The sequence below is a fragment of the Arsenicitalea aurantiaca genome (genome assembly GCF_003994485.1).
Taxonomy (GTDB): Bacteria; Pseudomonadota; Alphaproteobacteria; order Rhizobiales; family Devosiaceae; genus Arsenicitalea; species Arsenicitalea aurantiaca.
Window position 1 is genome coordinate 1 of sequence record NZ_RZNJ01000001.1, and the last position, 221,974, is coordinate 221,974.

Annotated in this window: 212 protein-coding genes, 5 tRNA genes and 3 rRNA genes (1 of these 220 cut by a window edge); 101 read left to right on the plus strand and 119 right to left on the minus strand. The window is 66.2% G+C overall.

The genetic code is table 11. The features are described from left to right. Position 1: 1 nt before the first annotated feature. The 5 genes from EMQ25_RS00005 (at position 2) to EMQ25_RS00025 (ending at position 5,157) form a co-directional block, all read left to right on the plus strand. A tRNA-Ala gene (locus EMQ25_RS00005) sits at positions 2-77 on the plus strand. A gap of 419 nt (positions 78-496) precedes the next feature. Beyond that, a 23S ribosomal RNA gene (locus EMQ25_RS00010) occupies positions 497-3,228 on the plus strand. Positions 3,229-3,600: 372 nt separating this feature from the next. Next, positions 3,601-3,716: ribosomal RNA gene (gene rrf / locus EMQ25_RS00015) — 5S ribosomal RNA — on the plus strand. A 119-nt stretch (positions 3,717-3,835) separates the two neighbouring features. After that, positions 3,836-3,951: ribosomal RNA gene (gene rrf / locus EMQ25_RS00020) — 5S ribosomal RNA — on the plus strand. A 198-nt stretch (positions 3,952-4,149) separates the two neighbouring features. Continuing rightward, positions 4,150-5,157: an alpha/beta hydrolase gene (locus EMQ25_RS00025; RefSeq protein WP_244606415.1), complete on the plus strand. Its 1,008-nt coding sequence runs from the start codon at positions 4,150-4,152 to the stop codon at positions 5,155-5,157. 2 nt (positions 5,158-5,159) lie between these two features. On the opposite strand, the gene EMQ25_RS00030 is transcribed toward EMQ25_RS00025, so the two are convergent. The 4 genes from EMQ25_RS00030 to EMQ25_RS00045 all read right to left on the minus strand — a co-directional run bounded on the left by EMQ25_RS00030 (position 5,160) and on the right by EMQ25_RS00045 (position 7,313). Then, a complete protein-coding gene (locus EMQ25_RS00030; protein ID WP_127186508.1) occupies positions 5,160-6,059 on the minus strand; it encodes a DUF2059 domain-containing protein in 900 nt (299 codons plus the stop codon). Between the two features lie 73 nt (positions 6,060-6,132). After that, the gene (locus EMQ25_RS00035) at positions 6,133-6,546 is read right to left on the minus strand and encodes a VOC family protein (RefSeq protein ID WP_127186509.1); all 414 of its coding nucleotides are present in this window, start codon (positions 6,544-6,546) and stop codon (positions 6,133-6,135) included. Between the two features lie 4 nt (positions 6,547-6,550). After that, positions 6,551-7,036: a bacterioferritin gene (gene bfr / locus EMQ25_RS00040; RefSeq protein WP_127186510.1), complete on the minus strand. Its 486-nt coding sequence runs from the start codon at positions 7,034-7,036 to the stop codon at positions 6,551-6,553. After that, a complete protein-coding gene (locus EMQ25_RS00045; protein ID WP_244606467.1) occupies positions 7,002-7,313 on the minus strand; it encodes a (2Fe-2S)-binding protein in 312 nt (103 codons plus the stop codon). The genes bfr and EMQ25_RS00045 overlap by 35 nt, the downstream gene beginning before the upstream one ends. Positions 7,314-7,512: 199 nt before the next feature. Here EMQ25_RS00045 and EMQ25_RS00050 point away from each other — a divergent pair, with 199 nt between their 5' ends. Then, the gene (locus EMQ25_RS00050; protein WP_127186512.1) at positions 7,513-8,343 is read left to right on the plus strand and encodes an alpha/beta hydrolase; all 831 of its coding nucleotides are present in this window, start codon (positions 7,513-7,515) and stop codon (positions 8,341-8,343) included. Here EMQ25_RS00050 and EMQ25_RS00055 read toward each other — a convergent pair. The 3 genes from EMQ25_RS00055 to EMQ25_RS00065 form a co-directional block, all read right to left on the minus strand. Continuing rightward, positions 8,337-8,843, minus strand: a complete 507-nt coding sequence (locus tag EMQ25_RS00055; protein ID WP_158625881.1) for a lysozyme inhibitor LprI family protein — start codon at positions 8,841-8,843, stop codon at positions 8,337-8,339. The genes EMQ25_RS00050 and EMQ25_RS00055 overlap by 7 nt on opposite strands. Beyond that, positions 8,840-9,526 carry a DUF599 domain-containing protein gene (locus EMQ25_RS00060; protein ID WP_127186514.1) on the minus strand — a complete coding sequence of 229 codons (687 nt, stop codon included), beginning with the start codon at positions 9,524-9,526 and terminating at the stop codon, positions 8,840-8,842. Before EMQ25_RS00060 ends, EMQ25_RS00055 begins: the two co-directional genes overlap by 4 nt. Before the next feature lie 78 nt (positions 9,527-9,604). After that, on the minus strand, positions 9,605-10,645 hold the full coding sequence (locus EMQ25_RS00065) for an aldo/keto reductase (RefSeq protein WP_127186515.1): 1,041 nt from the start codon (positions 10,643-10,645) through the stop codon (positions 9,605-9,607). A gap of 204 nt (positions 10,646-10,849) precedes the next feature. Here EMQ25_RS00065 and EMQ25_RS00070 point away from each other — a divergent pair. Beyond that, a tRNA-Met gene (locus EMQ25_RS00070) sits at positions 10,850-10,926 on the plus strand. A 60-nt stretch (positions 10,927-10,986) separates the two neighbouring features. Here EMQ25_RS00070 and EMQ25_RS00075 read toward each other — a convergent pair. The 6 genes from EMQ25_RS00075 to hrpB all read right to left on the minus strand — a co-directional run bounded on the left by EMQ25_RS00075 (position 10,987) and on the right by hrpB (position 16,244). Continuing rightward, the gene (locus EMQ25_RS00075) at positions 10,987-11,445 is read right to left on the minus strand and encodes a DUF1801 domain-containing protein (protein ID WP_127186516.1); all 459 of its coding nucleotides are present in this window, start codon (positions 11,443-11,445) and stop codon (positions 10,987-10,989) included. A 5-nt stretch (positions 11,446-11,450) separates the two neighbouring features. Then, the gene (locus EMQ25_RS00080; RefSeq protein WP_127186517.1) at positions 11,451-11,885 is read right to left on the minus strand and encodes an SRPBCC family protein; all 435 of its coding nucleotides are present in this window, start codon (positions 11,883-11,885) and stop codon (positions 11,451-11,453) included. Continuing rightward, the gene (locus EMQ25_RS00085; RefSeq protein ID WP_127186518.1) at positions 11,882-12,205 is read right to left on the minus strand and encodes an ArsR/SmtB family transcription factor; all 324 of its coding nucleotides are present in this window, start codon (positions 12,203-12,205) and stop codon (positions 11,882-11,884) included. The genes EMQ25_RS00080 and EMQ25_RS00085 overlap by 4 nt, the downstream gene beginning before the upstream one ends. Positions 12,206-12,257: 52 nt before the next feature. Beyond that, entirely contained in the window at positions 12,258-12,830 is a 573-nt protein-coding gene (locus tag EMQ25_RS00090; protein ID WP_127186519.1) for a TetR/AcrR family transcriptional regulator, read from the minus strand. 2 nt (positions 12,831-12,832) lie between these two features. Beyond that, complete coding sequence (locus EMQ25_RS00095) at positions 12,833-13,645, minus strand: alpha/beta fold hydrolase (RefSeq protein WP_158625882.1); 813 nt, start codon at positions 13,643-13,645, stop codon at positions 12,833-12,835. Between the two features lie 136 nt (positions 13,646-13,781). Further along, positions 13,782-16,244: an ATP-dependent helicase HrpB gene (hrpB, locus tag EMQ25_RS00100; RefSeq protein WP_127186521.1), complete on the minus strand. Its 2,463-nt coding sequence runs from the start codon at positions 16,242-16,244 to the stop codon at positions 13,782-13,784. A gap of 144 nt (positions 16,245-16,388) precedes the next feature. Between hrpB and EMQ25_RS00105 the strand changes: the two genes are divergently transcribed. Continuing rightward, positions 16,389-16,712, plus strand: a complete 324-nt coding sequence (locus EMQ25_RS00105) for a hypothetical protein (protein WP_127186522.1) — start codon at positions 16,389-16,391, stop codon at positions 16,710-16,712. Between the two features lie 35 nt (positions 16,713-16,747). Here the strand turns inward: EMQ25_RS00105 and EMQ25_RS00110 are convergent, their stop codons facing one another. Further along, a complete protein-coding gene (locus EMQ25_RS00110) occupies positions 16,748-17,974 on the minus strand; it encodes a lytic murein transglycosylase (RefSeq protein WP_244606416.1) in 1,227 nt (408 codons plus the stop codon). 306 nt (positions 17,975-18,280) lie between these two features. On the opposite strand from EMQ25_RS00110, the gene EMQ25_RS00115 reads away from it, so the two are divergent. The 9 genes from EMQ25_RS00115 (at position 18,281) to EMQ25_RS00155 (ending at position 32,957) form a co-directional block, all read left to right on the plus strand. Further along, positions 18,281-19,444, plus strand: a complete 1,164-nt coding sequence (locus EMQ25_RS00115) for an osmoprotectant NAGGN system M42 family peptidase (protein WP_127186524.1) — start codon at positions 18,281-18,283, stop codon at positions 19,442-19,444. Positions 19,445-19,647: 203 nt separating this feature from the next. Next, entirely contained in the window at positions 19,648-21,204 is a 1,557-nt protein-coding gene (locus EMQ25_RS00120) for an ABC transporter substrate-binding protein (RefSeq protein ID WP_425290222.1), read from the plus strand. Between the two features lie 65 nt (positions 21,205-21,269). Continuing rightward, positions 21,270-22,217, plus strand: a complete 948-nt coding sequence (locus tag EMQ25_RS00125; RefSeq protein ID WP_127186526.1) for an ABC transporter permease — start codon at positions 21,270-21,272, stop codon at positions 22,215-22,217. Further along, positions 22,214-24,016 (plus strand): dipeptide/oligopeptide/nickel ABC transporter permease/ATP-binding protein, encoded by a 1,803-nt coding sequence (locus tag EMQ25_RS00130; RefSeq protein ID WP_127186527.1) that lies wholly within the window; start codon positions 22,214-22,216, stop codon positions 24,014-24,016. Before EMQ25_RS00125 ends, EMQ25_RS00130 begins: the two co-directional genes overlap by 4 nt. Continuing rightward, entirely contained in the window at positions 24,013-24,813 is an 801-nt protein-coding gene (locus EMQ25_RS00135; RefSeq protein WP_127186528.1) for an ATP-binding cassette domain-containing protein, read from the plus strand. Before EMQ25_RS00130 ends, EMQ25_RS00135 begins: the two co-directional genes overlap by 4 nt. Before the next feature lie 4 nt (positions 24,814-24,817). Continuing rightward, positions 24,818-25,597: a FadR/GntR family transcriptional regulator gene (locus EMQ25_RS00140; RefSeq protein ID WP_127186529.1), complete on the plus strand. Its 780-nt coding sequence runs from the start codon at positions 24,818-24,820 to the stop codon at positions 25,595-25,597. Further along, a complete protein-coding gene (locus EMQ25_RS00145) occupies positions 25,594-26,433 on the plus strand; it encodes an aldo/keto reductase (RefSeq protein WP_127186530.1) in 840 nt (279 codons plus the stop codon). Before EMQ25_RS00140 ends, EMQ25_RS00145 begins: the two co-directional genes overlap by 4 nt. 393 nt (positions 26,434-26,826) lie before the next feature. Further along, positions 26,827-28,650: an autotransporter assembly complex protein TamA gene (locus EMQ25_RS00150; RefSeq protein WP_244606417.1), complete on the plus strand. Its 1,824-nt coding sequence runs from the start codon at positions 26,827-26,829 to the stop codon at positions 28,648-28,650. After that, positions 28,647-32,957 carry a translocation/assembly module TamB domain-containing protein gene (locus tag EMQ25_RS00155; RefSeq protein WP_127186531.1) on the plus strand — a complete coding sequence of 1,437 codons (4,311 nt, stop codon included), beginning with the start codon at positions 28,647-28,649 and terminating at the stop codon, positions 32,955-32,957. The genes EMQ25_RS00150 and EMQ25_RS00155 overlap by 4 nt, the downstream gene beginning before the upstream one ends. A 26-nt stretch (positions 32,958-32,983) precedes the next feature. On the opposite strand, the gene EMQ25_RS00160 is transcribed toward EMQ25_RS00155, so the two are convergent. Then, entirely contained in the window at positions 32,984-33,754 is a 771-nt protein-coding gene (locus EMQ25_RS00160; protein ID WP_127186532.1) for an SDR family NAD(P)-dependent oxidoreductase, read from the minus strand. Between the two features lie 145 nt (positions 33,755-33,899). Between EMQ25_RS00160 and EMQ25_RS00165 the strand changes: the two genes are divergently transcribed. Both EMQ25_RS00165 and pncB read left to right on the plus strand, forming a co-directional pair. Next, positions 33,900-34,466, plus strand: coding sequence for a DUF2076 domain-containing protein (locus EMQ25_RS00165; RefSeq protein ID WP_127186533.1), 567 nt, complete (start codon positions 33,900-33,902; stop codon positions 34,464-34,466). A 76-nt stretch (positions 34,467-34,542) separates the two neighbouring features. Further along, positions 34,543-35,847 carry a nicotinate phosphoribosyltransferase gene (gene pncB, locus EMQ25_RS00170; protein ID WP_127186534.1) on the plus strand — a complete coding sequence of 435 codons (1,305 nt, stop codon included), beginning with the start codon at positions 34,543-34,545 and terminating at the stop codon, positions 35,845-35,847. Here the strand turns inward: pncB and EMQ25_RS00175 are convergent. Then, positions 35,844-36,509, minus strand: coding sequence for a pentapeptide repeat-containing protein (locus EMQ25_RS00175; RefSeq protein WP_158625883.1), 666 nt, complete (start codon positions 36,507-36,509; stop codon positions 35,844-35,846). The two genes, pncB and EMQ25_RS00175, sit on opposite strands and share 4 nt — an antisense overlap. A gap of 77 nt (positions 36,510-36,586) precedes the next feature. On the opposite strand from EMQ25_RS00175, the gene EMQ25_RS00180 reads away from it, so the two are divergent. The 3 genes from EMQ25_RS00180 to EMQ25_RS00190 all read left to right on the plus strand — a co-directional run bounded on the left by EMQ25_RS00180 (position 36,587) and on the right by EMQ25_RS00190 (position 40,219). After that, a complete protein-coding gene (locus EMQ25_RS00180; RefSeq protein WP_127186536.1) occupies positions 36,587-37,195 on the plus strand; it encodes an alpha/beta hydrolase in 609 nt (202 codons plus the stop codon). A 112-nt stretch (positions 37,196-37,307) separates the two neighbouring features. After that, the gene (locus tag EMQ25_RS00185) at positions 37,308-39,059 is read left to right on the plus strand and encodes a sensor domain-containing diguanylate cyclase (RefSeq protein ID WP_127186537.1); all 1,752 of its coding nucleotides are present in this window, start codon (positions 37,308-37,310) and stop codon (positions 39,057-39,059) included. A 140-nt stretch (positions 39,060-39,199) separates the two neighbouring features. Continuing rightward, a complete protein-coding gene (locus tag EMQ25_RS00190; RefSeq protein ID WP_127186538.1) occupies positions 39,200-40,219 on the plus strand; it encodes a TerC family protein in 1,020 nt (339 codons plus the stop codon). 69 nt (positions 40,220-40,288) lie between these two features. Here the strand turns inward: EMQ25_RS00190 and EMQ25_RS00195 are convergent, their stop codons facing one another. Next, positions 40,289-40,579, minus strand: a complete 291-nt coding sequence (locus EMQ25_RS00195; RefSeq protein ID WP_127186539.1) for a GNAT family N-acetyltransferase — start codon at positions 40,577-40,579, stop codon at positions 40,289-40,291. Between the two features lie 160 nt (positions 40,580-40,739). On the opposite strand from EMQ25_RS00195, the gene EMQ25_RS00200 reads away from it, so the two are divergent. The 5 genes from EMQ25_RS00200 to EMQ25_RS00220 all read left to right on the plus strand — a co-directional run bounded on the left by EMQ25_RS00200 (position 40,740) and on the right by EMQ25_RS00220 (position 45,637). Beyond that, a complete protein-coding gene (locus tag EMQ25_RS00200; protein WP_127187292.1) occupies positions 40,740-41,114 on the plus strand; it encodes a RidA family protein in 375 nt (124 codons plus the stop codon). Between the two features lie 147 nt (positions 41,115-41,261). Then, positions 41,262-42,272, plus strand: a complete 1,011-nt coding sequence (locus EMQ25_RS00205) for an ABC transporter substrate-binding protein (protein WP_127186540.1) — start codon at positions 41,262-41,264, stop codon at positions 42,270-42,272. Positions 42,273-42,288: 16 nt separating this feature from the next. Continuing rightward, the gene (locus tag EMQ25_RS00210) at positions 42,289-43,752 is read left to right on the plus strand and encodes a sugar ABC transporter ATP-binding protein (RefSeq protein ID WP_127186541.1); all 1,464 of its coding nucleotides are present in this window, start codon (positions 42,289-42,291) and stop codon (positions 43,750-43,752) included. Beyond that, entirely contained in the window at positions 43,749-44,696 is a 948-nt protein-coding gene (locus tag EMQ25_RS00215; RefSeq protein WP_127186542.1) for an ABC transporter permease, read from the plus strand. Before EMQ25_RS00210 ends, EMQ25_RS00215 begins: the two co-directional genes overlap by 4 nt. Further along, positions 44,693-45,637: an ABC transporter permease gene (locus EMQ25_RS00220; protein ID WP_127186543.1), complete on the plus strand. Its 945-nt coding sequence runs from the start codon at positions 44,693-44,695 to the stop codon at positions 45,635-45,637. Before EMQ25_RS00215 ends, EMQ25_RS00220 begins: the two co-directional genes overlap by 4 nt. A 70-nt stretch (positions 45,638-45,707) precedes the next feature. On the opposite strand, the gene EMQ25_RS00225 is transcribed toward EMQ25_RS00220, so the two are convergent. The 3 genes from EMQ25_RS00225 to EMQ25_RS00235 all read right to left on the minus strand — a co-directional run bounded on the left by EMQ25_RS00225 (position 45,708) and on the right by EMQ25_RS00235 (position 47,883). Further along, a complete protein-coding gene (locus EMQ25_RS00225) occupies positions 45,708-46,559 on the minus strand; it encodes a fumarylacetoacetate hydrolase family protein (protein WP_127186544.1) in 852 nt (283 codons plus the stop codon). 103 nt (positions 46,560-46,662) lie between these two features. Then, the gene (locus EMQ25_RS00230) at positions 46,663-47,097 is read right to left on the minus strand and encodes an RbsD/FucU family protein (protein ID WP_127186545.1); all 435 of its coding nucleotides are present in this window, start codon (positions 47,095-47,097) and stop codon (positions 46,663-46,665) included. Between the two features lie 30 nt (positions 47,098-47,127). Beyond that, on the minus strand, positions 47,128-47,883 hold the full coding sequence (locus EMQ25_RS00235) for a GntR family transcriptional regulator (RefSeq protein ID WP_127186546.1): 756 nt from the start codon (positions 47,881-47,883) through the stop codon (positions 47,128-47,130). Between the two features lie 137 nt (positions 47,884-48,020). Between EMQ25_RS00235 and EMQ25_RS00240 the strand changes: the two genes are divergently transcribed. Beyond that, positions 48,021-49,574 carry a UxaA family hydrolase gene (locus EMQ25_RS00240; protein WP_244606418.1) on the plus strand — a complete coding sequence of 518 codons (1,554 nt, stop codon included), beginning with the start codon at positions 48,021-48,023 and terminating at the stop codon, positions 49,572-49,574. A 71-nt stretch (positions 49,575-49,645) separates the two neighbouring features. On the opposite strand, the gene EMQ25_RS00245 is transcribed toward EMQ25_RS00240, so the two are convergent. Further along, the gene (locus tag EMQ25_RS00245) at positions 49,646-50,821 is read right to left on the minus strand and encodes an alpha-hydroxy acid oxidase (RefSeq protein WP_127186547.1); all 1,176 of its coding nucleotides are present in this window, start codon (positions 50,819-50,821) and stop codon (positions 49,646-49,648) included. Between the two features lie 157 nt (positions 50,822-50,978). Here EMQ25_RS00245 and EMQ25_RS00250 point away from each other — a divergent pair, with 157 nt between their 5' ends. After that, positions 50,979-51,209: a hypothetical protein gene (locus EMQ25_RS00250; protein ID WP_127186548.1), complete on the plus strand. Its 231-nt coding sequence runs from the start codon at positions 50,979-50,981 to the stop codon at positions 51,207-51,209. Here EMQ25_RS00250 and EMQ25_RS00255 read toward each other — a convergent pair. After that, entirely contained in the window at positions 51,206-51,625 is a 420-nt protein-coding gene (locus EMQ25_RS00255) for a hypothetical protein (RefSeq protein ID WP_127186549.1), read from the minus strand. The two genes, EMQ25_RS00250 and EMQ25_RS00255, sit on opposite strands and share 4 nt — an antisense overlap. A gap of 314 nt (positions 51,626-51,939) precedes the next feature. On the opposite strand from EMQ25_RS00255, the gene EMQ25_RS00260 reads away from it, so the two are divergent. From EMQ25_RS00260 to EMQ25_RS00285, 6 genes are read left to right on the plus strand one after another with little or no spacing between them, the layout of a single operon-like run. Then, positions 51,940-53,148: a KamA family radical SAM protein gene (locus EMQ25_RS00260; protein ID WP_204569792.1), complete on the plus strand. Its 1,209-nt coding sequence runs from the start codon at positions 51,940-51,942 to the stop codon at positions 53,146-53,148. Then, a complete protein-coding gene (locus tag EMQ25_RS00265) occupies positions 53,145-53,552 on the plus strand; it encodes an SET domain-containing protein-lysine N-methyltransferase (RefSeq protein ID WP_127186551.1) in 408 nt (135 codons plus the stop codon). Before EMQ25_RS00260 ends, EMQ25_RS00265 begins: the two co-directional genes overlap by 4 nt. Continuing rightward, positions 53,530-54,504, plus strand: coding sequence for a D-alanine--D-alanine ligase family protein (locus tag EMQ25_RS00270; RefSeq protein WP_127186552.1), 975 nt, complete (start codon positions 53,530-53,532; stop codon positions 54,502-54,504). Before EMQ25_RS00265 ends, EMQ25_RS00270 begins: the two co-directional genes overlap by 23 nt. Further along, positions 54,501-55,457: a D-alanine--D-alanine ligase family protein gene (locus tag EMQ25_RS00275; RefSeq protein WP_127186553.1), complete on the plus strand. Its 957-nt coding sequence runs from the start codon at positions 54,501-54,503 to the stop codon at positions 55,455-55,457. Before EMQ25_RS00270 ends, EMQ25_RS00275 begins: the two co-directional genes overlap by 4 nt. Next, entirely contained in the window at positions 55,438-55,932 is a 495-nt protein-coding gene (locus EMQ25_RS00280) for a GNAT family N-acetyltransferase (protein WP_158625884.1), read from the plus strand. Before EMQ25_RS00275 ends, EMQ25_RS00280 begins: the two co-directional genes overlap by 20 nt. 60 nt (positions 55,933-55,992) lie before the next feature. Beyond that, positions 55,993-56,910, plus strand: a complete 918-nt coding sequence (locus EMQ25_RS00285; RefSeq protein WP_127186555.1) for an SMP-30/gluconolactonase/LRE family protein — start codon at positions 55,993-55,995, stop codon at positions 56,908-56,910. A 29-nt stretch (positions 56,911-56,939) separates the two neighbouring features. On the opposite strand, the gene EMQ25_RS00290 is transcribed toward EMQ25_RS00285, so the two are convergent. From EMQ25_RS00290 to EMQ25_RS00300, 3 genes are all read right to left on the minus strand, one after another. Beyond that, positions 56,940-58,709, minus strand: a complete 1,770-nt coding sequence (locus EMQ25_RS00290) for an SLC13 family permease (RefSeq protein ID WP_127186556.1) — start codon at positions 58,707-58,709, stop codon at positions 56,940-56,942. A gap of 133 nt (positions 58,710-58,842) precedes the next feature. Continuing rightward, positions 58,843-61,992: an efflux RND transporter permease subunit gene (locus EMQ25_RS00295; protein WP_127186557.1), complete on the minus strand. Its 3,150-nt coding sequence runs from the start codon at positions 61,990-61,992 to the stop codon at positions 58,843-58,845. Positions 61,993-62,006: 14 nt separating this feature from the next. Further along, positions 62,007-63,428, minus strand: coding sequence for an efflux RND transporter periplasmic adaptor subunit (locus EMQ25_RS00300; protein WP_158625885.1), 1,422 nt, complete (start codon positions 63,426-63,428; stop codon positions 62,007-62,009). A 168-nt stretch (positions 63,429-63,596) separates the two neighbouring features. Between EMQ25_RS00300 and EMQ25_RS00305 the strand changes: the two genes are divergently transcribed. Continuing rightward, positions 63,597-64,565, plus strand: coding sequence for a carbohydrate kinase family protein (locus tag EMQ25_RS00305; protein ID WP_127186559.1), 969 nt, complete (start codon positions 63,597-63,599; stop codon positions 64,563-64,565). Here EMQ25_RS00305 and EMQ25_RS00310 read toward each other — a convergent pair. The 5 genes from EMQ25_RS00310 to nadA all read right to left on the minus strand — a co-directional run bounded on the left by EMQ25_RS00310 (position 64,555) and on the right by nadA (position 68,618). Continuing rightward, positions 64,555-64,854, minus strand: a complete 300-nt coding sequence (locus EMQ25_RS00310) for a type II toxin-antitoxin system RelE/ParE family toxin (RefSeq protein WP_127186560.1) — start codon at positions 64,852-64,854, stop codon at positions 64,555-64,557. The genes EMQ25_RS00305 and EMQ25_RS00310 overlap by 11 nt on opposite strands. After that, positions 64,844-65,104 carry a type II toxin-antitoxin system ParD family antitoxin gene (locus EMQ25_RS00315; RefSeq protein WP_127186561.1) on the minus strand — a complete coding sequence of 87 codons (261 nt, stop codon included), beginning with the start codon at positions 65,102-65,104 and terminating at the stop codon, positions 64,844-64,846. Before EMQ25_RS00315 ends, EMQ25_RS00310 begins: the two co-directional genes overlap by 11 nt. A 57-nt stretch (positions 65,105-65,161) precedes the next feature. Continuing rightward, complete coding sequence (locus EMQ25_RS00320; RefSeq protein ID WP_127186562.1) at positions 65,162-66,757, minus strand: L-aspartate oxidase; 1,596 nt, start codon at positions 66,755-66,757, stop codon at positions 65,162-65,164. Between the two features lie 79 nt (positions 66,758-66,836). Continuing rightward, positions 66,837-67,475, minus strand: coding sequence for a class I SAM-dependent methyltransferase (locus tag EMQ25_RS00325; protein WP_158625886.1), 639 nt, complete (start codon positions 67,473-67,475; stop codon positions 66,837-66,839). A gap of 75 nt (positions 67,476-67,550) precedes the next feature. Then, the gene (nadA, locus tag EMQ25_RS00330; RefSeq protein ID WP_127186564.1) at positions 67,551-68,618 is read right to left on the minus strand and encodes a quinolinate synthase NadA; all 1,068 of its coding nucleotides are present in this window, start codon (positions 68,616-68,618) and stop codon (positions 67,551-67,553) included. A 172-nt stretch (positions 68,619-68,790) separates the two neighbouring features. On the opposite strand from nadA, the gene eda reads away from it, so the two are divergent. Next, on the plus strand, positions 68,791-69,429 hold the full coding sequence (gene eda, locus EMQ25_RS00335; protein WP_127186565.1) for a bifunctional 4-hydroxy-2-oxoglutarate aldolase/2-dehydro-3-deoxy-phosphogluconate aldolase: 639 nt from the start codon (positions 68,791-68,793) through the stop codon (positions 69,427-69,429). 5 nt (positions 69,430-69,434) lie between these two features. Then, the gene (locus EMQ25_RS00340) at positions 69,435-69,869 is read left to right on the plus strand and encodes a winged helix-turn-helix domain-containing protein (protein ID WP_127186566.1); all 435 of its coding nucleotides are present in this window, start codon (positions 69,435-69,437) and stop codon (positions 69,867-69,869) included. On the opposite strand, the gene EMQ25_RS17940 is transcribed toward EMQ25_RS00340, so the two are convergent. The 3 genes from EMQ25_RS17940 to EMQ25_RS00355 are packed head-to-tail and all read right to left on the minus strand — an operon-like array spanning position 69,810 to position 73,168. Further along, complete coding sequence (locus EMQ25_RS17940) at positions 69,810-71,432, minus strand: HoxN/HupN/NixA family nickel/cobalt transporter (protein ID WP_192895612.1); 1,623 nt, start codon at positions 71,430-71,432, stop codon at positions 69,810-69,812. The genes EMQ25_RS00340 and EMQ25_RS17940 overlap by 60 nt on opposite strands. Positions 71,433-71,460: 28 nt before the next feature. After that, a complete protein-coding gene (locus EMQ25_RS00350) occupies positions 71,461-72,360 on the minus strand; it encodes a LysR family transcriptional regulator (protein ID WP_127186568.1) in 900 nt (299 codons plus the stop codon). A 10-nt stretch (positions 72,361-72,370) separates the two neighbouring features. Next, the gene (locus EMQ25_RS00355) at positions 72,371-73,168 is read right to left on the minus strand and encodes a creatininase family protein (RefSeq protein ID WP_158625887.1); all 798 of its coding nucleotides are present in this window, start codon (positions 73,166-73,168) and stop codon (positions 72,371-72,373) included. 146 nt (positions 73,169-73,314) lie between these two features. Here EMQ25_RS00355 and EMQ25_RS00360 point away from each other — a divergent pair, with 146 nt between their 5' ends. After that, entirely contained in the window at positions 73,315-73,743 is a 429-nt protein-coding gene (locus tag EMQ25_RS00360) for a MarR family winged helix-turn-helix transcriptional regulator (RefSeq protein WP_127186570.1), read from the plus strand. Between the two features lie 6 nt (positions 73,744-73,749). Here EMQ25_RS00360 and modB read toward each other — a convergent pair whose 3' ends face one another. Both modB and modA read right to left on the minus strand, forming a co-directional pair. Beyond that, positions 73,750-74,421: a molybdate ABC transporter permease subunit gene (gene modB, locus EMQ25_RS00365; RefSeq protein WP_425290218.1), complete on the minus strand. Its 672-nt coding sequence runs from the start codon at positions 74,419-74,421 to the stop codon at positions 73,750-73,752. Beyond that, entirely contained in the window at positions 74,414-75,142 is a 729-nt protein-coding gene (gene modA, locus EMQ25_RS00370; protein WP_127186572.1) for a molybdate ABC transporter substrate-binding protein, read from the minus strand. The genes modB and modA overlap by 8 nt, the downstream gene beginning before the upstream one ends. 48 nt (positions 75,143-75,190) lie before the next feature. Between modA and EMQ25_RS00375 the strand changes: the two genes are divergently transcribed. Further along, on the plus strand, positions 75,191-75,403 hold the full coding sequence (locus EMQ25_RS00375) for a hypothetical protein (protein WP_127186573.1): 213 nt from the start codon (positions 75,191-75,193) through the stop codon (positions 75,401-75,403). Positions 75,404-75,615: 212 nt separating this feature from the next. Next, positions 75,616-76,635 (plus strand): ferrochelatase, encoded by a 1,020-nt coding sequence (hemH, locus tag EMQ25_RS00380; RefSeq protein WP_127186574.1) that lies wholly within the window; start codon positions 75,616-75,618, stop codon positions 76,633-76,635. 4 nt (positions 76,636-76,639) lie between these two features. On the opposite strand, the gene ligD is transcribed toward hemH, so the two are convergent. Both ligD and ku read right to left on the minus strand, forming a co-directional pair. Next, entirely contained in the window at positions 76,640-79,252 is a 2,613-nt protein-coding gene (ligD, locus tag EMQ25_RS00385) for a DNA ligase D (protein ID WP_127186575.1), read from the minus strand. Between the two features lie 5 nt (positions 79,253-79,257). Continuing rightward, complete coding sequence (gene ku, locus EMQ25_RS00390) at positions 79,258-80,208, minus strand: non-homologous end joining protein Ku (RefSeq protein ID WP_127186576.1); 951 nt, start codon at positions 80,206-80,208, stop codon at positions 79,258-79,260. A 175-nt stretch (positions 80,209-80,383) separates the two neighbouring features. Here ku and EMQ25_RS00395 point away from each other — a divergent pair, with 175 nt between their 5' ends. The 3 genes from EMQ25_RS00395 (at position 80,384) to EMQ25_RS00405 (ending at position 83,157) form a co-directional block, all read left to right on the plus strand. Then, the gene (locus EMQ25_RS00395; RefSeq protein WP_127186577.1) at positions 80,384-81,370 is read left to right on the plus strand and encodes an SPFH domain-containing protein; all 987 of its coding nucleotides are present in this window, start codon (positions 80,384-80,386) and stop codon (positions 81,368-81,370) included. 9 nt (positions 81,371-81,379) lie between these two features. Beyond that, positions 81,380-81,829: an NfeD family protein gene (locus tag EMQ25_RS00400; protein WP_127186578.1), complete on the plus strand. Its 450-nt coding sequence runs from the start codon at positions 81,380-81,382 to the stop codon at positions 81,827-81,829. A gap of 71 nt (positions 81,830-81,900) precedes the next feature. Further along, entirely contained in the window at positions 81,901-83,157 is a 1,257-nt protein-coding gene (locus tag EMQ25_RS00405) for an outer membrane beta-barrel protein (RefSeq protein ID WP_127186579.1), read from the plus strand. A gap of 4 nt (positions 83,158-83,161) precedes the next feature. Here the strand turns inward: EMQ25_RS00405 and galU are convergent, their stop codons facing one another. Then, positions 83,162-84,043 (minus strand): UTP--glucose-1-phosphate uridylyltransferase GalU, encoded by an 882-nt coding sequence (gene galU / locus EMQ25_RS00410; protein WP_127186580.1) that lies wholly within the window; start codon positions 84,041-84,043, stop codon positions 83,162-83,164. Positions 84,044-84,133: 90 nt separating this feature from the next. On the opposite strand from galU, the gene galE reads away from it, so the two are divergent. The 3 genes from galE to EMQ25_RS00425 are packed head-to-tail and all read left to right on the plus strand — an operon-like array spanning position 84,134 to position 87,761. Continuing rightward, positions 84,134-85,120 carry a UDP-glucose 4-epimerase GalE gene (gene galE, locus EMQ25_RS00415; RefSeq protein WP_127186581.1) on the plus strand — a complete coding sequence of 329 codons (987 nt, stop codon included), beginning with the start codon at positions 84,134-84,136 and terminating at the stop codon, positions 85,118-85,120. 31 nt (positions 85,121-85,151) lie between these two features. Continuing rightward, entirely contained in the window at positions 85,152-86,360 is a 1,209-nt protein-coding gene (locus EMQ25_RS00420; RefSeq protein ID WP_158625888.1) for a lytic murein transglycosylase, read from the plus strand. Between the two features lie 42 nt (positions 86,361-86,402). Beyond that, on the plus strand, positions 86,403-87,761 hold the full coding sequence (locus EMQ25_RS00425) for an SGNH/GDSL hydrolase family protein (protein WP_127186583.1): 1,359 nt from the start codon (positions 86,403-86,405) through the stop codon (positions 87,759-87,761). A 75-nt stretch (positions 87,762-87,836) separates the two neighbouring features. On the opposite strand, the gene EMQ25_RS00430 is transcribed toward EMQ25_RS00425, so the two are convergent. From EMQ25_RS00430 to EMQ25_RS00440, 3 genes are all read right to left on the minus strand, one after another. Continuing rightward, a complete protein-coding gene (locus EMQ25_RS00430; protein ID WP_127186584.1) occupies positions 87,837-89,255 on the minus strand; it encodes a glutamate synthase subunit beta in 1,419 nt (472 codons plus the stop codon). Between the two features lie 3 nt (positions 89,256-89,258). Further along, positions 89,259-93,917: a glutamate synthase large subunit gene (gene gltB, locus EMQ25_RS00435; protein ID WP_244606469.1), complete on the minus strand. Its 4,659-nt coding sequence runs from the start codon at positions 93,915-93,917 to the stop codon at positions 89,259-89,261. Positions 93,918-94,461: 544 nt separating this feature from the next. After that, positions 94,462-94,917, minus strand: a complete 456-nt coding sequence (locus EMQ25_RS00440) for an Hsp20 family protein (RefSeq protein ID WP_127186586.1) — start codon at positions 94,915-94,917, stop codon at positions 94,462-94,464. Positions 94,918-95,394: 477 nt separating this feature from the next. Here EMQ25_RS00440 and EMQ25_RS00445 point away from each other — a divergent pair, with 477 nt between their 5' ends. After that, positions 95,395-96,369, plus strand: a complete 975-nt coding sequence (locus EMQ25_RS00445; protein ID WP_158625889.1) for an alpha/beta fold hydrolase — start codon at positions 95,395-95,397, stop codon at positions 96,367-96,369. 23 nt (positions 96,370-96,392) lie between these two features. Here EMQ25_RS00445 and hisN read toward each other — a convergent pair whose 3' ends face one another. Next, positions 96,393-97,202, minus strand: a complete 810-nt coding sequence (hisN, locus tag EMQ25_RS00450) for a histidinol-phosphatase (RefSeq protein ID WP_127186588.1) — start codon at positions 97,200-97,202, stop codon at positions 96,393-96,395. Between the two features lie 291 nt (positions 97,203-97,493). Continuing rightward, positions 97,494-98,390 (minus strand): N-formylglutamate amidohydrolase, encoded by an 897-nt coding sequence (locus tag EMQ25_RS00455; protein ID WP_244606419.1) that lies wholly within the window; start codon positions 98,388-98,390, stop codon positions 97,494-97,496. 226 nt (positions 98,391-98,616) lie between these two features. Here EMQ25_RS00455 and cpdR point away from each other — a divergent pair, with 226 nt between their 5' ends. The 3 genes from cpdR to EMQ25_RS00470 all read left to right on the plus strand — a co-directional run bounded on the left by cpdR (position 98,617) and on the right by EMQ25_RS00470 (position 99,270). After that, positions 98,617-98,976 carry a cell cycle two-component system response regulator CpdR gene (cpdR, locus tag EMQ25_RS00460; RefSeq protein WP_127186590.1) on the plus strand — a complete coding sequence of 120 codons (360 nt, stop codon included), beginning with the start codon at positions 98,617-98,619 and terminating at the stop codon, positions 98,974-98,976. A gap of 99 nt (positions 98,977-99,075) precedes the next feature. Continuing rightward, a tRNA-Val gene (locus EMQ25_RS00465) sits at positions 99,076-99,150 on the plus strand. Positions 99,151-99,195: 45 nt separating this feature from the next. After that, positions 99,196-99,270 (plus strand) — tRNA-Val (locus EMQ25_RS00470). Between the two features lie 164 nt (positions 99,271-99,434). On the opposite strand, the gene EMQ25_RS00475 is transcribed toward EMQ25_RS00470, so the two are convergent. The 9 genes from EMQ25_RS00475 to EMQ25_RS00515 form a co-directional block, all read right to left on the minus strand. Continuing rightward, on the minus strand, positions 99,435-100,505 hold the full coding sequence (locus EMQ25_RS00475) for an ABC transporter ATP-binding protein (protein ID WP_127186591.1): 1,071 nt from the start codon (positions 100,503-100,505) through the stop codon (positions 99,435-99,437). A gap of 3 nt (positions 100,506-100,508) precedes the next feature. Next, positions 100,509-101,738 (minus strand): AGE family epimerase/isomerase, encoded by a 1,230-nt coding sequence (locus EMQ25_RS00480; protein WP_127186592.1) that lies wholly within the window; start codon positions 101,736-101,738, stop codon positions 100,509-100,511. Continuing rightward, on the minus strand, positions 101,735-102,628 hold the full coding sequence (locus tag EMQ25_RS00485; protein WP_127186593.1) for a carbohydrate ABC transporter permease: 894 nt from the start codon (positions 102,626-102,628) through the stop codon (positions 101,735-101,737). The genes EMQ25_RS00480 and EMQ25_RS00485 overlap by 4 nt, the downstream gene beginning before the upstream one ends. Next, positions 102,628-103,515, minus strand: coding sequence for a carbohydrate ABC transporter permease (locus tag EMQ25_RS00490; protein WP_127186594.1), 888 nt, complete (start codon positions 103,513-103,515; stop codon positions 102,628-102,630). The genes EMQ25_RS00485 and EMQ25_RS00490 overlap by 1 nt, the downstream gene beginning before the upstream one ends. Before the next feature lie 66 nt (positions 103,516-103,581). Continuing rightward, positions 103,582-104,877 carry an ABC transporter substrate-binding protein gene (locus tag EMQ25_RS00495; protein ID WP_127186595.1) on the minus strand — a complete coding sequence of 432 codons (1,296 nt, stop codon included), beginning with the start codon at positions 104,875-104,877 and terminating at the stop codon, positions 103,582-103,584. Between the two features lie 126 nt (positions 104,878-105,003). After that, positions 105,004-106,266, minus strand: a complete 1,263-nt coding sequence (locus EMQ25_RS00500; protein ID WP_127186596.1) for a neutral/alkaline non-lysosomal ceramidase N-terminal domain-containing protein — start codon at positions 106,264-106,266, stop codon at positions 105,004-105,006. Continuing rightward, the gene (locus tag EMQ25_RS00505) at positions 106,254-107,414 is read right to left on the minus strand and encodes an N-acetylglucosamine-6-phosphate deacetylase (RefSeq protein WP_127186597.1); all 1,161 of its coding nucleotides are present in this window, start codon (positions 107,412-107,414) and stop codon (positions 106,254-106,256) included. Before EMQ25_RS00505 ends, EMQ25_RS00500 begins: the two co-directional genes overlap by 13 nt. After that, the gene (locus EMQ25_RS00510; protein WP_127186598.1) at positions 107,411-108,178 is read right to left on the minus strand and encodes a sugar isomerase domain-containing protein; all 768 of its coding nucleotides are present in this window, start codon (positions 108,176-108,178) and stop codon (positions 107,411-107,413) included. Before EMQ25_RS00510 ends, EMQ25_RS00505 begins: the two co-directional genes overlap by 4 nt. 3 nt (positions 108,179-108,181) lie before the next feature. Next, positions 108,182-108,964 carry a glucosamine-6-phosphate deaminase gene (locus EMQ25_RS00515; protein WP_127186599.1) on the minus strand — a complete coding sequence of 261 codons (783 nt, stop codon included), beginning with the start codon at positions 108,962-108,964 and terminating at the stop codon, positions 108,182-108,184. A gap of 192 nt (positions 108,965-109,156) precedes the next feature. On the opposite strand from EMQ25_RS00515, the gene EMQ25_RS00520 reads away from it, so the two are divergent. Continuing rightward, positions 109,157-110,146, plus strand: coding sequence for a LacI family DNA-binding transcriptional regulator (locus tag EMQ25_RS00520; RefSeq protein WP_244606420.1), 990 nt, complete (start codon positions 109,157-109,159; stop codon positions 110,144-110,146). On the opposite strand, the gene EMQ25_RS00525 is transcribed toward EMQ25_RS00520, so the two are convergent. Beyond that, positions 110,143-110,946, minus strand: coding sequence for a hypothetical protein (locus EMQ25_RS00525; RefSeq protein WP_127186601.1), 804 nt, complete (start codon positions 110,944-110,946; stop codon positions 110,143-110,145). The two genes, EMQ25_RS00520 and EMQ25_RS00525, sit on opposite strands and share 4 nt — an antisense overlap. A 100-nt stretch (positions 110,947-111,046) precedes the next feature. Here EMQ25_RS00525 and EMQ25_RS00530 point away from each other — a divergent pair, with 100 nt between their 5' ends. Further along, entirely contained in the window at positions 111,047-111,847 is an 801-nt protein-coding gene (locus EMQ25_RS00530) for a helix-turn-helix domain-containing protein (RefSeq protein ID WP_127186602.1), read from the plus strand. 9 nt (positions 111,848-111,856) lie between these two features. On the opposite strand, the gene EMQ25_RS00535 is transcribed toward EMQ25_RS00530, so the two are convergent. Genes EMQ25_RS00535 through EMQ25_RS00570 form a run of 9 tightly spaced genes read right to left on the minus strand, consistent with a single transcriptional unit; the run spans position 111,857 to position 118,712 of the window. After that, entirely contained in the window at positions 111,857-112,258 is a 402-nt protein-coding gene (locus EMQ25_RS00535; protein ID WP_127186603.1) for a CBS domain-containing protein, read from the minus strand. A gap of 3 nt (positions 112,259-112,261) precedes the next feature. Then, positions 112,262-112,417 (minus strand): hypothetical protein, encoded by a 156-nt coding sequence (locus tag EMQ25_RS18155; RefSeq protein WP_192895613.1) that lies wholly within the window; start codon positions 112,415-112,417, stop codon positions 112,262-112,264. A gap of 16 nt (positions 112,418-112,433) precedes the next feature. After that, entirely contained in the window at positions 112,434-113,390 is a 957-nt protein-coding gene (locus tag EMQ25_RS00540; RefSeq protein WP_127186604.1) for an FAD:protein FMN transferase, read from the minus strand. A 3-nt stretch (positions 113,391-113,393) separates the two neighbouring features. Then, complete coding sequence (nqrF, locus tag EMQ25_RS00545) at positions 113,394-114,614, minus strand: NADH:ubiquinone reductase (Na(+)-transporting) subunit F (protein WP_127186605.1); 1,221 nt, start codon at positions 114,612-114,614, stop codon at positions 113,394-113,396. Then, positions 114,611-115,213, minus strand: a complete 603-nt coding sequence (gene nqrE / locus EMQ25_RS00550; protein WP_127186606.1) for an NADH:ubiquinone reductase (Na(+)-transporting) subunit E — start codon at positions 115,211-115,213, stop codon at positions 114,611-114,613. The genes nqrF and nqrE overlap by 4 nt, the downstream gene beginning before the upstream one ends. Continuing rightward, complete coding sequence (locus tag EMQ25_RS00555) at positions 115,210-115,869, minus strand: NADH:ubiquinone reductase (Na(+)-transporting) subunit D (protein ID WP_127186607.1); 660 nt, start codon at positions 115,867-115,869, stop codon at positions 115,210-115,212. Before EMQ25_RS00555 ends, nqrE begins: the two co-directional genes overlap by 4 nt. After that, the gene (locus EMQ25_RS00560; RefSeq protein ID WP_127186608.1) at positions 115,869-116,672 is read right to left on the minus strand and encodes a Na+-translocating NADH-quinone reductase subunit C; all 804 of its coding nucleotides are present in this window, start codon (positions 116,670-116,672) and stop codon (positions 115,869-115,871) included. The genes EMQ25_RS00555 and EMQ25_RS00560 overlap by 1 nt, the downstream gene beginning before the upstream one ends. Continuing rightward, the gene (locus tag EMQ25_RS00565) at positions 116,665-117,456 is read right to left on the minus strand and encodes an RnfABCDGE type electron transport complex subunit D (protein ID WP_158625890.1); all 792 of its coding nucleotides are present in this window, start codon (positions 117,454-117,456) and stop codon (positions 116,665-116,667) included. Before EMQ25_RS00565 ends, EMQ25_RS00560 begins: the two co-directional genes overlap by 8 nt. Further along, the gene (locus tag EMQ25_RS00570; protein ID WP_158625891.1) at positions 117,453-118,712 is read right to left on the minus strand and encodes an NADH:ubiquinone reductase (Na(+)-transporting) subunit A; all 1,260 of its coding nucleotides are present in this window, start codon (positions 118,710-118,712) and stop codon (positions 117,453-117,455) included. The genes EMQ25_RS00565 and EMQ25_RS00570 overlap by 4 nt, the downstream gene beginning before the upstream one ends. Before the next feature lie 140 nt (positions 118,713-118,852). Between EMQ25_RS00570 and EMQ25_RS00575 the strand changes: the two genes are divergently transcribed. From EMQ25_RS00575 to EMQ25_RS00585, 3 genes are all read left to right on the plus strand, one after another. Then, entirely contained in the window at positions 118,853-119,398 is a 546-nt protein-coding gene (locus EMQ25_RS00575) for a hypothetical protein (RefSeq protein ID WP_127186611.1), read from the plus strand. 138 nt (positions 119,399-119,536) lie between these two features. Then, a complete protein-coding gene (locus EMQ25_RS00580) occupies positions 119,537-119,992 on the plus strand; it encodes an Rrf2 family transcriptional regulator (protein WP_127186612.1) in 456 nt (151 codons plus the stop codon). Further along, the gene (locus EMQ25_RS00585; protein WP_127186613.1) at positions 119,982-120,869 is read left to right on the plus strand and encodes an NAD(P)/FAD-dependent oxidoreductase; all 888 of its coding nucleotides are present in this window, start codon (positions 119,982-119,984) and stop codon (positions 120,867-120,869) included. The genes EMQ25_RS00580 and EMQ25_RS00585 overlap by 11 nt, the downstream gene beginning before the upstream one ends. A gap of 9 nt (positions 120,870-120,878) precedes the next feature. Here the strand turns inward: EMQ25_RS00585 and EMQ25_RS00590 are convergent, their stop codons facing one another. Next, positions 120,879-122,747 (minus strand): glycosyltransferase family 2 protein, encoded by a 1,869-nt coding sequence (locus EMQ25_RS00590; protein WP_158625892.1) that lies wholly within the window; start codon positions 122,745-122,747, stop codon positions 120,879-120,881. 228 nt (positions 122,748-122,975) lie between these two features. On the opposite strand from EMQ25_RS00590, the gene EMQ25_RS00595 reads away from it, so the two are divergent. Next, entirely contained in the window at positions 122,976-123,788 is an 813-nt protein-coding gene (locus EMQ25_RS00595; protein WP_158625893.1) for a transporter substrate-binding domain-containing protein, read from the plus strand. On the opposite strand, the gene EMQ25_RS00600 is transcribed toward EMQ25_RS00595, so the two are convergent. Beyond that, entirely contained in the window at positions 123,782-124,189 is a 408-nt protein-coding gene (locus EMQ25_RS00600) for a tellurite resistance TerB family protein (protein WP_127186616.1), read from the minus strand. The two genes, EMQ25_RS00595 and EMQ25_RS00600, sit on opposite strands and share 7 nt — an antisense overlap. 130 nt (positions 124,190-124,319) lie before the next feature. Between EMQ25_RS00600 and EMQ25_RS00605 the strand changes: the two genes are divergently transcribed. Beyond that, the gene (locus tag EMQ25_RS00605; protein ID WP_244606421.1) at positions 124,320-125,933 is read left to right on the plus strand and encodes a lysine--tRNA ligase; all 1,614 of its coding nucleotides are present in this window, start codon (positions 124,320-124,322) and stop codon (positions 125,931-125,933) included. Here the strand turns inward: EMQ25_RS00605 and EMQ25_RS00610 are convergent, their stop codons facing one another. Beyond that, the gene (locus EMQ25_RS00610; RefSeq protein ID WP_127186618.1) at positions 125,934-126,566 is read right to left on the minus strand and encodes a S24 family peptidase; all 633 of its coding nucleotides are present in this window, start codon (positions 126,564-126,566) and stop codon (positions 125,934-125,936) included. A gap of 145 nt (positions 126,567-126,711) precedes the next feature. On the opposite strand from EMQ25_RS00610, the gene EMQ25_RS00615 reads away from it, so the two are divergent. Then, positions 126,712-127,056, plus strand: a complete 345-nt coding sequence (locus EMQ25_RS00615) for a DUF952 domain-containing protein (RefSeq protein ID WP_127186619.1) — start codon at positions 126,712-126,714, stop codon at positions 127,054-127,056. After that, positions 127,053-128,162, plus strand: coding sequence for a quinone-dependent dihydroorotate dehydrogenase (locus EMQ25_RS00620; protein WP_127186620.1), 1,110 nt, complete (start codon positions 127,053-127,055; stop codon positions 128,160-128,162). The genes EMQ25_RS00615 and EMQ25_RS00620 overlap by 4 nt, the downstream gene beginning before the upstream one ends. On the opposite strand, the gene EMQ25_RS00625 is transcribed toward EMQ25_RS00620, so the two are convergent. The 3 genes from EMQ25_RS00625 to EMQ25_RS00635 all read right to left on the minus strand — a co-directional run bounded on the left by EMQ25_RS00625 (position 128,159) and on the right by EMQ25_RS00635 (position 130,557). Next, a complete protein-coding gene (locus tag EMQ25_RS00625; protein ID WP_127186621.1) occupies positions 128,159-129,505 on the minus strand; it encodes an MATE family efflux transporter in 1,347 nt (448 codons plus the stop codon). The genes EMQ25_RS00620 and EMQ25_RS00625 overlap by 4 nt on opposite strands. Before the next feature lie 78 nt (positions 129,506-129,583). Further along, positions 129,584-130,255: a nucleoside/nucleotide kinase family protein gene (locus EMQ25_RS00630; RefSeq protein WP_127186622.1), complete on the minus strand. Its 672-nt coding sequence runs from the start codon at positions 130,253-130,255 to the stop codon at positions 129,584-129,586. Further along, complete coding sequence (locus EMQ25_RS00635) at positions 130,252-130,557, minus strand: DUF6460 domain-containing protein (RefSeq protein ID WP_127186623.1); 306 nt, start codon at positions 130,555-130,557, stop codon at positions 130,252-130,254. The genes EMQ25_RS00630 and EMQ25_RS00635 overlap by 4 nt, the downstream gene beginning before the upstream one ends. Before the next feature lie 104 nt (positions 130,558-130,661). Between EMQ25_RS00635 and EMQ25_RS00640 the strand changes: the two genes are divergently transcribed. The 4 genes from EMQ25_RS00640 to EMQ25_RS00655 are packed head-to-tail and all read left to right on the plus strand — an operon-like array spanning position 130,662 to position 134,489. Further along, positions 130,662-133,142, plus strand: coding sequence for a ligase-associated DNA damage response DEXH box helicase (locus tag EMQ25_RS00640; RefSeq protein ID WP_127186624.1), 2,481 nt, complete (start codon positions 130,662-130,664; stop codon positions 133,140-133,142). After that, positions 133,139-133,852, plus strand: coding sequence for a ligase-associated DNA damage response endonuclease PdeM (pdeM, locus tag EMQ25_RS00645; RefSeq protein ID WP_127186625.1), 714 nt, complete (start codon positions 133,139-133,141; stop codon positions 133,850-133,852). The genes EMQ25_RS00640 and pdeM overlap by 4 nt, the downstream gene beginning before the upstream one ends. 39 nt (positions 133,853-133,891) lie before the next feature. Beyond that, a complete protein-coding gene (locus tag EMQ25_RS00650; RefSeq protein WP_127186626.1) occupies positions 133,892-134,170 on the plus strand; it encodes a BrnT family toxin in 279 nt (92 codons plus the stop codon). Continuing rightward, a complete protein-coding gene (locus tag EMQ25_RS00655; protein WP_127186627.1) occupies positions 134,148-134,489 on the plus strand; it encodes a BrnA antitoxin family protein in 342 nt (113 codons plus the stop codon). The genes EMQ25_RS00650 and EMQ25_RS00655 overlap by 23 nt, the downstream gene beginning before the upstream one ends. Here EMQ25_RS00655 and EMQ25_RS00660 read toward each other — a convergent pair. The 3 genes from EMQ25_RS00660 to EMQ25_RS00670 all read right to left on the minus strand — a co-directional run bounded on the left by EMQ25_RS00660 (position 134,420) and on the right by EMQ25_RS00670 (position 139,794). Then, positions 134,420-135,178, minus strand: a complete 759-nt coding sequence (locus EMQ25_RS00660; protein ID WP_127186628.1) for a TIGR02186 family protein — start codon at positions 135,176-135,178, stop codon at positions 134,420-134,422. The two genes, EMQ25_RS00655 and EMQ25_RS00660, sit on opposite strands and share 70 nt — an antisense overlap. Then, positions 135,178-136,110, minus strand: coding sequence for a sulfite exporter TauE/SafE family protein (locus EMQ25_RS00665; protein WP_127186629.1), 933 nt, complete (start codon positions 136,108-136,110; stop codon positions 135,178-135,180). Before EMQ25_RS00665 ends, EMQ25_RS00660 begins: the two co-directional genes overlap by 1 nt. Before the next feature lie 126 nt (positions 136,111-136,236). Beyond that, the gene (locus EMQ25_RS00670) at positions 136,237-139,794 is read right to left on the minus strand and encodes a peptidoglycan-binding protein (RefSeq protein ID WP_127186630.1); all 3,558 of its coding nucleotides are present in this window, start codon (positions 139,792-139,794) and stop codon (positions 136,237-136,239) included. Positions 139,795-140,053: 259 nt separating this feature from the next. Here EMQ25_RS00670 and EMQ25_RS00675 point away from each other — a divergent pair, with 259 nt between their 5' ends. Further along, positions 140,054-140,728, plus strand: a complete 675-nt coding sequence (locus EMQ25_RS00675; RefSeq protein ID WP_127186631.1) for a response regulator — start codon at positions 140,054-140,056, stop codon at positions 140,726-140,728. On the opposite strand, the gene EMQ25_RS00680 is transcribed toward EMQ25_RS00675, so the two are convergent. After that, a complete protein-coding gene (locus EMQ25_RS00680) occupies positions 140,725-142,344 on the minus strand; it encodes an ATP-binding response regulator (protein ID WP_158625894.1) in 1,620 nt (539 codons plus the stop codon). The genes EMQ25_RS00675 and EMQ25_RS00680 overlap by 4 nt on opposite strands. Before the next feature lie 170 nt (positions 142,345-142,514). Between EMQ25_RS00680 and mscL the strand changes: the two genes are divergently transcribed. Continuing rightward, on the plus strand, positions 142,515-142,988 hold the full coding sequence (mscL, locus tag EMQ25_RS00685) for a large conductance mechanosensitive channel protein MscL (RefSeq protein WP_127186633.1): 474 nt from the start codon (positions 142,515-142,517) through the stop codon (positions 142,986-142,988). A gap of 359 nt (positions 142,989-143,347) precedes the next feature. Beyond that, a complete protein-coding gene (locus tag EMQ25_RS00690) occupies positions 143,348-143,953 on the plus strand; it encodes a response regulator transcription factor (protein WP_158625895.1) in 606 nt (201 codons plus the stop codon). Between the two features lie 30 nt (positions 143,954-143,983). Here the strand turns inward: EMQ25_RS00690 and hemA are convergent, their stop codons facing one another. After that, positions 143,984-145,264 (minus strand): 5-aminolevulinate synthase, encoded by a 1,281-nt coding sequence (gene hemA, locus EMQ25_RS00695; protein ID WP_127186635.1) that lies wholly within the window; start codon positions 145,262-145,264, stop codon positions 143,984-143,986. Positions 145,265-145,628: 364 nt separating this feature from the next. Here hemA and EMQ25_RS00700 point away from each other — a divergent pair, with 364 nt between their 5' ends. The 3 genes from EMQ25_RS00700 to EMQ25_RS00710 all read left to right on the plus strand — a co-directional run bounded on the left by EMQ25_RS00700 (position 145,629) and on the right by EMQ25_RS00710 (position 148,602). After that, positions 145,629-146,957: a hypothetical protein gene (locus EMQ25_RS00700; protein ID WP_127186636.1), complete on the plus strand. Its 1,329-nt coding sequence runs from the start codon at positions 145,629-145,631 to the stop codon at positions 146,955-146,957. 88 nt (positions 146,958-147,045) lie between these two features. Further along, on the plus strand, positions 147,046-147,816 hold the full coding sequence (locus EMQ25_RS00705; RefSeq protein WP_127186637.1) for an SDR family NAD(P)-dependent oxidoreductase: 771 nt from the start codon (positions 147,046-147,048) through the stop codon (positions 147,814-147,816). A 120-nt stretch (positions 147,817-147,936) separates the two neighbouring features. Further along, entirely contained in the window at positions 147,937-148,602 is a 666-nt protein-coding gene (locus EMQ25_RS00710) for a YiaD family glycine zipper/OmpA-like lipoprotein (RefSeq protein ID WP_127186638.1), read from the plus strand. 61 nt (positions 148,603-148,663) lie between these two features. Here EMQ25_RS00710 and EMQ25_RS00715 read toward each other — a convergent pair whose 3' ends face one another. The 4 genes from EMQ25_RS00715 to EMQ25_RS00730 all read right to left on the minus strand — a co-directional run bounded on the left by EMQ25_RS00715 (position 148,664) and on the right by EMQ25_RS00730 (position 151,567). Beyond that, the gene (locus EMQ25_RS00715; protein ID WP_127186639.1) at positions 148,664-148,972 is read right to left on the minus strand and encodes a hypothetical protein; all 309 of its coding nucleotides are present in this window, start codon (positions 148,970-148,972) and stop codon (positions 148,664-148,666) included. Beyond that, positions 148,962-149,249 carry a hypothetical protein gene (locus tag EMQ25_RS00720; protein ID WP_127186640.1) on the minus strand — a complete coding sequence of 96 codons (288 nt, stop codon included), beginning with the start codon at positions 149,247-149,249 and terminating at the stop codon, positions 148,962-148,964. Before EMQ25_RS00720 ends, EMQ25_RS00715 begins: the two co-directional genes overlap by 11 nt. A gap of 146 nt (positions 149,250-149,395) precedes the next feature. Then, positions 149,396-150,091, minus strand: coding sequence for a L,D-transpeptidase (locus tag EMQ25_RS00725; RefSeq protein WP_244606422.1), 696 nt, complete (start codon positions 150,089-150,091; stop codon positions 149,396-149,398). Between the two features lie 372 nt (positions 150,092-150,463). Continuing rightward, complete coding sequence (locus EMQ25_RS00730; RefSeq protein WP_127186641.1) at positions 150,464-151,567, minus strand: NADH:flavin oxidoreductase/NADH oxidase; 1,104 nt, start codon at positions 151,565-151,567, stop codon at positions 150,464-150,466. A 201-nt stretch (positions 151,568-151,768) separates the two neighbouring features. On the opposite strand from EMQ25_RS00730, the gene EMQ25_RS00735 reads away from it, so the two are divergent. Then, positions 151,769-151,845 (plus strand) — tRNA-Arg (locus tag EMQ25_RS00735). Positions 151,846-152,073: 228 nt separating this feature from the next. Beyond that, positions 152,074-152,916 carry an aldo/keto reductase gene (locus EMQ25_RS00740; RefSeq protein WP_127186642.1) on the plus strand — a complete coding sequence of 281 codons (843 nt, stop codon included), beginning with the start codon at positions 152,074-152,076 and terminating at the stop codon, positions 152,914-152,916. Between the two features lie 215 nt (positions 152,917-153,131). Here EMQ25_RS00740 and EMQ25_RS00745 read toward each other — a convergent pair whose 3' ends face one another. Then, complete coding sequence (locus EMQ25_RS00745; protein WP_127186643.1) at positions 153,132-153,665, minus strand: outer membrane protein; 534 nt, start codon at positions 153,663-153,665, stop codon at positions 153,132-153,134. A 165-nt stretch (positions 153,666-153,830) separates the two neighbouring features. On the opposite strand from EMQ25_RS00745, the gene EMQ25_RS17945 reads away from it, so the two are divergent. Further along, entirely contained in the window at positions 153,831-153,998 is a 168-nt protein-coding gene (locus tag EMQ25_RS17945) for a hypothetical protein (RefSeq protein ID WP_158625896.1), read from the plus strand. Here the strand turns inward: EMQ25_RS17945 and EMQ25_RS00750 are convergent, their stop codons facing one another. Together EMQ25_RS00750 and EMQ25_RS00755 are read right to left on the minus strand one after the other, a co-directional pair. Then, positions 153,999-154,670: a hypothetical protein gene (locus tag EMQ25_RS00750; RefSeq protein ID WP_127186644.1), complete on the minus strand. Its 672-nt coding sequence runs from the start codon at positions 154,668-154,670 to the stop codon at positions 153,999-154,001. A gap of 95 nt (positions 154,671-154,765) precedes the next feature. Then, entirely contained in the window at positions 154,766-154,966 is a 201-nt protein-coding gene (locus EMQ25_RS00755; RefSeq protein ID WP_127186645.1) for a hypothetical protein, read from the minus strand. Between the two features lie 397 nt (positions 154,967-155,363). Here EMQ25_RS00755 and EMQ25_RS00760 point away from each other — a divergent pair, with 397 nt between their 5' ends. After that, positions 155,364-155,831, plus strand: a complete 468-nt coding sequence (locus EMQ25_RS00760; RefSeq protein ID WP_127186646.1) for a hypothetical protein — start codon at positions 155,364-155,366, stop codon at positions 155,829-155,831. On the opposite strand, the gene EMQ25_RS00765 is transcribed toward EMQ25_RS00760, so the two are convergent. The 9 genes from EMQ25_RS00765 to EMQ25_RS00805 form a co-directional block, all read right to left on the minus strand. Continuing rightward, positions 155,828-156,319, minus strand: a complete 492-nt coding sequence (locus EMQ25_RS00765) for a helix-turn-helix domain-containing protein (protein ID WP_127186647.1) — start codon at positions 156,317-156,319, stop codon at positions 155,828-155,830. The two genes, EMQ25_RS00760 and EMQ25_RS00765, sit on opposite strands and share 4 nt — an antisense overlap. A 59-nt stretch (positions 156,320-156,378) precedes the next feature. After that, on the minus strand, positions 156,379-156,636 hold the full coding sequence (locus EMQ25_RS00770) for a hypothetical protein (protein WP_127186648.1): 258 nt from the start codon (positions 156,634-156,636) through the stop codon (positions 156,379-156,381). After that, positions 156,623-157,282 carry an SOS response-associated peptidase gene (locus tag EMQ25_RS00775; protein ID WP_127186649.1) on the minus strand — a complete coding sequence of 220 codons (660 nt, stop codon included), beginning with the start codon at positions 157,280-157,282 and terminating at the stop codon, positions 156,623-156,625. Before EMQ25_RS00775 ends, EMQ25_RS00770 begins: the two co-directional genes overlap by 14 nt. Before the next feature lie 36 nt (positions 157,283-157,318). Next, complete coding sequence (locus tag EMQ25_RS00780; protein WP_342210632.1) at positions 157,319-158,005, minus strand: thermonuclease family protein; 687 nt, start codon at positions 158,003-158,005, stop codon at positions 157,319-157,321. Beyond that, positions 158,002-159,825: a peptidoglycan-binding protein gene (locus tag EMQ25_RS00785; protein ID WP_158625897.1), complete on the minus strand. Its 1,824-nt coding sequence runs from the start codon at positions 159,823-159,825 to the stop codon at positions 158,002-158,004. Before EMQ25_RS00785 ends, EMQ25_RS00780 begins: the two co-directional genes overlap by 4 nt. A 154-nt stretch (positions 159,826-159,979) precedes the next feature. After that, the gene (locus EMQ25_RS00790; RefSeq protein ID WP_127186651.1) at positions 159,980-162,031 is read right to left on the minus strand and encodes a hypothetical protein; all 2,052 of its coding nucleotides are present in this window, start codon (positions 162,029-162,031) and stop codon (positions 159,980-159,982) included. Positions 162,032-162,588: 557 nt separating this feature from the next. Beyond that, positions 162,589-164,046, minus strand: coding sequence for a hypothetical protein (locus EMQ25_RS00795; protein ID WP_127186652.1), 1,458 nt, complete (start codon positions 164,044-164,046; stop codon positions 162,589-162,591). A gap of 11 nt (positions 164,047-164,057) precedes the next feature. Continuing rightward, positions 164,058-164,540 (minus strand): hypothetical protein, encoded by a 483-nt coding sequence (locus EMQ25_RS00800; protein WP_127186653.1) that lies wholly within the window; start codon positions 164,538-164,540, stop codon positions 164,058-164,060. Then, positions 164,537-165,013 (minus strand): hypothetical protein, encoded by a 477-nt coding sequence (locus tag EMQ25_RS00805; protein WP_127186654.1) that lies wholly within the window; start codon positions 165,011-165,013, stop codon positions 164,537-164,539. Before EMQ25_RS00805 ends, EMQ25_RS00800 begins: the two co-directional genes overlap by 4 nt. Before the next feature lie 310 nt (positions 165,014-165,323). On the opposite strand from EMQ25_RS00805, the gene EMQ25_RS00810 reads away from it, so the two are divergent. Beyond that, positions 165,324-165,593: a hypothetical protein gene (locus EMQ25_RS00810; RefSeq protein ID WP_127186655.1), complete on the plus strand. Its 270-nt coding sequence runs from the start codon at positions 165,324-165,326 to the stop codon at positions 165,591-165,593. Positions 165,594-165,769: 176 nt separating this feature from the next. Beyond that, on the plus strand, positions 165,770-166,414 hold the full coding sequence (locus EMQ25_RS00815; protein ID WP_127186656.1) for a recombinase family protein: 645 nt from the start codon (positions 165,770-165,772) through the stop codon (positions 166,412-166,414). Here the strand turns inward: EMQ25_RS00815 and EMQ25_RS00820 are convergent. The 8 genes from EMQ25_RS00820 to EMQ25_RS00855 all read right to left on the minus strand — a co-directional run bounded on the left by EMQ25_RS00820 (position 166,397) and on the right by EMQ25_RS00855 (position 175,334). Continuing rightward, the gene (locus EMQ25_RS00820) at positions 166,397-166,702 is read right to left on the minus strand and encodes a hypothetical protein (protein ID WP_127186657.1); all 306 of its coding nucleotides are present in this window, start codon (positions 166,700-166,702) and stop codon (positions 166,397-166,399) included. The two genes, EMQ25_RS00815 and EMQ25_RS00820, sit on opposite strands and share 18 nt — an antisense overlap. An 869-nt stretch (positions 166,703-167,571) precedes the next feature. Then, a complete protein-coding gene (locus EMQ25_RS00825; RefSeq protein WP_158625898.1) occupies positions 167,572-169,911 on the minus strand; it encodes an AAA family ATPase in 2,340 nt (779 codons plus the stop codon). A 171-nt stretch (positions 169,912-170,082) separates the two neighbouring features. Further along, a complete protein-coding gene (locus EMQ25_RS00830) occupies positions 170,083-170,328 on the minus strand; it encodes a hypothetical protein (protein WP_127186659.1) in 246 nt (81 codons plus the stop codon). A gap of 28 nt (positions 170,329-170,356) precedes the next feature. Next, positions 170,357-171,016, minus strand: a complete 660-nt coding sequence (locus EMQ25_RS00835) for a hypothetical protein (RefSeq protein WP_127186660.1) — start codon at positions 171,014-171,016, stop codon at positions 170,357-170,359. Positions 171,017-171,760: 744 nt separating this feature from the next. Beyond that, positions 171,761-173,047: a tyrosine-type recombinase/integrase gene (locus EMQ25_RS00840; RefSeq protein ID WP_127186661.1), complete on the minus strand. Its 1,287-nt coding sequence runs from the start codon at positions 173,045-173,047 to the stop codon at positions 171,761-171,763. 265 nt (positions 173,048-173,312) lie between these two features. Continuing rightward, positions 173,313-174,227, minus strand: coding sequence for an SRPBCC family protein (locus EMQ25_RS00845; RefSeq protein WP_127186662.1), 915 nt, complete (start codon positions 174,225-174,227; stop codon positions 173,313-173,315). Then, complete coding sequence (locus tag EMQ25_RS00850) at positions 174,224-174,565, minus strand: ArsR/SmtB family transcription factor (RefSeq protein WP_127186663.1); 342 nt, start codon at positions 174,563-174,565, stop codon at positions 174,224-174,226. Before EMQ25_RS00850 ends, EMQ25_RS00845 begins: the two co-directional genes overlap by 4 nt. A 94-nt stretch (positions 174,566-174,659) precedes the next feature. After that, positions 174,660-175,334 carry a cysteine hydrolase family protein gene (locus EMQ25_RS00855; protein WP_127186664.1) on the minus strand — a complete coding sequence of 225 codons (675 nt, stop codon included), beginning with the start codon at positions 175,332-175,334 and terminating at the stop codon, positions 174,660-174,662. Positions 175,335-175,555: 221 nt separating this feature from the next. On the opposite strand from EMQ25_RS00855, the gene EMQ25_RS00860 reads away from it, so the two are divergent. The 6 genes from EMQ25_RS00860 (at position 175,556) to EMQ25_RS00885 (ending at position 181,592) form a co-directional block, all read left to right on the plus strand. Further along, complete coding sequence (locus EMQ25_RS00860; RefSeq protein WP_127186665.1) at positions 175,556-176,230, plus strand: cyclase family protein; 675 nt, start codon at positions 175,556-175,558, stop codon at positions 176,228-176,230. A 233-nt stretch (positions 176,231-176,463) separates the two neighbouring features. Then, on the plus strand, positions 176,464-177,474 hold the full coding sequence (locus EMQ25_RS00865) for a TRAP transporter substrate-binding protein (protein ID WP_158625899.1): 1,011 nt from the start codon (positions 176,464-176,466) through the stop codon (positions 177,472-177,474). 70 nt (positions 177,475-177,544) lie between these two features. Continuing rightward, positions 177,545-178,840: a TRAP transporter large permease gene (locus EMQ25_RS00870; protein WP_127186667.1), complete on the plus strand. Its 1,296-nt coding sequence runs from the start codon at positions 177,545-177,547 to the stop codon at positions 178,838-178,840. Further along, entirely contained in the window at positions 178,837-179,346 is a 510-nt protein-coding gene (locus EMQ25_RS00875) for a TRAP transporter small permease (protein WP_127186668.1), read from the plus strand. The genes EMQ25_RS00870 and EMQ25_RS00875 overlap by 4 nt, the downstream gene beginning before the upstream one ends. 15 nt (positions 179,347-179,361) lie before the next feature. Then, entirely contained in the window at positions 179,362-180,135 is a 774-nt protein-coding gene (locus tag EMQ25_RS00880; protein ID WP_127186669.1) for an SDR family NAD(P)-dependent oxidoreductase, read from the plus strand. A gap of 74 nt (positions 180,136-180,209) precedes the next feature. Continuing rightward, positions 180,210-181,592, plus strand: coding sequence for an NAD(P)H-dependent oxidoreductase (locus tag EMQ25_RS00885; RefSeq protein WP_127186670.1), 1,383 nt, complete (start codon positions 180,210-180,212; stop codon positions 181,590-181,592). Between the two features lie 91 nt (positions 181,593-181,683). On the opposite strand, the gene EMQ25_RS00890 is transcribed toward EMQ25_RS00885, so the two are convergent. The 15 genes from EMQ25_RS00890 to EMQ25_RS00960 form a co-directional block, all read right to left on the minus strand. Continuing rightward, positions 181,684-182,715, minus strand: coding sequence for a 4-hydroxythreonine-4-phosphate dehydrogenase PdxA (locus tag EMQ25_RS00890; protein WP_127186671.1), 1,032 nt, complete (start codon positions 182,713-182,715; stop codon positions 181,684-181,686). Between the two features lie 31 nt (positions 182,716-182,746). Then, positions 182,747-184,021, minus strand: coding sequence for a TRAP transporter large permease (locus EMQ25_RS00895; RefSeq protein WP_127186672.1), 1,275 nt, complete (start codon positions 184,019-184,021; stop codon positions 182,747-182,749). Between the two features lie 10 nt (positions 184,022-184,031). Beyond that, positions 184,032-184,637: a TRAP transporter small permease gene (locus EMQ25_RS00900; protein ID WP_158625900.1), complete on the minus strand. Its 606-nt coding sequence runs from the start codon at positions 184,635-184,637 to the stop codon at positions 184,032-184,034. A gap of 76 nt (positions 184,638-184,713) precedes the next feature. After that, complete coding sequence (locus tag EMQ25_RS00905; RefSeq protein WP_127186674.1) at positions 184,714-185,712, minus strand: TRAP transporter substrate-binding protein; 999 nt, start codon at positions 185,710-185,712, stop codon at positions 184,714-184,716. A gap of 35 nt (positions 185,713-185,747) precedes the next feature. Then, positions 185,748-186,665, minus strand: coding sequence for an amidohydrolase family protein (locus tag EMQ25_RS00910; RefSeq protein WP_127186675.1), 918 nt, complete (start codon positions 186,663-186,665; stop codon positions 185,748-185,750). 41 nt (positions 186,666-186,706) lie between these two features. Further along, the gene (locus EMQ25_RS00915; RefSeq protein ID WP_127186676.1) at positions 186,707-187,618 is read right to left on the minus strand and encodes an NAD(P)-dependent oxidoreductase; all 912 of its coding nucleotides are present in this window, start codon (positions 187,616-187,618) and stop codon (positions 186,707-186,709) included. A gap of 74 nt (positions 187,619-187,692) precedes the next feature. Then, positions 187,693-188,475 (minus strand): enoyl-CoA hydratase, encoded by a 783-nt coding sequence (locus tag EMQ25_RS00920; protein ID WP_127186677.1) that lies wholly within the window; start codon positions 188,473-188,475, stop codon positions 187,693-187,695. After that, positions 188,472-189,656 carry a CaiB/BaiF CoA transferase family protein gene (locus EMQ25_RS00925; protein WP_127186678.1) on the minus strand — a complete coding sequence of 395 codons (1,185 nt, stop codon included), beginning with the start codon at positions 189,654-189,656 and terminating at the stop codon, positions 188,472-188,474. The genes EMQ25_RS00920 and EMQ25_RS00925 overlap by 4 nt, the downstream gene beginning before the upstream one ends. A gap of 163 nt (positions 189,657-189,819) precedes the next feature. Continuing rightward, positions 189,820-190,626, minus strand: coding sequence for a GntR family transcriptional regulator (locus EMQ25_RS00930; protein WP_127186679.1), 807 nt, complete (start codon positions 190,624-190,626; stop codon positions 189,820-189,822). Between the two features lie 92 nt (positions 190,627-190,718). Beyond that, the gene (locus EMQ25_RS00935; RefSeq protein WP_127186680.1) at positions 190,719-191,723 is read right to left on the minus strand and encodes an Ldh family oxidoreductase; all 1,005 of its coding nucleotides are present in this window, start codon (positions 191,721-191,723) and stop codon (positions 190,719-190,721) included. A gap of 24 nt (positions 191,724-191,747) precedes the next feature. Continuing rightward, entirely contained in the window at positions 191,748-193,232 is a 1,485-nt protein-coding gene (locus EMQ25_RS00940) for an NAD-dependent succinate-semialdehyde dehydrogenase (protein ID WP_127186681.1), read from the minus strand. Between the two features lie 44 nt (positions 193,233-193,276). Further along, positions 193,277-194,500, minus strand: coding sequence for an iron-containing alcohol dehydrogenase (locus EMQ25_RS00945; RefSeq protein WP_127186682.1), 1,224 nt, complete (start codon positions 194,498-194,500; stop codon positions 193,277-193,279). Between the two features lie 197 nt (positions 194,501-194,697). Next, positions 194,698-196,917, minus strand: a complete 2,220-nt coding sequence (locus EMQ25_RS00950; protein ID WP_127186683.1) for a xanthine dehydrogenase family protein molybdopterin-binding subunit — start codon at positions 196,915-196,917, stop codon at positions 194,698-194,700. A 1-nt stretch (position 196,918) separates the two neighbouring features. After that, complete coding sequence (locus EMQ25_RS00955) at positions 196,919-197,905, minus strand: FAD binding domain-containing protein (protein ID WP_127186684.1); 987 nt, start codon at positions 197,903-197,905, stop codon at positions 196,919-196,921. Continuing rightward, positions 197,902-198,486 carry a 2Fe-2S iron-sulfur cluster-binding protein gene (locus EMQ25_RS00960; protein WP_425290219.1) on the minus strand — a complete coding sequence of 195 codons (585 nt, stop codon included), beginning with the start codon at positions 198,484-198,486 and terminating at the stop codon, positions 197,902-197,904. Before EMQ25_RS00960 ends, EMQ25_RS00955 begins: the two co-directional genes overlap by 4 nt. Positions 198,487-198,578: 92 nt before the next feature. Between EMQ25_RS00960 and EMQ25_RS00965 the strand changes: the two genes are divergently transcribed. The 12 genes from EMQ25_RS00965 (at position 198,579) to EMQ25_RS01020 (ending at position 209,982) form a co-directional block, all read left to right on the plus strand. Beyond that, complete coding sequence (locus EMQ25_RS00965; RefSeq protein ID WP_127186686.1) at positions 198,579-198,968, plus strand: hypothetical protein; 390 nt, start codon at positions 198,579-198,581, stop codon at positions 198,966-198,968. Positions 198,969-199,027: 59 nt separating this feature from the next. Then, entirely contained in the window at positions 199,028-199,549 is a 522-nt protein-coding gene (locus EMQ25_RS00970; protein WP_127186687.1) for a YcnI family copper-binding membrane protein, read from the plus strand. Between the two features lie 64 nt (positions 199,550-199,613). After that, on the plus strand, positions 199,614-201,209 hold the full coding sequence (locus tag EMQ25_RS00975; protein WP_158625901.1) for a copper resistance CopC/CopD family protein: 1,596 nt from the start codon (positions 199,614-199,616) through the stop codon (positions 201,207-201,209). 23 nt (positions 201,210-201,232) lie between these two features. Next, positions 201,233-201,784 carry a copper chaperone PCu(A)C gene (locus EMQ25_RS00980; RefSeq protein ID WP_127186689.1) on the plus strand — a complete coding sequence of 184 codons (552 nt, stop codon included), beginning with the start codon at positions 201,233-201,235 and terminating at the stop codon, positions 201,782-201,784. 12 nt (positions 201,785-201,796) lie between these two features. Then, the gene (locus EMQ25_RS00985) at positions 201,797-202,411 is read left to right on the plus strand and encodes an SCO family protein (protein WP_244606423.1); all 615 of its coding nucleotides are present in this window, start codon (positions 201,797-201,799) and stop codon (positions 202,409-202,411) included. 87 nt (positions 202,412-202,498) lie between these two features. Next, positions 202,499-203,323: an isocitrate lyase/PEP mutase family protein gene (locus EMQ25_RS00990; protein ID WP_204569798.1), complete on the plus strand. Its 825-nt coding sequence runs from the start codon at positions 202,499-202,501 to the stop codon at positions 203,321-203,323. 82 nt (positions 203,324-203,405) lie between these two features. Continuing rightward, on the plus strand, positions 203,406-204,755 hold the full coding sequence (locus EMQ25_RS00995; protein WP_127186690.1) for an aminotransferase-like domain-containing protein: 1,350 nt from the start codon (positions 203,406-203,408) through the stop codon (positions 204,753-204,755). 152 nt (positions 204,756-204,907) lie between these two features. After that, the gene (locus EMQ25_RS01000) at positions 204,908-206,143 is read left to right on the plus strand and encodes a Zn-dependent hydrolase (protein WP_127186691.1); all 1,236 of its coding nucleotides are present in this window, start codon (positions 204,908-204,910) and stop codon (positions 206,141-206,143) included. Between the two features lie 15 nt (positions 206,144-206,158). After that, complete coding sequence (puuE, locus tag EMQ25_RS01005; RefSeq protein WP_127186692.1) at positions 206,159-207,070, plus strand: allantoinase PuuE; 912 nt, start codon at positions 206,159-206,161, stop codon at positions 207,068-207,070. Positions 207,071-207,148: 78 nt separating this feature from the next. Continuing rightward, a complete protein-coding gene (gene dctP, locus EMQ25_RS01010) occupies positions 207,149-208,132 on the plus strand; it encodes a TRAP transporter substrate-binding protein DctP (RefSeq protein WP_127186693.1) in 984 nt (327 codons plus the stop codon). 103 nt (positions 208,133-208,235) lie between these two features. After that, the gene (locus EMQ25_RS01015; RefSeq protein WP_127186694.1) at positions 208,236-208,703 is read left to right on the plus strand and encodes a TRAP transporter small permease; all 468 of its coding nucleotides are present in this window, start codon (positions 208,236-208,238) and stop codon (positions 208,701-208,703) included. A 7-nt stretch (positions 208,704-208,710) separates the two neighbouring features. Further along, complete coding sequence (locus tag EMQ25_RS01020; RefSeq protein WP_127186695.1) at positions 208,711-209,982, plus strand: TRAP transporter large permease; 1,272 nt, start codon at positions 208,711-208,713, stop codon at positions 209,980-209,982. Here EMQ25_RS01020 and EMQ25_RS01025 read toward each other — a convergent pair. Beyond that, positions 209,979-210,893 carry an IclR family transcriptional regulator gene (locus EMQ25_RS01025; protein WP_158625902.1) on the minus strand — a complete coding sequence of 305 codons (915 nt, stop codon included), beginning with the start codon at positions 210,891-210,893 and terminating at the stop codon, positions 209,979-209,981. The genes EMQ25_RS01020 and EMQ25_RS01025 overlap by 4 nt on opposite strands. Before the next feature lie 178 nt (positions 210,894-211,071). Here EMQ25_RS01025 and EMQ25_RS01030 point away from each other — a divergent pair, with 178 nt between their 5' ends. From EMQ25_RS01030 to EMQ25_RS01050, 5 genes are read left to right on the plus strand one after another with little or no spacing between them, the layout of a single operon-like run. Next, on the plus strand, positions 211,072-211,491 hold the full coding sequence (locus EMQ25_RS01030; RefSeq protein WP_127186697.1) for a hypothetical protein: 420 nt from the start codon (positions 211,072-211,074) through the stop codon (positions 211,489-211,491). A 1-nt stretch (position 211,492) separates the two neighbouring features. Further along, positions 211,493-212,209, plus strand: a complete 717-nt coding sequence (locus EMQ25_RS01035) for a MotA/TolQ/ExbB proton channel family protein (protein ID WP_127186698.1) — start codon at positions 211,493-211,495, stop codon at positions 212,207-212,209. Next, the gene (locus EMQ25_RS01040) at positions 212,199-212,585 is read left to right on the plus strand and encodes an ExbD/TolR family protein (RefSeq protein WP_127186699.1); all 387 of its coding nucleotides are present in this window, start codon (positions 212,199-212,201) and stop codon (positions 212,583-212,585) included. Before EMQ25_RS01035 ends, EMQ25_RS01040 begins: the two co-directional genes overlap by 11 nt. Before the next feature lie 9 nt (positions 212,586-212,594). Continuing rightward, positions 212,595-212,984, plus strand: a complete 390-nt coding sequence (locus EMQ25_RS01045) for an ExbD/TolR family protein (RefSeq protein WP_127186700.1) — start codon at positions 212,595-212,597, stop codon at positions 212,982-212,984. Beyond that, on the plus strand, positions 212,981-213,934 hold the full coding sequence (locus EMQ25_RS01050; protein WP_127186701.1) for an energy transducer TonB family protein: 954 nt from the start codon (positions 212,981-212,983) through the stop codon (positions 213,932-213,934). Before EMQ25_RS01045 ends, EMQ25_RS01050 begins: the two co-directional genes overlap by 4 nt. A gap of 12 nt (positions 213,935-213,946) precedes the next feature. Here EMQ25_RS01050 and EMQ25_RS01055 read toward each other — a convergent pair whose 3' ends face one another. Further along, a complete protein-coding gene (locus EMQ25_RS01055) occupies positions 213,947-214,591 on the minus strand; it encodes a GntR family transcriptional regulator (protein WP_127186702.1) in 645 nt (214 codons plus the stop codon). A 206-nt stretch (positions 214,592-214,797) separates the two neighbouring features. Here EMQ25_RS01055 and EMQ25_RS01060 point away from each other — a divergent pair, with 206 nt between their 5' ends. After that, on the plus strand, positions 214,798-215,592 hold the full coding sequence (locus EMQ25_RS01060; RefSeq protein WP_127186703.1) for a DUF72 domain-containing protein: 795 nt from the start codon (positions 214,798-214,800) through the stop codon (positions 215,590-215,592). A 3-nt stretch (positions 215,593-215,595) separates the two neighbouring features. Here the strand turns inward: EMQ25_RS01060 and ngg are convergent, their stop codons facing one another. Both ngg and EMQ25_RS01070 read right to left on the minus strand, forming a co-directional pair. Further along, entirely contained in the window at positions 215,596-217,368 is a 1,773-nt protein-coding gene (gene ngg / locus EMQ25_RS01065) for an N-acetylglutaminylglutamine synthetase (RefSeq protein WP_127186704.1), read from the minus strand. Then, positions 217,365-219,146, minus strand: a complete 1,782-nt coding sequence (locus EMQ25_RS01070) for an N-acetylglutaminylglutamine amidotransferase (protein ID WP_127186705.1) — start codon at positions 219,144-219,146, stop codon at positions 217,365-217,367. Before EMQ25_RS01070 ends, ngg begins: the two co-directional genes overlap by 4 nt. A 231-nt stretch (positions 219,147-219,377) precedes the next feature. Between EMQ25_RS01070 and EMQ25_RS01075 the strand changes: the two genes are divergently transcribed. Further along, on the plus strand, positions 219,378-220,979 hold the full coding sequence (locus tag EMQ25_RS01075) for a GumC family protein (RefSeq protein WP_127186706.1): 1,602 nt from the start codon (positions 219,378-219,380) through the stop codon (positions 220,977-220,979). Positions 220,980-220,987: 8 nt separating this feature from the next. Here EMQ25_RS01075 and EMQ25_RS01080 read toward each other — a convergent pair whose 3' ends face one another. The 3 genes in view from EMQ25_RS01080 to EMQ25_RS01090 are tightly spaced (each overlapping or abutting the next) and all read right to left on the minus strand, a layout consistent with a single transcriptional unit that may run on beyond the window. Beyond that, positions 220,988-221,470, minus strand: coding sequence for a glycosyltransferase (locus EMQ25_RS01080; RefSeq protein WP_158625903.1), 483 nt, complete (start codon positions 221,468-221,470; stop codon positions 220,988-220,990). Continuing rightward, the gene (locus EMQ25_RS01085; RefSeq protein WP_127186708.1) at positions 221,467-221,931 is read right to left on the minus strand and encodes a glycosyltransferase family protein; all 465 of its coding nucleotides are present in this window, start codon (positions 221,929-221,931) and stop codon (positions 221,467-221,469) included. Before EMQ25_RS01085 ends, EMQ25_RS01080 begins: the two co-directional genes overlap by 4 nt. Next, positions 221,928-221,974, minus strand: the end of a protein-coding gene (locus EMQ25_RS01090) for a polysaccharide deacetylase family protein (protein ID WP_127186709.1). Its footprint extends 730 nt past the window's final position; 47 of the gene's 777 nt are visible here — the last part of the coding sequence; the start codon falls outside the window, past its right edge — the gene reads right to left on this strand; its stop codon occupies positions 221,928-221,930. Before EMQ25_RS01090 ends, EMQ25_RS01085 begins: the two co-directional genes overlap by 4 nt.

Below are 221,974 nucleotides of genomic sequence, written 5' to 3' on the forward strand. Positions count from 1 at the left end.
TGGGGCCATAGCTCAGCTGGGAGAGCGCCTGCTTTGCAAGCAGGATGTCGTCGGTTCGATCCCGTCTGGCTCCACCACTTCGATCCGTCCCGCAGGGCAAATCGCTCCAGTGGAGCGATTTGAGGTGAGAAGGCCATGAGAGCTATGCTCGAATGGCTGAACCCTCCAGGCACTCGATCTCATCTGCACCGAAATTAGTTTCGAGTGCGATGTTGGCGTGTGTTTCCGATGTGCGGTTTACCACCGGCAAGGCATAAAAAAGTCGTTTGTCATAAGAGCAAGTTTGGCGCGTTTGCCGGTTCCTTCTGGGAGTTGGCGGGCGTTAGCCGGATCTTTGGACAGTGTAAAGAGATGCTGTTCTGTTCCGTTTGACCCGGCACCCCCGGGGAGGCACAGAGCGAGCACGTGAATTCTGGTTAATTTGATCTGACCGATCAAGATGACCTGTACCATGAGCGTCGTGAGACGCTTGGGTGCGGGCATTGATAATGAGAACGATCAAGTGCCTTAAGAGCATTCAGTGGATGCCTAGGCGCATGCAGGCGATGAAGGACGTAATACGCTGCGATAAGCTTCGGGGAGTTGCGAATAAACTTTGATCCGAAGATTTCCGAATGGGGAAACCCGACCATTTAGGTCACCCGCAAGGGAGCTAACCCGGGGAACTGAAACATCTAAGTACCCGGAGGAAAGGACATCAAACGAGACTCCGTTAGTAGTGGCGAGCGAACGCGGACCAGGCCAGTGGCTTGGTGGTAAGAACGGGAAGAAGCTGGAAAGCTTTGCCATAGTGGGTGATAGCCCCGTACCGGTAGAAAGCCATCAAGTCCTCGAGTAAGGCGGGACACGTGAAATCCTGTCTGAACATGGGGGGACCACCCTCCAAGCCTAAGTACTCGCATGCGACCGATAGTGAACCAGTACCGTGAGGGAAAGGTGAAAAGCACCCCGACGAGGGGAGTGAAACAGTTCCTGAAACTGGATGCTTACAAACAGTAGGAGCCCAAGGTTCGTCCTGGGTGACTGCGTACCTCTTGTATAATGGGTCAGCGACTTAGTCTAACTAGCAAGCTTAAGCCGGTAGGTGTAGGCGCAGCGAAAGCGAGTCTGAATAGGGCGAATAAGTTAGTTGGATTAGACCCGAAACCGAGTGATCTAGCCATGAGCAGGTTGAAGGTACGGTAACACGTACTGGAGGACCGAACCCACGTCAGTTGAAAATGACGGGGATGACTTGTGGCTAGGGGTGAAAGGCCAATCAAACTCGGAAATAGCTGGTTCTCCGCGAAAGATATTTAGGTATCGCCTCGGACGAATACCTTGGGGGGTAGAGCACTGGATGGGCTAGGGGGTCTCACCGACTTACCAAACCTAACCAAACTCCGAATACCCAAGAGTACTATCCGGGAGACAGACGGCGGGTGCTAAGGTCCGTCGTCAAAAGGGAAACAGCCCTGACCGACAGCTAAGGTCCCCAAGTCATGGCTAAGTGGGAAAGCATGTGGGAATGCTTAGACAACCAGGAGGTTGGCTTAGAAGCAGCCATCCTTTAAAGATAGCGTAACAGCTCACTGGTCAAGCGTTCCTGCGGCGAAGATGTAACGGGGCTAAAGCCATGCACCGAAGCTTCGGGTTTGCACGTTTACGTGCAAGCGGTAGCGGAGCGTTCTGTAAGTCTGCGAAGGGAGACCCGTGAGGGCTCCTGGAGATATCAGAAGTGCGAATGCTGACATGAGTAGCGACAAAAAGTGTGAGAGACACTTTCGCCGTAAGTCCAAGGGTTCCTGCGCAATGCTAATCAGCGCAGGGTTAGTCGGCCCCTAAGTCGAGGCAGAAATGCGTAGACGATGGGAATCACGTTAATATTCGTGAACCTGGTGGTAGTGACGGATCGCGCAGATCTGTACGTCCTTATTGGATTGGATGTGCAGTGAGCCGGTTCCAGGAAAGAGCTCCACCGACATAGACCGTACCCTAAACCGACACAGGTGGACAGGTAGAGCATACCAAGGCGCTTGAGAGAACGATGCTGAAGGAACTCGGCAAATTGCACGCGTAACTTCGGGATAAGCGTGACCTCCATGCGGGCAACCGTCTGGGGGTGGCACAAAAGAGGGGGTGGCGACTGTTTACTAAAAACACAGGGCTCTGCGAAGTTGCAAAACGACGTATAGGGTCTGACGCCTGCCCGGTGCCGGAAGGTTAAAAGGAGATGTGCAAGCATTGAATTGAAGCCCCGGTAAACGGCGGCCGTAACTATAACGGTCCTAAGGTAGCGAAATTCCTTGTCGGGTAAGTTCCGACCTGCACGAATGGCGTAACGACTTCCCCACTGTCTCCAGCATCGACTCAGCGAAATTGAACTCCCCGTGAAGATGCGGGGTTCCTGCGGTCAGACGGAAAGACCCCATGCACCTTTACTATAGCTTTACGCTGGCAGCCGTGTCGGCATGTGCAGGATAGGTGGTAGGCTTTGAAGCCAGGGCGCCAGCCTTGGTGGAGCCGCAAGATGAGATACCACCCTTATCGTCATGACTGTCTAACCGCGATATTACAGTATCCGGGACAGCGTATGGTGGGTAGTTTGACTGGGGCGGTCGCCTCCCAAAGAGTAACGGAGGCGCGCGATGGTGGGCTCAGACCGGTCGGAAATCGGTCGCTGAGTGCAATGGCATAAGCCTGCCTGACTGCGAGACTGACAAGTCGAGCAGAGACGAAAGTCGGTCATAGTGATCCGGTGGTCCCGCGTGGAAGGGCCATCGCTCAACGAATAAAAGGTACGCTGGGGATAACAGGCTGATACTGCCCAAGAGTCCATATCGACGGCAGTGTTTGGCACCTCGATGTCGGCTCATCACATCCTGGGGCTGGAGCAGGTCCCAAGGGTATGGCTGTTCGCCATTTAAAGTGGTACGTGAGCTGGGTTTAGAACGTCGTGAGACAGTTCGGTCCCTATCTGCCGTGGGTGTTGGAATATTGAGAGGAGCTGACCCTAGTACGAGAGGACCGGGTTGGACGGATCTCTGGTGGACCTGTTGTGGCGCCAGCCGCATTGCAGGGTAGCTAAATCCGGACGGGATAAGCGCTGAAAGCATCTAAGCGCGAAGCCTCCCTCAAAACGAGTATTCCCTTGAGAGCCGTGGAAGACCACCACGTTGATAGGCCGGATGTGGAAGCGCAGCAATGCGTGAAGCTGACCGGTACTAATAGCTCGATCGGCTTGATCGTTCTCATTAATCAATGCCCGCACANCGGATCTCTGGTGGACCTGTTGTGGCGCCAGCCGCATTGCAGGGTAGCTAAATCCGGACGGGATAAGCGCTGAAAGCATCTAAGCGCGAAGCCTCCCTCAAAACGAGTATTCCCTTGAGAGCCGTGGAAGACCACCACGTTGATAGGCCGGATGTGGAAGCGCAGCAATGCGTGAAGCTGACCGGTACTAATAGCTCGATCGGCTTGATCGTTCTCATTAATCAATGCCCGCACATTGGCGCGGCATGAGACGATCGGCAGACCAAAACATTCCTCCGACGCGGACAGCATGGGCCGCGTCTGGAAAACACAACCAGAGTTCACGTCCAAATCGATGTTTTTTGCCGATCTGGTGGTTACTGCGAAGTGCCCAGAACCCGATCCCATCCCGAACTCGACCGTTAAACACTTCAGCGCCGATGGTACTAAGTCTCAAGGCTTGGGAGAGTAGGTCGCCGCCAGGTCTGCAAAAAACATCGACAATCTCAATACCAAACCAAAACACAAAACGNGACGCGGACAGCATGGGCCGCGTCTGGAAAACACAACCAGAGTTCACGTCCAAATCGATGTTTTTTGCCGATCTGGTGGTTACTGCGAAGTGCCCAGAACCCGATCCCATCCCGAACTCGACCGTTAAACACTTCAGCGCCGATGGTACTAAGTCTCAAGGCTTGGGAGAGTAGGTCGCCGCCAGGTCTGCAAAAAACATCGACAATCTCAATACCAAACCAAAACACAAAACGCCGCCCCAAAAAGGGCGGCGTTTTGCGTTCGGGGAGCATGAGACGATGACGTCTCGGTGAGGGGGTTGCGTAAGCAGGTCCCGGACACAAAATGTCCCGCTTTCTAACCCAGACGGGCGTCTCTTCATCCAGTCCAGCGCGGTATTTTGCGATGACACTCCTGCGATCCCTCCTTTTCTCCCTCGGTCTCGCCTTCACCATGATCGCGCCTTTGCCGGCCGTCGCCCAAGTCAACATCATGGCGCCATTCAATGTCGGCGGGGCCATGGATGGTGGGGTGGTCAAGATCGGGGACGGCATCGCCTATGCCGATGGGCCGCGCAAGCGGCTCGATGTCTATACGCCCCAGAACCCCAGCGGCTCGGCGCCTGTGGTCATGTTCATCTATGGGGGCGCCTGGCGGTCGGGCGCGCGCGAGGACTATACGTTCGTTGGCCATGCTCTCGCCGCCGCGGGCTTCGTCGTCGTCATCCCCGACTACCGGGTTTACCCCGAGGTGACCTATCCAGGCTTCCTCGAGGACAATGCCCAGGCGCTTCGGTGGGTGGAGGACAATGTGGCGCGGTTCGGTGGCGATCCGCAGCGGGTCTTCCTCGCGGGCCATTCGGCAGGGGCATACAATGCGGTGATGCTGTCGCTCGATCATTCCTTCCAGCGCGAATATGGCGTGACCATCCCGATCCGCGCTGTCGCCGGCATCTCCGGACCCTACAATTTCTATCCTTTCGAATACAATGAAGTGCGCCAGACCTTCGGATCGGCGCCGAATCCGGAGGGGACGCAGCCGGTCAATCTCGTCACCAGTGCCGCACCGCCCATGCTGCTCGTCACGGGCACGCACGACCCGATCGTCCGGATGCAAAACACCGAAGTGATGGCCGAGCGGCTCCGTGCCCAGGGCATCTGGGTGACCGAGCGCTATTATGAAGGGTTCGGGCACATGGAGCCGGTGATGGCCATGGGGCAGCTCCTGCGCTTCCGTATGCCGGTGCTGCAGGATGTCGTCGAGTTCTTCACCCGGTTCGGCGCCTTTCCGAGCGGAGCACCGCGCCCGAACTTCACGCCCGAGCCTCCCGAGGGCGTGACGACTGCAGAGGCCGATCCGCTCGTGGACGTCATCGAGAGGCTCGACGACGTCCTTGCCCCGCTCGCCGACTGAGGTCAGACGGCGACGGTATTGAGGCGGAGGGCGAGGCTCGTGCCGAAAGCCTCCATCGCCTCATGCACGATCTCGCCGACCGAAAAGGCGGTCAGCGCATAAAAGCGCTGCGCGGCGGGCGTCTCGAGGAAGGCGATGTATTGCTCGAGTTCCGCATCTGTCAGCTCGCGATAAGTGTAGGCGAGGACGAAGCGCAGGCTCGCGTCGAGTTCGCCTGCCATCGCCTGCATGGTTGCCTCGACCTCTTCGTCGATCTCCTCCCAGGGCACGGCGATGTCGCCCCCATTGGAAAAATGCAGCCCGAGCATCATGGCGCGAATGGATCCGGCGAGCATGGCGTTCGAGATTTCGGCGCTCGTCAGCGTCAGCATGCGCTCGAAATGCTCCTGGCGTTGCGATCCCGCATCGGCGTAAAGCGCTTCGCCCTCGAGCATCAGGCGCTCCTGCGCCTCCGGGGGCTGATCCTGGGTCGCAAGCTCCAGCCCGTTGACGCGCTGGCCGAATGGGCTCGAGAGGAATTGGACGAGCTGGTCCAGTTCGTCCTGGGACAGATATTCAGTAAGGCGCCCCTCGAGTCGGGCGACGAGGGCCTCGTCCTCGAATGCTTCCCGCGCGCTCTGCTGCCAGGCAGCCACAAACGCCTCGTCCGCGAGGATGGCGTCCAGAGCCGGTGATTCGGCGACGGCCGTCCCGAACTGCTCGAAGATCCGGTCGAGCCCGGTCGTCGCCATGAGATCGGCGACGCGGTTCGTCGCCTCTTCGCTCAGGGCCGGCCGATCCGTCAGCGCCGGGGCGGACTGACCAAGAGCCGGGCTCGTGACGGGGAGAAGGAAGACGGCGCCGGCGAGGATCGCCCGGCACGCAATGGAAAGGACGGGCGCGGCTTTGGCAGGCCTTGGCATGAAGATCCAGCTTTCGATTTGGGAATCGCTAAACGCTGGACTGGAATGGCGACCGGATCAAGGCGAAGCGGGATCAGTCCGCAATCTCTATCTCAACCGAAGCTGCCGACCTGCGGCTTGGACCGTGATGGACCGCTTCGATATTGTTGCCGTCCGGATCGAGCACGAAGGCTGCGTAATAGCCCGGATGGTAGGGACGCTCGCCCGGTGCGCCATTGTCGCGCCCTCCGGCAGCGACTGTGGCAGCATGAAAGGCATCGACCACCGAGCGGTCCCGCGCCTGAAAGGCGAGGTGGATGTGGGTGGGGGCGGCGCCGGGTTCGGCGCCGCTAACAAAAAGCTCGTCGGCAGCGAACCAGCCCTGCCCCTCCTGCACGACGCGAAGACCCAAGACGCCGAGCGCCGCATCGTAGAACCTGCGGCTCGCAGCCATGTCGGCTGCGCGCAGATGGACATGATCGATGAGGCGTCCGGTGTGCCAGGTCATGGCGCTACTCGGCCTCGTCCGCGGGTGCGGAGTTGAGCTGGCCGTATTTTTCGACGCCGATGCGCTCGAGCAGGTCGAGCTGGGTTTCGAGGAAGTCGATGTGACCTTCCTCATCGGCAAGCAGCTCTTCGAAGAGGTTCTTGGTCACGTAGTCGCCAAGGCTCTCGCAGAGCTCGCGCGACGCCTTGTAGGCCTTGCGGGCATCATGCTCGCCGGCAAGATCGGCCTCGAGCACTTCCTTGATCGACTGCCCGATGCGCAGGGGCGCGACGCGCTGCAGGTTGGGGTGACCTTCAAGGAAGATGATGCGCTCGATCAGCTTGTCGGCGTGATGCATCTCTTCGATCGATTCGGCGCGCTCCTTGGCAGCGAGCTTGCGATAGCCCCAATCGTCGAGCAGGCGGTAATGCACCCAATACTGGTTCACGGCGCCGAGCTCGAGGAACAAGGCCTCATTAAGCCGCTCGATTACCTGTGCTTCGCCTTTCATTCACATCTCCTAAGCGTTTGTCTTGTCGCGCTGCAGGTCGAGCATCGGTCGTTGCCGGCTCAATCAGCCCCTGAGCGATCTGGAGATGATATTCTTCCGTAACTGAGGTGATGATGTCCACCACATTCGGAAAGCACCCGCAGCAGCGTCCGCGCTTGCCCAGTTCGCGATAGATTTTGGCAGGGACGATCACCGCCCAGGGATCAGCCTTGAGGAAGGCGCGGATCACCTGACGTATCTCGCGTTCGGCAATGACGTTGCAATGGCAGACCAGCATGGCGTCCGGCATCTGGTTGGGCGCCCATCGGCGGGCGCTGACGATGCCCGGCATAAAGCGCAGGGATAAGATGATTGTCAATGTCAGATTAGATCATGCGCTTCACCACCCAGTGAGCACAGGTGTGCGCAACTGCCGCAGCGCCGGGCTGAACCTTTCGCCTCCGCCGGGCGTCTAGTTCCCTTGGCAAAGGTGGTCCATGGCTTTCTCATCACTTGCACTGTTCGATCGGCTGAGCCCGAAAGACGCAGGATCGGCGCTCGTTGGGCGGGACATCGCGTTTGGCGAGGGGCCGCGCCGGCGGCTCGATGTGTATGCGCCCGATCGGATGACGGGCGAAGTGCCTGTCGTGCTCTTTATTTATGGCGGGTCCTGGAGAGATGGTGACAGGCGCCATTATCGTTTCGCGGGACGGGCGCTCGCCGCGCAGGGACGGATCTGCGTCATCGCCGATTATCGCGTGCTGCCCGAGATCAGCTATCCCGGCTTCATCGAAGACGGGGCGGCCGCGATAGACTGGATCAACGCCAATGTCGGGAATTTCGGCGGCGATGCCCGTAGGCTCGCGCTCGTCGGCCATTCGGCAGGCGCCTACAATGCGGCGATGCTGGCACTCTCGCCGCTCTTTCTGGACGCCAGTGCACGCGGCGCTCTGCGTGGCGTGGTCGGCCTGTCGGGACCTTATGACTTCTATCCGTTCGATGTGGAAACGACGCGCCAGACCTTCTCCGCGGCTCCCGAACCTCTCGCTACGCAGCCGGTAAACCTCGTGAGGCCCGGCGCGCCGCCGATGTTTCTTGCGACCGGCACGCGTGACCGGCTCGTCTACCCACGCAATACGATCGCACTGGCCAAGGCGCTGCGGGCCGCCGACGTGCCGGTACAGGAGCGCCATTATGCCGGGCTCGGCCATCCCGATACGCTTCTGGCGCTGGGGAAAATTCTTCGCTTTCGCGCGCCGCTCCTCGCGGAGATCGATGCGTTCCTCGGTCGCTATCTCGATCCGCGTGAGCCTGGGTCGGCTCAGTAGCCGGTATCGAGATAGGTGCCGAGCGTGAGGGCACGGCGCGCCGTGTGTTGGAGCTGGCAGGAGGTGGCGACTACGGTGCGGATCGTGCCTTCGGCCCAGAACTCATAGGCAAATCCGCAATCGGCGTCGCGGAAGGCAATCCATGCCCGCTCCGCCTCGCGCAGCGTTTCGGCGAGGTCAGGCTCGAGCGTCTCTTCAAGCGACTGGTAATGGGCGTTCAGCAGCTCATCCCACCATGCGGTCTCGCGTGCATTGCAGGTGGCGATCGCCACGGTGGAACTCCCCCCGGGAGCCTCCTGACAGGCCGCGCTGGCTATACCGATGCAGCGGTCGGGGGTGACGTCCGGTTCGTCCGAAGCCAGATCGCGGGCGGCCTCGATGCACGATTGCAGAGCCATGGCGTCCTCCTCGGTATAGTCACTTTCCTGGCCGACGGCCGGCGAGGCAAGAAGGACTGCGAGGACGCAAAGAGAGGGCAGGGCGAAGCGATGGGCAGTCATGACGGTGTCTCCTGGTCGCGACGGCTGGCGATGACGGCGGCGGATGCGGCGATACGGTGCCCGCTCGAAAAGAACTCCCGATGGACGAGGAAGCCCACCGTGACGAGGCTGACGATGACGGCGAGCCATTCGGACGCGAACCAGGCGACGGTCGCAACCGAGAAATAATAGCCGCGAATGCCATTGTTGAAATTCTGGGCGCCGAGCGTGTTCAGCATCGCAATGGCGTCTATCTCTTCCTTGGTGATCCGGCCCGAATGATCCATCGCGCCGACCATGATGCAGAAGTGATTGAACTGGCGCAGCGCGAGAGTGAAGGCGAAGAACGAGAGGACGAACATGGCGAGCATGACCGCCAGGTGGATCTGCACTTCCTGCACGCTGTAATTGCGCTGCGCGATCGTGGAGAGCGACTCCATCACCGCCGGCAATTGGCCGAAGACGGTGAAGACGGCCAGGATCAGCAGGACCGCGGTGGAGGCAAGAAAGCTCACCGAGCCCATCAGATTGGCAGAGAGGATGGCATCGAGCGGGCTCTCTCGCCCCGCGGCATTGGCCACCCAGCGGCGCCGCTGCATGCTCATGATCACCGAAAGCGAGGGGCGGCGTTTCTCGATGAGCGGGACGACGAGATTGTACCCGAACCAGCAGAGCAGCGGAAACAGCGTCGTCAGCAGGTTCATCGGTCTGAGGCTCCGGTCATCGCCGGCTCATTCTATAGCGCGCCGCCGCCAAAAGGCGACGGTGCATCGCGCTAGGGATCAGAGCGGGCGGGGATAGCGGCGGTGAACGTCCTCGATGGCTGCGAGCACGTCTTCGGAAAGGGTGACCGAGGCCGCGTCGATATTGGTCTTGAGCTGCTCCATGGTCGTCGCGCCAATGATCACCGAGGTTATGAAGGGGCGGGAGAGACAGAAGCCGAGGGCCATCTGCGCGGGGTCGAGCCCGGCGGCCCGGGCGATTGCGAGGTATTCGCGCACGGCCGGCTCGGAATAGCGATTGGCCCGCCAGATGCCTCCGGCGATCGCGCCGCGGCTGCCGGCGGGCATGTTGCCGTCGAGGTATTTTCCCGTGAGGACGCCGGCGGCGAGGGGGGAGTAGGCGAGCAGACCCACATCCTCGAAATGAGCGATCTCGGCCAGATCGTGGTCGAATTCGCGGCGCAGGAGGCTGTATTCGTTCTGGACCGAGGCGAGGCGCGGCAGGCCGCGTGTTTCGGCCAGCTTCAGCATGTGGCTGATGCCCCAGGCGGTTTCGTTGGAGACGCCGAGATGGCCGATCTTGCCTTCGGCGACCATTTCGCCCATCGCTTCGACCACTTCGGTCAGATTGTCGAGGGCATCGGCGCGGTCGATCGTGTGGGGCGCGTAGGTCCAACCGCCTTCGAAGTGATAATGGCCGCGGGCCGCCCAGTGGATCTGATAAAGGTCGATATGATCGGTGCGCAGGCGCCTGAGGCTGTCCTCCACGGCCTGGCGTACCGACGCGCGGTCCGGACGCCGGCCATCACGGATCCACGGATTATTGTGTCCTCCAGCGATCTTGCTGGCGAGGATCACGTCCTTTCGCCGACCGCTTCTGGCGAACCAGTTGCCGATGATCGTTTCGGTCTTGCCATAGGTCGAGCCATTGGCGGGGATCGCGTAGAGTTCGGCGGTATCGAAGAAGTTCACGCCCCGATCGAGGGCATACTCGATCTGCGCGAAGGCTTCGGCTTCGTCGTTCTGGACGCCCCAGGTCATGGTGCCGAGGCAGATTTCTGATACGGCGAGGCCGGTCCGGCCGAGCGCGTTGGTCTTCATATTGATTTTGCCCCCAAAGGCGTTCACCTAGCGCGGCGCACCCTAAGGGGCGAGGCTGGCGAGGGCAAGCCGCTGGCCCTTTGGCCAACCCTGTCAAAAAACTGTCGCAGATTATCCTTTTCGCCTTGATGCCATCGGCCATACCCCCTATATAGCCGGTGCGCCACGGAGCTAAGTGCTTCGAAACCGGTGCAGACGTCTTGGCGCGGGGTGGAGCAGCCCGGTAGCTCGTCAGGCTCATAACCTGAAGGTCACAGGTTCAAATCCTGTCCCCGCAACCAATCCAAAAGCCCGCTCGGCATTCGCCGGCGGGCTTTTTGGTTTTCGTCCGTCGACCCCGGTCAGAAGCGTTCCCCGGGCAGACGCATGGCCTGGCGTATCCAGGATGCGAAGAGCTCCGCGTCGAACCCGTTTTCCCGGACATCGTAGTAGCGGACGCGTGCCTGTTTCGAGGTGCCAGGGGGGATCGGGTCGAGATCGATCCCGTCGGGGAAGGCAATTTTCACATAGGCCGTCATGCAGTGGAAGCTGACGAACCACCGGCCCGGCTCGCTTCCATAGAATGGCGAATTCCATCTGACGCAGCGAATGGCATCGGGCGCCTCCCGGGAGATGATGGCGTCCATCGTCTCTCCAATGCCGCGCTGCCAGCCCGGCATGGCTGCGATGTAGCGCTGGACGACCGCGTCGCCATCGCCCTTGGCGATCTGCGGATTGCCCCCCGAAAGCCGGACGATCCCGTCCGGGCCCGGAACGAGCGGCGTGCGCTCTGGGGTCGATCGAGGGGCTTTGCCAGCCATCGCCGTCAGCCGTCCAGACCGGCAAGGATGTCGGCGAGTTTTCCGAGCATGCCCTTCCAGCCGGCATGCGCTCCGCCATAGGCCTGCTTCTGATCGGGGGCGAAGCCGGTCTGCTCCACGCGAAGATGCGTGCCCGACGCGATCGGCGTCAGGGTGAAGCTGACCACGCTATCGAGCCGGTATGCCGGGTCGTCGCTGGGAAAAACCCAGGAATAGACGAGGCGCTCTGGCGGTTCGATTTCCAGAACCTCGCAATCGAGTATGCCGCCCCAGTCGCCCCTGAGCGTGAAGCGATGGCCCTGAACCGGCGCGAAGTCGGTCTTCATCAGCCATTCGGCCATCAGATGGGGCTCGGTCAGCGCCCGCCATACCCGGTTGGGGGGAAAAGGCAGTTCGCGCTCCACAACGACCGTGCGCGTTTGGGTGCCCTCGGCGGTCATCGATCCATCCTTTTCATCAGGTCTTCGAGCGCATCGATCCGGCGTTCCCAGAAAGAGGTCATTTCGTCCGTCCAGTCCCTGAGCGGTCCGAGCGCCTCCGGATTGGCGCGGTAATGGGTATGGCGGCCTTCGTGTCGGTCGAGGACCAGCCCCGCGCGCCGCAGGGCGCCCAGATGCTTGGAAACCGCCGGTTGCGATACGCTTGCGCCTTCGGTGAGCCGCGTCACCGTCAATTCACCTTCACGACACAGCTGCTCGAAAAGCGCGCGTCGTGTCGGGTCCGCGAGGGTACGGAAGAGAGCATCGGGACCAGTGGTCATTCGGGGCTACTCATAACTAAACTCGAATATGATAGCTCCAGAAGAATGGAAGTCAAGTCCGACCCGCGCTGGCGGTAAGCCCCTGGGAGAAGATCTCCAGGACCGTTGAGAACGAGCGGTCGAGATCGAGCGGCAGGCCGAAGCCGCCGCCGAACTCGAGCGCGACAAACCCATGGATGATGGCGCGCAACCCGCGTGTGGCGTGGAGCGCCTCCTCTCCTTCGAGACCGAAGGCGCGAAGGGCGTCGGTGACGGTTTCGACCGCCGCCTCTGCAGCTGCGATCATCTCACGATCATCCGGTTCCGGGGCGCGAAGCGACGCCGCGTAGAGCCCGGGACGCTGGCGGGCGAAGTCCCGATAGGCATGGCCGAGCGCCAGCAAGGCGTCCGGCCCGGCCCGACCCACGGCGGCCTTGGTCATCCGGGCCGTTATCTCGCGCATGCCCGCAAGGGCGAGAGCCTGGTGCAAATCGGCCAGTCCGCCCAGATGGTTGTAGAGGGATGGCGACTTCACGCCGAGCGCAGCAGCCAGATTGGCGAGGGACAGCGCATCGAGCCCCTCGGCATCGGCCAAGCGCGCGGCCGCGATAATGACTGCCTCGCGTGTCAGTCCCTGTCGCGCCATGTTCAGCGCACCCTTTTGAAAAATGCGACGAGATCGGCGGCGACGGGTCCGGGGCTCTCGACGTGCGGGTAGTGGCCGGCGCCCTCCACCATCATGATCGATCCGCCAAGCCTTTGCGCAACGAATGCCGCCTCGGCCGCAGGGTCGGCGAAATCCGGGTCGGCCGTGCCCATGACGACCCGCACCGGTGCCTTGACCAAAGCAAGTCGCGCTTCGATCTCTGCCTTGCTGGCAAAGATCATGCCGCGCAGGGCGTCAAGCCGGCCGGGCTCGGAGAGATTGGCCACCAGACGGGCCCGATGCTCATCGAAGTCGGCAGGCAGGATCCGGTGGAAGGAGCGGAAGGCGGCCCCCCAGAGTTTCGGGGCCAACGGGTTCGACAAGACGAGGCGCAGCATGGCGCCCTGCAGGAGACGTTTGTGGAGCGGCTGCGGCACATCGCGGACGAAGGGGCCGACAAGCGCAAGCCCCGCAACGGCCTCGCGCCGTTCCGCGGCTGCCCATACCGCCGCCGCAGCGCCCATCGAGGTCCCCACGATCAGCGCCGGTCCTTCGTTCAAATGCTCGATCAGGGCGATGACATCCGAACCGACCGCCGAGGCGCGATAATCGCTCCAGCCCATATCGGACTGTCCATGTCCGCGCAGATCGAGGCTGATCACCCGGAACCCAGCCTCAACGAGCTGGGGCGCGAGGAACCTGTATTCGGAGCGGAGATCGCCGAGCCCGGGCACGAGCACGACGAGGGGGCCCGTCCCCTGATCGTCATAGGCGAGCCTTCCCTCGGGGCGCTCAAGATATTGCGGTGGGTGCAACGACGGATGCTGCGATGCAGGTTTCGGGACGGGGACAGGTTGACGAGCCATCGGTAGACGCTCCAGATATTGTGGTTAGCTAAAAAGCTAATAGCATTAGTTTTTGGTTGCGGCAACCCGTTCCAAGGCTCGTAGGTCATTGCCGACGCGGCTTGGCGCGCACCGTCGGATCGGCGGTAAGGGGATCGTCGGGCCAGTGATGGCGCGGGTAGCGCCCCTTGAGATCCTTGGCCACATCTTTCCAGCTGCCACGCCAGAAGCCGGGCAGGTCGCGCGTCGTCTGGATCGGGCGCTGGGCGGGCGAAAGCAGGATCAGAAGAAGTCTCACCTGTCCGTTGGCAACGGATGGATGAACGTCGAGGCCGAAGAGCTCCTGCACCCGCAAGGTGAGGGCTGGCCCGTTTTCGGCTTCGTAGTCGATCGGGATGCGATTGCCCGTCGGCGCCGTGAAATGACTTGGCAGAAGCGTATCGATCTGGGGCCGCAGCGCCCAGGGCAGCAGCAGGCCGAGCGCAGCATCGAGGGTCTGCGCGTCGATCTCGGCAAGACTGGTCGCGTCCGAGAGATGCGGCGCGAGCCACGCGGCACCGTCGCAGGCAAGGGTCTCGTCGGAGAGATCGGGCCAGGGTTCACCCAGCGTGCGGTGGAGGTAGTTGGCGCGGGCCCGGAGCACTTTCTGCTCCTTGGTCCAGGGGAGGGTGGATATGCCGATCCCCGCAATGCCTGCAGCAAGGCATTGCGCGGCCTCTGGCCCCGGGGGCACAGGCGCAGTCCGATCATCGAGCAGCAGCGCGCCGAGCTGCCGGCGTTTCCGTGCGCGAAGGCTTCTGCCGGCCTCATCGAAGGCGACGCTTTCGGTTTCGATGATCTGCCCGGAAAAGAGGGTCTCGATCGTCGTGCGCTCGATGCGGGCTGCGGCCCGGATCCTTCCGGCGCCCGCGCTGCCGGTGATGTCGGCGACGACGAGGAATGCGGCATCGGCCAGTGCATCAGTGCCGTCGAGACTTGCCGCCCGCCCGTTTGCGAGCCGGAAGCGGCCGCGCCCGCCAGCGGCCTGGGCGATGCGATCGGGGTAGGCTCGCGCAAGATGATGGCCGGCGCCCAGCCTTTCGGTGCTGGTCGTCCCCGAGCCCGCCCGTGCCGCCCATCGTGATGCAAGTGTCCGGGCATTGTCGGCGCGCGGTCCGCGCTCGCGCGCCAGCCTTTCGAGCCGATGATCAAGATCGCTGTCATCGCCCCCGAGCCCACGTTCGCCCAGGAGGACGGCGAGGCGCGCGGCTTCCTCGGCCGCGCCTTCGGACACGGCGCCGATCACCATATGGGCGAGCCGGGGGTGGAGCGGGAGGCGTGACAGCGCCTTGCCCGATGGTGTGATCCGCCCGCCCGCATCTATTGCGCCCAGCGTTTCGAGAAGCGCCCGCGCTTCGGTCCAGGCCGGGCGCGGCGGCGGGTCGGTGAAGCGCAGTTGCGCGGGGTCGGCTACGCCCCAGAGCGCCAGATCGAGCACGAGGCCGGCAAGGTCGGCGGCGAGGATCTCGGGCGTCTCGAATGCCGGCCGAGCGGCGGTCTGGGCCTCGGCCCAGAGCCGGTAGCAGATGCCGGGCTCGGTGCGACCGGCGCGACCGCGGCGCTGGTCGGCGCCGGCGCGCGAAACCGGCCGGGTGGCAAGCGTCGTGAGGCCGGTGGCCGGATCGTGCAGCGGCACGCGGGCGAGCCCGGAATCGACGACAATGCGCACCCCTTCGATGGTGAGCGATGTCTCGGCGATCGCCGTGGCAAGGACGATCTTGCGTCGCCCTCCATTGGCGGGTGCGATGGCCCGATCCTGTGCAGCGGCATCGAGCTGGCCGTGTAGGGGCAGGACGTCGACATCTGCCGGGATGCGGCCCGCGAGCGCTTCGGCGGTGCGCGCGATCTCGGCCTGTCCGGGCAGGAAGGCGAGAACCGAACCCGGCTCGGCTTTCATGGCTTCGGCGATGGTCCTTGCCATCTGCGTTTCGAGCCGTTCGAGCGGGTTGCGGGGGACGTGGCGGGTCACGACGGGGAAGGCGCGGCCGAGGCTTTCAATAACGGGCGCGTCTCCGAGCAGCGCGCTGACACGCGCGCCGTCGAGGGTCGCGGACATGACGAGAATGCGCAGATCCTCCCGCAGGAGCGATGCATCGAGGGTAAGCGCCAGCCCGAGATCGCCTTCGAGGCTGCGCTCGTGAAACTCGTCGAAAAGAACGGCTGCGACGGTTTCGAGGCCGGGATCCTCGAGCAGCATGCGGGTGAAGACGCCCTCGGTCACAACTTCGATGCGGGTGCGCGGAGAAACCCGGGCGTCGAGGCGGACGCGATACCCCACCGTCTCGCCCACCGGTTCGCCGAGCGTGGCGGCCATGCGCGCGGCGGCGGCCCGGGCGGCAAGGCGTCTCGGCTCGAGCATGATGATACGGCGGTCGCCCCGCCAGGGTGCATCGAGAAGGGCAAGGGGCACGCGGGTCGTCTTGCCCGCTCCGGGGGGCGCGACGAGAACGGCGCGCATGTCATGCTCGAGGGCGCCCATCAGCGCGGGTATCGCATCGTCTATGGGCAGGGGATCATCGGGGCGGACCATAGCGGTCTCTTGCCTCGAAGTGCCCGGATCGGCAAGGGGGGCAGGCACTTCCGCCCGGCTCGCGCATTTTATAAAGGTGATGCCTCTTTTCTTGCATCGTCGGCGCGACTGTCGCAAAAGGCGCAGTCGGGGGGTATTTGAACGATGGTCTTTGTTTTCTTCATATTGGGTCTGCTTGGCATCCTCAGCGGAGGACTGCTCGCCTTCGTGTCATTGCTGGTCGCGCTGCGCGACTCGGGAGGCGACATGCGGATCCTGATGAGCGCCCTCGTCATCATCAATCTGCTGCCCGGTCTCGGCATTATGCTGGGGGGGCTGATCCTCATGGCGATCGGGAGGATGCTGTCGCTCCTGCGCCGGATCGCGGAGAATACTTACGAGCTGCAGTTCTCACTCGTGCCGCCCTCCACCCAGGAGACCGATGGGGAGCGGGAGCCGCAAGGCCGCCAGCGCGATTTCTGGCGCTAAGAAGAAGGGCCCCGCGGGGCCCTTCTGGTCATCTGCTAGCGGAGCGCTGCAAGGAGCCGGCCGGACGGGAAGCCATCCGGCAACAGGCCGCGCTGGCGCTGGAAGGCGATGATGGCCTGACGCGTGCGCGGGCCGATGACCCCATCGGAAGGGCCGGCATCAAACCCGCGGCGCGAGAGAAGCGTCTGCACTTCCTGGCGCTGGGTGCGCGTCAGGGCCTGGGCGTCTGACGGCCAGGCGGTAACGAAATTGCCATAGCCCAATATGCGGTCGGCCAGATGTCCCACCGCAAGCGCGTAGCTGTCGGAATTGTTATAGCGCTTGATCACATCGAAATTGGGCAGCAGCAGGAAGGCCGGGCCATCGCCGCCCGCAGGCAGGTAGAGCCGCGCCTGATCGCTCGGCCGGGGAAAATCCCGGCCCGTGACACGGGCGACGCCCATGCGCTGCCAGTCCGCGATCGAGGCCGTGCCCATGGACCAGGCACGCGAATAGTCGAAGTTTTGCGGCAGGCGAACTTCGTAGCCCCAGGTCTCGCCCTGTCGCCAGCCATGGGCCTTGAGGTAATTGGCGGTCGAGGCGAGAGCGTCGGGCACCGAGTTCCAGATGTCGGCGCGGCCGTCCCCATTATAGTCGACCGCGAAGCGCTTGAAGCTCGAAGGCATGAACTGGGTATGGCCCATCGCGCCGGCCCATGAGCCCACCATGTCGCGCGGCGCGATATGGCCCTCATTGACGATCTGCAGCGCCGTCAGCAATTCGTTGCGGAAGAAGTCGGTACGATATCCGCCATGGGTGAGGGTTGCGAGGGCATGGATGGTGTTGTTGCCGCCCATATACCCGCCGAAATTGGTCTCCATCCCCCAGATGGCGAGGATGATCTCCGGGGTGCCCTGGTAACGCTGGGCGACGCCCGCCAGCGTCTGCGCCCACTCGCGCGACATGGACTGCCCGCGCTGGATCTGGGCAGCGGTCACGCGCTTGCCGATATAGGACGCGACCGTCTCGGCGAATTCGGGCTGAGAGCGTGTGAGGCCCATGACGCGCTCGCTCGGCTGGAAACCAGCCAGCGACGCATCAAAGACGCTGCGCGAAACGCCACGAGCCTGCGCTTCGGGCCAAAGCCCGGCAATGAAGGCGGCAGGGCTCTGGTTGCTGGCGAGCGGGGTCGTGACGCTTGAAACGGCGAGGATCGCCGCCGTGGACAAAGCGAGGATGAGGCGGGGCGCGGAGCGCCGGCGGGCTTGGGCTTCGGTTTTCACTTCGACCTCTATGTGTACGCAACAATCGGACAGCATGAAGGACCGGCGGCGCGACAGGTGCCGCCACGGGGGCCAAAATGCCGGTTCTTCGGGCGCAGCACAGCAGGTTCGCCCCCGCAACCGCCGCCTTTGCGCCCATGTCCAACCATTTTACCCTTTGCGATTAAGATGGTCTTAAATAGGCGGCAGAAGCGGGGCATGCGTGTGCCGAGGGCGATCACGAAGGCGTGGGGAGGCGATTGACCCATAAGGGGGCAGCGCCTAGCGTGCCGGCATTTCCATCAACAGCACGGAGCGCCTTCCCACATGCGGCTCAGCATCGATATCGACTATCTCCTGGGCCAGCTGCGGACGCTTCTTGCCATCGACAGCCCCACCGGGTTCACCGATTCGATCGTGCGGCACACCGCGCGGGAGGTCGAGCGGCTCGGGCTCGAGGTTGAACTGACACGGCGCGGCGCGATCCGCGCACGCAGGCCCGGGCTCCAGCGACGCCCCGCGCGCGCGGTGGTCAGCCATCTCGATACGCTGGGTGCGCAGGTCAAATCCATTCGCGATAGCGGGCGGCTCGACCTTGTGCCGATCGGCAACTGGTCGGCCCGGTTCGCCGAGGGCGCGCGCGTCACCATCTACTCGGAACGCGGCAATTACCGCGGCACCATCCTGCCGCTCAAGGCATCCGGGCACACCTACAATGAAGAGGTCGACAGCGCGCCCGTGGGCTGGCGGCACATCGAGGTGCGCGTCGATGCGCTTACGCGCAGCAAGGAAGACACCCGCCATCTCGGCATCGAGATCGGCGATATGGTGGCCATCGATCCGGTGCCCGAATTCATGGAGAACGGCTTCATCGTCTCGCGCCATCTCGACAACAAGGCGGGCGTCGCGTTGATGCTGGCCGCGCTCGAAGCCATGCAGCGCGAAAAGATCGAGACGCCGGTCGACAGCTATTGGCTCTTCACCATCGAGGAGGAGGTAGGCGTGGGCGCCGCCTCGGTGCTCGTCCCCGAAATCGCCGCCATGGTCGCGATCGACAACGGCACCACGGCGCCGGGACAGAATTCGGACGAATTCGGCGTCACCATCGCCATGGCCGACCAGACGGGCCCGTTCGACTACCACCTCACCAAGAAGCTGGTCGAACTCTGCCGCACATACGAGATCCGCTTCCAGAAGGACATCTTCCGCTTCTACCGCTCCGATTCCGCCTCGGCGATCGCGGCGGGGCACGACGTGCGCACCGCGCTCGCGACCTTCGGGGTCGATGCCAGCCATGGCTATGAGCGCATCCACGCCCATGCGCTGCGCTCGATCGCCGAACTCGTCACCGCGTATCTCTGCTCGGACGTGCTGATCCAGCGGGATGCCGAGGAGACGGCGGGGCTCGAAGGGTTTACACGCCAGCCCAATCGCGAGGCCGACCAGAGTTTGACCGCCGAGACCGAGGATCCGATCGGCGAGGTGGAGTAGGCCCCCTCATCCGCCCCTGCGGGGCACCTTCTCCCACGAGGGGAGAAGGAAGGAAGGAGCGCGAGACGGGTGAGGTGGAGGCGCAGGCGCGATTTCTCCCCATCAATCGTTGCCTCAGCCTAATTTATCATGATTAAATGCCCTTTCGCCGAAAACGCTCAAAAACCATCCGAAAGGGAGACGTCATGAGAAGAACACTCGGCATGCTGTCGGGCACCGCCATCCTCGCGCTGGGGCTCGCCGCCGGGCTCATGGGTCCGGCCGCTGCGCAGACCCCGCCCAACGTCCTGATCGTCGGTCAGATCGCCGAGCCGCAATCGCTCGATCCCCACACCGTCACCGCCGCCAATGATTTCCGCATCGTGGTCAACATCTATGATGGCCTCGTGCGCTATGCCGACGGCACGCTCGAGGTCGAGCCGGCGCTGGCGACCGATTGGGAAATTTCCGAGGACGGGCTGACCTACACCTTCACCCTGCGCGAAGGCGTCAATTTCCACGACGGCACCCCGTTCAACGCCGAAGCGGTCAAGTTCAACTTCGACCGCATGCTGGACGAGAACCACCCCTTCTACGGCACCGGTCCGTTCCCGCTCTCGTTCAACTTCGAATCGGTCGAAAACGTTGAAGTCGTCGACGACCTCACCGTCAGGTTCACGCTGAGCGAGCCCTTCGCGCCGTTCCTCTCCAATCTCGCGTATCCCACAGGGCTCATCGTCTCGCCCGCCGCGGTCGAGGCCAATGGTGAAGATTACGGGCGCAATCCGGCTGGCACGGGCGCGTATCGTTTCGCGCAATGGCAGTCCAATACCTCGGTCGTGCTCGAAGCCAATCCCGAATACTGGGACGGCGCCCCGGCCCTCGAGGCGCTGGTCTTCCGCCCGATCACCGACGCCAATACCCGCGTTGCCGAAATGCTCTCGGGCGGTATCGACGTCATGGTCGAGGTCCCGCCCGACAATATCGCGACCTTTGCTGACGATCCCAACTTTACCGTCCACGAGGCGACCGGACCGCATGTCTGGTACGTCATGCTGAACGCCAAGGAAGGCCCGTTCGCCGATCCGCGCGTCCGCCAGGCCGCCAATTACGCCGTCAACAAGGAGGGGCTGGTCAACGACATCCTTCAGGGGACCGCGGAGATCTCCGACAGCCCGGTGCCGCCCGCCTTCGGCTGGGCCTATAATGATGAGCTCGAGCCCTATCCCTATGATCCGGAACGGGCGCGGGAGCTGCTCGCCGAAGCCGGTGCGGAGGGGGCGAGCCTCACCTTCTACGTCACCGAAGGCGGCTCGGGCATGCTCGATCCAGTCAATATGGGCACCGCCATCCAGGCCGATCTCGAAGCGGTCGGGTTCGACGTCTCGATCGAGACCTACGAGTTCAATACCTTCCTGGGGCTGGTCAATGCCGGGCTCGAGGGTCAGGCCGACATGGCGCAGATGGCGTGGATGACCAATGATCCCGACACGCTCCCCTTCCTCACGCTGCGCACCGATGCGTGGCCGGAAGCGGGCGGGTTCAACTCGGGCTATTACTCCAACCCCGAGGTCGACACGCTGATCGAAGAGGCGCGCGTCGAGACCGATCCTGAGGCCCGCGCTGCGCTCTATCGCGAGATGCAGACGCTGGTGTTCGAGGATGCGCCCTGGATCTTCGTGGCCAACTGGCGCCAGAACGCGGTCACGACCGCCAATGTCGAGGGCTTCTCGCTCCAGCCCTCCTTCCTGCTGATGCTGCAGGACGTCGCCAAGCCCTGATGGGCCGATGACGCGATGGGGGCCGGCGAACGTCGCTGGCCCCGTCCACCCCCGGAGGCAGTTTTATGGCGGGCTATATCGGCAAGCGGCTCCTCGCCGCCATCCCGGTCCTGTTCGGGCTATCCATCATCGTCTTTTTGATCATGGCGCTGATCCCGGGCGATCCGGCGACGGCGATCCTGGGGTCCTTCGCGACGCCCGAAAACGTCGCGCGCATCAACCGCGACCTCGGGCTCGACCGGCCATTGCACGAGCAATATCTCGTCTGGGTCGGCAATTTGATGCAGGGCGATCTCGGGCGCTCCTTCCGGCTCAACCGGCCGGTGCTCGACGAGGTGCTGGAGCGCTTCGGCGCGACGCTGATCCTCGCATCCGTCTCCCTCGTCCTCTGTTCGATCTTCGGGCTCCTCGCCGGCATCGTGTCGGCCGTCCGCCAGTTCGGCTGGGCCGACCGGCTGATCACGCTGTTCGTCCTCATCGGCATCTCCATCCCATCTTTCTGGCTCGGGCTGCTGATGATCCTGATTTTCGCGGTGCAGTGGCGCGTCCTGCCCGCGAGCGGCATGTATGCGGTCTATGGCGGCGGCGATTTCTGGGACCTGCTGCGCCATCTGATCCTGCCGGCAACGACGCTTGCCGTCGTTGCCACAGGCGTCATCGCGCGGCTGACGCGTGCCGCCATGCTCGAAGTGCTGCGCCAGGACTATGTGCGCACCGCCCGCGCCAAAGGGCTGTCGGAACGCAAGGTGATCTACAAGCACGCCTTCAAATCCGCGCTGGTCTCGGTCGTGCCGGTCATCGGCATCCAGGCCGGGTTCGTGCTTGGGGGCGCGGTCTATATCGAAACCGTGTTCCAGTGGCCCGGCATCGGGGCGATGCTGGTCAACGCCATTTCCACCCGCGACATCCTCCTCGTCCAGGGCGGGGTGCTGGTGGTCGCGGCAAGCTACGTGCTCTTCAACCTTCTCGCCGACGTCGTCCAGGCGCTGCTCGATCCGAGGCTCAAATCATGACCGCGCTCGAAACCTCCGCGCCCCCGCCCGCTGCCTCGGGCCGGCTGACGGGCTGGCAATTGCTGTTCAACAACAAGCTGGCCGTCCTGGGGCTCGTCGTCCTCGGCCTTATCTGCCTTCTGGCGGCGCTGGCGCCGGTCCTGCCGATTCCGAACCCCAATGCGACGGCCACGGCCAACCGCATGCAGCCGATTTTCTCGGAAGGCCATCTGCTCGGCACCGACCAGCTCGGGCGCGACATCCTCGCGCGGCTCCTCTGGGGCACGCAGATCTCGATTGCGGTCGGGGTCTCGGCGACGCTGATCGCGGCCTTTTTCGGCTCGCTGATCGGGCTCGTCGCGGGCTATGCGCGCGGGCGGGTCGACAATGTGCTGATGCGCGGCATCGACATGATCATGGCCTTTCCCTACATCCTCCTCGCGCTTGCCATCGTCGCGGCGCTTGGGCCGGGGCTGCTCAACGCGCTCTATGCGATCGCGGTGGTCAACATTCCCTTCTTCGCGCGCAATGTGCGCGGCGTCACCGTGGGGCTCGCAACGCGCGAATTCGTCGACGCGGCGCGGCTCGGCGGCAAGGGCCATGCGGCGATCCTCTTCACCGAAATCCTCCCCAACGTGCTGCCCGTCATCGTCATCACCATGTCGACCACGGTCGGCTGGATGATTCTGGAAACCGCCGGGCTCTCCTTTCTCGGGCTTGGGGCCCAACCCCCGCAGGCCGATCTCGGCTCCATGCTGGGCGACGGGCGGGCGCAGCTCTTCACTTCGCCCCATGTCTCGATCATTCCGGGCCTCATGATCTTTGCGCTGGTGATGAGCATCAACCTCTTGGGCGATGGGGTGCGCGATGTGCTCGATCCGCGCCTCAAGGCCGGCGCGCTGAACCGGCCCATGCCAGTGACGCGCATCGATCGGAAGACGACGCCGCCGGCCGAAAAGCCCGGGCTTGGCCTCCTGGCGGTCGAGAACCTCGAAACGAGCTTCGCCCGCGGCCGCGGTACGGCGCCAGCGGTCAAGGGCATCTCCTTTACGCTCGAAAAGGGCGAATGCCTTGGGCTGATCGGCGAGAGCGGATCGGGGAAATCCGTCACCGCGCTTTCGCTGATGGGGCTCGTCGCTTCGCCCCCGGGCATCATCACGGGCGGGGCCGTCTATCTCGAAGGACGCGACATCTTCTCGTTGCCCGAAGCCGGCATCACCGCGCTTCGCGGCCAGCGCGTCGCCTATATCTTCCAGGATCCGCTCACGACGCTGCATCCGCTGTTTCCGGTCGGTGAGCAGGTGGCCGAGGCCGTTTCCGCGCACCAGTCGATCGGCCGGCGGGCGGCGATGGAAAAGGCCGTGGCGCTGCTCGAGGACGTCGGTATTCCCGAGCCGGCGCAACGCGCGAAATCCTATCCGCACCAGCTTTCGGGCGGGCAGCGCCAGCGCGTCGGCATCGCCATGGCGCTCGCCAACGATCCCGACATCCTGATCGCGGACGAGCCGACCACCGCGCTCGACGTCACCGTGCAGGCGCGCATTCTGGAGCTGCTGCAGGATCTGCGGAAAAAGCGCGGCCTCGCGCTCCTCTTCATCACCCATGATTTCGGCGTCGTCGCCCAGATCTGTGACCGCGTCGCCGTCATGCAGCACGGCAAAATCGTCGAGACCGGCGAAACCGCAAAAATTCTGGCCGATCCGCAGCACGCCTATACCAAGAGCCTCATCGCCTGCGTGCCCGAATTGGGCGAAGGCCGGGCCTTCCTCGATCGGGTGGGCAAGCTCTTCCCGCAACCGGGCGCGGAGGGTGCGTCATGACGGAAGCCGCGATCGAGGTCGAGCACCTCACCAAGACTTTCGGGGGCGGACGGTCGCTGTTGGGACGCAGGCGGCACGAGGTCCATGCGGTGCGCGACCTTTCGATGGGGCTCGCGCGGGGGGAAACCCTCGCCGTCGTGGGCGAAAGCGGTTCTGGCAAGTCGACGCTGGCGCGCATGCTGGTGGGGCTCGAGCATCCGACGTCCGGCCGTATGATGATCGCGGGCAAGGACGCCACTGTGCTTGCCAAGGAAGGCCCGAAAGTCTTCGGGCAGATGATCCAGTACGTCTTCCAGGACCCCGTCGCCTCGCTCAATCCGCGCAAGACCATCGCCCAGACGCTCGAAACCCCGCTCAAGCGGCTGCGCGGCATGGGCGGCCCGGCGCGCGCCAAGCGCATGCGCGCACTCCTCGATGCGGTGCAGATGCCCGCCGAGGCGCTGGAGCGCTATCCGCACGAATTTTCTGGCGGACAGGCCCAGCGCATCGCCATCGCCCGCGCGCTTGCGGCCGAGCCCGAGATCATCATCCTCGACGAGCCGGTTTCGGCGCTCGACGTCTCGGTGCAGGCCCAGGTGCTGCTGCTGCTCGAGCGGCTAAAGGCCGAATTCTCGCTCTCCTATCTCTTCATCAGCCACGATCTGGCGGTGGTGGAATCGATCTCGGACCGCGTGGCGGTGATGTATCGAGGAGAGTTGGTCGAGATCGGTGATGCAGCCGGCATCTTCGCCAATCCCCGGCACGAGTACACCCGACAGCTGATCGCCAGCGCACCGCGGCTGACGCGACCGGCGTGATCGCATGACCCGATTGCCCCACCCGCAGCCAAACCTTTTCACGCCGGTCACGCGCCGGCGGCGGCGGCCCGAGATCATCGCCGAGCGAATCAAGGCACTCATTCGCGATGCCGGCCTCGTGCCCGGGGATCGGTTGCCACAGGAAAAGGAGCTGATGGAGCGGTTCAGCGCTGCGAAAGGCACGGTGCGCGAAGCGATGAAATCGCTCGAAACGCAGGGCCTGATCGTAACGCGCACGGGACCGGGAGGCGGCGCCTTCGTCTCGCGTCTTTCGGGCGATCATGCCATGGAGCTCCTCGCCAATTACTTCTTCTTCAGCCCGCCCGGTCTCTCTGAAATCTACACCCTGCGTCGGCTGCTCGAGCCGGAGATCGCGCGATCGGTCGCGGGTCAGCTTGCACCTTCGGACCTGCGCCGTCTCGAAGCGACCATGCGGCTCTATGATCATCCCCCGGCGGACGCCGAAGAGCTGGTGCGCCAACGCGTCGCCGAGCTTGATTTCCATTCGGTGCTGGCCGAGCTTTCTCCGAACCCGGTACTGGGGTTCGTTGCGGGGCTCATGCAGAACCTGCTCCGTGACCTGCCGGTCTGTCGACGGATCTATGCGGAGACGGCGCCCGGGCCGCGAGAAGTGGGGCTGCTCTTTCAGATGCGGCTAATGTCGGCAATCAGCGAGAACCGGCCGGACGACGCCTATCGCATCGCCGCCGAACACATGGCAGAAGCCGAGCGTTACATGCTGGCGCGTGCGGCTGAACTCGATCCGAACGGAGATGTCCGATGAGCCTTTCCATTCCCCGCCTGGCGCTGCCCTCGGGAGGGCAGATCGACCAGTTCGGCCTCGGCACCTGGGGGATGGGCGAGGGGCGAAGGACGCCAGGAGAGGAATCGGATGTGCTGCGGCTCGGTCTCGACCGTGGCGTCCGCCTGATCGACACGGCCGAAATGTATGCGGATGGTCGTGCCGAAGCGATTGTGGGTGAAGCGATAAGAGGCCGGCGCGAGGATGCCTACATCGTCTCGAAGGTGCTGCCCTCCAATGCCAGCCGGACGGGCACCATCGCCGCCTGCGAGCGGAGCCTCGGGCAGCTGGGGACCGACCACATCGATCTTTATCTTCTCCACTGGCCGGGCCGGCATCCGCTTGCCGAGACGATCGCCGGGTTCGAGACGCTGAAGGCGCAGGGCAAGATCTCCCGCTGGGGCGTCTCCAATTTCGACCGCGACGACATGGAGGCCCTGTTCGCCGCCGGCGGGACGGAGGTCGCGACGAACCAGGTGCTCTACAATCTGACCCGGCGCGGCATCGAATACGACCTCCTGCCCTGGAGCGAGGCACGCGGCATTCCGATCATGGCCTATTCGCCGATCGAGCAGGGCCGGCTGCTCGGGCATCGGGTTCTCCGCAAACTTGCCGATGCGCGCGGGGCGACGCCCGCCCAGATCGCCCTTGCCTTTGTCCTCGATCGGGGCGCCATTGCCATACCCAAGGCCGGCAGCGCCGAGCATCTTAAGGACAATCTGGGCGCGCTCGACATCGTGCTTTCCGATGAGGAAAAGGTCGCGCTCGATGCAGCCTTCCCACCACCGACAAGACCCACGCCGCTCGAAATGCTCTGACTTACCAAGCCTTAACCATACCGATGGTGCGGGCCGACAGGTAACGCTTGGCAAACCGGTTATGGTTCATGCTTGCTGAAGCGTTTGGGCAACAATCTGTCCATCGCGGCCCGGAGGGCATGGCGGAGGCCATCCGCTTGCCCTAAGCTCGCCCCAGACGTGGCGCGTTCTGGCCATGTGGGCCACATGCCGTATGGCGGACCTGGCCGATCGATGTAGCGGGGGCGGCGTCGGCTCCCAAGTGTGAGACCTGTTCCGGTGAGGCCCTGTCTGAGCCTCGTGCCCTTGGGGCGGGACAAAGACGACGGGAACGGGAAGCTGCAGTATCTTCGCCTCACAACCTGCCTGGTTCCGCTTTTCCTTTTGGGCCACCAGCCTGCGGGCGCGTTCGAATTGTTCGGCATCCAGCTCTTCGGCAGCCAGGCGGACGCCGATGCCGATGCGGTGATCGCCGATCCGCAACTCTACACCCTCGACTTCCAGGTTCGCGGCGAGGGGGATGTGGAGCGTGCGGTGCGCAGCGCCTCCGCCCTGCTTTCGGACCAAAACGATCCTGCGTCAGGGGCTGCCGGGCTGCTCGCCAAGGCGCGTGGCGATTATCGCCGCATTCTGGCGGCCCTCTACGCCCAAGGCTATTATGGCGGCACGATCAACATTTTCGTGGCCGGGCGCGAGGCGACAACGCTCCCACCCGACGTGCGCCTGCCCGATCCTGCGCCGGTAACGGTCATCGTCGATCCCGGCCCAGTCTTCACATTCAACCGCGTTGCGATCGCCAATCGCGCTCCCTTTACCGATGATCCACGCGACCAGGTCGGTGCGCCCGAAGATGCCGGGTATGGGCGGGGCGAGGTGGCGCGCTCGAGCGTGGTGCTGCGCGCCGAGCAGCTCGCGCTGGAAGCCTGGCGCCAGCAGGGGCATCCCAAAGCCGAGATCATCGATCGCGAGGTCGTTGCCGACCATCAGACGCGCACGGTGGACGTGCTGATCCGCGTGTCGCCGGGCAGCCGGGCAAGCTTCGGCCCGGTCGCGGTCCAGGGCACCGAATATATGGATCCCGATTTCGTGGCACGCCAGAGCGGGCTCACCCTCGGGGAAGAGTTCGATCCCGACGAGGTCGAGAGGGCGCGCAACCGGCTTTCGCGCCTCGACGTCTTCCGCGCCCTGCGCCTCGAGGAAGCGCCGGCCATCGGCGCGGATGGATTGCTCCCCTATACGATAATCGTCCAGGAACAGGCGCTGCGCCGCTTCGGCGTCGGAGCAACCTACTCGACCGTCGACGGGCTCGGGGTCGAAGGGTTCTGGCTCCACCGCAATCTCTTCGGCCAGGCCGAGCGGCTGAGGCTCGACGCCAAGATCGCCGGCATCGGCTTTCCGATCGAGACCGAAGCCTTCGACTATGCCTTCGGCGGCACCTTCACCAAGCCCGGGTTCTGGACCCCCGACACCGATCTCGTCGCAGCGATCGCCGCAGAGCGCACCGTGCTCCCGGCCTTCATCGAGACGTCCGCCAGTGCGCGGCTGGGCCTCAACCATTTCCTCTCCGACGAGATTACGCTCGAAGGCGCGGCAACCTACAAATACGCCGAGTTCGAGGATGATTTCGGCATCCGCACCTTCTCGACCGCAGGGCTCTTCGGCGGCTTCACCTTCGACAATCGCGACGAACCGCTCGATGCGACCGAAGGCTTTTTCGTCAATGTGACAGCCGAGCCCTATTACGAGTTCATCTTCGGCAATCCGGGCCTCAGGGCCACCGCTGAAGCGCGTACCTATTTCGGCTTCGGGGACGACGGCATGTTCGTGCTCGCCGCGCGGGTCAAGGCCGGGGCGCTGCTCGGGCCGGACCTGGCCGAGATCCCGCCCGACCGGCTCTTTTTTGCCGGCGGTGGCGGCTCTGTGCGCGGCTACGGGTTCAAGTCGATCGGGGTCGAAGGCCCTGATGGCATCGTGACCGGTGGACGGTACCTGCTCGAGGGCTCGCTCGAGGCCCGCGCCAAGGTAACCGGGGACATCGGGGCGGTCGCGTTCGTCGACGCCGGATATGTCGCGGCCGATACCTTCCCTGGGATCGAGGACCTGCGGGTCGGCGCCGGGCTCGGCCTGCGTTACGATACCGGACTCGGTCCGCTACGGCTCGACGTCGCCATTCCTCTTAACAAGCGCGACGGTGACCCCGACTATGCGCTTTATGTCGGCATAGGACAGGCGTTTTGAGCCGGATACTCGCAGTCATACTCTTCCTCTGCGCGGCGCTCGTCGCCATGCCTCTTATCGCGCAGGACCAAGAGCAGCGCAGTGACGAAGAGCAGAAATCGCTCTTCCTGCGCTTCGTGCAGGACAGGCTCTCGACGCCCGAACGGCAGATCCGCATCTCCAACATCGACGGCATCCTCTCTGAGCGCGCCTCCATCCGCGAGATCACCATCTCGGACGATGAAGGCGTCTGGCTCAGGATCGTCAACGCCTCCATCGACTGGAACCAGGGCGCCCTGTTCGGTGGCAGGCTCGAAATCCGGTCGCTTGCCGCAGAGCGGATCGACTACATCCGCAATGCGGTGCCCAGCGATCGGCTGGACGTGCCGGCGCCGGAGGCGCGAAGCTTCGAAATCCCCGATTTCCCGGTCGCCATCATCCTCGAAGAGCTCGCCGTGCCGCGCGTCGTGTTCGGGGAGAACGTCTTCGGGCTTGGTTCGGAGATTTCGGTCAATGGCGGGTTCGTCCTCGATTCGGGATCGCTGGACGCCAATCTGGACATCGTGCGGCTCGACGGCCCGGGCGGGACGCTCGACATCGACATCGCCTATGCAGGCGGGACGGACACGATCGATCTGGGCGTGACACTGGTCGAGCCCGAGGACGGCATCATCGCCAACCTGCTCAATATCGAGGGCCGGCCCGAAGTGCAGCTGACCATCGTCGGCAGCGGACCGGTGGCAGATCTTCGGACCGAACTCGTCCTTAATGCCGGGGGCCAGACTGCCCTCTCGGGCGCGGCGACCGTCGCGCAGTCGGATGCCGGCTTCATCATCGACGCGAATCTGCGCGGTCCGATCGCAAGGCTGGTTGCCGAACCCTATCGGGCTTTCTTCGGGGCAGAAACGGCACTAAGTGCCAACGCTCTTCTGCGCAGTGGCGGTGGGCTGTCGATCTCGGGGATCAGGCTGTCGGGCGGGCAGCTCGTCCTCTCCGGCCGGGCCGAGACGACGGCCGACAATTTCCTGTCGCTTCTCGAACTTAACGCGGTGATCGCCGATCCGAGTGGCGGCACGGTGACGCTGCCGGTTGCCGGCAATGCCACCCGCGTGCGCAGCGCCGAACTGGGCATCGATTACGGCACCAGCGGCAACGAGGATTGGGCCGCGGTGCTCGACCTCAATGGCTTTGAGACCGACGGGCTTGCCGCCGAAACCCTCAACCTGCAGGCCAATGGCGTCGCGGCAAATCTCGAGGATCCCCAGACCCGCCGCATCACCTTCAATGGCGATGGTGCGCTCGGGGGCATTACCGCCGACAGCGCCGAGGTTCAGGCCGCCCTGGGCGACAGCATCGGGTTCGGCATTGCCGGGCTCTGGAACGCCGGCGAAGCGGTTCAGCTTGCCCAGTTCATGCTGGCGGGTGACGCGCTCGCGCTCAGCGCCTCGGGGGCGATCGACCAATGGGTCTTCGATGGCGATGTGGCGATCGAGACTAGCTCCATCGCGCCCTTTTCGGGCGTTGCAGGCCGCGATCTCTCCGGTGCGCTCGATCTCCGGGCTACGGGCACGATCAATCCGATAACCGCCGGCTTTGATCTCGTTCTCGAGGGCAGTGGCACCGACCTCGGCATTGACGACGAGATCGCCGATCGCCTGCTCGACGGCACCGTCACGCTGTCCGGCCGCATTGCCCGCACCGACACCGGGCTCATCGCCGACGGCTTCCGCCTCGGCAATGCCCAGATCCAGCTTGCGGCCGATGGCAGCTTCGCAACAGGCGTCGCAGATTTCGGCTTTTCGCTCGACCTTGCCGATCTGGCGCTCGTCTCGCCCGAAGCGTCGGGCGCGGTTGCCGTCACCGGCACTGCGCGCGGAACGGAAGGCATCATCGCGCTTGAACTCGATGCTCAAGTGCCTGCCGGGCGGCTCACCGGGCGACCCTTGCGGGATGCGCGTTTCGGGTTTTCGGGCACGCTCAACGATGGCGCGGTCACCGGCGCCCTCGATGGATCGGCATTCCTTGACGGATTTGCGGTCGCGCTCGCGGGCGATGTATCGGCCAGTGGCGAGGCGCGCCGCATCTCGGATCTGCGCTTCACCGCCGGCGGCGCAACGTTGACCGGCGACGTCACCCAGCGTCAGGACGGGCTATTGGAAGGTCGGCTGGCGCTCGAAGCGGCGAACATCTCGACGGCAGCCGCGCTGCTCCTGACCGAAGCCAGCGGCGCGGTCAACGCCGCCATCACCCTTTCGGTGGTGGAGGGGCAGCAGCTTGCCGAGGCCTCCGGCACCGCAAGAAGCCTCGTGGTCAACGATATCCGTGTCGGTGCGGCCGATTTCGAGGCCGTCATCGCCGACCTCTTCGGGGTGCCGATGATCGACGGCGCGGTGAACGGGTCTTCGATCAGGATTGCCGGGGTCGATATCGCGACGCTGCGGGCAACGGCCAGCCGACGAGGCGAGGAGACCGCGTTCGACGCGCAGGCGGCCCTTGCCAATGGTGCTGCGATCAATGCTGCGGGCAGCCTCGCGCCCCTCGGCGAGGGTTATCGCATCGCGCTCAATTCGGCAGCGCTCACCCAGGGCCAGCTCAGCGCTCGGCTTGCCCGCCCGACCGTCTTCGCCGTCGATGGCGATCTGGTGCGGCTCGACGCGGTCGAACTCGACGTGGGTGGCGGGCGCATCATGGCGACCGGCACGGCCGGGACCAGCCTCGACGTTTCGGTCGAGATCCAGTCCGTCCCGCTTTCCATCGCCAATGCGGTGCAGCCCGGCCTCGGGCTTGCCGGCACGATCAATGGCTCGGCGCGCATTACCGGCTCAGGCGGCGATCCGCGCGCCAGCTTCTCGCTGACCGGTTCGGGCATCAATGCCACCGCCATCGGTGAGTTCGGCATCGCGCCGCTGCAGTTCTCCGCCCAGGGCAGCTTTGCAAACCAGACCATCAGTCTGACAAGTCTGAGCGCAAGCGGCGCGGGGGGGCTTCAACTCGCCGGCAGCGGCACTGTGCCGCTTTCGGGTGGCGGCCTCTCGGTGGCGGTGACCGGCTCTGCGCCGCTGGCGCTCGCCAATCGCTTCGTCGCCGATCGCGGCGGGCAGTTTTCGGGCACGCTCAATCTTGACGCGCGGGTGACCGGAAGCCTTGAAAGCCCGCAGTTCAGCGGTCAGCTCGCGACGGCGGGCGCCGGCTATGTCGATCCCGCTCTCAGCCTTCGGCTCGTCAACATCACCGGGAGCGCACAGCTTACCGGGGAAAGCATCACCATCAACCAGTTGAGCGCAGCCCTTGCGACCGGCGGCACGGTCTCTGCTTCGGGGAGCATCGGGCTCACTGGAAACAATGCCGCCAACGTCGCGCTGCAGCTCAATTCGGCGCGGTACGCCGATGGCAATCTCCTTGTCGCGACGGTTTCGGGCAATCTGGCCCTCACCGGACCACTCGCGCAGAACCCCGTGCTTTCGGGCAATGTCTTCGTCGAAGAGGCCAATATAACCGTGCCCGAGTCGTTCGGGGGCGGGGCGACGCTGATCGAAGTCGATCATCGCGCCATCCCCGGCCGCGTCGCTGCGACCCTTGCACGGGCGCGGGCAGACGAGCGCTCCCGGCGGGCGGAAGGGGGGCGGCCCTCCATCCTTCAGCTCGACGTGACCATCAATGCGCCCAACCAGGTCTTCATCCGCGGTCGGGGGCTCGATGCCGAAGTCGGCGGCTCGGTGCGCCTCACAGGTCCGGTCACCGACATCCAGCCGGTGGGTGGGCTCGAACTCATTCGTGGCAGGCTTTCGATTCTTGGCCAGCGGATCACCTTCGAAAGCGGCAGCGTGACGCTGGTGGGCGATCTCGATCCCTTCATCGATCTGGTCGCGCGTACCGATGGCGATGGCATCACAGTTTTCGTCACCGTTTCGGGCCGCGCGTCCGAACCCGATATCAGCTTCTCTTCGAACCCGGCCCTGCCCGAGGACGAGGTGTTGTCCCGCCTCATCTTCAACCGCTCGATGGGCGAGCTTTCCCCGCTGCAGCTGGCCCGGCTCGCCGGGGCTGCGGCAGAACTTGCAGGTGGCGGCGGATCATCGCTCGTCGACAGCCTTCGCGACGCGACGGGCCTCGCCGACCTCGACATCGTCACCGATGACAGCGGCAATATTGCCGTGCAGGCCGGCCAGTATATCCAGGACAACATCTATCTCGGCGTACAGGCCGGAGCGGACGGGCAGACCCGCGTGACGGTCGATCTCGACATCACCGACGACGTTCGGGCCCGCGCGTCCACGGGTGCCGACGGAAATTCGAGCATCGGCGTTTTTTACGAGCGCGACTATTGAGGGATGCGGAGGCGTGGTGCCTCCGCCTATTCCTTCTTGGGTGACCCGCCTAGACTTGCGCGCATGCCGCCATCGACGCGCAAGACTTCACCGGTAATGAACGATGCCTTGTCCGAGGCAAGGAAGACTACGGCGGCGGCCACTTCGCGCGGTTCCGCACTGCGCCCTAGGGGGTGCATGTCGCGGATCTGACGCCAGACATCGTCGGGATCCTCGGCAAGGGCGACCGATTCGCGCAGCATGGGCGTATCGACCGATCCCGGGGCGATGCCGTTCACCCGCACGCCGAGCGGTGCGTAGTCGACCGCCATCGAGCGGACGAGCCCGATCAGCCCGTGCTTGGATACGGAATAGGCCGTCACCCCGGCCTGGCTGGCCACGCCCTGGACGGATGCCATGTGCACCACGGCACCCTTGGAATCGCGCAGCATCGGCATGGCCGCACGCGAAATGAGGAACGCGCCCTTGAGGTTGACCCCCAGCGTTTCGTCCCAGAGCGCCTCGTCGGTCGTCTCCACGGTGCCATAGCGCTGGATGCCGGCATTGTGCGAGAGGACATCGAGCCCGCCGAAGGCCGTCCGCGCCGTCTCGGAGGCGCGCGCGCAGTCGGCCGCCACCGCAACCGACCCCGTCACCGTCTCGACCCTGGAGCCCTTTTCCCTCAGGCGTCCGGCGAGCGCCTCGAGGCCCTTGGCGTCGACATCGAACAGCACCAGCGCCGCGCCGTCTTCGGCAAAGGCCTCGGCAACGGCCTCCCCGATGCCCTTGGCGGCACCAGTGATCAGAACGCGTTTCATCAAATCCTCCCTGTCGGATGTTCGTCCAAACTGTTAGCGCGGGCTGCGCGCACATGCCATCGGGCCCGAGAAAAATCCAGCAATGCCCTTGCGCCGAGGCTCTATGGCCCCGATTTCGATAACAACCAGATAGAGGAGACGCCACATGCTCGCCCCAGAAGACCGCAAGGCCATCGAAGGGCTGTTCGAGCGGCTCGATACCGTCGAGCGCAATGGACAGCCCCGGGATGCGGAGGCCGAGGCGCTGATTGCCCAGAGCGTAGCCCGCCAGCCGGGAGCGCCCTATTATCTCGCCCAGACCGTTCTCGTGCAGGACTATGCCCTGCGCCAGGCGGAGGAGCGGATTGCTGAACTCGAAGGCCAGCTCGCCGAGCGGCGCGAAGGCGGGCTCTTCGGCGGTCTCTTCGGAGGCGGGCGCGCGGAGGCTCCGGTCCGTCAGCAGATGCGCGGCGACTATGATGCCGGGCAAGGCCAGGCCATGCGCCAGGGTGGCGCCAGCGGCGGCTTTCTCGCCGGCGCCGGCCAGACCGCCCTAGGGGTTGCCGGCGGCGTGCTGATCGGGAGCGCGGTGGCGTCGATGCTCGGCATGGGTGCCGGAAGTGCCGAAGCTGCCGAAGCGCCTGCGGAAGCACCGGCCGAAGACGGCGACGGCGGCGATTATGGAGATGGCGGGGATTTCGGCGGCGGAGATTTCGGCGATCTCGGCTTCTGAGCCGGGACAAAGACTACTCCCCAAGCCCGCATCGGAATGCTAACCCTGTCCCCCGTGCAAATCCGGGGGACAGCCCATGACGAGGACCGATATCGCCCGGCGGGTGTATAATCACACCTGGAAGCTCGATCCGATCATTCGGAGCCTGCTCGACACCGATTTCTACAAGCTCCTGATGCTGCAGATGATCTGGGGGCTCTACCCGCGGGTCGAGGCCGAGTTTGCTTTGATCAACCGCACGACCAGCGTTCGGCTGGCCGACGAGATCGACGAAGCCGAACTGCGCGCTCAACTCGACCACGCCCGCACCCTGCGCTTCACCAAGAAGGAAATGATCTGGCTTGCCGGCAACAGCTTTGCGGGACGCACGCAGATCTTCGAGCCGGACTTTCTCGCCTGGCTTGCCGAGTTCCGGCTTCCCGAATACGAGTTGGAGAAGCGCGACGGGCAATTTGAACTTCGGTTTTCAGGGCCATGGATGGAGACATCCATGTGGGAGATCCCGGCGCTCGCCATCATCAACGAGTTGCGCAGCCGCGCCGCGCTGAAGGTTCTGGGGCCTTTCGAGCTCGACGTGCTCTATGCCCGCGCCAAGGCCCGCATGTGGGCCAAGGTCGAGCAGCTCCGCCCCTTGCCCGATCTGCGCATTTCCGATTTCGGCACACGGCGCCGTCACAGCTTTCTCTGGCATCGCTGGTGCGTCGAGGCTTTGAAAGAAGGCATCGGCGAGGCCTTTACCGGCACCTCGAACGTGCTTCTGGCGATGGACAACGACCTCGAGGCCGTCGGCACAAATGCGCACGAACTGCCGATGGTGCTGGCTGCGCTCGCCACGACGGATAAGGCATTGCGCGCGGCGCCCTACCAGGTGCTGCAGGACTGGAACCAGTACTATCAGGGCAATTTGCTGATCGTATTGCCCGACGCTTTCGGGACCGACGCGTTCCTGCGCGATGCGCCGGACTGGGTGGCAGACTGGACGGGGTTCCGACCCGACAGCGCTCCCCCTGTCGAGGGCGGCGAGAAGATCCTTGCCTGGTGGCGGGCGCGGGGCCGGGATCCCCGGGGCAAGCTCCTCATCTTCTCCGATGCGCTGGATGTCGAGACGATCGTTGAAACCTATCGCCATTTCGAAGGCCAGGTGCGCATGGCCTTTGGCTGGGGCACCAACCTCACCAATGATTTTTCGGGCTGCGCACCGCGGCCCATCGACGGGCTCGATCCGATCTCGCTCGTGTGCAAGGTGGTTTCGGCGAACGGCCGCCCTGCAGTGAAACTGTCGGACAATCCGCGCAAGGCCACCGGGAACGCCGACGAAATCGCCCGCTATCTCCAGGTTTTCGGGGATGACGGACGCGTCTCGCACGAAGTCCGCGTCTAGCGGACCTTGAGTCCAACCGCTCTCAGGATCTCGCTCGCCTGATCGCGCGAGATCGTTGCGCCGCGAAACCGCGCGGCGTCCGAGAGCGTCACGGCGCCGAGGTCGCAACCGCGCAAATCGGCGCCTGCGAATTTGGCGTCAGAAAGACTTGCCTCGCGCATCCGGCAGTTGACGAAGACAGCGTCCCTGAAATCTGCGCCCGCCAGATCGGCCTCGGAGAGGTCGAGGCCTTCGAGCGTCAGCTTCCGGAAAATCAAGGCCCTGAGATTGGCGCCGATCAGGAGGCATTGGTGAAACGCGAGGTCGAGATGGGCGGCGTCGAAGAAATTCGCCCCGCTGAGCCGGCAGCCCGAGAACCCGGCCTCGCCCAGCCGCGCCGCGGTAAAATCGGCCGCCGTGAGGTCGCAGGTTTCGAACCGGGCCTCGCCGAGCTTCGCGGCTGTGAAGCGCGCTCGCTGGGCGCGACAGCGCAGCCAGCGGGTCTCGGTGAGGTCGGTGCCGGTGAAGTCGGTGCCGGGCAGGCTGCAGCCCTCGAAAGTCGCGCCCGCGAGGTCCATGCGGCTGAGGTCGAGGCTCTCCAGATCGCATTCCACGAAATGGCGCGTGCCCTCGTCGAAGGCGGCGCGCAGGCTATCTCGGTCAAGGCGTTGTCCCGGATTCATTACCGCTCCTTTCATCGCCTCCGGCCTACACCGGCCGTCAGGCGGCTGCTAGGGTCCGGGAAAAGAAAGGATATCGGATGACCAGCGAGGCCTACACCTTCATCGAAAAGCCCGGCCAGGGAACGGGCCCGGTCTTTGTCCTCCTGCACGGGACGGGCGGGGACGAACATCAGTTCATGGGGCTCGGTCATCAGCTCTTGCCCCAAGCACATCTTGTTGGTGTGCGCGGAGATGTCAGTGAATATGGGGCTTTGCGGTATTTTCGGCGGACGGGGGAGGGTGTCTATGACATGGCCGATCTTGCGCGAGCGACGGACAAGCTCGACACGTTTCTGCGGGAGCTGAAAGAAAGACTGCCGGGCCGGCCGATTTATGCGCTCGGATACTCGAATGGGGCGAACATTCTGGCTTCGGTGCTCTTCAAGGCGCCCGAACGCGTCGACCGCGCGGTGCTGATGCACCCCCTGATCCCCTTCACGCCCGAAGATCAGCCGGGGCTTGCGGGCCGGGCGGTGCTGATCACGGCGGGGCGGGCCGACCCGATCTGCCCGGCGCCGGAAACCCAGAAGCTCGGCGACTGGTTCGGCGCACAGGGGGCTAAGACCGAGATCGTCTGGCATGCAGGCGGGCATGAGGTGCGGCCCGAGGAATTGCAGGCCGTCCAGCGGTTCGTCACTGCATCCTGACCCTCGGCGCCTCACGCCTTGGCATCGGTTAGTCGAGTGTTAACAGGGTCCTCCTTATGGTCCCCTCGCATGCATGTGCGAGGGGCACAGGCATGGGGGGACGTGCCGCTCGATGACTGCCGGGGGTCTGAAACGCGTTCTGACCACCAGCCTCAGGACGCGCATTGCGCTGCTGATGCTGGCCGGTTTCCTTGCGGTTTCGGTGCCGGCCTATGGCGCTTTCGTGTGGATCGTCAACACGACGGTCGTGAGCCTCGGCACGCTGTTTGCCGAAAAGCAGATCCTCTTCGATAGATATCGCGGTCTCGGCGCGCTGATGCGCGAAGTGTCTCTCGCCGAAACACTTGCGCGTTCGCCGACAGTCCGGGACTGGGCGTTCGACGAGAGCGACCCGCAAAAGATGCGCCGAGGCATTGCCGAGCTCGAGCATTATCGGCAGGCCTTCGCCGACAAGAGCTATTTCTTCGTCGTTGGTGCGTCCGGAAACTACTATTTCAACGACGCCGCCAACAGCTATGCGGGCAATCAGTATTCCTACACGCTCGACCCCGACAACCCGCGCGACGGCTGGTACTACAAGACGGCGGCGCTGGGCGAAGGGTGCCACCTCAACGTCGATAATGACGACACGCTGAGGGTCACCAAGGTCTGGATGAACTGCGTGATCCGGGAAGGCGCGCGCGTGCTCGGCATCGTCGGCACCGGGCTCGACCTCACATCCTTCATCCGGGAAGTCGTCGACATCCCGCAGACGGGCGTGCAGTCGATGTTCGTCGACCGGTCGGGCGCGCTACAGGCGCACCGGGACCCGCGGCTCGTCGATTTCCAGAGCCTTACCAAGGACATCTCGAACAAGAAGACGATCTTCAACCTCATCGACCGGCCGCAGGACGGCGCCCTGCTGTCGCGGCTGATGACCGAGGTGACGTCGGGCGACGTGCTCGTCCGGTCGGCCTTCATGCAGGTCGATGGCCGGCAGACGCTGGTCGGGGTCGGGTATCTCGACCGGCTCGGCTGGTACAACATCACCTTCATGGATGTGGACGAGATCATCGACCGCGACCTCTTCCTGCCGATCGGGTTGCTGCTCGGGGCGATGATGCTGGCGGTCACACTGGTCCTTGCCCTCGTCATCAAGCGGATGGTGATCGACCGGGTGGAGGCCGTGGAGGCCGGCGTGGCTGCGGTGCGGGCCGGCGTCTACCGGCCCGAACTGCAGGACAGGGGCGCCGACGAGATCGGCAGGCTCTCCCGCGCGTTCGGCGAGATGGCGAGTGCCGTTTCGATGAATACCCAGATGCTCGAAACTGTGGTCGACGAGCGCACGAGGCAATTGCAGGATCTGGCAAATCTCGACCAGCTGACGGCGATCCCGAACCGCCGCGGCTTTGTTTCGGCGTTCGAAACGGCGAGCCTTGGCGCGCGCTCCGAAAGGCTCAGCCCCGCGCTGCTGCTGATCGACGTCGACCGGTTCAAGCAGATCAATGACAGCCATGGCCATCAGGCGGGCGACCTCGTCCTCGTCGAAGTGGCGCGGCGCCTCGGGGCGATCGTGCGGCCCGAGGACGTCTGCGGGCGGTGGGGCGGCGACGAGTTTATCGTGCTGATCGCCGATGTGGGGACGCTCGGCCTGCGGGCGATTGCCGGCGCCATCGCGCAGGCGCTTTCGGGCGCACCTTATCCCCTCCAGGCCGAGACTGCGCTACATATCGGCTTCTCGATCGGGGCGTGCCTCGTGGAGCCGGGTGAGGGTATCGACGCGGCCGCCGACCGGGCCGATGCCGCGCTCTACCGGGCCAAGGCAGACGGCCGGGGCAGGGTGGTGGTGGAGGATGGGATGCGTGCGAGGCGGGCCGCGGGCTGACGATCACATTTGGAGCGGGGGCTTGCTATTTGCTGCAAAGGGAATATTTCCTGATGCTGCGGCGCCGGGCCCCTCTGGCGGCGGGACCTTGATCCCGTCGTGATGTCGGAGCTGCTCCAAACATTGGAGTTGGTCCGGACATGGAAAGTCTTCTCGCCGCCCTCACGGGCGATTTCCTCGGCACGCCAGGATATTTCTGGATTGCCTTCATAACCCTCGTCGTCGCGCTGCTCGTGTTCGACCTGGGTATCCTGCATCGCGAAGAGCACGAGATCTCCGCCAAGGAGAGCCTGACGCTCTATTCGTTCTATGTGTTCATCGCGCTATTGTTCGGCGTGTGGGTGTGGTGGGCGCGCGGGGCGCAGGCGGGGCTCGAGTTCTATACGGGCTATCTGATCGAGCAATCGCTGGCGATGGACAACATGTTCGTCATCGCGACCATCTTCGGTTTCCTAGGTATTCCAAGGCTTTACCAGCACCGGGTGCTCTTCTGGGGCATTCTGGGGGTGATCGCGTTCCGGGCGATCCTGATCGGGGTCGGGGCGGCGCTCGTGCATACGTTCGAGCCGATCCTGTTCTTCTTCGGAGCCTTCCTCGTCTTCACCGGCATCAGGATGTTCAAGCATCAGGATGAAGAGCCGGACATGGAAGCCAATCCGATCCTCAACTTCTTGAGGCGCCATTTCCGCATCACCAACACGCTGCACGGCCGCAATTTCACCGTGCGGCAGACCGACCCGAAGACCGGCAAGCTCGCGCTTTACCTGACGCCGCTCGCGGTGGCGCTGATCATGGTGGAAATCGTCGACGTCATCTTCGCGGTCGACAGTGTTCCGGCAGTCTTCGCGGTCACGCAGGATACATTCATCGTCTATACGTCAAATATATTCGCGATCCTTGGGCTGCGTGCGCTCTATTTCGCGCTGGCCGCGGCGATGAACCGGTTCAGGTATCTGCAGATATCGCTGGCAATCGTGCTCGTACTGATCGGTATAAAGATCTTCCTCGTGCCGCTCGGTATCAAGATCGATACACTCTTGTCTCTCGTCACGACGATATCGATCCTCGCCGGTGGCGTGCTGTATTCGCTCTACAAGACGCGGAACGAGCCCAATATCAGCGCAGCAGAAGATCCCAAGCAGGGTCAGCTCGAACCCTGATCGCGACCGCGATCCGAGCCGATCCTGCATGCAAATTTGATCGAAATTACACTTCCTGCACCGCGCCGCTCAGGCGCGGTGCTCTGCCCATTCGGGATGACGGCGAAACTGCGCCTCGACATAGGAGCAGAGTGGCACGATGCGCACCCCGTCCCTGGCGGCATCGGCGACGAGCCGATCGACCAGCAGCGCGGCATGACCCCCGCCACGATGATGGGGCGGAATGCCGGTGTGATCGGCGACCCGGGCGCCGTTGCGCTCGTGATAGGTGAGCTCGCCCTCGCTGCCATCGGCAAAACGCATGACGTAGCGGCCGCGTCCATCCTGATGCTCGTGTTCGATCGGGGGTGTCTCGGTCATTCCGGTGTCCTCAGGGTGGGGATGAGAGGGGATGTCCCGATCAATCGCCGGGGCGGGAAAATGTTGCGTTGACAAGTGCGGCTGACGGGCGGACGGTCGATGGCCCGCAGGCGGCGGGCGGCAATCCGAAAGCGTCCCGATGTCCCTGCCCATCCATCACATGATCGCCTCCGGCCCGCGCCCGGTCGCGCCCTTCTCCCATGCCGTCGAGGCCGATGGCTGGGTGTTCGTCACCGGGCAGATGCCGACCGATCCCGAGGCCCCCGATGCGCCCCTGCCCGAGGGCATTGCGGCGCAGACGCGGCGGGTGATGGACAATCTTATCCTCGTGCTGGGTGGGCTGGAGCTGGGGCTCGACAACATCGTCTTCGCGCGCATCTATCTCACGCAGTTCGAACGCGATTATGCGCAGATGAACAGCGTCTACCAGAGCTATTTCGAGCCCGGCAAACTGCCCGGCCGGACGACCGTCGGGGTGACGGGCCTTGCGGTCGGGGCGCTGGTCGAGATCGACCTCGTCGTGCGCCGCCCATGATGTGATCCTGTCCGAACATTCGCATGATTGCGCGGCGCATCGCTTCGTGCAAAAGTCGTACTGTTGCCTGCATGCTAACATGCCAGTTGGCAATCACGGCCCCGGGCCGTGCGAGGACAGCCCGCCTTGCGGGACAGGGAGGACAGAATGAAAAAGGCAATCGTGCTCGGCGCGCTGGCGCTGGCACTCACTTCGACGACCGCCTATGCGGACACGTCGGACAAGCGCATCGCGCTTTCGAACAACTATGCCGGCAATTCCTGGCGCCAGGCCATGCTGACCAGCTGGGAAACGGTGACCGGCCCCGCCGTCGAGCAGGGGATCGTCGCGGCAGCCGACGCGTTCACCACCGCCGAGAACCAGGCGACCGAGCAGGCCGCCCAGATCCAGAACATGATCCTGCAGGGCTATGACGCGATCGTCGTCAACGCCGCATCCCCCACCGCGCTCAACGGCGCGATCAAGGAAGCGTGCGATGCCGGCATCACCGTCGTCTCCTTCGACGGCATCGTGACCGAACCCTGCGCGTGGCGCATCGCTGTCGACTTCCAGGGCATGGGCCGCAAGGAAGTCGAGTTCCTCGCCGAAAAGCTCCCCGAGGGCGGTCGGCTGCTCGAGATCCGCGGGCTTGCGGGCGTGTCGGTCGATGACGAGATCCACGCCGGCATCGAAGCGGCGATGGCCGAGAACAGCCAGTTCGAGATCGTCGGTTCGGTCAATGGCGACTGGGCGCAGGACGTGGCGCAGCGCGCCGTCGCGGGCATCCTGCCTTCGCTGCCCGAGGACATCGTGGGTGTCGTCACCCAGGGCGGAGACGGCTATGGCGCCGCGCAGGCCTTCCTCGCTGCCGGCCGCCCGCTGCCCATCATCATCATGGGGAATCGCGAGGACGAGCTGACCTTCTGGAAGCAGCAGAAGGACGAGAGCGGCTACGAGACCTATTCGGTCTCGATCGCCCCGGGCGTCTCGACGCTCGCCTTCTGGGTGGCCCAGCAGATCCTCGACGGCGTCGAGGTGCCCAAGGACCTCGTCGTGCCGCTGGTGGAAGTGACCCAGGACAATCTCGAGGAAATGCTCGAGCAGACCGCCGCGGGCAGCGTGACCAACGTCGAATACAGCCTCGAGGACGCACAGGCCGTCATCGCGGACGCAAGCTGAAAGCCCGATCCGGCCCATGATCTCTGGTGACGAGACTGCCGTCATCGCCGTGGACGGCGCCGAAAAGAGTTTCGGCGCCGTTCGCGCGCTCGACGGGGTGAGTTTTTCCGTACGCCCCCATGAGTGCGTGGGCCTCGTCGGACATAACGGGGCGGGCAAGTCGACGCTGGTGAACCTCATCACCGGCGGGCTCGCCCCCGATAGCGGCAGCGTGCTGGTGAGCGGCATGGCGGAGGGGGAGAAATTCTCCATCGCCGGCGCGCGCGCCCACGGGGTGCGCTGCGTCTTCCAGGAATTGTCGCTCTGCCCGAACCTGACGGTGGAGGAAAATACCCGCATCACCCACCCCGCCCTCAAGGGGCTGGGCTGGCGCCGCCGCGCGCGGGCGCTGATTGCGGGCAAGCTCGACGCCATCTTTCCCGGCCACGGCATCGACTGCACGCGCATGATCGGGGATCTCTCGATCGCCGAGCGGCAGATGGTGGAGATCGCGACCGCCTTTTCCGAAAGCGACACCAGGGTGCGGCTCGTCATCCTCGACGAGCCGACCTCATCGCTCGATGCGGGGCTGGCCGCCCAATTGCTCGGCTATGTGCGGAAATTCGTTTCCGAGGGCGGGGCGGTGGTGATCATCTCGCATATCCTGGGGGAAATCCTCTCCACCGCCGATCGGGTGGTGGTAATGAAGGACGGGCGGGTGGTGAGCGAACGCAGGGCCGCCGAATTCACCGTCGAGACGCTGGTGGGCGCGATGGGGAGCGTCGTGCGCGCCCGCGACGCACGTGCGCCTTCGGCGGCGGCGGGCGAGATCGTGCTCACGCGCAAGGCGCCCGCGGGATCGGGCGGGATCGATTTCGTCGCGCGGCGCGGGGAGCTCGTGGGCCTTGCCGGGCTCGGCGGGCACGGGCAGACGCGCATGCTGGTGGGGCTCTTCAACGCGGGCGGCGGGGACTGGGTGTCCCCGAAGGATCCGCGCATCGCGTTCGTTGCGGGGGACCGGCATGTCGACGGCAATTTGCCGCTCTGGAGCATATTGCGCAACATGACCATTTCGCTGCTGCCGGACCTGACGCGGCGCGGGCTGGTCGATACGCGCGCGGAGGCCGAGATCGCGGCGCGCTGGCGCGAGCGCATCGAGGTGCGCACCAAGGACATGGCCAACCCCATCCTCTCGCTTTCGGGCGGCAACCAGCAAAAGGTGCTGTTTGCCCGGGCGCTGGCGACGCGCGCGCCGGTCGTCCTGATGGACGATCCGATGCGCGGGGTGGATATCGGCACCAAGCAGGAAGTCTATGCCATGCTGCGTGAGGAGGCCGCCAAGGGGCGCACCTTTGTCTGGTACTCGACCGAGATGGACGAAATCTGCCAGTGCGACCGGGTCTATGTGTTCCGGGAAGGCCGGATCGTCGCCGAGCTTGCGGGCGCCGAGGTGAGCGAGGAGAGGATCCTCTCCGCCTCGTTCGCGGAGGCCGCCGCATGAGGGGGTTTCTGAGTGCCGACCGCATCCGCATGCTGGTGCCGGCCGCTTCGCTCACCGTGCTGCTGATCGCGGTCTTCTGGCTGCAGCCGCGCGCGATGAGCTATACCGGGCTCAACCTGCTCTTCAACCTCGCCGTGCCGATCGCGCTTGCGACGATCGCGCAGATGCTGATCATGATGGTCAACGATCTCGACCTCTCGATCGGCACCTTCGTGTCGTTCGTGGCGTGCGTGACGGCGACGTTCCTGCAGACCGATCCGGTGATCGGGGTGCTGATCCTTGCCGGCTGCATCGGGGTCTATGCGGGCATGGGCGTGATCATCCACCTGCGCAATCTGCCCTCGATCGTCGTGACGCTCGGCATGTCCTTCGTCTGGGGCGGGCTTGCCGTGCTGATCCTGCCATCTCCGGGCGGGACGGCGCCCGACTGGGTGCGCTGGCTCATGACCTCGCGCCCGCCATTGGTGCCCATGGCGATCGTCGCGAGCGTGCTGATCGCGGTCGTGGGGCATCTGATCGTGATGCGCTCGTCCTTCGGGGTGGTGCTGCGCGGGGTGGGCGGCAATGAGCGCTCGGTAGCGCGGGCAGGCTGGTCGATCGTGCGCGCGCGGGCAGCGGCCTATGCGCTTGCGGGGCTCTTTGCAGTGCTGGCGGGGATCTGCCTCGTTGGGCTCACCACCTCGGCGGACGCCAATATCGCGACGCGCTACACGCTGCTCGCGATTGCCGGGGTGATCCTGGGCGGTGGCGAGTTCACCGGCGGACGGGTCTCCCCGATCGGGGCGGTGATCGGGGCGCTGACGCTGACGCTGGCGGGCTCGTTCCTCTCCTTCCTCCGGATCTCGCCCGACTGGCAGATCGGTGCGCAGGGGGCGATCCTCATTCTGGTGCTGGCGCTGCGGCTTCTGCTCAACCGGCGCGAACAGGCGGAGCAGGCGAAATGAACGCGCTGCGCATGGTCTTCTCAAAACCCTGGATCTGGGCCTTCATCGCGGCGGGGGGCGTGTTCTTCGTCACCGTGATGTTCACGGGCGGCGCCTCGACGATCGGGCTCGGCCAGGCGGCGCTGACCTTCGCATCGTTCTCGGTGATCGTGGGGCTGGGGCAGATGTTCGTCATCACGCTCGGCCCGGGCAATGTCGATCTTTCGATCCCCGCCACCATGACGCTCGCGGCAACGCTGGCGCTCAAGGTGATGGAGAGCCAGAACGGGATGATCTTCGTCGGGCTCCTGGTCGCGCTCGGGGTGGGGCTCGGGGTCGGGATCGCCAATTACGCGCTGATCAAGGCGCTGCGCATCCCCCCGATCATCGCGACGCTGTCGTCGAGCTTCATCATCCAGTCGACCGCGATCTGGTCCAATCGCGGGCTCAGGATCCGGCCGCCGCAATGGATGGCGGACCTGACGACGCAATCGCTGTTCGGGGTCCCCAACGTCGCACTCATTGCCCTTGGCATCACGCTGGTCATCTTCGTGCTGCTCGAAAAGAGCCTCTACGGGCGCTGGGTGTCGGCGATCGGGCAGAACATGCGGGCGGCGCGGATGGCGGGCGTGCCGGTCGACGGGGTGCGGTTCGCAACCTATGTGCTCTGCGCGGTGCTGGCTTCGCTCGCGGGGTTCCTCCTTGCCTCGTTCTCGGGCGGGGCGGCGCTCAACATGGGCACCGAATATCTCCTGACCTCGATCGCGGTGGTGGTGATCGGCGGGACGGCGGTCGCGGGCGGGTTCGCCAACGTGCCGGGGATCTGGGGCGCGTCGCTCTTTCTGTTCCTCGTGGTCTCGATGCTCAACACCTATGGCGCGAGCGCGGGCGTGCGGATGCTGCTGACCGGGGTGATCATCATCGGGGTGATCATCGCGGCGAGCCGGAGGCGGGTGGCCTAGCGGGCTTTAATCGCGCGCAAAGAAAAAGCCCCGCATCGCGGATGCGGGGCTTTTGCGTTTTTAAAGGACCTCAGGCGCCGTAGGCGCGGGTCTTCTGCTGCTGCTCGCCGAGGCCTTCGATGCCGAGCCGCATGGTCTGGCCGGGCTTGAGCCACACGGGCTCGGGCTTGATGCCCATGCCGACGCCCGGAGGGGTGCCGGTGGAGATCACGTCGCCCGGCTGCAGGCTCATGAACTGGCTGATGTAGGAGACGCAGTGCGCGACCGAGAAGATCATCGTCTTGGTCGAGCCGTCCTGATAGCGATGGCCATCGACTTCGAGCCAGAGCGAGAGGTTCTGCGGGTCGGCGACCTCGTCACGGGTGACGAGCCAGGGGCCGATGGGGCCGAAGGTGTCGCAGGACTTGCCCTTGGTCCACTGCCCGCCGCGCTCGGTCTGGAAGTGACGCTCGGAGACGTCGTTGACGACGCAATAGCCGGCGACGTAGTCGAGCGCATCGGCCTCGTCCACATAGCGGGCTTCCTTGCCGATGATGACGCCGAGTTCGACTTCCCAGTCGGGCTTCTTGGTGTTCTTGGGCAGGATCACATCGTCATTGGGGCCGACGATGGCGCTCGTGGCCTTCATGAAGAGGATCGGCTCTGCCGGGATCGGCGAATTGGTCTCGGCGGCGTGGTCGGCATAGTTGAGGCCCACGCAGATGAACTTGCCGACATTGCCGACGCAGGGGCCGACGCGCGAGCCGGCATCGAGCTGGGGCAGCATCGCGATGTCGGTGGCGCGGATGCGCGCGAGGCCCTCGGGGGTGAGGGTGTCGCCGGCGATGTCGCCGACGATGCCGGTCAGGTCGCGGATGGTGCCATCCTCGGCCAGGATGGCGGGCTTTTCGGCGCCAGGTGCGCCGACACGCATGAGCTTCATGTGGGTCTCCTCATAAAGAACGAACTGGTGGCACGGGTTAAGCGCACCCGCGGGCCGGAGTCGAGCCCGCGAGGCGCAAATCCGTTCGGGATGGGCCGATTTGTCAGGCGTCGGGGCGGATAATGCCCTTTTTGAGGATGACGTTGCCGTAGAGGCGCCGCTCGCCGGTCTGCACGATGGCATAGGCGGTCTTGACCCGGTCGTAGAAGGCGAAGCGCTCGAGCGAGGACAGCTTCATGCCTTCCTCGTGCCGGGCGATGATCATGTCGAACTCCTCCATCACCGGCTCGCGCTTGCCGGCATTGCCCACCACCTGCATGCAGATGGCCTGCTCGTCGACGAAATCGTCGAGCGGCATGAGGGTGAGGATGGCATCGAGCGCGTCGGTCGCGGTGTGGCCGTCGAGCCGGACGATCTCGGGACCGGCGCTTTCGGCGGGGTAATTGGCATCGACGATGGCGATCTCGTCGCCATGGCCCATGGCCCGCAGGATGTGGAGCAGGTCCGGGCCGAGCAGCGGCGGAATGTTCTTGAGCATTTGTTGTCCTCCCAGGGATGAAGCCGGCCTCTAGCCGAACGGAAAACTCTGCAGGTCATCGACCGCCGCCAGCCGCTCGCCATCGGCGAAGAGATCGGGATGGGCGCGCGCGAAGGTGAGAAGCTCGGCCATGACCGAATCCACATGGGCCCGCATGGCGGCCTCCGCCCCCGGCGCGTCGCCCGCATCGATGGCCTTGAAGATCGAGAGATGCTCGCTGAGCGAGGTTTCGAGCCGGCGCGGGCTGATGATGAGCCAGCGGGCGCGGTCGAGATTGGCGCGCGCATTCTCGATGACCGCCTTGATCCGCGTGAAGGCCATGGCGGCAAAGAGGATGTCGTGGAATTCGAGGTCGCGCTGATGGAAGCCGGCGCGGTCCCCGATCTCGGCGGCGGCGCGCTGATAGCTCAGATTGCGCTTCAGGGTCTCGACGAGCTCGGGGGTGTTGTTGTTGACGACGATGCGCACCGCCTCGCTTTCCAGCGCCTTGCGGATGACCATGTATTCGAGCACGTCCGCGATGCGCACGAGCGAGACGATGGAGCCGCGCTGGGGGAGGATGTCGACGAGCCCTTCGCCCTGGAGCCGCGCCAGGGCTTCGGAAACCGGGAAGCGGGAGACGCCGAGCCGCTCGCACAGCGCGCCCTTGTCGATCACCTCGCCGGGCTTGAGTTCGAGCGTGACGATGGCCTGGCGGAGCACGTCGGTGACATGCGCCGTCACATTCCCGCGCGTGGCACTGGCGGGCGTTTCGAGAAAATGATAGGGACTTTCCTGGCTCGTCATGCTAACATGTTAGTTCTGATGCCAACCCTTTTCAATCGCAGAAGCGCGGTCTATTGAGGCGAGGCTTCTAGCACGGAAAAGCCAGCCTGCGTCCATCCGCGCCCGCCATCCCGTCGAGACAAAACGAAAGCCGATCCATGTCCGAAACCATGACCCGTCCCGAAGCCCGCACGCTCGTGCTCAACGGCGCCGACAATGTCGCCGTGGCGCTCGCCAATCTCGACGTGGGCACGGAAACCCGGGAAGGGGTGCGGCTGGGCAAGCGCGTGCCCAAGGGGCACAAATTCACCATCGTGCCGGTTTCGGCCGGCCAGCCGATCATGAAGTTCGGCCAGATCATCGGCTTTGCCACGATGGACCTGCCGGCCGGGGAATGGGTGCACGAGCACAATTGCGACATGGGCCCGCTCGCGGGCGCCTTCGAGCGCGACTATGATTTCTGCGCGGGGGTGACCCCCACCCAGTTCGTGCCCGAGGCCGAGCGCGCGACTTTCCAGGGCTATCGGCGCGCCAACGGAAAAGTGGGCACGCGCAACTATGTGGGCATCCTGACCTCGGTCAACTGCTCGGCGACGGTCGCCAAGTTCATGGCCGAGGCAATCAACCGCTCGGGCATCCTCGATGATTATCCCGAAATCGACGGCGTCGTGCCCTTCGTCCACGGCACGGGCTGCGGCATGGCCGGCACGGGCGAGGGCTTCGACATCCTCAAGCGCACCCAGTGGGGCTATGCCTCCAACCCCAATCTCGCCTCGGCGCTGCTCGTCGGGCTCGGCTGCGAAGTCTTCCAGATCGGGCGGATGAAGGAAATCTACGGCATCGAGGATGGCGAGAATTTCCAGACCATGACCATCCAGGAATCCGGCGGCACCGCCCGGATCATCGAATGGGGCGTCGAGCGCATCAAGGAGATGCTGCCGGCCGCAGCCAAGGCCCGGCGCGAAACCATCCCGGCCTCGGAACTGACGCTGGCGCTGCAGTGCGGCGGCTCGGACGGCTATTCGGGCATCACCGCCAACCCCGCGCTCGGGGTGGCCGCCGACATGCTGGTGGCCCAGGGCGGCACGGCGATCCTTTCGGAAACCCCCGAGATCTACGGGGCCGAGCACCTGCTGACGCGCCGCGCGGTCAGCCGCGAGGTCGGCGAGAAGCTGATCGAGCGCATCCATTGGTGGGAGGACTACACCGCCCGCAACCATGGCGAGATGAACAACAACCCCTCGCCCGGCAACAAGCTCGGCGGGCTGACCACCATTCTCGAAAAATCGCTCGGGGCCGCGGCCAAGGGCGGGATGAGCCCGATGACGGCGGTTTATGAATATGCCGAGCCGGTGCGCGAGAAGGGGTTCGTGTTCATGGACACGCCGGGCTTCGATCCGGTCTCGGCGACCGGCCAGGTGGCGGGCGGGGCGAACATCCTCTGCTTCACCACCGGCCGCGGCTCGGCCTATGGCTGCAAGCCCGTGCCCTCGATCAAGCTTGCGACCAATTCGGACCTCTACCGGCGCATGACCGGGGACATGGACATCAATTGCGGCGATATCGTCGACGGCACGATGACCGTCGAGGAGAAGGGCCAGGAGATCTTCCAGACCATCCTGCGGATCGCTTCGGGCGAAAAATCCAAATCCGAAGCCCTCGGCTATGGCGACAACGAGTTCGTGCCCTGGCAGGTCGGCGCCGTGATGTAGTCTTTCGGTAGACCAAATGCAAAACGCCGGCGGGGGACCGCCGGCGTTTTTGTTTCGCGCTCCTCTTGCCCTCAATACCCCTGACGGCGGAGGAGGTCGTTGGAGTAGATGTTGTGGGGGCCGACATTGTGGATGTCGCGTTCGCCCATCAGGGCCATGGTGATGTCCATCTCGCGCTGGATGATTTCGAGCGCACGGGTGACGCCGGCTTCACCGCCTGCGCCGAGGCCGTAGAGGAAGGCGCGGCCGATGAAAGCGCCTTTGGCCCCGAGCGCAACGGCCTTCAGCACGTCCTGGCCCGAGCGGATGCCGCCATCGAGATAGACGTCGACCGCGCCATTGACCGCATCGAGAATTTCGGGGAGGACGCGGATGGAGGAGGGGGCGCCATCGAGCTGCCGGCCGCCATGGTTGGAGACGATGATGGCATCGGCCCCATTGGCGATGGCGAGCTTTGCATCCTCGGGGTCGAGCACGCCCTTGACGATGACGGGGCCGCCGAAGCGCTCCTTGATCCAGCGCACGTCGGACCAGGAGAGGGTGGGATCGAACTGCGAGGCCGTCCAGGCGCTGAGCGAGCCGAGATCGGCCGCGCCCGAGACGTGGCCGTGAATGTTGCGGAAGGTGCGGCGCTGCGTGCCCAGCATGCCGAAGGCCCAGAGCGGGCGGGTGGCCATCTGCCAGACATGCTTGGGGGTGAATTTCGGGGGGGCAGAGAGCCCGTTGCGCAGATCCTTGTGGCGCTGGCCCAGCACCTGCAGATCCATGGTGAGCACGAGCGCCGAGCATTTGGCAGCCTTGGCCCGGTCGATCAGCCGGTAGATGAACTCGCGGTCGCGCATGACGTAGAGCTGGAACCAGAAGGGCCGCGTCGTGTGCTCGGCAATGTCCTCGATCGAGCAGATGCTCATGGTCGAGAGGGTGAAGGGCACGCCGAATTTCTCTGCGGCCTTGGCCGCCTTGATCTCGCCGTCGGCGATCTGCATGCCGGTAAGGCCGGTAGGAGCGAGCGCGACGGGCATGGCGACCTCCTCGCCCATCATCTGCGTTCTGAGGGTCCGGCCCTCCATGTTGACCGCAACGCGCTGGCGCAGCCGGATCTTCTGGAAATCGGCCTCGTTGTCGCGATAGGTGCCCTCGGTCCAGCTGCCGGAATCGGCATAGTCGAAGAACATCTTGGGGACGCGACGCTTCGCCCTGCGCTTGAGGTCGTCAATGGTCAGCATGCGGTCGAGTGCGGTGGGCATCATGTCCTCGGGATAGGAGCGGCGGGTTCGTTCTAAGGGGCTGACATGTTACCCGTCAACTCGACGTAGGGCGGGGTGGGTGCGGGGCGGGTGCGGCGTGATCGCGCCCGGGGCGCGGTTAGCGAAGGGTTAACCGGATGGGGGCAGAGTTCTCCTCATGCGCGTCGAAAAGAAGACCATGGGCTGGATCCAGAAACCGTCTCTCTACAACGAGATGGCGAACCAGCGCGCCAAGCGCCGCTCGGCGATCCAGAGCTTCCAGGCCAATTACGCCGGGCTCGACGCCGCCTTCCAGACCGCGATGACCAACAAGATGAACGGCCAGGCCGAAATCGCCGCCCGCGCGGCGCTGGCGCGGGTGACGAGCCGGGTGGACAAGAGGGTCTAGCCGGGGTCGTCTCCATCGGCCGCGAAGGTCAGGATGCCGAGGGGCGTTTCGGGGGCGGGGTTCTCGGTGAGGGCGAGGAGGAGGACGGCGCGGCCGCTTGTGTGCTGGCTGCCGATGAGGGCGGCGAGCTTTTCGGGCAGGACGAGGCCGGTGGTGGCGAGGGCCTCTGGGGTGCCGAGGCGAACCTCGGCGTCACGGATGCGGGCGGCGATGCTGTCGGTGCCGGGCGCGGGGGCTTCGGCGCGATATTGGCGCGCACCGCGCAGGTTGGCACCTTCGGCAATAGGCGCGGCGAGGGCGTGATCCCAATGGGCGGCGAGCGCGGCTGCGAGCGCGAGGACATAGCCCTCATCGATGCCGGGCATGCCGATCACGTCGGCGAGGCTGGGGGTCCGGTCCGGGGCGGTGGCGGGCATGCGGGGTCCTTTCGGCGCCGTTCTAGGGCAGGCGGGACGGGCCGGCAAGAGCGCCGGGCGTACGGCTGCTTACATGGCGCAACCAAACATAGATTTGCCGCTTTTCTTCTCGTATCGTGCCGATAGCGTCGTGATTCAAGTTGTCGTAACATCGTCAGCAATAACCTTCGCGCGCGCCTCCTCATCTGATCTGGCGGCAACGAAGTCGATGGAGGAGGAAGATCATGCAATCGGAAGAGTATCGGGCTGAAGAGCCCGACCCCGGAAGTATAATGCGCCGTCCTGAGGGGGCGGCGCCAGACATCGGGGCGTCGATGCCCAGTCTCGCCCGGGTCCCGGGCCGGGCCGCGCCCATCCACAGATTTCCGATCAGCGCGCATGCGCAGGCGTTTCGCCGGAGGTTCTATCCGGGGGTTACGGCGGGGGAATGGAACGACTGGAAATGGCAGGTGCGCAACCGCATCCGCCGGCTTGCCGAACTCGAGCCGATCCTCGATCTGACCGATGACGAGCGGGCGGCGATCGCGGCGCGGACGGGAAGCCTGCCCATCGCGATCACGCCCTATTACCTCTCGCTGCTGTCGCGCGAGGACCCCGACCAGCCGCTGCGGCGCACGCACCTGCCGGTGGGGGCGGAGTTCGTGACGGGACCGGGGGAGGCGCCCGATCCTCTCGGGGAAGACCACGACATGGCGGTGCCGGGGCTCGTCCACCGCTATCCGGACCGGGTGCTGTTCCTCACCACCGGGTTCTGCTCGACCTATTGCCGCTATTGCACGCGCTCGCGCATGGTGGGGGAGACGAACGGGGAATATTCGTTCTCGACCAGCCAGTGGGAGCGGGCGGCGCAGTATATCGAGGCGCATCCGGAAATCCGGGACTGCCTCCTTTCGGGGGGCGATCCGCTTTCGATCGGGGACGACAAGCTCGAATGGCTGCTTGACCGGCTCCGATCGATCAAGCACCTGCAATTCCTGCGCATCGGCACCAAGATCCCGGTGGTGATGCCGCAGCGGATCACGAAGAGCATGACGCGCATGCTGGCGCGGTTCCACCCCCTCTGGATGTCCATCCACTTCACCCACCCCGACGAACTCACCCCCGAAACCCGCGAAGCCTGTGCGCGTCTTGCCGATGCGGGCATTCCGCTCGGCAGCCAGACGGTGCTGCTCAAGGGCATCAATGACAGCCTGCCCGTGATGCGGGACCTGATGCATGGGCTGCTGATGGCGCGGGTGAAGCCCTATTACCTCTACCAGTGCGACCCGGTTTCGGGCTCGGCCCATTTCCGCACGAGCGTGGCGGCGGGGCTCGAGATCATAAGGGGGCTGAGGGGGCATACGAGCGGGTATGCGGTGCCCCAATTCGTCATCGACGCGCCGGGGGGTGGAGGCAAGATCCCGCTGCTGCCCGATTATCTCGCAGGCCGGGAGGGGGACGATCTGCTCCTCGAGAATTTCGAGGGCGGGCTCTACCGCTATCCCGATCCGGGCGGGACGATCGGGGCGGACAGGCCAAGATGAGCGAGCCGCTCGCGCTGCCCCGCCATGAGGGGCTGAGGCTGGCCGAGATCGCGGGGCGGGGACGGGGGCTCATCACCATCGCGCCCATCGGGGCGGGCACGCTCATCGAGGCGGCCCCGGTGTTGGCGCTGCCCGAGAGCGCGAGCCCTGCGCGGGAGAACCCGCTCTTTGACTATCCCTTTGCCTGGGACGGGCGGGGCGGGCCTGAGGCGATCGCCTTCGGGCTCGTCTCCATGGTCAATCACGATCCCGATCCGAACGGGCGGGTCGAGCCGGACCTGCCCAATCTCGTGATCCGGCTTTTTGCGCGGCGCGATATCCTGCCGGGCGAGGAAATCACCGTCGACTACGCCATACCGCTCTGGTGGGAGGAGGGGGCGCATGCGGATCGGGCTCTGCTATGATCTGAGGGACGACTATATCGCGCGCGGGTTCACGCTCGAGGCGGCAAGCGAGTTCGACGTGCCCGAAACGATCGCGGCACTGACCGAGGCCATTGAAGCGGAAGGACATGTGGTCGAGCCGATCGGGGCGCTGCCCGACCTCGTCGGCGCGCTCGCGGCAGGGCGGCGCTGGCCGCTCGTCTTCAACATCGCCGAGGGGGTTGCCGGGATCGCGCGGGAGGCGCAGGTGCCGGCCCTGCTCGAGGCCTATGGCATCCCCTTTACGTTCTCCTCGGCCGACGTTCTGGTCGTCGCGATGGACAAGAGCCTCGCCAAGCGCGTGGTGCGGGGCGCCGGGGTGGCGAGCCCCGACTTCGTCGTCGTGCGGGAGGTTGCCGATCTCGCCGGGCTGGCGCTGCCCTTCCCGCTCTTTGTGAAGCCGCTTGCCGAAGGCACCTCCAAGGGGGTGTTCGAGCATTCGCGGATCTTCGACATGCGCATGCTCAAGGACCGGGTGGAGGCGCTGCTCGAAGCCTATCGCCAGCCGGTTCTGGTCGAGACCTACCTGCCGGGGCGCGAATTCACCGTCGGGATCCTCGGGACGGGCCGGGCGGCGCGCGCCATCGGGGTCGCCGAAATCGGCACGCGCGCGGGCGGCGACCAGGCGGCCTATTCGCACCGCAACAAGATGGAGGGGTTCGACGAACTCACCCTCGCCAAAGGGGCGCTGGCGCAGGCGGCGGCAGACACTGCGCTCGCGGCCTGGCGGGCGCTGGGCGCGCGCGATGCAGGCCGTGTCGATATTCGTTGCGATCGGCACGGGCGCCCGGCATTCATAGAGGCCAATCCGCTGGCCGGATTGCGGCCCGACTGGTCGGAACTGCCCATTCTGTCCAAACTGTCCGGAATGACTTATCAGAGGCTGATCGGCGCCATCCTGGAGGAGGCCGTGGCGAGGATGCGAGCGACATGAAGCGGCTGCGCATTGCCGTTCTAACCCCGGACGCAAGGCCGGACGATCCGCCCGAGCGCGCCGACACTTTCGTGCAGGCGCGCGAAGTGGTCGAGGCGATCATGGATCTGGGGCACGAGCCGATCCCCGCCATCTGGACCGATCTTTCGGGCGCCGAGGCGCTCCTGCGCGAGATGCGGCCCGACATCGTCTTCAACCTCGTCGAGGACCTGCCCGAGGGGCCGACGCAGCTTCACAAGGTGACGGCGCTCTGCGACGAGCTGAGGCTGCGCCATACGGGCGCGCCGACGGCGGCGCTGCTTGCCAGCAGCGACAAGCGGCGGATGAAGGCGCGGCTTGCGGCCGCGGGCCTGCCGGTGCCGCCGGCGATGACGCCGGGCGACGAGACGACGCGCTTCATCGTCAAATCGGCGACCGAGCACGCCTCGCACGCGCTCGGGCCCGAGGACGTGGTGGTGGGAAGCACCGCAGCCGAAGCGCTGATCGCGCTCAAGATCGCGGCCCATGGCGGGCCCTGGTTCGCCGAGGCCTATGTGCCGGGGCGGGAGATCAACCAGAGCCTGCTGGAATCGGCGCGCGGGCTCGTGGCGCTGCCGGCGGGCGAGATCCTTTTTCTCGACCAGGAGGGGGATGCCCCGAGGGTCCTCGGCCATGACGAGAAATGGGCCGAGGACAGCGAGGCCTACAGGCGGACGCCGCGCGTAAGGCTCGAGGACGCGCCCGAGCTTGCCGCCGAGATCGAGGCGTTGTCGCGGGCGGCCTGGCGGGCTTTCGGGCTCAAGGGCTATGCGCGGGTCGACTTCCGGGTGCCCGAGGAGGGGCGGCCGGTGATCCTCGAGGTCAACGCCAATCCCTGTCTCTCGGCGACTGCCGGGTTCTGCGCCTCGGCGCGCGATGCGGGGCTGAGCCAGACCGATGTCGTGGGCAATATCCTTGCCGCCGCGCTCGTCTGACCCTCTCGTGCTGCGCGAGGCGGTGCGGGCTGGCGATGTCGGGGCGGTACGGCAGCTCGTCGAGGCGGCCGGGGTCTTTTCGCCGGAGGAGGCGGGGGTGGCCGCGTCCCTCGTCGAGACGACGCTGTCTGGGGCCGAGACCTACCGGTTCGTTTTTGCCGAAGTGGGCGATAGGCTTCTCGGCTATGCATGCTTTGACCGCATTCCCCTGAGCGCGGTCTCCTACGATCTCTACTGGATCGTCGTGGCGCCGGAAGCGCGGGGCACCGGGCTCGGGCGAAGGCTCATCGCGCAGGTGGCGGACCGGGCGCGTGCCGAGGGGGCGCTGCAGATCTTCGCGGAAACCTCGATGCGTGCCGATTACGGGCCGGCCCGCGCCTTCTACGAACGGGCGGGATTCACGGCCGCGGCACGGTTTGCCGATTTCTATGCGCGGGACGAGGACAAGCTGGTCCTCAGGCTAGAGCTCCGCTGAGGCGGCCCCTTGTGGGGGGCGCTAGATTGCTGTTGTATCACTACAAAAAGGGAGACGAGCATGGCGCTGGTTGGCGATGCCTATGAATATTACGACAAGAAGTTCTACGACCTGACCGTCCCGACGGTCGATCTCGAACTCATCTACGACAAGAACCGGTGGTCCGAGGGACCGGTCTGGTTCAATGATGGGGGGTATCTGGTCTGGAGCGACATTCCCAACAACCGGCTGCTGCGCTACGTGCCCGATCTGGGCGTCTCGGTATTCCGCATGCCGTCGAACTACATCAACGGCAATACGCGCGACCGGGAGGGCCGGCTCGTCTCGTGCTCGCACGGGGCGCGGGCGGTGCTGCGGACCGAGGCGGACGGCACGATCACGACGATTGCCGACAGCTACAAGGGCGGGCGGCTCAACTCGCCCAATGACGTGGTGGTGAAGTCCGACGGGACGATCTGGTTCACCGACCCCACCTACGGGATCATGTCGGACTATGAGGGCTACAAGGCCGAGAGCGAGCAGGAGGGGTGCTACGTCTTCCGGTTCGACCCCACGAGCGGGGAATTGAGCGTCGTCGCGGACGATTTCAAGAAGCCCAACGGGCTCGCCTTCTCGCCCGACGAGAGCCTGCTCTATATCGCGGATTCGGGCCGGAGCCATGATCCGGACTGGCCCGCGCAGATCCGCGTCTTCGACGTTTCGGGCAAGAACAACCTCAAGAATGGCCGGGTGTTCTGCACCATCGAGACCGGGCTGCCCGACGGGTTCCGCGTCGATACCGAGGGCAATGTCTGGACCTCGGCGGGGGCCGGGATCAACTGCTATTCGCCCGAGGGCGGGCTTCTGGGGCGGATCAAGTTCCCGCAGATGGTTTCGAACCTCACCTTTGGCGGGGAGCGTCGCAACCGGCTCTTCGTGACATGCACGCAGGAAGTCTATTCGGTCTTCGTGGGTGCCTCGGGCGCGCAGCGGCCCTGAGGGCGCGGGGCGGCGAACGCCGCCCCCGTTCAGAGCGGCCAGAAGACGAGGATGGCGGGCACCGAAACGACAACGATGATGAGCTCGAGCGGCAGCCCGAAGCGGAAGTAATCGGTGAAGCGATAGCCGCCGGGCCCGAGGATCAGCAGATTGTTCTGGTGGCCGATGGGGGTGAGGAAGGCGCAGCTCGCGCCGATGGCAACGGCCATGAGGAAGGGATCGGGATTGACCTCGAGGGCGGTCGCGAGGCCATAGGCGATGGGCGCGGCAATGACGGCGGTAGCCGCGTTGTTGAGAATGTCCGAGAGCATCATGGTGACGACGAGGATGACCGTGAGGGCCACCCAGCCGGGCAGCGCGACGGTGAGCCCGGCGAGGCCCCCGGCGATGAGCGCGGTAGCCCCCGAGGTTTCGAGCGCGCCGCCCAGCGGGATGAGGGCGCCCAGGAGCACGATGATCGGCCATTCGATGGCGTCGTAGAGTTCGCGCAGCGGCACGATATCGAAAAAGACGTAGGCGAGCACCGCGATGCCGAGCCCGATCGAAAGCGGCAGGAGCCCCAGCACCGAGAGCATGACCGCGCCGACGAAGAGGCCGATCGACAGCATCGCCTTGGAATGATCGGTGACGGTGGCGGTGGTGACGAGCGGCAGGCAATCGAGCCGCGCCATCACCGAGCCCAGCGATTCGCTGTTGCCGAGCAGCAGGAGCACGTCGCCCGCCTGGATGGGGGTGCGCCGCACGCGCTGCTTGATGGTGCGGCCATTGCGCGAGATGCCGAGCAGCGACACGCCATAGGCGCGCAGCAGCTGCACGTCATTGGCGCTGCGCCCCAGGAGCCGGCTGTCGCGATTGACGACGGCTTCGGCAAAACTCATGTCCGAGGAGAGCGGGGCGGCGGTGCCGGCCTTGCCCTGGAAATCGAGCCCCATGGCGCCCGCGAAGCGGTTGAGCGCCTCGGTCGAGGCCTGGACGACGAGGAGGTCGCCTTCGCCCACTTCTTCGGCGAGGGCGCGGCCGGGCAGGCGCCGTCCCTTGCGCACGAGGCCGATGAGGGAAACGTCATTGTCGTCGGCGGGGGCGAGGAGGTCCCGCACGGTCTGGCCGATGGCCGCGGATTTGGGCCCGACGACGAGCTCGGTGACGAAATCCTCGATGGCCTTGAGCTCGGTGATGGCGCTGGAACCCGAACGCTGGGGAATGAGCCGCCAGCCGAAGAGCGCGATGAAGCCGATGCCGGCAGCGGCGCAGATGAGCCCGACGGGCGCATAGTCGAACATGGCGAAGGGGGTGCCGGTCATCTCGGCGCGGTAGGAGGCGACGATGATGTTGGCGGGCGTGCCGATGACGGTGATGAGCCCGCCCAGAATGGTGGCCGAGGAGAGGGCCATCAAGGTTGCCGAGGGCGCGCGGCCGGCCTTCTGGGCGGCCTGGATGTCGACGGGCATGAGCAGGGCGAGCGCCGCGACATTGTTCATGAAGGCCGAGAGGATCGCCCCGATGCCGCCGATCTCGAGGATGTGGCGGGTGATCGAATGGGAGCTGTCGATGACGCGGCGGGTGACGAGCTCGACGGCGCCCGAGCGGGAGAGGCCGGTGGAGACGACGAGGACCAGCGCGACGATGATGGTCGCCTCGTGCCCGAAGCCGCTGAAGGCCTCGCGGGCCGGCACGACCCCGAGGACGACCCCGGCGAGCAGTGCTGCAAAGGAGACGATGTCGTAGCGGATCCGGCCCCAGACGAGCGTGCCCAGAAGGACCGCGAAAATGCAGATGAGCGTGATCTGCTCATAGCTCATGGATTGGATGCCCCGCGAATGACCGGCGGACGCCCCGCAGCGCCCGTCCAGCGACAATGGCCGGACGGCGCGAAGAGTTGCCGCGCGCTCCGCTTAGCCCATCGGGCGGGCGGAGGGAACGGTCCGCCGGGCACTATTCGGCGGGTGCGGGCGGCGGCAGCGTCGCTGGCGTCGGCTCGGGGCGCCGGCCTGCTTCGTCGAGCTCGCGCCCTAGCCGGGCCTCCTCCTGCGCCTTGGGCTGGGAGAAGCGCGCCAGGAGCAGATAGGCGACGGGGGTGAGATAGAGGGTGGAGATGGCCGCAAAGCCGAGGCCCCCCACGATCACCCAGCCGAGCGCCTGGCGTGCCTCTGCACCCGCACCGCTTGCGAGCACGAGCGGCACGCCGCCCAGAATGGTGGCGAGCATGGTCATGGTGACGGGGCGCAGGCGGATGTTGGAGGCCTCCTCGATGGCCTCGCGGACCGAGCGGCCCTCATCGCGCAGCTGGTTGGCGAATTCGACGATGAGGATACCGTTCTTGGCCATGATGCCGACGACGAGCACGAGCCCGATCTGGCTGTAGATGTTGAGGCTGCCTCCGGTGACGAGCAGGGCATAGAGCCCCGCGGCGACCCCGAAGGGGACGGTCGCCATGACGATGATGGCGCTCCAGAGGCTTTCGAACTGTGCCGCGAGGACGAGCAGGATGATGACGAGCGCAAAGCCGAAGACGAGGAGGAGCGCATTGTTGGCCTCCCCGAGGGTCTTGGCTTCGGCGAGCGGGATGATCGCCATGCCCTCGGGCAGGATGGGGCGGGCGTATTCGAGCACCTGGGTATAGGCATCCCCGAGCGCGAGGCCGCCTTCTAGGCTTGCCGAGACGGGGACGGCGCGGCGCTGCTCCTCGCGCCGGAGGGAGGGCGCGATCGGCTCCTCGACGAGGGTCGCGATGGTCGACATGGGCAGGTAGCGCCCGTCGGCGGTGCGCACGAATAGGGTTTCGAGATCGCGCGGGTCGTTGACCGGATTGGTGGTCGAGACCATGCGGACGGTGAAGCTCGTGTCGTTGATGAAGACGTTGCCGACATCGGTGCCGTCGATCATCGCCTGCATGGTGGTGCCGAGCCCGTTGATGTCGATGCCCAGAGCATCGGCGCGCTCGCGGTCTATGCTGAGGGTGAGCTGGGGCTGGGTGGCGTCGAAATCGACATTGATGCGCCCGAAGCGCCCGTCCTCCTCCATCACCTCGGCGATCTCGCGGGCGGTGGCGGCGAGGCGGGTATAGTCAGAGCCGACGACGGCGAACTGCAGGCCCGAGCCGCCGCCGCGAATGCCGAGGCTGTTGGGCTGGCCCACAAAGGCGCGGACGCCCGGGACCTGCTGCATGAGCGCGTTCACCTCGGCGGCGATCTCGGCCTGGCTGCGCTCACGCTCGCCCCAGGGGGCGAGGGCGAGGTTGAGCATGCCGCCCGTGCCCCAGCCCGAGAGCACGAAGACCGATTCGATCTCGCCGCTTTCGACGAGCGGCTGGATCAGCTGCTCGACCCGCGTCATCTGGGTGCGGACATAGTCGAGGCTGACGGTGTTGGGCGCCGAGACGCGGAGCATGAGGTTCGAGCGATCCTCGGGCGGCGTGATCTCCTGGCGCAGATTGGAAAAGACGAAGAAGGACGACGCCGCAAAGAGGAAAGCGATGAGGAGGACGACGAAGGGGTTGGCAAGCGCGACCCGGAGCGTGCCGGCATAAAGGCGCGAGAGCCCCCCGCCCAGGGTGCCGAGAACGCCCCCGCGCGGCGCGGCGCCGGCGGTATCGGCGCGCAGGAGGCGCGAGGCGATCATCGGGCCCATGGAGAGCGCCACGACCGAGGAAAGCAGCACCGCGATGGCGAGGGTGAAGCCGAACTCGCGGAAGAGCCGGCCGGTCTGCCCCTCGAGGAAGGAAAGGGGCACGAAGACGGCCGCCAGGGTGAGGGTGGTGGCGATGACCGCGAAGAACACTTCCTTGGTGCCGAGCACGGCAGCGGCGCGCGGGCCGGCGCCCAGCTGCTTGCGCCGCACGATGTTCTCGAGGACGACGATCGCATCGTCGACGACGAGGCCGGTGGCGAGCACGAGCGCGAGGAGCGTCAGGATGTTGATCGAGAACCCGGCCGCATAGATGCCGGCGACGGCGCCGAGCAGCGCGATGGGCATGGCGACCGCCGGGACGACCGTCGCCCGCCAGTCGCGCAGGAAGAGGTAGATGATGACGATGACGACGAGGAGCGATACGAGGAGCGCGATCTGCACTTCGTGCAGCGCACCCTCGATGAAGATCGCATCATCGCTCGAGATGCGGATGTCGACGCCGGGCGGCAGGGTGGGGCGGAGGCTTTCGACTGCAGCCTGCACGCCATGGGAGATCTCGATGGTGTTGGACTGAGCCTGGCGCACGATGCCGAGCCCGATGCCGGGGCGCCCGTCCGAGCGGAGCGCGCTGGTGCTGGCGGCGGCATCGAAAACGACGGTCGCGACATCGCCGAGCCGCGTCCGGCCATTGATGATCAGCTCCTCGAACTGGCGGGGGGTGTTGATCTCGGAGACCGCGCGCACGGTGATGTTCTGGTTGGGGCCGTTGATCGAGCCGGCGGGCGTGTCGAAGGCGAGGGTGGACAGCGCATTGCGGATATCGGCGACGGTGAGCCCGACGCTGGCGAGCTTGATCGGATCGACGTCGACCTCGAAAGCGGTGTTGCGCGTGCCGTAGATCTGGACCTCGGCGACGCCCGGGACCGCGGCGAGGCGCTCGGAGATCACGTCCTCGACGAGGGTGGTGAGCTCGGAGACGGGGAGGGTATCGGCGGTGACGGCGAGCTGGATCACCGCCTGGGCGTCCGCATCGGCCTTGAAGATGGTGGGGGCATCGACCCCGTCGGGGAGCGAGCGGGTGATGCGGCTCAGCGCATCGCGCACGTCCGAGGTCGCGACATCGATATCGGTGCCATCGGTGAAGGCGAGGGTGACGCGGCTCGAGCCGTTGGAGGAGCGCGAGGAAATCGAGCTCACGCCCTGGACGCGCGCCACGGCGCCCTCGACCACTGCCGTGATCTCGCGATCGACGGTTTCGGCGGCGGCGCCGCTGAAGGAGGTGGAGACCGAGAGCACCGGCTGCTCGACGCTCGGGAGCTCGCGAACCTCGACGCCGATGAGGGCGGCAAGGCCGGCCACCACGATGAGCGCGTTGACGACGGCGGCGAGGACCGGCCGGCGCACGAAGAGCGCCGCCAGTGTGCCGCCGCGCTCGTTTTTCTGGGCGATGGACATCGGGCGCTCCTTGATCAGCCTTCGGCGCCCGAAGGGGCGGACCGGTTGGGCGGAGGAAGAGGGAGGGGCGGGGTGGCGGGCGCAGCGGTCTCCGGCGCTGCGTCCGGATCGTCGGCGGTGGCCGCGGGATCGTCGGTCGCCGGTGCGGCCTCGGTGGGCTCGGGCTCTGCGGGCGGCGCGATGGCGGCCGAGGCCGGGGCGACGCGGACCGGCTCGGCTTCGGCGACCGTGGGCGTCGTGGGCGAAGCCGGGGCACGGGCGGCGGCGACGGGCGGTTCGCCATCGAGCAGGCGCACCGGCGCGCCATCGCTCAGCTGCAGGATGCCTTCGGTGATGATGGCGTCGCCAGCCTCGATGTCGCCGCGCACGAGCACGCCATCGCTGTTGCGCTGGACGATCTCGGCCATGATGCGGCGCGCCGTGCCCTCCTCGTATTTCCAGACATAGGAGCCTTCGGCCGACCAGAGGATGGCGAGGGGATTGACGGTGGGGAAGGTTTCACCGGGAAAGGTCAGCTCTACCGAAAAGGACATGCCCGGACGCAGCAGGCCATCTTCATTGGGGAGGGCGGCCTGCACCTGGAGGGTGCGGCTGGCCGCATCGATGCGGTTGTCGACGGCGCTGATCTCGCCCTCGAAATGCCGGCCCGAGAGCGCCACGGCGGTGGCGCCGACCGCCATGCCCGGGCGGATGGCCGAGGCGTAGCGCTCGGGCACCCAGAAATCGACGAGGATTTCGGCATTGTCCTCGACGGTCGTGACCGGGCTCTGGGCGGTCAGATAATTGCCCGGGCGGACCTGGAAGAGCCCCACAGTGCCGCCGATGGGCGTGGTGATGGCGCGGCGCTCGAGAGCGAGCTCGGCCTCCTGGAGGGCAAGGCGGGCATTGTCGGCGGCGAGCTGGGCGGTGTTGAGCTGGACGGTGGAGGCCGAATTGGTGCGGGCGAGCTCGGCGGTGCGCGTGAGGGCGGCATCGGCATCGGCGAAGGCGAGGCGCGCACGCTCGACCGCGATGGTCTCGCTTTCGGAATTGAGCTGGCCGATGACGTCGCCGGCCTCGACCGTGGCGCCGGGGCGCACGGCGAGATCGACGAGCGTGCCGCCGGCAGAGGAGACGACGGTGACCGAGCGCGAGGAGGAGCCCTCGCCGATCGCGATCAGCCTGTCATTGATGGTGGCGGTGCCTGCGGGCGAGACCGAGACGATGAGCTCGCGCCCGCCGCCGCCGAAGCCGCCGCGGCCGCCCCCGCCGCCGCCACGCCCTGCGCCGGGACTGCCGCCGGGGCCCGCCTGGGGCGTCGCCGCCTCGGCGGTTTCGAGCATGGGCAGGGGTATGCCGAGCCGCGCCAGCGTCTCGGCCGAGCCGGGGACGAAGAACACATAGGCGGTGCCGGCAAGGACGAGCAGGACCAGCGAAATCAGCAATTGCCTCAGCAAGCGGGAGCACCTCGGCGCAATGGATCCGGAGAGCCGGGACACTAGCATCGCATGACTGCGCCGCACGTTAAATCGCCGTAACAATTTCGTAGGCCCGGTGGGCGGCCTTCGCGCAATTCCCAGCGTCCCGATTCTGGGCTAGAGCATGGGCGGAGGCAGAAGGAGGCCATGCCCATGTTCGTCGTCGGGGGAGAGAGCCTGATCGATCTCGTTTCGGAGCCCACGGGCCCGGACGGGGTGATCCGGATGACCGCGCACCAGGGCGGCTCGCCCTATAATTGCGCGATTGCGCTGGCGCGGCTCGGTATGGAGAGCGGGTTTTTATGCCCGATCAGCAAGGACGGGTTCGGCACCTATCTGATGGGACCGCTGGAGGCGGCAGGCGTGCGGCCGCTCCTCGTGGAACGCGTCGCCGCCCCTTCGACGCTGGCGGTGGTGACGCTCGATGCGCGCGGGGCCGCGCAATATGAATTCTATCGCGGCGCCGATCGGGCGTTCACCCGCGAGGGCCTGATTGCGGCGCTGCCGGAGCGGCCGGCGCTCTTCCAGATCGGCGGGTTCTGCCCGATCCTTCCCGAGGATGCGGAGGTCTGGCTCGACGTGGCCGAGGCGGCCGCGGCGCGTGGCGCGACGCTCTCGATCGACCCCAATGTGCGGCCGTCGCTCGTTGCCGATTTCGAGGCTTACCGGGCGCGGCTCGACCGGTTCCTCGACATTGCGCACCTTATCAAGCTCTCCGAGGAGGATCTTGCGGCGCTCGATCCGCAGCGTTCCATCGCGGCGCATGCGGCGGCGCTGCTCGAGCGCCCCAATTGCGAGATGGTGGTGGTGACGCTGGGGGAGAAGGGCTCGCGCGCCTTTACCGCGGCAGGCGAGGCGGAGGCCGGCATATACCGTCCGGCCGTCTTCGGGGACACGGTGGGCGCGGGGGATTCGCTGATGGCGGGGGTGCTGACGCATCTGGCCGAGGCGGGCGCGCTCGTGCCGGGGCGGCTGGGCGCGACGGGACCGGAGGGGCTTGATGCAATGCTCCGGTTCGGCGCGGTGGTCGCCGGGCTCAACTGCGCCGAAAAGGGCTGCCGACCGCCCTCGCGGGAGGCGGTGGAGGGGGTGCTGGGAGGCGGGCTCAGTCGATGAAGAGGTCAGGCTCCGCCTGCCGGGCGGCGTTGAGCGCACGCACGAGAATGAGGCTGTTGCCTTCGATCCGGTAGTAAAGCGCGTAGTTGCCGACCGGAAAGCTGCGCAGGCCTGGCGCGAGCTCGCCGCGCTCGCGGCCCATGGCAGGCGCTGCGGCCAGCGTATGAAGGACCTCCATGAGCCGCCTCAGGTGACGGTCTGCGGCCGAAACGCTGTCCTCGGCGATGAAAGCCCAGATATCGAAGAGATCGGCCTCCGCTGCCGGAGAGCGTAAAATCTCAAGCGGCATCGCGCCCGGCCTTCCGATGGCGGGCCTCGGCGATAATTGCTTCGATATCGAGGGGCTCCGGCTCGCCTTCTAGGCCTTCGGCGATGGCCTGGCGGAGGGCATCGAGCTTGAGGGCGCGCAATTGCTCACGCTCTTCCATGAGGCGGAGGCCGTCGCGCAGGACCTCGCTGGCGCTGGCGTAGCGCCCGCTTTCGACCATTTCGCGGACGAAGGCCTCGTAATGGGCGCCGATCGTGTAGCTTGAGGGCATGGCAGGTCTCCTTTGCCCATCGATCATAGCATTTTATGATAGCGGTCGGAAGAGCGCTCAGCCAGCGGCCTCGGCACGCAGCGCGAGCGCTTCGGCGAGAGTCATCACGGTGTGGTGCTGCCAGGCGGGGTTCTCGGCGGGGAAGTCGGTGCGGAAATGCCCGCCGCGGCTTTCCTCGCGCTTCAGCGCACCGGCGGCAACGAGGGTCGCCGAGGTCACCATGTTGAGATAGGCGCGGGTAACGCCCTCGGCATGGGCCTCGAGATGGGCAAGCCGGCGCAGAGCCTCGCGCAGGCCCGTGGCGTCGCGCTCGACCCCGACGAGATCGGTCATCACCTGCCGGAGGTCGCGGACGGCCTTGAGGTTGCGCAGGAGATCCTCGGCGGCTTCGCCCTTCTCCTCGTCCCAGGCGATGCCGGGAAAGGGGGCGAGCTGGGCGCGGATGGGCTCGAGCCCGGAAATGTCCTCGGCGATGCGCGCGCCATAGACCACCGCTTCGAGAAGGGAATTGGAGGCGAGCCGATTGGCGCCGTGAAGGCCCGTGCAGCTGGCCTCCCCGCAGACCCAGAGGCCAGGAAGCGAGGACCGGCCGGTGGCGTCCACCTTGACCCCGCCCATGTGGTAATGGGCGGCAGGGGTGACCGGGATCAGGCCCGAAACGGGGTCGATGCCGGCCTCGGCGCAATAGCGGGCGACGGTGGGGAAGCGGGTGAGGATATCGGCGCCGAGCGCCGCGCGGGTGTCGAGGAAGACTTTGCGCCCGGCGCGGATCTGGCGGAAATTGGCGCGGGCGACGATGTCGCGCGGGGCGAGCTCGGCATCGGGATGGATCCCCGGCATGAAGCGTTCGCCCAGATCGTTGACGAGGATGGCGCCTTCCCCGCGCAGCGCTTCGGTGGCGAGAGGGGCCGGATCGGCGCCGGTCGCAATGGCGGTGGGGTGAAACTGGACGAACTCGGCATCCCCGATCAGCGCGCCGGCGCGGGCCGCCATGCCCATGGCGTGGCCACGCACGCTCGAGGGGTTGGTGGTGACCGCATAGAGCCCCCCGAGCCCGCCGGCGGCGAGGATGGTGGCGCGGGCGCGGATCAGGATCGGCTCGATGTAGCGATCCCCGAGCTTGCGGCAATAGACCCCGATGACGCGGCCATCGGCGCGGGCGAGGTCGACTGCGGTGATGCCTTCCACGATGCGGATCGAGGGGGTGCGCCGCACTTCGGCGATCATCGCCTGCATGATGGCATAGCCCGCCCGGTCGCCCTCGACGCGCACGACGCGGTTGCGCGAATGGGCAGCTTCGCGCCCGAGGAGGTAATGGCCCGCCGCGTCGCGGTCGAAGGGCGTGCCCCAGCGGGCGAGGTCCTCGATGCGGGCGGCGGCTTCGGCGGTGACCGATTCGGCGATGGCATGATCGACGATGCCGGCGCCGGCGGTCTCGGTGTCGAGCGCATGGGCATGGGCGGTGTCGCCCTCGCCGACGGCGGCCGCGACCCCGCCCTGCGCCCAGGCCGAGGAGGCGCCCGAGCCGAGGGGCTTGGGCGAAAGCACCGTTACCGGACGGGGGGCGAGCTTGAGCGCGCAGAAGAGCCCGGCAAGACCAGCCCCGACGATCAGCGCGCCATCGGCGTTCAGCGTGTTGTCGAAGGCGCTCATGGACTTTCCTCAGGGACGGGCCGGGCCCGGGACAGGGTGGGTGCTCTCGCAGCGGGAGGTTCGCGGCCTCGGAGGGCGCTCAGCCTCGCTTGCGGGCGACGATGAAGGGACGAACGTCCCGGCCGGTTGTGCCGTGGTGTTCGCGCTCAAGGATTTCGAATCCGGCCTTTTCGATCTCCGCGACGAGGTCGGCCTCCGAGAAGATGTTGACCGGCGGGGCGATGCGGAGCTTCACCGCAAGGGGGATGCCAAGCCGGATCAGAGCCCTTTCGCCCGTGAGGCAGGCGGTCTTGGAGATGAAGAGGGTGCCGGGCGGAAGGTCCCGGCCGAGCTCCAGTAGCGCCTCCCGCCAGCCGATAACGAGGTGAATGACGTTGAAGGCAAGGACGATTCCTGGCGGGTTCGCCCTATCGAAGGCGTCGGGGCCGCCGACGAGGAAGGAGACGTTCTCAACGCCCGCCTCACGGGCGCGCTCGCTTGCGATCTCGATGATCGCCGGCGCGGTGTCGGCCGCAAGGATGCTGCCTGCATGAGGGGCGAGCCGGATGGCCGTCGTGCCGGTGCCGCAGCCGAACTCGAACACGCGGGCCTCGGGGACGAGCCAGCGGCGGGTGGCCGCGAGCGTCCTTTCATAGGCCGCCTGGTCGGTGACCGGGCTTTTGGCGTACCGCCTGGCAAAGCGGTTCCAGAAACGGACCTGCCGTTCGGCGTCGCTCATAACCATCCTCCCCCGATCTCCCGGACCGTTCTAGAGCATCGGCCGGGTGATGGTCACCTGCCCTTTGGTCTGGTGTCAGTGGCGCCGGGCGGAAAATTCGATCATGCGCTCGACCGCGAGGCGGGCGGGCTCGATGATCTCCTCGGGGACGGTCACCTCCTCGGTCATGGTGTGGAGCGACCAGAGGATGTTCTCGAGGTTGATGCGCTTCATGTGCGGGCAGATGTTGCAGCCGCGCAGGAAATCGACGCCGGTGGTTTCGGACGCGACGTTGTCGGACATCGAGCACTCGGTGACCATGACGACGCGGGCGGGGCGCTCGGTCTTGACCCAGTTGATCATGCCGGCGGTGGAGCCGGCATAGTCGACCGCGTCGATCACTTCGGGGGGGCATTCGGGATGGGCGATGATCTTGGCGCTCGGATAGGCGGCGCGCAGTTCGGCGATGTCGGCGGCGGTGAAGGTTTCGTGCACCTCGCAGGCGCCGGCCCAGGTGATGATCTTCTTCTGGGTCTTCTTTGCCGTGTTCTGCGCCAGATACTGATCAGGGATCATGATGACCGTGTCTCCGGGAACCGCCTCGACGATCTGGAGGGCGTTCGAGGAGGTGCAGCAGACATCGGTGACCGCCTTCACGGCGGCCGAGGTGTTGACGTAGGTGACGACCGGAACGCCCGGATACTGGGCGCGCATCGCCATCACGTCCTCGGCGGTGATCGAGGAGGCGAGCGAGCACCCGGCGCGGCTGTCGGGGATCAGCACGGTCTTTTGCGGATTGAGGAGCTTGGAGGTCTCGGCCATGAAGTGCACGCCGCACTGCACGATCACCTGCTGGGTGACGCGGGTCGCCTCGATGGCCAGCTGCAGGCTGTCGCCCACGATGTCGGCGACGCCGTGATAGATCTGCGGGGTCTGGTAATTGTGGGCGAGGATGATCGCGTCACGCTCCTTTTTCAGCCGGTTGATCTGGAAGATCAGGGGCGCAAAGAATGGCCATTCGATCTCGGGCACCTTGCTGCGCACGCGCTCGAAGACCGGTTCGGTCTCGCGCCGGACGGCATCCGAGAAGGTGAGGTCGTAGCTCTGGGCGAGCACGGCCCGGGCATCCTCGAGCGGTGTCGTCGCATTGATCAGTTGAAGCATCTCGCCCCCGTTCGCCTCGCTATCGGCGCATGGGCGAAACTGGGTGACCATTTCACGCTTGCGCAGGCGGGCGGAACGTAGGCAGTTTCGCATCCGTTTTCAATCAACCGCCTTGCCGGAGTATCGCGCAGGGCCTAACCGTGCCCGAAACCGCCACCAAAGAGGTCCCCAGATGGCTCAGGATGTTCAGGCGCTCCGCGCTACCCTCTCGCGCGCACCGGTCATTCCGGTGATCGTGCTCGACGATGTGGAGGCGGCCCGGCCGCTGGCCGAGGCGCTGGTGGCGGGCGGGCTCAGCGTGCTCGAGGTGACGCTGCGCACGCCCAATGCGCTCAGGGTGATCACCGAAATGGCCAAGGTGCCCGGCGCCATCGTGGGCTCGGGCACGGTACGCAGCCCGCTGCAGATGGAGCAATCGGCCGACCATGGCTGCCAGTTCATGGTCTCGCCGGGCGCGCCGCCGCGCCTGCTGGAAGCGGCCGAGCGGTTCGACGTGCCGCTGCTGCCCGGGATCGGCACGCCGACCGAGGCGATGGCGGCGTCCGAAATGGGCTATAGCGTGCTCAAATTCTTCCCCGCCGAGGCGATGGGCGGCGCGCCGGTGCTGAAGGCCTTTGCCTCCCCGCTCTCGGACATCAGTTTCTGCCCCACGGGCGGGATCGACCTGCAGAAGGCAGGCGAGTATCTGGCGCTTCCCAACGTCATCTGCGTGGGCGGTTCGTGGATCATGCCTGCCGATGCCATCAAGGCGCGCGATTTCGAACGGATCGCGGCCCTCGCGCGCGAGGCGGCGGCGCTGAAGGCCGCCTGAGCGGCATGGAGCGGGCTGCGCCGGGGCTCAGCCATTTGCGGGTGACGCTCGATGGAGGGTTCTACATGGGGCCGGGCCGGGCGGACCTGCTCGAGGGGATCGAGGACACCGGCTCGATCGCGGCGGCCGGACGGCGCATGCAGATGAGCTACAAGCGGGCCTGGAGCCTCGTTCAGGCGATGAACGAGGGGTTCGGCCGCCCGCTGGTCGCAGCCAATCGCGGCGGCTCGGCGCAGGGCGGGGCAGAGCTCACCGAAGACGGGCAGGCCGTGCTCGCGCTCTATCGCCGGATGGAGGCGGAGGCCCGGCGCGCCATCGACCCGCAGGTCGCGGCGCTGATGGCGCTGCGGGCCCGGACTGACGCCGATAGCGAGGCGCCCTCAGAGGCTCGCGAGCAGCATCAGCACGCCGAGCAGGAACACGGCGGCAGCGGCCAGTAGCTCCACCCACCAGAAGATGGTCGTGCCGACCCCGCCCTCCATGCCGGTGAAGCGGCGGGCGAGGCCCTTGGCCGAGATGGCGATGACGGCGAGGGTCGCGACCGTGATCGCGGTGCCGAGCCCCATCAGCAGCACCGAGACGATGCCGGCAGCGAGCAGGCCCTGGCTCAGCGCGAAGACGAGCACGACGAGTGCCCCGGTGCAGGGGCGCGCCCCGACCCCGAGGACGACGGCAAGCTGTTCGCGCCAGTCGCCGCGCGCCTGGGCGGGGGCGACTGCGTGATGCATATGCGGCTCGTCTTCATGATGGTGGTGATGGTGGCCGGCGTGATCGTGGTGATCGTGGCGGTGGTGATCGTGCCCGTGATGGTGATGGCCCCAGCCGAAAATCTTGCGGAGGACGAGCCAGAGCCCGAGCGCGGCAAGCAGGCCATAGGAGGCGATGCCGATCCAGTGCGCGCCGGTGCTCATGGCGGTGCTGGTGAGATTGAGCGCGGCGGCAGCAACAAGCACGAAGCCGATGGCCACGAGCGACTGGACGAGCGCGGCGGCAAAGCTCAGCACGATGCCGCGCCGGGCCTCGCCCTCATTGGCGAGCACATAGGAGGAGATGACCACCTTGCCGTGGCCGGGACCGGCGGCGTGGAAGACGCCATAGAGGAAGCTGAGGCCACCGAGCACCCAGAAGGCATTGAAATCGCTCGAAAGCCGCGAGAGCGCCTCGGTCAGCGCGCCATAAAAGGCGGTCTGCTGGTCGGCGATCCAGCCCAGGACGCCGGTGCGGGGGAGGGCGAGCCCCGGCTCGGGCGGCGGGCCGCCGAAGGGGGCGGGCCGGGCCGAGGCCATCTGCTCCGTCGCTTCAAGCGCGGTTTCGGCCGGAAGCGGCGCGCCGGGGCAGGCGACGTTGATCGCCCCCTGCACGCCACGCAGCGCAACGGCGAGATCGGGCGGCAACTCGGTAACCTCGGGAGGGAGTTCGAAGAGCCGGCCGGCGAGGTCGGGATCGAGTTCGCGCGGGGGCGTCATCGAAAGGGTGCAGCCCTCGGGCGCGTTCTCCATTTCGACGTCCTCGATCCCCGCAAAGTTGATCGCGACGTAGTATTCGGGGTCGTTGATGGCGATCTCGAGCGCGTTGCCGAAGGCGAAGGCCGGCTCGGCCTGCACCTCGAAGCGCAGCGTGGTGCGCTCGTTCTCATAGGTGAGGGTGGGATCGACCCCGCGCGGGAAATCGGCGGTGCGCTCGCCGATGCCGACATAGGTGTAAAAATCGTACTGGGAGAGGCCGTACATGTTCTCGTCGGCCAGATCCTGCATCTCCTCGGTCGTGACCACGCCGTCGCCATCCGCATCGAGACCCTGGATGGACCAGACCGAGAAGGCGCGGTCGAACGTCCAGGCATGGCGGATGGCACTGAGGGCGCCCGCATCGTCAAAGACGAGGGTCGCCTTGGCGTCGATCCAGATATGGGGATGGGCGAGGGCGGGCGCCGCCGAAAGCGCGAGCGCGGAGGCTGCAAGGGCCGGCAGGGCGTGGCGGAAGGCGGATCTCAGCGGACGGAACAAGAGCGGGCGGGTCCCTTCGGGCGGATGGTCAGTCGTAGGGATGGGCAGCGAACCAGGCGACCAGATGGTCGATGAGCGCGCGCACCTTGCCGGCCAGATGCCGGCGATGCGGATAGACCGCCTGGAGGCTCGAACCGGCCGGCATGTGATCCTCGAGCACTGAAACCAGCCTGCCGCTCGCGAGCCCCTCATCGGCGAGATAGCCCGGCAATAGGGCAGCGCCAAGGCCGGCGAGCGCCGCGTCGCGCGCCGAGAAGGGCGAATTGACGCGGACGGGCCCGGAGACGTGGATCGAGAGGGTGTGCCCGTCGGCGAGGAAGCGCCAATTGGCCTGGCCCTGCAGATTGGTATCGACGATGCAGGGGATGGCGCGCAGATCCTCGGGGGTTTCGGGGCGGCCGTATTTCTCGATGAGGGACGGGGCGACGACGCAGCGATGGCGCATGTCGGCGATCTTGCGGGCGATCAGCGAGGAATCGGCGAGCGCGCTGATGCGCAGGGCGACGTCGATGCCTTCGTCGACGAGATCGACGAACCGGTCCTCGAGCCGCAGGTCGAGCGTGACCTCGGGGTGGCGGGCGAGGAAATCGAAGATGGCGGGCGCGAGGATCAGTTCGCCGAAATTGCGCGGGGCCGAGACGCGCAGGAGCCCGCGCGGGGCAGCGGTCTGGTCGAGAATGGTGGCATCGAGATCGTCGAGCTGCTGGAGGAGCTGGCTGGCTTCCCGGTAATAGGCCTCGCCCGCCTCGGTGAGGCTCAGCTTGCGCGTCGTGCGGTTCATCAGGCGGACGCCGAGATAATCCTCGAGGTCGGTGACGTATTTGGAGAGCAGCGCCTTGGAGCGGCCGTGCTGCCGGGCGGCGGCGGAAAAGCCCCCTGCGTCGAAGACCTGGACGAAGGCGCGGATGCGGGCGAGATCCTGGGTCATCGGGGCCTCATCAATCGAGGGTGGCGAGGCGGGCGAGGTCGAAAGCGGCAATGTCGGCGATGAGTTCGCCAAAGCCCAGAAGCGCGTGGCGGGCGCTCCGGGCGCCCTTTTCGGCGCTGGCGATGGCGGCATTGCCGACGACGCCTTCGGGGTGGAGGTCGCGGCTCGCCCAGCCGGGCCGGAGCCGGCCATGGACGCGCAATTCGCGCGCGCCCTCCTCCCAGGCGGGGGCTGCGGAGGCGAAATCCTCGGCGCGCTCCATGCGCACGGCTTCGGGCCAGTAGTGGAGCATGAGCGAAGTCTCGATCGCCCCGCCATGGATGCCGTAGGCGATCTCGTTGGGCTCGAACAGGCCCGAGGGCTGGCCGAAACGGAGCCAGCCGGCGCTGACCGCCAGCATCTGCCGCTCGACGCGCAGCCGGGTGGCGAGGAGGCCCATGATCTCCGAATTGCCGCCATGGCTCGAGACCATGACGAGCCGCCGGCCACCGGCGCGGTGGAAGGCGTCGACGAGGTCGCCCCAGGCCTCGAGCAGCAGTTCGGCGCGATGGGTGAAGGTGCCCGGAACGCCGCGATGCTCGAGCGAGTGCCCGATGGTCTGGAGCGGCAGGATCAGGACGTCGGTTTCGGGCGCAACGTAATCGGCGAGCTGGGCGAGATGGCCACGTGCGATGTCGCAATCGGTCGAGAGCGGCAGGTGCGGGCCATGCGGCTCGATGGCGCCGAGCGGAAGGACGCCGACCGTGCCGCTCGTGACGAACGCCCGGAATTCGGGCGCCGTGAGCTCCTCGGCAAAATAGGTCGCCACTGCCTGCCCCGCCGCTGCGTTTCCCTCGGATCGAGGCATAACTCATATGCAAAGAGCGAACAATGGAGAGGCTTGGTCCGCGCACGATTAACGATAGGATGGCGGGACAATCGCTTCGGAACGGAGATCGGCCTATTTTCCCGCCCATGACCAAGGCGCGCGCCAATTCGACGCTCTACCGGCTGATCGCGGCCGGCCAGCTGACCCATCGGGCGCTGGCCCTGCCGCTGCGCGCGCGCGGGCTCGAGCCGGGGGACGACGCGATTCTCTTTCTCGTGGCGGAGGGCGAGGGGCTGGGCGTGGCCGAGCTCGGCGAGGCGACGGGGCTCGGGGAAGAGGCGCTTGGGGTGCGCATCGGGCGGCTCATTGCGCACGGGCTCGTGAGGCGCCGGGCGATTGGGGCGGAGCTTGCTCCGATGGTGAGCCCGACAGAAGCGGGCCGGGCGCTGATCGGCGTGCTCGAAGGCACCTGGGACGCGCTCGAGGAGGCCTTGCTCGAGGATCTGAAGCCGGCCCAGCGCAAGGCACTCAGGAAGGGGCTCAAGCGGCTCATGACGCTCCTGAGCGCGGAATAACGCCTCTCACCAGGCCCGCACGACGCGGCGATTGGCGAGCATTGTGAGGCTGACGACGAGGAACGAGAAGACCACCATGCCGAGCGCGATGAGATGGGCTTCTGTCCATTGCAGGCGCTCGACATAGTCGTAGATGGCGACCGAGAGCACGCGGGTCTCCCCCGTGATGTTGCCCCCCAGCATGAGGACGACGCCGAACTCGCCAACGGTGTGCGCGAAGGTCAGGACCGAGCCGGCCGCGAAGCCCGGAAGGGCGAGGGGGAGCCCGATCCTGAGGAGGATCTGGTGGGGTTTGGCGCCCAGCGTGCGGGCGACCTCGAGGGTTTCCTCGCCGATCGCCTCGAAGGCGATGCGCAGCGGCTGGACCATGAAGGGGAGCGAGGAGAGCACCGAGCCGATGACGAGGCCGGTGAAGCTGAAGGCGAGGGTGCGCCCGCCCCAGAGCCCGGCAATCCATCCGCCCGGTCCCGATGGACCGAGCGCGATGAGGAGGTAGAAGCCGAGCACCGTCGGGGGCAGGACGAGCGGCAGGGCGACCAGGGCCGCGACGAGCTCCTTATAGGCCATCCGCGAGCGGGCGAGCCACCAGGCGATGGGCGTGCCGATGACGATGAGGGCGAGGGTGGTGACGCCGGCGAGCCGCAGGGTCAGCCATATGGTGGGCCAGAGCTCAGTCAACGCCGTAGCCGAACGCCTCGATGATGGCGCGGCCCGCATCGGAGCGCAGGAATGCGAGGAACTGGCTTGCGGCTTCGGGCTCGGCGCTGTCAGAGAGCAGCACCGCATCCTGGCGGATGGGGCTGTGGAGGGTATCGGGCACCAGCCAATAGGTAGCAGAGGGTTCGGCGATCACCTGGCTCAGGGCGACGAAGCCGAGCTCGGCATTGCCGGTTTTCACGAACTGGAGGGCCTGGGCGATGGTCTGCCCGGTGACGAGCCGGTCGGCGAGGGCCTCGCCGAGGCCGAGGGCGGCGAGGGTCTCGACAGCGGCTCTGCCATAGGGGGCTGCCTGCGGATCGGCGACCGCGAGGCGGGTGAAACTGCTCGAGAGGAGGGTTTCATCGGCCGCTTCGGCTTCGGGCGCATAAAGGGCGAGCCGGCCGATGGCATAGGTGAAGACGCTGCCTTCGACCCCGAGACCTTCGGCGATAGCGAGGGCCGGGCGGACGTCATCGGCGGCGAGGAAGAGATCGAACGGCGCGCCCTGCGCGATCTGGGTATAAAGCCCGCCGGTGGCGCCGAAGCTGAGGCGAATTTCATGCCCGGTTTCGGCGGCAAAGGCCTCGGCGAGCGCTTCGGCGGGCGCGGTGAAATTGGCGGCGAAGGCCGCGGTGATCGTCGCGGCGCCGGCCGGCAGGGCGGTGGAGGCTAGCAGAGCCAGGGCGATGAGCGGCCGCATGAATGTCCCTCGAAATCATGGGGGGCACCATGGCGGGGCGATCGCGACGTGGCAAGCGATATTACCGAGCGGACATATCGATGGGGGCGGAGGTCAGTTCCGGAGGAAATCGACGTAGCGGTCGACGAGCGCCCGGGCTTCGGAAAAGCAGAGCTCGATATCGAGATCGGACGGCATGGAGACCCCGAAGGGCGCGCGCCGGCCGGTCGCGACGTGGAAGATGCGGGCGGAGAGCTCACCGTCCTGCTCGATGCATCTTGATGCGGTAGCCGCGATAGATTTCGTCCAAGGCCATGGTCCGTTGCAAGGGTCTGACCCAAGGCACGGGACGGAGCAGGCGGGAGTTTCGGCAGGGCCGATCAACTCGGCGTCAGGAGGACGGAGAGGGGCGGGGGCGCGACACCGCTGCACCTTGCGCAGGGCAGGGCCATCGCTATGGTGCGAGCCCATCATTTCCAGCAGAGACGGGTATCATGTCGGGTCAGCTTCCAGCGGGTCACCCAGAGGTCAAGCGCCAGAAGATCGGCGTGCTGTTGCTCAATCTGGGCACGCCGGACGGGACGGACTACTGGTCGGTCAGGCGCTATCTCAAGGAATTCCTCTCCGATCCGCGCGTGATCGAGACCAACAAGCTCCTGTGGTGGCCGATCCTCAATCTGGTCATCCTCTCCTTCCGCCCCCAAAAGAGCGGCGAGAACTATGCGCGCATCTGGGACAAGGAGCGCAATGAGAGCCCGCTGCGGGTGATCACGCGGCAGCAGACCGAGGCGCTGCAGGCGCGGCTCGGGCCCGACATCCTCGTCGATTTCGGCATGCGCTACGGCAATCCTTCGACGCGCTCGCGGCTCGAGGCGATGCAGGAGGCGGGCTGCCAGAAGATCCTGCTCGTGCCGCTCTATCCGCAATATTCGGCAACGACGACGGCCACGGCCAATGACAAGGCCTTCGAGGCGCTGAGGGATTTGCGCTGGCAGCCGGCGGTGCGCACCATGCCGGCCTATTTCGAGGAACAGGTCTATGTCGAGACCCTGGCGCGCAGCATCAAGGAGGGCGTCGAAAGCCTCGATTTCGAGCCGGACGTGGTGCTGACCTCCTATCACGGCATGCCCAAGAAATACCTGATGAACGGGGATCCCTATCACTGCCAGTGCTACAAGACGACGCGGCTCGTGGCCGAGCATCTGGGGTGGCCGCGCGAAAAGCTGATGGTGACCTTCCAGAGCCGGTTCGGGCCCACCGAATGGCTGCAGCCCTATACCGACGAGACGCTGAAGGCGCTGCCGGGCAGGGGGATGAAGAAGGTGGCGATCCTCGCCCCGGCCTTTTCGGCCGACTGCATCGAAACGCTCGAGGAAATCGCCATCACCGGCGAGGAAGAGTTCATGCATGCCGGCGGCGAGCGCTATGCCTACATTCCCTGCCTCAATGCGAGCGAGCCGGGCATGGACATGATCGAAACGATCGTGCGCAAGGAGCTCTCGGGCTGGATCTGAGGGCTCAGCCGCCGAGGCTGTCGAGCAGCTTCCTGGTGATGGCCTGGTTGAGGTCGAAATAGCCTTTCCAGGGATCGGGGCCGCCGGCGCGGGCGGCCGCTTCCCCGAGCCCGAAGGCGTTGGCGGCGGGGATGGTCGTCAGCTCGTCCCAGCTGACCGGCACGGCCACGGGCGCGCCTTCGCGCGAGCGGGTCGAGAAGGGCGCGATGGCGGTCGAGCCGCGCTCGTTGCGCAGATAATCGATGAACATGCGACCCTTGCGCCGGGCTTTGGAGAGGGCGGCGGTGAACCGGTCGGGCTCGGCATCGGCCATGTGATTGGCGAAGGCCTTGCAGAACGCCTTGACCTCGGGCCATTCGGCGCGGCGTGCGAGCGGGGCGATGACGTGGACGCCCTTGCCGCCGGTGACCATGGGGAAAGTCTGAAGCCCGAGCGCAGAAAGCGCATCGCGGATGTCGAACGCCGCCTGCCGGACATGCTCGAAGCCCAGCCCCTCATCGGGATCGATATCGAAGATGATGCGCTCGGGCTTTTCAATGAGGTCGCGACGGGCGCCCCAGAGGTGGAATTCGAGCACGTTCATCTGCACCCCGGCGATGAGGCCGGCGAGATCGGTGACGTAGAAGTAATCCTCCTCCGACCCGTCCTTTTCGACGACGAGCGTCGACTTGATCGCATCGGGGAAGCCGCCGGTATCGTGCTTCTGGAAGAAGCAGTATTTGGTGCGGCCCTGCGGGCAGCGCAGGAGGCTCAGGGGCCGGTCCTTGACGTAGGGCAGCATGGCGGGGGCGACCGCCGCGTAATAGGCGACGAGTTCGGCCTTGGTGACGCCCTGGCCGGGAAAGACGACGCGATCGGGGCTGGTGAGCCGGACGCCGGCCTTTTCTGCTGCGGCGATGCCGTCCTGATCCTCGAGTGCCAGTGTCTCGGGCTTGCGCGGCTTCGCTGTGGCTTTGGGCCGGGCGGCGGGTTTTTTCTCCACGTCGGCGGGGGCCGCATCCTCTCGCGTGATCTCCTCGGCGGGCTTGTCGGTCCGGAGCCCGAGGAAGGAGGGGTGGCGAAGGACGCCATCGGGCGTGAATTCGGTGAACGCGATCTCGGCGACGAGTTCGGGCCTGACCCAGCGGGCGGCCCGGGCGATGTCGCGCGGGACCTTTGCGAAGGCGGGCTTGTCGATGGCGCGGGCATCGAGGGCTGACTGCAGGGTTTCGAGATCGTCGCCGCTAAAGCCCGTGCCGACCCGGCCGCGATAGGTGAGCACGCCATCCTCATAGGTACCGAGCAGCAGCGAGGCGAAGCCGCGGCGCTTGTCGGACGGGCGCCAGCCGGCGATGACGAATTCCTGGCGTTTCGAGCACTTGATCTTGAGCCATCCGCGCGTGCGTTCAGAGCGGTAGGGGGCGTCGGCCTTCTTGGCGATGATGCCCTCATGGCCCTCCCGGCAGATGGTGTCGAGCACCTTGCGGCCATTGCCCGTGACGTGCTCGGAATACTGGATCTCGGCGTCGCGCCCGATGGTGCCGAGCAGGGCCTCGAGGCGCGCCTTGCGCTCGGTGAGGGGGAGGCGGGTCAAATCCTCGCCATCGGCTTCGAGCAGGTCGAAGGCGAAATAGACGAGCGCCTTGCCGTTCGAGAGCGCATCCTTGAGCGTCGAGAAATCGGTGCGGCCCTTGTCATCGAAGGCGCAGATTTCCCCATCGATGAGGGCGCTCGAGCGCGTGAGGCGGGAGAGCGGTTCGACGAGACGGCCGAATTGGGTGGTCCAGTCCTTGCCGTTTCGGGTGAAGAGGCGGACTTCCGGCCCCGCAATCGCGGCCAGTGCGCGGTAGCCGTCATATTTCATCTCGAAGACCCAGTCCCGGCCTTCGGGTACGTCATCGACAAGGGTGGCAAGCTGAGGCTGGCGGAAGGCGGGGAGGGCGACGGCCTTGCCGCCGGTCCAGACGCGGGTCGAGGGTTCTTTGGCCTTCCTCGTCAATTTTTCGGCGCGGGGCTTTTTCCCGGGCTTGGTCTTGGTCTTGCCGGGCTTGCCGGCAGCGATTTCCTCGAGGGTGCGGCCCGAGGCGACGCTGGTGAGGTGCGTGGGGACCAGAACGTCTTCCTCGGTCGCCTCGAGATCCTTCTCCTTGATGAGGAGCCAGTTCTCGCGTTTCTCCTTTTCGCGCGGCTTCATGCGCACGAGCGCCCAGTCGCCCTTCATGCGCTGGCCATCGAGGCGCAGCTTGAGCTTGCCCTCGGCAAGACCGGTCTTGACGTCCTCGATCGGGGACCAGGTACCGATGTCCCAGAGCATGACGGTGCCCCCGCCATATTCGCCCGCCGGGATCACGCCCTCGAAATCGGCATAGGCGAGGGGATGGTCCTCGACGCGGACGGCGAGGCGCTTGTCCTTTGGGTTGCTGGAGGGCCCGCGGGTGACCGCCCAGCTCTTCAGAACCCCGTCGAACTCGAAGCGGAAATCGAAATGGAGCCGGGTCGCGTCATGCTTCTGGACGACGAAGATCGGCGCCGTGCCCGTGCCGCGTGCCTTGGCGGGCACATGATCGGGCTCTTTGGTGCGCGCGAAATCGCGCTTGGCGCGATAATCCTTGAGGAGGGTTTCGGCGCGGACGGCCATGGCGCTCAGCTCGCCTTCTTGCGCGGCGCGCGGGCTGGGGCGGATTTGCCGGTGGAGGCCTTGGTTGAGGAGGATTTCGTCTCGTCCGCCTTGTCGGCGGTCTTCGAGGCGCTTTTGCGGGTGGTGGTGCGCTTGGTGCCCGAGGAAGCGGACTTGGCCTCGCCGCCCTCGAGGCTTTTCTTGAGCGCAGACATGAGGTCAACGACATTGGCGCCGCTCGGGCGGCCGGCGGGCTCCTCGACATCGGTCGAAACCTTGCGGCCCTTGGATTTGAGCTTGCGCGCGATCAGTTCGCGGAGCGCGGCCTGGTAATGATCCTTGAAGACGGACGCGTCGAATTTGGCGGTCTTCTTTTCGATCAGCGCAGTTGCAACCTCGAGGAGTTCGGGCTCGGCCTTTTTCGAGGAGATGCCCGAGAAATAGGGATCGGCCTTCCTTATCTCGTCCTCGTAATGGAGGGTTTCGAGGAGGAGGCCAGTGCCCGTCGGTTTGATCGCACAGAGATATTCCTTGCCGCGGAGCGCGAGCTGGCCGAGCCCGACCTTTTCGGTCTGGCGCAGCGCGTCGCGGACGACGCGGAAGGCGTCCTCGGCGAGCTCGTCGGTGGGGACGACGAAATAGGGCTTGTCGAAATAGATCGGATCGATCTCGCAGGCGCCGACGAACTGGGTGAGCTCGAGGGTTTTGCGGGTTTCGAGCCGCACGGCGTCGAGCTCCTCGTCGCTGAGGAGGACATAATCGCCCTTCTCATATTCGAAGCCGCGCATGATCTCGTCCTTGTCGACCGGGCCAACGCCGGCGACGACCTTCTCGTAATTGATCGGCTTGCCGGTCGGCTCGTGGATCTGCCGGAAGGACGGCTTCGCGTTCGCCTTGGTGGCGGTATAGAGCTCGACGGGGATGGAGACGAGGGAGAGGCGGAGCTGGCCCTTCCAGATCGGACGCGAGGCGGGCATGACGCGGAACTCCAGGGACGCAAGGGACGAAACGCCGGAGTCAACTCGGGTCCCGCCCAAGGGTTCCGGGGGGCTTGTCCGCCGATTGCACGCGGGGCGTCGGGACCCTAAATAGACGGTGCGGCGCAGGGATCGGCCATCGGGGGCGGACCGTCGCAAGAAGGGGAGATGCGGCATGGACATGTTCGGGCTCGACGGGTTCAGCGTGACGCTGATCGCCATCGGCATACTGGCGATCCTGGTGCTGTTCGCCGGCGCCAAGACGGTGCCGCAGGGCTTCAACTACACTGTGGAGCGGTTCGGGCGGTATACCCGCACGCTGACGCCGGGGCTCAACCTGATCGTGCCGTTCATCGATGGGGTGGGCAAGCGCATCAACATGATGGAGCAGGTGCTCGACGTGCCCCACCAGGAGGTGATCACGCGCGACAATGCTTCCGTCACGGCCAATGGCGTGACGTTCTACCAGATCCTCGATGCGGCGGCGGCGGCCTATGAGGTCAATGACCTCGAAAACGCCATCCTCAACCTCACCATGACCAATATCCGCTCGGTGATGGGCTCGATGGACCTCGACGAGCTGCTCTCCAATCGCGACGAGATCAACATCAGGGTGCTGAAGGTGGTGGACGCCGCCGTCTCGCCCTGGGGCATCAAGATCACCCGCATCGAGATCAAGGATATCGACCCGCCCAAGGATCTGATCGAATCGATGGGCCGGCAGATGAAGGCCGAGCGCGAGCGGCGCGCGGTGATCCTCGAGGCCGAGGGGCGCCGGCAGAGCGCGATCCTGCAGGCCGAGGGCACCAAGCAGGCCCAAGTGCTGGAGGCGGAGGGGCGCAAGGAAGCCGCCTTCCGCGACGCGGAGGCCCGCGAGCGCTCCGCCGAGGCCGAGGCACGGGCGACCCAGGTGGTCTCGGAGGCCATCGCTGCGGGCAATGTGCAGGCGATCAATTATTTCGTTGCCAACAACTACATCAAAGCGCTCGAAGGCCTTGCCAAATCGCCCAACCAGAAGGTGCTGATGCTGCCGGTGGAAGCCTCCTCGGTGATCGGGGCGATCGGGGGCATTGCCGAGATCGCCAAGGAAACCTTCGGGTCGGGCAACACGCCGAACCCGCCGCGCGGCGGCAGCGGCCGGCCCCCGAGCACGGGGCAATAGGAGAGAGCGATGGACGTTATCGGCTTTCTGATCGAGGCGGGCGGATGGGCCTGGGTGGTGGCGGGGCTCGTCCTGCTCGCGCTCGAACTCGTGCTGCCCGGCGGCATCCTGCTCTGGCTCGGCATTTCGGGCATCATCACGGGGCTCGCGGCGCTCTTCCAGCCGATCAGCCTGCCCTTTCAGGCGCTGATCTTCGGGATGCTGTCGCTCGTCACCATCTTTGGATGGCTGCGCTACGCCAAGACGCGCCAGACCGTGTCGGACCGGCCCTATCTCAACCGGCGGGGCGATCGGCTCGTGGGGCACGAAGCGGTGCTCGATGAGCCGATCACCGGCGGATATGGAAGGGTGGCGCTCGGGGATACGGTGTGGCGGATCGCCGGGCCAGACCTCGCGGCAGGCAAGCGGGTGCGCATCGTCGCCGCCGAAGGCGCGGTGCTGAAGGTGGAGCCGGTCTAGGAGCGCCAACAAGGGTTTGTTAACCATAAACCGGCACTGTCGAGCGATTCTCGAGTGCCGGTTTTTTCATCGTGTCCCAGATCGCTTCTAGAACAGTCCTCGCCCTCATCGCGGCCGCTGCCGGCCTTGGCGCGGGCGGGGCCGGCGCGTTTCCGCTTCATGTGTCGGGCGACGGGTCGGGCACGGACAATCCCGATCTCCTCGGGATTTCGGATGCGCCCTGCAGCGATGTCTGCGTCTTCCTGCCGCCCGAGCCGATGGCACCGCCGCTCGACATCGACTGGTCGGTGGGCTTACGCGGCACCTATCGGCTCTCGGGGGACGAGGGGCGGTTCGAGGTGCAGGCGCTGCCCAGCATCAGCCTCAGCCGGCCCGGCCAGCGCACAGAATTCCAGTTCGATGCGGATGCCGAGATCACCCGGGACGCCGACGTTTTCAGGATCGACGCGCTGCGCGCCGGGATCGATGCCGAATACCGGCTCGATGCCTCGACGCGCGCGACCGGCAGGGCGGATCTATCGATCACCCAGGCCGAGGCGGAAGCGGCGGGCAATCCGGCGGGGACCGCCGAAGCCCCGCTCACCGTTTCGGGCAGCGCAGAAGCGGGGCTCGTGCGGGATTTCGGGCCCTTCACCTTCGGGGCGCGGGCCGGGTTCGGCCGCACGGTCTATGGGCCCACTGTGCTCGGGGATGGCAGCGAGATTAACAATGAGGACCAGAACAACAGCGTGCTGAGCGCAGGCCTTCGCGCGGGCTATCGGGTAACCCCGATCCTCACCGCCTTCATCGATACCAGCGCCAGCCGGCATGTCTTCGATGGCGAGGTGCTCGACGGCACGGGCTATGCCCTGCGCGGCGGACTTTCAGGCGAATGGGGCGACACGCTTTCAGCCGAGGTTTCGGTAGGGCAGGGCTGGCGCGCCTATGACGATGGGGCGTTCGATACGGTAACGGCGAGCCTTTTCGATGCGCGGATCGACTATCGACCCTCCCCGACATTGAGCCTCGGCGCCTTCGTTTCGAGCGGCATCGGCGCCCCGGGCCCCAACGGGGCGGGTTCGGCGCGGGTCGAGTATCTGGCGGGGGCGGATCTCGCCTACCGGGTCAATCCCTGGCTGACGCTGCGCGCTTCGGCGGCGGGGCGCGAGACGCGGTTCGAGGGGACCGATGCGAGCGAAAGCGCGTTCGGGGTCGGCGTGGGCGCGGACTATCTCATCAATGCGATGACGAGCCTCAATGCCGATTACGACTTCGAGCGGGAGACGGTGACCCCGGCAGCGCCCGAGGATACCCACCGGGTCAGCCTCGGGGTCACCTTCTCGCGCTGAAGGCTCAGGCGGTGCGGTTTGCGAGCTCGCGCACTTCCTTCATGAACCCGTCGGCGATGTCGGGACGGTCGAGCGCGAACACCACATTGGCGGTGAGGAAGCCGATCTTGGAGCCGCAGTCGAAGGAGCGGCCCTGATATTTGACGCCGGTGAAGCGCTGGCGCGACATCAGGGTCTGCATGGCGTCGGTGATCTGGATTTCGCCGCCCGCACCCTTCACGCCCTCGGCGAGCAGCGGGAAGATGTCGGGCTGGATGATGTAGCGGCCAGAAATGATGAGGTTGGAGGGCGCGTCCGCGGGCTTGGGCTTTTCGACCATGCCGGTGACCGCAAAGCCCGCATCAGGGCCTTCGCCGCGGGCGACGACGCCGTATGAGCCGACATCGGCCGGATCGACTTCCTCGACCGCGATGACGTTGCCGCCGTGCTGCTCATAGGCGGCCATCATCTGGCTCAAAACGCCCGGCTCGGCCTTGAACAGCATGTCGGGGAGGAGGAGGGCAAAGGGCTGGTTGCCCACGAGATCGCGCGCGCACCAGACCGCGTGGCCGAGCCCGAGCGGCTCCTGCTGGCGGGTGAAGCTTGCGAGCCCGGCGAGCGGCAGATCGCGCTGCAGTTCGGCAAGCGCCTCGAGCTTGCCACGTTCCTGGAGCGTCACCTCGAGCTCGAACTGGCGGTCGAAATGATCCTCGATGACGCCCTTGTTGCGCCCGGTGACGAAGACGAAATGCTCGATGCCCGCCTCGCGCGCCTCATCGACGGCGTACTGGATCAGCGGGCGGTCGACGACGGGCAGCATTTCCTTGGGCATGGCCTTGGTGGCAGGCAGGAAACGGGTTCCGAGCCCGGCGACGGGAAACACTGCAGTACGGACGCGATTGGCCAAGGGTCCCTCTCTTCTTCGACTTTCGATGTAAGCCTATCTCAACACCTCAACCCTAACATTTGGCGAACGGTTTGGTTCAGGGAGTTGCCCATGGCGGTGCTGGTGACGGGCGGGGCCGGCTATATCGGCAGCCATATGGTGCTTGCGCTCTGCGATGCGGGCGAAGAGGTCGTCGTGCTCGACAGCCTCGTAACGGGCTTTGACTGGGCCGTGGACGGACGGGCGCAGTTCGTTGCGGGCGATGCGGGGGACATGGCACTGGTCGGCCGGCTCATCGCGGCGCACGGGATCGATGCGATCCTTCATTTCGCCGGCTCGATCGTCGTGCCGGAATCGGTCAGCGATCCGCTCAAATACTACGCCAACAACACCGCCACCTCGCGCAATCTGATCGCGGCGGCGGTGGCGGGCGGGGTCAGACACTTCATCTTCTCCTCGACGGCGGCGGTCTATGGCATGACCGGGCTAGAGCCGGTGGAGGAAGACGCGCCGCTCAACCCGATGTCGCCCTATGGGCGCTCCAAGCTCATGACCGAGATGATGCTCGCCGACGTCGCGGCCGCCCATCCTCTGCGCTATGGGGTGCTGCGCTATTTCAACGTCGCGGGCGCCGATCCGGGCCGGCGGGCGGGGCAGTCGACGCCGATGGCGACCCATCTGATCAAGGTCGGCGTGCAGACCGCGCTCGGCCAGCGGGCCGGGATGGAGATCTTCGGCACCGACTATCCGACCCCGGACGGGACCTGCGTGCGCGACTACATCCATGTGAGCGACCTCGTGGCGGCGCATGGGCTGCTGCTCGAACATTTGCGGGCGGGCGGGGAGAGCGTGACGCTCAATTGCGGCTATGGGCGCGGCTATTCGGTGCGCGAGGTGCTGGCGGGGGTGGAGGACGTGGCGGGGGTCGCGCTGCCGGTGGTCGAGGCGCCGCGGCGGGCGGGGGATCCCCCCTCGATCGTTGCGCGCGCCGACCGGGTGCGGGAGCTGCTCGGCTGGCGGCCGGCCCATGCGGACCTTAAAACCATCGTGCGCTCGGCCTATGAATGGGAACGTCATCTCGCCACACGCAACCGCTAGACCCATGCGATCCGGAATGGGGAGCGGCCCGATGCGTCTCTTGATCCTCTGCATGCTGCTTGGCAGCCTTGTAGCGCCCGTGCAGGCGCAGCCGGTGGGCAGCTTCGGCCAGTTCATCGCCGCGTTCGAGGCGGAGGCGGTGGCGGCGGGGGTGTCGAGCGACACCTATCGGCGGGTGACCGCGGGGATGACGCCCGATCCCGGCGTGCCCGAACTCGTCACGAGCCAGCCCGAATTCACGACGCCCGTCTGGAGCTATATCGAGACCCGGGTGACGGCGGACCGCATCGCGCGGGGGCAGCGGGCGATGGGCGCCAACCAGGCGCTCTTCGAGGCCGTGGGTCGGCGGCACGGGGTCGATCCCTATCTGCTTGGCGCGATCTGGGGGATCGAGACCGATTATGGGGCGGTGCTCGGCAATGGCCGGCTCATCCGCCCGATCGTGCGGTCGCTCGCGACGCTCGTCCACCAGCGCCGGACCCGCTATGCCGAGGACAAGGCGGACCTGATCGCCGCGCTCGTGATGATCGAGCGGGGCGGGCTCGACCCCGCGACCCTCGTCGGCTCCTGGGCAGGGGCGATCGGGCATCTGCAGGTCAACGCCGCAAACGTGCTCGCCCATGGCAGCGACGGGGATGGCGACGGGGTAGTGGACCTGCACCGGTCGCTCGCCGATGCGCTCGTGACGAGTGCGAGCTTTCTGCGCGGGCTCGGCTATCAGCCGGGGCTCGACTGGGGGTTCGAGGTGGAGCTGCCTTCGGGCTTCGACTATCTGCTGGCGAGCCGGGAGCAGTTCCGGCCCGTCTCGTTCTTTGCCGAGCGCGGGGTGAGGCGGGTGGCGGGCCGGCAGTTCGCGGACCCGCGGACGGAGGTCTTCCTCTACGTGCCGGCGGGCAAGGACGGGCCCAAATTCCTGATGACGCGCAACTATCTGGTGCTCAAGGGCTATAATTTCTCCGACAGCTACGCGATGGCCGTGGCGCATCTGACCGATCGGCTGAAGGGGGGCGGGCCCTATGTGACGGACTGGCCGCGCCAGACCGCCTTCCCCGATCTTGCACAGCGCCGCGCCATACAGGAGGCGCTGAAGCGGCTCGGCTTCTATTCGGGCGCGGTGGACGGGCGCATCGGCCCGATCAGCCAGGAGGCCTATGCGCGCTTCCAGGCGAGCCGGGGCGAGGTGGCGGACGGGTTCATCACCCGGGCGAGCCATGATGCGCTCGTCAGCGCGGCCCGCTGAGGCGCCATGGTGATGCCATGGACTATGCTGTAGGATGAAGCCATGACAAACGCCCGGCCCATCGCTGGCAGAGTGCGCGACCGGTCCCTCATCCGGGCGCTGACCCATGGGCTGATGGCGCTCGTCATCCTCGTGCTGGTCGTGACCGATCTCGGCATGGCGACGGCAATGGCCGAGGATCTGCCCGGCGCGCCGATCGCAACGCGCGAGCGGATCGAAGTTGCGCAGGTGCAGCGCCGCCGCACGCTGATGGACATGCTGTTCGGCCCGCGCGAGGAGCAGCAGCGCCCGCCCGTGCAGGAGGTGCGCCCGCCCGTGCAGCAGCAGCAGCGGCGCCAGCAGACCCAGCAGCGGAGCGCGCCGCAGCAGCAGCAGAGGCGGGCTCCGGCCCCGCAGGCGGCCCTGCCCCCTCCGACGCCAACGGTCGAAAAGAACGAGGACGCGACGCGGCTCGCTGTTTTCGGGGATTCCATGGCCAGCGACCTCGCCCGGGCGCTGGAGCGCGCCTATGCCGAGGATCCCAACATCGTCATCATCGGGCAGGGGGTCGGCTCGTCGGGCTTCGTGCGTGACGATTTCTTCAACTGGCCCCGTACCATCGGCGAGCAGATCACGGCGGACAGCTTCGATCTGGCCGTGGTGATGATCGGCATCAACGATCGCCAGCCGATCAGCCAGAACGGGCAATCGCTGGCGCCTTTGAGCGATGAATGGGTCGCGGCCTACCAGACCCGCGTCAGCGGCTTCATCGAGCAGCTGCGGCGCGCCAACAAGCCGGTGATCTGGGTCGGGCTACCGCCCATGGAGGGCGGCGGCTATGGGCAGGCCATGGCGCAGATCAGCTCCATCCAGCGGCTGGCGAGCTATGCGGCGGGCGCCGAATTCGTCGACATCTACGAGCGGTTCCTCGACGAGGAGGGGCGGTTCTCGGCCTTTGGCCCCGACATCAGCGGGCAGCGCGTGCGCATGCGCAAGGACGACAACATCCATCTGTCGGCGGCAGGTGCGGACAAGGTCGCGTTCTACCTCAACCAGTCGATCCGGCTCTTTTATCGCGGCGGCGGGGGCATCAGCGTCGATGTCGCCGACGCGCTCGAAGGGACGGACGCGCAGTCGATGCTGCGCCCGCCCTATCAGGGGCTGGGGCAGATCCGGCTGCTCGAGGTCGCGGGCGCGGTGATCTCGCTGACCAATACGCAGCGCCGGGCCGGCGATCTGATCTCGGCGAGCGCCAGCCCCCCGCGCGATGCGGGAACCGGGTTTTCGCTCGAGGATCTGGTGCGGGCGCCCGAAGGCCGGGCCGATGCGTTCGGCGTGGGCTTCGTGCCAGACGAGGAGGGCGAGGACGACGAGGAGGCCGACCCGACAGAGCCGCCGCTCTCGGAGGCGAGCCTGCGCTGAACCGGCCTTTGTGACCCAATGAAAAAACCCGCCCCGGAGATCCGGAGCGGGTTTTCGTTTTTCGGCGAAGGGCGATCAGCGCGGCAGGCTGGTCTTGCCCATCAGCGCCAGATCGATGGCGCGGGCGGCCTGACGGCCTTCCCTTATGGCCCAGACGACGAGCGACTGGCCGCGCCGCATGTCGCCGCACGAGAAGATCTTCTCGCGGCTCGTGCGATACGAGAAGGTGTCGGCGAGCACGTTGCCGCGCGGATCGAGATCGACCGCGAGATCCTTGACCATGCCTTCCTGCACAGGGCCGACAAAGCCCATGGCGAGCAGCACGAGATCGGCCTTGAGGACGAATTCGCTGCCCGGGATGGGCTGCATCTTTGCGTCGACCCGGATGCAGTGCAGTTCCTTGACCTGGCCGTTCTCGCCGGTGAACTTCTGGGTCATCACCGCGAAATCGCGGTTCACGCCTTCTTCCTGGGAGGAGGAGGTGCGCATCTTCATCGGCCAGTTCGGCCAGGTGAGCTCCTTGTTCTCCTTTTCGGGCGGCTGCGGCATGATCTCGATCTGGGTGACCGACACGGCGCCCTGCCGGTTGGAGGTGCCGATGCAGTCCGAACCGGTATCGCCGCCCCCGATCACCACCACATGCTTGCCCCCCGCGAGGATGGGCGCGACATTGCCGATCGGCTCGTCGCCGACGCGGCGGTTCTGCTGGGGCAGGAATTCCATGGCGAAATGGATGCCGCCGAGCTCGCGGCCCGGAATGGGCAGGTCGCGCGGCTTTTCGGCGCCGCCGGCAAGGGCGACGGCGTCATACTTCTCGACCAGATCGTCGATCGAGACCTCGTGGCCCACCTGCACGTTGTAGTGGAAGGTGACGCCCTCGGCCTCCATCTGGGCGACGCGCCGGTCGATATGGCGCTTTTCCATCTTGAAGTCGGGAATGCCATAGCGCATGAGGCCGCCGGCCTTGGCGTTCTTTTCGTAGACATGCACGTCATGGCCGGCCCGGGCGAGCTGCTGGGCGCAGGCCATGCCGGCCGGGCCCGAACCGATCACCGCAACGGACCTGCCGGTCTTCTCGTGGGGGACGAGCGGCTTGATCCAGCCCTCTTCCCAGCCCCGATCGACGATCGCGCATTCGATCGACTTGATGGTGACGGGGGTGTCCGGAATGTTGAGCGTGCACGCTGCCTCGCAGGGGGCGGGGCAGATGCGGCCGGTGAATTCGGGGAAATTGTTGGTGGAGTGCAGGTTCTTGAGCGCCCGCAGCCATTCGCCCCGATAGACGAGATCGTTCCAGTCCGGGATCTGGTTGTTGACCGGGCAGCCGGTGTGGCAGTAGGGCACGCCGCAGTCCATGCAGCGCGCCGCCTGCTCGCGGGTGCCCTCTTCGCCAAGCGGAATGACGAACTCGTTATAGTGGCGGATGCGGTCGGCAGCCGGCGCGTATTTGCGGTCGCGCCGGTCGATCTCGAGGAATCCGGTGATCTTGCCCATGGTCTACTCCCCCGCAATGGCGAGCGACTGCTCGGCCTGTTGTTGTGCCTCGAGTTCGGCAAGCGCCCGGCGGTATTCCACCGGCATGACCTTGCGGAATTTGGGCAGGTAGGCTTCCCAGTTCTCGAGGATCTCGGCGGCCCGGGTCGAGCCGGTGAAGCTCTTGTGCCGCGCGATGAGCTGGTAGAGCCGTTCGGCGTCATTGCCGCGCAGATCCCGCATGATCTCGACGAGCCCGCTGGTCTGCAGGTCGCCGGACTGGTGGAAGTCGCGGGCGCGGAGGGTTTCCTCCTCGACGACGGGCTCGAGCTCGACGAGCGACATGTTGCAGCGGCTCGAGAAGGTTTCGTCCTCGTCGAGCACATAGGCGATGCCGCCCGACATGCCGGCCGCGAAGTTGCGCCCGGTGCGCCCGAGCACGACGACGACGCCGCCGGTCATGTATTCGCAGCAATGGTCGCCCGCACCCTCGACGACGGCCACGGCGCCCGAATTGCGCACCGCGAACCGTTCGCCCGCAACGCCCCGGAAGTAGCAGTCGCCCGAGACCGCGCCGTAAAGCGCGGTGTTGCCGATGATGATGGATTCCTCGGGCACGATCGCGGCGTCTTCGGCCGGACGCACGACGATGCGGCCGCCCGACAGGCCCTTGCCGACATAGTCATTGGCCTCGCCAATGAGCTCGAGCGAGACGCCGGCCATGAGCCAGGCGCCGAAGCTCTGGCCGCCGGTGCCGCGCAGGGTCACGGCGATCGTGTCCTCGGGGAGGCCGGCAAAGCCGTAGCGCTTGGCGACCTGGCCCGAAAGCATGGCACCGACCGACCGGTCCACGCTCGCGATGGTCTCGGAGATGCGCACGGGCGTGCGGCTCTCGAGCGCGGGCTGGGCCTGGGCGATGAGCTTGCGGTCCAGAATGTCGTGGATCGGGTGATCCTGCGTTTCGGTATGGCGGATGTCCACGCCTTCGGGGGCGTAGGGCTTGTGGAAGAGGCGCGAGAAATCGAGCCCCCTGCTCTTCCAGTGCGCGACGACCGCGGAGCGATCGAGCATCTGCATCTGGCCCACCATCTCCTCGAAGCGCCGATAGCCCATTTCGGCCATCAGCTCGCGCACTTCCTCGGCGATGAAGAAGAGGTAGTTGATGACGTGCTCGGGCTTGCCGGTGAAGCGCTTGCGCAGCACCGGATCCTGGGTGGCGATGCCGACCGGGCAGGTGTTGAGGTGACACTTGCGCATCATCACGCACCCGGCCGCAATGAGCGGCGCGGTCGACATGCCGAACTCGTCGGCGCCCAGCAGCGCGCCCACGACGATGTCGCGCCCGGTGCGCAGCCCGCCATCCACCTGCACGGCGATGCGCGAACGGAGCTTGTTGGCGACCAGCGTCTGATGGGTCTCGGCAAGGCCGATCTCCCAAGGCGAGCCGGCATGCTTGAGCGAGGTCAGCGGCGATGCGCCGGTGCCGCCCTCGAAGCCGGAAATGGTGACGTGATCGGCGCGCGCCTTGGAGACGCCCGCAGCAACCGTGCCGACCCCGACCTCGGAGACGAGCTTGACCGAGACCATACCGTCCGGATTGACGTTCTTGAGATCATAGATCAGCTGGGCCAGATCCTCGATCGAATAGATGTCATGGTGCGGCGGGGGCGAAATCAGCCCGACGCCCGGCGTGGCGTGGCGCACCTTGGCGATGACCGCGTCGACCTTGTGGCCCGGCAGCTGGCCGCCCTCGCCGGGCTTGGCGCCCTGGGCCATCTTGATCTGCATCATGTCCGAATTGACCAGATAGTCGGTGGTCACGCCGAACCGGCCCGAGGCGATCTGCTTGATCGCCGAGCGCATGGAATCGCCATTGGGCAGGGGCACGAAGCGGTCGGGCTCCTCGCCACCCTCGCCGGTATTGGACTTGCCGCCGATGCGGTTCATCGCGATGGCGAGAGTGGTATGGGCCTCGCGGCTGATCGAGCCGAAGGACATGGCGCCCGTCGAGAAGCGACGGACGATCTCGGCGGCCGATTCGACCTCCTCGAGCGGCACGGGGGTGCGGCCATCCTCCTCGGCGTTCCGGATGCGGAACAGCGAGCGGATGGTGAGGTGCTTGTCCTCGCTCTCGTTGACGAGGCGCGAGAACTCCCGATAGCGGTCGCGGGCATTGCCGCGCACGGCGTGCTGTAGCGCGCTCACGGTTTCGGAGCGCCACACATGGGCCTCCCCGCGGATGCGCACGGCATATTCGCCGCCCACTTCGAGGCTGTCCTCGAGCACCGGATCGTCACCGAACGCCTCGGTATGGCGACGCACGGTCTCCTCGGCGATCTCGGGCAGGCCGACGCCTTCGATGGTGGTGGCGGTGCCGGTGAAATAGCGCTCGACGAATTCGGTGCTGAGACCGACCGCATCGAAGATCTGCGCGCCGCAATAGGACTGATAGGTCGAGATGCCCATCTTGGCGGTGACCTTGAGGATGCCCTTACCGATCGCCTTGATGTAGCGGTAGACGATCTCGTCCTCATCGACCTCGTCGGGGAGGTCGGGCTTCATTGCGAGCAGGGTCTCGAAGGCGAGCCAGGGATTGATCGCCTCGGCGCCATAGCCGGCGAGCGCGCAGAAATGGTGGATCTCGCGGGCTTCACCGGTTTCGACCACGAGGCCGACCGAGGTCCGCAACCCCTTGCGGATGAGGTGATGGTGCACGCCCGCGGTCGCGAGCAGCGCCGGGATCGGGATGCGGTCCGGCCCCACCATGCGGTCGGACAGGATGATGATGTTGATGCCCGCATGCACGGCCATCTCGGCCTCGGCAAAGAGGGCCGAAAGCGCCTTTTCCATGCCCGCGGCCCCGTCGGCGGCGGGATAGGTGATGTCGAGCGTCTTGGATTCGAAGGGGTTGTCGTCGATCTCGCCGATGGCACGGATCTTTTCGAGATCGGCATTGGTGAGGATCGGCTGACGGACCTCGAGCCGCTTGCGCGTGCCCTGGCCTTCGAGATCAAGCAGGTTCGGCCGCGGCCCGATGAACGAGACGAGGCTCATCACCAGCTCTTCGCGGATCGAATCGATCGGCGGGTTGGTGACCTGCGCGAAGTTCTGCTTGAAATAGGTGTAGAGGAGCTTGGACTTGTCCGAGAGCGCCGAGATCGGCGTGTCGGTGCCCATGGAGCCCACGGCCTCCTGGCCGGTGGCGGCCATGGGGGTGAGCAAGAGCTTCAGATCTTCCTGCGAATAGCCGAAGGCCTGCTGCCGGTCGAGCAGCGAGACGTCGGTGCGCGGGGGCTGGGCGGGAACCGCCGGCAAATCCTCGAGCTGGATCTGCGTGCGCGCGAGCCACTGGGCGTAGGGGTGGGCCTTGGCGAGCTCGGCCTTGATCTCCTCGTCCGAGATGATCCGTCCCTGCTTGAGATCGATCAGCAGCATCTTGCCCGGCTGCAGGCGCCACTTGCGCTTGATGCGGCTTTCCTCGATCGGCAAGACGCCCGCTTCGGAGGACATGATGACGTCGTCATTGTCGGTGACGAGATAGCGCGCAGGCCGCAGGCCGTTGCGGTCGAGCGTCGCACCGATCTGCTGGCCATCCGAGAAGCACATGGCGGCCGGGCCGTCCCAGGGCTCCATGAGAGCGGCGTGATATTCGTAAAAGGCACGCCGGCTCTCGTCCATGAGCGGGTTACCCGCCCAGGCCTCGGGGATCAGCATCATGGCCGCATGGGGCAGGGAATACCCGCCGCGCAAGAGGAACTCGAGCGCGTTGTCAAAGCATGCGGTGTCGGACTGGCCCTCGTAGGATATCGGCCAGAGCTTGCTGATGTCGGCGCCGAAAAGGTCGGAGGAGACGCTCGCCTGGCGGGCGGCCATCCAGTTGACGTTGCCGCGCACGGTGTTGATCTCGCCATTGTGCGAGACGAAGCGATAGGGGTGCGCGAGCCGCCAGGAGGGGAAGGTGTTGGTCGAGAAGCGCTGATGCACGAGCGCCAGCGCCGATTCGAAATCGGGATGGTGCAGGTCGGCGTAATAGGCGCCCAGCTGCGCGGCCAGGAACATGCCCTTGTAGACGAGCGTGCGGCAGGACATCGAGACGATGTAGAAATCGTTCTCGAGCCCCTTATAGGCGCTGTAGATGCGTGAGGAGATGACCTTGCGCACGATGTAGAGCTTGCGCTCGAAAGCGTCCTCGTCGGCGATGTCCGGGCCGCGCCCGATGATCACCTGGCGGTGGAAGGGCTCGGTGTTGGCGACGTCCGGCGCCTTCGAGAGGCAGGCATTGTCGGACGGCACGTCGCGCCAGCCGAGGACCGTCTGGCCCTCCTCGACGATGACGCGGTTGACGACCTTCTCCATCTTGGCGCGCATGACCGGGTCCTGCGGCATGAAGAGGAAGCCGACGGCGTACTGACCGGGCTCGGGCAGATCAAAGCCCAGCCGCGATGCCTCGCCGGCGAAGAACTTGTGGGGCACCTGCACCATGATGCCGGCGCCATCGCCCATCAGCGGATCGGCACCGACGGCGCCGCGATGCTCGAGGTTCTCGAGGATGTGCAGGCCCGACTGGACGATGCGCTGGGACTTCTCGTTGCGCATGTTGACGATGAAGCCGACGCCGCAGGCATCGTGCTCGTTGCGCGGGTCGAACAGGCCCTGCGCAACCGGGCGCCCCGGTTTGTGCATGGCGGCGTCGGTCGCGGGATGCAGTATCGATCCGGAACGTTCGTGTGCCATGGGCGGGTCCTCGCTCTTCAAAAACTCGTCAGGTCCGGCTTGATCCGGACGGTTCGTCGTCGCTCCTGGGCATGGTTAGGGTCCGTTGCCGGCGCCCTTGCGGACCATGCCATTTCGGCGCGCCTTCGTCCCGGGTCGTACAGTGTACGGCTCGAAATGAGCGGCGCAATCCAATTCGGTGGGGAGCGGCTCTGCATCCAAATGGCCGCTCGGTCGGGCACGGGGCCCCGCCATTCCGTTTCCGCATTCGAGCGCGGGCCAGCCGGCATGGCGTGCGGCACACACCCGGGAGACGGGCAGGCCGCGAGATTGGACAACACTGTTGTCCTATCCTCGGCACATTTGCACACTTCCCACCGCGGGGCAATAAGCACGAGCCAAATTTTTAAGCATGCCGCACATTGCCCCGGCGCCCTTTAGCACGCGGGACGCCGACATACAAAAAGGGCGCGGACCGGAAGGTCCACGCCCCCTGACGTCGCAGGGTAGAGCGTCAGTTGACGGTCTTGTCCTCGAGCACGGCGCCGCCGCCATTGATGGCGATCTGGCGGGGCTTCTTGCTCTCGGGCAGCTCGCGGCGGAGCTCGACATGGAGCAGCCCGTTCTCGAGGGTCGCGCCCATCACCTCGACATGCTCGGCAAGCTGGAAGCGCAGCTCGAAGGCGCGCTCGGCAATGCCGCGATGGAGGAACTCACGGGCCGAACCCTCGGTCTCGGGGGCCTTGGCGCCCTTGATCGAGAGGCTGTTTTCCTTGGTCTCGATGGCGATGTCGCCCTCGGCGAACCCGGCCACGGCGATCGAAACGCGATAGGCGTTATCGCCGACCTTCTCGATATTGTAGGGCGGGTAGGATTTCTGCTCCTGGCTGACGAGATTGTCGAGCCGCGAGAAGAGACGGTCAAACCCCACGGTGGAGCGGTAAAAGGGGGTAAAATCGATGGTCTGCATTTTCACATTCTCCTTGAGCAACGTGTCTGCGGGACCCTGCCTCTCATGCTCCCTGAAGCGGCGAGCGGAAGGCCTGGCCCGGTCCCCGGCAGTGCCGGCGGACGCATGATATCTAGGTGCGGGCGCGGCCGGTTCAAGAGGCGGAAGGCTCCGGGTTTGCGCAGTGCGTGCAAGGGCTTGGCGGGCCTGGCAAAAAAAATCATGCAGATGAACCGCAGATGAACGGAGTGCTCGGCACACATTCAGGCGGGGCGGCCTAAAAGAGCCAATGTGCTGCTCCTTACCGCTCAGGCGACGGGGGCGCACACGTCGAAGTTGTCGCCGTCAACCCGCCCCCCGCACGGCGACTTCCAAGATGGAGAGCCAGCACACCCAACGGTGTGCTGGCTTTTCTTTTGGGCGCGCAGGCGGGCGATCCGGTTGCCCGGGGCGCGGCGGCGGCCTAAAGCTTCGGTCTTGATCATCCCCGGAGGCATGATGAACGCGATCGTCGATCCCGAAGGCCCGCGGCTTGCCGTGGTGGCCTCCAACCCGGTGCCAGAAGGCGCGCAGGTGGGATATTTCGAGGCGATGGACCGGGTGAGGCTGCGCTATGCGCGCTTTCCCAAGACGGCAGGGGCGCAGAAGGGCACGATCTGCCTCGTGCAGGGGCGGACCGAGTTCATCGAGAAGTATTTCGAGACGATCGCGGATTTCCAGAAGCGCGGCTTTGCGGTCGCGAGCTTCGACTGGCGCGGGCAGGGGGGATCGCAGCGGCTGATCGGCAACAAGAGCCTCGGCTATGTCGATACTTTCGAGGACTACTGGACCGATCTGCGCAGTTTCCACAGCCGCATCCTGCTGCCCGACTGCCCGCCGCCCTTCTATCTCGTGGGCCATTCGATGGGCGGGCTCGTCAGCCTGCTCGCGGGCGTGCGCGATCGGATGATGTTCGAGCGGATCTTTCTTTCGGCCCCGATGCTGGCGCTCGACCGGCAGCCGCTCAGCATGGGCGGGATGGCGCGGGTCGCCGAGATCCTCGGGTTTCTCGGGCTCGGGCAGGTGCCGGTGCGCCGGCGCGAGGACAGGGCGCCGACCGAACAGAGCTTTGCGGGCAACCCGCTGACCTCGGACGCCGCGCGCTACATGCGCAGCGTCGACGTGCTGGCGGCTGAGCCCGGGCTCCTCGTCTCCTCCCCCACCATACGCTGGGTGGCCGCCGCCATGCGGGCCATGGCCGAAGTCGGCGCGGACGCCTTTCCGGGCACGGTGAAGATCCCGGTGCTGATGCTGGCGGCGGCGGCAGACAGCGTCGTTTCGAGCAGCGCCATCGAGCAGATGGGGCTGAGAATGCGGACGGGCCGGCACCTCGTGATCCCGACGGCGCGGCACGAGCTTTTCATGGAAAACGATGCGGTGCGCGGGCAGGTTTTCGCCGCCTTCGACGCCTTCATCACCGAGCAGAGCCGCTAGGGAGAAGGCGCCTCAGGGTTCGCCTAGCGGCCTGCGAGCACCGCCATGGCTTCGGCGTGCAGGGCAGGGGTCGCCGCGGCGATGCAATTGCCGCCCGCTTCGGCGGGGCCGCCCGTCCAGGTGGTGATTATGCCGCCTGCGCCCTCGATGATGGGGATGAGCGGGGCGATGTCGACGCTCTTGAGGCCCGCCTCGACGACGAGGTCGAGATGGCCCGAGGCGAGCAGGCAATAGGCGTAGCAATCGAGCCCGTAGCGTACCTGAAGGGCGGCCCGGGAGAGCCGCTCCCAGGCCGGCGCGACGTCGGCGCGCGCAAAGAGGTCGGGCGAGGTGGCCGAGAGCTTGGCGCGGGAAAGCCGGGTCTCGCCGCTGGTGCTCAGGGCATGGATTTCTTCCCCGCGCAGATAGTGGGCGGCGCCCTCGATGCCGAGATAGGTCTCGCCAGTAAAGGGCTGGGCCATGAGCCCGGCAACCGCCCGGCCGGCGCGGGTAAGCCCGATCAGCGTGCCCCAGACCGGGACGCCGCAGATGAAGGCGCGTGTGCCGTCGATGGGGTCGATGATCCAGCCCCATTCGCCCGTGCCGTCCTTGGGGGCCCATTCCTCCCCGATGATGGCGTGATCGGGAAAGCGCGCCTCGATGAGGTCGCGGATGACGCGCTCGGCCTCCCGATCGGCATCGGTGACCGGATCGAAGCCTTCCTCCCATTTGTTGTCGACCGTGAGCGCAGTGCGGAAGCGCGGCAGGGTGTGGGTGGCGGCGGCCGCGGCGGCGGCGAGCAGGGTTTCGCGCACATCGCTTGCACCCAGGGCGGAGAGGCTCGTGTCAGACATGGTGAGGGGCTTTCGGCAGGGGCTTGGGGCGGGCGGGACGAGCCGGCTTTGGCCGGGATGATTCATATTTGCAACAAGCGTGTGACAATGGCGGTCGCAGCGCGCAGGCCCGCTTGTCAAGGGGCGCGAATGGGTTCATTTCAGGAAGGGCATGATGGATGGGCGGTTTCGCGTTTCCGGTTCCGGCCGGGTCACAAGCGCTGCGGCCGCCGTCGTTTCCTCCCTTGACTGGGGCCGCCACGGCGGCCCCTTTTCTGTGCGGGAGCCCCGATTTTCCGCTTTTCCCCGCGCCTATTCGGCGGCCTGGCTGACGCCGGCTGCGGCCATGCGCGGCAAACCGCTCGCCTCGAGCCCCATCAGCGTCAGGATCAGCCGCTCGGCAATCTGACGCATGGCCGGGAAATCGGCGGATTTTTCCAGCGTCACCTCGTTCATGTAGAGATGCCGGCTGATCTCGACCTGCAGGGCATGCACCCCATGCTGGGGGCGGCCATAGCTGCGGGTGACGAAGCCCCCCGCATAGGGCCGGTTGCGGGCGACGCGCAGGCCGGCGGCGGCGAACACGGCCTCGGCGATGTCGACGATGGCGGGCGCACATGTGGTGCCGTAGCGGTCCCCGAGCACGATATCGGGCGCGAGCCTTTCCCCGGTCCGCGCGAGGCGCGGCATGGAATGGCAATCGATGAGCACCGCCATGCCGAAGCCGGAGATCGCTTCGCCCAGGAGCCGCTGCAGGGTGACGTGATAGGGCTGGTAGATGCCCTCGATGCGCATGCGCGCATCGGCGAGGGTCAGGCGCTCGCGATAGATCGGCTTGTTCTCCGCGACGACGCGCGCCAGCGTGCCGAGACCGGCCGCGACCCGGGGCGAGGTGGTGTTGAAATGCTCCGAGAGCGGTTCGACGAACATGGCGGGATCGAGTTCCCAGGGCTCGCGGTTGACGTCGAGATAGGCGCGGGGGAAATGCGCGCGCAAAAGCGGCGCCCCCAGATGGGGCGCGCGTGCGAAAAGCTCGTCGACGAAGGCATCCTCGGACTGGCGGATCGAGAGATGATCGAGCCGCGTCATCGAGAGGAAGCGCTTGGGATAGTCGCGGCCCGAATGGGCGGAATTGAAGACGAGCGGGGCCAGCACCCGGCGCGGGCGCACCGTCTCGAAGGCTGGCCGATCGGCGAAGTCCGACTGCACTGGCGCTCCCCCGCTGAGGCCGCCACGCGCGGCTGTCCATCTCCCCATGGGCCCCGGATCACACTCGAGGGGATCGCGAAGCACCCCTTCAGTTTGCCTTTGCGGCCTCGGAATGTCCAGAACGCGCTTTTTGTCGCGACCGGCGCATCGCACATGGTTTGCGCGCGGTAAAACTTGCATTAAACAAAACGCGTCACTGTGCTCGGAACAATCCCAAGAGGGTACGATGAAGCGGATCTTGCTGGCCGAAGACGACAACGACATGCGCCAGTTCCTGGCCCGGGCACTCAAGAATGCCGGCTATGAGGTGGTGTCGTTCGACAACGGGCTCTCGGCCTATGAGCGGCTGCGCGAGGAGCCCTTCGCGCTCCTGCTCTCGGATATCGTGATGCCCGAGATGGACGGGATCGAGCTTGCGCGGCGCGCGACCGAACTCGATCCGGACCTCCGGGTGATGTTCATCACCGGGTTCGCGGCCGTCGCGCTCAACCCCGACAGCGACACCCCCAAGGACGCCGCAGTGCTCTCCAAGCCCTTCCATCTGCGCGATCTTGTCAACGAGGTGGAGCGGCTCCTAGCCGCGTGAACCCAAGAGGGCAAAAAGGGTCTCGGACCTCTTGACCGGGGCCTTGGTTTCATGATCTATCGCGCGGGTCGGAGCGGCCCTGTCGCACCGCCGAGAGATGGGCGTATAGCTCAGCGGGAGAGCACTACGTTGACATCGTAGGGGTCACTGGTTCAATCCCAGTTACGCCCACCATCTCACCTCCGGGGTCCGCCCCGAACCACCGGTTCGTCCGGTCCCGGGTGTGTAGCTCAGCGGGAGAGCATTGCCTTCACACGGCAAGGGTCACAGGTTCAATCCCTGTCACACCCACCATTTTTCTTGCCATTGCACTGCGTGAGCCGCGCCCGCCGCCGGGGCGGTGATTGCCGCGCGCCTTGCGCCAATGGATCTCCGCGCTTCTCCTTACGGTTGCCACAAAAGAAAACCTCCGGCGCCATGGACGCCGGAGGTCATCAGCTGCGTTCGAGGAGACACCGCTAGGCGGTGAGGCGCTGGCCGGTTTCGGTGTCGAAGAGGTGGGCGGCGCCGGGGGCGAGGGTCAGGGAGATGGTGTCGCCGATGGCAAGCGGCAGGCGCTGGCGGAAAAGGGCGACGATCGGAGTTTCCCCGAAATGGGCGATGACATAGGTCTCCGAGCCCGTCTGCTCGATCAGCTTGATGCGCGCGGGCACGCCCTGCCCGTCGGGGGCGGGCACGAGGTGCTCGGGACGGATGCCGAGGGTCACGGGCCGGTCGGTGCGGATGCTCGTTTCGAGCGGCCAGGCGATGTCTCCGGCGCCCACGAAGCGCGAGCCATTTTCATCGGCGACGAGCCGGCCGGGAAGCTGGTTCATGGCCGGGGAGCCGATGAAGCCGGCAACGAAGAGATTGCTCGGGGTATCGTAGAGGGCGAGTGGGGCCCCCATCTGCTCGACCACGCCATCACGCATGACGACGATGAAATCGGCCATGGTCATGGCTTCGATCTGGTCGTGGGTGACGTAGATCATGGTGGTCTTGAGCCGGGCGTGGAGCTCCTTGAGCTCGGCGCGCATCTGCACGCGCAGCTTGGCGTCGAGATTGGAGAGCGGCTCGTCGAAGAGGAAGACCTGCGGGTTGCGCACGATGGCGCGGCCCATGGCGACACGCTGGCGCTGGCCGCCCGAAAGCTGCTTGGGATAGCGCCCCAGATAGTCCGAAAGCCCCAGGATGCGCGCTGCGTCTTCGACGCGCTGGGCGATCTCGGGCTTCGGGCGCCCGGCGAGCCGCAGCGAGAAGCCCATGTTCTCGGCGATCGTCATGTGCGGGTAGAGCGCGTAGTTCTGGAACACCATGGCGATGTCGCGGTTCTTGGGCTCGACCTCGTTGATCACCTTGCCGCCAATGCTGATCGTGCCGCCCGAAATGTCCTCGAGCCCTGCGATCATGCGCAGGAGGGTGGACTTGCCGCAGCCCGAAGGGCCGACGAGGACGACGAACGCGCCGTCGGGCACCCCGATCGAGACGTCGCGGATGACCTCCACGTCTCCATACGCCTTCTTGACGTTTGCGATGTCGAGCGATGCCATGGATTACTCCGGTTTGAACGCGTCGTCCCGGCGCCCGATCATGTCGATGGCGGCCAGGAGGCTGAGCCCGGTGTGGTAGCCGGGGTCGAGGTCGGGGGTGGCGGGCACGTAGTCGATCGGTCCATCCTCGGTGAGGCACTGGTAGGCGATCGCGGCCTCGGGGCGCCAGTATTTCTCAAAGAAGATGGCGTCGGCCTGCTTCCAGATCTCGAGGACACGGGCGCCATGGGTGCGCTCGAAGGTGAGAGCGGCGCTGCGAATGGTTTCGGGCAGGCTCCACCAGGGGCAGTAGGGGCTCATCGGCTGGCCGGTCGAGGCGGAGACGACGAGCCGGATGGCGGGGCCCTTGAGGCCGAGCTCGACCGAGGAGACGAGGATGCGCTCGAGGACGCGGACGAGCTCCGGATCGGGATCGGCGGGCAGGTAGTCGAAGGCGAAGCCGACGAACTCGATGGCGTGCCCGACATTGCAGGCGTCGAGCCCTGGGGCGTTGCGCAGCAGCCCGGTGGCCGGATCGAAATGCCGATCGATGATGTGGGCGATGAAGCGGTCCGCAAAGCCCGAGGCGACATCCGAGAGCCCGGCGCGCACGAGCATGCCGGCGGCCCCCAGCATGATCATGCGCGGGCCGAAATCGTCGATCTCGGCGGCGATTGCCGCATGGCTGAGCGCGATCTTCTCATCCATCTGGAAGCGGCCGTCCTCGATCGCCTCGATGACGGCGCGCAGGGCGGCAAGGTGCCGGGGCAGTTCGGCCCGGTCATGCACCGAGGCATGGGCGACGAGACCCTTGGCGACGAAGGTATCGCTATAGGTATAGATGTCGACCGGGCGCATCTGCGCGACGGGCGTGCCGTCGGGCAGGAAGCGGATCGGCTGCATCTGCCGGTCATAGGCGAAATAGGCGTGCCCGTCGCCGGCACGCAGGTCTTCAAGGGCGCTGGCGAGGGGATGTGCTGCCGCCTCGAGCCGCCCGGCAAGATCGGGATCGAGGGTGCGGAGCGCCTCGGCATGGAGGACGACGGCTTCGAGCCCGCGCCCCTCTATCCACCCATAGATGTGGTCGGGGCCGCGCCAGCCATCCTCGGGCCCGTAGTCGACGAGCGTCAGCGGGTTCTGCTTGGTGTTGAGATAGACCCCGTGGAGGCGCGGCCGGGCCAGCATCCAGTTCAGCGTCGCGATATTGGAGGCGATGTAGCGGGCGCGGGCCGGCTCGAAGAACGCGTTACTCATTCCTTGAGCCCCGTGCTGGCGACGCCTTCGACGAAGTTGCGGCGCAGGAGAACGAAGAGCGTCACCGAGGGGACGAGGACGATGGCGGAGGCGGCGCTGAGCCGGCCGAGATCGACGGTGAAGCCGGTCTGGAAGAGCGCAAGGCCGGTCTCGATGACGTAGCGATCGGTGGTGCTGGTGACGATCAGCGGCCAGGCGAAGGCCGTCCAGGCCTGGAAGAAGGCGAGCACGAAGAGCGCGCCGAGCGCCCCGCGCAGGAGCGGCAGCACGACCCGCCAGAAGATCCAGAGCTCGCCCGCCCCGTCGATGCGCGCGGCCTCGAGCAGTTCGTCGGGGATGGTGTGGATGACGTTCTGGCGCACGAGGAAGATGCCGAAGCTCATGACGAGGTAGCCGAGCAGCAGCCCCGGCAGCGAATTCAGCAGCCCCAACTGCTGGGCCTGGAAATAGAGCGGGATCATGTAGACCTCGAAGGGCACGATGGCCGTGGCGAGGATGATCGCAAAGAGCACCGTCATGGTGCGCGAGGGGAATTTGGCGAGGAGATAGCCCGCGATCGCCGAGGTCAGCGAGATCGAGAGCGCCGAAAGCGAGGCGAAGGCGAAGCTGTTGAAGATCCAGGTCGAGAGCGGGGTCTCGGCCAGGACGGTGGTGATGTTCTGCAGCGTCGGATTGGTCGGGATGATGGTGGGCGGCCAGGCCAGCAGTTCCTGGGGCGTCTTGAAGGCGTTTGCGACGAGCAGGATCAGCGGCAGGATCATCAGGAGGCCGAAGACGACCAGGAAGAGATCGATGCCGAAATTGACGAGCCGCCGCTTGCGCCGGCCACCGGGCGTGGTGGCGGAAGCGGCGCCGGGTGCGGCGGCGGAGGGTGCGGCGAGTTCGGTCATCAGCGGGTTCCCTTCTCGCGCAGGAGAGAAAACTGAATGGCGGTGAGGATGAGCACGATGACGAGCAGCACCACTGCTTCGGAGGCGGCATAGCCGACGCGGTAATTGCGGAAGGTGTTTTCGAGCATGTCGAGCACGAGCACCCGCACCTGCCGGCCCGGCGCGCCCTGCGCATCGGAGGCGAGCACGTAGACCTGGGCATAGACGTTGAAGGCCGAAACGAGGGTTGCGACCGAAACGTAGAGCGTGATGGGCTTTAGGAGCGGCACCGCGACGAACCAGAATTGCTGGATGCCCGAGGCGCCATCGAGCTTGGACGCCTCGAACAGCGATTTGGGCAGGTTCTTGAAGCCCACGAGATAGATCAGCACCGCAAAGCCGAGCGCCTGCCAGGAGCACAGCACGATGATCGAGACGATCGAGAGCACGGGATCAAAGAGCCAGGCCTGGGGCGGAATGCCGAAGACCGAGAGCACCGCGTTGAGCGGGCCGAGGCGCGCATCGAAAATCCACTTCCACGCCATGGCGGCGGGCACGAGCGAAACCACGTGCGGGATGAAGATGGTGGTTTCGTAGAACGACGCAAAGCGCGAGCGCGTGCGGTGGTGGATCAGCGCTGCCAGAACGAGCGCCAGCGGCAGCGTGATGATGAGAACGCCGAAGGCGATGATGGAGGTGTTGAAGAGCGCAGTACGGAAGAGGCTGTCTCCGAACAGCTCCTGGAAATTGGCGAGCCCGATGAAGGGCTTCTCGCGCGAGAGGATATCCCATTTGTGGAGGCTGAGCCGCAGGATCTCCCCGATGGGATAGACCCGCACATAGGCGAAGATGGCGAGCACCGGCAGAATGGCGACCAGTGAGAAGATCCACCGTCTGCGCTTGAGCATGCCCCGTCTCCTCTCAAGATGTCCCCGGGGGCCGAGGGGCCTCCGGGGACGAAGCGTCTCTATGAATTATTCGGCCAGAAGGCCTTCGCGCGCCAGGATGGCGTTCACGTCATTGTCGATGGTCTCGAGCACCGCCATGATGGCCGCGTCGTCCTCGGCAATGGAGGGGTTGGCGAAGGCCTGCTCCAGCGAGGCTGCGGCGCGGGTCAGCACCTCGTCGATCGGGCCGATCGCAGGCATGCTGAAGAACTCGTAGGTGTCGGGGTAGGCGACGAACGCCTCGAAGCCCGGCTTTTCCGCGATGACCTCGGAGAAATCGAGATTGGAGCGGTTGGGCAGCCAGCCGACATTGTCGAGCAGCCAGACGAGGTTTTCCGGCTCCTGGGTCGCCATGACGTACTGCCATGCGGCATCGGCCTGCTCGCCTTCACCCACGACATAGAGCTGGACCGGATTGACGATCGAGCCGCGCGGCAGCGTGCTCGTGGCGTAGGGCAGGTCGGGCGCCTTGGCCGCAATGTCGCCGATCACCCAGGATTCACGGATGAACATGGCGGTCTGCTCGCGCTCGAACGCCTCGGCATCGGCCGGCATCTGCACGGTCACGGTGTTGGTGACGAAGAGGTTGTGCAGATACTGCTTGAGGGTTGCAAGCCCGGCATCGGAGGCGAAATTGGCGCGCCACTTGCCGTTGCCGTCGGATTCGAGAATTTCGCCGCCATGCTGGAACATGTTGATGCCGAACTTCTCGGTGATGCCCGAGCCGCCGCCCGAAAGCCGCATGCTCCAGCCCGAGACGGTCGGGTTGCCGCTGCCGTCGCGCTGGGTGAGCGCCTCAGCGACCGTGTCGAACTCTTCCATGGTGGTGGGGGGCTCGAGGCCGGCCGCCTCGAACATCTCGGTATTGTAGTAGAGCGCGCTCTGGCCGCGGAACAGCGGCATGCCGTAGACGGTGCCGTCATAGCTGGCGGAATTGACGAAGAACTCGCCGAAATTGGCGGGATCGGCAACGAAGCCCTGCACGTCCTCGGGGGGCGTGGCGAGCAGGCCGTTCTCCAGATAGCGCGCGGCGATCGAGGTGGCGAGCTCAAGCACTTCGGCGGACTGGCCCGAAGTGATGCCGAGGGCGACGCGGCGCTCATGCTCGCGCAGCGCGATGGCGTTCACCTCGACGCGCAGATCGGGGAACTCCTCGCGCATGGATTCGGCGACGTGCTGGTAGAAGGGCACGAGTTCGGGATAGCCGCTCCACACGGTGATGGTCTGGGCCGAGGCCGAGGCCATGCCGGCGACGAGGCCGAAGGAAAGTGCGGTGCCCGCAAGCGCGGTGCGGAAGGCCGTCAGTGTCGTAGATCTGGTCATTTTGTGTCCTCGCTCCTGATGGTCGTCAGTAGTCCCTGCAAGGGAAGCTTCTCGTGCAACCGGTTGCATGTCAAGCGGCGCTCGATGGCCCTCATGCAGAATCTAGCGCTATCGCTGTGCATTTCTTCAGTGTGACGCGGGATTGAGCAGGTCGATCACGGCCTTCGCAAGGCGTTCGGCGGAGCCTGGAGCAAAGCGCCCGGCCAGGCCGACGAACCGATGGGCCTCGTCCACTTCATAGCCGCCGAAAGGATATTCGGTGATGGGCGGAATATAGCCCGGCGTGTCATCGGCATAGGCAAGCACGAAACCGATGCGGCCCCCAAGCGCGGCGCGTACGGCAAGGCCGGTTTCCGCGAAGATTTCACCGGGCATGGCGGCGACCACGAGGGGGCCGAAATCGACAACGCTGACGCGGCCCGACCATTGGCCGGGCGCGCGATCGGCATTGGCTTTGGCCCAGGCGACCCAGTGGGGCAGGAGGAGCGCGCGCGGCGGCGGGCAGCCGGCATCGAGCTCGGCCTGCCAGGCGCCGGCGGCGGCGCGCAGGTCGCCTTCGGGCCGGTCGAGGGCGAGCTCGACGATGCCGGTGCGGGCGGTGGGGACGAGCGAAACGGGCGCTAGGGGCGCGGCGAGGGCGGCGTCGCCGATCCGGCGGCCGAGGCGTTCGGCATTCTCGAAGGTGCGGGTGGCGCTCGTCGCGGTGGTCCAGGAGGCCGAGGCGGCATGCCCGATATTGGCGTCGCCGGCGCAGCCCGTGAGGAAAAGCGCGACGGCGCCCGGATGGGCCGCCTCGACGGCGCGCCGGGCAAAAGCCGGATAATCGGCGGTCATCAGGCGGTTGTCGGCGCCGAGCACGGTGGGGTGGCAGGCATAGCCGAGCATCAGAGCGATGGGGTGGCCGGTGTCGACAGCAATGACGCGCAGGACGGGGAGGTTGCGGTCGAGTGGGCCATCGGCATGGCGGCGGTTGCGCGCGACATCGGGGTCGGGGCCGTAGCCGGCCTCGAAACGGGCAGGCACGGCGGTGCGGCGCGCCTCGGCGATGGCGGCAACGCAGCCCTCCTCGAGAGCGGCGAGGAAGGCGTCATCGGTCGGCATCCCGAGCCGGTCGGGCATAGGGCTCGGCGCGCCATGGGTGTGGGTGGCGGCGATGACGAGGTTTTCGGGCGGCAGGCCGGACCGGGCGCGGATGCGTTCGCTCGACTGGGCGGTGATGCCGATGACGTCGGCGACGACGATGGCAAGATCGCCGATGACGAGGGCGCGGACGGTGAGAGGATCGTGGACGCCGGTCGCGGGCTCGCTGCGGGCGGCGAAGCCGGCGAGAAGGAGCCCGGGGGGCGGGGTGATGTCGATGATGGCGGCGCCGGCCTTCACTGCGTCCATCGGACTTCCCCTCCGATATAGGTCTCGAGGATGGTGAGCCGGTCGGCGCCCGGGGCGTGGTCGAACCGGATGAGGTCCGCGGGCGCTCCGATCTTTAGGATGCCGAAGGCCGGCGGCTCGGTGCCCGCAAGGAGGCGGGCGGGATTGAGCGTGGCCAGATCGAGCGCCTCGGCGAGCGAGAGCCCGGCCATCGTCATGACGCGCGCGACATTGAAATCGAGCGTCAGCGCCGCGCCGGCGAGGAAGGGCGTGCCGGGGGTGCCGAGGCGGCCATCGGCAGAAAGCTCAACGCGCCCGCCGATGGGCTGATCGTAGATGCCGGGCGGCAGGCCACCGGCGGCAGCGACGTCGGAGACGAGGAGGGACCGCGCCAGCGTCTTGGCGCGCAGCATGGTCTTGAGCGTGTCGGCGGGCAGGTGATGGCCATCGGCGATGAAGCTGGCGGCGAGCCGGTCTTCGGCAAGCTGCGCCCAGAGGATGTTGGGGTGGCGCGGCAGCATTGCGGGGGCGCCATTGCCCAGATGGGTCGAGAGCACGGCCCCGGCCTCGGCGGCGAGGTGGATCTGTTCGGGGCTCGCTTCGGTGTGGCCGATGGCGACGCGGATGCCCATGGCGGTCAGGTCGCGCACGAGGGCGATCGCTGCATCCGAATGGGGAGAGAGGGTGACGAGCCGGACGAGCCCGCCCGAAACTTCCTGCCAGCGCTCGACTTCGGCGCGGTCGGGCTCACGGACATGTGCGAGCGGATGAGCCCCGCGCGCGCCATCCATGGGCGAGATGAACGGGCCCTCGACATGGATGCCGGGAATGATGCGCGCAAGGAGCGGATCGCCGGCGCGGGCTTCGGCGATGATGCCGAGCGCCCTGGTGAGCGAGGCTTCCGAAGCGGTGATGAGGGTGGGCAGGTAGCGAGTGACGCCGTGGCGGAGGAGGGCCTCGGTGAGGTCCCGGACGCGGGCGACCGAGAGGGTGTCGTCGTTGAGGTCGTGCCCGAAATAGCCGTTGATCTGAAGGTCGACGAGGCCCGGGGCGAGGTAGCCCGGGGCGGGATCGGGCTCGTCGGTGATGGCGGTGATCCGCCCCTCGGCGAAGGCGATGCGCAGGCCCTGACCGGTAGAGGGCGAGCGGCCGGTCAGGTGCCCGTTCACAGCTTGCGGACCCGATCGTGGAAGCGGGCGATGAAGCGCCCATTGGCTTCGTCGCCGCCCGGGGCATTGCCGCTGCGCCAGACGGGCGGCTCCATATCGCGTGCGCGCAGATTGGCGACGGTGCGGATGACGAGGCAGTTGAGCGCGAAGGCATTGGCGAAGGTCGAGACCGCGCCGATCCGCTCGGTCATCCCCTCGACCGAAACGAGCGCATCTCCGATCGGCACCTTGCAGTCGATGGCGATGTCGACGAGGTCGTGGAGGTTCTGCCTGGTCGGGTGACGGGCAGGGTGATCGGGGGCGGTGCTGCTTGCATGGGCGCGCGAGCTGACCCCGATGAGGAAGACGCCGCGGGCCTTTGCTTCGATCGCCGCATCGATCAGCGCGGCATTGATGCCATAGGCGTTGACGAGGATCAGCAGGTCCCCGGCACCGAGGCGCTGGTCGGCGATGACGATGCGCCCATAGCCGGGAGTGCGCTCGATGGCCATGGAGCGCAGGGCGCCATTGGAGAGGAGGGTGCCCTCGTCGAGAATGGCGCTCACATGCATGAGCCCGCCGGCGCGGAAGAAGATCTCCTGGGCGGCGAGGTTGGAATGCCCGCCGGGGCCATAGACGTGGATCAGCCGGTCGGCCTCGATCTGGTCGGCAAGCCGGATGGCGGCTGCTTCGAGCCCCGCCTGCTCCTCCTCGAGGATGCGGCGCATCAGGGCCGTCACCTGATCGAAATAGCCAAGCGTCAGGGCGTCGGCATCAAGGCTCATGGCTCAGGCCTCCGGATCGGAATCGGCGTCGAGATAAAGCGTACAATCAGGGTGGGTGCGCAGGATAGAGGCCGGGCAGGCGGTCTCGATCGGGCCGTTGAGCGCGGCATCGACGGCGGCGCGCTTGGCGCGGCTCGGCACCATGCAGAAAATCTTGTGGGCCGCCATCAGGCAGGGCACGGTCAGCGTGATCGCCTGGGCCGGGACGTCCGCGATGGCGGCAAAGCAGTCGTCATCGACCTGCTGCTGCCGGCAGGCCTCGTCGAGATCGACGATCTTGACGGCAAGCGGATCGTTGAAATCGGCGACCGGGGGGTCGTTGAAGGCGATGTGCCCGTTGACCCCGATGCCGGCCTGGACGATGTCGATCGGCGCCTCGCCAAGCTTTTCGGCATAGGCGCGGGCGGTTTCGGCCGGATCGGCGCCCGGGGCGATGCGGTGCACCTCGCCGAAGGGCGCCTTCATGAAGATGTTGCGGTCGAGCCAGTTGGCAAAGCGCTGCGGCGCCTCGGGCGGCAGGCCGATATATTCGTCCATGTGGAAGGCGACGACGCGCGACCAGTCGATGCCCGGAGCCGCGGCAAGGGCGTGGAGCACTTCGGACTGGCTGGGCGCAGCGGCAAACACCATGCGCACGCGCTCCTGCGCGGCAAGACGGCGGCGCAGCTCGGCTGCGATATCGCCGGCGGCGACGGCGCCCAGCGCGGCGCGGTCGGGAAAGCTCCTGACGAGCAGCCTGTCGACCCGGCGTTCCCGGTCTCTGGTGACGGCGTGTTGGCTATCCATGTCTGGCGAACTCTCAAGGCAGCGGGGATGGGGCCGACGCGACCCCCGGGTCCTGCGACTATTCCGTGCAACCGGTTGCACGTCAAGCCTTGCCAGTTGCATTGTGGCGTCGGGCGCGCCAGAACGGGGGCGTTCGGGCCCATGGAGGCGAGGCGGGTGCAGCAGGCGGGCAGACGGAAGAAGCAGCACACCATGGCGGACGTCGCCCGGGCAGCTGGCGTTTCGAAATCCACGGTGTCGCGCGCCTTCACCCAGCCCGAAATGCTGGGCACCGAAACGGTCGAGCGGATCGCGGCGATCGCCAAGACGCTCGGCTATGTGCCCAACCATACCGCGCGGGCACTGAGCACGGGGCGGCACGGCAATCTGGCGCTGATCGTCACCGATGTGGCGAACCCTTTCTTCCCGCCGCTGATCCGCGCCGCGCAGATGGAGGCGGACGGATCGGATTTCTGCGTCTTCCTTGGAAATTCGGACGAGAACCCGCGCCAGGAGGACAAGCTGGTCGACCGCTTCGTCAGCCAGGTGGAGGGGCTGATCCTCGTCGGCTCGCGGCTCGGGGCGGAGCGCATCCAGCATCACGCCGGGCGCCGGCCGCTGGTGCTGATCAATCGCGAGGTGACCGGCATACCGCGCGTCCTGATCGACAGCACGACCGGGGTGCGCCAGGCGATCGCGCATCTGGCTGCGCTCGGGCACCGGCATATCGTCTATGTCAGCGGCCCCTCGAGCTCATGGGCGAACCGGCAGCGGCGCAATGCGCTGAGGCTCGCGGCGCGCCAGCACGGCATCGAAGTCGACGTGCTGAGCGCGCGCGTGCCGAGCTATGAGAGCGGACGGGCGGTGGTCGCCGAACTCATCGAGAGCCGGGCGACCGCAGCGGTGGCGTTCGATGACCTGATCGCCCAGGGGATCATGACGGGAATGGCCGAGCGGGGCATTCCGATCCCGGAGGCGTTTTCGCTCGTGGGGTGCGACGACGTGCTGGGCGCGGCGACCTATCCATCGCTGACGACGGTCTCGAACCGGTCCGACGAGGCGGGGCGGGCAGGGGTGACGCTGCTGCTCGACCGGCTCTCGGGGCGGATGGCGGGCGATACGCGGGTGGTGCTCGACACCCATCTCGTCGTGCGCCAGACGACCGCCGCCCCGGCATCGGGGCAGCGGCGGCAGGGGGGCTAGCGCGAGCGGGGCCAGTTGCGCTCGATCCGCTGCGGGGCGGCATCGGGGTTCGCGCTGCGGAAGGCTTCGAGTTCGGCTTCGTTCGGCGAGAGCCGGCCCAAATGGCGCAGGCCGCCATGGGAGATGTTGATGCTCATCGCCGGTTCGTCGCCCGCCTCCACCCAATGGGGCGTGAGCAGGACATTCCAGAGCCGGTCGTCGGGGCGCATGTCATAGCAGAGGCTGTCTTCCTCGCGGATGGCGAGGGGCTTTTCGAAGGCGCCGGGGGTGTAGTGGAGGCGCGTCTCGCGATCGGCCCAGCGATCGGGATCGGCAAGCCCGCAGAAACGCTTGGTGCCGTAGACCTGCCAGGCGAGCACATGGGAGAAATCCATGTGGTAATTGGTGGCGCTGCCGGCGCCGCTGATGAAGAGGATGGGATAGCACCGCTCCCATTCAAACCCGTTGGCGCCGAGGTCATCCTGCCAGCGGTCCATCACCGCCGCGCCGAAACCGGAGAGGAACCGGCCGGGCGCATCGAAGCGGGCGAGATCGAAATGGGCGAGCGCGAAGGGCTCTTCCATCACCGCCTCGATGGGGCGGCGGCGGAAGGCGTCGGGGTCGTGCTGGTCAAGCTCCAGGGTGCGGCCCTTGCGACCGCTCTTGATCGAAGCGGCCTCGTCGCGACGCACTTCATCGATCACGTCGGCGATCGGGGGAAAGGCGAACTCGAAGCGCGCAAGCGCTCCGGTCATCCGGAAATTGCGCGGGCCGGACCAGGCGGCGGTGAAATCCTGCCAGGCGTCGATCGTTTTGTGCATCTGGGGCACTCCCTTCATCTATCGGCGCGAGAGTGCCTTGAAATGAGGCGGATTAGGATGGAGGCTCTGCGCAGGAATTTGTACGAGCGGAGCATTGCCGATGCAGGGCCTGTCGCTCGAACTCTTGTCGATGCCGGCGAGCACGCACGGAGCGGACACCGCGTTCAGGGCCTTGCCGCAATGGAGCGTGGACCTGCACATCATCCACACGCTCGAGGGGCGGGCCGTGCTCCGGACCAAAGAGGGGCCGGTCGAAACGTCCCCGGACGTCGTCATCGTCGTGCCGCCCTTTCAGCATTGCGCCTGGGCCAAGCCTGCGGGCGCCGTCTGGGCCATGATCAATCTGCATTTTCGGCTCGTCGACGGAGCGGGCGTGGCGCTGCACGAGCGGCCCATCCTGCCGCGGCGCTTCGTTCCGGACGATCTCGCCTCGATCCACGAGGATCTGCGCGGCTGGGCGGAGACGCGTGGTGATGACAGGCCGGGGGCAGCGCAGCGCGCGGGGTGCGGTGCGGTGGCGCTCGGGGCCGCCTATCTCGCCCGGTTCGGCCGATTTGACGGACCGGAGCGGGCGCGCGATCCGCGGCTCGCCCGCATCGAGGCGCTGCTGCGCGAAGGGGCGCGCGGCGCGTTTCCGGCCGATGCCGTGGCGGACACTGCCGGGCTCAGCTCGAGCCAGGCCAACCGCGTCTTCAAGGCCGGCATGGGGCTGACGCCCAAGGCCTATTGGCTGAGACATCGGCTGGGGCTGGCGCAGAGCCTGCTGACGGCGACGCGCCTGCCGATCCAGGGCGTGGCCGAAGAGCTGGGCTTTTCGGATATCTACTATTTCTCGCGCTGGTTCCGCCAGCATGCGGGCATGACGCCGACGGCGTTCCGGAAGGCCAAGCAGGGGTTCTGAGCACCGGGATCAGCGCCATTGCGCCGAAAGGGCCTCGAGCAGATCGGTGCGGCTCAACTGGCCGACGAAGCGCCCGTGGCGGAGGACGGGGAAGCGGCGATAGGGGCTCGAAATCATGATCTCGCAGGCGCTGATGAGGTCAAGCTCGGCGTCGAGCGTCACCGGATCGGCCGACATGTAATCGGCGACCGTGCCGCCCCATTGCTTGTAGTAGGAGGCGTTGAGCGCGGCCTTGAGGCAATCGCGCTTGGAGAGGACGCCGACGAGCTCGCCTTCGGCATCGAGCACGCAGGCGCCCGAGACCCGCGCTGCGAGGAGGGTTGCGACCGCCTGGACGATCTCGGTCCCCGGCGAGAGCGTGACGAGCTCGGTCTTCATGATGGCCCCGATGCGGGCGAGCGTGTCGGGCATGGCTCAGCGCTCCTTACGGTTCGGGCAGGCGCTGCAGGCACCGCCACACGCGATGCCGCCGCATGAGCCTTCGAGGGGCCGGCGACCGAGGAGCACGCCGAGCCCGAGGCCGAAAACCGCGAGAAGGGCGAGGAAGGTGGCGACGATCACGGTCTGCATCGATGGCTCCCGGGGCTCAGAGATAGGCGGCGAAGGCGGTGCTGGCGCGTGCGTCGAGCGTTTCTCCGCCATGGAGGAGGAAGAGGACGGGCAGGGCTTCGGCCTCGGCAAGGGCGAGGCCCCGTTCAGCGCCCATGACCATGAGCCCGGTTGCGAGCGCGTCGGCGGTCATCGCGGAGGGATGGAGCACCGAAACCGAGGCGACACTGTTGGCGACGGGCGCATCGGTCAGGGGATCGATGATGTGCGTGTAGCGCCGTCCAGCGAGATCGTAGCGGTTGATCCGGTCTCCGGACGTGGCGAGCGCGATGTCGGTTGCGGCGAGCCTCGCGTAGAGGGCGCCGGTTTCGGGGTGTTCGATGCCGAGCCGCCAGGGCCTGCCTTCGGGGCCAGATCCCGAGGCGAGGAGTTCGCCGCCGATCTCGATGAGGAAATCGGAATGCCCCGAGGCCTTGAGGTGCCGGCCGACCCGGTCGAGAGCATGGCCCTTGGCGATGCCGCAGAGGTCTAGCGAGAGGCCCGCTTCGGTCTTGCCGATGGCTCCGGGCCGGATGGAAAGGCCGCGATAGGTGCCGGTGCGTTCCCCGGTGATCGGGCCGAAGCCATAGCGCCCGACGCTCGGCCCGACGCTCGGGTCGAACGCCCCGCCGGTGAGCGTGGCGATGCGGAGGGCTTCTCCCGTGACGGCAAGCAGTCCGGGACCGGAAGCGTGCCAGCCGGCGGGCGCGGCGTTGAACCCCGAGAGCGCGCTGTCGGGCCGGAAGGGGCTCATCTCTTCGTCGATTTCGGCGAGGATGGCGCCGATCCCGTCGAGGGTTGCGGGCGCTGGCCCGGTGCCGACGATCCGGATCGACCAGGTCGTGCCATAGGCGCGGCCGGAGAGGCGCGCCGTCTCTCCGGCGCGGAGGGGGCTGGCGCCGAGGAGCCCCATCCAGGCGGCGCCGAGAAGCAGATTGCGACGGGTGATGGCCATGGCTCAGATCCCGAAATCATCGTTGAAGATGGCGCCCGGCTCGACCCCGCAATCGGCGAGCATGGCGTAGACGGCCTCGATCATCAGCGGGGGGCCGCAGAGATAGTATTCGGCGTCCTCGGGGGCCGGATGATCCCGGAGGTAGCGCGTGTAGGCGACGTCGTGGATGAAGCCGGTCGCACCGTCCCAGCCGGCGGAGGCCTCGGGCTCGGAAAGGGCGGGGGTGAAGCTGAAATTGGGAAAGCGCCTGGCGAGATCCTCGAACTCTTGCCGGTAGAAGAGTTCGGCTGCGCTGCGCGCGCCATACCAGAAGCTTATCCGCCGATGCGTGCCGATCCGCTCGAGCTGGTCGGCGATGATGGCGCGCAAGGGCGCCATGCCGACACCGCCGCCGATGAACACCATTTCGCGCTCGGTGTCCTGGGCGCCGAAATGACCGTAGGGCCCGGCGATCTCGACGGTATCGCCGGGGGCGCGGGAGAAGAGCCAGGCGGAGACGATGCCCGGCGGGGCGCCCGGCACCGAGGGGGGCGGGGTGGCAAGGCGGATGTTGAGGACGATCCGTCCGGCATCGCGGGGGCGGCTCGCAATCGAATAGGCGCGGGCGACCGGGCCGGCGCTGCGCGAGGCGAGAGTTTCGATGCCGAGCCGGCGCCACGCGTCGCGGTGGGCCTCGGGCAGATCGATATCGGTAAAGGAGAGCGTATGGGCGGGGGCGGTGACCTGAACGAAGCCGCCGGCGCGGAAGGGGAAATCGGTTCCTTCGGGCAGCGCGAGGACGATCTCGCGGATGAGCGGGGTCAGCGGGGTCGTCGAGACGACGCGCGCCGCGAGGGTCTTCATGCCGAGGATCGCCTCGTCCACCGTGACCGCCAGATCCGAGCGAACGACGACCTGGCAGGCGAGCCGCGCGCCCGCGCGCAGATCGGCCGGCGACAGCCGGGCGCGCTCGGTGGGAAGCGGTGCTGCGGCGCCCGCAACGGCATCGACCCGGCAGAGGCCGCAGGTGCCCGCGCCGGCGCAGGCGGACGGCACCGGGATGCCGTTCTCGTTGAGGATATCGAGGAGCTTGCGGTTGGCCGATCCGGTGATCGCCTTGCTGCCGTTCACGGTGATGGTGACGGGGCGGGCCGGCAGCAGAATTTCGCGCGCGGCATGGAGGAGGGCGGCAAGCGCAACCAGAAGTGCGGTTATGAAGCCGAGGCCGAGGACGATATCGGTCATGGCAGGCGGATCCCGGCAAAGGCCGAAAACGCCATGGACATGAGCCCGGTGACGATGAAGGCGAGGCCGAGCCCTTCGAGCCCGCTCGGCACATTGGCGTAGCGCAGCCGCTCGCGGATGGCGGCGAGGGTGACGATGGCGAGGGCCCAGCCGATGCCGGTGCCGAGCCCGAACACCGCGCTTTCGGCGAGATCATATTGCCGCTCGGCCATGAAGAGGCTTCCCCCGATGATGGCGCAATTGATCGCAAGCAGCGGCAGGTAGATGCCGAGCGCGCCATGCAGGGCGGGCAGGAAGCGATCGAGCACCATTTCGAGCACCTGCACGAGCCCCGCGACGACGCCGATGAAGGTGAGAAGCCGCATGAACCCGAGGTCCGTATCGGGCAGGCCGATGGCGGCCAGCGCGCCCGGGCTCAGCAAATGCGCATGCAGCAGATGGTTGAGCGGGACGCTCAGGGTCTGCACGAAGATGAGCGCGATGCCCACCCCGAGCGCGGTCTCGATGCGCTTGGAGACGGCGAGATAGGTGCACATGCCCAAAAAGAAGGTGAGGGCCAGATTGTCCTCGAAGATCGAGCGGGTGAAGAGATCGATCATGGCTGCACCGGACGCGGGGAGGCGATGGGCGCGAACTCGCGGGCTTCGCGCTGGATGGGCCGCAGGCTGCGCACGAGCCAGATGAGGAGCCCCAGGATAATGAAGGCGCTGGGGGCCAGCAGCATGAGGCGCATCGGCTGGTACCAACCGCCCTCGGCGATCAGTGGGAGGATTTGTGTGCCGAGGAGCGTGCCGGCGCCGAAGAGCTCGCGGATCGAAGCGACGATGAGCAGGACGAGGCTGTAGCCCGCGCCATTGCCGAGCCCGTCGAGCATGGAAGCACGCGGCGGATTGTGGAGCGCGAAGGCCTCGGTGCGGCCCAGTACGATGCAGTTGGTGGCGATGAGCGAAACGAAGACCGAGAGATGCTGGCTCATCTCGTAGGCGAAGGCCTGCAGGATCTGGTCGGCGACGATGACGAGCGAAGCGATGATGGTGATCTGCACGATAATGCGGATCGAGGAGGGGATGTGCCTGCGGATGAGGCTGATGATGCCGGCGGCGATCCCGAGCACGAGAGTGAGCGCGATCGAGAGGGTGAGGGCGGTCGAAACGGATGTGGTGACCGCCAGCGCCGAGCAGATGCCGAGCACGTGCACGGTGACCGGGTTGCGGTCGAGAAGGGGATCGGAGAGGGCGCGCAGAGCCGGCAGCATCAGGAATGTTCCTTGCGGAGGGCGTCGAGATAGGGGCCGTAGCCCATTGGGCCGAGCCAGAAATGAAGGATGTCGGTGAGCGCGTAGCCGGTGACCGAGGCGCCGGAGACCCCGTCGACCTCATTGGGGCCGGTGGCGCCTTCGGGCACGATCTCGATCAGGATCTCGCCATTCGAAGCGACGATTTTGCCCGGCCATTGCGCCTGCCAGCCGGGCTCGGCGATGCGGGCGCCGAGGCCGGGGGTTTCGCCCTGCTCGTAGACGGTGAAGGCCGCGACGGTCGCAAGGTCGGGCTCGAGGGCGAGATAGGCGCGGATGATGGATTGATAGCCGCTGCCATAGACGGGGAGCACGAGGAGGGCGAGCCGCCCGTCGCGCCGGACTTCGAAGGTGCGGGCGAAGTTCTCGCGCCGCCCGATGCCCGCGAGATCCTCGGCGCGCGAGAGTGGCGTGCTGGTTGCGGGGTCCGCAGCGATTGCGGCCTGATCGAAGCTGTCGAGGTCGAACGCCGTGGCAGGCAGGCCCGTCGAGAGATCGACGATCATGGGCTCGACCGCGCCGGCTCCAACCTCTGCGAGCAGCGCGCCGATGCCGGGAAGGCCTGCGAGCATGGCGTTCATGCGGGCCTCGCGCTCGGCTAGGACGTTGGCGGCAATGAGCGGGCGGAGGCTGACGGCGGTGGTCGAAACCGCGACGCCTGCGGAAAGCGCGACGAGGAAGGCGATGCCGATCGTCTTTGCCGCATCGGTATTGGGGCGGTCGAGGAAGCGGCGCCAGGGCGAAGGGCGGGCGGGATCAGCCATGGCGGCGGGACCTCCGCAGGATGTTGACGGTGATTGCGCCTTGATCGAGGAGCGGCGCGAAAATGCCGGCCATCAGCGCGGCAAAGACGATTGCCGAGAGGATGCTGCCGGCGGTGGCAAAGAGCCCCGCGAGGAGTCCGAAAAGCAGGCCATGGGCAAGCCGCCCGGGATTGGTCGCCGCCGAGGCGACGGGATCTGCGGCAAAATACAAAAGGCCGAGCCAGAAGAGGCCGGATCCCATGAGGCCGGGCAGATCGCCGATGCCGAGCAGGCTCAGCCCGAGAAGCGAAAAAAGGGCGCCGGCGAGGATGCGCCAGTTCGCCTGGCCCGAGCCGAGGAGCAGGACGAAGGCGGGGACGAGGGCGAACAGCGGAAGGTCCGGTCCCTGTCCATAGCCTTCGGCAGCGAAGGAAAAGATGAGAAAGGCGAGGGTGACGACGCTCGGGTGCAGGATGTTCCGCCCGTGCCCGCCGAAGACCAGCTGGCCGATCACGATGCCGAAGCTGATGGCGAGAACGAGCTGATAGAGCGGTGATGCAGGCGGGACGAGGAGGCCGACGAGGATTGCTGCGGTCATGCCTTCGAGCCCGAAATGCTGGCCGCGGATGCGCGCGAAGAGCACCTGCCAGCCGACAATGACGGCCAGGAGAAGCCCGACGCGAAGAAGAAGCCCACCGCCTTCGGCGAAAAGGACGAAAGCCATGGGGAGGGCGAGGCCCAGAAGGGCAGGAAGCTGGCCATGAGGCGGGGCAAGCCGGGCAAGTGCCGGCAGGAGGGGGATCACTCGGTCGCCTCCATGAGTTCGAGCGTCCGCCGCAGGAGGTCGGGATAGTTGGTCTCCCCGCCATCGATATGGGTGAGGAGGGCGAGATCTTCGCCCGCGAGCTCGCGGGCGCCGAGGCGCCGCGCGGTTTCGGCATCCCCGACGCTGATGGCGCGCAGCAGCGGGATGGGCAGGATGCCGGGCGGGGCCGCGCGCTCGTGAAGCGCGTTGGGGATGAGGGCGCCGGTGCCGCGCCCGAGCCAGTGCACGAGCGCTTCGCGCCATCCCCGGGTGTCGGGGGCACCGGTCGCGACCCGATGGCGAAGCACGCTCGCCTGGGTGTGGGCATGGCCCAGCCAGCGGGCGGGACGACCATTGATGGGCGAGCCCGAGAGAATGCGGACCGGATCGGGGCCGAGCCTGCCTCTGGCGAGCGCGTTAAGATCGGCGCCCGGCAGCGTTTCGAGACAGTCCGGCGCCAGGAGGCCGTCTCCGGCGAGCCCGACGATGCGGCGCGACCAGAGCCGGCCGGTTTCGAGCAAATGGCCGATGCCGATCACCTCCTGATAGCCGATGTGCCAGACGCGGCCGCGCGCGCCGACCGGATGGAGGTGGTGGATATGGGTGCCGGCAAGGCCGGCGGGATGGGGGCCGGCAAAGGCGGTGGGGAGGATGCCGGCGGGCGCCTCCGGACGTCGGCCGGGGGCGTGGCAGAGATGGACGGGGCCCTCGGTGAGGCGGCGGAGGGCGGCGAGCCCGCGGGCAAAGGCTCCGGCCCGACGGGCGATGATGGGGAAGGGATCGGGCGCCAGTGGCCGGGTATCGATGGCGGTGACGAAGAGGGCGTCGGGCTGGTCGGTGGGGCCGGGCACGCGCCCATAGGGGCGGGTGAGGAAGGCGCGCCACAGGCCCGCTTCGACGAGAAGGGCGACGAGACCTTCGCGCGTGTCGGCGGCGCTGCAGTCAAAGACCCGTGCCTCGCCATCTGCGGCTTCGATCACCAGCCTGTCGAAGCTGCGGCGCGGGCCGCGGACGATTTCGACGACGCGTCCGGAGACGGGGGCGACGAGCCGGATTTCGGGCCGGTGCCGATCTTCGAGCAGCAGGGTGCCGGCCGACACTTCGGCCCCTTCGGCGACGGCGAGACGCGGGCGCAGGCCGGGGCAGTCCTCGCCCAAAAGCGCGATGGTCTGAGGCAGGCGCAGCGTCTCGGTCGTGGCGTCGCACGGGGTCCCGACGGAGAGGGCGATCCCGCCCCGGATCGTCCTCGTCATCATGTCTTCGCCTGCCGCCACCTGTCCTGCCATGGACCGAGGGGTAGCAGCGGCGTGCGCGGCCCGCCTTGATCGAGGTCAATTCGCAGGGCGGCGCTGCGGGTTAGCCTCTGCCGGACCCAAAAAGCGCAAAGGAGAAGGCGATGTGGAAGACCGCAGTGGGAATGCTGACGATGGCAATGATGCTGGGGCTGGGGAGCGCGCCGGCCGTCGCCGAGGATGACGGGGCGCTCGGCCTGCCGGCGGGGCCGAAGGCGGTGCTTTCCCAAAGTGCCGAAGATGGTGCGGCTTTGCGGGCGTTGCTCGGCACCGCACGCGATGCGGCAGGCTGGGCGGAGGCGTTTCCCGGCATCACCGATCAAGCGGCGATCGGGGCGCTTGTGCGCTATCTCGAGATCAACGGGCCGTTCACCGGTCTGCCCGAAGGCGACGGCGCCGCGGTGATCGCGGCATTGCCGGCGGACGGGGCCGAGCTTTTTGCCGCCAACTGCCTCTCCTGCCATGGCGGGCAGCGCTACTTCCTCGAGCAGGATCGCGACGAGGCCGGGTGGATGGGCATATTCGAGGCGCCCTATCACCGCCGGCTGCTGACCGAGGGCGCGGAGCGCGAAACCTTTGCGAGCTATGCGGCGGCCGTGACCCCGCTCGCGCTCGATCCCGTGCCCGAGCCGATGCTGGACGCCCGCTAGCACCTCCGGGGCGCCGGGCTGGAGGAGGCCGGCGCGCCGATTGCGCGGCGACCGGTTCGAGACGCGGGACGAGGGCCCCGCCGGTTTGCCGCCGGCGGGGCCTTGCCGTTCGCCGTTTCATGTAATAATAGAAGTTACATGAAACGAGACAGCCGCCTTTCCGCCGTACTCCACGCCCTCCTGCACATGGCCCACCACAAGGGGCCGATGACTTCGGAAGCGCTGGCGCAGTGCATGAGCACCAATCCGGTGGTCGTGCGGCGCACGCTTGCGGGCCTGCGCGAGATGGGGATCGTACGCTCCGAAAAAGGCCATGCGGGCGGCTGGGTGCTGGCCCGCCCGCTCGAGGCGATCACCCTGGCCGAAATCCACGAGGCGCTGGGCGAGCCGGGCCTCCTCGCCATGGCTCATAGCAGCGACAACCCCCAATGCCTCGTCGAGCAGGCGGTGAATGCTGCGCTTGGGGATGCGTTCGCCGAAGCCGAGGCGCTGCTACGCGAGCGGTTCGGCACGGTGACGCTGGCGGCGCTCGCAGACGATTTCTCGCGCCGGTTCGCGGCGCACGGGCATGCAGGAGCACATAATGGTTCATGACGTCATCATCATCGGGGGCAGCTATGCGGGCATGGCGGCCGGGCTGCAGCTCGCCCGGGCGCGCAGAAACGTGCTGGTCGTCGATGGCGGGCAGCGGCGCAACCGCTTCGCCGCTCACGCCCACGGCTTTCTCGGACAGGACGGGCGCGATCCCTCGGCGATTGCCGCAGACGGGCGTACCCAGCTACTTGCCTATCCGAGCGTCAGCTGGCGGGAAGGCCATGTGAGCTCGGTCGCGGCTGGTGAGGAGGGGTTCGTTGCGACGCTTGCGGACGGGGAGCGGGTGGAGGGGCGCCGACTGGTACTCGCCATGGGCGTCACCGACACGCTGCCGCCGATCGAAGGGCTCGCAGAGCGCTGGGGCCGGGCGGTGTTCCACTGCCCCTATTGCCATGGCTACGAGCTGGACCGTGGGGAACTTGCAGTGCTTGCAACGGGCCGCACTGCCCTTCATCAGGCGATGCTGATCCCAGAATGGGGCGCGACGACGCTCCTGCTCAACGACGCGCTGGTGCTTGCGCCCGAGGAGCGGGACGAGCTCGACTGGCGCGGCGTTACGGTGATCGAGGGGCCAGTGCAGGCAATCCGCGGGCATGCGGACGTCGTGCTCGAGGATGGGCGGATGCTGTCCTTTGCGGGGATTTTCACCGCGTCGCGCACGGCCCCCTCATCGCCCTTTGCCGAGGCGCTCGGTTGCGCGATGGAGGAGGGGCCGCTCGGCCCGTTCATCCGCACCGACCAGATGCAGCAGACAAGCGTCAGGCACGTCTTTGCCTGCGGGGATGCGGCGCGCGGCGCGGGTTCGCTGGCGCTGGCGGTGGGTGATGGCACCATGGCGGGCGCGGCGACGCACCGCTCGCTGATCTTTCCGGGCTGAGCGCCTTTCCTAGGGCTGCACTGGCGGCGCCGCGACCGGAGCGGGCGTGACCGAGTGGGTCTGCTCACGGAAATCGCGGCGCATGCGGGTCGCGCCATGGCGCGTCTTGGCCCAGAAATAGGGATGGGTGATGAGTTCGCGCGCGGCGCGCAGCGTCGCTGCCGAATGCAGCACCCAATAGACCGGCAGGAGCAGCTGGTGGAAGATCAGCCGCTTCTGGCCGAGCCGCACGAGGCCGGCGATGGCGAGCGCGAAGGAGCCGCCATAGCCCAGAACGAGGATGGCAATGTAGGCGAGATCCCAGCCATCCGAGAGGCCGAACCAGCTGTCGCCATTGACGATGAAGAGCGCAAGGCTCGCCATGAAGACGGTGTGGAGCAGGGCCGAGACGATGAGCCCACCCACATAGATCTGGAAGGCGAGAAAGCCGCGCCAGCCGATGTCGCGCAGGAAGCGGACCGGGTTGCGGTTGTGCACGATGAAGGTCTGCATCCAGCCCTTCATCCATCGCGTGCGCTGGGCCATCCAGGCATCGAGGGTGATCGGGGCCTCCTCGCGGGTGCGGCTGACGAAGGTCTCGCAGCGATAGCGCAGGCGCGCCATGCGCACACCCAGATCGGCATCCTCGGTCACGTTGAAGGCGTCCCAGCCACCCAGTTCGCGCAATGAGCGGAGGCGGAAATGATTGCTGGTGCCCCCGAGCGGCATCGGGAGCTTCCATCGCGCCAGAAGCGGCAGCAGGAGCCCGAACAGTCCGCCATATTCGGCGCTGAACATGGCGGTGAGCCAGCTTTCCGAGCCATTGTCGATGACGAGCTCGGCTTGGAGGCAATCGAGCCCCGGATCGGCCGCAAAGCGGGCCGCGGCGAGGCGCAACTGATCGGGATCGGGAATGTCCTCGGCATCGTAGACGACGACGAACTGGCCGCGCGCCAGCGGCAGGGCATAGTCGAGCGCCTTGGGCTTGGTGCGGGGCGGCCCGTCGGGCACGCGCACGAGCTCGAAGCGGGGATCGGCCAGGATCTTCTCGACGGCGGCGACGGTCTCGCGCGATTTCGCCTCGACGACGAATTTGATGTCGAGCTTTTCGGGCGGATAGTCGATCGCGCGCATCGCCTGTTCGAGCAGCGGGACCATGTTGGCCTCGTCGCGAAGCGGGATCAGCACCGAGTAAAGGGGCAGCTCCGCGGGTGGAAGGGACGGGGGATCCTCGCCGGGGCGCGGGCGCACGAAGAGGGCGGCAAAGCGCAGTGCGGCCGGCGCGACGATGAGGAGTGCCAGAAGCGGAACGAGCAGCGCACGCTCCAGATAGGGCGAAAGGGCCGCGAGCAGCACGACGAGGAACAGGCCGGAGACGAAGACGAGGCGCGCGAGCATGGGCAGGTCGCGATGGGCGCTCGCGCTCGGCCAGCGCCGTGCGAGACGTTCGCGGGCTTCCTCCATCAGCCTGTCGGCGTTCGAACGCGCCAGTTCCGCCCTCAGGATCGCAGGCGGAACGATGCGGATGCGCGCGGCCAGATGCGGGGCTTCGGCAAGCCGCTCGCGTAGGTTGAGGAATTCGGTGAAACGCGGCGTGCAATAGGTGACGTCGCCCATCTCGGAGTGTCCGCGCAGAGAGCGCACTTCGGCCAGCGCGTCGAGCCGGGCGATGCGGGCGCTGCCGGCGATCGTTTCGGGCATAAACGGCGAAAAGACGAGGCCAGCCCATTCCGCAGCGCGCTCGAGCGCCAGGGCGTGGCCGAGGCCATGGCGATGGGCACAATGGACGATCGGGTCCACCTCGAGCACCAAAGCTGCCTCGAGCACGTCCCGTGCTTCGGCATCCGATGTCACGGCAGGACCGAGGATCGCCCGCATCAATGCAAGCGCTTGGGACAAGAGAGGCTGCCAGTATGGTTCAAGTATTCATCAAAATATGATGCCGATGGTACTGCATTGGGCCCGTTGGACAATAGAGAGTTACGTACAAATGCGCAGCAGGAGGGCGCTTTTGCTCTTGACGGGACGGCGGTTCGGGTGTTTGGCGGGCGTGGGGCGAGCGCTGTCGCGTTCAGGCCCGAATTGGTCCATAACGCTTACCTCCTCGGCCCAATCCCGGTTCTTTCCATGCGGCTTCTTCTCCTCGCACTGAGTGTCCTGACGTTCCTCGGGGCGCCGGCCCTGGGGCAGAACCTGCCCAATCATTTCGATCCGAGCGCCCGGGAGGCAGCGCCGGAGGCGACGGGCGTGCCGGCCATCCGGTTCCTGACGACGGCCGATTTCCCGCCCTTCAACTATCGGGACGAAAGCGGGGAACTCGTCGGGTTCAACATTGACCTGGCGCGCGGGCTTTGCACGGAGCTCGCGGTTGCCTGCACGATCCAGGCCTGGCCCTGGGAGCAGGCGGCGCGGGCGCTGGCCGACAACCAAGGCGATGCGCTGCTCGCCGGGCTCGCGCTCAGCCCGGAGAATGGCGAGCAATTCGATTTTTCCTCGATCTATCTCGGCTTTCCGGCGCGCTTCGTGACGCGGGTCGGGCCGGCGCAGAATTTTTCAGCCGAAAGCCTTTCGGGGCGCCGGCTCGCAGTGCGGGAAGGCTCGGCCCATCAGGGCTTCCTCGTCCGCTACCTGCCGGACGCCACGATCGTGCCGTTCGAAAGCGAGATCGCCGCGCTCGATGCGGTCGAGAGCGGTGACGTCGATGCGTTCTTCGGGGACGCCTTGCGTGCCTCGTTCTGGCTCAACACGCACATGGCGTGCTGCACCTTTGCGGGCGGGCCCTATTTCCGGCCCGATCTCTTCGGGGAGGGGCTCGCCGTCGCGCTGCCCGCCGGTCGGGACGCGGTGCGCGAGGCGATCAATCTGGGGCTTTTGCGGATGAAACGCTCAGGCGCGCTCGACGAGCTCTACCTGCGCTGGTTCCCCGTCGGCTTTTACTGAACGCGCCGCAGCCGGGCCCGTGCCGCCCGCTCTATGGCCGCGGTGACGAGCCGGTCGAGATCGAGGTGATCGCGCAGCAATTCGAGGAAGCGGAGTTCCTCCTGCTCGAGCAGGAGATCGACCGCGGTGACCTCGACGGCGAGCGCATAGGCGGTGTCGTGGAGGCGCTCGGGAATGGATCGGAGAAGCTGTTCGAGCGCGCCTTCCAGACCGTTGGCGTTGACGAGGTCGACGGCGCCATTGGCGACCGAAGTCAGGCGCGATCGGTCGTAGCCCTCGAACACGGGGAGCCGGGAGACGAGCCCGTCGATACGGCCGATTTCGGTCTCGGTGACGTGCATGTCCGCCGAAGCGGCAATGATCATCAGGTGGATGAGCGCATCCTGGGCGGTGACGGACATTGGGGCTCCTTAAGCGTGCTGAGCGCCAAAGCTAGGTATGGGCTGCGTGCTTGACAAGCGGGCCGGCATTGACTTTGCGGGTGCTGCTGGGGCAACAGGTGCGGCACTTCCAGTAAAGAAAGCTCAAGCAGTGACGTCCGCCGCGCTCCCTGTCCTCGATCCGCAATTCTTTCCGCCCGCCAAGACGGCGCGCGCCTGGCCCTTCGAGGAGGCGCGCAAGCTGATCGCGCGGCTCGAGCGGACGGGCAAGAGCGAAGTGCTGTTCGAGACCGGCTACGGCCCCTCCGGCCTGCCCCATATCGGGACGTTCGGCGAGGTGATGCGCACGACGATGGTGCGGACCGCGTTTCGGCTCCTGACCGAAGACAAGATCCCGACGCGCCTCCTGTCGTTTTCCGACGACATGGATGCGCTCCGCAAGGTGCCGGGAAACGTGCCCAATCAGGAGATGATGGCCGAGTATCTGGGCAAGCCGCTGACGCGGGTCCCCGACCCCTTCTCGGACGAGCATCCCTCGTTCGGACAGGCCAATAATGCGCGGCTGCGGGCGTTCCTCGACCGGTTCGGCTTCGCCTACGAATTCGCGAGCTCGACCGATTACTATACCTCGGGGCGCTTCGACGAGGCGCTGCTGCGCATGCTCGAGGTCTATGATGCGGTGATGGAGATCATGCTGCCCAGCCTCGGGCCGGACCGGCGGGCGACCTATTCGCCCTTCCTGCCGATCTCCAAGGTCAATGGCAATGTGCTGCAGGTGCCGGTGATCGAGCGCAACGCGAAGGCCGGCACGATCGTCTATGTCGATCCCGCCGACGGGCAGAAGTACGAGACGGTCGTCACCGGCGGGGCAGTCAAGTGCCAGTGGAAGCCCGACTGGGCGCTCCGCTGGTTCGCGCTCGGGGTCGACTACGAGATGGCGGGCAAGGATCTGATCGACAGCGTCAAGCTGGCGAGCCGGATCGTCACCGCGCTCGGGGGCAATCCGCCCGAGGGGTTCAACTATGAGCTCTTCCTCGACGAGCAGGGCCAGAAGATCTCGAAGTCCAAGGGCAATGGGCTGACCATCGACGAATGGCTGACCTATGCGAGCCCCGAGAGCCTCGGGCAGTACATGTTCGGCAAGCCCAAGGCCGCCAAGCGGCTCTATTTCGACGTGATCCCGCGCGCGGTGGACGATTATTACAATCTCGTCGCCGCCTATGGGCGGCAGACGCCCGAGGAGCGGCTCGAAAACGCGGTGTTCCATGTCCACACCGGCAATCCGCCCGACATCGACATGCCGGTCACCTTCGGGCTTTTGATGAACCTCGTCTCGGCCGCCAATGCCGAGGATGCGGGCGTGCTCTGGGGGTTCATCTCCCGCTACGTGCCCGGTGCGAGCCCGGCGACCCACCCCGAGCTCGACCGGCTGGCGGGTTATGCGGTGCGCTATTTCAACGACCGGGTGAAGCCGGGCAAGGTGTTCCGCCTGCCCGACGACAAGGAGCGGGCGGCGCTTGCCGATCTCGGTGCGCAGCTGGGCGGCCATGAAGGCTCCCAGGATGCCGAGGCGCTGCAGAACCTCGTCTTCGAGGTCGGCAAGGCCCATGGGTTCGAGCCGCTGCGCGACTGGTTCACCGCCATCTATCAGGTGCTGCTCGGGCAGGATCAGGGCCCGCGCTTCGGCTCGTTCATCGCGCTTTACGGTGTGGCCGAGACGCGCCGGCTGATCGAGAAGGCTCTGGCGGGCGAACTCGCCGGCTAGCTACTGGCTCGCCCAGACGATGCGAGCTATCCACTCGATCTCGGTCATCTCGATGGTGCGCGGCGCGTGCTCGGGATTGACCGAGTGGAGCTCCAGCGTCTTGGGCGTCTGGCGGTGGAGGATCTTGACCATCACCTCGCCATCTCGGGTGCGCACCACGACGCGGTCGCCGCGACGGGGCTGTTCGGCGGGCGAGACGATGATGATGTCGCCATCCCGATAGAGCGGCAGCATGGAGTCGCCCGTGACCTCGAGCGCATAGGTGCCGCCATCGCCAGGGGTGGGCAGGCGCACCTCGTCCCAGCCCTGGCCGACGGGAAAGCCGGCACTGTCAAAGAAGCCGCCGGCGCCGGCCTGGGCGAGCCCCAATAGCGGCACTGCGGCGCGCGGCAGGTTGGGTGGCTGCATGTAGGCCGAGGAGAGGAGCGTGTCGAAGCTCTCGCCCGTCGCCTGGAGCACCTTGGAAATGCTCTCGGTCGACGGCCAGCGTTCGCGGCCGTCCTTGCTGACGCGCTTGGAGCGGTTGAAGGCGGTGGAATCGAGGCCAGCCAGACGCGCGAGCCCCGACGGGGTCATCCCGTGGCGCTCCGCCAATGCGTCAATGGCATCCCAGATGGCCCCGTGTGAGAACATCGCCCATCCAAAGAGAGGATAATAGTCCCAAACTCGGAACCTAGTCCTATCTACTGCAGGTGGGTTGAGGTGTAAAGGCGCGGGGGGCGGGACGGGGTCGACAAAGGGGTGGCGGGCTTGGCCGGGGCCGACTAGAAGCAGGGCCATGGAAGATCCCGAATTCATCTACAAGGTCGCCGACCGGGCGGTGTTCGAGCAGGCCGCGGATGGTGTCTTTACCGGCATGCCGGTCGACCACGCGGACGGCTTCATCCACTTCTCGACGGCCGGCCAATTGCCCGGGACGCTCGCAAAGCACTTTGCGGGCAAGGCCGATCTCGTCCTGCTCGGCGTCAGGACCCTTGGGCTCGACCTCGTCTGGGAGCCGTCGCGGGGCGGCGACCTCTTTCCCCATCTCTACCGGCCCCTGCCGCTCGATGCGATCGCGTGGGTTCTGCCCCTTGCTGTCGATGCGGACGGACGGGCCGACCTGCCGGAGGCCGTTCGATGATCCTGTCGCGTCTTTCCCCGCTGCTGCGCGTGCCTGCGCTGCGCACGCTGAGCCGGGATGCCCTGCTGCAGATGGATCCCGAGACCGCCCATGGCGCGACGATCGCGGCACTGCGCATGGGGCTCGCGCCCGAGCAGGAGCATGCCGATCCGGCCGAGCTGCGCACCAGCCTCTGCGGGATGACGCTTTCGAACCCGATCGGCATGGCGGCAGGGTTCGACAAGAATGGCGAGGTGCCGGGACCGCTCGCGAAACTCGGCTTCGGTATGGTGGAAATCGGAACGGTGACGCCGCGCCCGCAGACCGGCAATGCCAAGCCGCGGCTTTTTCGGGTGAAGCAGGCGGGCGGCGTGATCAACCGCATGGGTTTCAACAATGAAGGCCATGAGGCGGTGTTCGCACGGCTGCGCGCGCTCCGGATCGGAGCGATGCTCGGGGTCAATATCGGGGCCAACAAGGACAGTGCCGACTTCGTCGCCGATTATGTGGCGGGGGTGACCCGGTTCGCCGATGTCGCAGATTACCTGACCGTCAACATCTCCTCGCCCAACACGCCGGGGCTTAGGGATCTGCAGGCCGACGACGCGCTCCGCCGGCTGCTCGAGGGCGTGCTTACGGCGCGCGCCAAGGCGCGGGTGCGGGTGCCGGTGCTGCTCAAGATCGCGCCCGATCTCGACGAGCCGGCTCTTGACGGGATCGCGCGGGTGATCGGGGAAACCGATCTTGACGGGCTCATCGTCTCGAACACGACGATCAGCCGCGATGCCGTGCAGGGCATGGACAATGCGCGCGAACTCGGCGGGCTTTCGGGCCGTCCGCTCTTCAACCTCTCGACGCGGCGCCTCGCGCAGATGCGCGAACGGGTGGGCACACTGCCGATCGTGGGGGTGGGCGGCATCCATTCCCCAGAGACCGCGCGTGCCAAGTTCGAGGCCGGGGCCAACGCGATCCAGCTCTATTCGGCGATGGTCTTTGAGGGGCTCGACCTGCTCGATCGGATCAAACGTGGGCTGGTCGCGGCGGTGCGGGCCGAGGGCGAGACCAATGTCGCGGCCCTGACCGGACGCAAGACCGCCGACTGGGCCTCGGGGCGGATCGCGCTCTAGGCCGGATCGGGAAAGAGCGCGCCACGCCGCCGCTCGAGCGCAAGGAAGTAGTAGGCGCCGCGCGCCAGAAAGAAGACGTGCAGCCCAAGCCAGAGGCCGGTATTGCCGAGCAGAGGCTCGAGCACCATGGCCGAGGCCAGAAAGAGCGCAAGCGCCGCGATCATGCCATTGCGCATGGTCACGTTGAGCGTGGCGCCCACGAGAATCCCGTCATAGACGAAGGCCGGCATGCCGGTGAGCGCCATCAGCGCCGCGACCCAGAGGAAGTCGCGGGCATGGGCGCGGACGGCTTCGTTGGTGGTCATCAGGTCGATGATGAGGCCGCCGCCGAGGACCCAGAAGGCGAAGAGCCCGCCGGCAATCACAAGCCCCCAGCGCATGGAGAGGACATAGGCGCGGTCGAAGGCGGGCCGGAAGCGGGCGCCCACCGATTTGCCGACGAGCTGCTCGGCCGCCTGGGCCAGCCCGTCGAGGAAGAAGCTCGCCACCATCATCAGATTGAGCAGCACCGCATTGGCCGAGAGCACGATCTCGCCCGAGCGCGACCCCATGGCGGCGAAATAGCCATAGGCGCCCATCAGCGCCGCCGACCGGATCATGAGGTCGCGGCTGAGGGCGAACATGCGCCGGAGCGCGGTGCCATCGAGGAGTTCGGCCGGCACGATGGCCGCAAGCACCGTGCCGATGCCGCCGAAATGCCGGAGCAGAAGCACGAGTCCGAGCAGGGCGGCAGCGGCGTTGCCGAGGACCGTCCCGAGCGCCGCCCCGACAATGCCCCAGCCAAAGCCGTAGACGAACAGAAGCGAGAGCGCGACATTGACCCCGTGGATCAGGATCTGCAGCATCATGCCCGTGCGGGCTGCAGCCCGGCCGTAGAACCAGCCCAGGAGCGCGTAGTTGACGAGCGAGAAGGGCGCCGACCAGATGCGGACGAAGAAGTAGATCTCGAGTGCCGGCGCCGCCGACGGTGGCGGGGCCAGCAGTGCCGCAGCGAGGGCGTGGATCGGCCCGCCGAGCGCGATCATGAAGAGCCCGATAAGGACGGCGAGCAAAAGCGCGCGGGCGGCGTGCAGGAGCCCGTCGCGCGGGTCGCGGGCGCCGATCGCCTGGGCGGTCAGCCCGGCGGTGCCGATACGCAGGAAATAGGCGAGCGAAAAGAGCGCATCAAAGAGCAGCGTGCCGAGGACGAGCCCGCCCAGCATGCCAGCATCGCCCAGCCGGCCGATGATGGCGATGTCGATGATGCCCGCGAGCGGTTCGGTGATGAACGCGATCGAAGCGGGCAGTGCGATGGCCCAGACGTCGCGGCTGCGCACCGTGAAGGGGTAGACGGGCGCGGCCATGAAACGTCCGGGGCTGGGAGGATCGATGGGGGAGGTTTGGCGCGTTCGGCCCGGGCATACAAGCCCGTCAGAGGGTGATCAGTGGTCGGTCTCGAGCTCGAGGATGAGATCGGCGCGGTCCCGGGAGGAGGCGACACGGTCGTAATTGACGAGGTCGACCGTCTCGACGTGACGCAAATTGCGCTCCTCAGTGAAAAGCCCTTCCTCGCCATGGCGCTTGAGCAGGCGGGCACGGACCGTATCGCGCGCGACCTCGATGAAGACGGCCCAGTCGAGCAGCGGCTTGATCCCCGCCCAGGGCGCGTCGGGCAGGAGCAGGTAATTGCCTTCCACGACCAGCACCTGCACCGATGCCGGGATGGTGAAGGCGTTCTCGACAACATCCTCGATCTTGCGGCTGTAGCCGGGCCCGGAGACAGGGCCAGTGGCGCGCTTCAGACCGGCGAGGAAATCGACGAAGGCTGCGCCCTCGAAAGTGTGCGGCGCGCCCTTTTCATGGGCGGTGCCCAGAGCCTCGAGCTTGGCGTGGCGCATGTGGAACCCATCCATCGGCACGAGAGCCGCAAGCCCGGGATGGGCGGCCTCGAGCATGGTGACGAGTTCGCCGGCAAGGGTGGACTTGCCCGTGCCCGGACCGCCGGCGATGCCGATGGCGATCCGCCGGCCGTGGGCTTCGGAATGAAGCGCGAGGCAATGGGCGTGGAGGCGCGCGAGCGCGGCCGCCGGCGTCAGCGTCAGCGATGCGCTCACTTGCGCCGCCCCGCGGCGAGGACGCGCAGCAAAAGCCAGATGGGCACGACGACCGCGGCGCCGGCGATGATATGGGTGGAGCTCTGCTGGAGCAGCCGGATGCCGTCGCGCGAGAAATGGCGGGTGACGTCTTCGAGCCATCGCAGGATCTCCTCGGCACCGAAGCCGAAGGTGTTCATCAGCCAGCCCACGATCAGCGAGATGATGGTGAGCCGGACGACGAGCGCCAGCGGCCGGTCGCCGAGGAAGCGCTCGAGCCGCGACCGCCGGTCCCGATAGTCCTGAAGTTCGCTCTCGCTCATCGTGATGCTCTCCGCTCGCGCCGTGCTTCTGCCCAGCTCTGCAATCATATAGGGTTAGGATCGATTTGCAGCACCATCATGGCTGTTTTTGCCGGAGCGCGCGCTTGGCCCCTTTGCCCGGCATCATCGAGGACTGGTTCAGGGCCAAGGGCTGGGCGCCGCGCGCGCACCAGCTCGCCGTGCTGGAGGCGAGCCAGGCCGACGCGCAGGCCCTTCTGATCGCGCCCACGGGGGCGGGCAAGACGCTGGCAGGGTTCCTGCCGACCCTTGCCGACCTCGTCGAGAGGCCGGGCGACGGTCTTCATACGCTCTATATCTCGCCGCTCAAGGCGCTGGCGGTGGACGTGGCGCGCAATCTGACGACGCCGATCGCCGAGATGAAGCTTTCGATTCGCGTCGAGACGCGGACGGGCGACACGCCGGCAAGCCGCCGGCAGCGGCAAAGGACCGATCCGCCGGCGATCCTCCTGACGACCCCCGAGCAGCTGGCGCTGCTCCTCAGCCATCCCGAGGCGGCGAAGCTCTTCGGCTCGCTGAAGCGGCTGGTGCTCGACGAACTCCACGCGCTCGTCACCTCCAAGCGGGGAGAACTACTCTCGCTCGGCATCGCGCGGCTGGCGACGCTCGCCCCGCAGATGCGGATCACGGCGCTGAGCGCGACCGTGGCGCGGCCCGATCTTCTGGCCGAATGGATCGCCGCGCCCGTACCGGAGGCGGAAACGCGGCTGCTGGTCGGTTCGGGCGGCGCGCGGCCGGAGCTGTCGATCCTTTCGGCGCGCGATCGCATTCCCTGGGCGGGGCATTCGGCGGCCTGGTCGGTGCCGGGGCTCTACGAGATCATCAAGCAGCACAAAACGACGCTGCTCTTCGTCAATACGCGCAGCCAGGCCGAGATGCTGTTCCAGAACCTCTGGGCGGTCAACGAGGACGGGATCGCGATCGCACTCCACCACGGTTCGCTTGCGGTCGAGCAGCGGCGCAAGGTCGAGGCAGCGATGGTTGCCGGGGCGTTGCAGGCGGTGGTCTGCACCTCAACGCTCGATCTCGGCATCGACTGGGGCGACGTCGATCTCGTCGTCCAGATCGGCGCACCCAAGGGCGCAAGCCGCATGCTGCAGCGGATCGGGCGCGCCAATCACAGGCTCGACGAGCCGTCCAAGGCGCTATTCGTGCCGGCCAACCGCTTCGAGGTGCTCGAATGCGAGGCCGCGCTCGAGGCAGTGGAGGCCGGGGCGCAGGACAGCGAGGACCCGGTCTCGGGCGGGCTCGACGTGCTCGCCCAGCATGTGCTCGGCATGGCGTGCGCCGCGCCAGTGGATGCCGACGCGCTCTTTGCTGAGGTCACGCGCGCCTGGCCTTATCGCGAACTTACCAAGCCGCTCTTTGAGCGGGTGCTCGATTTCGTGGCGACCGGCGGCTATGCGCTTCGCGCCTATGAGCGCTTCGCCAAGCTCAGGCAAACGCCCGACGGGCTCTGGCGCATCGCCAATCCGGGCGTCGCGCAGCAATACCGGCTCAATATCGGCACCATCATCGAGGAGCCGATGGTGAAGGTGCGGCTCGTGCGCGGGCGCGGCTTCCGGCGCGGGGCGACGACCGGGCCGATCGGGCGCGGGGGCCGGGTGCTGGGGGAAATCGAGGAATATTTCATCGACCAGCTGGTCAAGGGCGACACCTTCGTCTTCGGGTCGGAGATCGTCGCCTTCGAGGGGATGCACGAGACCGAAGCCTATGTTTCGCGCAGCGCCGCGCCGGACCCCAAAATTCCCTCTTATATGGGCGGGCGGTTCCCGCTCTCGACCTATCTCGCCGATCGGGTGCGCGCCATGCTGGCCGATCCCGGCCATTGGGACGAACTGCCCGAGCAGGTCGGGGACTGGCTGCGCCTGCAGGCCGACATCTCCGTGCTGCCGGGGCGCGAAAGCCTTCTGGTCGAGACCTTTCCGAGGGGCGCACAGAACTACCTCGTCTGCTATCCCTTCGAAGGACGGCTGGCCCACCAGACGCTCGGCATGCTGCTGACGCGGCGGCTCGAGCGGGCGCGCGCGCGGCCCCTGGGGTTCGTCGCCTCGGACTATTCGCTCGCCATCTGGGGGCTCGGGGATCTGTCGGCGCTGATCCGCACGGGACGGCTATCGCTCGACGACCTCTTTGCCGAGGACATGCTGGGCGACGATCTCGAGGCCTGGCTCGACGAGTCGGCGCTCATGAAGCGCACCTTCCGCAATTGCGCGGTCATCGCGGGGCTCATCGAACGCCGGCATCCGGGCAAGGAAAAGACGGGCCGGCAGGTCACAATGTCGGCGGACATCATCTATGACGTCCTCTACCAGCACGAGCCCGACCATATCCTGATCCAGGCGACGCGCCGGGACGCGGCGCGGGGGCTGCTCGACATCGAGCGGCTCGGGCAGTGCCTGAGGCGCATACGGAAACATATCGTGCACAAACCGCTCGACCTAATCTCCCCGCTCGCGGTACCCATCCTGCTCGACATCGGCAAGGAGCCGATCTTCGGGGAAGGCCGCGAGAGCGCCATGGCCGAAGCCGCAGAAGAATTGCTGAGGGAAGCGACGGGACGGTGAACTATCGGGAAGGGCAGGAGTGGGGCGGGGAAATGGTGAGCCATATCCTGCGGTTCGGCGGGCAGGTCTTCACCCCGCTGCCCTCGGGCGGGCTCTACTGGCATGCCCGCCGGACGCTGCTGGTCGCGGACCTGCACCTCGAAAAGCACGCCGCCTTCGCGCGCACCGGCCAGTTCCTGCCGCCCTATGATACGACGATGACGCTCAAGCGGCTCGCGGCCGACCTCTCCCAGACCGGAGCGGAAAGCGTCGTCGCGCTCGGGGACAGTTTCCATCGCGACCATGGCACGGAGAGCCTTTCGGGAGCGGACCGGGCGCTGCTCGGCGACCTCATGGCCGCGCGTGAATGGCACTGGCTTTCTGGCAATCACGATCCGAGCCCGCACAGGCTCGGTGGTATATGCCGGGCCGCGCTCGAGATCGGCGGGCTGAGGCTTGCTCACATGCCCGAAAAGGGGCGGCCGGGGCTGGTTGCGGGGCACCTGCATCCTGCAGCGCGGGTGGTGATCAATGGCCGCTCGACCCGGCGGCCCTGCTTCGTCCATGATGGACGCCTGATGATCCTGCCGGCCTATGGCGCTTCGACCGGTTCGATCAACATATTGGGCAAGGCGTTTGCCGGGCTCTTCGATCGCTCGGCGCTCGAGATCACCATGCTCGGGCGCGGCCAGCTCTACCCGGTGAGCGCGAGACGGCTTGTCGATGGCTGATCAGCGCTTGTCGTCTTGTATATACAAGAGTATATACAGGTGAAATTCGAATGGGACGCGTCCAAGGACAGGGCCAATATCGCCAAGCATGGCTTTGGTTTCGCGTTTGCCAGCCGGATTTTCGAAGGGCCCGTCCTGACCTCCGCCGATGAGCGGTTTGACTATGGTGAGGCCCGCGCCGTCAGCATCGGGGCAGTCGAGGGTGTGCTGGTGATCGTCGTCGTACACACGGATCGGAAAGGCACTGTGCGTCTGATCTCCGCGCGGCGTGCAAACCGGGCAGAAAGGATGCGTTATGAGCAGGCGTTACGCACGTGAGCTGACCGCCGACGAGCTGGCGGTTCAGCCGGACGACGCGATCGACTACAGCGAAATTCCCGAACTCGACGAGGCATTCTGGCGCACCGCAAAGCTGGTCCAGCCCGAGAAGACCGAGGCCATAAGCCTGAGAGTGAAGACGTCGGTCCTCGAGGCGTTTCGAGCGCAGGGCAGGGGCTACCAGTCGCGCATGAACGCAGTGCTGGAAGCCTATGTGCGCACGTTGCCCCAGGCCGGGCCTGGCGCTGATCAGCGCTTGAAGACGACGCCGCCGAGCCAGCCGGTGAAAAGGGCGAGGAAGACACAGAAGACGCCGTAAAAGAGCGGGTACTGCACCGCCGCATTGCCCAAGAAGCGCTCGAAGCCGACCTTGCGGACGTTGAAGCGCTCGGCGCGGCGCGCGACGATCTCGCCATCGGAAAAAACGAGCGTCGTGGCCAGAAATGCGCCATTGGGCACGTCGTGCGGCAGGGTCAGCTGGGCCGAATAGGCGGTGGTCGACAAGAAGCGGACGCCCGGCTCCTCCACGCCGAAATAGCGCCGTTCCGTCATCAGCCGCACCAGTTCGCGGGCATAGATGGTGGCGCTCCACCAATCGGTGCGCGCGGCCCGTTCGGCCTGCACTTCGGGCAGGATGCCTTCGGCCGCGAGCGTGGCCGGTGTTGTGATCTCGGCGAGGGGACGGCTCGCAAGCACGTGGAAATAGGATGGGAAACGCTCGAAGAGCACCTGCTCTGTGTTGATCCAGATGCCGAACTGACGCGTCTTGCGGCGCGCCACGCGATCGGTGAGCGGGCCGGTCACGAGGATCACGACCTCATAGGGGCCCTGCGGGGCGGCAAGGGGCGTCTCCTCGGCCGGCTCGACATTGCCGAACATGGTGAGTGTTTCCCCGTCGAAGCTCGAGCTGATGGCGACGGTCTGGTTGGAGAGGGTGGAGACGAGCCGCTGGGCGCCGGCTGGCACGACGAGCGCGATCAGCAGGATGAGGGCGCAGAAAATCCGCATCACATCACCCCTCCGGCCCCGACCACGGCCATGCTCCAGGGATCGGCTGGGGCGAGCACGAGCGACAGCCCGAAGCGGATGGCGACGGCGAGGACAAGGGCTGCGAGCATCGCGCGCAATTGTTCGCCTCGCAGGTATTGCCCGGCCGAAGCGCCGAACTGGGCGCCGATGACGCCGCCGACCATGAGGCAGAAGGCAAGGAGGATGTCGACGCTCTGGCTTTGGACGGCGTGCAGGATGAGCGTCGCGGCCATCATCGCGACGACCTGCAGGAGCGAGGTGCCGATGACGACATTGCCCGGGACGCGCAGGAGATAGACGAGCGCGGGCACGAGGATGAAGCCGCCGCCAATGCCGAGCAGAGAGCCGATGAAGCCGATGCAGAGCCCGAGCACCAGGACCGGGATGACCGAGATGTAGAGCTTGGATTTCTTGAAGCGGATGCGCCAGGGGAGCCCGTGGATCCAGTTGTGCTGATGGGGCAGGCGCTCCCGTGCGACCACCCCGGCGCGGCGCTTGAACATGGCGCGCACCGATTCGATCATCATCATGGTGCCGACGAGCCCCAGAATGACGAGGAAGCCGAGCGAAATGACGAGATCGAGCTGGCCCGCCGCGCGCAGCATCGAGAAGGTCGCGACGCCGCCAAAGGCCCCGAGCACGCCCGACAGCACGAGATAGAGGGCCAGATGCAGGTCGATCTGGCCGCGCCGGTAGTAGGAGAGCGCGCCAGAGGTCGAGGCGGCGACGACTTGTCCCGTGACCGAGGCGACGGCGACGGGCGCGGGCACGCCGGTGAAGATGAGGAGGGGCGTGAGCAGGAAGCCGCCGCCCACCCCGAACAGACCCGACAGGAATCCCACTGCCCCCCCAATTCCCACAAGGAAGAAGAGGTTCATGGAAAGCTCGGCGATTGGCAGGTAGACCAACAAGACCGGGTTCCGGGGCGGCGGTGAAAGGCTCAGGGGGGACGCTTACGCGCCCCCCCTGCCAACGTCAATTCATTGTGCCGTCAACGATCCTGCCGCAGCATCGCCTTCGGGCCGAACTGGGCCGGATCAGACGGGCTGGCTACCGAGGACGGCCAGCAGGCGCGGATTGATCGCGCCGACCTCGCTCATGCCCGTGGCGCGCTCGAAGGCGCGAATCGCCTCGGCGGTGCGGGGGCCGGCAATGCCGTCGGGCTCGCCGATCTCATAACCGAGACGGCCGAGCGCTGCCTGCACATTGGTGACGACGGACTGGTCGGTGATCGCCTCGCCCGGATCAAAGCCCGCGTTCCACGAGCCGATGGGGGCAAAGTTGGCGGCGAGGTCGATCTGCTGGGGCTGCCAGGCAGCGAGCTCGGCGGTGACGCGTGCGACCGCATCGGGATCAAGCGAGCGGGCGACGTCATCGCGTGCCTTGACGGCGTCGGGGTCGTTGCCGGCGGCCGCGAGCGAGAACCATTTATAGCTCGCTTCCATGTTCTGCGGCACGCCGAGGCCGCGCGCATAGAGCATGCCCAGATTGAACTGGCTGTCCGCAAGGCCGCGGAGCGCGGCCTTCTCGAACCATTCTGCTGCAGCCGAAAAATCCTGTTCGCCCAGCTGTCCGCCGGCCAGCAGCGCCGCCAGATTGTGCATGGACATGCGATTGTCGGCTTCGGCGGCCCGCTGGTACCAGAGACGGGCCTGCGCGAAATCCTGCTCGATGCCGCGGCCGTTCTCGTAGAGATTGCCGAGCCGATATTGTGCCGGGGCGAAGCCCTGCGCTGCGGCGCGCTCGTACCAGATGGCGGCGGCGGCGAAATCCTGGGGCAGGGCGCGGCCTTCGGTATAGATGGCGGCCACTTCGAACTGGGCACGCGGATCGCCATTGGCAGCGGCCTCGCGGAGGCCCTGTGGCCCGACCGCCTCGGGGGGCAGCTCGACCTGCACGGCGCCGCGCGTGGGGCCTGTTACCGCAGGCTCGACGGGAAGGGGCGGCATGGGTTCGCCGAGCGCAGCATTGGTGACCGCAACGCCGGCGCTGCCGAAGCGGTCGGACGGCGGCTGGCCGGTGGTGGGCGCAAAGCGCATCGCCGCTCCCGGATCGATCGACCCGGTGACGAGCCCGTCCGTGCCGCCATCAGTGAGCGGCAGGATCCGCGCCGGCCCGGCGACGGCAGCGGGTGCCGGCACGATGCCGCTATCGGAACGCGGGCCCGCCGGATCCTCGGCAAGGTCCGCGGCGGCATTGGCAGGGGCGGGCAGGGCGGAAGGAACGGTGCTCGTCGCCGTGGCGGCGCCCGTCTCGCGCAGGCGTGCCTCCTCATTGCGCTGGCCGATGAGATTGAGCGTCAGGAAGGCGATGGCAACGACGCTGGCGGCAAGCAGCAGAGGCTGGCGGTGCCGGCTGAGGAAGCCGGGGCGCGCCGCTTCGTCGGCCGTGTCCTCAGGCGTAACGGCTTGAGGCTCCACTGAAGCAGAGGCTGCGGCTTCCTGCGCCTTGGCTTCAGCGAGCGGTGCCGGTTCGGATTTGGGATGTGCGGCGCGGGCGCGGGGCGCTTCGGCTCCGTCGTCGGCTTCGCCGGCCTGATGGAAGCGGGCCATGGCGCGCCCGATGAGCGAAGTGGCGTTGGCTTCGGTCTTCTGGGCGTTCTGGCGCTGCGCTGCGCGGCGGGCGGCCTCGATGAAGGTGTTGCGGCTGACGGTGGTCTCGGAGGCCGGGGCGTGGACCGGCTCCGGCTCGGGGCGCCTTTGCGGCGTGAAATCGATATCGGTCCCGAGCTCGAGGCTCGACTGCGGGCGCGGCGGCGGGGTGACGCTGGAGGGGTCGAAGGCAGGGCGGTCCGCCGCGCCGGGCCGGAGGGTCGACATGGGCCGGCCGCCCGAAAGGGCGGTGCGCACGGGGCCGGGATCGGCGTGGCTGAAATCGGGGAAGCCGGGATCGGTGAGCGGGCGCTCTTCGTCCGGGCTCAGTGGCATGGCGTCGTCGAGGCCCGCATCCTCCTCGGCAAAGGCTGCAGCCGGGCTCGGCGGCGTGTTGACCTTCACATAAAGGAGGTCCTTGGGCAGGCTCGGATGACGCTCGGGCGCAGCCACCGGCTCGCGCAACCGCGAGAGGGATTGTTCGAGCCGCGCCAGGCGTTCATCGACCTGGCGGATGCCATCCTGCATGCCCTCAAAGAGGTCCGGGGCGGGGCCACGGGCCTCTTCGGCGGCGGCGCGGAAGAGCGCCGACATGCGCGCTTCGAGGGCGGCAAGGCTGTCCTCGCCCAGCTCGGGCGTCACGGGCTCAGGAGCCGCGTCGCGGATAGCCTCGGAGGTGCGGTTCGCGACCCGTTCGGCGAGCGCCTCGATATCGAGGGCCGGCTCGTCGGGCTCGGCATCGGTATAGAGGCGGGCGAGACCCGTCAGCTGTTCGCCGGTCTGGTCCATGCGCGCCGCGAGCAGCCGGACCTGGGCCTCGAGCTGGCCGATGCCGGCATCGGTCGGGCCGTCGGTGACGCGGTCGGTGAGGGCCTCGATCTGCATCTCGAGCGCCGAAAACCGCGGGTCGATGGCCGAGACCACCGCGCCGCGCAGCGCCAGCACGTCGTCGCGCAGGCCCGTGACCTCGTCCGCGCGCCCGTCGATCGCCTCGAGCCGCTGACCGAGCGTTTCGATCATCTCGACGAGACCGGCAGGCTGCATCGCGCCGGCGCGCATGGCGGCGTTGATTTCGGCGACCTCGTCGGTCAGCCTTTCAAGCGCGGCCGGCGGCAGGGCGACATTGCGCTCCATGGTGTCGATGCGATCGTAAACGGCGCGCAGCGTCTCCTCGACGCCCTGCATGCCTTCGCGCACTGCTTCGGCCGGGCTCGGCCGGGCCCGGTCGCGGGTGGTCTGTTCGATCTGGAGTTCGGCAAGGCGCGCAACCGTGCTCGAAACGTCGTCCATCCGCTCGGTCAAAGCCGAGAAATCGAGGCGTGGGCCTTCGGCGACGAGCCGGGCGAGCCCGGAGATCTGACCTTCGAGCCGCTTGACCTGGCCGGTTTCACCCACGGCGCCGGCGAGCAGCTCGACGACCTGCGTCAGCTGGCCCATCTGCTCGCCGATCTCGCGGATGTTCTCGGCGCCGGACTGCGCCTTGATCATGGCCTCGAGCCGTTCGAGCCGGCCCGAGATCGTGCCCACGGCACGGGCGAACTCGTCGAACTGGCGTGCGGTGGCCTCGGGAAGAACCGGGGCCGGCGCCGGAGGCTGTACCGGCTGGCGCGAGGGGGAAGCCGCGGCACGGGGTGCGCGATGGCGCGACCGGATGTCGAGGATGGCCGATTGCAGGATGTCCCGCGGATTGGGCGGAAGCGCATCGTAATCGTCTTCCTGCTCGGGCAGGGGTTCAGGAGCGAACCGATCCATCGCCTTCTTGACCGAGCGGAGCGCCTCGCGATGGCGCTGGTCTGCGGGAAGGTCGTGCGGCGCCGGATCGGGCAGGCGCCGGGGGCGCGGGGCAGGTCTCGCGGCCGGAGGCGCGGCCTGGCGAACGGGGTCGAGACGGCCCTCGACCTGGTTCAAGAGCGCCACCAATTCCCCGCGCAGGGCCTGCCAGTCCCCGGCCTGGGGAGTGGTGCCTTGGTCGTCCGAAGCAGCATGCGGCGTGGCGCGGGCCATTGGCGTTCCCGATCAGCGGTCAAGTGATGCCCCACGCAGAGGCGGGACGGTGATTCGTCCGTTCCCACCTTCGCGGGACATGGGTTTGAGGCATAGTCGAGAATTTATGGTAAAGAACCGGTTAACCCCTGCCGCATTCTGCGAAATTGTTCGCGATTCGCGGACCCGCGGGCCCGGCTACGGCATGGCGCGCGGGACGGTTGAATGTTAGAGAGCCCCGGGCAACCCGCCCCGAGCCCGAGGAGAGTACGCGAGGACCATGACGCGCCGCCGTATCATCATCGTCGACGACCACCCGCTGTTCCGCGCCGCGCTACGCCAGACCCTTGCCGGGGGCGATCCATCGATCGCGGTCGAGGAGGCCGGGGATCTGAGCGCGCTGAGCGCCGCCCTCGAGGCGGACCGCGAGTGCGATTTGGTCCTGCTCGATCTCAACATGCCTGGCGTCCGGGGATTTTCGGGCCTCCTACTGTTGCGCGCGCAATATCAGGACGTGCCGGTGATGATCATCTCGGCGGTCGAGGACCCGGTGGTCATCCGGCGATCGTTCGAACTGGGCGCGGCAGGCTATCTGCACAAATCGGTGTCGCCCCCCGAGATCCGCCGGGCGATCGAGACGGTGCTGACCGGCGAGGTCTTCGTGCCCGAGGGGATCGACCTGCAAAGCGATGACGGCCATGCCGCGCTGATGCAGCGGCTCGCGAGCCTCACCCCGCAGCAGGTGCGCGTGCTGATGATGCTGTCGGACGGGCTGATGAACAAGCAGATCGCCTATGAGCTTTCGATTTCCGAAGCAACGGTGAAGGCGCACGTGTCGGCGATCCTGCAGAAGCTGGACGTGGACAGCCGCACACAGGCCGTGATCGCCGCCTCGCGGATCGAGGAAGGCCAGTTCGGCGAGCTGCTGTCAGCGGGCGCCAGCGCCGCCCGCTAGCTCTCGATCCGGCCGGGCGCGCGCGGGCGCTGTCCCGACAGGCTCGAGATCGTGGCGCGAAGAGCGGCTGGCTTCACAGGCTTGGTCAGGACCGCGACGCCCCGATCCTCGGCGAGAAGCCGCACCGCCGGGCTGCGATCGGCCGTGACCAGCGCGGCCGGCAGGTGTCCGCCGACATTGTGGCGCAGCCATTCGATCGCATCGAGCCCCGATGTCTGATCGAGGTGATAGTCCATGAGGACCAGATCGGGCAGCCAGCCCAGGAGCAGGCCCTGCTTGTCGATGTCGCGGAGCGAGCGGGCCGTGCGCACATCGCAGCCCCAGCCCGAGATCAGCCCCTCCATCGCATCGATCACCGGCTTTTCATTGTCGACGCAGAGCACCTTGATGCCTGCGATGTTGGAGAGGGGTTCGGTGCGCTGGGCGCCGGGGGAGGCCTCGACGCGGGTGCGGGTGAGGGGGAGGAAGATCGAAAAGCGCGAGCCGCGGCCCTCGACGCTGTCGAGCTCCAGCCCGAGCGAGAGCGCGGCGACGATCCGCCGGACGATGGAGAGCCCGAGCCCCAGGCCCTGCGCCATGCGCGCGCCCTGCTCGAGCCTCGAAAACTCGGCAAAGATCAGGGCGTGCTGGTCGCGGTTGAAGCCGATACCGGTATCGATGATGTCGAGCCTGACGCGGCCGGCGCGCACGCGGCATCCGACGAGAACGCGGCCGCCGGGCCTCGTGTATTTGATGGCGTTCGACACGAGGTTCTGCACGATGCGAGCGACCAGCATGCGGTCGGCGAGGACGGTGTGCGAGGCGCCAACGATCCGCAGGCGGATCTGCCGGCTACGGGCCATGGGCGCGAACTCGATCTCGATCTTCTTGAGCAGGTCCGCGACGTTGAAGGGGGTCGGATTGGGCTTGAGCGCGCCGCTGTCGATCCGCGAGATGTCGAGGAGAGCCGACATGATCTCCTCGACCGCGTTGAGCGAAGCTTCGAGGGAATGGACGAGCTCGCCCAGCTGACCTCCGCCGGCCCGCTCGATCAGCGTCGCGGTATAAAGGCGGGCGGCGTTCAGCGGCTGGAGCAGGTCATGGCTCGCGGCTGCGAGGAAGCGCGTCTTGTCGCGATTGGCGGCATCGGCCTTTTCGCGCGCCTTTTCGAGCTCGGCATTGACCCGCACGAGCGTGGCGGTGCGCTCGGCGACACGCCCTTCGAGCGAGGTGTTGACGCGCTCGAGCGCTCCTTCGGCCGCGACGCGCGCGGTGACGTCCCCGAAGCTGACGACGAGGCCGCCATCGGGCAGTCGGCGCGCGTGGAATTCGAGCGTGCGCCCGTCATTGCCGAGCCGCTGGCTGACGCTGTGGGGAACCGAAGTGAGGAGCGTCACGCGTTCGGCGGCGAGCGCGGCAGGGTCTCCGGACCCGAAATCGCCCCTCCGGGCGAGATGCAGCGCAATCTCGTAGAGCGGCGTGCCGGGCGCGATGAGTCCTGCCGGCAGGTCGAGCAGCGTGCGATAGACGGCGTTGGACGCGATGAGCCTGATGTCCGGATCGAACACCGCAAGGCCCTGCGGGATGTGGTCGGCCGCTGCCCAGAGCCGCTCGGCGCGTTCTTGCGATCCATCCATGGCGTGATTTTCCGGTTCGGACGGGAGTATCCCGGACCCTCGCATGCCCGGCAAGACGGGTGATTGCAAATCACGCGCATTTGGGAAAGGCTCGGCAATGGGCGCATGCGAGCATCTGTCGGGCCAAGAGCGGTGGGCAGGCCTCATGCGTGCAACGCAAGAGGGCTGAAATGTTCAAGGAATTCCGTGACTTCGCGATCAAGGGGAACATGATCGACCTGGCGGTCGGCGTGATCATCGGTGCCGCCTTCGGGGCGATCGTCTCCTCGATCGTGGACGACATCTTCATGCCGCTGATCGGCCTGATCATCGGCGGCATCGACTTCTCGAACCTGTTCGTCGTGCTCAACAACCCCAATGACGTGGCGGTGCCTTCGCTCGCGGCAGCGCAGGCGGCGGGCGTTGCGACGCTAAATGTCGGGCTGTTCATCAATGCGGTGGTGAAGTTCACGATCATCGCGTTCGTGCTCTTCATGGTCGTCAAGGGCATCAACTCGATGAAGCGCGAGGCCGCAAAGGATCCGAGCCCCGCGGCGCCGAGCCGCCAGGAGGTGCTGCTCGAGGAGATCCGCGACGCGCTGCGCGGACGGCCGGGGTCCCCGGCGCCTGCGCCCCAGCCCGGCGCCCTGCCGCCCGCCGAATAGTCTTTTCCGTCCGGTTGAAGCCGGTGCCCGACTTCAGTCCGGCACCGGCTTTTCTTCGCCACCAGTGTAGGAAAATAGTCTTGACAGGCGCAAGAGGGGTAGGAATAACTACCTAATACGTGTTCATCCCAGTAGAAATCCCGGCGCACCACCCCGATCCTGAAGGTAGAAATGCGAAGGTGATCGTGAGCGGGGTGATCTTAGGGCGGTACGGACAAAGCCGTAACGAATGCCGCCCGTCTCAGAGGCCGGAAGGACGAAACGATCGTATTTCATGACGACCTGATGCCAATATTAAACGAAAATTGTCCTCGATGCGGAGACGGGCGATGGGTGAAGAATTGTATTATAGAAGTTATTTGAATCGAGATCGCCTGCTGCACATCGTGGATGCCGATGCGCGCAGTTGCGAACGGCTCAACATGCTGTTCCGGCTCGAGGGGTTTCAGACGGCGATTTCGTTCGACCTGGCCGGGCTTTATGCCGGCTTCGACCGTCGCCGGCCCGATGTTGTGCTGCTCAATATGCAGGTGGGTGAGGAAAGCGGGCTCGAGGCGCTCAAGCAGATCAAGGCAATGCGGACCGGCACGCCCGTCTTCATGATCGCCGAATCTCCCCAGGTGGCGCTCGTCGTCGAAGCCATGCGCGCCGGAGCAGCGGACATCATCAACAAGCCGTTCGACGAGGAGGGGGTACTGCGCGCTGTGCGCGAGGAATTGCGGCGCGACATCCATATGGGGGTCGTCGCATCCGGCCGCCGGTCGATCGAGGTCCGGGGTTTTTCGCAGCTCACCCCGCGCGAGCGCGAAGTGCTGCAATTGATCACGAACGGCCAGTCCAACAAGGAGGCTGGCCGACAGCTCGGCATCTCGCCCCGCACCATCGAGGTGCACAGGGCGCGGGTGATGGAAAAGCTCGGCGCGCGCAACACCGCAGACCTGATGCGGATCGTGCTCACGAGCTGAAAGAAAAAGGGCGCCCCGGGGCGCCCTACATCATCCGCCGCTGGTGGGCAGGGTGAGATCGCCCGAATTCAAACGCTCAGTCGTATATTTGACGGTGCTGCGTTCGCGCGGGAGCTGCAGGCTCGTCCACACGCTGACCAGAGCATGGCGAAGCGCGATGATCATCTCGTCGTCATGGAGCGGAGTGGGCGTGATCCGGAGCCTCTCGGTGCCCTTGGGCACGGTGGGATAGTTGATCGGCTGGATGTAGATGTTGTGCTTTTCGAGCAGCATGTCGCTTGCTGCCTTGCAGAGCCGCGCGTCGCCCACGATCAGCGGGACGATGTGCGTATCGGTATGCATGACGGGAAGACCGGCTTCGGAGAGGATCTCCTTGGTGAGCCGGGCCTGGCGCTGATGGGCCTCGCGCTCGTGCGGCGAGGCCTTGAGGTGGTCGATCGATGCCCGCGCCGCAGCGCAGAGGGCCGGCGGCAGGGCCGTCGTGAAGATGAATTCGGGCGCATAGGAGCGCACTGCATCGACGATGGCCTGGTTGGCAGCGATGTAGCCACCCATCACGCCGAAGCCCTTGGCCAGCGTGCCCTCGATGATGTCGATCCGCTCCATCAGGCCCTCGCGCTCGGCGATGCCTGCGCCGCGCTCGCCGTAAAGGCCGACGGCGTGGACTTCGTCGATATAGGTGAGGGCGCCGAATTCGTCGGCAAGATCGAGGATCTCTTCGATCGGGGCGACGTCCCCATCCATCGAGTAGACGGATTCAAAACAGATGAGCTTGGGGCGGCTGCGCGGCGTGGCCGCCAGCAGGTCGCGCAGGTGCGCGACGTCATTGTGGCGGAAGATGTGCTTTTGCATGCCCGACTGGCGCACACCAGCGATCATCGAAGCGTGGTTGAGCTGATCGGAGAAGATCACGCAATCGGGCATCAGCCGTGCAATGGTGGAGATGGCCGCTTCGTTGGAAACGAAGCCCGAGGTGAACACCAGCGCCGCTTCCTTGCGGTGCAGATCGGCGAGCGAACGCTCGAGCTCGACCAGCGGGCGATTGGTGCCCGAAATGTTGCGGGTGCCGCCCGCGCCGACGCCGAGGCGTCCCGCAGCGTCCTGCATCGCGGCGATCACGCGATCGTTCTGGCCCATGCCCAGATAGTCGTTTGAGCACCAGATGGTGATCTCGCGCGCATTGTCGGCGGCATCGCGATAGAGCGCCGTCGGGAAGCGACCTGCGATTCGCTCGAGGTCCGCAAAGACGCGATAACGCTTCTCCTGCCGCAGCGCATCCACGGCATCCTCAAACAGTCCACGATAATCCATGGGACAAACCTTTCCGCCACAGCTGCGGGCGATCACCGCCAGTGGCGAGCGAAACCCTAAAGCGTGCGTCTCCTCCATGACATAGGTCAATTCGACGCGCGGGCGCCAAGTGCCTGTAGGATCAGGAGGTGTGCGCCAATGTTTAGAACCATCCTAGACCTCGAAGCCGCCTCTGCCAATAAAGGAGGCAGAATTTTTTCGGGCATCGTGCGCTCGGCGACGCTCGGATCCGGCCGGGCGTCAAAACTGCGCTTTGCTGGGTACGGCAAATTAATCGTCCGCCTCCATTGCAGTTGAAGGCGCCCGATTACCGGTCTAGTCTGTTCAAGGCGTCGTGATCGGAGCCGAGGAGAGGAGGACGGTCATGAAGAGTTTTTCGTCGACCAGCTTTGCCAGCAGCGAGGCCGAGAGCCTGAGGCTCGCCGAAGCGGCAGTCGCGCGCCATCCCCAGGCGCTGTTCACCGACTTCCAGTGGTTTCTCTACGAGGCCCAGGACACGGTGTTCTTCACCGCCTATTCAAAGAACGTCTTCGATAAGGCGGCGCTGACCAATCTGGTCGCGGACATGGTCTCGCTTGCCCCGCAGCTGACCCATGGGTTCGTCGGCGCGCGACCCGGCCAGCCCTTTCCGCAGCATCTGCTCGATGCGATCACCTCGATCGAGACGGTGGAGGATTTCGAGGGCTATCCGGACAAGTGGATCACGCGCTCGGCGGACATCTTTGAGCGCGATGACCTGCCGCTCTTTCGGGTGATGGTCATCAACCGCGCCGGTGGCGCGGATGCCGAAGGGCGGGCGTCGCTGATCCAGGTCCGGTCGAGCCATGCTTTGCTCGAAGGCTCGGATTCCGCGCTTCTCACCCGGTCCCAATCGGCGGGCCATGGGGTGATGTCAGACAAATCCAACAAGGTCAGCCTCGGCGCGCGCATCCAGAGCAATTTCCGCGCCTGGCTGATGGCGTCCATGTACCTTTTCATCGCCCATGTGCTGGCGCCGGGCGAAAAGCCGTTCGGCTTCAAGACGCTGGCGCTGAAGCGTCATCGGCTGCGGGTGCTCGCCAACCGGCTCGGCGTGCGGCAACGCTCGCTCTATTTCGCGCTCGTCACCTTTGCGCTCAACGGTGCGGGGCCCGAAAAGCAGATGAGCCGCAAGGTGATCGGCGCCGCCTATACGATGCTCGACACCAAGCGCAACGATGCCGATGACGACTTCTTCCGGGTACGCGCGCTCGAGGCGAAATTCCCCGTCCATGAGGATTTCGTCGACTTCGTGCGCGCCGTCGACGATACGGTCGCGCGCATCGAGCAAAAGGACATCACCCGGTTCCAGGTGATGATCAACGCCATGTTCCGCACGCTGCGGGGGATCAGCCGCGTCGCGCCATTCCTGCTGACGCGGCGGTTCTGGCGGTTCAACGGCAAGGCCCATGTGGTGCTGACCCTGGTTCCGCCGCACCGCACCTATGGCCCGATGACCCATGGCGTGATCGAGCCCATCTATTGCGGGGCCTATCATCCCGGCTCCAATCTGTGCACCTTCTGCCCGGGGCGCGAATATGTGACGCTGAACTTCTCGATGGAGACGCGGCACCTCGACAACGTCCATCGGATCGAGGAACTGCTCGCCGAGATCGAGGCGCGCGACCTGCCCCCGCCTCCGGCGCGGGCGGTGGAGGGCGCCGAGGCGGCCTGAAGGATCAATCGACACTGACGATTGGGGCCTCCCGCCACCGCGGGAGGCTTCGACATGAAACGGGCCAAGAGGCCCCTGGAGGATATCTATGACGCAGTTTGCCCGCTATCCGAGCCTCGAAGGCGTACCGGTGATCGTTTCGGGAGGCGCATCGGGGATCGGGGAATCCATCGTTCGCGAATTTGCCGGGCAGGGCGCGAAGGTCGGGTTCGTCGACATTGCGGCCGAGCGCGGCGCCGCGCTTGCCGAGGAGCTGAACGACAAGGGCGGCACGACGCGCTTCATCGCCTGCGACATCACCGATATCCCGGCCTATGAGGCGGCAATCGCCGAGTTTGCCGGAACGCATGGGGATGCGCTGGTGCTGGTCAACAACGCGGCCCATGACGAGCGCCACGACTGGAAGGACGTGACCTCGGAATTTTTCGACGACCGGATCGCGGTCAACCTCAAGCACGCCTTCTTTGCCATCAAGGCGGTCGCCCCGGGCATGATCCGTGCGCAGAAGGGTTCGATCATCAATTTCGGCTCGATCAGCTGGATGATGATGAGTGCGCAACTGCCCGTCTACCAGAGCGCCAAGGCCGCCCAGCACGGCATGACCCGCGGCATGGCGCGGGAACTGGGCAAGAGCAACATCCGCGTCAACACCCTGGTGCCCGGCTGGATCATGACCGAGCGGCAGCTGACGCTCTGGGTCGACGAGGCCGCCAACAAGCTGATGGACGAGCAGCAGGCGCTGGCCGGCCGGGTGATGCCCGAGGACGTCGCGCGGATGGTGCTGTTCCTGGGTGCCGACGACAGCCGGATGATCTCGGCGCAGAACTTCATCGTCGATGGTGGCTGGGTGCACAGCTAAGGGCGAAACCGTGGCGCCTCCGCAACAAGGATAAGGACTTTCTTAACCCTTGGCGGACATCACCTTCCTGCCGCAATCGGCGTTGATGAACGGCACCGAACACCGTCAAGGGGACACCGCATGAAGTCGAACATCCTGGTCGCGGGCGTCGCGGCCCTGGCGCTCAGCGCCTGCACCACCACCAACCCCTATACGGGGGACAGCCAGCTCTCCAACACGGCGGGCGGCGGGCTGCTCGGCGCGGGCGGCGGCGCGATCGCCGGCGCCCTGGTGGGCGCGGCAACCGGCAATGACCCGCGCGTCGGCGCGCTGATCGGCGCTGGCATCGGCGGGCTCACCGGCGCGGCCGTGGGCTCCTACATGGACCAGCAGGAGGCAGAGCTGCGCGCGCAGATGGCGGGCACTGGTGTGTCGGTGACCCGTGTGGGCGACCAGATCATCCTCAACATGCCGTCCAACATCACGTTCGCGACCGACGAGGCGCGCGTGCAGCCGCAGTTCAACCAGACGCTCGTGGCGGTCGGTATCGTGCTACGGAAGTTCGATCGCACCATCATCGACGTCTATGGCTATACGGACTCGACCGGCTCGGACAATTACAACCTCGATCTGTCGCAGCGTCGCGCCGTGTCGGTTGCCACTGCGCTCTCGAACCAGGGCATCGACCAGCGGCGCTTCTATATCGAGGGGCGCGGCAAGGCCAATCCGATCGCGTCCAACGCGACCGAACAGGGTCGTGCACAGAACCGTCGGGTTGAAATCCAGCTCTCCCCGATCCGGGGCTAGTCGCCTCAGCGCATGCGAAAAGGCCCGGAGAAAACTCCGGGCCTTTTTGTTTGCCTGTGCGTCAGGGGGCGGGGGACGCCGGGGGCGGTGTCTCGCCGGTCTCGGGCGCTGCGACCGGGGTATCGGGGATCACCTCGGTCCCTGGATTGCCGCCGAGGATCTGCATCACAAAGAGCGCGACTGCGAGCACTGCGATGGCGATGATGCCGATCCGCCACCAATTGGTGGGGCCCGTCGCGCCGATCGCCGCTTCGGCGCGATCGGTCTGGGCAAGAGTGCTGTCGGGCGGCAGGTCGATCTTTGCGCCGCGCTCGTCGACGACGTAATCCACCTTTGCCGCGCCTGCGGGGCCGGTCCGTTCATCGCTCATCGGTCTGTCCTTCCATTTCAAATTCTGAAAAGCCCGGGCCGGTAGCGGCTTCGGCCTTGACCACTGCGATCGCCTCGGCGATCCGGGCCAGGTGGTCATCGTCATAATAAAGGCTCGCTTCGGGTCCGCTCTCGCTCGTGCGCATCTGCTCGAGCAGCTCAAGCTTCTCGCGAGCCGTAAAGGACGGATGCCTGGCGATTTCCATGGGCCTGACGCTCGCCGCCGCTCCGGGCGAGTCCAACTCGCTTTCCGTTTCCTCGGCGTGCGCGTCGATCATCTCTCGTCTCCAGCCCGGACCCTGCGGTTATGTGCACGCAATGCGCCAGGGATCGGCGGGGTTCCCCGCACGCGCGGAGCGCCCCATGAAAAAGGCCCGCCCCCGGAAGGGACGGGCCTTGCACGACGCGGGGGAGGTATCCCGCGTCAGATGAACTGGGGCTGGGCCTGCCGCACGATCACCTTGCTGCCGACGGGAACGCGGGCATGCAGGTCGATGATGTCGTGGTTGAAAAGCCGCACGCAGCCCGAGGACAGCGAATGCCCGATGGATGCGGGATCATTGGTGCCGTGGATGCGGTAGAGCGTGTCGCGCCCATTGTTGTAGAGGTAGAGCGCACGCGCACCGAGGGGGTTCTGCGGGCCGCCTTCCATGCCACCGGCCCAGGGGCCGTTCTTTTCGGGATCCTCGCGGATCATGGTCGGCGTCGGCGTCCAGCGCGGCCAGGACGCCTTGCGCCCGATGGTGGCCTCGCCCTGATAGTCGTACCCCTCGCGGCCCACGCCCACGCCATAGCGCATGGCGCGGCCGCCTTCCTGTACGAAATAGAGGAAGCGCTGGCCGGGCTCCACGATGATGGTGCCAGGGCGCTCGGAGGTCGGATAGTCGACGACCTGGCGCAGGAGCTTGGGATCGACACGCGCCGGATCGAAGCCTTCGATGTAATAGCCATTGTCCGAGACCGGCGCGTACATCGAGACATACATCGGATCGACGTAGGGCCGGGTCGGCTCTGCGGCCATGCGACGGCTGGAGCTGGTGCAACCTGCGAGCGCAAGCCCGGTGAGGCTGGCAGCGCCCAACATGAAGTGCCGGCGGGAGAGTTTATTGAGACTTGTCATCTTCCGTGAGGTTCTCGTCTTATGCGCTGGTTGGGGGGCGTGCGCATCACTGCGCGGCTGGACCGGAATGCGGACACTCGCTTTCCGTTCCGTAATAGGACATGCTGGTTAACGGGTCAGGACGGGCCTCAATCACATTAATTTCACCGCATTATGGCGCCAAAGGCGCCTTTGGACTGGAACTGAGACCCCGCCGCCGCACCCCGCAACGCCGCAGACGATGGTCTGGACCCGGGTGCACTTAACCAAATTATTGTAAAGAAAAGGTTTTCGTCCCCAGCGCGGTGGGAGGGCCTTGGCGCGGAGCCATCTTCACACGGCGCGTGAAGCGGGTGTTGCGAGGGCGCCACAGTGTCGCAAAAAGCCCGACGATCAGGCTCGCGGCGTCACCCAGCGGCCGAGCGTGGGCAGGGAGCGCTCGAGTTGGGGCGCGACTTTCAGCGTTTCGCCGAGCGCTGCGGCGGCCCGCCATGGCCAGCGCGGATCGGCGAGAATCGAGCGTCCGAGGGCGACCATGTCGGCGCGCCCTTCGGCAAGGATGGCTTCAGCCTGCTCGGGTTCGGTGATGAGGCCGACGGCGCGTGTGGGAATGCCTGCGCCTTCCCGGATGCGCGTCGCAAGGTGCACCTGATAGCCCGGACCGGTGGGCACGGGCGCGGCCGGCCGGTTGCCGCCGCTCGAGCAGCAGATATAGGCGACGCCCAGATCCTTCAGCGCTGAGGCGACATCCACGGCTTCGTCCTCGGAGAAGCCGCCCTCGAGCCATTCGGTGACCGAGAGGCGCACGCCGAGCATGAGCTCGGGCACCGCGGCGCGGACCTGGCGGGCAATTTCACGGATGAAGCGCGAGCGGTTCTCGAGCGAGCCGCCCCATTCGTCCTCGCGCCTGTTGGAAAAGGGCGAGAGGAACTGGTGGAGCAGATAGCCGTGGGCCCCATGAAGTTCGATGAAGTCGAAGCCCGCCGAGCGCGCCCGCCTGGCCGCAGCAACGAAGCGATCGACGATCTGGTGGATCTCGTCGGGCTCGAGCGCATGGGGAAGGTGCCAACCATCATCGAAGCGGATCGCCGAAGCCGAAACGACGGGCCAGGGATCCTGATCCGGGTGCAGCGGGCCCCCGCCCTCCCATGGCCGCTGGCTTGCCGCCTTGCGGCCGGCATGGGCGAGCTGAGTGCCGAAGCGGGTGCCTTTGGACGCCACGCGCCGCGCCGCATCGAGCGTGCGCCGCGCCGCGGCCTCGTTTGCATCCGAATAAAGCCCGAGGCACCCATGGGTGATCCGCCCGCGCCGCTCGACATCGGTCATCTCGATGGTGACCATGCCGGCCCCCGACATGGCGAGGTTCATCCAGTGCTGCAGGTGCCAGTCGGTGGCCGAGCCATCATCGGCCGAATACTGGCACATGGGCGCGATAGCGATGCGGTTGGGGAAATCGAGCCCGCCGAGGCTGATGGGCGAGAAGAGCTGCGAGGCCATGGAAACTCCGGTGCGGGATGAATGGGCGGCACGGTCGACCGCCCTTGGAGGAGGGCGTAATCTTCAAGGCGCCGACCGGTGCGTCAAGAGCCGCGGAGCGAGGGGGGGCGGGCCGGTGCGAGCGGCAGAAATCAGGATTGCGCTTCGAACCGTCTTTGGCTAGGGTCCGCCCGTTCGACGAACCCCGTCCGAACCGGTATTGCACCCGTAGCTCAGCTGGATAGAGCGCTGCCCTCCGAAGGCAGAGGTCACAAGTTCGAATCTTGTCGGGTGCGCCAATTTTCCGTTTATTTCTAGGTGGTTACAGGAAAGCGCGCTTCGGCGCGCTGGTTTCCCACACATGTTTCCCACACTAACGCGGACTGGCGCGCGATCTATACCTGTCGTGGCCGATTAAATGCACCGTTAGAAATGAGGAACGCCAGGGTTGGACAAATAGCAGCGTTGGGATAGCCCTCGCCAAGCGGTTTGCGGCAGCGGACCGAAGCGTAGGCCAGTTTGCTGACATGGAGACGGTCGAGTTGTTTCGAATAGGCGGTGATATCGAAGTTCGCAGACTGGGCTTCGGAAGCAATCGGCTGTCGGGCCCCGGTTTTTGGGGTCCGCCGTCGGACCCAGCGGCGGCTCGGGCTCTGCTGCGAATGCTGCCTGATCTGGGCATCAACTTCATCGACACGGCAGAGAGCTACGGTCCGTACATCACCGAAGAGCTGATCGGGGACGAGATCGGGCCGCGCGCCGACATAGTGGTGTCGACGAAAGGCGGTTACATCCGGACTGGGCCGCACGCCTGGCATTGTTGCGGCCGTCCAGAGTTTCTTCGTCAGGGCGTCCTTACCAGCATCCGTCGCCTGAAGCGTGAGCGACTAGACCTCTGGCACTTGCACCGGATCGACCCTGCGGTGCCGCGGGACGAGCAGTTTGGGGCGATCGCCGAGATGCGGGAGGAGGGTCTAATCCGCTACGTGGGGCTGTCAGATGTAAGCGTCGTCGATATTGAAGCTGCGATCGAATTCTTTCCTGTGGCGACCGTTCAAAATCACTACAACCTACTGCACAGAGCTAAAGAGGAGGTCCTGGCGTACTGCGAGCAGCACAGCATCGGATTCATGCCCTTCTTTCCCCTGGCAGACGGCAAGCTGAATGAGGCACGCGGGATGATTGACGCCTCGCGCGCCATCGGAGCAACGCCGGCACAGCTTGCTCTCGCCTGGCTGCTGCATCGTTCGCCTGTCATCCTACCCATCCCTGGAACCAGCAATCCGGCCCATCTCCGAAGCAACTTAGCTGCAGCCGGATTGGAGTTGGATCAATCGACCTTCGACACGCTGTCCGCAATTTACCTTTGATGGGATGACGGTAGGGAGGTCCCTCTCCAGTGTGAGCAGGGCAAGCATCGCCAAATGGTGAGGGGCCGGCATCGCGGGTTTCGGGAGCGATGCCGGCCTGCGGCTGCGCCAGGGTGTGCCGCGCGGCGACATTAGCGGGGTCGATTAACCGCACAAAAGAACACCTCCGGCGCCACGGAACGCCGGAGGTTTCTCAGCTGCTCTCGATGAGGCGGCTAGAAGCGGAAGTTGAGGCCCGCCTTGATGGTGTGGAAGGAGAGATTTTCCGTCCCCGAAATCGTGCCGCCTTCGGCCGGGAACGAGAAGAGCTCGTCGGAACCAAGGTCGAAATAGGAGTATTCGGCCTGAAGCGAGATCGTCTCGGTCACCATGGCTTCGAGGCCTGCGCCGACGACGAAGCCAGTGCGGCTCGCGGACTCGGCATCGCCGAGGTCGAGCGACGTGCCGCCGAAGCTGACTTCGCGCTCGGTGTTGCCGAACGCGACGCCACCATGGACGTAGCCGAGGAGGTTGCCATAGGTGAGGCCGGCGCGTGCACGCAGGGTTGCGAGCCAGGCGAGGGTTGAAGAGACTTCGAAATCAGTGCCGTCGGGGCCACCGAAGATCCCGATATTGCCGTCGATGCCCGCATGGATGTTCGTCCAGGCCACGTCGCCCGCGACGCCGAGCACGAAGCCATTGCCGACTTCCAGATCGTAGCCTGCCTGGACGCCAGCCAGACCGCCGCCAGCGCTCGAGCGATTGGCCATGGCTTATGAGGGGCAGATCGCGGCCGCGCGCAACGAAGCCGAGATGGAAGAAGAAGTCCAGAAGCGTGTCACGGCCGAACTGGCGCGAACGCGCCGAGCCCCACGGCGCACTGCAACTCGCAAGCCCGCGGCAAAGGGCTGACCCCCCAAAATCGGAGAGACCTGATGGCCTGGACCTTCGCCGGCATTGTCGCCGGCGTCTTACTCGTGCTTGTCTGTGCGGTGGCACTGGTGATCCTCGAGACGCCGCGCGTGCGCGCGGCGCTGCCGGCCGAGCCGGTGCGGGTGGCGGCGCTGGCGCCGTCGCCCGTCCGCTGCGTGCCGGGCCCTTAGCTACGGGTTGCTGTTCAGGCCGCCCAGTCCGTGCCCGCTAATCTCATTCCACGTAGCTCTTGCCATCTTCATGTATCCAGGCTCGAGGCATCGCTCGATCACATAGTTCGGCACTTGGTAATGTGCAGCTAAGCTGCCGAGCGGCAAAGAGTGGGCAATGTCTCGAGCGCGAAATTCCATTGGGTACAGAAGCTCGAAAGCTGCGAGCTCTGCGAGAGCCTCAGACTGGATTTCAGATTTTGCGGGCTTGAGCGCTTCTAGCGTGTGATTGCGGATTAGTTCTTCAATCGTCTCGCTGCCCTGCGGGGAGAAATCGTCTTTTTCGTCGATGGCTATGTGGATCATCTCTTTGACGCTAATGAATCGGCGCCAGTAGAGATTCTGCTGGGGATCCGCGTCTTGATTACTGCGCACGTAAACATTGGCACGACCGTCGCTGTACCGCTCCATCATGCCTCGGATATGCTCGGCATCGAAGTCGACCAACACCTTGCTGATCTTCATGCGATAGACATCCTCGATGGCCCACTGAAGATCCTCAATCGAGACGGGAACTTGATCGGGCGCTAGCGAGTAGCGCCGTACGTGCTCCTGTAGAACTCGAACCTTCTCAAATGTGCCTTCGAACTTTTCCGACAGGACCCAAGTTGTACCATTCGACGAGTCCGTCATTGGCCTCTCCCAACGAATAAGGGCCTCAGAAATCTCTGAGGCCCTATTACCTAGATTAGCTCTGAGAGCTAGCCAGCAGCGCTGACGCTGTCAAGTTACGCGCGTCGAGAATCCTTGAAATCAAGAAGCTCGTGCTGCCCGGCATCCAGCGCTGCATACAGAGCGTTTACTTCTGAGCAGACGCGTTCCGTGGTGGCTTCATCGAGGTTGCGGACAAAAAACTTAACGTCCACAAGCCCTTCCGCTGCCAAGGCCTCAAAGCGGTTAGCCAGTTGGGTGCAGTGTGTTGTACTCATGGTCGTAGCTCCTTTCGCGAAGGAACGAATGCTGGCTTTGCATTGTTCCCCCCTCTCCCCTGAATATAATGTTAACAGGGTGGCATTCTTATGATGGCAGGCGTTGCGCTAGCCCGCAAAATGCACTCTGTCAACCAACTTGTCCGCAACGTATGCGCAATCATGGGTGTCGTCTAGAGCGTGCGGCAACTTGCCAGCGTTGTGATGAGTGCATACCACAGTCAGCACGCCGTCCCGGAACGTGAGGCAGACAAGGGCGAGAATTCCTCTGGAGCAACTCGAGAGAGCTGGCATGCTGCTGGCCTACATCACGATCCAGCTCATTAGCGTAAACACATCCGCTTGTTCTCTTTCTGTTCTAATTGTATGACTCGGCTCCTCGTGATGAGGAGCCCTGATGCCGCGGACGCTGAAGACATTGGAGGATGCCCGGGTGACCGGGCAGGAGCTGGTTGCGACCTGCCTCCAGCTCCAGTGCCGGCACCGCTGGCTCGTCGATCTTCCCAAGGTGATCCACTATGTCGGCGGCGCGCATAGCCTCTGGCCAGTGCGCGGGCAGCGACACTTTTCCGAGCGCATGCGCTGTCCGGCCTGCAACGGCAAGGGCGTGCACATCTGGATGGGCGTGCCCAAGACGCCGCAGCCGCTGATGGGCGGGCTTCCCTATGCGGTGGAGAATCGGGATGTCGGCAGTGAGGTACTGGTGAGCGTGCTGGCGAAGGTCGGCCACATCAGCGTGGCGCATGCGGCCTTTGAGGCGGCGGTGCTGGCTTATCCGGGTCGGCGGCTCTCGCTGACGGAAGGCGCGTTCGTGTTGCGCGACAGTCGGCTTGTTGTGGTGCCGGGCGGGAAGAAAGGGGCTTAGCCGTCGCGTTCGGCGGTTTCGTCCTGCAAAAGAGCGTGCGCGCGGGAGATGACGACGCTGCCGGTCGTGCCAAGCGCCTTGGCGATCGCCGCGACCTTGCGACCTTTCCGCGTCCATTCGCGGATGATGCGATCGGTCTCTTCGGTGTGAGTGAACCGACGGCGCGGATCGACATACTCGCGACCATTCTCGTGAGTGATGCCCTGCCCGGCAAGGATGCGCAGCCGCGTCCTGACTGTTTCGAACTTCATTTCGAGCTGCTCGGCGATCTCCCGAGTGGGCCGGCCCTTGCTCGCCGCCTTCAGCATCGCCCGATCCGTTTCGGGCGTATGCCGGTGGGCCCGTTTGTAGGCTGGGAAGCCTGCGGCATCCACCCAGCGGCGGACGGTTTGCTTGTCGATCCCGAGAGCCTCGGCGATCGCTTTCAGCGTGGCGCCGTCGGCGACCATGGCATGGATAATCGCGATCTGCTCCGGCGAGGCCGACATCGGCCTTTGCGAGTGAGGACGCCGAATGCGCTCAGGCTGCTCCAATTTCACGCCGCCCGCTAGCCGTCTGGAAAGAGCAGGCGCGCGATGCGTGCCGTGCGCAGATCAGCCTCGAGCCTGTCGTTCTCAATGTCGGCTTTGATCTGATTTACTGCCACGCTGATCAGGGCGGGCCAGATCTCGGCGCGGTCCCAGCCGGCGGCTTCGGCAGCGGCAACGAGCTGCATCAGCCCCGGCTCGATCGCCTCCTCGCAGTCGAGCGCGCGATCGAGATGGCTCGCCGGACGCACGGGCGGCTTCACCTCAGGCCTCATCATCCTTCCTTCCCCTCGCCACGATTTGCAGAGCGCCATCGGGCAGCGGACGCTGCAGCTCGCGCGCGATTTCCCATGGCGCCGTCATCCACATGTCGAGTTCGTCGGACGTGGTGAGGATAACGGGCATGGCCTTGGGGTGGACGGCGCCCACCTCGGCATTGGGCTCGGAGGTGAGGAAGGCGAAGATATCGGCGTTGACCGCACCCTCCTTCGTCTTCCGCGTGCTGGTCCAGTTGGTCCAGATCCCGGCGAAGAAGGCGAGGGGCCGGCTCTCATCGAATGCGAACCATGCCGGCACCTTCTTGCCGTCGGGCAGGGTCTCGTATTCGGAGAAGCTCGAGAACGGCACGAGGCAGCGATTGCCTGGGCCCAGCCAGCGGCGCCAGTGGGGGCTCGTCGTGTTGCGGACATTGGTGACGCCGGGATCTACGGTGCGGCCCTTCAGAACGAATTGCGGGCTGGGCATGCCCCAGCGGGCGAGGGTGAGCTCGCGCTCGCCCTCAACGGTCCGGACGATCGGCGCGGGATAGTCCGGGAAGATCCCGGGCATGGGCGCCAGGTTGCCGATCCCGTCGATAACACGCGTCGCTTTGGCAAAATCGATGATGGCCTGGCGGCCCTTCGTCATTGAATAGAGATTGCACATCTTCAGCTACACCCGTGAGCGCGATTGTCGCTCAGTTTAGCCGCCCCAAAGCGGCGCCCGCCAGCCGGCCTCGAGAGCCTCTAGCTCATCGCAAAACCAGCGCTCGCCAGCCGCCTCGTTGATCTTCGTTCGGGAATACCAATGCGACCATGGTGTGTGGTAGATCCGCTCACCGTCGCGGCTGATATTGCCCTTGATCGGACACCCATCCGGAGCCTCTTGCTCGGCAGCTTCCCACCGGCGAGCGCGAAGTTCCCATGCGGGCTCAGTTTCAGCCTGCCAGATGCCGACGTCCCGGGCTCGAGCTTGATCCTCGATCTCGTTGTAGATCGGAGAGTACCGCCGGAATGCCCAAGCCATACCCTGCGCCACCATCTGGGCGCCAATGTCGATCTCGCCGACGTGGCAAATAGCGAGCGTGCGTCCATAGTCATCCAGCCCCTGGCCGTCACAGTTGACCGGCCCAGCCGACACCAGCCGTTCCAGGGCATGGATCGCTTCTGTCCCGCAGTTCCAGTTGCGGCCGCTCCCTCTCGCGCAGGTTTGGCCCGCCTCCGGCGCGTCTATTCCGAAAATCCGGTAGGTCGTTTCGCCGATCTTGATCGTGTCGCCGTCAAGGATGCGGACGTCATTGCCGAAAGTGGGCGCCGCAGAGAGCGCCATGAGCGCAGCAGCAGCGCCAAGCAAATGCCAGCTTCCCCGCAATCCATCAGTGAAGATCATGGCCTCGCCCTCCCCAAGTCGGCAAAGGCCCGGCGCGTGCCTTCCGTGTTCTCGAGCGTCAGGATCGCGCGTTGGCCGCTGGCATAGACCAGAGCCAGGTCGATCCATGGCTGGCTCTCGAGCATGGCCATACTTTCGGGATCGGCCATGTCCAACAGGAAGACGAAGCTGTTTTCCGCTTTTCTCGCTGACGCGCCCTGAAGCGGCTTCCCTTGAACCAGTTCCTCGCTCTTGAGAAGGATGCCCGGAAGTCCCGCTATCGATCCTCCGGCAAAGGGTCGGGCAAATGCAAAGTCTACATCCACGGCAATTTCTTGCGAGACCTGAGTGCCAGAGGAGTGGCCGAAGGTGATCACGGCACTCATGTCGCGTTCCGGAACTTCGACGGTCGCGATCAGCTGAGGCAGGCCGGATGCATCCGTACCCTGCGTCCACTGCACATTCCCGCCGATCGGAATAGCTCCGGTGGTTGAAGGTGGATCGGTGGCTTCCAAGAGCAGTGTCCGGCCGTTTTCCGAAACCGGGGCAGGGGTCAAATCGGGATCTGACGCTGCCGGCTCGTAAACGAAATTGATGCCCAGCGCCTCCAATTCGGATGGACTGAAGATGTGCATCTGACTAGGGGGCGTCCTAAGCATCACTGAAACCACTTCGGCCGCCACGCCGAAATCGGTCATCGCCTCAATGACGTCCGAGAGCTTCGCCTGCCCTGAAATCAGGTCGTTGCTCTCGTTCCACACCTGGTGCACGCCCAGCTCTCCGACGGCCATTCGCTGAGCGCCCGCCAGGAAGACGAACGCGCAAGCGGAGTAGCAGTAGAGCTCTTCGGGCACGATCGTGGTCATGCCGCGCTGGCGAACCTCATGGGCAATTATCAGGGCTGGGTCGACCCCGCCGCCGTCGCTGTGCAGCATCAGGGTGTGCGCTTCGGGCCGAGCCCGCAGCGCTCGCAAGAATTCGAGCGGCGTGCTCTGCGTGATCGTACCGATGAGGGCGATCAGCCCCGGGCTGTCGTCGAAAACGGCAAAGCTGCCGATCATCTGATATTCAAATTCGGGAGTGGCCTCCGAAGCCTCGGCAACTGGCGCGATGGGTTCGGCAGAGACGACGTTTGGATTGTCGATAGCCTCGAATGCCTGCAGAAAGCGCGTCGGTAGAAAATGCGAGGCGATGAAGAGCGCCACGATCTGGGCGTCTTCGGCATAGGCGGGCTCCCAGGAAACAGAAAAGCCGACGCTCTCCTCGAGGGCATTGTGGAACATGAGATAGAACTGACGGGCTCCCGTCGTTCCTGAAACGACAAACCGCGCGTCGCTATAGGTCGAATACGAGATCGATCGTTGGGGCGACGAGCGCGAGAGGCTGGCATACAGGTCGGCGAAGCTCTGTTCGCTGAAGGGCTTCCTTATCGTCTCTAGCGCAATCCCTCCATTCGGGAGGGAGTAGGACATGCCGCGGTCGGTCGGTGATGAGACAGTCAGCATCGCGGCCGGCATGAGCAGCTCGCTCTGGCTCCGCAAATCCTGCAGATAGTTGAAGCCAAACCGGCTCATTGCCTTTCTGGCCATCGCCGAAAGTAGTGCCGTCCCCTTTTCGTCCAGAACGCCCGTGCCGGGCATGCCCGCCTGGGCCTGAAATGCTGTCAGCGCACGGTAGGTGCTCGGTCCGAACTCGGCATCTATCAGCGCAGAATAGCGGCCGATGAGTGTGAGATTTTTCTGAAGCTCGATCCGTTCGTCTTCACTCAACCCGGAGAACCAGCCGCGGCTGAGCTGGAAATCAGCATGCGCGGGGAAGGTGACGCTGAGCGCGAAAAGCAAAGAGCATAGTGCGAGAACAAAGTGCCGTGTCACAGTAGAGCCCCTCCCCAGAAGCCGACCTTAAGGCGCAGCTTGGAAGAGCGGCAAGATCAATTGTCCGAATGTCCGATCTAAATCACGGCTGCGTAGAAGAGCAGTGCTGGCAGAGCGCCATCTACAAGCCGCTGCCCGTGATAATCTCCACAAGATCGGGCTCTTCCCTGTCTGTCGTGGCTACTGCCCCGCCGATCGTGCCAGTGGCGGTGCGCGAAAGCACTTCCGCCAGCCTGCTTTCCTGGCGCGGCGTGATCCGGTTTTGTGGCGTCAGGAGGAGCTCGAATAGCTCGCGATCTCCCGACACTGCATCCCGGATCAAGCCTTCGGCGCGATCCAGCGTCAGCCGCTCGAGGATCCGCTGCATACGCTGCGAAGCGAAATTCGCAGTGAGTAGCGAGGCGCCGCTCGTCCCGCGCCCCGCCTGGGCGCCCATGCGCGCGGCAAGCGTTCGCGCGATCATGCTGACGATCGAATTGGGCTCGCCTTCCATCACGCTGCCGACGCCGGGCAAGCGCCCCTGCATCGTCTCGAGCCTCGTCAATTCGTCGGCGATTGCCATGAAGAGTGTCCGCTCTTCAGGCGAGAGGATCTGGCTTGCGGCCGCGTTCAGGCGATCATTCGAAAGGGCGTTTTGCATCGCGCGGCCGGAGAGGACGGGGCTTCCGGTGTCGTCGAAATTTCCCGTGCGCGATCGAGCCATCAGCTCATCGATGAGGGCGCCCTTGAGGCCAAGAAGTGCCTGGCCAGATTTGTCGTTTGCGGCTTGCGCCAGGAGTTGAGCTGTTGCCTGCCGCGGGTCCGACGCATCGACGATCGAGCGGATTTCCTCATGCGGCCTCGAGTTGGCAAACCGAAGGGGCGCCGACTGGCGGGAATTGAGCACAGCCGACGCTTCATCCACGCGCCGAAAGAAAGCGTCGGCAGCGTCCGGCGGCAAGATCATGCCGAGCTTGTCTCGCACCGCCCGGCTCGAGAGCTGAGCAACGGCCTGCTGGGCTTCGCGAATGCCGACGTCCGTGTTCGTCATCGCTGCCCGCACATTCGCCAGCGCCTCGTCGATCTGCGATCGGACGCCTTGGCGCACATAGGCGAGCTCTGCTTCCGACATGCCGGCGAGTCGCTCTGCAGCTAAGTCCCTCGGGATCCCCGGCTTCAGAAGGTCTTGCCCGAAGAGGAGGGCCTGACGCTGATCGATCGGCGTTGCGGCGGTTGCCAGCGCCTCGCCATAGCGAGGATTTGCGGTGCGCAGGGCCCCGCGGATGTCGCCCGCCAGGCCGCCCATGATGCGGCCGATGTCGGTCTGCCCGCCAAGCGCGCCCTGGCCGTCGCCACTCCTGGCCATCTGGTTGAGTGCGCGTGTGATGTAGTCGATCTGCCGAGTGTCGGGGAGGCGGGAAAATGTGACGGTGCCGTCCTCGGCAAGATTGGCGAGGATCTGCTGAGACTGCACGCCTTCGCCAGCCATCATCCGGTTGGCAAGCGAGATCGTGCCGGGCGCGGCCCGTTCAACGCGGCCGAGAAGGCTTTCGAGCGTCCGGCCCGCCTCCGACGAATAGTCGATCGGCGATGCGTACGCGGCATCGTATGCTGAGCTGCGCGCGGGCTGACTTCCGGTTCGCAGCGCGGTCGACACGTTGGTGACGCCCAAGGGGCGCCCGAAGGTCGCATCCAGGCTTTGCCCGAGCTCGTCGACGCTCTGCTGGACTGCCGTTTCCATATACTCGCGCGCTCTGATGGCCGGCACCCCCTGCGCAGGCGCCGACAACTGGCGGCGCAGTGCGTCACCACTTTCGGTCTCCCGTTCGCGCATGATGGCGTCGATCACCGGATCCCCATCGCGCACGGTCTGCTCAAGGGCCATCAGGCGGCGTTCGCCCGTGGATACCGCTGGCGAGAGATTGCCGATCGTGGGGGCGTTGAGCGCCGCAATTGCGGCTTCCGGATCTTCGACGAGGCCCCCAACGCGATTGCGGGCCCGTTGCATGGCCCCGGCTTCCGTAAAGGGGGCGATTTCACCCGCTGCGAGGCGGGAGGCCGCGGCGACGCCAGGCGTGCGCTTGGCGCCTTCCAGAGCCAGATAGGGGCCGGCGCCGCCCGCTACGCCGCCCGCCAGCGCGCCAACAGTGGCCGCGATCGGATTGTCGGGAGCAACACGATCGGCAACGTCCATCCCGGCAGCTGCACCAGCGCCCGCGGCGATTTCCGAAGCGAAGCCACGGACTGGTGCTTGAACGAATGGCCGCGTCAGCGTGTCACCGATCGCCCGCGTAAGCGGTGCGGCCGCACCCTGCATTGCGCGCCCGGCCGCGCCGACCGGGCCGATCGCGCCCGCTGCGCCGCCAGCGCCGGCGAAAACATGCTCCATGAGGCTTTCGGGAGCCATGTCGGGAGAGGCTGCGGTGACGCCGGGAAGCGCGTTCAAGCCCCGATTGATGCTGATCGAGCCTCCAAACGGCTCCTCTATCGTGGGGATATCGAGGCCGGTGAGGGCATTGGCGCCGGCAACGCCCGCATTGATCGCACCGGTAAAGATGTCGACGGGCCAGCCGAGCCCCTGGGCTATCCCCTGGTTAAGGAAGGCCCCGAGGTGCGGCCGCTGGCTGGGCGTAGGCGAAGGGGCGCTCTCACTGTCGAGGACAAAGCCTGCCGGCGGGGTTATCGGCCCTGCGGCACCGCGCGGATCTGGCGCGTCCTCGTCCAGAACGAAGCCTGCGGGGAGGGTGCTCGTCATTGCAGGGGCTCCCATGCGCCATTGCGGAAGATGATACGGGCGCCCGTTTCCGGGTTGGTGGCCGTCGCGCCTTCGGGGACCTGCGGCCCACCTGTCGAAGGCGTCTGCGGCGACACCTCGCCACCGAAGGAGTTCAGGGCGTCCGCGACGCGCCCGATAGCAGCCCGAAGGCCTATCACCCGCGTCTCGACTTCCTGGCGGTTGGCGGGGCTCAATTCGCCCTGCAGGGTCTCTTGTGTGGTCCGCAGTTCGTCGCTGAGCTGACGGCCAATAGCGGTCAACTTTGACTGTGCGGTGCCGGCGCCCTCGAGCGCACTGCCCGCGCGTGGTGTCAGCGCTTCGATGTTCCGCAGGAGCCAGGACGGTGGCTGCCGATTGTAGGCTGAGCCGATATCGTTGAGTAGGCTTTCGCGAAGGACCGCAAAATCGGACTGAGTCTGCTGCACCTCTGGATACGGGGCGCCGACGCCCAGCGCGTCGAAAACGCTGTTGATGCCGCCCGTGAGGGCGCCGCCGACGCCGAAGGCTTCGGGTGAATTCGAGAACCGCTGGCCAAACGGCATTTCGCCCGGCGGGCTGATCTCTGGCGCCCCTTCGCCCGGATCGACGCTGCCCGTTCCACCTCGAGACACGGGTCGGCCGGTTGCGACGTCGAGCACGAGAGCTTCACCGGTGACCGGGTGACGGCTGACTGTGTAGCGGTTGTCGACGATGCCGATGGCGAGATTTCGCGCTTCGGCCGCATCTCCGGTCAATCCCGTGTCGATGAATTGCTGCGACAGGCGGGCGATCTGATCTTCAGCCGCACTCCTGCCGCCGACGGGCTGGGCGGGCTGGGCGCCCTGCCTGACGGCAGCGCCGGGGGACATGAACATCGGATTGCCGTCGGGCCCGACGGCCTGCACCGGCGCACGCTCGCCAAGGGCGCTCTCGAGGATCATCTCGTCAGTGATCATGCCGTCCTGGCGAAGGCGTTCGTTCTGCCCGGCCTGCCACTGGGTCTCGGACAGCACGGGGGCCATGCCTGAGACCTGTGCAAGGGCCGGCAAACCGAACTGGCCGGCGATCTCGCCGGGGAGCTCGGGGCGGATCTCTCCGGGTCCGAGCGGGCCGAACATGCTGGTGACGACGCTGCGCTGATTGTCGGCCGCGTTGTTCGCGATCGACGTCTGAGCAGTGATGTCCTGCCCGCGGCGCGTCGTTTCGGTGTTCTGGTCTTGCGCATAGAAGGATTGCGTCGGGTTGTAGTTGCCGACAGCGATGTTCCGTCGGTCGAAATGCGGATCTTCCGGGTTATCGAAAAGCTGCGCCAGCCGTGCCGCTTTCTCGCGCGTCGCTTGTGCGGTCGCGTAAGCTGCGGTATCGGCCGCGCTGGGAGGCGCAAACATCGAAGCGATGTTCTCGAAGGCGGCGCCGAGAGCTGGGTCGTTGTATCGATTTTGCCGAATGGGCATGGGTTTTCCCTTCAGTGGACGGCAGCGCCGTGCGAGCGGTAGGCATCGGCCGCCCGGCGGATGGCGATTTCGCGCGGCAGCGGGTCGCCGCGCCCTCGCAGCAACTGCCGTAAGCGCTCTCCGTCGAGCTCGTGCAGGATGAGCGCGGCGTGAGCGAACCGATCGACCCTGAACTCGTCAGGCGGGCTGGACACCAAGGCGCCCATTGCGCCGAAGCCAAACAGCAAGCGGCCTTCGGGGATGCTGACGCGCGGCGCTACGGCACTGGCTGCGCCAAGGGCGCGGAAGGGCAGTGCCCGGACGGGATAGGCGTTGCAGCGATAGAGTTCAGGAAAAGCCCTGGCGACGTGCAGAACGGTGTGCCCGCCCCGCGAGGCGTTCCCCATCGGGTCGAGCCCGACTGCGGCATGATCGAAAAAGGTCAGGGCGCGCTCGATCTCTGCCATCGCCGCGGCCGGCAATTCGAGCGGTTCGGCGGCGCCCCCCGTTGTCATTTTGCCACCCTCAGAGCAGCGCGCTTCAGTTCCACGATCGCATCGCTCTGCCGTTGTGCGGCGCGTTCTTCGATCTGTTCGATCAGCGCCAGGTTGTGGCAGGCATTCCGTAGCCAACGTGCGTGGTCCCGGATGTCGGCGGCCGAAGTTGCTGGCCTGGCCGCCCGCCGGGCGGGGGCTTCGGAAAGTGAGCAAATCTGAGCCGCGGCCGCCTCGATCCCCTTCACAGCCCAGCGCTGCACGGTGCTCTCCGGAAAGAGAGCGAGGATCGCGGGGGTCGCCGAAAGGAGTGCTCTCAGCATCTGATCGGACTGGAGTCTCGTGGTGCGCAGCCGCTGGCTTCCGTCGAGCAAGTGCAAGGCGCCAGAAACGCGATAGGCGACTTCATCTCCGCCGGACGCTCGAGCCAACTCTCGGCAGAAGTTGAAAGTGAGGTCTTCGACCTGTTCAGCCGATCGGTTTTCAGAGGGCATCTTCGATCCTTTCTGCCCAAGCACTTTGGCGCTTGGCGTTGTTCGGAAGAAGTCCCATTCGCAAGGGGCCGGAATGAACAGAAAGGGCTGGTCGGCCGGGGAAAAGTTTGGGCGCGGCGCAAATTTTTATGGACCGCCCGTGGTCGTTGCGCCGGAGCGTTTGGAGTGACCCCAGGGGGTGGGTTGGGGCCACTGTGCGATATAGTGGATAAGTATAGCAAAGTGTATAGCGTCAATCGTCATAAAAAATGATGACATACGGTATTCGGGTGTGCTGTCTTCAGGTCACCAACCACAAGGAGACCTGAAAATGACAATTCCAGCCGATATGCGCGCACACAGTATTTCAATTGCCTGCAACTTGGTGCGAGACCGTCTGCTCGAGCTCGAGGTGCTGCCGAATGAGGATGCCGACAACCTGCTCGCCATCCTTGCTCTGGCCGCCGAGAGCGCCGAACAACTTTCTGACGACCTTGATCCCTGCAACCTGGACGGTCTGGTCGCTCCGCTCTATCCCGAGCTGGTGCCTCAGCGGGACTACTCCGGGTACGGGCCGAACATCGTCAGCCTACGTCCGTAGCGCCTGGCCGGCCGCGATCGGCCTGGCGTAGCGGCCGGGCCGATCCGCCTATTTCCCATCGCCATTTGGGTATGCTTCAGGCGAACCAGCTGCCGTATGGTTCTAAAAATGCATTTGACCATGCAAAGCGAACCGGTAATAAGAGAACTATGCAAAACGAACCGGAGGGGTTCACGATGTTCGTACGGGCCTATTTGAGGGCGTCCACCAAAGAGCAGGACGCGGCGCGCGCTCGCGCGGATCTAGAAACGTTCGCGGCGTCCAGAGGGCTGGCGATCGCCGCCACCTACATTGAGAACGTGAGTGGCGCCTCCCTCGGCCGCCCAGAGCTCTTTCGGCTTCTCTCCGACTGTCGACCTGGTGACCTATTGCTCGTCGAGCAGGTCGATCGGCTGAGCAGGTTGAATTCCGAAGATTGGGAGCGCCTGAAAGCTGAGATCCGCCGCCGCCAAGTCAAGGTTGTGGCACTTGATCTGCCAACATCCTTTCAGCTCGCAATCGCTGATGGGGACGAATTTACCTCGCGAATGGCAGAGGCCACGAATGGCATGCTTCTGGACATGCTGGCGGCGATCGCGCGCAAGGATTACGAAGATCGGCGGCGCCGACAAGCGCAGGGGATCGCGAAAGCGAAGGACAAGGGCACCTACAGGGGGCGACCAGAGAACCAGAACCGGAACACGGCAATTATGAAAATGCTTGCGGCCGGGCAGAGCTGGAACGCCATTGTTGCGGCGACTGGCTGCTCTCGATCGACCTTGTCGCGCCTCGCAAAGCGCCTTCAGGCGGCCGAAGGCGGCACCCTAATCGAAAACGCCTGACTGATCGTTTTCGTCGACCGTCCCGGCCGTGGCGCGCCGCAGCTCAGCGATGCGGGCCTCGAGCTCCTTTGCCGTCATCTCGTGCGGTTCTTTCGGCGCGCCATCTTCGGGCTTGATGTTGAGGTATCCGCCAGCGCGAAGGATGGTCGTCGCGCAAGTCGCTCTTGCTGGCGCCGGCGCGCGACGATCGAGACACACTTCCAGGGCCGCGGCAAATGCGGCCTCGGCGCCATCCGTCTGGATTTTCTCCAGCAAAGCCCGGCGGCGTTCTGCTGCTGTGGCTGTCATTCGAAAACTCCCTTCCAAGGCTTTTGCAGGGCTTGAAGCGCAGCGCGCTCGCGCCTGAGAACGTCAATCCGCGCGTTCAGCTCCTGGACTTCCGGCCTGGCCGTTTGCTTCACCGGCGCAGCGGCGAGCAGTGATCTGGCGTCGGAAGCGTGCCGCGCCGCTTCGCGCTCCGCATGTCGACTAGCGGCTTTGCCAGGTTTGTGCGTCCGCTGCCACGCCTCATGCGCAGCACGGTCTTCGGGCGTCATTGCCGCTAGTCGCCGTTTGTTCTTCGCAAGGCGGCGTTGCTGCTTGACCAACTTTTCAGTCGCCCGCTGGACGGCATTGCGGGATGAGCCGTCCGGCCACTGCAGCTTATGCCAATCATCGCCAGAAGGCGAACGTCCCCCGTGATGCCTACAACGCCCGTTCGCCAGCGCCATTTTCTGACAAGGGAGCCCATCGCTCTTCCGAGCTGCGCCGCACTTTGGTCTCGCTGCGAAGTTGGCCAGGTTCCGTTTGGCGCTTGCGGACGAAATCGCGCGCCACTCGGCGGACTTTCTCCAGCGGAGCAATGCTGGCGAGGCTTTCCTCATCGTTCAGTGAGCCCAATCCGAGACATGGTCTCATGAAGTATTGCTTCGTTGCGGGTGTTGTGACGCCCAGCCCCTTCCCGAGATCTGGCGCCCAGGCTGGCGATCGGAGAGGCTGGCCTGCGCCGGGGGTTTTTGGACAAATTGTCTGGCCCCGTTTTCGTCTTCAGACTTGCGGATTGCCCGCGAACCGGAAGGCCGGAAGCCCCATATAGGGGGCCTTCCGGAATTCCTACGGGGTCGGGACAAATCTTCCGTTTTCTTCCGTTTTCTTCCGCTGCTTCTAACATGTTGATTTCACTCAAAAACATTTGTCCCTAACGCTCTTCCACCATCTTCCGCGCTACCTTTCGGCGAAGCCTCTTCCGGTAAGATTTCGGAGAAAGCGGAAGATGGCGAATTCCGCCTTTTTGGCCGCCAGAAACCCGACGCGGGTCGCTCAACCAAGCGCTTCTTCTCAAGATTTTTGAGATGCGTGCGCACGGTCTCAGCGCGCATTTCGTGGCCCTGAGCGTTCATATGGTCCGCGATTGCGGACTGCCGAATGCCCTTACCGGACGACAGCCCAGCGGGAGCAAGCTCAGTCAGGGCGTCCAGCACGATCTGCTCTGTAGGCGTGGCGGTCCCGACCGGCACCTCATGCCGGGCCAGGAGCTCGATCGTGCAGGAGGTGACGGCATCCCCCTCCGCATCGACGCCCAGCTCTACGGGCACCAGCATGAAGGCGGTACGGTAGGACTTGTCGACGTCGCGCTGTTTGGTCACTTCGATCTGGCCATCGGTGATTTCGATTTCTGTGTCTGTCGCAGCGCGCAGCAGGGAATGGCCTCGAGCGCCGCGCGCCTGGTCTTTACCCGAATGGTGCACGACCAGAACATGCGCACCGGTGGCTTTGCGGATTTGGTCGAAGTGCTTGACCATGGCGCCCATGTCGGTGGAGCCGTTCTCTTCGCCGCCGGCCATGACGCGCGACAGCGTATCGACGACCAGAAGCACAAGCGGCCGATCGAGGGCCTTTATCGTCGCGATGAGGGGTTGAAGGTCCGCATCCGGTCGCAACAGGTCGAGGCTGCTGAGATGAAGATGGAAGTCCACATTGGCTGAAGTCTCCGGGTAGCGCCGCAGGAGCGCCGCGGCTCTCTTCCGGGCGCCGGCACCGCCCTCCGCTGCCACATAGAGCACGACGCCCTGTGTCGTGCGCATGCCGCCCCAAGGCATGCCAGCGGCAACGCAAAAGCCGATGTCCATCGCGACGAAGGTTTTACCGACGTTGGACGGCCCGTAGAGGACCGAAAGGGCTGACTGGTCGAGGAGGCCCTTTACCAGCGGCTTCGTCGACTGCTCTGACCATGACGCGGCAGCGTCGGAGAGCGTGACGAGCGGCAGCAATGCGGGCCCGGCGGGCCCTTTGCCATCTGATGCGGCTGGGCTTGTCGATAGTGACGCCTCTGCCGAGATAGGCTCGAAATAGTCTTCTGGCGACGGCGCCAGACTGTAGTCGATGCCGCCGTGCGCAAGGCTGCGGATCCGGATCGGGCTGGCGTCCGTGTAGATGATCGCCATGTTTCGCCCGCCACCATAATCGGGCTCGAGCGGATCTGCGCAGGTCTTCCGATGAAACTCCTTCGGCGAGGCGAGGATCTCGCGCGCGGTGACGACGCTCCCGTCATCGAGGACGATCTCAGCGTCTCCGCCCAGCTCCTGGCGGTCAATCAGCTGGTTGACTTGCCTTCGCGCGGTCTCCGGATCGATCCCCCGTGCCACCTTCGCTTCGAATAGCTTCTGCCCGTGGCGAGCTTTGGCTTCGGCGGCCTCTGGTGCAAGCCTGGCTTCCATTGCGGCCGTCATGCGGTCGAGCTTGGCGAGCTCTTCTTCGGTGAGCGGCTCGAGGCTGTAGACGTCAAGCATGCCGCCGGGCGACAGCTGCGGCCGGCGTGCGTCCGGTGCGTAGGCGAGGCCCTCGCCCAGGACCGCGCCAGCTTCGTAAAACAACCGGCTTGAGGCCTTCGACGCTTCAACGTCGAAGATCGTCCGCGGCAGGATCTTGCCTGATGCGGTGATCTTGCCCCAGAGTAGGCCCTCGAGCATCAGACGCTGCGCCAGGATTTCGACGAACGCTTGAACGCCGCTCCCATCGTTCGCGATGAAGAAACGATGCTGCCCGGTTTGTGTGGGTTCGGCGACGCTGCCTTCGACAACAACGCCGCTCGAGGCCGACGGACGAATGAGGCAAGCGGCTGACGTAAACGCAGGAGAAGCCAATTCCAGCGCCTTCGTGAGACCGCCAATTTTGGCGAGGCGCTGCTTGAGGTCGGGCGAAAATTCGCCAGTGTCGAAATCCATCGCGAAGAGGGCAGGGCCGTTGACCGGCGGGAAGAAATCCTCGGTTCGGGCAATCGCCCCGGGGTGCTCGTCCAGTTCGCTTTTTGTGACGATCGGCCAGGTATCAGAGCCGGACGGGGGCGGTGCGCAGATGATCGCCTCGTTATCGGACAGATCTCGCAGGGCCTCGCTGAGCTGCTGCAGCTTCTCGAATGGGGCGCCCCTCAGCGTCAGCCGGCGGGCTGTCCCTTGCGCCATTCCGCCGGCGCTCTTCTTTTCGATCCGGCCGCCCTCCAATCGCAGCGACTTCGTCATGAGGGTTGGGCTCTGGACTATCGTCAGCGCCACGTCGGGATGGGTTTTGGGGTCCGGGAACAGATCGATGACAGACGCGCCTTGTTGCCTCGCCGTGTCAGTTGGCCTATGCTGCTGAAGCATTGGAAGACCTTTCAGGCCGGCCGCTCATTGCCGTGAGCGCCGGCCGCTTTATTTGGTGTTATCGACGACAAGCCGCAGGCGCGCCGGCTCTTTGCGCGCGCGACGTCGGCGAGCGAGGTCAGCGGCGATCGCGCGAAACAGGCTCTCTTCGGTGACCATGATCCGGCATCCGATCCGGACCACGTCCAACCGTCCATCATCGGCCCGCTCCCAAGCCCAGGCGTAGGACCGACGGGCCAGGGTGGCGGCTTCTTTAAGTGCGAGCAATTGCGGTCGCTGTGTGGGCTGTGCCATGGCTCTCCCTCTGGTTTTCACGGCACTATCAGGTCGAGCCTTGTGCGATGCGAGGGGAGAAGCGCTGAGGCGATTTCGAACTCCGGCGCAGCGCGGCACGCTGATCCGCCTCGCGCATGAGCGTTGAATAGGCGTCGGCCACTGACTTAATCAGCTCGAAAGATGTGCCACTGGACCGGCGCAGCACATGCTTTTTGACCAGACGGGCTACGGCATGCCGATCAATGCCGGGCCCCAGCCGCGAGCGCACTTCACGGAAGATGGAGTACAATGGAGCGCCGGGGTGCAGGGCCATTTGCTCGAAGAAAGTCGCGATCACTACGCCTTCGGCAATCGACTGGCGGGTCGTGTCCTTTGGAGGCCGGCGCTCCTCGGCAGTCGAGTTAGCGTATGCCAGCTCCTGGATCTGCAGGACATAATCGTCAATGAAGGCGTCCGGCATGTCAAAGAACGCCTTTGCGGCGTCAGCGCCAAAGCAGAGCTCGAGCAGATGGGGCAGATAGTGAGCCCGAACGTCTGCGGTTGAGAGTTTCCAGAGCCGAGGCTCGGAACGCACCCGGAGCGCCCCAAGGAAAGCCTCGGTTTCAGGGTTAGAACTCGTTCCGTCGTCTTCATCATAACGGCGCTTGAGCTCGTCGACATACCAGAGGAGTGCCGAGCCCTTCGGGGGATTGGTGGTCAGGCTCATGGTGCTACTCCTGCCACGCTGCTTGTGCGCGCTCGCGCCGCTTCGCTCTGGCCTCGCTTCCGCGACTGGAGGGAGACCACGGCTCAGCGCTGTCGACGTACCGGGCAAGGCTGTCCGTCTTGACCAAAGTGCGGCCGCCAAGGCGCACGAATTCCAACCGGCCTTCAGCCTGAGCTCGATACAGATTGGCAGGCGACTGGCCAGTGATGGCGGCGGCCGACCGTAGTGGGTGTAGGGGGAGCGTGCGCCAATCTCCCGTGTTGGAAGACTGCGCGATTGCGGTTTTTGGCATTCTTGAAACCCTCTATACGTGATCTGAGGGTTTCCAATGATAGTCCTGACGAGCGGCGTGTCAGCAACGCGTCTGCGACAAAAATTCTCGAGTTAGCGGACTGATTTGGCTGATCTATTCGGTATATTTCTCGGCCTATTTCGTCAGTAGCCCTGCCTCGCGCATTCGCCTTAAGATCCTCTCCAGCCGTTTCGCCCAGCGCTTGGGCGCAGTCATTTGTTGAGATTTCGCATCCCGAGCCGAGAGGCTGGCGATGTAGTTTCGTCGGACGCGGGCAAGATGGCCCCTGACGATGTCCACCGTCGGCAAAGTCGGCCCATCAGCCAACCCGGGAGGAGGCATGTCGGAAATGCCGTCGGCGTCCAAGTTTCTCCTCCGGCCTCGTATGCGGCCCTTAGTCGTGACTTTGTGCTTCGGGCCTGCCCTCAGCCGCGGGCGCCTCTTGTCTCTCATCAGCCCATCCCCAAGGTTGCCCGTCTGGCAAGCTCTTCCGTCATGTCGACGATGAATGCGGAATAGTGCCGCTCGATCATCTCGATCGATGTGTCATGCAGGCTTGCCACCAGCCGCACCGGAAGCCCGGCCCTGAGCCCGCGCACGATCGACGAATGGCGCAGCGCATACATGACAGTACCCGAAGGCAGTCCGGCCTTTGCGCACGCGGCCGCCCATGGTTTGTCGACTTCATATGCGCCCGCCCAGGGCCGGCGCTTGTCCCGTTCCCAGCGGAACGCTTCCGCTTTGCGGTAACCCCAGCGCTCGAGCAGGCAAGCGCTCGCCGGCCGATCGGTAGCGGCGGGCCGCAGCCGCTCGACCACGTCGTCGGAAAGGGGAATGGCCACGGGGGCCTTGGCCGCTGGCGTTCTGCCCTTGCGCGAACCGGGCATCAGGATCCTCCGATGCTCCGGCTGAAAGTGCGCGACCGTGGCGCTTGTCAGTTGAGAGAACCGCGCGCCGGTGGCGGCCGCCAGCATCACCAGCCTGCCGAAGTCGCCTTCGGGATCGACGTCAAAGGCCGCTTGCACGACAGACTGCACCTGCTTGTCGGTGAGCAACTGCTTGCGCGCGACATTCTCCACCCTGCCGGCCCGCGTTCCAATCCGGACTTCGTCCGACAGGTGTGGCGGCAACTCCCGGCGCCGGCTCTCGATCATGGCATTCAGAGCGGCCCGGAGGTCGTTCATCAACCGGTTGACGGTCGCTGGTGCGAGGGGCTCGACCCTCCCGTCTTCATGACGGGCCTTCGCGAGGCCGGCGCGCCAAGTCTCGATCGTGCCGGCCCTCAGTCTGGCAAGAGGGGTGTCGGCGAAGGCCTTGTCGGACAGGACATGCTTGGCGAGCCTTCCAGTCGCATTCTTCCCGTCCTGCGCAGAGCGGCGCTCTCGCATCGATGAGTAGGCTTCGACGGCCGATCGAACGGTCGGCCCGCCGCTGGCCTCCGACGCGGGAGCGGTGAGAGCTGCCGCCTGGCGTTGGCTCCAATCGAGAGCCGCGGCAACGGCCGCGCGGTATTTAAGGGCTCCCGGCGGCGCGCCCTCGTCGTCGGCATGGCCAAGCCTCTCCTCGAGGCGGCGCTTCTCGAGCACGATCTTCGCAATCCAGACGCCAGGCCCCTTGGCGCCCTTGCGATATCCGAGGCTGACGCCACCCCTACCACCGCTGACGCCATGCCAGTACGGGTTCTTGCGAGGCGCGAGTTTTGCGCGCTTGGCGATGGTGTCGATCTCAGACGCGCCCATTTTTCCCACACTGTCTTCCCACACTGCTATGTGGGATAGCATGGATAGCGCTGAACGCAAAGTCCAGCAAATGTCAGGCGGGACAGCGGCTTAATCGCTGTCATAGCTATACATGCTATCTCGGAGGTCTCCGGCACATTGCTCTCCGAAGGCAGAGGTCACAAGTTCGAATCTTGTCGGGTGCGCCATTTCATTGCGCTTCATGATGACGAATGCCGCCGCGGCCTTGGGGTCGCGGGGCGGGTTCTGGGCGAGGCGCGTCGCCTTAGCGTCCTGTGACGAAACGGTCGAGTTTGGCGAGGGTCTGGTGGCCGAGTTCGACGGCGCCCATGTCGCTCGCACTACGGAATTCTTCGGAAGAGCTGAAGACCATGCCGAGGGTCAGGGCGGTGGCGTCCCCATCGTCCTCGAAGGCGATCCAGGCGTCTGCGTGCTTGGGGCCGTTCTCGCCCCAGAGCAGGCCATAGGCGATGCGCTGTTCCGGGATCACCTCAAGGTAGCGGTGATGGTTGGGGAAGACCGTGCCGTCCGGCCCGATCATGTCGAAGACCCAGTCGCCGCCGCTGCGCAGGTCGATCCGGCTCGTGCGGCAGGTGAAGCCGTCCGGGCCCCACCATTGCGGCAATGCCTCGGGGTTGGCCCACGCAGCCCAGACGCGCGTCCGCGGTGCGGCGATCGTGCGGCGCAGGATCATCGTCCGTTCAGCGACGCCCGCCAGATTGTCGAGACCGCCGCCAAAGCCCTGGCGGTAGCCTTGTTCCATGTCGGTGCCTAGCGAGCAGAGCTGGACGGTCACCCGCAGGCGGCTGCGCTCATTGCTGCCTGAAAACTCGGCTGTCACCAGCGCGACCGACTGGGTGTTGCCGCCCGACGAGATCACCTCGTGATTGACGCTACACCTTTCGGGCTCGAGGGCGAGCCAGCCGACCTCGCACCTTATGTCGGGTTCGCCCGCGACCTTGCAGAGCGAGATTTCGCGCCCACCCACCTTGGTCTCGGCCTCGAGGAACTCGACTGTGACCGACGGGGTCGGCGCAGCCCAGACCGCGCGGGCGGCAGGCGCGGTCCAGGCGGCCCAGAGTGCGGAGGGCGGGGCGGCCACCTCGCGCTCGAAGGTCAGGGTCGCAAAGCGGTTGGCGGCGGCGTCCGGTGCCGCACGGGCTATCCTTGCGTTGGTCATTTCTTGTCCTCCTTCATCGTTCGCATGACAAAAGCGTCGAACCGGTCGAGGCGTGCATCCCAGATGGCGCGCTGCTGTTCGAGCCAGGTCCGCATGGGGTCGAGGGCCTCGGGCACGAGGGCGCAGGTCCGGATCCGTCCATCCTTCGTGGTGGTGATCAAGCCGGCCTCCTCGAGCACGGAAAGGTGCCGCATGACTGTCGGCAGGCGCAGCCCCGTCGGGGCCGCCAGATCTGTCACGCGGGCGGGCCGCTCGGCGAGCCGCGTCAGGATCGCGCGGCGTGTCGGGTCCGACAGCGCGTGAAAGAGCAGCGAGAGATCTCTGTCATGCTTAGCCATAATGCTAACTATACGACCCAGCAAAATTCCGGGCAAGTGAAAACTTCGCAACCCGGCTAACTATTGTCTACTGGCGCTGTCCGGCCCGCCGGCCTTATGGCGTTGTATGCGGAAGCGTCGCGAGACCTGATAGAACGGCGTCAGCATCGGCCAGAGCGCCGAAGATGCCGTTCTCCACGGTCACCATGTGCAAGGCCGCTTCATGGGCGTACTGGTCGCCGCTGGCGCAAGCGTCCGAAATCGTAAGGCACTGGAAATTGCGGTCGCACGCTTCGCGCAAGGTGGTGTGGACGCAGACGTCGGTCGTGCATCCGGAAAACAGCAGATGGGTGATGCCGCGCGCCCGCAGCACGTGTTCGAGATCTGTATAGGTGAAGGCGCTGTTGCAGGTCTTGTCGACGATGATGTCCTGGGGCTCCACGTCCAGTTCCGGTACGAGTTCAAAACCTCGGCTCGAACGCAGCAGCACGTCCGTGCCGGCGAGCCCCGAGCGCTCCCGGCGCCATTTTTCGTAAGGGGTCATGTCGGCGAGATCGGCCCGATAGCCCTGCCGGGTATGGATTATAGCAATGCCGGCCTTCCGACAGGCCGCGATCAGCCGATTGAGGGTCGGCAGGATGGCGCGCAGGGGGGAGGGATCATAACCCTGGCGGGCAAAATAGCCGTCGAGCGACAGGAAATCGCGCTGCATGTCGATGACGAGGAGCGCCGTCGCGCTCGGCGTCAGTCGGCCATCATAGGGATAGTTGAAGGGGCGGGCGGTAATCATCGCATTCTCCACGGGAGGAACGCGTCATCATGGCCGATACGGCAGAGAAAATCACCGATCCGAACATCGGCGTTGCGCTGCCATCCAAATCCTCTTTGCGCGGATCATATTTCCTGTAGGATATTCGGATAATGGAGGTCGTGGCCGCCCGAGAGGGGGCGGAACGCACATCTGGTAAGGCCCATGCCAATGAAATCCTGGGCGTCAGGGAGGAAAACTGCATGAAGATCGTCGACCTCAGCATGGCCATGGAGCCACATATGCGCTGGCCGGTGGATGTCGCGGTGAAGGGCGACATCGCTGCAGGCGATCAGTTCCGCGTGTCGCGTCTTTCGACGACCTGCCACGGCTTCACCCATGTCGATGCACAGGCCCATTTCATCGCCGGGGCGCCGACCATCGAAGCGACGCCGCTCGAAAAAGTGGTCGGACGTTGCCGCATCCTCGATCTGCGCGACGTGCAGGCGAACGAGGAGATCGGCGCTGCCCGACTGGCGGCAGCGGATCCGGGCGGGGCGGCGGGCGAGATACTCCTGCTCTCGAGCGGATGGGATCGGCAGCGCGACTACACGACCCGCGAGTTCTGGACCGACGCACCCTATCTCAATCGCGAAGCTGCCGAATGGCTTAAGGCGCAGGAGCCGAGCGCCATCGCCTTCGACTTTCCGCAGGACTATTCGATAAGGCTGCTGCTCGACGGCGTGATGGCCCCCACCGAAGAGCACGTGACCCATGATGTCTGCCTGCGCGCCGGGATCACGCTCATCGAATATCTGGTCAACACGTCCGGGCTCAGTGGGCCGTATTGCCTACTGAGCGCTGCGCCACTGAAGCTGCCGAACGCGGACGGATCGCCGGCACGCGTCTATGCCATCGAAGGGCTGCAGGGGCTCTGAGATCGGAACGGTCGGCGCTTGACCAAGCGCACATATCCTATATCATCCACGATTAATGGAGGATGCGGGCCGGGCAAAGGTTAAGGAGCCTTCGGGGGATTTGTCCCAGGACCGCGAATGGATCGGGCGAGCGCCCTTTCGAGATTTTGCGCCGGATGATCGTCCGGCAAAGACAGCGATCGCCATGGTGTAGTGCCGGGCGATCGGTTCGATGTGACCACAGGGGAGGAACCATGTCACAGAGTTTTCGTCTGAACCGCCGCGCCGTCATCGCGGGCGGACTTGCCGCACCTTTCGTGCTGCGCTCATCCTTTGCGATGGCTGCCACCGAACTGCGTCTCACCCATCCGGCTGATACGTCGCATCCGGTCCACACTGCCGCAGAGGAAATGGTCGGCCGGATCGCAGAGCGGACGGGCGGCGAGATCAACATCACGATCTTCCCGAACAATGCGCTGGGCTCGCCCACCGACACCGCCCAGCAGACCCGCATGGGCGCGATCGACTTCATCCTGATGAACCCCGCCAATATCGAGGCGCTCTCGAACAGCATCGGGGCGATCAACATCCCCTACCAGTTCGACGACTATGCCCATGCCCACCGCGTTCTCGACGAGACGGCTCGCGACTGGATCGAGGCGCAGCTGCTGACGGCCGGCTTCAGCTGGATCGCCAATTTCGAGTGGGGCTTCCGCGCGCTCTCCAACAGCCAGCGCCCGGTCAACACCCCCGAGGACGTGCAGGGCCTGCGCATCCGCGTTCCGCCCGAGCTCGCCATCAAGGCGGCGTTCGAAGCTCTCGGTGCCTCGACCCAGACGGTCGCCTTCCAGGAAGTCTATCTCGCGCTCGCGAACGGCCTCGTCGATGGGCAGGACAATCCGGTCTCGACGACCTTCGCCGCGAAATTCTACGAGGCGCAGGACCATCTGGCGCTGACCAAGCACATCTACGCCACCATCATGATGTGCGCCAATCCGCGGGTCTGGAACGACCGGCTGACCGAAGAGCAGCGCGCCATCATCAGCGAAGAGGCCGTCACGGCCGGCGCGACCGCGCGTGCGGAAGTCCAGAGCAGCGAAGAAGACTACATCGCGCAGATGGAAGAGATGGGCATCGCCGTCACGCGGCCCGAGGTTGAGCCTTTCCGCGCGCGCATGGAGCCGGCCTATGAGCAGCTCCGGGCGACGCTGGGCGAAGAGACCTGGACGACCTGGGCCGAACTCGTCGACGCCGCGCGGGCCTAAGCCGCGCTGAAATGCACCGGACCGGGCGCTATGGCGCTCGGTCCTTTCATATCGACCGGGGGCAAGGTCCATGTTCGCCGTTTCCATCATGCTGGCGATCTGCGTCGTCATTCTTTGCGGCATACCGATTGCGGTGGCGCTCGGTCTGGTCGCGGCGGTCACCATGGTTTTCACCATCGGACCCGACCTGCTCTTTATCTTCATCCAACGCACCTACGCCGGGACCACCTCCTTCCCGCTGCTCGCCATTCCGTTCTTCGTGCTGGCGGGCAACCTCATGAACATCGGCGGCACGACGGAGCGCATCTTCGCGGTCGCTCAACTGCTCGTGGGCCGTATCCGGGGCGGGCTGGCGCATGTGAACGTGCTCGGCAGCGTGATCTTCGCAGGCATGTCGGGTTCGGCCGTGGCCGATGCGGCCGGGATGGGCGTCATCCAGCAGCGGGCGATGACCAAGGCAGGCTACACCGCCCGCTATGCCGCGACGATCACCGCCACGTCTTCCACCATCGGGCCGATCATTCCGCCCTCGATCCCCTTCGTCATCTATGGCAGCCTCGCCAACGTCTCGGTCGGCGCGCTCTTTCTGGCCGGGATCATCCCCGGTCTCGTCATGGCCGGCTCGCTGATGATCGCCATCGCGATTGCCGCCAGATACATGAACCTGCCGCGCGGCGAGGGCTTCCCGCCGCTAGGCGAAGCGGCGCAGGCCATCTTGCGGGCCCTGCCGGCGCTCATGCTGCCTCCTGCGATCCTTGCCGTCATCTTCACGGGCATCGCCACGCCGACCGAGGCCGCCGTGGTGGCGGCCGGCTTTGCCTTCATCCTCGGGCGCTGGGTCTATCGCGAGCTCGCCTATGCCGACGTGGTCAAGGTGATCTGGGAAAGCGCGCGCCAGACCGCGCAGGTGATGTTCATCATCGCGCTGTCGGCGCCCTTCGGCTGGGTGCTGATCCAGCAGCAGATACCGAACGCGATCCTCGAGGCGCTGCTCGGCATTTCGAGCGAAGCCTGGGTCGTGCTGCTCATCATCAACATCGTGCTGCTCATCCTGGGCATGTTCATCGAGGGCATCGCGCTCATGATCATAGCCTATCCGGTGCTGATGCCGGTGGTGTTGAGCCTCGGGATCGACCCGATCCATTTCGGCGTCATTCTCGTCCTCAACCTGATGATCGGGCTGGTGACGCCGCCGGTGGGGCTCTGCCTCTACGTCGTGGCGGGGATCGCGAAAGTCTCGATTGCCGACATCACGCGGGAAATCTGGCCCTATCTGCTGGGTCTGATCATCAGCCTCATGCTGGTCACCTACATCCCGCAAATCTCGCTCTGGCTGCCCAATTTGTTCGGATATGGTCTCAGATGATGATGCGCATCCTTGGCTCAATCGATCGCGTGATCGGCTTTCTTTGCAAATATCTGAGCATCGCGATGCTGGTCGCGCTGTTCATTCTGCTGGGCCTGTCGATTATCCTGCGGCTCGTGCCCCTCTTCACCATCAGTGGCTATGACGAGGTGGTCGAGTTCCTGTTCATCTGGATCATCGTGCTGACCACAGTCGCGCTCTGGCGGGAAGGCGGGCTCTATCGCGTTTCTCTGTTCGAGAATCTCCTGCCACAGGCAGGACAGCTGGTGCTGTCGGTCATCATCAACCTCGCCATGCTCGGCTTTGCGCTGATGCTCGCATGGTATGGCTGGCAGTTTGCCGCGAATGCCGGTGAGACGACCCCGTTTCTCCGGATGAACAAGGTCTACTGGCACGCTGCGCTGCCGGTGGGCGGAATTCTGATGTCGATCTACAGCGTGGTCTGGCTCTGGCGCGTCGTCGCCGAGCGCCGGACGCTTGCGCAGGACAACAATCTGATCGGCTGACAAGTGGAGAGAAATATGGGTCGCGTTGAAGGCAGGGTGGCAATCGTCACCGGTGGAGCCGGTGGTATCGGGTCTGCAATCGGAACTGTGCTGTGCAAAGAGGGCGCCAGCGTCCTCTTCGTCGATGCGGACGCCGATGCGCTCGCAGGGGTTGCGGATGAACTGCGCTCCGCGCAGGCCGATGCGCGGTTCTCGACGCTTGTCGCCGATGTCGGCGAAGAGGCGAGCGCTGCGAGGATCGTCGAGGCGGCCCGCGCCGAGCTCGGGCAGATCGACACCCTCGTCAACTGCGCCGGCATGCGGTCCTACGAGCCTCTGGCAGAGGCCAGGACCGAGACCTGGAACCGCATCCTCGAGGTCAATCTGCTGAGCTATGCCTGGTTGACCCAGGCGGCGATCGGAGATCTGCGGGCCTCGGGGCGCGGCAGCGTGATCAACGTCTCGTCCACCCACGCGGTCAATCCGCGGGCCGGGATGGGCCAGTACGACGTGACCAAGGCCGGCATCGTATCGATGACCAAGACGCTCGCCTTCGAAGAGGCCAAGCACGGGATTCGCGTCAACGCCGTCTGTCCGGGCCTCACCTTCACCCCCTTCCACCGCAAGCGCGCGGAAGCGGCGGGCCGTACCCAGGCCGATATCGATCGCGAGGCGCAGGGCGGATGCCTGATGGGCCGCTGGGCCGATCCGATGGAGATGGCGTACCCTGTCCTCTGGCTCGCCTCCGATGAAGCGTCCTACATGACCGCATCGGTCATCATGGTGGATGGCGGACGCTTCGTGCTCTGACACTCAGTTTGATGCGGCGGGGACGTGTCTGACGTCCCGCCGCGTCACGACCTGGACCGGCGCGGAGGGCACCGATGAATTTCCATACCTATTTCAAGGGCGCAGAGCCGGTCGAAACCTGCATCGTGGGGACGGGCAGCTTCGGTCGCAGCTTCCTCGTGCAGAGCCGGCGCGTGCCGCTCATGAACACGCGGATCGCCATCGATGTGTCGGCCGAGACGGCGGCCCGCGCCATCGCCTCGATCGGCGTTGCGGAAGGCGAGATTGCCATCTGCCGCAGTCGCGAGGAGGCCGCAGCCGCCTGGGCTACGGGCAAGCACATCGCGGCGGATGACATCGCGATCGTCCTCGAGCTGCCGTTCGGCGTCGTGGTCGAGGCCACGGGCCATCCCGAGGCGGGCGCGCGCCATGCCCGGCTCGCGATCGAAGCGGGCAAGCATGTCGTGATGGTCTCCAAGGAAGCCGACAGCGTCGTGGGGCCCGGCCTCGCGCTCCTCGCGCAGCAGCAGGGCGTCGTGATCACCCCTGTGGACGGGGACCAGCCCAGCCTCCTCGTTGATCTCGTGACATGGGCCGAGCTTCTCGGCTTCGAGATCATCGCGGCAGGGAAGTCGAGCGAATACGATTTCGTGCACGATCCGGCCGCCGGCACGCTGACGAGCAATGGGGTCGTGATCGACGCCATGGGCTTTGCGGGCCTCGAGCGCCTGCGCGAGGCGGGTGCAGCCGATCTGCTGGAGGCCCGGTCGCGGGCCGCGTCCGCCTTCAAGCAACACCTGACGCCCGATCTCTGCGAAATGTCACTGGTTGCCAATGCGACGGGGCTACGGTTCGACCGCGACACATTCCATGCGCCGATCGCGCGCATCGGTGAGGTGCCGAGTTTTCTGTCCTTGAAGGAAGATGGCGGGGTTCTCGACGCTGGCCGGTCGCTCGAGGTCTTCCACTGCCTGCGCGCTCCCGATGAGGTGAGCTTTGCAGGCGGCGTCTTCGTCGTCGTGCGCTGCGAGGACGAGGAAAGCTGGACGCTCCTGGCCGACAAGGGCCATGTCGTGAGCCGCACCGGCGCAACCGCGATGATCTACAATCCCCGTCACCTGCTCGGGCTGGAGGCTGCGACCAGCGTGCTCGCTGCAGCGGCGCGAGGTGTTTCGCAGGGCATGGCCGAGCCGCAGCATTTCGTCGATCTCGTCGCGCGGGCGGATGTCGACCTGCCAGCAGGCACCGTGCTGACGGCCGCGGGCCACCACCATGAAATCGAAGGGGTCTCTGCGGCGATCCTCCCGGCTTGTGCCTTGGGGCCGCAGGCGCCGGTGCCATTCTACCTTGCGGCGAACCGTCCGCTGCTTCGGCCCGTCAAAGCGGGAAAGACGATCGTGCTGGAAGATGTCGAACTCGACGAGGCCTCCGACCTCTTGAAGCTGAGGCGGCTGCAGGACGCGCATTTCTTCGGCTAGAGCGCCTGGGGTCCTGATCAACGCAAAGAGGCGGCGCTTCATCGAGCGCCGCCTCTTTCCATTTGGAATGGTCGAGGGCTTCTTACCCCGATCAGGCCGTGGCCCGGCCGCGCAGGGCCATACGCGAAGCGAGCAGCAGCGCCTGGACGCTGGCGCCGACATCGGCAATGCCCTGGCCGGCAATGTCGTAGGCCGTGCCATGGGCCGGCGTGCAGATGGGGAAGGGGAAACCCCCGATCAGCGTCACGCCCAGATCAAAGCCCATCATCTTCATCGCGATCTGACCCTGGTCGTGATACATGGTCAGCACCGCATTGCACTGTCCCTTGCGGGCGCGCAGAAAGACCGTGTCCGAGGGCCAGGGCCCATCGACCGGCAGGCCCTGGGCGATGGCGTCGGCCACGGCGGGTTCGAGGATTTCGATCTCCTCACGGCCGAAATTTCCCCCATCCCCGGCATGGGGATTGAGCGCTGCAAGAGCGATTCTCGGGGCCTCGACGCCGGCGAGCCGCATGGTGTCGTAGGTGAACTGCAACTCGGCGAGGATGGCCTCGCGGCTGATCGCAGCAGCGACCTGGGAGAGCGGGATGTGGCTCGTCACACGCGCGTTCCAAACCTCCGGCAACACGTTGAATTCCTTGGCCGCGCCCGACCAACCGAGCTCCGCGCGCACGAAGCGGCTCTCGTCATCATAGTCGGTGTTGACCGCACGCATGGCCTGCTTGTTGAAGGGGGTGAAGCAGACCGCCTCCGCCTTGCCGCCCGCCGCATGGCGGAGCGCATGACGGAAATTGTCGGTGGCGAACGCCCCGCCAATGGCGCTTGCCGTCGCCGGCGGTACGTCGGTGGGATCGAGATTGCCCAGATCGACGAGCACCGGCCGGCCCGTGCCGGCTGCGGCCGCGTCCTCAACCGAGCCGACCACAGCGATGTCGAGCGTGACGCCCCCGATTTCAGCCCCTCTCTCGAGAACGCGGCGGTCGCCAAACACCGTCAGGGCTGCCGCATCGGTGACCGCCTCGGTGGCGAGGAGCTTGGCCGTCAGTTCGGGGCTGATGCCCGCCGGATCGCCCATGGCAAGGGCGATGGCGGGGCGGGGGCCGGCGGGGGTTGTCGCGGTCATGAGATCGCAGCTCCGTTGATTGATTGAGCGTCTAGCGCAGCATCCGGGGCAGCCAGAGCGTGAGATCGGGCCAGACCGTGATGATGAAGAGAGCAAGGAAGAGCGGGATGTAGAAGGGCATCACCGCTCTCAGAACCGTCCACATGGAAATCCTCGCGACGTCCGACAGCATGAAGAGCGCGAGCCCGAGCGGTGGGGTCAAAAGCCCGATCATCAGGTTGAACACGAAGATGATCCCCAGATGCACCGGGTCGACGCCGGCCATGACGAGCGGCGCGGAGACGAGCGGCGCGACGAGCAGCGTCGCGGTCGTGCTGTCGAGGAACATGCCGACCAGCAGCAGCAGCACGTTGACCAGCAGCAGCAGCACGAGCGGCTCGGTCGAGATCGAGAGAAGCGTGCGCGTGAATATCTGCGGTAGCTGTTCCACCGCCATCACCCAGCCAAAGAGCGCCGCCGCCGAAACGATGATGAGGACGGCCGATGTGGTCTTGACGGTTTCAAACAGCGCGAACCGGAACCGCTGCCAGGTGAGGCCGCGATAGATGAAGAGCGCGATGACGAGGACGTAGGCGACCGTGACCGAGGCGGCTTCGGTGGGGGTGAAGAGCCCGTTCAGCATGCCGCCGACGAGCAGCACCGGCGCGAGGAGCGCGGGCAGGGCCTTGATGAAGGTGGTCCAGACTTCGCGTATCGTGGGCCAACGGGCCGAGCGCGGGTGCTTGTGGCGGACCGAGAACCACGCAACGAACGCCATCAGCAGCACGGTATACATGATGGCCGGCAGGATGCCGGCAACCAGCAGCTGGACGATCGAGACGCTCGTGACCGAGCCGTAGATGACGAGCGGAATGGACGGTGGGAAGATGGGCCCGACAATGGCCGAGGCACCGGTAACCGCGGCGGAATATGCGCGGCTGAAACCCACTTGTACCATGGCCTTGATCTGGATACGGCCGAGACCGCTGATATCGGCGAGCGCCGAGCCCGAGGTTCCCGAAAAGACCAGCGAGCCGATGACGTTGACCTGGGCGAGCCCGCCGGGGACCCGGCCGCCAAGGGTCTGGGCGAAGCGGTAGATATGGCCAGTGATGCCGGCCTGGTTCATCAGGCTGCCCACGAAGATGAAGACGGGCACGGCTACGAGCGGGAAGGAGTCGAGCGCGTAGGTCATGCGCTGGGCCATCAGCTCCATGGGGAAGCCGGCGAGGATCACGTATACGAGAGCGGGAACGGCGATGGCCACGACCACGGGAAACCCGAGGATGAACATAGCCATGAACGAAAGGATGATGATGATTGCCATGGCGCTGTTCTCAGACCTGCTTGTCGGCCGAAATTTCGAAATCGGCAGGCGGCTCGGCTTCCTGTGGGAAGGTGATGTAGAGCGGCCGGTTCTGCAGCACCTTGAGCAGCTGCACGCCGCATTCGATCGCGGTCATGGTGAAGCTCGCAAATGCGGCCCCGAGGAAAATCCAGTAGGGAATGCCGAGCGTCGGGGTCGAATTGCCCAGATTGCCGCGAATGGCGATGAAGCTCGCGATCGCCATGACCGAGAAGGTGGCGATGGCCGTCGCCGAGGCGAGGACTTTCAGCAGGCGCAGAACACGCTCGGGGAGCATGGCCACGAGCTCTTCCATGCGCACCGTGGCGCCGGAGGATACGACGTAGGGCAGTGCGAGGAAGACTGAGCAGATCAGCATGAAGCGCGTCAGTTCCTCCGCGCCCATGATCGGACGCGAGAAGATTTCGCGGGCGACCACCTGAATGAAGGGCAGCGAAACGAGCGCCACGAGCACGGCGAGGCTCGTGATCCTGAATACCCAGCGCAGGGGCTCGAGGGCGCGGTCGATCGCGTAGAGTCGGCTGTCGGCGGTCGCAAGAACACGCGGAGTGTCTGGCGCCGGTTGTGTGTTCTGCACGGGTTGCCTCTCAGGCATGCGGGGATTGGGTCGGCGCGAGGAGGGGCCGGGACGCTGGTCCCGGCCCGCCCGAACCTTACTGGATCGCCTGGATCCGTTCGATCAGCGGACCCCAGCTGGGGTAATCCGCTGCGACCTGTGCGGACACGGCGGTGCGGAAGGCCTCGACATCGAGCCCGTCATCGGCCGTGATGAAGGTCATGCCCTTGTCGGTCAGCTCCTGGATCAGGTCCTGCTCGGCGGCGAGGCCAAGCTCGAGCGTCTCTTCGCCGATCTCGGCTGCGACTTCGGACAGGATGGTGCGATCTTCTTCGGACAGGGACTGCCAGAAGGTCTCGTTGATGAAGACCGGCAGCACGTTCTGCATGTGAGCGGTCAGCATCGCATGGGTCTGCACTTCATAGAGCCGGTTGGCATTGATCATGGTCAGGGGATTTTCCTGCCCGATCACCATGCCGGTCATCAGCGCGGTGGGCAGCTCGGCCACTTCGACCGGGGTCGGCACTGCGCCCATGCCGTTGATCATGGTGGTCCAGAGCTGCATCGGGACGCCGCGGAAGCGCTCGCCGGCGAGATCGGCGGGCGAATAGACCGCCTTGTTGGCGGTCATCTGGCGCGCGCCGCGATAGAGCCGGCCGATGATGCGGATATTGGCTTCCTCGACGAGCTGCTCGGCGAGCTCCTGCATGATCTCGGAGTTCTGCGGGTCGGTTGCGGCCATTGCGTGGCTGCCGTCGCGATAGGCGAAGGGGGCAGCAAAGGCGGCGATATCGGGCATCAGGGTCGCAAGCGATGCGAACTCATGGTGAGCAAGCGGGATCGCGCCGCTGCGGACGCCGTCGACGGTTTCCTGAGCGCCGCCGAGCTGCGAGTTCGGGAACACCTGCACGGTGATCCGGCCGTCGGTCCGCTCGGCAACGCGCTCGGCGAATTCCTCGGCGTACCAGTACTGGATGTCGCCTTCCGAGCCCACATGGGCGTAGCGGATCGTGGTCTGCGCCATGGTCGCGCCGACCAGGGCGGCGGACATGGTCATCACGGCTGCGATGCGCGTGAAAGTCGCTCTCTTGTTCATCGAGTCCTCCTCCAAAACGGTTGCTTGGGTCCAATTCAGAGCGCGTGTGGCAACCTGTACACGCGCGCCGCAGTCTCGCTGAAAAGCTTCGCTTGATCCTCCTCCCCGAGGTCCGCTGTCGCTGCGGCAAAGCCGGAGAAGATTGTGTCGAAGTCCCCGGCAAGCGAGTCAACCGGGAAATTGCTGGCGAACATCGCGCGGTCGGCGCCGAAGATGGCGATGACGTCGCGGATGATCGGGCCGTTGGCCTCGAGCGTCCAGGGCAGGCCAGCTCGGCCGATGCCCGATATCTTGATGAAAACGTTGGGTTCTTCTGCAACCCGTTGCAGAGCCGCGCGCCAGGCGTCGAGTGCCTCCGGGCTGCGGTCTGCGGGCAGTCCGGCATGATTGACGATCATCGGGATTTCCGGGAAATCCTGCGCGAGCGCCGCTGCTGCCTCCAGATGCCACCAGGGCGTCTGCAAATCGTAGGAAAAACCGTGGCGCGCCAGCTGGGCATAGCCCCGCCGCCAGGCCTCGTCATCCATGGACCCGGGTTCGCCGCGCCGCGCCTCTGCAGGCGAAGAGGCTGCGGCCGGCTTGTGGCGAATTCCGCGAACGATGGGGTGGCGCGCATGGGCTGCGAGCAGCGCTTCTGCCTCGGGCGCAGCCGGATCGCACCAGGCGACCATCGCCGAAGGGACCCCCGCCTCGGCGGCGATCTTTTCGACCCAGGCGCTTTCATCGGCTGCCTTGGTACGGTTCCATTCGGCTTCGACATAGACCGAACCGGCAAGTGGCCATGCGGCCGTATCCCGCCGATAGTCCATGGGCATGTAGTTGCGGCAGATTGCCGAGTAGTCGCCATAGCGAAACGGAATGCGCTCCGTCTTCAGCCAGGGGAGGTCGTTGTCCAGATCCCAGATGTGGTGATGCGCATCGATGACCGCGCGCGGACGGGCTCGCGCGCTCATCGTCTCACCATCTCCGGGCGATCGTGCCGCCGGCTGCGCATTCAGCGGCCCGAGCGATCGCGTTCGGCGGCGTCGTGCTCATAGAGCTTCACGATCGCAGCGGAATCGCTCATTTCGTGGCCGAGTGCGACATAGTCCTTGTAGCGCTGCACGCCCTGCTCGATGACCTTAAGGTCGAGCCCGAGGCCCCGGGAGAACTCCGAGACTGCCTTCAGGTCCTTGAGCAACTGGCGGGCGTAGCTCGAGGGTGGCTCGAAAGCGCGCTGCTGCATTTGCGGGTAGAGGCGCTGCAGCAGGCTGCTGTCGGCGTGGCCGCCTGCAAGGCATTGGGGAAGGCGCGCGGCATCGATACCGGCGGCCTCCGCCAGCATCAGCGCCTCGGCCATGACGACATAGCCGGTACCGACGATCGCCTGGTTCAGGATCTTGGTGGTCTGGCCCGCCCCGACCGGGCCCATGAGGGTCAGATTGCCGGCCATGGTCTCCAGCACGGGCTTAACGCCGGCGAAATCGGCTTCGTCGCCGCCCGCCATGACGGTCATCTTGCCGGTGCGGGCGAGCTGCGGGCCGCCCGAGACCGGGGCGTCGATCCAGCCGGCGCCGGTCATCTCCCTGAGCCGGGCCGCCGCCTGGCGCGTGCCCTCCGGATCGGCGGTCGAAAAATCGACGATCACGGAGGGACCCTTGCCCGCCGCTGCAACCCCGTCCTCGGCGAAAATGCAGCGTTCGACCGCGGCCATGTTGAGCACGCAGAGCATGACGATATCGCTCTGGGCGGCGACGGCGGCGGGCGTTTCCATCGCGATCGCGCCATGAGGAACGACGGTCTCGAGGCGTTCGGGCTCGAGGTTCCAGACCCGGACTTCATGGCCCAGGTCGAGCAGGTGGCGCACCATGGCCTCGCCCATGAGGCCAACGCCGATGAAGCCGATCCGCTGGCTCGTCTTTTCCATATTCGTGCCTCCCATTCAGCGGGCTTGTGCCCGGCGTTCTTGCATGCGCGACCTGTGTGTCGCGCCCGTCGTGTTCAGCGCCCCTGCCACTCCGGCAGCGCCTTGGTGCGCGAGAGAAAAATCTCGACGCCGCGCCTGAAGTCTTCGCTCCCATAGACCTGCGAGACGATGTCATCGGCTTCAGGCAGGTTTTCGAGGCTCATGCGGCGAAGCATTTCCTTGGTCGCGCGGGTTGTGAGCGGGGCGTTCTCTGCCGCACGCACGCAGATCTCGGCGACCCGCTCGTCGAGGGCGTCCCGCTCCACCGCATCGAGCAGGAAGCCGGATTTGTGGAGTTCCTCGGCCCCGATGATCTCCCCGAGCAGCACCATGCGCTTGGCGACCGGCACGCCGACCGCGCCGCCGATGCGTTGAAGGCTCATGGGCGAAAGGCAATTGCCCAGCGTGCGCCCGATGGGCGAGCCGAAGCGGGCGTCCTTGGTCGCGATGCGGAAATCGCAGGCGGCCGCAATGTTGAGCCCACCGCCGACCGCCCAGCCATCGATGATCGCAATGCTCGTGACCGGCAGTTCGTCGACGGCCGCCATGCAGTCATCGATGCCGTGTTCGTATGCGATGCCGTCGCTGCCGTCGGTGAACTTGGCGAAGCCCGAGATATCTGTGCCGGACACGAAGGCCTTGCCGCCGACGCCCCGGAAGGTGACGACGCGAATGCTCGGATCCGCCGCTATGGCCCGCGCGTGGTCGCGCATTTCGCGCCACATCTGGCCCGTCAACGCATTGTAGGCGGCCGGGTTGTCGAAACGGATGTGGGCAACATTGCCCGCTATTTCGAGCGTGGTGCTTGGCGCGCTCACTCGGCGGCTCCCTTCGCGGGTGCGATGAGCCCCTTGGCCGCGAGTTCGGCCATGATCTCGTCGGCGTGCTCGTTGAGCAGCGGGGGCGGCATGCGGATCTGCTGGGGCGTGCCGCTCATTTTGACCGGGAAACCGAGCGCACGGAACTCCCCTTCAACCGGATGGGGGACCATCTGCACCATCTCGCGAGCGATGGCCTGCTCGGACTGCACGGCACCCTCATAGTCGAGGATGTCGGCGACCGGGATGCCGGCCTCCTGCAGGGCTTCGATCCATTCGGCCTTGGTCCGGCTTGCGAAGGCCGGGGCGAGGGTGTCGATCAGCTCAACGCGGTTGACGACGCGAGCGGCATTGGTCGAGAACCGCTCGTCCTCCTGCAGGTGCTCGACGCCCATGACCTTGATGAGCTTGAGCCAGAGGCCCTGATTGGCGGCGCCGATGACGAACCAGCCATCCGAGGCGGCGACGGCCTGGTAGGGCGCCGACATGCGGTTGGCCGAGCCGATCGGAACCGGAGATTTGCCGGTGCCCCAGAGTTCGGTGGTTTCCCAGATCGAGAGCGCGAGCGCGGCTTCAAAGAGCGAGGCGTCGATATACTGGCCTTCGCCCGAAGTCTGCCGGCCGATGATGGCGCTCAGGATGGCATAGCAGGCGAACATGCCGGCACCGAGATCGGCGACGGCGATGGAATTCTTGGCCGGCTCCATATCGGGGAAGCCGTTCGAGCTCAGAATGCCCGAGACGGCCTGCGCGATCAGGTCGAAGCCGGGGCGCTGCGACCAGGGGCCGGTCTGGCCGAAGCCCGAAATGCTCGCGTAGACGAGCCGGGGATTGATGGCGCGGAGGGTCTGGTAGTCCATGCCGAGGCGGCCGGAGACGCCGGGACGCGCATTCTCGACGAGCACGTCGGCCGTCTTGACGAGGGCGTAGAGCGTCTCGCGCCCTTCCTCGGACTTGAGGTCGAGCGTGATGCTGCGCTTGTTGCGGTTGAGCGCGAGGAAGCCGGGGCTGTCGCTGCCCTTGAGGCGGAAGCCCATGGAATGCCTGGTGGAATCCCCGGTCTCGGGCGGCTCGATCTTGATAACGTCGGCCCCCATATCGGCCAGCAGCATGCAGCAGAACGGCCCGGCCATGACCTGAGAAATGTCCAGCACGCGGATGCCTTCGAGCGGCAATGCCATGATCGTCCTCCCTATGCGTAGCGACCGTGGCGCCGAGCAGCCTTGCTTGGCGGCACGAGCCGGTCACCGCGTCTCAAAACGCTATATCCTATATGATCTACCAAGGCGCGTTTGGGGAGTCAACCGGAGTGGCGACTTCTTTCGGCGTGGTTGGGTCGGCGGCTCAGGAGGCCGCGCGCGGCTTGCGCGGACGGCCGCGACCCGAGCGGCCACCGGCCTTTCCGGCCTGTGCAGCCTCGGCTTTTGCGACGGCGGCGAGGCGTTCCTCGATGACGCTGTCGATGCGCTGGCGGGAGGCGAGGAGGTGTTCGCGCATGGCGGTTTCGGCGGCTGGCCCGTCGCGGCGGAGCAGCGCTTCGATCAGCTGGCCGTGCTCGGAGACGGCCTGCTGGGGGGCGTTGGTGTTGAAAAGAAAGCGGAAAATGTGGAGGTGGACGTGAAGGCCTTCGATCGTTTCGGCGATGAAGCGATTGCCGCTGGCGGTGGCGATGAGGTGGTGGAGCTTGGCGTCGCCTTCGGCGTAGTTGGCGTAGGCGAGGTCGGTTTCCTCGGCTGCGGTTTCAAGCTCGCGGGCGAGGACGGCGAGGCGCTCCAGCATCTCGGGGCTCGCCCTCTCGGCGGCCAGAGCGGCCATTGCCGGCTCGAGTAACATACGGATTTCAAAGAGAGAATCGACGTCGACCGAGGACAGGAGAGGGGCCGCGCGGAAGCCGACATTGGGGATCTTGTGGGCGAGTTTCTGCGCTTCGAGCAGCGTCAGCGCCTCGCGAATCGGGGTTGGCGAGATCTGCAGCTCGCGGGCCAGGGCCTCGATGCCGATATGGGCGCCCGGCTGGATCTTCATGGTCACCAGCATGCCGAGCAATTGCTCATAGGCCAGTTCCACCAGGGACTTAGGGTAGGTGGGGCGTTGCTCGTTCAGCGCGATGAGGCGCGCAAACGAAAAGGGCTCGCTGGGCATGGAGGGCATGGGGTCACCGATCGAAATTCACTATAAAATATAGGATCGACTGATGCGGAACAACATGTTTCGAGCATCAAATTTGACGCATCTTGCAAAACTTACACTTTCGACTTGCCGGCAAGGCGCAAAATCGGCTGCCAGACTGCGTCGGGCAGGGGAATGTCACCCTGCTGTCGCATGGCGTGGGTCTGGTTTGCACGATCGCCGGGAACACGTACGGGGCGATCCGGATCGGCGGGCGGGCTCTGCCGGACTTCTTCGAGGAAGGCCGAGATCGCGGATGCGGCGCCGGTCGCCGGCTCGAGGACGATGAAGATATCCCCCTTGTTGCAGGGAGCGGTAGAGTCGAGCGTGCCTTTGACGGCGGGACCGAGCGCGCAGGCGGTGAGGCTGCCCACGAGGACCTCGAAGGCGAGCCCGAGCGCATAGCCCTTGGGGCCGCCGAAGGGGGCGAGGGCGCCGTCACGGGCGCGGGCGGCGTCGGTGGTGGGATTGCCCTCCGCGTCGAGCGCCCAGCCCTCGGGAATGGGCTCGCCGCGCGCGGCGTGATCATGGATGCGGCCCATGGCGACGATGCTGGTCGCCATGTCGAAGACGAAAGGATCGGGATGGGCGGGAACGCCAATGGCGATGGGATTGGTGCCGAGCATTGCGGAGCGCCCGCCCCAGGGGTGCACGAGCGCTTCGCTGATGGTGAGGGCGATGAGGATGCGGCCCGAGGCTGCGACCTGCTCGGCGTAAAAGGCGAGCATGCCCAGATGATCACAATTGCGGATGGCGGCGACCGCAATGCCGGTCTCGGCGACGCGCCCGGAGATCGCATCGAGCGCGGCCATGGCAACGACCGGGCCGAGGCCCTGCCGACCCTCGACCTCGAGGAAGGCGGCGCCGCGCCAATGGGCTTCGCCGCTCGTGTGCGGATCGGTGACGCCATTGGCGATCCGCTCGATGACGCGGGGCAGGCGCAGGAGCCCGTGGGAGGGGAGGCCGCGCAGCTCGGCCTCGAGAAGGAGGTCGAGCTGACGTCGTGCGTGGGGGAGCGGGACGCCCGCGCCGAGAAGGGCGGCCATGCCGGCCTCTTCGATTTCAGCGCGCGTCGGCATGGCCCGCTCCTCCCCCCATACCGCTTACCAGGTGACGGCGATGTACTTGGCTTCGGTGAACTCGATGAGCCCGTGATGGGACCCCTCGCGGCCGAGCCCGCTCTGCTTGACCCCGCCAAAGGGCGCGGCCGGATCGGAGACGAGACCGCGGTTGAGCGCGACCATGCCGTATTCGAGACGCTCGGAGACCTGGAGCCCGCGCCGCAGATCGGCGGTGTAGACATAGGCGGCAAGCCCATATTCGGTATCGTTGGCCATGGCGATCGCCTGCTCCTGGTCCGAGAAGGTGCGGATCGCAGCGACCGGGCCGAAGATCTCGTCGCTGAGGATCTCGGCGCCATCGGGAATTCCGGTGACGACCGAGGGCGGGTAGTAGAAGCCCGGGCCTTCGCCCGGCTTGCCCCCGAGCACGATCGACGCGCCCTTTGCGACCGCATCATCGACGAGCGACTGGATCTTCTCGACGGCCTTGGGATTGATCATCGCGCCGCACTGGGTGGCCGGATCGGTGCCGGCGCCGAGCTTGAGCGCGCCCATGCGGGCGGCGAGCTTTTCGACGAAAGCGTCGTGGATGCCTTCCTGGACGTAGAAGCGGTTGGCCGCGGTGCAGGCCTCGCCGCCATTGCGCATCTTGGCGACCATGGCGCCTTCGATGGCCGCATCGAGATCGGCATCATCGAAGACGATGAAGGGGGCGTTGCCACCAAGCTCCATCGAGCAGCTGATGATGCTGTCGGCGGCTTCCTTGAGGAGGGTGCGCCCGACGGGGGTCGAGCCGGTGAAGGAGAGCTTGCGCACGCGCGGATCGTGCAGGATGGCGCTGCAGACCGGCCCGGCCTTGCGGGTGTTGATGATGTTGACGACGCCATCGGGCACGCCGGCATTGCGCAGGATCTCGCCGATGGCGAGCGCGGTGAGCGGGGTTTCGGTGGCGGGCTTCAGGATGCAGGTGCAGCCGGCCGCGAGCGCCGGGGCGATCTTGCGGGTCGCCATGGCCGCGGGGAAGTTCCACGGGGTGATGAGGAGCGAGACGCCGATCGGCTGGTATTGCACCATGATGCGGTTGCCCCCGGCGGGCGCCATGGCGAGCTCGCCATTGATGCGCACCGCTTCTTCGGCGTACCAGCGGAAGAATTCGGCCGCATACATCACTTCGGAGCGGGCATCGGGCAGGGCCTTGCCGTTTTCGAGCGAGATCAGATAGGCGAGCCAATCGGCCCGCTCGACCATGGCTTCGTAGCAGGCAAGCAGGATCGTGGCGCGCTTGCGCGGGGGTGTCGCAGCCCACTCGGCGGCGGCGGCCGAGGCGGCGTCGACCGCTGCGATGCCGTCCTCGACCGTGCCATCGGCGATGGTGGTCAAGGTCTCGCCCGTCGAGGGATTGAGGACGTCGATGCGGTTGCCTTCGCGGCCCTCACGCCACTCCGCCCCGATCAGCAGGCCGGTGGGAATGGGGAAACCGCCTTCGCCCGAAAAGCCGGAGACGCTGTAGCTGGTATTTTCTGTCATTGTTGCACCTGTCATTGAGGGGCCTGGCGCGCTTGCGCCGGATTTCAGGACTGGAGGAGCCGGGTGCGGTCCCCCGCCTGCGCCGCTTCGGTGATGGCGAGCATGCCGGCAAGATCGAGCGGACGGGGATTGTTGCGCACGAGGCGCTCGGCCTTGAGCGCGCCTTCGGCGATTTCCTTTTCATGGCCGGGGGCAAGCCCCAGATCGGCGAGCGAGACGGGCACGCCCACTTCGGCAAAGAGCTCGCCAACCGCATCGATGAAGAGCTGGCTGAGGTGCTCGTCGGCCATGCCGGGATCCCCGAGGCCCAGTTCACGGGCAAGCTCGGCGAGAGGCGCTTCGGCCGCGGAGCGGTTGAACTGCATGACATAGGGCAGGAGCGCGCCGACGCCATCGCCATGGGCGGTGTGGGTGAGATTGCCCACGGGGTATTGGAGCGCATGGGCGGCCGCCGTGCCGGCGGTGCCGAAGGCGCAGCCGGCGGCAAGCGAAGCGAGCATCATGCCTTCGCGCGCCTCGAGATCGGAGCCGGTGCTGGTGGCGCGCGCCAGATGGGTGAAGACCTGGCGAACGGCGAGCTTTGCAAAATGATCCGAAAGCAGATTCTTGCCGATGAAGACCTGGGTTTCGGTGAGGAGCGGATCGGCTTCGCGCGGGCGGCTGGTGAAGGCTTCGACCGCATGCGCCAGCGCATCGGCGCCCGAGCAGGCGGTGAGCCGCACCGGGCAGGTGACGGTGAGCTCGGGATCGCAGATGGCCATGGCCGGGATGATGTGGGGGCTGGCGATGCCGACCTTGGCGCCGCGCCCCTCATCCATGACCACGGCGACGGGGGTGACCTCCGAACCGGTGCCCGAAGTCGTCGGGATGGCGATCAAGGGCATGACGGGGCCCGGCACGGCGAACTCGCCATAATAGTCGCTGACGGAACCGCCATGGGTGAGCATGATGGCTACGACCTTGGCGAGATCCATGCAGCTGCCCCCGCCGATGCCGATGACGAGATCGGGCGAGAGACCCTCGGCTGACTTGACCGCATCGTCGATGCAGTCGAGCGGCAGATCGGCAATGGTGCGATCATAGACCGTGGCCGAAACGCCATGCGCCTCGAGGTCGGCGAGGAGCTCGGCGAATTCGGGCGTGCCGGCGAGCCGGGCATCGGTGCAGACCAGCGCCTTGCTGCCGAAGCGGGCGGCGGCCTTGCCGGCGGCGCGCCGCTGTCCCTTGCCAAAGACTATGGTTGCCGGAAGTCGCAGGGCTCCGAACATGATCTCTCCTCAAATGCCGCTTGTGGCGCGCGCGCTGGCCGCGCTGCTCGGTTTCAATCGCTATATCCTATAGGATTTCCGCCTTTTGAAAAGAGGGTTTCTGCGCTCGGGTCGCACCCGTACCAAGGACGAGGGGGGCGCCAAGCGCGCCCGTAGTAGAGGCCGGGGGGGCCGCCAAGCGCTCCCCCCGCGGACGATCAGGGTTGGACGGCGTCGGGATCGGGCAGGTGCGCGATCAGCTTGTCGAGGGTTAGGGGGAAATCGCGCACGCGCATCCCGCAGGCATTGTAGACGGCATTGGCGATGGCCGCGCCGGCGCCTGAAATGCCGAGCTCGCCGATGCCCTTGGCGAGGAGCGGATTTGCGGCGTGGTCGCGCTCCTCGAGAAAGACGACATCGATGCGCGGCACGTCGGCATGGACGGGCAGATGATATTCGGCAAGGTCGTGATTGACGATGGTTCCGAGCCGGGTGTCGTGGACCAGTTCTTCTGTAAGGGCCGTGCCGATGCCGAAGACCATGCCGCCGATGCATTGGGAGCGGGCGGTCTTTTCGTTGAGGATGCGGCCGGCCGCAAAAGTGCCGTGCATGCGCCGGACGCGGATCTCGCCGGTGTGGACGTGAACGCCGACCTCGGCGAAATGCGCGCCGAAGGCGGCCTGGACGAAGTTCTCCTCGGTCTTGCCCGGCTCGACGGTCGCGGTAGCGACGAGCGGTTCGGTGACAAGCTCGCTGAAGGGCTTGGCAGCATTGCCGCGTCGGGCCATGCCCTCGGAAAGGACCAGCTCCTCTGGGGTCGCGCCGATGCGCTCGGCGAGCGTTTCGCGCAGGCGCTTGCAGGCGAGATAGACCGATGTGCCCGCGCTCGCCGCCCCGAAGCTGCCGCCCGAGCCGGCTGCGGCGGGGAAGGCCGTATCGCCCAGATGAACATCGATGGCCTCGACGGGAAGGCCCAGCATTTCGGCGGCGATCTGGGCGAGGATGGTATAGGTGCCCGTGCCGATATCGGTCATGTCGGTTTCGATGAGCGCGCGGCTATCGGTGCCGAGGGTGACCCGTGCGCTCGAGGTGATGAGCATGTTCGAGCGGGCTGCGGCGGCCATGCCCTGGCCGATCCACCATTCGCCCTCGCGCCTGTTTGCGGGGCGGGGATTGCGGTCCGCCCAGCCGAAGGCGCTCGCGCCGTGATCGAGGCATTCGGCGAGCGAGCGGCTCGAAAAGGGCAAGTCGTCCATGGGGTGGCGCGGGGGCAGATTGCGCTTGCGCAGTTCGACCGGATCGATGTCGAGGGCCTCGGCGAGCTCGTCCATGGCGCCTTCGAGCGCGAGCATGCCGACCGCTTCGCCCGGCGCGCGCATGGAGGCCGACAGCACCTGGTTGAGCGTGACGATGGAATTGCCGAAGCGGCGCGCCTCTCCGCCATAGAGGAACTGGGTGGAGGCGCTCGCGGGCTCGGAGAAATCCTCGTCGGGCAGGTTGGCGGTGATGGTCTCGTGGCCGATGCCGGTAAGCCGGCCATCGGCGCCGGCGGCGAGGCGGACGCGCTGGATGGTCTCGGAGCGCCGGACGGTGGCTTCGAAGACCTGCTGGCGGGTCATCACCACCTGCACCGGGCGGTTGAGGGCGCGGGCGGCGAGGGCGGCCGCGACACTCTCCTGGCTGATGCCGAGCTTGGCCCCGAAGCCGCCCCCGACATAGTGAGCGATGATGCGCACCTTGTCGGGCGCGAGCCCGAGGGCGTCGGCGAGCTGCTGGCGGTCGCTCGAGAGCATCTGGTAGGCGCCGTAGACGATGAGGGTGTCCCCCTCCCAGAGCGCGGTGCTGGCATGGGGCTCCATGGCGGCGCTGTTCTGGGAGGGCGTGGTCCAGACCGCGTCGATGCTCGCGGCGGCGTCCATCATGGCGCGGTCGAGATCGCCCTGGGATTTCTGCGAGCTTTCCTTGGGCCTCGCCTCCGACTGGAGCGCGCGGAAATCGAGCCGGGCCTCGGCGGGGGCGTAGGCGATGTCGAGGGCGCCGGCGGCGTTGCGGGCGGCCTCGAAGGTTTCGGCGACGACGAGGGCGACGGGCTGGCCGAAATAGGCGATCTCGCGGACGCCCTGGGCGGGGGCTTCGGTCTCAAGGCCCTGGCCGGGATTGCGCAGGAAGGTCTCGTAGTCGGTGACGACGGCAAGGACGCCGGGGAGAGCGCGGGCGCGGGTCTCGTTTATCCCGGTGATGGTGCCGGCCGGGATGGTCGAGCCGACGAGGACGCCGTGCACCATGCCGGGGAATTTGAACTCGGCGCTGTAGCGGGCGCGGCCGGCGACCTTGAGCGGGCCCTCGATGCGGTCGATGGGGCGGGAGATGACGTTCTGGCGGGTGTGATCGAGGAGGCTCGAGCCGACCGGCTCATCCATCTTGAAGGTAATGTTCATCTCAGCTGTTCCCGGCGCAGGCGGTGGCAAGGACGCTCGCAAGGGTGCGGCGGGCGAGGGGGGATTTGAAGGCGTTGCCGTCCTCGGTTCGCGCGGTGGCGAGCAGACGGTCGGCGGCGGCCGCAAAAAGGGCGGGCGAGGGCGCTTCCCCGATGAGAAGCGCCTCGACCTCGCGGTCGCGCCAGGGCATGGGGGCGAGGCCGCCGAAGGCGAGGCGGGCAGCGCTGATCCGGCCGTTCTCCATCGCGATGATGGCGGCGACCGAGACGAGCGCGAAGGCGTAGGAGGCGCGGTCGCGGACCTTGCGGTAGAGCTGCCGGCCCGGTGGGGGTGGGGGCAGGATGACGGCCGTGATGAGGTCGCCGGGGGCAAGGCTCGTCTCGATGTGCGGGGTGTCCCCGGGGAGGCGATAGAGATCGGCGAGCGGTATGGTGCGGGTCTGCCCGTCGGGCCCGAGGATTTCGACTTCGGCCTCGAGCGCCATCATGGCGACGGCCATGTCCGAGGGGTGGGTGGCGATGCAGTGGGGGCTCGTGCCGAGGATGGCGTGGATGCGGGTGTGACCGCCAATGGCGCTGCAGCCCGAGCCGGGCTCGCGCTTGTTGCAGGGGGTGGCGGGGTTGTAGAAATAATAGCAGCGGGTGCGCTGGAGGAGGTTGCCGCCGGTCGTCGCCTTGTTGCGCAATTGGCCCGAGGCGCCGGCAAGGAGCGCGCGGGAGAGAACCGGATAGAGCCGGCGCACGGAAGGATCTGCGGCGAGCGCGGCATTGGTGACAAGGGCGCCGATGCTGAAGCCCCCCGCTTCGGTCGGGGCGATCCCGTCGAGCGGCAGGCGCGAGATGTCGATGAGGGTTCGGGGGGTCTCGATCTCGAGCTTCATGAGATCGAGAAGATTGGTGCCCCCGGCGATGAAGCGCGCCTCGGCGCCCGATTGTGCCCGCGTCGCGGCCTCTGCGCTTTCGGGGCGCTGGTAATCGAAGGCCCTCATTTTGCGGCACCCCCGACTTCGGCGATGGCATCGACGATATTGGGATAGGCCGAGCAGCGGCAGAGATTGCCGCTCATGCGTTCGGAAATCTCCTCGCGGGTGAGGGCGGGGTCGGCCTCGAGATCGTCGGTGACGTGGCTCGGCCAGCCCGCTGCGATCTCCTCGAGCATGCCGGTGGCCGAACAGATCTGGCCGGGGGTGCAATAGCCGCACTGATAGCCGTCATGGGCGACGAAGGCGGCCTGAAGCGGGGAGAGGGCGTCCGGCGTGCTAAGCCCTTCGACCGTGGTGATGGCATCGCCCTCATGCATGACCGCGAGGGTGAGGCATGAATTGATGCGCTTTCCGTCGAGCAGGATGGTGCAGGCCCCGCACTGGCCGTGATCGCAGCCCTTCTTGGTGCCGGTGAGATCGAGATGGTCGCGCAGCGCATCGAGGAGCGTGGTGCGCGGATCGATGTCGAGCGCATGCTCTGTGCCGTTGACGGAAAGGGTGACGTGCATGGGGACCTCTGTGGCGGGCCTCGGGGGCGGGGTGCATAGCGTGCAATGCCGGGAGGCGCCGCCGCGTTCCGCACGCATCTGCGCGTAGCTGCACATGAGGCCACCGGTTGCGGCAAATTGTGCCTTGTGGCGAAGCGGGGCGCGCTGCTATGCGGAGGTCAGGAGGGCCCATGGCGCCTTTGGCACGCAAATCGGTGGCGCGGGAGATCGGGACGGCTTTCGCCGTGCTTGCGGTCTATCTCCTCACCCTGCTCGTGCCGCTCCACCAGGCCGCGGCCTCGCAGCGGGACTTTGCCGCGCTCGGCTACGAAACCATCGGGGCCTGGTCGGTCTGTACGGCGATCAACGAGGCCGGGTCCGAGGACCAGACGCCGACGGCAGTCAACTGCCCGGTCACGGCGGTCGGCAAATTCCAGCTCGCGCTCGTCGATCCGGTGCCCCAGCAGGTTTTCGTGCCGGTGGTGTCGCTCGCGGTCTACTTCACGCCCGACACGCGCGCGCCGCCGCCTGCGGCCTTGTTCCATACGATCGAGCCACGCGCTCCACCAGTAGCGGTCTGATCCCTCGCGCACGGATGTCGTGCGCGGTTTTCAAGACCTATTGCTACTGGAGATCAAAGATGATCCGCGCTTTCTGCCGTCTTGGCCTTGCGGCCCTCACCCTGTCCGCCCTCACCGTTCCGGGCCTTGCCCACGCCACGCTCGAAGTCCAGGAGGCCCGCATCGGGTCGGGCTTCAAGGCGGTGCTGCGCGTGCCCCATGGCTGCGGCACCGAAGCGACCAATGTGGTCCGCATCCAGATCCCCGAGGGGTTCTTCGCGGTCAAGCCGATGCCCAAGGCCGGCTGGGACCTCGAAACCGTCACAGGGAGCTATGAGAACACCTATCTCAACCACGGCACCGAGGTGACCGAGGGTGTCGTCGAGATCGTCTGGTCGGGCGGCAATCTGCCCAATGAATGGTATGACGAGTTCGTCTTCCGCGGCACGTTTGCGGACTCGCTCGAGCCCGGCGTGTTCTACTTCCCCGCGATCCAGGAATGCGCCAATGGCGAGGAAGCCTGGATCGATACGAGCGGAGAGCCGGGCGCCGCTTATCCCGCGCCCAAGGTGACGCTGATCGAGGGTCCTGCGGGGCACTGACGACACCATGCCGGTGCGCGAAGGCGCGCCGGCATTCCCGTCACCCCGAACGCGGACCATCGAGATGACCCGACCCCTGCAGGCGCCCATGCGCGCGCTCGCCATGCTGCTGCTGACGCTGATCCTCGGCGCGCCGCAGGCCCTCGCTCATGCAGTGCTGCTTTCGAGCACGCCCATGGAAAATGCCATGGTCGAGGCGGCGCCCGAAGCGGTTACGCTCGGGTTCAACGAGCCCGTCAGCCTCCTGACCGCAACGCTGATCACGCCCGATGGCGAAAGCCTGCCGATCGTGGCCGAGGGGCTCGGCGGAAGCACGCTCGCCATCCCCTTGCCGGCGGATCTGGGGGAAGGCACCCATGTCCTGAGCTGGCGGGTCGTCTCGGCGGACGGGCACCCGGTGGGCGGGGCCAATGTCTTTTCCATCGGTATAGTGACGGGCGCTGCCAGCGGAGCGGTCGTGGTGGACCCCGCTATTGGCGCGCTCCTCTGGGGCGCAAAGGCACTGCTCTATGGCGTGCTGCTCTTCGGGCTCGGTTCGGCAGTCTATGCCGTCGTCTTTGCCCAGGGCGAGGCCGGGCCCCGGAGGCTCGTTTTCGCGATGATGGTCGGGGGGCTCGTGCTCGCGCCGCTGAGCCTCGGGCTCCAGGGCGTCGATGCGCTCGGGGGCCGGATGCCCGATCTCATTTCGCCCGCAAGCTGGGCGACCGGCATGGCGACGAGCTATGGCTGGACGGCGCTGATCCTGATGGCAGCCTTTGCGCTTGGGATTATCGGGTTCGGGCGCGGCGCCGGGCGTGGCGCATCGATCCTCGCCGGATCGGCGCTGCTGCTTGCGGGTCTCGCGCTCGCGCGTTCAGGCCATGCGAGCGCGGCCGATCCGCAGGGGCTGACGCGACCGGCCGTCTTTTTCCATATTCTGGGGATCGTGCTCTGGGCGGGCGCGCTTCTGCCGCTGCGGGGGGCGCTCGCCGAAGGGCGGAGCGAGGGCGGGGCGCTCCTCTCCCGGTTCTCGCGGTTCATTCCCTATCCGGTGGGGGCGATCCTCATTTCCGGCGTGGTGCTCGGGGTCGTGCAACTGGGGCAGGACGTCTCGAGCTGGGTCTCGGGCTATGGCTTCATCCTCCTCGCCAAGCTCGTCCTCCTCGCCATCGTCTTCGGGCTCGCGCTTTATAACCGGCTGGTGCTGACCGGGCGGGCGCTGGAGGGCGATCGCCGCGCACGGCGGGCAATGGGAAAAAGCATTCTCGCCGAGATCGCGCTCATGGCGCTCGTGCTCCTTTTGGTCGCGGGCTGGCGGTTCACCCCTCCGCCGCGCGCGCTTGCGGAGGCTGCCGCCCTCCCCATTGCGATGCACATCCACACCGAGGCGCTGATGGCCGATCTCGAGATCACGCCCGCGCGCCCCGGGCCGAACGCGATCGCGGTTTATCTGATGGATGGGGATTTTGCCGCGGTCAGCCCGCAATCGGTCGAAATCCTCGTTTCGGCGCCCGAGCGCGGGATCGAACCGACCCGCGTGCCGACGAGCCTCGGCGAGGACGGATACTGGCGCGCGGAGGGAGTGACCCTGCCGCTCGCCGGCGCCTGGCAGATCGACCTCGAAATCCGCCTCAGCCGCTTTCAGATGGTGCGGCTCGGCGACAGCTTCACATTGCCCTGAACTTCAAGGAAAGAGAGACAGAGATGAAAACCACGCTCACGAGCCTTCTTGTTTTCGCGCTTCTCGCGGGACAGCCGGCGCTGGCCCAGGACGCGGCGCATGCCCATGACGGCGCCCACGATGCCGCGCACGCTGCCGATAGTGCAAGGGATGTCGTCATCGCAGGGGACCTCGAAATCTCGGGGGCCTTCACCCGCGCGACGCCGCCCAATGCGCCGGTCGGCGGGGGGTATCTGGTCATCGCCAACAGGGGCGATGCGGACGACCGGCTGATCGGCGGGTCGACGGCGATCGCCGGGGCCCTCGAAATTCACGAAATGGCCGTGACCAATGACGTGATGACCATGCGCGAGCTGCCCGAGGGCCTCGTCATTCCCGCCGGTGAGACGGTGACGCTGGAGCCGGGCGGGTATCATCTGATGCTGATGCAGCTCAGCGCGCCGATCGTCGAGGGGGTGCCGGTGACGGTAACGCTCGAATTCGAACGCGCCGGAACGGTTGAAATCGACCTCGCGGTTGCCGCGCCGGGTGCGCGGACGGCGCCGGGTGCGGACCACGGCCATCACGCTCACTAGGAGATATTTGCGATGACTTCTTCTGCATTGCGCATGACGCGCACGATCCTCTGGGCGCTGGTGGCGGTGGCCGCGCTCGGGGCCGGCTGGATCTATTATACCCAGACCCAGGCGCCCCAGCCGCGCGCGACCGCGAGCGGGGCGCCCTATGGCGCGGGCGAATACACGCTTGTCGACCATACCGGCCAGCCCTTCACCCGCGAGGACATGATGGGGCGGCCGGCCATGGTGTTTTTCGGGTTCACCCATTGCCCCGATGTGTGCCCCACGACGCTTGCGGACATGGCGGGCTGGTATGAGCGGCTGGGCGCGGACGCCGAGGCGGTGGACGCCTATTTCGTCACCGTCGATCCCGAGCGCGACACCCCCGAGGTGATCGCCAACTACATCAGCTGGAACGACCGGGTGACCGGACTGACCGGGACGCCCGAAGAGGTGGCAAAGGTGGTGGAGGCCTGGGGCATTCTTGCACAGCGCGTCGAACTCGAGGGCGGCGGCTACAATGTCGATCACACCGCATCGGTGCTGCTGATCGGCCCGGACGGGGATTTCTTCGGCACCATCGCCTATCTCGAAAGTGCCGATACGGCGGTGGGCAAGCTGCAGAGGCTCATCGCCGAGGGCTGACGTCTGGATGAAGACAATGGGATTGTCATCCGATACAAGCGCGATACAATAGCGCCATTGCATCAGGCGATGGCGCGGAGGCGCGAGATGACGGTTCCCATGCAGATGAGCGAGAGGCGGGCGGGAGTGGTGCTGCGGTTTGCGGCGCTCCATGCGGAGGGCATCTTCGTGCTGGCCAATGCGTGGAATGCCGGCAGCGCGCGCATGCTCGAACGGCTCGGCGCGCGGGCGATCGGCACGACGAGCGCCGGGCTCGCCTGGGGGCTGGCGCGCGAGGACGGCGCGGGGCAGGTGCTGCGCGTCGAGGCGCTCGAGAATGCGCGGCAGATCATGGCGGCGACGACGCTGCCGGTTTCGGCCGATCTCGAGAACGGCTATGGCCCGGATCCGCGCGACTGCGCCGACACAATCCGCGCAGCGATGGCGATGGGGCTCGCGGGCGGCTCGATCGAGGACGGCACGGGGCTGGGGGATGGTTCGGTCTATCCCTTCCAGCACGCGCTCGAGCGCATCCACGCCTGCGTCGAGGTGATCCGCGCGGCGCGGAGCCCGTTCATCCTGACCGCGCGGGCCGAGGGGCTGCTGGCGGACGGTCGCAATCTCGAGGCGGTGACGGCGCGGCTCGCCGCCTTCGCGCGGGCGGGGGCGGATGTGGTGCGGCGGATCGAGGACATCGCGATGGTCGCAGGGGCGGTCGGGCGGCCGCTGAGCGTTCTGGTGGAGGCGGGACGCCCGGGCGTCGAGCTCGACGCACTCGAGCGGGCCGAGGTGCGCCGGGTGAGCCTGGGGCGCGGGCTCTTCGATGTCGGCATCGAGGCGGCGGAGCAGGCGGCACGGCAGGCGCTGGCGGCCGGTGTGTTCGGATATGGCGGAGATTGTATCGGTGTGGCCGATACAATGAGGAGGGCGTGATGGTCTTGCGGCGCGAGGGGGATCGCTGGGTGTTCACGCATCGGGACGGCACGCCCTACCCCGAGCCGGAGGCGGGGACGCGATGAGCCTCGAGAAATTGCCGCGCGCGATCGCGGAAGGCGAAATGCCGCTTCATGAGCGGCTGGCCGATGCGATCGCGGCGGCGATCGGGGCGGGGGCGCTGGGGCCCGGCGAGCGGCTGCCGACCCATCGGGAGATTTCGGCGCATTTCGGGGTCGCGATCGGCACGGTGACCAAGGCGATCGATTCGCTCAGCCGACGCGGGATCGTGCGGGGGGAAGTGGGGCGCGGCACCTTCGTGCAGGCGGCCGAGGCGCCGGCGCCCGAGACCGTCAACCTCACCATCAACTGCCCGCTGCCGGTGATCCGGACCGAGCTGATGCAGGCGGCGGTGGAGCGGGCGACGCGGGCTTCGCTCGAGATGCCGTTCGGGGGGTATGTGGACCTCACCGGCACCGAGCAGCAACGGGGCATCGTCGCGGACTGGCTGAGCGCGACGCGGGTGCCGGCGGGAGCCGAAGCGCTCGTCCTCTGCGCGGGCGGGCAGCAGGCGATCCATCTGGCGTTCGGTGCGCTGAAGCCGATCACCGGCACGATCGTGACCGAGAGCCACACCTTTCCGGGCGCCATCGCGGCGGCGGGCAATCTGGGGCTCGAGATGGCCGGGGTGCGGGTCGACCGGGAGGGCATGCTGCCGGACGCGCTCGAGGCGGCGCTCAAACGCACCGGGGCACGCGCGGTCTATACGACGCCCGTCTGCCACAATCCGCTCGGCTTCGAGACGGGCGCGGCCCGGCGCCAGGCGATCCTCGAAATCTGCGCGGCCAACGACGCCTATATCGTCGAGGACGATCTTTACGGGTTCTACGGGCGCAGCGGCGCGCCCACCTACAAAGCGATGGATGGCGAGCGGGTCTTCTACCTTTCGAGCCTCTCGAAATGCCTGACCCCGCTGATCCGGCTCGGGGTGCTGTTTCCACCGCAGGCCTTCCGGGCAGGGATCGCGCGGCAGATGCGGGCCGAAATCTGGGGGGCTTCCCCGATGGCGGTCAATATCGGCTGCGCGCTCCTCGAACTGGGCGCCCATGCCCAGGCGACCGAGCGGCTCATGCGCGAGGCGCGGCTGCGCGTTGCGATGGCGCGCGACATCCTCGGCGACGTCTTTGCACCAACCCCGCCGGCGGCGCCGCATCTGTGGATGGCGCTGCCGATGATGGAGGCCGAACGCCTCGCGCGCCGGGCGGCCGAACGGGGCGTGCTGCTGACCCCGCCGGGGGCAAGTGCCGTCGGGCCGGAGAGCGGCGGCGGGGTGCGGCTCTGCCTTCTTGCGCCCAAGCGCGAGGCGGATCTCGAGCGGGGCCTGCGCATCGTCGGCGCGCTTCTGGCGCATCCGGACGAGGCCGTCGTCTAGACAACGTTCTCCTGGGAGAACTCCAGTTATCTCCGTTATGCGCCTGATGTGCCCGCTGCACTGGGTCCACGGCACCTTCACGATTCCGGATTGACAGCGCCTTTTCGTCATGCAGAACTGTTGTTCTATACAGAGAACAATTGGAGGTTCGCATGGGCAGCTTCACGATCGATCCCGCTTATGTCGAAAAGCTGATCATCGAGATGGCCGAGCACGGATCGGATGGCGGCACGGGCGTATCGCGCACGGTCTATTCGCCCGAATGGGTGGGGGCGACGCGCCAGTATGCGCAATGGTGCGAGGAGGCCGGGCTCGAAACGCGCCATGACGCGGTGGGCAGCGTATGGGGACGCCTCAACGGCAGCGAGGGGGGCAAAGCGTTCGTCACCGGCTCGCATATCGATTCCCAGACCCCGGGCGGTCGCTATGACGGGATCCTGGGCGCGCTGGCGGGGATCGTCGCGCTCAAGGCGCTGAAGGAAACCTATGGCCAGCCCAGGCGCACCATCGAATGCGTGGCGCTCTGCGAGGAGGAGAACAGCCGCTTCCCGACCGCCCAATGGTGGGGATCTCGAGCCATCACCGGGCGGACGACTTCGGAGGATCCCGAACTCGTGCGCGCCTTTAGCGGTGAAACCATCGCCGAGGCCATGCGCGACGTCGGGCTCGATCCCGCGCGCATCCCCGAGGCGAAGCGCGACGACATCGAGGGGTTCATTGAACTCCATATCGAGCAGGGGCCGATCCTCGAACAGGCCGGCCTGCCGGTCGCGATCGTCACCGGGGTCACCGGCATCCGGCACTATATGATCACCCTCAACGGCCAGCAGAACCATGCCGGGGCCTTCCCCATGGACATGCGGCGCGACCCGATGGCGGGGTTTGCCGAAATCGCGTTGGGCGTCATCGATACGGCCCATCGCTGGGGCCGTCCGGCAGTAACGACCGTGGGGCGGGTGAAATCGATCCCCAACGGCATCGCGGTGGTGCCGGGGACGGTCGAATTCTCGATCGATGCGCGCCATCCCGACCCCGCAAAGGTCGAGGGGCTCTATGCCGCCCATGAGGGGCTGATGCGCGAAGTCGCGGCGCGGCGCGGGCTCGAGCTCTCCTGGGAGGTGCTGAACGACCAGCCGCCCTGCATGTCCGATCCCGGCATTCTCGCGCATATGAAGGCCGCTGCCGAAAAGCACGGCGTGCCGACGATGACCATGGCGAGCGGGGCCGGGCACGACACCCAGCAGATGGCGCGGATCGCCAAGGTGGCGATGATCTTCGTGCGCTCGAAGGACGGGCGCAGCCACACCCCGGACGAGTTCTCGAGCATCCCCGACATCGTGGAGGGCATCAAGGTGCTGACCGAGACGCTCTACCGGCTGGCCTATTGAGGGGAGACGAGACCGATGGCTTACACCGAAGACTATCCGCGCGACCTCGTGGGCTATGCCGGCGCGCCGGTCGACCCCAAATGGCCCAATGACGCCAAGCTCGCGATCCAGATCGTCGTCAATTACGAGGAAGGGGGCGAGACCTCGGTCCTTCATGGCGACGCGACCTCCGAGGCGATGCTGACCGAGGATCCTTCCGTGCCCTTCCAGGGCAAGCGCAACATCAGCGTTGAATCCCAATATGAATATGGCAGCCGCGCCGGCTTCTGGCGGCTCCACCGCATGCTGACCGAGCGCAATCTGCCGGTGACCGTGTTCGGGGTGACGATGGCGCTCGCGCGCAACCCGGCGGCGGTCGCGGCGATGAAGGCGGCGGGCTGGGAGATCGCCTCGCACGGGTTCAAATGGATCAATTACGCGCACATGGCAGAGGCCGAGGAGCGTGCGCAGATCGCCGAATCCATCCGGCTCCACACCGAAGTGGTCGGGGAGCCGCCGCGCGGCTGGTATACGGGGCGCATGACCGAGAACACGCGGCGGCTGCTGCTGGAGCTCGGCGACTTCACCTATGATTCAGACTCGTTCGCGGACGATTTGCCCTATTGGACGACCGAGACCGGCACGCCGCACCTCATCGTGCCCTATGCGCTCGACAGCAATGACGTGCGCTATCTCAACAGTCTGGGGCTCCAGGCGCCGGACCTCTCGACCTATCTGATCCGGGCCTGCGACCTCCTTCGTCGCGAGGGCGAGACCGCGCCCAAGATGATGAGCGTCGGGCTTCACTGCCGCGTGGCAGGCCGCCCGGGACGCGCCGCCGACCTCGAACGCTTCCTCGACCACATTGCGGGGCTCGAGGACGTCTGGGTCACCCGACGCATCGACATTGCCGAGCACTGGCGGCAACACCATCCCTTTGCGGGATAAGCCAGCGCATTGACGATCCCATCCGAGCGTGTTCCAAATAGAGGATCGCGTTCTTTATGCAGCACAAGGAACCCTGATATGACCAAGTTCGTCCGTTCCGCCGCCGCCTCCCTCATCGCTCTCTCGGTCGCGCTGACCGGCGCCAGCGCGCAGGCCGCCACGCTCCGTCTCGGCCACGTCTTCGAGGCGACCCACCCGTTCAACGTGGCCGCGCAGGAAGCCGCCGCGCAGTTCGAGACCTGCACGGGGGGCGCGCACCGCTTCGAGATCTACCCGGCGAGCCAGCTCGGCAGCGACGCGCAGCTGCAGGAGCAGATCATGATCGGTGGCGTCGATGCGACGCTGGCCGGCTTCATCTTCGCGGCCAATGCCTATCCGCCGCTGGCGCTCGCCGCGGCGCCCTTCGTCTTCCGCGACCGCGACCACGCCATGGCCTACATGCAGAGCGATCTCTTCAAGGAGGCTTGGGCCGGCTGGGAAGAGGCGACCGGGCAGCACATCCTCTCCTCGGGCTTTTTCGGCTTTTTCAACGTGACCTCGAACCGTCCGCTCGAGACCCCCGAGGACATGGCCGGGCTCAAGGTGCGCGTGCCCAACATGCCCATCTACATGGCCTTCCCCAATGCGGTGGGCGCGGCTCCGACCCCGATCGCGCTTCACGAGGTCTATCTGGCGCTGCAGCAGGGCGTGGCCGAGGGCTCGGTCAACGGGCTCTCCATGACCTATGCCAACCGCTTCTACGAAGTGCAGGACTATGTGAACCTGACCGGCCACATGGTGGATTTCACGCTCTTCATCGTCTCGGACATGGCCATGCAGCAGCTCGACGAGGCCGGCCAGCAATGCCTGACCGAGGCCGCCGAATTCTGGGGCGAGCGCGGCAGCCAGCTGCTGTTCGAACTCGAGGAGGGGCTCCGGGCCGAGCTCGAGGCGCAGGGTGCGCTGACCTTCAACGACGTCGACCGTGCCGCCTTCGAGGCGGCGAGCAAGGACGCGCAGGCGGCCTTCGCCGAGATGCAGGGCGCAACGCCCGAGGCGCTGCAGGCGATCCTCGACCTCTAGGTCCGGGTCTGCCCCGCCGGGCATTGCTGCCCGACCACGCACGAAGCCATGCCGGCAGCGCCCGGCATGGCGGCACGCCCAGAAAGCCCGAGCGAGGTCGCCGATGCCGCGTCGTATCCTCTCCTTCATCGCCGATCTGCAGGCGGAACGGATCCTCGGCGCGCTCGCGCTGCTGGCGATCTTCCTCGTCATGCTGGCCGGGGTCGTCCTGCGCTACGGGTTCTCGATCAGCCTCACCTGGTATGAGGAATTCTGCCGCTACGGGCTCATCCTCATCACCGCGCTCGGGATCGGGGCGGGGCTCAAGAACCGCACGCATATCCTGATCGACACCGGCTACATGCCCGAGCGGCTGCGGCGGGCCGCGGCGCTGCTCGCCTATGGGGTGACGCTGGTGTTCCTCTGCTATCTCGCCTGGTACGCCTTCGGCCTCGCCAACACGCTGCGCACCTCGCGCAGCCCGGCGCTGCAATTGCCGACCGCCTGGTTCTACACCGCCTTCGCCGTGCTCTCGGTGGTCGGGGTCGTGCGCATTCTCGAACGCGCCATCCGCGCCAGAAAGGGATCGTAGCCCGCCCATGCTGCTGCTTTTTTCCAGCCTCATCATCCTCATGCTGATCGGCACGCCGGTGTTCGCGGCGATCGGCGCGGCGTCGCTGCTCTACATGTTCGTCAACGGGCTCAATCCGCTCGTCGCGGTGCAGCGCATGGTGGCAGGGGTCGACAGCTTCACGCTTCTGGCGGTGCCGTTTTTCATCCTCGCCGGCATGCTGATGAACGCTTCCAACGTGACGGACCGGCTCTTCAACTTCGCCAATTCCATGGTGGCGCACTGGCGGGGCGGGCTCGGGCACGTCAACGTCTATGGGAGCCTCATCTTTTCGATGATGAGCGGATCGGCGATGGCGGATGCGGCGGGGCTGGGCGCCATCCAGCTGCGCGCGATGCGCGAGCGCGGCTACGACACCGGCTTTGCGGTGGGCACGACGGCAGTGACGACGATCCTTGCGGGCATCATCCCGCCGAGCCTCGCGCTCGTCGTCTACGGGTTCGTGGCCAATGTGTCGGTGGGGCGGCTCTTTCTTGCGGGGATCGTGCCGGGGCTCCTTTGCGCGCTCTTCATGCATATTGCGATCTTCATCTATGCGGGCATGCGCGGCATGCCGACCGAGCCGCGCCAGGGCTGGGGCGAGCGGGGGCGGGCGTTCCTGCACGGGGTGCCGGCGCTCCTGATGCCGGTGATCATCATCGGGTCGATTTCGCTCGGCATCGCGACACCCACCGAGGCCGCGGCGCTGGCGAGCGCCTATGCGCTGCTCCTGGGCGCGGTTTTCTACCGGACGCTCGACCTCAGGGGGATCGGCAAGGTGTTCGTCGAGACCTTCGAGCTCACCGCGACGATCATGATCATGATTGCGGCCTCGATGCTGTTCGGCTGGATCCTCGTCTACGAAAACGTGGCGCGCGATTTCGCGCAGCTGCTGATCGGGTTTGCGAGCGAGCCCTGGCAGCTGATGGCGGTGCTCGTCATCCTGCTGCTCATCTGCGGAATGTTCCTCGACAATCTCGTCGTCATCCTGATCACGACGCCCATCCTGATGCCGGCGGTGACCCAGTTCGGGATCGATCCGGTGCAGTTCGGGATCATCATGGTGCTGACGGTGATGATCGGGCTGATGACGCCGCCGATCGGGATGGTGCTGTTCGTCGTGACGCGGCTCGCGGGCATGCCCTATCTCAAGGGCTTTATCGCCTGCATCCCGTTCCTCATCCCGGTGCTGGCGGTGATCCTCTTGCTGATCCTCGTGCCGGACGTCGCGCTTGCGCTGCCGCGCTGGCTGATGGGCTAGGCCTTCGAGCCGGCGCGCGGGAAATTCTGGGGCGGGCGACCGCCGATGGCGCGATGGATCTCCCCCACCGCCGCGATCAGCGCGCGGGCGACCTCGCCCTGGCGGGCGGTGATGTCGGGGGTGAGGCCCACGCAATCGAGGATGTAGACGACCTGCCCGGCATTGTCGAAAATCGGTAGCGCGATGGCGGCGATGCCGAGGGTGAACTCGTCGACGCTGAGCGCATAGCCGCGCTCGCGCGTCAGCTCGAGCTGGCGCCACACGCCCTGCATGCTCGTGACCGATGAGGGGGTGTAGGAGACCGGCGTCCATCCGGCGAGCCAGGCCTCGACCTCCTCGGCGTCAACCCAGGCGAGCAGGGCCTTCATGTGGGCGCTGGTGTCGCGCGGGTAGTGATGGCCGACGGGGTAGGAGATTTCGAGCTGGCCGGGCGCGTTGGCCTTCTCGACGACGACGAAGCCGCCATCGGCGTGGGGCTCGGAAAGGATGCAGGAGGTGCCCGTCTGCAGCGGCAGCTCCTGGACGATGGAATTGACCACGAAGAGCGGGGAGGCCTGCAGCGTGATCGAGGAGACGTCGCGCAGGATGCCGGTGCCCAGCTCATAGGTCTTGAGATCGGGATTGAAGTGCAGCCAGCCATGATGGACGAGCGTGCGCAGGATCGAGAAGCAATGGCTCTTGGTGATCCCGGTGTCCTCGATGATCGCCGAGAGGGTCACCGCGCGCGGCTGCTGGTTGATGAAGGCGAGGATCTGGATCGCCTTGTGCACGGCGGGCACGAGATTGGGCCCCGAAATATCGGCATCCCCGAGCGTCCAGCGCTGGCCGTCATTGCGCAGTTCCTCATAGCGCATCTGCGCCGTTGCTGCCTTGAGCGCCACGGCGCCCGCACGATGACTTGGCCCGGCCATAGTTCCTCCAGATCTAGTCTGGGTGTGGCGCATTTGCGGGCAGGGGGCAAGATGAATGTGCAACAGCGCCCCAGAAGCGTGGACGGGGGTACGAACGCGATGCCCGAGAAGGGGGTTTGACAGGCGCGACCGGCCCTCGTTAAAACATGATCATCATAATCATGTTTATGGGTCGGCGATGAGAAGCGTATGTGCACTGGGGCTCGTGATGATGGCCGGGCTCGTCTCCCTGGGGCCGGCAATCGGCGCCGAAGGACGGTTGACGCTCGACCTCAACGGGCTCGAGCCCATCGAGGCGGGGTGCCGCGCGACGTTTGTGGGGCATAACGGGCTCGCCGAGGACATCGCGCGGACCGGCTTCGAGATGGTTCTCTTTAGCCCCGAAGGGCTCGTGACGCGCATGGTGGTGCTCGATTTCGGCGCGCTCGACGCCGGACGCACCAAGGTGATGCAGTTCACCCTCGCCGGCACCGAATGCGCGGGGATCGGGCGGGTGCTGATCAACGACGTGGAGCGCTGCGAGGGGCCGGCCGATGCGGGGGCGTGCCTCGGGGGTCTCGTTGCCGAAAGCCGTTCCGGCATTGCGTTCGGGCTTTGAGATGAGCAGCTTCGGGTCCGAGCTTTTCGTGCAGCTGACGGCGATCCTCGCCCTTGGCGGTCCGGTCGTCGCGCTCCTGATCGCGCTTTCCGTCATTGCGGTGGCGCTCATCCTCATCAAGCTCGTGCAGTTTGTGGGCGCGGGCGTCGGCCGCTGGGGGCGGGCGCGGGAGGCGCTCGAACTCTGGCGGGCAGGACGGCGCGGCGAGGCGCTGGGCGCGGCGCAGCGCGACCGGTCGAGCGTCGGCGCGGCGCTCGCCCAGGGCATGGCGCTGCGGCTCGAGGGCGCGGAGCCCGCGCGCGTCGAGAGCGAAATGGCGCGGATCGCCACGGGGCGGCTCCATGAGCTGCAGAAGGGGTTTCGGGCGCTCGACGCCATCGCGCAGATCTCCCCGCTGCTCGGGCTTTTCGGAACCGTGCTCGGCATGATCGAGGCCTTCCAGGCGATGCAGGGGGCGGGGGCCGCGATCGACCCTTCGGTGCTTGCGGGCGGAATCTGGGTGGCGCTTTTGACGACGGCGGTGGGGCTCGGGGTCGCGATGCCGGTTTCGGTGGTGCTGACGCTGCTTGAAACGCGGGTGGACAATGAACGGGTAGCGCTCGAGGCGATCGTGACCGAGTGGCAGAACCTGCCGGCCCATTCCGATGAGCGGTCGGGCCGGATGGCAGGGACGCGGACTGCACCGATCGTCGCCGGAGATTTTGCCCATGCGCATTGAGACGGTGCGACGGCGGCGGCGGCCCTTGTCGCTGACCTCGCTGATCGACGTCATCTTCCTCCTCCTGCTCTTTTTCATGCTGACCTCGACCTTCTCGCGCTATGCGGAAATTCCGGTCTCGGGCGGGCGTGCGGGAATGGCAGCGGGCGCCGAGGCGATGGGCATCATCGTGCAGCTCGATGCGGCGGGGGGCTGGACGCTCAACGGGCAGACCGTCGGGGATGCAGAGCTTGCGCCCGAGTTCGCGCGGCTCGCCGGGCTCGGGGCGACAGGGGCGGTGCTGCTGCCGCGCAGCGCCGTCTCGACGCAAACGCTGGTCGACGGGCTCGAGACGCTGCGACGGGCGACTGCGCTGCCGATCACGCTGGCGCGCTAGGAGAGGGCGATGAAACTGCCGCGGCCCGAGGCCCGCCGACCCCAGGAAACGGCGATCGCGCTCATCAATGTCGTTTTTCTGATGCTGATCTTCTTTCTGGTCGCCGGAACCATCGCGCCGCCGAGCGCGCCCGGAGTGACGCTCGCGGTTTCGACCGATGCCCCGCAGGCGCCCCCGAACGTCGCGCTCCAGATCGACGCCGAGGGCGGGCTCAGCTGGCAAGGCGTTCCGACACGCATGGAGGATTTTGTTGCGCGCTATCAGCCCCGCGAAGGCGAAAGCCTCAGGATCGGCGCGGACCGCGCGCTGCCGGCCGAGGCGCTGATCGATAGTCTGGGGGCGCTGCGGGCGGCGGGGATCACCGGGATCGTGCTCGTCACCGAACGGCCGGCGCGATGAGGCGGCGGCTCTGGCTTCCGGCGCTCGTTGTTTCGGTCGGGCTCCATGCGGGGCTTGCCGCGGCCTTCCTGCCCGATGCGCCGAGCGTCGAAATTGCCGGGGGCGGCGGGGGCGAGATCGCGCTTTTGGGGAGCGCCTTCGAGGATGCGGTGATCGCGGGCGGGCCCGAAATGCTCGCGTCCGAAACCCCGAAAGGCGATCCGCTAGAGGATCGGGCGCTGCCGGTCGAGCCGGTATCTGCCGCGCCGACGCCACGTGCGGTCGCCGAGCCGGTAAGGGCCGAGGCAGAGACCCGAGCCGCCATTGACGCTGCAAGCGCCGATCCGATCGATCCCGACAGTCTCGCCGTGCTGATGGCGGAGGGGGATGCCGGCCAAGTGCTCAAGGCCGATCCGCCGGAGCGCCAGGTGCTCGAGGCTGAGGCCCCGGACGATAGCGCGGCCGTGCCGCGGACCATGCCGGCAGGCCTGCGCGAGAGGGCGCGGGTGGCAGAGCCTGCCCCGGCGCGGGAGCGCACACCCGAGCGGCCGACCGAGCGGGCGGCGCAAAGGGCGCCGGCGGGCGCGGGGGGCGCGGCGGCGGCCGACGCGCGGCGCGGCATCGAAACCGGCAGTGCATCGGGAACGGCGGCGAGTGCCCGGGCCGGCAGCGGGGGCGGGGCAGGCAATGCCGCGGTTTCGAATTATCCGGGGCGCGTCGTGACGGCGCTGCGCCGGGCGCTCCGCTACCCCTCGGCCGCGCGGGGGGCGACCGGGGAGGCGCAGGTGCGCTTCACGGTCGGCGCGGGCGGACAGGTGCTGGGCGTCGGGCTCGCGCAGAGCTCGGGCAATGCCGCGCTCGACGTCGCAGCCATCGCGACGGTCCAACGCGCGGCGCCCTTTCCCCCGATCCCGCCCGAGGCGGGGCGCAGCGAATGGAGCTTCACCCTGCCGCTCGGCTTCATGCGCTAGGGCGTGAAGAGGTCAGGCGGGGGCGGCGAGGCCTTGGGCGAGCATGCGTTCGACGAGGCGCTCGCGGGCGGCGGTGACGTGGGCGTAGACGGCTTCGCTGCAGGCGCCCGGATCGCGGGCGATGAGGGCGTCCATGATCGCCTGGTGCTCGGCGGCGACGAGGGGGCGGTCGGCATCGCGATAGCCCGAGAGATCGGACCCGAAGGTGCGCACGACGAGGGTTCGCCCCTCGAGCGCGTGGAGCGCCTCGGGATTGCCGGCAATGGCATAGAGCGCGGAATGGAAGCGCACATTGGTCTCGGTGGCGGCGAGGCGGTCGGGGGCGTCGAGATCGGACAGGAAGCGGGCGTGGAGGGCGGCGAGGGCTTCGACATCGGCGTCGGTGCCCTGTTCGACCGCCCGGCGGGCAAGCAGGGATTCGATGCCGATGCGGATGTCGTAGACGTTGCGGATGTAGCGCGTGGTGATCTCCGCGATGCGGAAGCCCTTGTGGGCGTGGGAGGCGACGACGCCCTCGCCCTCGAGCTGGCGCAGCGCCTCGCGCACGGGCATGTGGCTGACCCCGTAGCGGCTGGTCAGCAATTCGATGGTCAGATGCGTGCCGGGGTTGAAGGCGCGTGAGAAGAGATCGCGCACGATGGCGCGCTTGACGCGCACATAGGTCGGCTCGTTGAGCGGGGTGCCGGCGAGCGGCGATGGGGCGAACTGGGACAGCTTCCGGGCTCCGAGGCGAAGGGCCCCGCAGGGCCGGTCTGCCGATCCTTTAGCCGATGATCGCGATGGGTCCAATGCGGGGCGGCAGGAATCGGCTGGAGACGATGGGCGGGCATGATAGGCTCGGGCGACGATGGCAGGAGGATGCGATGGCGGGCACGATACGGGTCGGGGTGGGCGGCTGGACCTTCGCACCCTGGCGCGGGCGGTTTTATCCCGAGGACCTGACGCAGAAGCGCGAGCTCGAATATGCGAGCCGGGCGCTCACCAGCATCGAGATCAACGGCACGTTCTACGGGTCGCAGAAGCCGGAGAGCTTTGCCAAATGGCGCGAGGAGACGCCCGAGGGGTTCGTCTTTTCGCTCAAGGGCCCGCGCTATGCGACCAATCGCAAGGTGCTGGCGGAAGCAGGGGAGTCGATCGAGCGGTTCGTCAATGGGGGGATCGTGAAACTCGAGGATCGGCTCGGGCCGATCAACTGGCAATTGGCGGCGACCAAGCAATTCGACGCGGAGGATTTCGAGGCGTTCCTCAAGCTGCTGCCGAAATCGGTGGAGGGGATCGCGCTGCGCCATGTGGTGGAGGCGCGCCATCCGAGCTTCGCGGTGCCCGAGGCGATCGCGCTTATGCGCCGGCACGGGGTGGGGCTGGTAGTGGCGGGGGACAGCGACTATCCGCTGATCCCCGACCTCACGGCCGATTTCGTCTATCTGCGCATCATGGGCGCGCGCGAGGAGGTGCCGGGCGGGTATGACGCGGACGAAGTTTCCCGTTGGGCGGAGCGGGTGCGGGCCTATGCGGAGGGCCGTGTGCCCGATGGGTTCGAGGCGATTGCGCCGGAGGGGGCCGAAGCCGGCCCCCGCGACGTGTTCGTCTATTTCATCTCCGGCTTCAAGCCGGCCAACCCCGATGCCGCCAGGGCCCTGATCGCCGCGCTGGGCTGAGGTTCAGCTGCGCGCGGCGGTGTTGGGAAAGAGCAGGTCGATGAAGCGCTCCGCGGTCGGCTGGGGCTCGTGATTGGCGAGGCCCGGCCGCTCGTTGGCTTCGATGAACGCATAGTCGGACCCATGCGGGTCGGGCACCATGAAGTCGATACCGACCACGGGGATGTCGATGGCGCGGGCGGCGCGGATTGCGGCATCGACGAGAGCGGGATGGACGGTGGCGGTGACGTCGTGAAGCGTGCCGCCGGTATGCAGGTTCGCCGTCGAGCGCACGGCGATCTCGATGCCGGCCGGCGCCACGTCATCGAGGCCGAAGCCGGATTTCCCGACGCAGCGCTCGGTTTCGGCGTCGAGCGGGATGGTGCTCTCCCCGCCGGTGGCCGCGGCGCGGCGGCGGCTCTGGCGGGCGATCAGCGTGCGGATGGTGTCGGTACCATTGCCCACGATGCGGGCGGGCCGGCGGAGGGCGGCGGCGACGAGCTCGAAATTGATGATGACCAGCCGGAGGTCCTCGCCCTCGGCCTGCTCCTCGATGATCACCCGGTCGGAGACTTCGCGGGCCGTGGCGATGGCGCGGTCGATTTCCTCGAGAGTTGTGAGGCCTACGGCGACGCCGCGGCCCTGCTCGCCGCGAGCGGGCTTGACGACGACCGAGCCGTGCTCGGCGAGGAAGGCCTCGAGCGCCTGCCGGTCGCCGGCCTCGATCTGGGTGGGGACGATGACGCCCGCGCGCTCGACCACGCGCCGGGTGACTGCCTTGTCGTCACAGATCGACATGGCGACGGCGCTCGTCAGTTCGGTGAGGCTCTCCCGGCAGAGGATGGAGCGGCCGCCATTGGTGAGGCGGAAGAAGCCGCCCTCGGCGTCGGTCACATCGACCATGATGCCGCGGCGCCAGGCTTCGTCGACGAGGAGGCGCGCATAGGGGTTGAGCGCGTCGAACTCGGCGGCGGGACCGGTGAAGAGCTTTTCGTTGATGGGGTTCTTGCGCTTGACCGTGTAGAGCGGCACGCGGCGGAAGCCGAGCTTTTCGTAAAGCGCGATGGCGTGCTCGTTGTCGTGGAGCACGGAGAGATCGAGGGTCGCGGCGCCGCGGCTCGCGAAATGCTCGGCGATGCGGCGAACGAGCGCCTCCCCGATGCCGGGATGCTCGGTCTGCGGATCGACCGCAAGGCACCAGAGCGAGGCCCCGAGTTCGGGATCCTCGAAGGCGCGGACGTGGTCGACACCCATCGCCGTGCCGATGATGGCGCCGGTGCGCTCGTCCTCGGCAACGAAGACGGTGATGGCGCGGCTGTCGCGGCGCGACCAGAAGAATTCGGGTTTCACCGTCACCATGCCGCGCGCGGCATAGATGCGGTTGACCTCGGTCGCATCGGTTTCCGAGGAGAGGCGCCGCACGAAAAACCCGCTGATGCGCCGCCGGCCGGGCCGATAGGTCGAGAGGTCGAGCCGGTAGGTGTGCGAGGGATCAAGGAAGATCTCCTGGGGCGCGGCGGCGACCGCGACATGGGGATCGCGGATGTAGAAGGCGACGTCGCGGCGGTCGGGGGCCTCGGCGCGCAGGGCATCGGCCAGCGCCTCGGGGCTTTGGAAGGTCTGGCCGAACAGGAGCCGCCCCCAGCCGCAATCGAGCACGGCATTGGGGGTCGGTTCGGTCATGGGCGCATGGCCGAGCCCGGCGGTGGAGAGGGGTTTCGGCCCCTGCCGCCGCATGCGCTCGAGACGGTGGGCGTGCGCCTCGCGGCGTCCGCGCGTCGACACCCGGTCACTCATTTGCCGGCCCCGTGGGTCTGCAGCCACATTTCGAGAAGGCCCACCTGCCAGAGCTCGGACCCCTGGAGCGGGGTGATGTGGCTCTTGGGATCGGCAAAGAGGGTGTCGAGATAATCCTTTTGGAAGAGCCCACGCTCGCGGGCGGCCTGGCTCGTCAGCGCATCGCGGACCATGTCGAGATAGGGGCCATCGAGATATTTGAGCGCCGGGACGGGGAAATAGCCCTTCTTCCTGTCGATCACCTCGCTCGGGATCACCTTGCGGGCGGCCTCCTTGAGGACGCCCTTGCCGCCATGGGCGAGCTTGTGCTGGGCGGGAATGCGGGCGGCGAGCTCGACGAGTTCGTGGTCGAGGAACGGCACGCGCGCCTCGAGCCCCCAGGCCATGGTGGCATTGTCGACGCGCTTGACCGGATCATCGACCAGCATGACGTTGGTATCGAGCCGGAGCGCCTTGTCGACGGCCTCTTCGGCACCGTCCTCGGCAAAGTTCGCGGCAACGAAGCTCAGCGCCTCGTCGCGATTGGTATGCCATTGCGGGGCGAGGTGGCGGCGGAGCGTGGCGTTGTCGCGATCAAAGAAGACGCGCGCATAATCGGCGACCGGATCGGTCGAGGTCGCCATGGGCGGGTACCAGTGATAGCCGGCGAAGACCTCGTCCGCGCCCTGGCCGGACTGGACGACCTTGATGTGCTTGGAGACCTCGCGCGAGAGGAGGTAGAAGCCCACATTGTCGTAGGAGACCATGGGTTCGCTCATCGCGGCGATGGTGCCGGGAAGGGCGTCCATCAGCTCCGAGGACGGCACGAAGATCTTGTGATGGACCGTGTCGTAATGCTTGGCGATGAGGTCCGAATAGACGAACTCGTTGCCGGTCTCGCCATTGGCATCCTCGAAGCCGACCGAGAAGGTCATCAGATCCTTCTGGCCCATTTCGGCCAGGAGCCCGACGATGACCGAGGAATCGACGCCACCCGAAAGCAGCACGCCCACCGGCACATCGGCGATCATGCGGCGGCGCACCGCGGTGCGCAGCATGTCGAGCACGCGGTCTCGCCAATCCTCGAAGGTCAGGTGCGCCTCGTCGGCCCGGCGGGCGAAATCGGGGCGCCAGTAGCGCGTGTCGGTCACCTTGCCGTCGGGCTCGATGACCCGGACGGTGGCGGGCGGCACCTTGGAGATGCCGGCGATCATGGTGCGCGGGGGCGGCACCACGGCATGGAAGCTCATGTAATGGGCGAGCGCCACGCGGTCGATCGAGGTGTCGATGCCGGGGGTCTTCAAAAGCGCCGGGAGGGAGGAGGAGAAGCGGATCGAGTTCGGCGTCTCGGCGAAATAGAGCGGCTTGATGCCGAACCGATCGCGCGCGACGACGAGGCGGCCGCTCTGTTCCTCATAGATCGCGAAGGCGAACATGCCGAGGAAGCGGGTGACGCAATCGGTGCCCCAGGCGTGATAGGCCTTGAGGATCACCTCGGTGTCGCCGGTGGAGAAGAAGCTGTAGCCCAGCCCCTCGAGCTCGGCGCGCAGGTCCTTGTAATTGTAGATGCAGCCATTGAAGACGATGGTCAGCCCGAGCGCAGCATCGGCCATGGGCTGGGCGGCCTTGTCGGAGAGATCAATGATCTTGAGCCGTCTATGCCCGAACCCCACGCGCCCTTTCAAAGTAACGCCGTCGGCGTCGGGTCCGCGGGGCGCCATGACATCATTCATGGCGGTGATGATCGATTCTTTTACCGGCGACCCGTCAAAGGTCAATTCGCCGCAAATCCCACACATGGATCGCGTTCACTCCTGCTTTGATTTCGTCTTGATTGAGCCCTGTCTAAGGACCGAACGCGCGAAAGGCAAATTCGTGCCATAATTTCCCATGGGCCGCGCAAGGCCGGGACGGGCGCGTCGCGGTTAACCAAAAGTTACCAAGGGACGGGCGCGGCGGGCGGATGGACGGTATAAACAGGGCAGGAGCGGAGCGTCAGCGGCGCCGCTTCCTGCGCTGGAGACGAGGCCATGTTCACCACCGATACGAGAAGCGAAGCGCGCGCGCCACAGGCACCGGCGGCCGGGCCGGCCCAGCGCCGCGACCCCGGGCTTTCGGGCCCCGCCGCGGCTTTCCGGCTGATGGGCCCGATCGATCTCTGGCGGGTAATTGGCTGGGTGACGGGCGGGATCGGCTGGATCCTTGTCATGGTGGCGCTCGGCCTGCTTGCGGCCTTCATCGTGCCGATGGTGGTCAAGCCCCGCTACACCGCCTATGCGGACATTCTGATCGACCCCTCGAACCTGCAGGTGGTGAGCCGCGACGTCTTCGAGCCGCGCGGGCAGCGCGACAGCCAGCTGCTCGACATCGAGAGCAAGATGCGGGTGCTGGTCTCGGGCAATGTGCTGGCCCAGGTGATCGAGAGCCTTTCGCTCACCGGCGACGAGGAATTCGTGCCGACGCGGCCGGGCTTCAGCCTTTCGGGGCTCCTGGGCGGCGGGGCCGAGGACGGCCCGGCGATCGCACCAGAGGTGATCGCGCTCAGGAACCTCGGGGAGCGCGTTTCTGTGCACCGGGAGGAGCGCAGCTATGTGGTGACGCTCGGGGTGCGGACCGAGACGCCCGAAAAATCGGTGCTCGTGGCCAATGCCATCGTCGAGGCCTTCCAGCAGGAGGTGGCGCGGGCCGAGGCGCAGAGCGCGGGGCGGGTGGGGGAATCGCTCGTCGCGCGGCTCGACGATCTGCGGGCGGCGGTGCAGGTCGCGGCCGAACGGGTCGAGGCGTTCAAGCGCGAGCGCGGCATCAGCACGACGCAGACCGGCACCGAGCTCGAAAGCCGCCAGGTGCTCGACCAGATCAATACCGGCATGGTGGCGGCCCAGAGCGCGGTGATCGCCGCGCAAACGCGCTATGACGAATTAAGGCAGCTCGGGGCGACGGGCGCCTCGAGCAGCGAAGCACTGGCTTCCCCCACCATTGCGGCGCTGAGGGCGCAGCAGGCGAGCCTCGAGGCGGAGGCGGTGACGCTCAATGTGCGGTTCGGGCCGCGCCATCCGAGCGTCGCGGCGCTCGGGCCGCAGATCGCTGCGATCCAGGGGCAGGTCGATGCGGAGCTGGCGCGGATCGTGAGCGCGGCACGGACCGATCTCGAACAGGCCGAAGCGGCGCTCCTGCGGGTACAGCGCGAAGCGGAGACGCAGCGCGGGGCGGTGTTTGCCAACAATGACGACCTCGTGGCACTGCGCGAGCTCGAACGCGAGCGCGAGGCGCAGGCGAGCGTCTATGAGGCGTCGCTGGTGCGTGCCCGCGAGATCGCGGAGCGCCAGGAGCTCGACACGACCAATATCCGGATGATCACCCCGCCGGTGCTGCCGCGGGAGCGGAGCTTTCCGCCGCGCCGGGTGATCCTTCTCGCGGCAGGGATCCTCGGGGGCGGGATGGCGGGCGTCGGGCTAGCGCTCGTCTTAGGTTTCTGGCGGGACTATCGGATCGCAAGCCGCACGGCGCGCCAGATCGAGGATGCGCCACGGGCAGCAAAGCCTGCGACCGGCGCTGCGCAGCGGCTGGCGCGGACGGGCGGACCGGCTTCGACGCTGATCCCGACGCGGGCGACGCCGCCGGGCCCGGCCTGAGCCGGCGATTAGTCGAGCGCGGCGATGGCGGCGCGCAAGTTTGCGATGAAGGTCGGGGGGGCGGCGCTGGAGAGGCGTTCGCCCCCGCCGCCTTTGCGGGCTTCGGCAATGGCGCGATCGAGGGTTTCGGGATCGGTCGCGACGTGGATGCCGGGGCGGCCTTCGAGGAATTTCACCGTATCGAGCTGATGGTCGGTCGTGTGTTCGCGCAGCGCGGCGCGGCGCGGAAAGAGGATCACCGGCTTGGCGCGTTCGGCCGCCATGATGGCGCTGCCCATGCCGGCATGGGCGATGATGAGCTCTGCGGCGTCGAGGCGCCGGGCGAATTCGGCAGGCGAGAGGATCTCGGCATGGGCCATGTGGCGGGGCGTGTAGCGGCCGCCCTTGGTCTGGGCGAAGATCTCGGTTTCGGGGTGGCGGCCGGCCCAGTCGTCGACGGCGGCAACGAGGCGCTCGAAGGGCAGCACCGAGCCGACGGTGAGAAAGATCACAGCACCGCCCCCAGATGGCGCGGGCCCGATGGGGTCTCGAGATGTTCCCACTGGGTGAGGTGGAGATCGGCAAAGGGGCGCGCGAGACGCCCCGAGGTGGAGAGCTTGCCGAAATTGGCGATGGAATCGATCCAGACGGTGCGGGCCCCGAGGAGCAGTTTGCCGAGGATCAGCGCCATCAGCCCCGGAAAGGCGCCGGTGGTGACGATGAGCGCGGGGCGCTCGGCAAGGAGCACGCGCGCAACGGCGAGGGCGAGGGCGGGGATGTCGCGCTTGTTGAAGCGGGTGACGTCGGGCAGAACGTGGAAGCGATCGGGCGCGATGTCGCCGGCATAATCGGCGTAGACGCTGGCCCAGACGATCTCGCGGCCGGCGAGGGCCGGCGCGATGCGGCGCAGCTCGACCCAGTGCCCGCCGCCCGAGCAGATGGCGAGGGCGCGATTGGCGATGCGCCGGCTCACCTGTTGCGCTCCGGCACGGCCATGCGGTCGAGCGCGGCATCGA

What these genes read in the sequence shown, in the direction of transcription:
- EMQ25_RS00025 (WP_244606415.1), top strand. Translation starts at nt 4,150, where the DNA reads ATGACACTCCTGCGATCCCTCCTTTTCTCCCTCGGTCTCGCCTTCACC.
- EMQ25_RS00030 (WP_127186508.1), bottom strand. Translation starts at nt 6,059, where the DNA reads ATGCCAAGGCCTGCCAAAGCCGCGCCCGTCCTTTCCATTGCGTGCCGG.
- EMQ25_RS00035 (WP_127186509.1), bottom strand. Translation starts at nt 6,546, where the DNA reads ATGACCTGGCACACCGGACGCCTCATCGATCATGTCCATCTGCGCGCA.
- bfr (WP_127186510.1), bottom strand. Translation starts at nt 7,036, where the DNA reads ATGAAAGGCGAAGCACAGGTAATCGAGCGGCTTAATGAGGCCTTGTTC.
- EMQ25_RS00045 (WP_244606467.1), bottom strand. Translation starts at nt 7,313, where the DNA reads ATGCTGGTCTGCCATTGCAACGTCATTGCCGAACGCGAGATACGTCAG.
- EMQ25_RS00050 (WP_127186512.1), top strand. Translation starts at nt 7,513, where the DNA reads ATGGCTTTCTCATCACTTGCACTGTTCGATCGGCTGAGCCCGAAAGAC.
- EMQ25_RS00055 (WP_158625881.1), bottom strand. Translation starts at nt 8,843, where the DNA reads ATGACTGCCCATCGCTTCGCCCTGCCCTCTCTTTGCGTCCTCGCAGTC.
- EMQ25_RS00060 (WP_127186514.1), bottom strand. Translation starts at nt 9,526, where the DNA reads ATGAACCTGCTGACGACGCTGTTTCCGCTGCTCTGCTGGTTCGGGTAC.
- EMQ25_RS00065 (WP_127186515.1), bottom strand. Translation starts at nt 10,645, where the DNA reads ATGAAGACCAACGCGCTCGGCCGGACCGGCCTCGCCGTATCAGAAATC.
- EMQ25_RS00075 (WP_127186516.1), bottom strand. Translation starts at nt 11,445, where the DNA reads ATGGCTGGCAAAGCCCCTCGATCGACCCCAGAGCGCACGCCGCTCGTT.
- EMQ25_RS00080 (WP_127186517.1), bottom strand. Translation starts at nt 11,885, where the DNA reads ATGACCGCCGAGGGCACCCAAACGCGCACGGTCGTTGTGGAGCGCGAA.
- EMQ25_RS00085 (WP_127186518.1), bottom strand. Translation starts at nt 12,205, where the DNA reads ATGACCACTGGTCCCGATGCTCTCTTCCGTACCCTCGCGGACCCGACA.
- EMQ25_RS00090 (WP_127186519.1), bottom strand. Translation starts at nt 12,830, where the DNA reads ATGGCGCGACAGGGACTGACACGCGAGGCAGTCATTATCGCGGCCGCG.
- hrpB (WP_127186521.1), bottom strand. Translation starts at nt 16,244, where the DNA reads ATGGTCCGCCCCGATGATCCCCTGCCCATAGACGATGCGATACCCGCG.
- EMQ25_RS00105 (WP_127186522.1), top strand. Translation starts at nt 16,389, where the DNA reads ATGGTCTTTGTTTTCTTCATATTGGGTCTGCTTGGCATCCTCAGCGGA.
- EMQ25_RS00115 (WP_127186524.1), top strand. Translation starts at nt 18,281, where the DNA reads ATGCGGCTCAGCATCGATATCGACTATCTCCTGGGCCAGCTGCGGACG.
- EMQ25_RS00120 (WP_425290222.1), top strand. Translation starts at nt 19,648, where the DNA reads ATGCTGTCGGGCACCGCCATCCTCGCGCTGGGGCTCGCCGCCGGGCTC.
- EMQ25_RS00125 (WP_127186526.1), top strand. Translation starts at nt 21,270, where the DNA reads ATGGCGGGCTATATCGGCAAGCGGCTCCTCGCCGCCATCCCGGTCCTG.
- EMQ25_RS00130 (WP_127186527.1), top strand. Translation starts at nt 22,214, where the DNA reads ATGACCGCGCTCGAAACCTCCGCGCCCCCGCCCGCTGCCTCGGGCCGG.
- EMQ25_RS00135 (WP_127186528.1), top strand. Translation starts at nt 24,013, where the DNA reads ATGACGGAAGCCGCGATCGAGGTCGAGCACCTCACCAAGACTTTCGGG.
- EMQ25_RS00140 (WP_127186529.1), top strand. Translation starts at nt 24,818, where the DNA reads ATGACCCGATTGCCCCACCCGCAGCCAAACCTTTTCACGCCGGTCACG.
- EMQ25_RS00145 (WP_127186530.1), top strand. Translation starts at nt 25,594, where the DNA reads ATGAGCCTTTCCATTCCCCGCCTGGCGCTGCCCTCGGGAGGGCAGATC.
- EMQ25_RS00160 (WP_127186532.1), bottom strand. Translation starts at nt 33,754, where the DNA reads ATGAAACGCGTTCTGATCACTGGTGCCGCCAAGGGCATCGGGGAGGCC.
- EMQ25_RS00165 (WP_127186533.1), top strand. Translation starts at nt 33,900, where the DNA reads ATGCTCGCCCCAGAAGACCGCAAGGCCATCGAAGGGCTGTTCGAGCGG.
- pncB (WP_127186534.1), top strand. Translation starts at nt 34,543, where the DNA reads ATGACGAGGACCGATATCGCCCGGCGGGTGTATAATCACACCTGGAAG.
- EMQ25_RS00175 (WP_158625883.1), bottom strand. Translation starts at nt 36,509, where the DNA reads ATGAATCCGGGACAACGCCTTGACCGAGATAGCCTGCGCGCCGCCTTC.
- EMQ25_RS00180 (WP_127186536.1), top strand. Translation starts at nt 36,587, where the DNA reads ATGACCAGCGAGGCCTACACCTTCATCGAAAAGCCCGGCCAGGGAACG.
- EMQ25_RS00185 (WP_127186537.1), top strand. Translation starts at nt 37,308, where the DNA reads ATGACTGCCGGGGGTCTGAAACGCGTTCTGACCACCAGCCTCAGGACG.
- EMQ25_RS00190 (WP_127186538.1), top strand. Translation starts at nt 39,200, where the DNA reads ATGGAAAGTCTTCTCGCCGCCCTCACGGGCGATTTCCTCGGCACGCCA.
- EMQ25_RS00195 (WP_127186539.1), bottom strand. Translation starts at nt 40,579, where the DNA reads ATGACCGAGACACCCCCGATCGAACACGAGCATCAGGATGGACGCGGC.
- EMQ25_RS00200 (WP_127187292.1), top strand. Translation starts at nt 40,740, where the DNA reads ATGATCGCCTCCGGCCCGCGCCCGGTCGCGCCCTTCTCCCATGCCGTC.
- EMQ25_RS00205 (WP_127186540.1), top strand. Translation starts at nt 41,262, where the DNA reads ATGAAAAAGGCAATCGTGCTCGGCGCGCTGGCGCTGGCACTCACTTCG.
- EMQ25_RS00210 (WP_127186541.1), top strand. Translation starts at nt 42,289, where the DNA reads ATGATCTCTGGTGACGAGACTGCCGTCATCGCCGTGGACGGCGCCGAA.
- EMQ25_RS00215 (WP_127186542.1), top strand. Translation starts at nt 43,749, where the DNA reads ATGAGGGGGTTTCTGAGTGCCGACCGCATCCGCATGCTGGTGCCGGCC.
- EMQ25_RS00220 (WP_127186543.1), top strand. Translation starts at nt 44,693, where the DNA reads ATGAACGCGCTGCGCATGGTCTTCTCAAAACCCTGGATCTGGGCCTTC.
- EMQ25_RS00225 (WP_127186544.1), bottom strand. Translation starts at nt 46,559, where the DNA reads ATGAAGCTCATGCGTGTCGGCGCACCTGGCGCCGAAAAGCCCGCCATC.
- EMQ25_RS00230 (WP_127186545.1), bottom strand. Translation starts at nt 47,097, where the DNA reads ATGCTCAAGAACATTCCGCCGCTGCTCGGCCCGGACCTGCTCCACATC.
- EMQ25_RS00235 (WP_127186546.1), bottom strand. Translation starts at nt 47,883, where the DNA reads ATGACGAGCCAGGAAAGTCCCTATCATTTTCTCGAAACGCCCGCCAGT.
- EMQ25_RS00240 (WP_244606418.1), top strand. Translation starts at nt 48,021, where the DNA reads ATGTCCGAAACCATGACCCGTCCCGAAGCCCGCACGCTCGTGCTCAAC.
- EMQ25_RS00245 (WP_127186547.1), bottom strand. Translation starts at nt 50,821, where the DNA reads ATGCCCACCGCACTCGACCGCATGCTGACCATTGACGACCTCAAGCGC.
- EMQ25_RS00250 (WP_127186548.1), top strand. Translation starts at nt 50,979, where the DNA reads ATGCGCGTCGAAAAGAAGACCATGGGCTGGATCCAGAAACCGTCTCTC.
- EMQ25_RS00255 (WP_127186549.1), bottom strand. Translation starts at nt 51,625, where the DNA reads ATGCCCGCCACCGCCCCGGACCGGACCCCCAGCCTCGCCGACGTGATC.
- EMQ25_RS00260 (WP_204569792.1), top strand. Translation starts at nt 51,940, where the DNA reads ATGCCCAGTCTCGCCCGGGTCCCGGGCCGGGCCGCGCCCATCCACAGA.
- EMQ25_RS00265 (WP_127186551.1), top strand. Translation starts at nt 53,145, where the DNA reads ATGAGCGAGCCGCTCGCGCTGCCCCGCCATGAGGGGCTGAGGCTGGCC.
- EMQ25_RS00270 (WP_127186552.1), top strand. Translation starts at nt 53,530, where the DNA reads ATGCGGATCGGGCTCTGCTATGATCTGAGGGACGACTATATCGCGCGC.
- EMQ25_RS00275 (WP_127186553.1), top strand. Translation starts at nt 54,501, where the DNA reads ATGAAGCGGCTGCGCATTGCCGTTCTAACCCCGGACGCAAGGCCGGAC.
- EMQ25_RS00285 (WP_127186555.1), top strand. Translation starts at nt 55,993, where the DNA reads ATGGCGCTGGTTGGCGATGCCTATGAATATTACGACAAGAAGTTCTAC.
- EMQ25_RS00290 (WP_127186556.1), bottom strand. Translation starts at nt 58,709, where the DNA reads ATGAGCTATGAGCAGATCACGCTCATCTGCATTTTCGCGGTCCTTCTG.
- EMQ25_RS00295 (WP_127186557.1), bottom strand. Translation starts at nt 61,992, where the DNA reads ATGTCCATCGCCCAGAAAAACGAGCGCGGCGGCACACTGGCGGCGCTC.
- EMQ25_RS00305 (WP_127186559.1), top strand. Translation starts at nt 63,597, where the DNA reads ATGCCCATGTTCGTCGTCGGGGGAGAGAGCCTGATCGATCTCGTTTCG.
- EMQ25_RS00310 (WP_127186560.1), bottom strand. Translation starts at nt 64,854, where the DNA reads ATGCCGCTTGAGATTTTACGCTCTCCGGCAGCGGAGGCCGATCTCTTC.
- EMQ25_RS00315 (WP_127186561.1), bottom strand. Translation starts at nt 65,104, where the DNA reads ATGCCCTCAAGCTACACGATCGGCGCCCATTACGAGGCCTTCGTCCGC.
- EMQ25_RS00320 (WP_127186562.1), bottom strand. Translation starts at nt 66,757, where the DNA reads ATGAGCGCCTTCGACAACACGCTGAACGCCGATGGCGCGCTGATCGTC.
- EMQ25_RS00325 (WP_158625886.1), bottom strand. Translation starts at nt 67,475, where the DNA reads ATGAGCGACGCCGAACGGCAGGTCCGTTTCTGGAACCGCTTTGCCAGG.
- nadA (WP_127186564.1), bottom strand. Translation starts at nt 68,618, where the DNA reads ATGCTTCAACTGATCAATGCGACGACACCGCTCGAGGATGCCCGGGCC.
- eda (WP_127186565.1), top strand. Translation starts at nt 68,791, where the DNA reads ATGGCTCAGGATGTTCAGGCGCTCCGCGCTACCCTCTCGCGCGCACCG.
- EMQ25_RS00340 (WP_127186566.1), top strand. Translation starts at nt 69,435, where the DNA reads ATGGAGCGGGCTGCGCCGGGGCTCAGCCATTTGCGGGTGACGCTCGAT.
- EMQ25_RS00350 (WP_127186568.1), bottom strand. Translation starts at nt 72,360, where the DNA reads ATGACCCAGGATCTCGCCCGCATCCGCGCCTTCGTCCAGGTCTTCGAC.
- EMQ25_RS00360 (WP_127186570.1), top strand. Translation starts at nt 73,315, where the DNA reads ATGACCAAGGCGCGCGCCAATTCGACGCTCTACCGGCTGATCGCGGCC.
- modA (WP_127186572.1), bottom strand. Translation starts at nt 75,142, where the DNA reads ATGCGGCCGCTCATCGCCCTGGCTCTGCTAGCCTCCACCGCCCTGCCG.
- hemH (WP_127186574.1), top strand. Translation starts at nt 75,616, where the DNA reads ATGTCGGGTCAGCTTCCAGCGGGTCACCCAGAGGTCAAGCGCCAGAAG.
- ligD (WP_127186575.1), bottom strand. Translation starts at nt 79,252, where the DNA reads ATGGCCGTCCGCGCCGAAACCCTCCTCAAGGATTATCGCGCCAAGCGC.
- ku (WP_127186576.1), bottom strand. Translation starts at nt 80,208, where the DNA reads ATGCCCGCCTCGCGTCCGATCTGGAAGGGCCAGCTCCGCCTCTCCCTC.
- EMQ25_RS00395 (WP_127186577.1), top strand. Translation starts at nt 80,384, where the DNA reads ATGGACATGTTCGGGCTCGACGGGTTCAGCGTGACGCTGATCGCCATC.
- EMQ25_RS00400 (WP_127186578.1), top strand. Translation starts at nt 81,380, where the DNA reads ATGGACGTTATCGGCTTTCTGATCGAGGCGGGCGGATGGGCCTGGGTG.
- galE (WP_127186581.1), top strand. Translation starts at nt 84,134, where the DNA reads ATGGCGGTGCTGGTGACGGGCGGGGCCGGCTATATCGGCAGCCATATG.
- EMQ25_RS00420 (WP_158625888.1), top strand. Translation starts at nt 85,152, where the DNA reads ATGCGTCTCTTGATCCTCTGCATGCTGCTTGGCAGCCTTGTAGCGCCC.
- EMQ25_RS00425 (WP_127186583.1), top strand. Translation starts at nt 86,403, where the DNA reads ATGACAAACGCCCGGCCCATCGCTGGCAGAGTGCGCGACCGGTCCCTC.
- EMQ25_RS00430 (WP_127186584.1), bottom strand. Translation starts at nt 89,255, where the DNA reads ATGGGCAAGATCACCGGATTCCTCGAGATCGACCGGCGCGACCGCAAA.
- gltB (WP_244606469.1), bottom strand. Translation starts at nt 93,917, where the DNA reads ATGCACAAACCGGGGCGCCCGGTTGCGCAGGGCCTGTTCGACCCGCGC.
- EMQ25_RS00440 (WP_127186586.1), bottom strand. Translation starts at nt 94,917, where the DNA reads ATGCAGACCATCGATTTTACCCCCTTTTACCGCTCCACCGTGGGGTTT.
- EMQ25_RS00445 (WP_158625889.1), top strand. Translation starts at nt 95,395, where the DNA reads ATGAACGCGATCGTCGATCCCGAAGGCCCGCGGCTTGCCGTGGTGGCC.
- hisN (WP_127186588.1), bottom strand. Translation starts at nt 97,202, where the DNA reads ATGTCTGACACGAGCCTCTCCGCCCTGGGTGCAAGCGATGTGCGCGAA.
- cpdR (WP_127186590.1), top strand. Translation starts at nt 98,617, where the DNA reads ATGAAGCGGATCTTGCTGGCCGAAGACGACAACGACATGCGCCAGTTC.
- EMQ25_RS00475 (WP_127186591.1), bottom strand. Translation starts at nt 100,505, where the DNA reads ATGGCATCGCTCGACATCGCAAACGTCAAGAAGGCGTATGGAGACGTG.
- EMQ25_RS00480 (WP_127186592.1), bottom strand. Translation starts at nt 101,738, where the DNA reads ATGAGTAACGCGTTCTTCGAGCCGGCCCGCGCCCGCTACATCGCCTCC.
- EMQ25_RS00485 (WP_127186593.1), bottom strand. Translation starts at nt 102,628, where the DNA reads ATGACCGAACTCGCCGCACCCTCCGCCGCCGCACCCGGCGCCGCTTCC.
- EMQ25_RS00490 (WP_127186594.1), bottom strand. Translation starts at nt 103,515, where the DNA reads ATGCTCAAGCGCAGACGGTGGATCTTCTCACTGGTCGCCATTCTGCCG.
- EMQ25_RS00495 (WP_127186595.1), bottom strand. Translation starts at nt 104,877, where the DNA reads ATGACCAGATCTACGACACTGACGGCCTTCCGCACCGCGCTTGCGGGC.
- EMQ25_RS00500 (WP_127186596.1), bottom strand. Translation starts at nt 106,266, where the DNA reads ATGGACGCAGTGAAGGCCGGCGCCGCCATCATCGACATCACCCCGCCC.
- EMQ25_RS00510 (WP_127186598.1), bottom strand. Translation starts at nt 108,178, where the DNA reads ATGAGCCTTGATGCCGACGCCCTGACGCTTGGCTATTTCGATCAGGTG.
- EMQ25_RS00515 (WP_127186599.1), bottom strand. Translation starts at nt 108,964, where the DNA reads ATGGATAGCCAACACGCCGTCACCAGAGACCGGGAACGCCGGGTCGAC.
- EMQ25_RS00520 (WP_244606420.1), top strand. Translation starts at nt 109,157, where the DNA reads ATGGCGGACGTCGCCCGGGCAGCTGGCGTTTCGAAATCCACGGTGTCG.
- EMQ25_RS00525 (WP_127186601.1), bottom strand. Translation starts at nt 110,946, where the DNA reads ATGCACAAAACGATCGACGCCTGGCAGGATTTCACCGCCGCCTGGTCC.
- EMQ25_RS00530 (WP_127186602.1), top strand. Translation starts at nt 111,047, where the DNA reads ATGCAGGGCCTGTCGCTCGAACTCTTGTCGATGCCGGCGAGCACGCAC.
- EMQ25_RS00535 (WP_127186603.1), bottom strand. Translation starts at nt 112,258, where the DNA reads ATGCCCGACACGCTCGCCCGCATCGGGGCCATCATGAAGACCGAGCTC.
- EMQ25_RS18155 (WP_192895613.1), bottom strand. Translation starts at nt 112,417, where the DNA reads ATGCAGACCGTGATCGTCGCCACCTTCCTCGCCCTTCTCGCGGTTTTC.
- EMQ25_RS00540 (WP_127186604.1), bottom strand. Translation starts at nt 113,390, where the DNA reads ATGGCCATCACCCGTCGCAATCTGCTTCTCGGCGCCGCCTGGATGGGG.
- nqrF (WP_127186605.1), bottom strand. Translation starts at nt 114,614, where the DNA reads ATGACCGATATCGTCCTCGGCCTCGGCTTCATAACCGCACTTCTGGTT.
- nqrE (WP_127186606.1), bottom strand. Translation starts at nt 115,213, where the DNA reads ATGATCGATCTCTTCACCCGCTCGATCTTCGAGGACAATCTGGCCCTC.
- EMQ25_RS00555 (WP_127186607.1), bottom strand. Translation starts at nt 115,869, where the DNA reads ATGCTGCCGGCTCTGCGCGCCCTCTCCGATCCCCTTCTCGACCGCAAC.
- EMQ25_RS00560 (WP_127186608.1), bottom strand. Translation starts at nt 116,672, where the DNA reads ATGGCTGATCCCGCCCGCCCTTCGCCCTGGCGCCGCTTCCTCGACCGC.
- EMQ25_RS00570 (WP_158625891.1), bottom strand. Translation starts at nt 118,712, where the DNA reads ATGATGACGAGGACGATCCGGGGCGGGATCGCCCTCTCCGTCGGGACC.
- EMQ25_RS00575 (WP_127186611.1), top strand. Translation starts at nt 118,853, where the DNA reads ATGTGGAAGACCGCAGTGGGAATGCTGACGATGGCAATGATGCTGGGG.
- EMQ25_RS00580 (WP_127186612.1), top strand. Translation starts at nt 119,537, where the DNA reads ATGAAACGAGACAGCCGCCTTTCCGCCGTACTCCACGCCCTCCTGCAC.
- EMQ25_RS00585 (WP_127186613.1), top strand. Translation starts at nt 119,982, where the DNA reads ATGGTTCATGACGTCATCATCATCGGGGGCAGCTATGCGGGCATGGCG.
- EMQ25_RS00595 (WP_158625893.1), top strand. Translation starts at nt 122,976, where the DNA reads ATGCGGCTTCTTCTCCTCGCACTGAGTGTCCTGACGTTCCTCGGGGCG.
- EMQ25_RS00600 (WP_127186616.1), bottom strand. Translation starts at nt 124,189, where the DNA reads ATGTCCGTCACCGCCCAGGATGCGCTCATCCACCTGATGATCATTGCC.
- EMQ25_RS00610 (WP_127186618.1), bottom strand. Translation starts at nt 126,566, where the DNA reads ATGTTCTCACACGGGGCCATCTGGGATGCCATTGACGCATTGGCGGAG.
- EMQ25_RS00615 (WP_127186619.1), top strand. Translation starts at nt 126,712, where the DNA reads ATGGAAGATCCCGAATTCATCTACAAGGTCGCCGACCGGGCGGTGTTC.
- EMQ25_RS00620 (WP_127186620.1), top strand. Translation starts at nt 127,053, where the DNA reads ATGATCCTGTCGCGTCTTTCCCCGCTGCTGCGCGTGCCTGCGCTGCGC.
- EMQ25_RS00625 (WP_127186621.1), bottom strand. Translation starts at nt 129,505, where the DNA reads ATGGCCGCGCCCGTCTACCCCTTCACGGTGCGCAGCCGCGACGTCTGG.
- EMQ25_RS00635 (WP_127186623.1), bottom strand. Translation starts at nt 130,557, where the DNA reads ATGAGCGAGAGCGAACTTCAGGACTATCGGGACCGGCGGTCGCGGCTC.
- EMQ25_RS00655 (WP_127186627.1), top strand. Translation starts at nt 134,148, where the DNA reads ATGAGCAGGCGTTACGCACGTGAGCTGACCGCCGACGAGCTGGCGGTT.
- EMQ25_RS00660 (WP_127186628.1), bottom strand. Translation starts at nt 135,178, where the DNA reads ATGCGGATTTTCTGCGCCCTCATCCTGCTGATCGCGCTCGTCGTGCCA.
- EMQ25_RS00670 (WP_127186630.1), bottom strand. Translation starts at nt 139,794, where the DNA reads ATGGCCCGCGCCACGCCGCATGCTGCTTCGGACGACCAAGGCACCACT.
- EMQ25_RS00675 (WP_127186631.1), top strand. Translation starts at nt 140,054, where the DNA reads ATGACGCGCCGCCGTATCATCATCGTCGACGACCACCCGCTGTTCCGC.
- EMQ25_RS00680 (WP_158625894.1), bottom strand. Translation starts at nt 142,344, where the DNA reads ATGGATGGATCGCAAGAACGCGCCGAGCGGCTCTGGGCAGCGGCCGAC.
- mscL (WP_127186633.1), top strand. Translation starts at nt 142,515, where the DNA reads ATGTTCAAGGAATTCCGTGACTTCGCGATCAAGGGGAACATGATCGAC.
- hemA (WP_127186635.1), bottom strand. Translation starts at nt 145,264, where the DNA reads ATGGATTATCGTGGACTGTTTGAGGATGCCGTGGATGCGCTGCGGCAG.
- EMQ25_RS00700 (WP_127186636.1), top strand. Translation starts at nt 145,629, where the DNA reads ATGAAGAGTTTTTCGTCGACCAGCTTTGCCAGCAGCGAGGCCGAGAGC.
- EMQ25_RS00705 (WP_127186637.1), top strand. Translation starts at nt 147,046, where the DNA reads ATGACGCAGTTTGCCCGCTATCCGAGCCTCGAAGGCGTACCGGTGATC.
- EMQ25_RS00710 (WP_127186638.1), top strand. Translation starts at nt 147,937, where the DNA reads ATGAAGTCGAACATCCTGGTCGCGGGCGTCGCGGCCCTGGCGCTCAGC.
- EMQ25_RS00715 (WP_127186639.1), bottom strand. Translation starts at nt 148,972, where the DNA reads ATGAGCGATGAACGGACCGGCCCCGCAGGCGCGGCAAAGGTGGATTAC.
- EMQ25_RS00720 (WP_127186640.1), bottom strand. Translation starts at nt 149,249, where the DNA reads ATGATCGACGCGCACGCCGAGGAAACGGAAAGCGAGTTGGACTCGCCC.
- EMQ25_RS00725 (WP_244606422.1), bottom strand. Translation starts at nt 150,091, where the DNA reads ATGACAAGTCTCAATAAACTCTCCCGCCGGCACTTCATGTTGGGCGCT.
- EMQ25_RS00730 (WP_127186641.1), bottom strand. Translation starts at nt 151,567, where the DNA reads ATGGCCTCGCAGCTCTTCTCGCCCATCAGCCTCGGCGGGCTCGATTTC.
- EMQ25_RS00740 (WP_127186642.1), top strand. Translation starts at nt 152,074, where the DNA reads ATGGAGACGGTCGAGTTGTTTCGAATAGGCGGTGATATCGAAGTTCGC.
- EMQ25_RS00745 (WP_127186643.1), bottom strand. Translation starts at nt 153,665, where the DNA reads ATGGCCAATCGCTCGAGCGCTGGCGGCGGTCTGGCTGGCGTCCAGGCA.
- EMQ25_RS17945 (WP_158625896.1), top strand. Translation starts at nt 153,831, where the DNA reads ATGGCCTGGACCTTCGCCGGCATTGTCGCCGGCGTCTTACTCGTGCTT.
- EMQ25_RS00750 (WP_127186644.1), bottom strand. Translation starts at nt 154,670, where the DNA reads ATGACGGACTCGTCGAATGGTACAACTTGGGTCCTGTCGGAAAAGTTC.
- EMQ25_RS00755 (WP_127186645.1), bottom strand. Translation starts at nt 154,966, where the DNA reads ATGAGTACAACACACTGCACCCAACTGGCTAACCGCTTTGAGGCCTTG.
- EMQ25_RS00760 (WP_127186646.1), top strand. Translation starts at nt 155,364, where the DNA reads ATGCCGCGGACGCTGAAGACATTGGAGGATGCCCGGGTGACCGGGCAG.
- EMQ25_RS00765 (WP_127186647.1), bottom strand. Translation starts at nt 156,319, where the DNA reads ATGTCGGCCTCGCCGGAGCAGATCGCGATTATCCATGCCATGGTCGCC.
- EMQ25_RS00770 (WP_127186648.1), bottom strand. Translation starts at nt 156,636, where the DNA reads ATGATGAGGCCTGAGGTGAAGCCGCCCGTGCGTCCGGCGAGCCATCTC.
- EMQ25_RS00775 (WP_127186649.1), bottom strand. Translation starts at nt 157,282, where the DNA reads ATGTGCAATCTCTATTCAATGACGAAGGGCCGCCAGGCCATCATCGAT.
- EMQ25_RS00780 (WP_342210632.1), bottom strand. Translation starts at nt 158,005, where the DNA reads ATGATCTTCACTGATGGATTGCGGGGAAGCTGGCATTTGCTTGGCGCT.
- EMQ25_RS00790 (WP_127186651.1), bottom strand. Translation starts at nt 162,031, where the DNA reads ATGGACGTTGCCGATCGTGTTGCTCCCGACAATCCGATCGCGGCCACT.
- EMQ25_RS00795 (WP_127186652.1), bottom strand. Translation starts at nt 164,046, where the DNA reads ATGCCCATTCGGCAAAATCGATACAACGACCCAGCTCTCGGCGCCGCC.
- EMQ25_RS00800 (WP_127186653.1), bottom strand. Translation starts at nt 164,540, where the DNA reads ATGACAACGGGGGGCGCCGCCGAACCGCTCGAATTGCCGGCCGCGGCG.
- EMQ25_RS00805 (WP_127186654.1), bottom strand. Translation starts at nt 165,013, where the DNA reads ATGCCCTCTGAAAACCGATCGGCTGAACAGGTCGAAGACCTCACTTTC.
- EMQ25_RS00810 (WP_127186655.1), top strand. Translation starts at nt 165,324, where the DNA reads ATGACAATTCCAGCCGATATGCGCGCACACAGTATTTCAATTGCCTGC.
- EMQ25_RS00815 (WP_127186656.1), top strand. Translation starts at nt 165,770, where the DNA reads ATGTTCGTACGGGCCTATTTGAGGGCGTCCACCAAAGAGCAGGACGCG.
- EMQ25_RS00820 (WP_127186657.1), bottom strand. Translation starts at nt 166,702, where the DNA reads ATGACAGCCACAGCAGCAGAACGCCGCCGGGCTTTGCTGGAGAAAATC.
- EMQ25_RS00825 (WP_158625898.1), bottom strand. Translation starts at nt 169,911, where the DNA reads ATGACGAAGTCGCTGCGATTGGAGGGCGGCCGGATCGAAAAGAAGAGC.
- EMQ25_RS00830 (WP_127186659.1), bottom strand. Translation starts at nt 170,328, where the DNA reads ATGGCACAGCCCACACAGCGACCGCAATTGCTCGCACTTAAAGAAGCC.
- EMQ25_RS00835 (WP_127186660.1), bottom strand. Translation starts at nt 171,016, where the DNA reads ATGAGCCTGACCACCAATCCCCCGAAGGGCTCGGCACTCCTCTGGTAT.
- EMQ25_RS00840 (WP_127186661.1), bottom strand. Translation starts at nt 173,047, where the DNA reads ATGGGCGCGTCTGAGATCGACACCATCGCCAAGCGCGCAAAACTCGCG.
- EMQ25_RS00845 (WP_127186662.1), bottom strand. Translation starts at nt 174,227, where the DNA reads ATGACCAACGCAAGGATAGCCCGTGCGGCACCGGACGCCGCCGCCAAC.
- EMQ25_RS00850 (WP_127186663.1), bottom strand. Translation starts at nt 174,565, where the DNA reads ATGGCTAAGCATGACAGAGATCTCTCGCTGCTCTTTCACGCGCTGTCG.
- EMQ25_RS00855 (WP_127186664.1), bottom strand. Translation starts at nt 175,334, where the DNA reads ATGATTACCGCCCGCCCCTTCAACTATCCCTATGATGGCCGACTGACG.
- EMQ25_RS00860 (WP_127186665.1), top strand. Translation starts at nt 175,556, where the DNA reads ATGAAGATCGTCGACCTCAGCATGGCCATGGAGCCACATATGCGCTGG.
- EMQ25_RS00865 (WP_158625899.1), top strand. Translation starts at nt 176,464, where the DNA reads ATGTCACAGAGTTTTCGTCTGAACCGCCGCGCCGTCATCGCGGGCGGA.
- EMQ25_RS00870 (WP_127186667.1), top strand. Translation starts at nt 177,545, where the DNA reads ATGTTCGCCGTTTCCATCATGCTGGCGATCTGCGTCGTCATTCTTTGC.
- EMQ25_RS00875 (WP_127186668.1), top strand. Translation starts at nt 178,837, where the DNA reads ATGATGATGCGCATCCTTGGCTCAATCGATCGCGTGATCGGCTTTCTT.
- EMQ25_RS00880 (WP_127186669.1), top strand. Translation starts at nt 179,362, where the DNA reads ATGGGTCGCGTTGAAGGCAGGGTGGCAATCGTCACCGGTGGAGCCGGT.
- EMQ25_RS00885 (WP_127186670.1), top strand. Translation starts at nt 180,210, where the DNA reads ATGAATTTCCATACCTATTTCAAGGGCGCAGAGCCGGTCGAAACCTGC.
- EMQ25_RS00890 (WP_127186671.1), bottom strand. Translation starts at nt 182,715, where the DNA reads ATGACCGCGACAACCCCCGCCGGCCCCCGCCCCGCCATCGCCCTTGCC.
- EMQ25_RS00895 (WP_127186672.1), bottom strand. Translation starts at nt 184,021, where the DNA reads ATGGCAATCATCATCATCCTTTCGTTCATGGCTATGTTCATCCTCGGG.
- EMQ25_RS00905 (WP_127186674.1), bottom strand. Translation starts at nt 185,712, where the DNA reads ATGAACAAGAGAGCGACTTTCACGCGCATCGCAGCCGTGATGACCATG.
- EMQ25_RS00910 (WP_127186675.1), bottom strand. Translation starts at nt 186,665, where the DNA reads ATGAGCGCGCGAGCCCGTCCGCGCGCGGTCATCGATGCGCATCACCAC.
- EMQ25_RS00915 (WP_127186676.1), bottom strand. Translation starts at nt 187,618, where the DNA reads ATGGAAAAGACGAGCCAGCGGATCGGCTTCATCGGCGTTGGCCTCATG.
- EMQ25_RS00925 (WP_127186678.1), bottom strand. Translation starts at nt 189,656, where the DNA reads ATGGCATTGCCGCTCGAAGGCATCCGCGTGCTGGACATTTCTCAGGTC.
- EMQ25_RS00930 (WP_127186679.1), bottom strand. Translation starts at nt 190,626, where the DNA reads ATGCCCTCCATGCCCAGCGAGCCCTTTTCGTTTGCGCGCCTCATCGCG.
- EMQ25_RS00935 (WP_127186680.1), bottom strand. Translation starts at nt 191,723, where the DNA reads ATGCCGACGCGCGCTGAAATCGAAGAGGCCGGCATGGCCGCCCTTCTC.
- EMQ25_RS00940 (WP_127186681.1), bottom strand. Translation starts at nt 193,232, where the DNA reads ATGACAGAAAATACCAGCTACAGCGTCTCCGGCTTTTCGGGCGAAGGC.
- EMQ25_RS00945 (WP_127186682.1), bottom strand. Translation starts at nt 194,500, where the DNA reads ATGTTCGGAGCCCTGCGACTTCCGGCAACCATAGTCTTTGGCAAGGGA.
- EMQ25_RS00950 (WP_127186683.1), bottom strand. Translation starts at nt 196,917, where the DNA reads ATGAACATTACCTTCAAGATGGATGAGCCGGTCGGCTCGAGCCTCCTC.
- EMQ25_RS00955 (WP_127186684.1), bottom strand. Translation starts at nt 197,905, where the DNA reads ATGAGGGCCTTCGATTACCAGCGCCCCGAAAGCGCAGAGGCCGCGACG.
- EMQ25_RS00960 (WP_425290219.1), bottom strand. Translation starts at nt 198,486, where the DNA reads ATGCGTGCGGAACGCGGCGGCGCCTCCCGGCATTGCACGCTATGCACC.
- EMQ25_RS00965 (WP_127186686.1), top strand. Translation starts at nt 198,579, where the DNA reads ATGGCGCCTTTGGCACGCAAATCGGTGGCGCGGGAGATCGGGACGGCT.
- EMQ25_RS00970 (WP_127186687.1), top strand. Translation starts at nt 199,028, where the DNA reads ATGATCCGCGCTTTCTGCCGTCTTGGCCTTGCGGCCCTCACCCTGTCC.
- EMQ25_RS00975 (WP_158625901.1), top strand. Translation starts at nt 199,614, where the DNA reads ATGACCCGACCCCTGCAGGCGCCCATGCGCGCGCTCGCCATGCTGCTG.
- EMQ25_RS00980 (WP_127186689.1), top strand. Translation starts at nt 201,233, where the DNA reads ATGAAAACCACGCTCACGAGCCTTCTTGTTTTCGCGCTTCTCGCGGGA.
- EMQ25_RS00985 (WP_244606423.1), top strand. Translation starts at nt 201,797, where the DNA reads ATGACTTCTTCTGCATTGCGCATGACGCGCACGATCCTCTGGGCGCTG.
- EMQ25_RS00990 (WP_204569798.1), top strand. Translation starts at nt 202,499, where the DNA reads ATGACGGTTCCCATGCAGATGAGCGAGAGGCGGGCGGGAGTGGTGCTG.
- EMQ25_RS00995 (WP_127186690.1), top strand. Translation starts at nt 203,406, where the DNA reads ATGAGCCTCGAGAAATTGCCGCGCGCGATCGCGGAAGGCGAAATGCCG.
- EMQ25_RS01000 (WP_127186691.1), top strand. Translation starts at nt 204,908, where the DNA reads ATGGGCAGCTTCACGATCGATCCCGCTTATGTCGAAAAGCTGATCATC.
- puuE (WP_127186692.1), top strand. Translation starts at nt 206,159, where the DNA reads ATGGCTTACACCGAAGACTATCCGCGCGACCTCGTGGGCTATGCCGGC.
- dctP (WP_127186693.1), top strand. Translation starts at nt 207,149, where the DNA reads ATGACCAAGTTCGTCCGTTCCGCCGCCGCCTCCCTCATCGCTCTCTCG.
- EMQ25_RS01015 (WP_127186694.1), top strand. Translation starts at nt 208,236, where the DNA reads ATGCCGCGTCGTATCCTCTCCTTCATCGCCGATCTGCAGGCGGAACGG.
- EMQ25_RS01020 (WP_127186695.1), top strand. Translation starts at nt 208,711, where the DNA reads ATGCTGCTGCTTTTTTCCAGCCTCATCATCCTCATGCTGATCGGCACG.
- EMQ25_RS01025 (WP_158625902.1), bottom strand. Translation starts at nt 210,893, where the DNA reads ATGGCCGGGCCAAGTCATCGTGCGGGCGCCGTGGCGCTCAAGGCAGCA.
- EMQ25_RS01030 (WP_127186697.1), top strand. Translation starts at nt 211,072, where the DNA reads ATGAGAAGCGTATGTGCACTGGGGCTCGTGATGATGGCCGGGCTCGTC.
- EMQ25_RS01035 (WP_127186698.1), top strand. Translation starts at nt 211,493, where the DNA reads ATGAGCAGCTTCGGGTCCGAGCTTTTCGTGCAGCTGACGGCGATCCTC.
- EMQ25_RS01040 (WP_127186699.1), top strand. Translation starts at nt 212,199, where the DNA reads ATGCGCATTGAGACGGTGCGACGGCGGCGGCGGCCCTTGTCGCTGACC.
- EMQ25_RS01045 (WP_127186700.1), top strand. Translation starts at nt 212,595, where the DNA reads ATGAAACTGCCGCGGCCCGAGGCCCGCCGACCCCAGGAAACGGCGATC.
- EMQ25_RS01050 (WP_127186701.1), top strand. Translation starts at nt 212,981, where the DNA reads ATGAGGCGGCGGCTCTGGCTTCCGGCGCTCGTTGTTTCGGTCGGGCTC.
- EMQ25_RS01060 (WP_127186703.1), top strand. Translation starts at nt 214,798, where the DNA reads ATGGCGGGCACGATACGGGTCGGGGTGGGCGGCTGGACCTTCGCACCC.
- ngg (WP_127186704.1), bottom strand. Translation starts at nt 217,368, where the DNA reads ATGAGTGACCGGGTGTCGACGCGCGGACGCCGCGAGGCGCACGCCCAC.
- EMQ25_RS01070 (WP_127186705.1), bottom strand. Translation starts at nt 219,146, where the DNA reads ATGTGTGGGATTTGCGGCGAATTGACCTTTGACGGGTCGCCGGTAAAA.
- EMQ25_RS01075 (WP_127186706.1), top strand. Translation starts at nt 219,378, where the DNA reads ATGTTCACCACCGATACGAGAAGCGAAGCGCGCGCGCCACAGGCACCG.